At 30.8% G+C, this 230,686-nt stretch carries 226 protein-coding genes, 1 other RNA gene, 1 pseudogene and 3 riboswitches (2 of these 231 only partly in view); of the genes and pseudogenes, 33 read left to right on the top strand and 195 right to left on the bottom strand.

The features are described from left to right. Positions 1-221 carry the final stretch of a spore germination protein gene (locus CA_RS07970; RefSeq protein WP_010964835.1) on the top strand. Its footprint begins 877 nt before the window's first position, so the window shows 221 of its 1,098 coding nt (coding positions 878-1,098); its start codon lies off the left edge, out of view; it ends in the stop codon at positions 219-221. A 167-nt stretch (positions 222-388) separates the two neighbouring features. Here the strand turns inward: CA_RS07970 and CA_RS07965 are convergent, their stop codons facing one another. From CA_RS07965 to CA_RS07950, 4 genes are all read right to left on the bottom strand, one after another. Then, positions 389-985: a CHAP domain-containing protein gene (locus CA_RS07965; RefSeq protein WP_010964834.1), complete on the bottom strand. Its 597-nt coding sequence runs from the start codon at positions 983-985 to the stop codon at positions 389-391. A 343-nt stretch (positions 986-1,328) separates the two neighbouring features. Next, complete coding sequence (locus CA_RS07960; RefSeq protein WP_010964833.1) at positions 1,329-1,742, bottom strand: VOC family protein; 414 nt, start codon at positions 1,740-1,742, stop codon at positions 1,329-1,331. An 80-nt stretch (positions 1,743-1,822) separates the two neighbouring features. Beyond that, the gene (locus CA_RS20335; protein WP_010964832.1) at positions 1,823-2,674 is read right to left on the bottom strand and encodes a methyl-accepting chemotaxis protein; all 852 of its coding nucleotides are present in this window, start codon (positions 2,672-2,674) and stop codon (positions 1,823-1,825) included. Between the two features lie 169 nt (positions 2,675-2,843). Beyond that, entirely contained in the window at positions 2,844-3,710 is an 867-nt protein-coding gene (locus tag CA_RS07950; protein ID WP_010964831.1) for an ROK family protein, read from the bottom strand. 213 nt (positions 3,711-3,923) lie between these two features. Between CA_RS07950 and CA_RS07945 the strand changes: the two genes are divergently transcribed. The 3 genes from CA_RS07945 (at position 3,924) to CA_RS07935 (ending at position 5,349) form a co-directional block, all read left to right on the top strand. After that, a complete protein-coding gene (locus CA_RS07945) occupies positions 3,924-4,124 on the top strand; it encodes an alpha/beta-type small acid-soluble spore protein (protein WP_010964830.1) in 201 nt (66 codons plus the stop codon). A 118-nt stretch (positions 4,125-4,242) separates the two neighbouring features. Beyond that, on the top strand, positions 4,243-4,971 hold the full coding sequence (locus tag CA_RS07940) for a YetF domain-containing protein (protein ID WP_010964829.1): 729 nt from the start codon (positions 4,243-4,245) through the stop codon (positions 4,969-4,971). A 12-nt stretch (positions 4,972-4,983) separates the two neighbouring features. Next, positions 4,984-5,349 carry a DUF4363 family protein gene (locus CA_RS07935; protein WP_010964828.1) on the top strand — a complete coding sequence of 122 codons (366 nt, stop codon included), beginning with the start codon at positions 4,984-4,986 and terminating at the stop codon, positions 5,347-5,349. Positions 5,350-5,417: 68 nt separating this feature from the next. Here CA_RS07935 and CA_RS07930 read toward each other — a convergent pair whose 3' ends face one another. The 11 genes from CA_RS07930 to CA_RS07880 form a co-directional block, all read right to left on the bottom strand. Next, on the bottom strand, positions 5,418-7,376 hold the full coding sequence (locus CA_RS07930) for an ABC transporter permease (protein ID WP_010964827.1): 1,959 nt from the start codon (positions 7,374-7,376) through the stop codon (positions 5,418-5,420). Continuing rightward, positions 7,363-8,130: an ABC transporter ATP-binding protein gene (locus CA_RS07925; RefSeq protein WP_010964826.1), complete on the bottom strand. Its 768-nt coding sequence runs from the start codon at positions 8,128-8,130 to the stop codon at positions 7,363-7,365. Before CA_RS07925 ends, CA_RS07930 begins: the two co-directional genes overlap by 14 nt. A 112-nt stretch (positions 8,131-8,242) precedes the next feature. Then, positions 8,243-9,292: a sensor histidine kinase gene (locus CA_RS07920; protein ID WP_010964825.1), complete on the bottom strand. Its 1,050-nt coding sequence runs from the start codon at positions 9,290-9,292 to the stop codon at positions 8,243-8,245. 13 nt (positions 9,293-9,305) lie between these two features. After that, positions 9,306-9,995: a response regulator transcription factor gene (locus CA_RS07915; protein WP_010964824.1), complete on the bottom strand. Its 690-nt coding sequence runs from the start codon at positions 9,993-9,995 to the stop codon at positions 9,306-9,308. Positions 9,996-10,079: 84 nt separating this feature from the next. Next, on the bottom strand, positions 10,080-11,042 hold the full coding sequence (asrC, locus tag CA_RS07910; RefSeq protein ID WP_010964823.1) for a sulfite reductase subunit C: 963 nt from the start codon (positions 11,040-11,042) through the stop codon (positions 10,080-10,082). Between the two features lie 11 nt (positions 11,043-11,053). Further along, entirely contained in the window at positions 11,054-11,848 is a 795-nt protein-coding gene (gene asrB / locus CA_RS07905) for an anaerobic sulfite reductase subunit AsrB (RefSeq protein ID WP_010964822.1), read from the bottom strand. Continuing rightward, the gene (gene asrA, locus CA_RS07900; RefSeq protein WP_010964821.1) at positions 11,841-12,857 is read right to left on the bottom strand and encodes an anaerobic sulfite reductase subunit AsrA; all 1,017 of its coding nucleotides are present in this window, start codon (positions 12,855-12,857) and stop codon (positions 11,841-11,843) included. The genes asrB and asrA overlap by 8 nt, the downstream gene beginning before the upstream one ends. 2 nt (positions 12,858-12,859) lie before the next feature. Next, positions 12,860-13,630 carry a formate/nitrite transporter family protein gene (locus CA_RS07895; protein ID WP_010964820.1) on the bottom strand — a complete coding sequence of 257 codons (771 nt, stop codon included), beginning with the start codon at positions 13,628-13,630 and terminating at the stop codon, positions 12,860-12,862. Positions 13,631-13,700: 70 nt separating this feature from the next. Continuing rightward, positions 13,701-14,387, bottom strand: a complete 687-nt coding sequence (locus CA_RS07890; RefSeq protein WP_010964819.1) for a Crp/Fnr family transcriptional regulator — start codon at positions 14,385-14,387, stop codon at positions 13,701-13,703. A 110-nt stretch (positions 14,388-14,497) separates the two neighbouring features. Continuing rightward, on the bottom strand, positions 14,498-15,448 hold the full coding sequence (locus tag CA_RS07885) for a hypothetical protein (protein ID WP_010964818.1): 951 nt from the start codon (positions 15,446-15,448) through the stop codon (positions 14,498-14,500). Then, the gene (locus CA_RS07880) at positions 15,441-15,995 is read right to left on the bottom strand and encodes an ECF subfamily RNA polymerase sigma factor, BldN family (protein ID WP_010964817.1); all 555 of its coding nucleotides are present in this window, start codon (positions 15,993-15,995) and stop codon (positions 15,441-15,443) included. Before CA_RS07880 ends, CA_RS07885 begins: the two co-directional genes overlap by 8 nt. Before the next feature lie 157 nt (positions 15,996-16,152). Here CA_RS07880 and CA_RS07875 point away from each other — a divergent pair, with 157 nt between their 5' ends. Then, positions 16,153-16,644: a hypothetical protein gene (locus CA_RS07875; protein ID WP_010964816.1), complete on the top strand. Its 492-nt coding sequence runs from the start codon at positions 16,153-16,155 to the stop codon at positions 16,642-16,644. Positions 16,645-16,699: 55 nt separating this feature from the next. Here CA_RS07875 and CA_RS07870 read toward each other — a convergent pair whose 3' ends face one another. From CA_RS07870 to CA_RS07795, 16 genes and pseudogenes are all read right to left on the bottom strand, one after another. Beyond that, positions 16,700-18,121, bottom strand: a complete 1,422-nt coding sequence (locus tag CA_RS07870; RefSeq protein WP_010964815.1) for a HAMP domain-containing sensor histidine kinase — start codon at positions 18,119-18,121, stop codon at positions 16,700-16,702. Beyond that, the gene (locus CA_RS07865) at positions 18,122-18,775 is read right to left on the bottom strand and encodes a response regulator transcription factor (protein WP_010964814.1); all 654 of its coding nucleotides are present in this window, start codon (positions 18,773-18,775) and stop codon (positions 18,122-18,124) included. It lies immediately after the preceding gene. A 147-nt stretch (positions 18,776-18,922) separates the two neighbouring features. After that, the gene (locus CA_RS07860) at positions 18,923-19,657 is read right to left on the bottom strand and encodes a hypothetical protein (RefSeq protein ID WP_010964813.1); all 735 of its coding nucleotides are present in this window, start codon (positions 19,655-19,657) and stop codon (positions 18,923-18,925) included. Positions 19,658-19,771: 114 nt separating this feature from the next. Continuing rightward, positions 19,772-20,962, bottom strand: a complete 1,191-nt coding sequence (locus CA_RS07855; protein ID WP_010964812.1) for an MFS transporter — start codon at positions 20,960-20,962, stop codon at positions 19,772-19,774. 348 nt (positions 20,963-21,310) lie between these two features. Continuing rightward, positions 21,311-21,829 (bottom strand): hypothetical protein, encoded by a 519-nt coding sequence (locus tag CA_RS20405; protein ID WP_341271488.1) that lies wholly within the window; start codon positions 21,827-21,829, stop codon positions 21,311-21,313. A gap of 83 nt (positions 21,830-21,912) precedes the next feature. Then, positions 21,913-22,626 (bottom strand): hypothetical protein, encoded by a 714-nt coding sequence (locus CA_RS20185; RefSeq protein ID WP_010964811.1) that lies wholly within the window; start codon positions 22,624-22,626, stop codon positions 21,913-21,915. 184 nt (positions 22,627-22,810) lie between these two features. Further along, on the bottom strand, positions 22,811-24,058 hold the full coding sequence (gene dcm, locus CA_RS07845) for a DNA (cytosine-5-)-methyltransferase (protein WP_010964810.1): 1,248 nt from the start codon (positions 24,056-24,058) through the stop codon (positions 22,811-22,813). A 582-nt stretch (positions 24,059-24,640) separates the two neighbouring features. Further along, complete coding sequence (locus CA_RS07835) at positions 24,641-25,288, bottom strand: A/G-specific adenine glycosylase (protein WP_010964808.1); 648 nt, start codon at positions 25,286-25,288, stop codon at positions 24,641-24,643. A 478-nt stretch (positions 25,289-25,766) separates the two neighbouring features. Beyond that, positions 25,767-26,063: pseudogene (locus tag CA_RS07830) on the bottom strand (flavoprotein); the annotation flags it as partial. Positions 26,064-26,204: 141 nt separating this feature from the next. Continuing rightward, on the bottom strand, positions 26,205-26,984 hold the full coding sequence (locus tag CA_RS07825; protein ID WP_010964806.1) for a nucleotidyltransferase domain-containing protein: 780 nt from the start codon (positions 26,982-26,984) through the stop codon (positions 26,205-26,207). Beyond that, complete coding sequence (locus tag CA_RS07820; RefSeq protein WP_010964805.1) at positions 26,974-27,993, bottom strand: nucleotidyltransferase domain-containing protein; 1,020 nt, start codon at positions 27,991-27,993, stop codon at positions 26,974-26,976. Before CA_RS07820 ends, CA_RS07825 begins: the two co-directional genes overlap by 11 nt. Positions 27,994-28,227: 234 nt before the next feature. Next, the gene (locus CA_RS07815; protein WP_010964804.1) at positions 28,228-28,758 is read right to left on the bottom strand and encodes a dihydrofolate reductase family protein; all 531 of its coding nucleotides are present in this window, start codon (positions 28,756-28,758) and stop codon (positions 28,228-28,230) included. An 87-nt stretch (positions 28,759-28,845) separates the two neighbouring features. Next, a protein-coding gene (locus tag CA_RS07810; RefSeq protein WP_076611753.1) for an IS1595-like element ISCac2 family transposase occupies positions 28,846-29,870 on the bottom strand; the annotation gives its coding sequence in 2 pieces (ribosomal slippage) (positions 28,846-29,444 and positions 29,444-29,870; 1,026 coding nt in all). A gap of 124 nt (positions 29,871-29,994) precedes the next feature. Beyond that, on the bottom strand, positions 29,995-31,008 hold the full coding sequence (locus CA_RS07805) for a pirin family protein (RefSeq protein ID WP_010964801.1): 1,014 nt from the start codon (positions 31,006-31,008) through the stop codon (positions 29,995-29,997). Between the two features lie 106 nt (positions 31,009-31,114). Continuing rightward, positions 31,115-31,678, bottom strand: a complete 564-nt coding sequence (locus CA_RS07800; protein WP_010964800.1) for an ATPase — start codon at positions 31,676-31,678, stop codon at positions 31,115-31,117. Then, a complete protein-coding gene (locus tag CA_RS07795) occupies positions 31,678-31,851 on the bottom strand; it encodes a hypothetical protein (protein WP_010964799.1) in 174 nt (57 codons plus the stop codon). Before CA_RS07795 ends, CA_RS07800 begins: the two co-directional genes overlap by 1 nt. A 276-nt stretch (positions 31,852-32,127) precedes the next feature. On the opposite strand from CA_RS07795, the gene CA_RS07790 reads away from it, so the two are divergent. Both CA_RS07790 and CA_RS07785 read left to right on the top strand, forming a co-directional pair. After that, positions 32,128-32,787 (top strand): phosphatase PAP2 family protein, encoded by a 660-nt coding sequence (locus tag CA_RS07790; RefSeq protein WP_010964798.1) that lies wholly within the window; start codon positions 32,128-32,130, stop codon positions 32,785-32,787. Continuing rightward, positions 32,788-33,804, top strand: coding sequence for a glycosyltransferase family 2 protein (locus CA_RS07785; protein ID WP_010964797.1), 1,017 nt, complete (start codon positions 32,788-32,790; stop codon positions 33,802-33,804). 46 nt (positions 33,805-33,850) lie between these two features. Here the strand turns inward: CA_RS07785 and tlp are convergent, their stop codons facing one another. The 4 genes from tlp to CA_RS07765 form a co-directional block, all read right to left on the bottom strand. After that, positions 33,851-34,078 (bottom strand): small acid-soluble spore protein Tlp, encoded by a 228-nt coding sequence (tlp, locus tag CA_RS07780; RefSeq protein ID WP_010964796.1) that lies wholly within the window; start codon positions 34,076-34,078, stop codon positions 33,851-33,853. A gap of 191 nt (positions 34,079-34,269) precedes the next feature. Continuing rightward, positions 34,270-34,530, bottom strand: coding sequence for a YkuS family protein (locus CA_RS07775; RefSeq protein WP_010964795.1), 261 nt, complete (start codon positions 34,528-34,530; stop codon positions 34,270-34,272). Positions 34,531-34,641: 111 nt separating this feature from the next. Continuing rightward, positions 34,642-36,948, bottom strand: a complete 2,307-nt coding sequence (locus CA_RS07770; RefSeq protein WP_010964794.1) for a glycosyltransferase family 2 protein — start codon at positions 36,946-36,948, stop codon at positions 34,642-34,644. Between the two features lie 310 nt (positions 36,949-37,258). Next, positions 37,259-37,777, bottom strand: a complete 519-nt coding sequence (locus tag CA_RS07765) for a nitroreductase family protein (RefSeq protein ID WP_010964793.1) — start codon at positions 37,775-37,777, stop codon at positions 37,259-37,261. A 148-nt stretch (positions 37,778-37,925) separates the two neighbouring features. On the opposite strand from CA_RS07765, the gene CA_RS07760 reads away from it, so the two are divergent. Beyond that, the gene (locus tag CA_RS07760; protein ID WP_010964792.1) at positions 37,926-38,252 is read left to right on the top strand and encodes a winged helix-turn-helix transcriptional regulator; all 327 of its coding nucleotides are present in this window, start codon (positions 37,926-37,928) and stop codon (positions 38,250-38,252) included. Positions 38,253-38,280: 28 nt separating this feature from the next. Here the strand turns inward: CA_RS07760 and CA_RS07755 are convergent, their stop codons facing one another. Then, positions 38,281-39,009: a DUF554 domain-containing protein gene (locus tag CA_RS07755; protein ID WP_010964791.1), complete on the bottom strand. Its 729-nt coding sequence runs from the start codon at positions 39,007-39,009 to the stop codon at positions 38,281-38,283. 241 nt (positions 39,010-39,250) lie between these two features. Here CA_RS07755 and CA_RS07750 point away from each other — a divergent pair, with 241 nt between their 5' ends. Beyond that, positions 39,251-40,129, top strand: coding sequence for a LysR family transcriptional regulator (locus tag CA_RS07750; protein WP_010964790.1), 879 nt, complete (start codon positions 39,251-39,253; stop codon positions 40,127-40,129). Positions 40,130-40,183: 54 nt separating this feature from the next. On the opposite strand, the gene CA_RS07745 is transcribed toward CA_RS07750, so the two are convergent. After that, positions 40,184-41,146, bottom strand: a complete 963-nt coding sequence (locus CA_RS07745; RefSeq protein ID WP_010964789.1) for a Gfo/Idh/MocA family protein — start codon at positions 41,144-41,146, stop codon at positions 40,184-40,186. A gap of 355 nt (positions 41,147-41,501) precedes the next feature. Between CA_RS07745 and CA_RS07740 the strand changes: the two genes are divergently transcribed. Then, positions 41,502-42,527, top strand: coding sequence for a branched-chain amino acid aminotransferase (locus tag CA_RS07740; RefSeq protein WP_010964788.1), 1,026 nt, complete (start codon positions 41,502-41,504; stop codon positions 42,525-42,527). A 118-nt stretch (positions 42,528-42,645) separates the two neighbouring features. On the opposite strand, the gene rpsD is transcribed toward CA_RS07740, so the two are convergent. The 5 genes from rpsD to CA_RS07715 form a co-directional block, all read right to left on the bottom strand. After that, on the bottom strand, positions 42,646-43,224 hold the full coding sequence (gene rpsD, locus CA_RS07735; RefSeq protein ID WP_010964787.1) for a 30S ribosomal protein S4: 579 nt from the start codon (positions 43,222-43,224) through the stop codon (positions 42,646-42,648). 290 nt (positions 43,225-43,514) lie between these two features. Next, positions 43,515-44,123, bottom strand: a complete 609-nt coding sequence (locus CA_RS07730) for an ABC transporter permease (RefSeq protein WP_010964785.1) — start codon at positions 44,121-44,123, stop codon at positions 43,515-43,517. Beyond that, the gene (locus tag CA_RS07725; RefSeq protein WP_010964784.1) at positions 44,120-44,884 is read right to left on the bottom strand and encodes an ABC transporter ATP-binding protein; all 765 of its coding nucleotides are present in this window, start codon (positions 44,882-44,884) and stop codon (positions 44,120-44,122) included. The genes CA_RS07730 and CA_RS07725 overlap by 4 nt, the downstream gene beginning before the upstream one ends. 25 nt (positions 44,885-44,909) lie before the next feature. Next, entirely contained in the window at positions 44,910-45,821 is a 912-nt protein-coding gene (locus CA_RS07720) for a glycine betaine ABC transporter substrate-binding protein (RefSeq protein WP_010964783.1), read from the bottom strand. A 10-nt stretch (positions 45,822-45,831) separates the two neighbouring features. Next, complete coding sequence (locus tag CA_RS07715) at positions 45,832-46,488, bottom strand: ABC transporter permease (RefSeq protein WP_010964782.1); 657 nt, start codon at positions 46,486-46,488, stop codon at positions 45,832-45,834. Between the two features lie 486 nt (positions 46,489-46,974). Continuing rightward, a riboswitch (glycine riboswitch) is annotated at positions 46,975-47,064 on the top strand. A 138-nt stretch (positions 47,065-47,202) separates the two neighbouring features. On the opposite strand from CA_RS07715, the gene CA_RS07710 reads away from it, so the two are divergent. Beyond that, positions 47,203-48,570 (top strand): amino acid permease, encoded by a 1,368-nt coding sequence (locus CA_RS07710; RefSeq protein ID WP_010964781.1) that lies wholly within the window; start codon positions 47,203-47,205, stop codon positions 48,568-48,570. Positions 48,571-48,607: 37 nt separating this feature from the next. Here CA_RS07710 and CA_RS07705 read toward each other — a convergent pair whose 3' ends face one another. From CA_RS07705 to CA_RS07685, 5 genes are all read right to left on the bottom strand, one after another. Then, the gene (locus CA_RS07705; protein ID WP_010964780.1) at positions 48,608-49,567 is read right to left on the bottom strand and encodes a ketopantoate reductase family protein; all 960 of its coding nucleotides are present in this window, start codon (positions 49,565-49,567) and stop codon (positions 48,608-48,610) included. Positions 49,568-49,628: 61 nt separating this feature from the next. After that, on the bottom strand, positions 49,629-50,396 hold the full coding sequence (locus CA_RS07700; RefSeq protein WP_010964779.1) for a 2-hydroxy-6-oxo-6-phenylhexa-2,4-dienoate hydrolase: 768 nt from the start codon (positions 50,394-50,396) through the stop codon (positions 49,629-49,631). 292 nt (positions 50,397-50,688) lie between these two features. Beyond that, a complete protein-coding gene (locus tag CA_RS07695) occupies positions 50,689-51,057 on the bottom strand; it encodes a metal-dependent transcriptional regulator (RefSeq protein ID WP_010964778.1) in 369 nt (122 codons plus the stop codon). Between the two features lie 46 nt (positions 51,058-51,103). Beyond that, complete coding sequence (locus tag CA_RS07690) at positions 51,104-51,532, bottom strand: N-acetyltransferase (protein WP_010964777.1); 429 nt, start codon at positions 51,530-51,532, stop codon at positions 51,104-51,106. A gap of 3 nt (positions 51,533-51,535) precedes the next feature. After that, a complete protein-coding gene (locus CA_RS07685) occupies positions 51,536-51,985 on the bottom strand; it encodes an Lrp/AsnC family transcriptional regulator (RefSeq protein WP_010964776.1) in 450 nt (149 codons plus the stop codon). 138 nt (positions 51,986-52,123) lie between these two features. Between CA_RS07685 and CA_RS07680 the strand changes: the two genes are divergently transcribed. Continuing rightward, positions 52,124-52,543, top strand: coding sequence for a carboxymuconolactone decarboxylase family protein (locus CA_RS07680; RefSeq protein WP_010964775.1), 420 nt, complete (start codon positions 52,124-52,126; stop codon positions 52,541-52,543). 63 nt (positions 52,544-52,606) lie between these two features. On the opposite strand, the gene CA_RS07675 is transcribed toward CA_RS07680, so the two are convergent. The 14 genes from CA_RS07675 to CA_RS07610 all read right to left on the bottom strand — a co-directional run bounded on the left by CA_RS07675 (position 52,607) and on the right by CA_RS07610 (position 68,765). Continuing rightward, a complete protein-coding gene (locus CA_RS07675; protein ID WP_010964774.1) occupies positions 52,607-53,026 on the bottom strand; it encodes a MarR family winged helix-turn-helix transcriptional regulator in 420 nt (139 codons plus the stop codon). Positions 53,027-53,039: 13 nt separating this feature from the next. Next, positions 53,040-55,307, bottom strand: a complete 2,268-nt coding sequence (locus CA_RS07670; protein ID WP_010964773.1) for an ATP-binding cassette domain-containing protein — start codon at positions 55,305-55,307, stop codon at positions 53,040-53,042. Positions 55,308-55,572: 265 nt separating this feature from the next. Further along, positions 55,573-55,761, bottom strand: coding sequence for a helix-turn-helix transcriptional regulator (locus CA_RS07665; RefSeq protein ID WP_014518921.1), 189 nt, complete (start codon positions 55,759-55,761; stop codon positions 55,573-55,575). A gap of 185 nt (positions 55,762-55,946) precedes the next feature. Next, entirely contained in the window at positions 55,947-59,375 is a 3,429-nt protein-coding gene (locus CA_RS07660; RefSeq protein WP_010964771.1) for a GH32 C-terminal domain-containing protein, read from the bottom strand. A gap of 284 nt (positions 59,376-59,659) precedes the next feature. Next, on the bottom strand, positions 59,660-59,941 hold the full coding sequence (locus CA_RS07655; protein ID WP_010964770.1) for a hypothetical protein: 282 nt from the start codon (positions 59,939-59,941) through the stop codon (positions 59,660-59,662). 18 nt (positions 59,942-59,959) lie between these two features. Then, positions 59,960-60,793 carry a PTS system mannose/fructose/sorbose family transporter subunit IID gene (locus CA_RS07650; protein WP_010964769.1) on the bottom strand — a complete coding sequence of 278 codons (834 nt, stop codon included), beginning with the start codon at positions 60,791-60,793 and terminating at the stop codon, positions 59,960-59,962. A gap of 1 nt (position 60,794) precedes the next feature. Beyond that, entirely contained in the window at positions 60,795-61,640 is an 846-nt protein-coding gene (locus CA_RS07645; protein ID WP_010964768.1) for a PTS mannose/fructose/sorbose/N-acetylgalactosamine transporter subunit IIC, read from the bottom strand. A 32-nt stretch (positions 61,641-61,672) separates the two neighbouring features. Beyond that, entirely contained in the window at positions 61,673-62,167 is a 495-nt protein-coding gene (locus tag CA_RS07640) for a PTS sugar transporter subunit IIB (RefSeq protein ID WP_010964767.1), read from the bottom strand. Positions 62,168-62,178: 11 nt separating this feature from the next. Continuing rightward, entirely contained in the window at positions 62,179-62,607 is a 429-nt protein-coding gene (locus CA_RS07635; RefSeq protein ID WP_010964766.1) for a PTS sugar transporter subunit IIA, read from the bottom strand. A gap of 299 nt (positions 62,608-62,906) precedes the next feature. Continuing rightward, positions 62,907-64,226 (bottom strand): ABC transporter substrate-binding protein, encoded by a 1,320-nt coding sequence (locus CA_RS07630; protein WP_010964765.1) that lies wholly within the window; start codon positions 64,224-64,226, stop codon positions 62,907-62,909. Continuing rightward, positions 64,223-64,900 (bottom strand): response regulator transcription factor, encoded by a 678-nt coding sequence (locus CA_RS07625; protein WP_010964764.1) that lies wholly within the window; start codon positions 64,898-64,900, stop codon positions 64,223-64,225. Before CA_RS07625 ends, CA_RS07630 begins: the two co-directional genes overlap by 4 nt. After that, positions 64,897-66,222 carry a sensor histidine kinase gene (locus CA_RS07620; RefSeq protein WP_010964763.1) on the bottom strand — a complete coding sequence of 442 codons (1,326 nt, stop codon included), beginning with the start codon at positions 66,220-66,222 and terminating at the stop codon, positions 64,897-64,899. Before CA_RS07620 ends, CA_RS07625 begins: the two co-directional genes overlap by 4 nt. A 10-nt stretch (positions 66,223-66,232) precedes the next feature. Further along, positions 66,233-67,210, bottom strand: coding sequence for a sugar ABC transporter substrate-binding protein (locus CA_RS07615; RefSeq protein ID WP_010964762.1), 978 nt, complete (start codon positions 67,208-67,210; stop codon positions 66,233-66,235). 118 nt (positions 67,211-67,328) lie between these two features. Continuing rightward, a complete protein-coding gene (locus CA_RS07610; RefSeq protein WP_010964761.1) occupies positions 67,329-68,765 on the bottom strand; it encodes an MFS transporter in 1,437 nt (478 codons plus the stop codon). Positions 68,766-68,906: 141 nt separating this feature from the next. On the opposite strand from CA_RS07610, the gene CA_RS07605 reads away from it, so the two are divergent. Then, positions 68,907-69,794: an AraC family transcriptional regulator gene (locus CA_RS07605; RefSeq protein ID WP_010964760.1), complete on the top strand. Its 888-nt coding sequence runs from the start codon at positions 68,907-68,909 to the stop codon at positions 69,792-69,794. A 68-nt stretch (positions 69,795-69,862) separates the two neighbouring features. Here the strand turns inward: CA_RS07605 and CA_RS07600 are convergent, their stop codons facing one another. The 14 genes from CA_RS07600 to rlmD form a co-directional block, all read right to left on the bottom strand. Continuing rightward, a complete protein-coding gene (locus tag CA_RS07600) occupies positions 69,863-70,597 on the bottom strand; it encodes an alpha/beta fold hydrolase (protein ID WP_010964759.1) in 735 nt (244 codons plus the stop codon). Between the two features lie 780 nt (positions 70,598-71,377). After that, entirely contained in the window at positions 71,378-73,336 is a 1,959-nt protein-coding gene (gene tet / locus CA_RS07595) for a tetracycline resistance ribosomal protection protein (RefSeq protein WP_010964757.1), read from the bottom strand. Then, positions 73,320-74,585, bottom strand: a complete 1,266-nt coding sequence (tetA(P), locus tag CA_RS07590; RefSeq protein ID WP_010964756.1) for a tetracycline efflux MFS transporter TetA(P) — start codon at positions 74,583-74,585, stop codon at positions 73,320-73,322. Before tetA(P) ends, tet begins: the two co-directional genes overlap by 17 nt. A 774-nt stretch (positions 74,586-75,359) precedes the next feature. Continuing rightward, on the bottom strand, positions 75,360-75,545 hold the full coding sequence (locus CA_RS07585) for a hypothetical protein (RefSeq protein WP_010964754.1): 186 nt from the start codon (positions 75,543-75,545) through the stop codon (positions 75,360-75,362). 250 nt (positions 75,546-75,795) lie between these two features. After that, on the bottom strand, positions 75,796-76,776 hold the full coding sequence (locus CA_RS07580) for a VanZ family protein (RefSeq protein WP_010964753.1): 981 nt from the start codon (positions 76,774-76,776) through the stop codon (positions 75,796-75,798). A gap of 253 nt (positions 76,777-77,029) precedes the next feature. Further along, on the bottom strand, positions 77,030-77,311 hold the full coding sequence (locus CA_RS07575) for a contact-dependent growth inhibition system immunity protein (RefSeq protein WP_158306571.1): 282 nt from the start codon (positions 77,309-77,311) through the stop codon (positions 77,030-77,032). A gap of 136 nt (positions 77,312-77,447) precedes the next feature. Next, positions 77,448-77,738 carry a polymorphic toxin type 28 domain-containing protein gene (locus tag CA_RS07570; RefSeq protein ID WP_014518918.1) on the bottom strand — a complete coding sequence of 97 codons (291 nt, stop codon included), beginning with the start codon at positions 77,736-77,738 and terminating at the stop codon, positions 77,448-77,450. 55 nt (positions 77,739-77,793) lie between these two features. Then, a complete protein-coding gene (locus tag CA_RS07565) occupies positions 77,794-78,291 on the bottom strand; it encodes a hypothetical protein (protein ID WP_010964750.1) in 498 nt (165 codons plus the stop codon). After that, entirely contained in the window at positions 78,292-78,570 is a 279-nt protein-coding gene (locus CA_RS07560) for a hypothetical protein (RefSeq protein WP_010964749.1), read from the bottom strand. It lies immediately after the preceding gene. A gap of 19 nt (positions 78,571-78,589) precedes the next feature. Further along, positions 78,590-78,904 carry a YdcP family protein gene (locus CA_RS07555; RefSeq protein ID WP_010964748.1) on the bottom strand — a complete coding sequence of 105 codons (315 nt, stop codon included), beginning with the start codon at positions 78,902-78,904 and terminating at the stop codon, positions 78,590-78,592. Further along, positions 78,840-78,995, bottom strand: a complete 156-nt coding sequence (locus CA_RS07550) for a hypothetical protein (protein ID WP_010964747.1) — start codon at positions 78,993-78,995, stop codon at positions 78,840-78,842. Before CA_RS07550 ends, CA_RS07555 begins: the two co-directional genes overlap by 65 nt. A gap of 167 nt (positions 78,996-79,162) precedes the next feature. After that, a complete protein-coding gene (locus CA_RS07545; RefSeq protein WP_010964746.1) occupies positions 79,163-80,401 on the bottom strand; it encodes an ATPase AAA in 1,239 nt (412 codons plus the stop codon). A 167-nt stretch (positions 80,402-80,568) separates the two neighbouring features. Next, positions 80,569-86,844 carry a hypothetical protein gene (locus CA_RS07540; protein ID WP_010964745.1) on the bottom strand — a complete coding sequence of 2,092 codons (6,276 nt, stop codon included), beginning with the start codon at positions 86,842-86,844 and terminating at the stop codon, positions 80,569-80,571. A 489-nt stretch (positions 86,845-87,333) separates the two neighbouring features. After that, positions 87,334-88,704, bottom strand: coding sequence for a 23S rRNA (uracil(1939)-C(5))-methyltransferase RlmD (gene rlmD, locus CA_RS07535; RefSeq protein WP_010964744.1), 1,371 nt, complete (start codon positions 88,702-88,704; stop codon positions 87,334-87,336). A gap of 181 nt (positions 88,705-88,885) precedes the next feature. Between rlmD and CA_RS07530 the strand changes: the two genes are divergently transcribed. Then, positions 88,886-90,763 carry an LTA synthase family protein gene (locus tag CA_RS07530; RefSeq protein WP_010964743.1) on the top strand — a complete coding sequence of 626 codons (1,878 nt, stop codon included), beginning with the start codon at positions 88,886-88,888 and terminating at the stop codon, positions 90,761-90,763. A gap of 88 nt (positions 90,764-90,851) precedes the next feature. Here CA_RS07530 and CA_RS07525 read toward each other — a convergent pair whose 3' ends face one another. The 4 genes from CA_RS07525 to CA_RS07510 form a co-directional block, all read right to left on the bottom strand. After that, on the bottom strand, positions 90,852-91,592 hold the full coding sequence (locus tag CA_RS07525) for an HAD hydrolase family protein (RefSeq protein ID WP_010964742.1): 741 nt from the start codon (positions 91,590-91,592) through the stop codon (positions 90,852-90,854). A gap of 255 nt (positions 91,593-91,847) precedes the next feature. After that, complete coding sequence (locus tag CA_RS07520; RefSeq protein ID WP_010964741.1) at positions 91,848-92,489, bottom strand: undecaprenyl diphosphate synthase family protein; 642 nt, start codon at positions 92,487-92,489, stop codon at positions 91,848-91,850. Positions 92,490-92,551: 62 nt separating this feature from the next. Continuing rightward, on the bottom strand, positions 92,552-93,235 hold the full coding sequence (gene rpiA / locus CA_RS07515) for a ribose 5-phosphate isomerase A (RefSeq protein WP_010964740.1): 684 nt from the start codon (positions 93,233-93,235) through the stop codon (positions 92,552-92,554). A 27-nt stretch (positions 93,236-93,262) separates the two neighbouring features. Next, entirely contained in the window at positions 93,263-94,003 is a 741-nt protein-coding gene (locus CA_RS07510; protein WP_010964739.1) for a DeoR/GlpR family DNA-binding transcription regulator, read from the bottom strand. 197 nt (positions 94,004-94,200) lie between these two features. Here CA_RS07510 and galE point away from each other — a divergent pair, with 197 nt between their 5' ends. Beyond that, entirely contained in the window at positions 94,201-95,184 is a 984-nt protein-coding gene (galE, locus tag CA_RS07505; protein ID WP_010964738.1) for a UDP-glucose 4-epimerase GalE, read from the top strand. Positions 95,185-95,246: 62 nt separating this feature from the next. Here galE and CA_RS07500 read toward each other — a convergent pair whose 3' ends face one another. The 25 genes from CA_RS07500 to CA_RS07375 all read right to left on the bottom strand — a co-directional run bounded on the left by CA_RS07500 (position 95,247) and on the right by CA_RS07375 (position 122,243). Next, positions 95,247-95,513 (bottom strand): hypothetical protein, encoded by a 267-nt coding sequence (locus CA_RS07500; protein WP_010964737.1) that lies wholly within the window; start codon positions 95,511-95,513, stop codon positions 95,247-95,249. A gap of 384 nt (positions 95,514-95,897) precedes the next feature. After that, positions 95,898-97,235, bottom strand: a complete 1,338-nt coding sequence (gene gabT / locus CA_RS07495) for a 4-aminobutyrate--2-oxoglutarate transaminase (RefSeq protein ID WP_010964736.1) — start codon at positions 97,233-97,235, stop codon at positions 95,898-95,900. Positions 97,236-97,428: 193 nt separating this feature from the next. Next, complete coding sequence (locus CA_RS07490; RefSeq protein ID WP_010964735.1) at positions 97,429-98,622, bottom strand: PucR family transcriptional regulator; 1,194 nt, start codon at positions 98,620-98,622, stop codon at positions 97,429-97,431. Between the two features lie 208 nt (positions 98,623-98,830). Further along, positions 98,831-99,268, bottom strand: a complete 438-nt coding sequence (gene dut, locus CA_RS07485) for a dUTP diphosphatase (RefSeq protein ID WP_010964734.1) — start codon at positions 99,266-99,268, stop codon at positions 98,831-98,833. Next, positions 99,249-99,998: an MBL fold metallo-hydrolase gene (locus CA_RS07480; RefSeq protein ID WP_010964733.1), complete on the bottom strand. Its 750-nt coding sequence runs from the start codon at positions 99,996-99,998 to the stop codon at positions 99,249-99,251. Before CA_RS07480 ends, dut begins: the two co-directional genes overlap by 20 nt. 90 nt (positions 99,999-100,088) lie before the next feature. Continuing rightward, a complete protein-coding gene (locus tag CA_RS07475) occupies positions 100,089-100,988 on the bottom strand; it encodes an SDR family oxidoreductase (protein ID WP_010964732.1) in 900 nt (299 codons plus the stop codon). Between the two features lie 77 nt (positions 100,989-101,065). After that, complete coding sequence (locus CA_RS07470; protein ID WP_010964731.1) at positions 101,066-102,352, bottom strand: hemolysin family protein; 1,287 nt, start codon at positions 102,350-102,352, stop codon at positions 101,066-101,068. A gap of 33 nt (positions 102,353-102,385) precedes the next feature. After that, positions 102,386-103,240 carry an AmmeMemoRadiSam system radical SAM enzyme gene (gene amrS, locus CA_RS07465; RefSeq protein ID WP_010964730.1) on the bottom strand — a complete coding sequence of 285 codons (855 nt, stop codon included), beginning with the start codon at positions 103,238-103,240 and terminating at the stop codon, positions 102,386-102,388. Between the two features lie 2 nt (positions 103,241-103,242). Then, positions 103,243-104,649 (bottom strand): AmmeMemoRadiSam system protein A, encoded by a 1,407-nt coding sequence (amrA, locus tag CA_RS07460; RefSeq protein ID WP_010964729.1) that lies wholly within the window; start codon positions 104,647-104,649, stop codon positions 103,243-103,245. Positions 104,650-104,758: 109 nt separating this feature from the next. Continuing rightward, positions 104,759-105,625 (bottom strand): S66 family peptidase, encoded by an 867-nt coding sequence (locus CA_RS07455; RefSeq protein ID WP_010964728.1) that lies wholly within the window; start codon positions 105,623-105,625, stop codon positions 104,759-104,761. A gap of 4 nt (positions 105,626-105,629) precedes the next feature. Then, positions 105,630-106,169, bottom strand: a complete 540-nt coding sequence (locus tag CA_RS07450; protein WP_010964727.1) for a nitroreductase family protein — start codon at positions 106,167-106,169, stop codon at positions 105,630-105,632. 19 nt (positions 106,170-106,188) lie between these two features. Continuing rightward, positions 106,189-106,755, bottom strand: coding sequence for a hypothetical protein (locus CA_RS07445; RefSeq protein WP_010964726.1), 567 nt, complete (start codon positions 106,753-106,755; stop codon positions 106,189-106,191). A gap of 29 nt (positions 106,756-106,784) precedes the next feature. Beyond that, positions 106,785-107,300, bottom strand: a complete 516-nt coding sequence (locus CA_RS07440) for a GNAT family N-acetyltransferase (RefSeq protein WP_010964725.1) — start codon at positions 107,298-107,300, stop codon at positions 106,785-106,787. Positions 107,301-107,485: 185 nt separating this feature from the next. Then, positions 107,486-108,226, bottom strand: coding sequence for a TerC family protein (locus CA_RS07435; protein ID WP_010964724.1), 741 nt, complete (start codon positions 108,224-108,226; stop codon positions 107,486-107,488). Between the two features lie 114 nt (positions 108,227-108,340). Continuing rightward, positions 108,341-108,946, bottom strand: coding sequence for a TerD family protein (locus tag CA_RS07430; RefSeq protein ID WP_010964723.1), 606 nt, complete (start codon positions 108,944-108,946; stop codon positions 108,341-108,343). 24 nt (positions 108,947-108,970) lie between these two features. Further along, on the bottom strand, positions 108,971-109,609 hold the full coding sequence (locus CA_RS07425) for a TerD family protein (RefSeq protein WP_010964722.1): 639 nt from the start codon (positions 109,607-109,609) through the stop codon (positions 108,971-108,973). A 70-nt stretch (positions 109,610-109,679) separates the two neighbouring features. Beyond that, positions 109,680-110,255: a TerD family protein gene (locus tag CA_RS07420; protein WP_010964721.1), complete on the bottom strand. Its 576-nt coding sequence runs from the start codon at positions 110,253-110,255 to the stop codon at positions 109,680-109,682. Between the two features lie 93 nt (positions 110,256-110,348). Continuing rightward, positions 110,349-111,464 carry a toxic anion resistance protein gene (locus CA_RS07415; RefSeq protein ID WP_010964720.1) on the bottom strand — a complete coding sequence of 372 codons (1,116 nt, stop codon included), beginning with the start codon at positions 111,462-111,464 and terminating at the stop codon, positions 110,349-110,351. Between the two features lie 16 nt (positions 111,465-111,480). Then, positions 111,481-113,961 carry a YceG family protein gene (locus CA_RS07410; RefSeq protein WP_010964719.1) on the bottom strand — a complete coding sequence of 827 codons (2,481 nt, stop codon included), beginning with the start codon at positions 113,959-113,961 and terminating at the stop codon, positions 111,481-111,483. A 295-nt stretch (positions 113,962-114,256) separates the two neighbouring features. Next, positions 114,257-115,690, bottom strand: coding sequence for a 6-phospho-beta-glucosidase (locus tag CA_RS07400; protein WP_010964717.1), 1,434 nt, complete (start codon positions 115,688-115,690; stop codon positions 114,257-114,259). Positions 115,691-115,752: 62 nt separating this feature from the next. Beyond that, entirely contained in the window at positions 115,753-117,639 is a 1,887-nt protein-coding gene (locus CA_RS07395) for a beta-glucoside-specific PTS transporter subunit IIABC (RefSeq protein ID WP_010964716.1), read from the bottom strand. A gap of 163 nt (positions 117,640-117,802) precedes the next feature. Next, positions 117,803-118,636 (bottom strand): BglG family transcription antiterminator LicT, encoded by an 834-nt coding sequence (licT, locus tag CA_RS07390; RefSeq protein WP_010964715.1) that lies wholly within the window; start codon positions 118,634-118,636, stop codon positions 117,803-117,805. A gap of 311 nt (positions 118,637-118,947) precedes the next feature. Continuing rightward, positions 118,948-120,369, bottom strand: coding sequence for a glycoside hydrolase family 1 protein (locus CA_RS07385; protein ID WP_010964714.1), 1,422 nt, complete (start codon positions 120,367-120,369; stop codon positions 118,948-118,950). Between the two features lie 144 nt (positions 120,370-120,513). After that, positions 120,514-121,245, bottom strand: a complete 732-nt coding sequence (locus tag CA_RS07380) for a DeoR/GlpR family DNA-binding transcription regulator (RefSeq protein ID WP_241393159.1) — start codon at positions 121,243-121,245, stop codon at positions 120,514-120,516. A gap of 101 nt (positions 121,246-121,346) precedes the next feature. Beyond that, on the bottom strand, positions 121,347-122,243 hold the full coding sequence (locus CA_RS07375; RefSeq protein ID WP_010964712.1) for an MBL fold metallo-hydrolase: 897 nt from the start codon (positions 122,241-122,243) through the stop codon (positions 121,347-121,349). Between the two features lie 132 nt (positions 122,244-122,375). On the opposite strand from CA_RS07375, the gene CA_RS07370 reads away from it, so the two are divergent. Then, positions 122,376-123,446, top strand: coding sequence for an acyltransferase family protein (locus tag CA_RS07370; RefSeq protein ID WP_010964711.1), 1,071 nt, complete (start codon positions 122,376-122,378; stop codon positions 123,444-123,446). Positions 123,447-123,511: 65 nt separating this feature from the next. Here CA_RS07370 and CA_RS07365 read toward each other — a convergent pair whose 3' ends face one another. The 14 genes from CA_RS07365 to CA_RS07300 all read right to left on the bottom strand — a co-directional run bounded on the left by CA_RS07365 (position 123,512) and on the right by CA_RS07300 (position 138,015). Next, on the bottom strand, positions 123,512-124,270 hold the full coding sequence (locus CA_RS07365; protein WP_010964710.1) for an ABC transporter ATP-binding protein: 759 nt from the start codon (positions 124,268-124,270) through the stop codon (positions 123,512-123,514). Next, positions 124,230-125,231: an ABC transporter substrate-binding protein gene (locus CA_RS07360; RefSeq protein WP_010964709.1), complete on the bottom strand. Its 1,002-nt coding sequence runs from the start codon at positions 125,229-125,231 to the stop codon at positions 124,230-124,232. Before CA_RS07360 ends, CA_RS07365 begins: the two co-directional genes overlap by 41 nt. A gap of 12 nt (positions 125,232-125,243) precedes the next feature. After that, on the bottom strand, positions 125,244-125,996 hold the full coding sequence (locus CA_RS07355; RefSeq protein ID WP_010964708.1) for an ABC transporter permease: 753 nt from the start codon (positions 125,994-125,996) through the stop codon (positions 125,244-125,246). Further along, complete coding sequence (locus CA_RS07350) at positions 125,968-126,261, bottom strand: thiamine-binding protein (protein ID WP_010964707.1); 294 nt, start codon at positions 126,259-126,261, stop codon at positions 125,968-125,970. Before CA_RS07350 ends, CA_RS07355 begins: the two co-directional genes overlap by 29 nt. Then, positions 126,258-127,016 (bottom strand): TatD family hydrolase, encoded by a 759-nt coding sequence (locus CA_RS07345; protein ID WP_010964706.1) that lies wholly within the window; start codon positions 127,014-127,016, stop codon positions 126,258-126,260. The genes CA_RS07350 and CA_RS07345 overlap by 4 nt, the downstream gene beginning before the upstream one ends. Before the next feature lie 54 nt (positions 127,017-127,070). Next, a riboswitch (TPP riboswitch) is annotated at positions 127,071-127,173 on the bottom strand. Between the two features lie 87 nt (positions 127,174-127,260). After that, a complete protein-coding gene (purD, locus tag CA_RS07340) occupies positions 127,261-128,511 on the bottom strand; it encodes a phosphoribosylamine--glycine ligase (protein WP_010964705.1) in 1,251 nt (416 codons plus the stop codon). Positions 128,512-128,750: 239 nt separating this feature from the next. After that, positions 128,751-130,250, bottom strand: coding sequence for a bifunctional phosphoribosylaminoimidazolecarboxamide formyltransferase/IMP cyclohydrolase (gene purH, locus CA_RS07335; RefSeq protein ID WP_010964704.1), 1,500 nt, complete (start codon positions 130,248-130,250; stop codon positions 128,751-128,753). Between the two features lie 52 nt (positions 130,251-130,302). Continuing rightward, positions 130,303-130,917: a phosphoribosylglycinamide formyltransferase gene (purN, locus tag CA_RS07330; protein WP_010964703.1), complete on the bottom strand. Its 615-nt coding sequence runs from the start codon at positions 130,915-130,917 to the stop codon at positions 130,303-130,305. Further along, positions 130,905-131,903: a phosphoribosylformylglycinamidine cyclo-ligase gene (gene purM / locus CA_RS07325; protein ID WP_010964702.1), complete on the bottom strand. Its 999-nt coding sequence runs from the start codon at positions 131,901-131,903 to the stop codon at positions 130,905-130,907. Before purM ends, purN begins: the two co-directional genes overlap by 13 nt. Before the next feature lie 23 nt (positions 131,904-131,926). Continuing rightward, positions 131,927-133,354: an amidophosphoribosyltransferase gene (gene purF, locus CA_RS07320; RefSeq protein ID WP_010964701.1), complete on the bottom strand. Its 1,428-nt coding sequence runs from the start codon at positions 133,352-133,354 to the stop codon at positions 131,927-131,929. Between the two features lie 104 nt (positions 133,355-133,458). Continuing rightward, on the bottom strand, positions 133,459-134,166 hold the full coding sequence (gene purC, locus CA_RS07315) for a phosphoribosylaminoimidazolesuccinocarboxamide synthase (RefSeq protein WP_010964700.1): 708 nt from the start codon (positions 134,164-134,166) through the stop codon (positions 133,459-133,461). 1 nt (position 134,167) lies between these two features. After that, on the bottom strand, positions 134,168-134,647 hold the full coding sequence (purE, locus tag CA_RS07310) for a 5-(carboxyamino)imidazole ribonucleotide mutase (protein ID WP_010964699.1): 480 nt from the start codon (positions 134,645-134,647) through the stop codon (positions 134,168-134,170). A gap of 287 nt (positions 134,648-134,934) precedes the next feature. Next, positions 134,935-137,256, bottom strand: coding sequence for an Ig-like domain-containing protein (locus tag CA_RS07305; RefSeq protein WP_010964698.1), 2,322 nt, complete (start codon positions 137,254-137,256; stop codon positions 134,935-134,937). Between the two features lie 294 nt (positions 137,257-137,550). After that, positions 137,551-138,015, bottom strand: coding sequence for a cupin domain-containing protein (locus CA_RS07300; RefSeq protein ID WP_010964697.1), 465 nt, complete (start codon positions 138,013-138,015; stop codon positions 137,551-137,553). Positions 138,016-138,159: 144 nt separating this feature from the next. On the opposite strand from CA_RS07300, the gene CA_RS20180 reads away from it, so the two are divergent. Continuing rightward, positions 138,160-138,339: a small, acid-soluble spore protein, alpha/beta type gene (locus tag CA_RS20180; RefSeq protein WP_241393161.1), complete on the top strand. Its 180-nt coding sequence runs from the start codon at positions 138,160-138,162 to the stop codon at positions 138,337-138,339. 52 nt (positions 138,340-138,391) lie between these two features. Here the strand turns inward: CA_RS20180 and CA_RS07290 are convergent, their stop codons facing one another. From CA_RS07290 to CA_RS07140, 31 genes are all read right to left on the bottom strand, one after another. After that, positions 138,392-140,107 (bottom strand): methyl-accepting chemotaxis protein, encoded by a 1,716-nt coding sequence (locus tag CA_RS07290; RefSeq protein ID WP_010964696.1) that lies wholly within the window; start codon positions 140,105-140,107, stop codon positions 138,392-138,394. Positions 140,108-140,520: 413 nt separating this feature from the next. Continuing rightward, a complete protein-coding gene (locus tag CA_RS07285; RefSeq protein ID WP_010964695.1) occupies positions 140,521-141,252 on the bottom strand; it encodes an MBL fold metallo-hydrolase in 732 nt (243 codons plus the stop codon). Positions 141,253-141,281: 29 nt separating this feature from the next. Further along, positions 141,282-141,857, bottom strand: coding sequence for an alpha-ribazole phosphatase (gene cobC / locus CA_RS07280; RefSeq protein ID WP_010964694.1), 576 nt, complete (start codon positions 141,855-141,857; stop codon positions 141,282-141,284). Between the two features lie 4 nt (positions 141,858-141,861). Beyond that, a complete protein-coding gene (cobS, locus tag CA_RS07275) occupies positions 141,862-142,620 on the bottom strand; it encodes an adenosylcobinamide-GDP ribazoletransferase (RefSeq protein WP_010964693.1) in 759 nt (252 codons plus the stop codon). A gap of 16 nt (positions 142,621-142,636) precedes the next feature. Next, positions 142,637-143,194 carry a bifunctional adenosylcobinamide kinase/adenosylcobinamide-phosphate guanylyltransferase gene (gene cobU, locus CA_RS07270; RefSeq protein ID WP_010964692.1) on the bottom strand — a complete coding sequence of 186 codons (558 nt, stop codon included), beginning with the start codon at positions 143,192-143,194 and terminating at the stop codon, positions 142,637-142,639. A 17-nt stretch (positions 143,195-143,211) separates the two neighbouring features. Next, the gene (cobJ, locus tag CA_RS07265) at positions 143,212-143,928 is read right to left on the bottom strand and encodes a precorrin-3B C(17)-methyltransferase (RefSeq protein ID WP_010964691.1); all 717 of its coding nucleotides are present in this window, start codon (positions 143,926-143,928) and stop codon (positions 143,212-143,214) included. Positions 143,929-143,940: 12 nt separating this feature from the next. After that, complete coding sequence (locus tag CA_RS07260; RefSeq protein ID WP_010964690.1) at positions 143,941-144,729, bottom strand: cobalt-precorrin-6A reductase; 789 nt, start codon at positions 144,727-144,729, stop codon at positions 143,941-143,943. Beyond that, positions 144,726-145,481 (bottom strand): precorrin-4 C(11)-methyltransferase, encoded by a 756-nt coding sequence (gene cobM, locus CA_RS07255; RefSeq protein ID WP_010964689.1) that lies wholly within the window; start codon positions 145,479-145,481, stop codon positions 144,726-144,728. Before cobM ends, CA_RS07260 begins: the two co-directional genes overlap by 4 nt. Positions 145,482-145,492: 11 nt before the next feature. Continuing rightward, positions 145,493-146,158 carry a cobalt-factor II C(20)-methyltransferase gene (locus tag CA_RS07250; RefSeq protein ID WP_010964688.1) on the bottom strand — a complete coding sequence of 222 codons (666 nt, stop codon included), beginning with the start codon at positions 146,156-146,158 and terminating at the stop codon, positions 145,493-145,495. 2 nt (positions 146,159-146,160) lie between these two features. After that, on the bottom strand, positions 146,161-146,724 hold the full coding sequence (gene cbiT / locus CA_RS07245) for a precorrin-6Y C5,15-methyltransferase (decarboxylating) subunit CbiT (RefSeq protein ID WP_010964687.1): 564 nt from the start codon (positions 146,722-146,724) through the stop codon (positions 146,161-146,163). A gap of 1 nt (position 146,725) precedes the next feature. Then, complete coding sequence (gene cbiD, locus CA_RS07240; RefSeq protein WP_010964686.1) at positions 146,726-147,811, bottom strand: cobalt-precorrin-5B (C(1))-methyltransferase CbiD; 1,086 nt, start codon at positions 147,809-147,811, stop codon at positions 146,726-146,728. A gap of 14 nt (positions 147,812-147,825) precedes the next feature. Then, the gene (locus tag CA_RS07235; protein ID WP_010964685.1) at positions 147,826-148,443 is read right to left on the bottom strand and encodes a precorrin-8X methylmutase; all 618 of its coding nucleotides are present in this window, start codon (positions 148,441-148,443) and stop codon (positions 147,826-147,828) included. 10 nt (positions 148,444-148,453) lie between these two features. Continuing rightward, positions 148,454-149,767 carry a cobyrinate a,c-diamide synthase gene (locus tag CA_RS07230; RefSeq protein WP_010964684.1) on the bottom strand — a complete coding sequence of 438 codons (1,314 nt, stop codon included), beginning with the start codon at positions 149,765-149,767 and terminating at the stop codon, positions 148,454-148,456. Then, a complete protein-coding gene (locus CA_RS07225) occupies positions 149,764-151,239 on the bottom strand; it encodes a cobyric acid synthase (protein WP_010964683.1) in 1,476 nt (491 codons plus the stop codon). The genes CA_RS07230 and CA_RS07225 overlap by 4 nt, the downstream gene beginning before the upstream one ends. After that, positions 151,224-152,060: a sirohydrochlorin cobaltochelatase gene (locus tag CA_RS07220; protein ID WP_010964682.1), complete on the bottom strand. Its 837-nt coding sequence runs from the start codon at positions 152,058-152,060 to the stop codon at positions 151,224-151,226. The genes CA_RS07225 and CA_RS07220 overlap by 16 nt, the downstream gene beginning before the upstream one ends. 16 nt (positions 152,061-152,076) lie before the next feature. Further along, the gene (gene cobT, locus CA_RS07215) at positions 152,077-153,135 is read right to left on the bottom strand and encodes a nicotinate-nucleotide--dimethylbenzimidazole phosphoribosyltransferase (protein ID WP_010964681.1); all 1,059 of its coding nucleotides are present in this window, start codon (positions 153,133-153,135) and stop codon (positions 152,077-152,079) included. After that, on the bottom strand, positions 153,132-153,986 hold the full coding sequence (locus CA_RS07210) for a kinase (RefSeq protein WP_010964680.1): 855 nt from the start codon (positions 153,984-153,986) through the stop codon (positions 153,132-153,134). The genes cobT and CA_RS07210 overlap by 4 nt, the downstream gene beginning before the upstream one ends. Beyond that, on the bottom strand, positions 153,983-154,963 hold the full coding sequence (gene cbiG, locus CA_RS07205; RefSeq protein ID WP_010964679.1) for a cobalt-precorrin 5A hydrolase: 981 nt from the start codon (positions 154,961-154,963) through the stop codon (positions 153,983-153,985). The genes CA_RS07210 and cbiG overlap by 4 nt, the downstream gene beginning before the upstream one ends. Then, positions 154,960-156,015, bottom strand: a complete 1,056-nt coding sequence (locus tag CA_RS07200) for a pyridoxal phosphate-dependent aminotransferase (protein WP_014518915.1) — start codon at positions 156,013-156,015, stop codon at positions 154,960-154,962. Before CA_RS07200 ends, cbiG begins: the two co-directional genes overlap by 4 nt. Next, complete coding sequence (locus CA_RS07195; protein ID WP_010964677.1) at positions 156,015-156,854, bottom strand: energy-coupling factor ABC transporter ATP-binding protein; 840 nt, start codon at positions 156,852-156,854, stop codon at positions 156,015-156,017. The genes CA_RS07200 and CA_RS07195 overlap by 1 nt, the downstream gene beginning before the upstream one ends. A 57-nt stretch (positions 156,855-156,911) precedes the next feature. After that, the gene (gene cbiQ, locus CA_RS07190; RefSeq protein WP_010964676.1) at positions 156,912-157,688 is read right to left on the bottom strand and encodes a cobalt ECF transporter T component CbiQ; all 777 of its coding nucleotides are present in this window, start codon (positions 157,686-157,688) and stop codon (positions 156,912-156,914) included. A 12-nt stretch (positions 157,689-157,700) separates the two neighbouring features. Then, positions 157,701-158,009 (bottom strand): hypothetical protein, encoded by a 309-nt coding sequence (locus tag CA_RS07185; RefSeq protein ID WP_010964675.1) that lies wholly within the window; start codon positions 158,007-158,009, stop codon positions 157,701-157,703. 2 nt (positions 158,010-158,011) lie between these two features. Continuing rightward, a complete protein-coding gene (locus tag CA_RS07180; RefSeq protein WP_010964674.1) occupies positions 158,012-158,683 on the bottom strand; it encodes an energy-coupling factor ABC transporter permease in 672 nt (223 codons plus the stop codon). A 127-nt stretch (positions 158,684-158,810) separates the two neighbouring features. Next, positions 158,811-159,000, bottom strand: a riboswitch (cobalamin riboswitch). 181 nt (positions 159,001-159,181) lie between these two features. Further along, positions 159,182-159,763: a phospholipase D family protein gene (locus CA_RS07175; RefSeq protein WP_010964673.1), complete on the bottom strand. Its 582-nt coding sequence runs from the start codon at positions 159,761-159,763 to the stop codon at positions 159,182-159,184. Positions 159,764-159,855: 92 nt separating this feature from the next. Continuing rightward, positions 159,856-160,404: a superoxide dismutase family protein gene (locus CA_RS07170; protein ID WP_010964672.1), complete on the bottom strand. Its 549-nt coding sequence runs from the start codon at positions 160,402-160,404 to the stop codon at positions 159,856-159,858. Between the two features lie 135 nt (positions 160,405-160,539). Next, positions 160,540-161,883: an adenosylmethionine--8-amino-7-oxononanoate transaminase gene (bioA, locus tag CA_RS07165; RefSeq protein ID WP_010964671.1), complete on the bottom strand. Its 1,344-nt coding sequence runs from the start codon at positions 161,881-161,883 to the stop codon at positions 160,540-160,542. Positions 161,884-161,905: 22 nt separating this feature from the next. Further along, complete coding sequence (gene bioD / locus CA_RS07160) at positions 161,906-162,628, bottom strand: dethiobiotin synthase (RefSeq protein ID WP_010964670.1); 723 nt, start codon at positions 162,626-162,628, stop codon at positions 161,906-161,908. After that, entirely contained in the window at positions 162,628-163,182 is a 555-nt protein-coding gene (locus CA_RS07155) for a biotin transporter BioY (RefSeq protein ID WP_014518914.1), read from the bottom strand. The genes bioD and CA_RS07155 overlap by 1 nt, the downstream gene beginning before the upstream one ends. 170 nt (positions 163,183-163,352) lie before the next feature. Then, the gene (locus CA_RS07150) at positions 163,353-164,186 is read right to left on the bottom strand and encodes a polysaccharide deacetylase family protein (protein ID WP_010964668.1); all 834 of its coding nucleotides are present in this window, start codon (positions 164,184-164,186) and stop codon (positions 163,353-163,355) included. Positions 164,187-164,383: 197 nt separating this feature from the next. Further along, complete coding sequence (locus CA_RS07145; RefSeq protein WP_010964667.1) at positions 164,384-164,758, bottom strand: hypothetical protein; 375 nt, start codon at positions 164,756-164,758, stop codon at positions 164,384-164,386. 317 nt (positions 164,759-165,075) lie between these two features. Next, positions 165,076-165,438, bottom strand: a complete 363-nt coding sequence (locus CA_RS07140) for a zinc-ribbon domain-containing protein (RefSeq protein WP_010964666.1) — start codon at positions 165,436-165,438, stop codon at positions 165,076-165,078. A gap of 833 nt (positions 165,439-166,271) precedes the next feature. Here CA_RS07140 and hydG point away from each other — a divergent pair. Both hydG and glcT read left to right on the top strand, forming a co-directional pair. After that, positions 166,272-167,690 (top strand): [FeFe] hydrogenase H-cluster radical SAM maturase HydG, encoded by a 1,419-nt coding sequence (hydG, locus tag CA_RS07135; protein WP_010964665.1) that lies wholly within the window; start codon positions 166,272-166,274, stop codon positions 167,688-167,690. Positions 167,691-167,875: 185 nt separating this feature from the next. Continuing rightward, positions 167,876-168,739, top strand: coding sequence for a glucose PTS transporter transcription antiterminator GlcT (glcT, locus tag CA_RS07130; RefSeq protein ID WP_010964664.1), 864 nt, complete (start codon positions 167,876-167,878; stop codon positions 168,737-168,739). Positions 168,740-168,771: 32 nt separating this feature from the next. Here glcT and CA_RS07125 read toward each other — a convergent pair whose 3' ends face one another. Beyond that, a complete protein-coding gene (locus tag CA_RS07125; protein WP_010964663.1) occupies positions 168,772-169,251 on the bottom strand; it encodes a PTS sugar transporter subunit IIA in 480 nt (159 codons plus the stop codon). 416 nt (positions 169,252-169,667) lie between these two features. Between CA_RS07125 and nagE the strand changes: the two genes are divergently transcribed. The 3 genes from nagE (at position 169,668) to CA_RS07110 (ending at position 174,021) form a co-directional block, all read left to right on the top strand. Then, the gene (gene nagE / locus CA_RS07120) at positions 169,668-171,134 is read left to right on the top strand and encodes an N-acetylglucosamine-specific PTS transporter subunit IIBC (RefSeq protein ID WP_010964662.1); all 1,467 of its coding nucleotides are present in this window, start codon (positions 169,668-169,670) and stop codon (positions 171,132-171,134) included. Between the two features lie 209 nt (positions 171,135-171,343). Further along, on the top strand, positions 171,344-173,050 hold the full coding sequence (locus CA_RS07115) for a methyl-accepting chemotaxis protein (RefSeq protein WP_010964661.1): 1,707 nt from the start codon (positions 171,344-171,346) through the stop codon (positions 173,048-173,050). An 11-nt stretch (positions 173,051-173,061) separates the two neighbouring features. Then, a complete protein-coding gene (locus CA_RS07110) occupies positions 173,062-174,021 on the top strand; it encodes a sugar ABC transporter substrate-binding protein (RefSeq protein ID WP_010964660.1) in 960 nt (319 codons plus the stop codon). Positions 174,022-175,023: 1,002 nt separating this feature from the next. Here the strand turns inward: CA_RS07110 and CA_RS07100 are convergent. The 9 genes from CA_RS07100 to araD all read right to left on the bottom strand — a co-directional run bounded on the left by CA_RS07100 (position 175,024) and on the right by araD (position 188,613). After that, positions 175,024-176,061: an aldose epimerase family protein gene (locus CA_RS07100; protein ID WP_010964658.1), complete on the bottom strand. Its 1,038-nt coding sequence runs from the start codon at positions 176,059-176,061 to the stop codon at positions 175,024-175,026. A 15-nt stretch (positions 176,062-176,076) separates the two neighbouring features. Further along, positions 176,077-178,068, bottom strand: coding sequence for a transketolase (gene tkt / locus CA_RS07095; RefSeq protein WP_010964657.1), 1,992 nt, complete (start codon positions 178,066-178,068; stop codon positions 176,077-176,079). 17 nt (positions 178,069-178,085) lie between these two features. Continuing rightward, positions 178,086-178,733 carry a fructose-6-phosphate aldolase gene (gene fsa / locus CA_RS07090; protein ID WP_010964656.1) on the bottom strand — a complete coding sequence of 216 codons (648 nt, stop codon included), beginning with the start codon at positions 178,731-178,733 and terminating at the stop codon, positions 178,086-178,088. Between the two features lie 172 nt (positions 178,734-178,905). Then, positions 178,906-180,372, bottom strand: coding sequence for an L-arabinose isomerase (araA, locus tag CA_RS07085; protein ID WP_010964655.1), 1,467 nt, complete (start codon positions 180,370-180,372; stop codon positions 178,906-178,908). A gap of 51 nt (positions 180,373-180,423) precedes the next feature. Beyond that, on the bottom strand, positions 180,424-181,791 hold the full coding sequence (locus CA_RS07080) for a sugar porter family MFS transporter (protein ID WP_010964654.1): 1,368 nt from the start codon (positions 181,789-181,791) through the stop codon (positions 180,424-180,426). Between the two features lie 204 nt (positions 181,792-181,995). After that, positions 181,996-183,600 carry a xylulokinase gene (locus CA_RS07075; protein ID WP_010964653.1) on the bottom strand — a complete coding sequence of 535 codons (1,605 nt, stop codon included), beginning with the start codon at positions 183,598-183,600 and terminating at the stop codon, positions 181,996-181,998. A 173-nt stretch (positions 183,601-183,773) separates the two neighbouring features. Continuing rightward, positions 183,774-186,164 (bottom strand): phosphoketolase family protein, encoded by a 2,391-nt coding sequence (locus CA_RS07070; protein ID WP_010964652.1) that lies wholly within the window; start codon positions 186,162-186,164, stop codon positions 183,774-183,776. Positions 186,165-186,427: 263 nt separating this feature from the next. Then, positions 186,428-187,894, bottom strand: a complete 1,467-nt coding sequence (araA, locus tag CA_RS07065; RefSeq protein WP_010964651.1) for an L-arabinose isomerase — start codon at positions 187,892-187,894, stop codon at positions 186,428-186,430. 17 nt (positions 187,895-187,911) lie between these two features. Then, the gene (araD, locus tag CA_RS07060; RefSeq protein ID WP_010964650.1) at positions 187,912-188,613 is read right to left on the bottom strand and encodes an L-ribulose-5-phosphate 4-epimerase; all 702 of its coding nucleotides are present in this window, start codon (positions 188,611-188,613) and stop codon (positions 187,912-187,914) included. A 498-nt stretch (positions 188,614-189,111) separates the two neighbouring features. On the opposite strand from araD, the gene CA_RS07055 reads away from it, so the two are divergent. Then, complete coding sequence (locus tag CA_RS07055; RefSeq protein ID WP_010964649.1) at positions 189,112-190,200, top strand: GntR family transcriptional regulator; 1,089 nt, start codon at positions 189,112-189,114, stop codon at positions 190,198-190,200. A 269-nt stretch (positions 190,201-190,469) separates the two neighbouring features. Beyond that, positions 190,470-191,879, top strand: coding sequence for a sugar porter family MFS transporter (locus CA_RS07050; protein WP_010964648.1), 1,410 nt, complete (start codon positions 190,470-190,472; stop codon positions 191,877-191,879). 63 nt (positions 191,880-191,942) lie between these two features. Here CA_RS07050 and CA_RS07045 read toward each other — a convergent pair whose 3' ends face one another. From CA_RS07045 to CA_RS07035, 3 genes are read right to left on the bottom strand one after another with little or no spacing between them, the layout of a single operon-like run. Next, entirely contained in the window at positions 191,943-192,545 is a 603-nt protein-coding gene (locus CA_RS07045) for a manganese catalase family protein (RefSeq protein ID WP_010964647.1), read from the bottom strand. 24 nt (positions 192,546-192,569) lie between these two features. Continuing rightward, entirely contained in the window at positions 192,570-192,854 is a 285-nt protein-coding gene (locus tag CA_RS07040; protein ID WP_010964646.1) for a spore coat protein CotJB, read from the bottom strand. Between the two features lie 16 nt (positions 192,855-192,870). After that, positions 192,871-193,107: a spore coat associated protein CotJA gene (locus CA_RS07035; RefSeq protein ID WP_010964645.1), complete on the bottom strand. Its 237-nt coding sequence runs from the start codon at positions 193,105-193,107 to the stop codon at positions 192,871-192,873. A 236-nt stretch (positions 193,108-193,343) separates the two neighbouring features. Here CA_RS07035 and CA_RS07030 point away from each other — a divergent pair, with 236 nt between their 5' ends. Next, positions 193,344-193,913: a spore coat protein gene (locus tag CA_RS07030; RefSeq protein WP_010964644.1), complete on the top strand. Its 570-nt coding sequence runs from the start codon at positions 193,344-193,346 to the stop codon at positions 193,911-193,913. Positions 193,914-194,046: 133 nt separating this feature from the next. Here CA_RS07030 and CA_RS07025 read toward each other — a convergent pair whose 3' ends face one another. Beyond that, positions 194,047-195,138 (bottom strand): radical SAM protein, encoded by a 1,092-nt coding sequence (locus CA_RS07025; RefSeq protein WP_010964643.1) that lies wholly within the window; start codon positions 195,136-195,138, stop codon positions 194,047-194,049. 202 nt (positions 195,139-195,340) lie between these two features. Beyond that, complete coding sequence (locus CA_RS07020; RefSeq protein ID WP_010964642.1) at positions 195,341-196,201, bottom strand: helix-turn-helix domain-containing protein; 861 nt, start codon at positions 196,199-196,201, stop codon at positions 195,341-195,343. Between the two features lie 154 nt (positions 196,202-196,355). Between CA_RS07020 and uxuA the strand changes: the two genes are divergently transcribed. Together uxuA and CA_RS07010 are read left to right on the top strand one after the other, a co-directional pair. Then, the gene (uxuA, locus tag CA_RS07015) at positions 196,356-197,411 is read left to right on the top strand and encodes a mannonate dehydratase (RefSeq protein ID WP_010964641.1); all 1,056 of its coding nucleotides are present in this window, start codon (positions 196,356-196,358) and stop codon (positions 197,409-197,411) included. A 1-nt stretch (position 197,412) separates the two neighbouring features. Further along, a complete protein-coding gene (locus CA_RS07010; protein ID WP_010964640.1) occupies positions 197,413-198,270 on the top strand; it encodes an SDR family oxidoreductase in 858 nt (285 codons plus the stop codon). Positions 198,271-198,315: 45 nt separating this feature from the next. Here the strand turns inward: CA_RS07010 and CA_RS07005 are convergent, their stop codons facing one another. The 4 genes from CA_RS07005 to CA_RS06990 form a co-directional block, all read right to left on the bottom strand. Then, positions 198,316-199,122, bottom strand: a complete 807-nt coding sequence (locus tag CA_RS07005) for an MBL fold metallo-hydrolase (protein WP_010964639.1) — start codon at positions 199,120-199,122, stop codon at positions 198,316-198,318. A 190-nt stretch (positions 199,123-199,312) separates the two neighbouring features. Beyond that, entirely contained in the window at positions 199,313-199,918 is a 606-nt protein-coding gene (locus CA_RS07000) for a 4'-phosphopantetheinyl transferase family protein (RefSeq protein WP_010964638.1), read from the bottom strand. A gap of 162 nt (positions 199,919-200,080) precedes the next feature. Further along, positions 200,081-200,251 carry a thioesterase gene (locus CA_RS06995; protein ID WP_013913548.1) on the bottom strand — a complete coding sequence of 57 codons (171 nt, stop codon included), beginning with the start codon at positions 200,249-200,251 and terminating at the stop codon, positions 200,081-200,083. Between the two features lie 313 nt (positions 200,252-200,564). After that, a complete protein-coding gene (locus tag CA_RS06990; protein WP_010964637.1) occupies positions 200,565-200,738 on the bottom strand; it encodes an aspartyl-phosphate phosphatase Spo0E family protein in 174 nt (57 codons plus the stop codon). A 352-nt stretch (positions 200,739-201,090) separates the two neighbouring features. Here CA_RS06990 and CA_RS06985 point away from each other — a divergent pair, with 352 nt between their 5' ends. After that, positions 201,091-201,336, top strand: a complete 246-nt coding sequence (locus CA_RS06985; protein WP_010964636.1) for a hypothetical protein — start codon at positions 201,091-201,093, stop codon at positions 201,334-201,336. A gap of 173 nt (positions 201,337-201,509) precedes the next feature. Here the strand turns inward: CA_RS06985 and CA_RS06980 are convergent, their stop codons facing one another. From CA_RS06980 to CA_RS06945, 8 genes are all read right to left on the bottom strand, one after another. Next, positions 201,510-202,367, bottom strand: a complete 858-nt coding sequence (locus CA_RS06980) for a YitT family protein (protein WP_010964635.1) — start codon at positions 202,365-202,367, stop codon at positions 201,510-201,512. A 375-nt stretch (positions 202,368-202,742) separates the two neighbouring features. Further along, a complete protein-coding gene (locus CA_RS06975) occupies positions 202,743-203,096 on the bottom strand; it encodes a DUF1667 domain-containing protein (RefSeq protein ID WP_010964634.1) in 354 nt (117 codons plus the stop codon). Position 203,097: 1 nt separating this feature from the next. Beyond that, a complete protein-coding gene (locus CA_RS06970; RefSeq protein WP_010964633.1) occupies positions 203,098-204,351 on the bottom strand; it encodes an NAD(P)/FAD-dependent oxidoreductase in 1,254 nt (417 codons plus the stop codon). Between the two features lie 16 nt (positions 204,352-204,367). After that, a complete protein-coding gene (locus CA_RS06965; RefSeq protein ID WP_010964632.1) occupies positions 204,368-205,795 on the bottom strand; it encodes an NAD(P)/FAD-dependent oxidoreductase in 1,428 nt (475 codons plus the stop codon). 231 nt (positions 205,796-206,026) lie between these two features. Then, positions 206,027-207,523, bottom strand: a complete 1,497-nt coding sequence (glpK, locus tag CA_RS06960; RefSeq protein ID WP_010964631.1) for a glycerol kinase GlpK — start codon at positions 207,521-207,523, stop codon at positions 206,027-206,029. A 30-nt stretch (positions 207,524-207,553) separates the two neighbouring features. Next, positions 207,554-208,111, bottom strand: coding sequence for a glycerol-3-phosphate responsive antiterminator (locus CA_RS06955; RefSeq protein WP_010964630.1), 558 nt, complete (start codon positions 208,109-208,111; stop codon positions 207,554-207,556). Between the two features lie 76 nt (positions 208,112-208,187). Continuing rightward, entirely contained in the window at positions 208,188-208,889 is a 702-nt protein-coding gene (locus CA_RS06950; protein WP_010964629.1) for an MIP/aquaporin family protein, read from the bottom strand. Positions 208,890-209,278: 389 nt separating this feature from the next. Beyond that, positions 209,279-209,791, bottom strand: a complete 513-nt coding sequence (locus CA_RS06945; protein ID WP_010964628.1) for a hypothetical protein — start codon at positions 209,789-209,791, stop codon at positions 209,279-209,281. A gap of 437 nt (positions 209,792-210,228) precedes the next feature. Between CA_RS06945 and CA_RS06940 the strand changes: the two genes are divergently transcribed. Next, positions 210,229-210,999 carry a potassium channel family protein gene (locus CA_RS06940; RefSeq protein ID WP_010964627.1) on the top strand — a complete coding sequence of 257 codons (771 nt, stop codon included), beginning with the start codon at positions 210,229-210,231 and terminating at the stop codon, positions 210,997-210,999. 173 nt (positions 211,000-211,172) lie between these two features. Here CA_RS06940 and CA_RS06935 read toward each other — a convergent pair whose 3' ends face one another. Then, complete coding sequence (locus CA_RS06935) at positions 211,173-211,526, bottom strand: hypothetical protein (RefSeq protein WP_010964626.1); 354 nt, start codon at positions 211,524-211,526, stop codon at positions 211,173-211,175. Between the two features lie 406 nt (positions 211,527-211,932). On the opposite strand from CA_RS06935, the gene CA_RS06930 reads away from it, so the two are divergent. Together CA_RS06930 and CA_RS06925 are read left to right on the top strand one after the other, a co-directional pair. Then, positions 211,933-212,379, top strand: coding sequence for a peptidoglycan-binding domain-containing protein (locus CA_RS06930; RefSeq protein WP_010964625.1), 447 nt, complete (start codon positions 211,933-211,935; stop codon positions 212,377-212,379). A 13-nt stretch (positions 212,380-212,392) separates the two neighbouring features. Further along, positions 212,393-212,866 carry a hypothetical protein gene (locus tag CA_RS06925; protein WP_010964624.1) on the top strand — a complete coding sequence of 158 codons (474 nt, stop codon included), beginning with the start codon at positions 212,393-212,395 and terminating at the stop codon, positions 212,864-212,866. A 105-nt stretch (positions 212,867-212,971) separates the two neighbouring features. Here CA_RS06925 and CA_RS06920 read toward each other — a convergent pair whose 3' ends face one another. From CA_RS06920 to CA_RS06910, 3 genes are all read right to left on the bottom strand, one after another. Continuing rightward, the gene (locus tag CA_RS06920; RefSeq protein WP_010964623.1) at positions 212,972-213,592 is read right to left on the bottom strand and encodes a hypothetical protein; all 621 of its coding nucleotides are present in this window, start codon (positions 213,590-213,592) and stop codon (positions 212,972-212,974) included. A gap of 17 nt (positions 213,593-213,609) precedes the next feature. Further along, complete coding sequence (locus CA_RS06915; RefSeq protein ID WP_010964622.1) at positions 213,610-213,870, bottom strand: DUF3467 domain-containing protein; 261 nt, start codon at positions 213,868-213,870, stop codon at positions 213,610-213,612. A gap of 255 nt (positions 213,871-214,125) precedes the next feature. After that, complete coding sequence (locus CA_RS06910) at positions 214,126-214,455, bottom strand: hypothetical protein (RefSeq protein WP_013913547.1); 330 nt, start codon at positions 214,453-214,455, stop codon at positions 214,126-214,128. A gap of 717 nt (positions 214,456-215,172) precedes the next feature. Between CA_RS06910 and CA_RS06905 the strand changes: the two genes are divergently transcribed. Further along, positions 215,173-215,667, top strand: a complete 495-nt coding sequence (locus CA_RS06905; RefSeq protein WP_010964621.1) for a tyrosine-type recombinase/integrase — start codon at positions 215,173-215,175, stop codon at positions 215,665-215,667. Positions 215,668-215,995: 328 nt separating this feature from the next. Here CA_RS06905 and CA_RS06900 read toward each other — a convergent pair whose 3' ends face one another. The 12 genes from CA_RS06900 to dnaG all read right to left on the bottom strand — a co-directional run bounded on the left by CA_RS06900 (position 215,996) and on the right by dnaG (position 227,145). Next, positions 215,996-216,256, bottom strand: a complete 261-nt coding sequence (locus tag CA_RS06900) for a hypothetical protein (protein ID WP_013913546.1) — start codon at positions 216,254-216,256, stop codon at positions 215,996-215,998. 329 nt (positions 216,257-216,585) lie between these two features. Continuing rightward, positions 216,586-217,179, bottom strand: a complete 594-nt coding sequence (locus CA_RS06895; RefSeq protein ID WP_010964620.1) for a pentapeptide repeat-containing protein — start codon at positions 217,177-217,179, stop codon at positions 216,586-216,588. Positions 217,180-217,637: 458 nt separating this feature from the next. Next, positions 217,638-217,787 (bottom strand): hypothetical protein, encoded by a 150-nt coding sequence (locus CA_RS06890; protein ID WP_010964619.1) that lies wholly within the window; start codon positions 217,785-217,787, stop codon positions 217,638-217,640. 117 nt (positions 217,788-217,904) lie between these two features. After that, positions 217,905-218,387: a hypothetical protein gene (locus CA_RS06885; RefSeq protein WP_241426480.1), complete on the bottom strand. Its 483-nt coding sequence runs from the start codon at positions 218,385-218,387 to the stop codon at positions 217,905-217,907. A 21-nt stretch (positions 218,388-218,408) separates the two neighbouring features. Then, a complete protein-coding gene (locus CA_RS06880) occupies positions 218,409-219,905 on the bottom strand; it encodes a hypothetical protein (protein ID WP_010964617.1) in 1,497 nt (498 codons plus the stop codon). Positions 219,906-220,317: 412 nt separating this feature from the next. Then, an RNA gene (gene rnpB, locus CA_RS06870) (RNase P RNA component class A) lies at positions 220,318-220,659 on the bottom strand. 57 nt (positions 220,660-220,716) lie between these two features. Continuing rightward, positions 220,717-221,475, bottom strand: coding sequence for a zinc ribbon domain-containing protein (locus tag CA_RS06865; protein ID WP_010964616.1), 759 nt, complete (start codon positions 221,473-221,475; stop codon positions 220,717-220,719). 197 nt (positions 221,476-221,672) lie between these two features. Continuing rightward, positions 221,673-222,479, bottom strand: a complete 807-nt coding sequence (locus CA_RS06860) for a Nif3-like dinuclear metal center hexameric protein (protein WP_010964615.1) — start codon at positions 222,477-222,479, stop codon at positions 221,673-221,675. Then, on the bottom strand, positions 222,470-223,159 hold the full coding sequence (locus CA_RS06855) for a tRNA (adenine(22)-N(1))-methyltransferase (protein WP_010964614.1): 690 nt from the start codon (positions 223,157-223,159) through the stop codon (positions 222,470-222,472). Before CA_RS06855 ends, CA_RS06860 begins: the two co-directional genes overlap by 10 nt. Before the next feature lie 21 nt (positions 223,160-223,180). After that, positions 223,181-224,071 carry a PH domain-containing protein gene (locus tag CA_RS06850; protein WP_010964613.1) on the bottom strand — a complete coding sequence of 297 codons (891 nt, stop codon included), beginning with the start codon at positions 224,069-224,071 and terminating at the stop codon, positions 223,181-223,183. 122 nt (positions 224,072-224,193) lie between these two features. Next, positions 224,194-225,330, bottom strand: coding sequence for an RNA polymerase sigma factor RpoD (gene rpoD / locus CA_RS06845; RefSeq protein ID WP_010964612.1), 1,137 nt, complete (start codon positions 225,328-225,330; stop codon positions 224,194-224,196). A gap of 24 nt (positions 225,331-225,354) precedes the next feature. After that, positions 225,355-227,145 carry a DNA primase gene (gene dnaG / locus CA_RS06840; RefSeq protein ID WP_010964611.1) on the bottom strand — a complete coding sequence of 597 codons (1,791 nt, stop codon included), beginning with the start codon at positions 227,143-227,145 and terminating at the stop codon, positions 225,355-225,357. A gap of 285 nt (positions 227,146-227,430) precedes the next feature. Here dnaG and CA_RS06835 point away from each other — a divergent pair, with 285 nt between their 5' ends. Beyond that, positions 227,431-228,498, top strand: a complete 1,068-nt coding sequence (locus tag CA_RS06835) for a CotS family spore coat protein (protein WP_010964610.1) — start codon at positions 227,431-227,433, stop codon at positions 228,496-228,498. Positions 228,499-228,610: 112 nt separating this feature from the next. Here CA_RS06835 and CA_RS06830 read toward each other — a convergent pair whose 3' ends face one another. The 3 genes from CA_RS06830 to era all read right to left on the bottom strand — a co-directional run. Next, positions 228,611-229,204: a DUF4342 domain-containing protein gene (locus CA_RS06830; RefSeq protein WP_010964609.1), complete on the bottom strand. Its 594-nt coding sequence runs from the start codon at positions 229,202-229,204 to the stop codon at positions 228,611-228,613. Between the two features lie 5 nt (positions 229,205-229,209). After that, the gene (gene recO / locus CA_RS06825) at positions 229,210-229,953 is read right to left on the bottom strand and encodes a DNA repair protein RecO (RefSeq protein ID WP_014518908.1); all 744 of its coding nucleotides are present in this window, start codon (positions 229,951-229,953) and stop codon (positions 229,210-229,212) included. Between the two features lie 79 nt (positions 229,954-230,032). After that, positions 230,033-230,686 carry the 3' portion of a GTPase Era gene (gene era / locus CA_RS06820; RefSeq protein ID WP_010964607.1) on the bottom strand. 237 nt of this gene lie beyond the right edge of the window, so the window shows 654 of its 891 coding nt (coding positions 238-891); the start codon falls outside the window, past its right edge — the gene reads right to left on this strand; the stop codon is at positions 230,033-230,035.

The following is a 230,686-nucleotide window of genomic DNA, read 5'->3' as shown; positions in this document are numbered from 1 at the left end:
CAGTATTTAAAATAAACCATTTCAAATTAACATTGATGCTCTGCGGGGTATTTATGCTATTTTTCTCTATATATTTTGAACCAAACTATGCTTATCACCAGTGGCTATTTCCATTTGACGCAAGATATTTTTGTTTGTTCTTTTGCACTTTTTACCCTACAATGCTTTTGGTTATTTACATTATAAAACTAAAACGTTCAAAACTTAACCCTACAAGATAGTATGACTAATTTTAATTAACTAAGTTGATTTTTATATTGACTACCACAACTTAAAGAAAATGACCTCCCTTCAATATAGAAATCATCTTCCCAACCTTTCCTAGACCTTTTTTAAACTGTACTTTACCAATAATACGTTTTATTGTATTTAAGTTACCGGTTTTTCATCAACCTTTTCTAAGCCATCCTTTCGGTTTTCTTTTCCCACAAACAAAATACTTTCCATTCTCATATTCCAATTTAAACTGATCTCTAGTTTTGTTACCCATATTCTGCTGAATAACCTCAACTGTATCATCTGTAACTTTTGTAACTATTACAACATGTCCATATTTTGTGTCCGTAAACACCAAAATATCATCTGCCTTTGGCTTTTCATTTTCTCCATTTTTATATTGAAATAAACCTCTATCCTTATTTAATTTTCCCTGCCCTACCTTTGGGTCAAAGAAATCTTTAGCATTGCCAAATCCGTTTGGCATACTGTGTCCTTTTGCTTCATAATAAAATCTTTTTATGTACTCAACGCATTGCCACTTATATCCATAGTAATATCCATCCTTACTATAGTTTTTGCCATGGCTTTCAGCATATTTTTTCCCGTTATAATATACCTTTACTCCTTTGTAGCTATCCATAACTTTACCAATATGATTTATTTTATCCACATGATTTTGGTACAACTTTCGAGAAGTAAAAATTCCTAATGCTATAATAATTACAACAGCTACAAATCCTGCTAATATCTTTAATGTCTTTTTCATTTGTTACTCCTTTAAACTGACAATGTCATATTTTGTTATTAACTGTAATTTATTATAGCATATTTTTAAATTTCGTACAAAATTTATTTGTATTCAACAAAACCGCCTGTTTTTATAAAGCAAAAAGAACATTTATAAATTTACCTGAGTAAAATCATAAATGTTCCTCTCATATATTCGAGCTTTACATAAATATAAAAATTTATTATTAAATAACCCATTAAAGTGTAATAATTTTAAAATATTCTTTGATGAGTTTATGTAGCTGTCCAATTTTTAACCTTCTTTATTTTTTAGGTGCAGTTCTGCATTTGCACTTAATATAAATATTTTTATTTTTTCACTACTCTTCACAATTAAAATGCCACTCTATCCCAAATTTATCCGTTAAAGAACCATAACATCTGCTCCAATATGTTTTTTGAAGTTCCATATTAACATTTCCATCTTCTTTTAGTTTATTAAATAGCACTTCCAATTCGTTAGACTTATTACTAACAATTGTTAAACTTACATTATTTCCTCTTGTTAGCGGCATACCTGGAAAAACGTCTACCATATTAAGATAATTACCTTTCAAGATGATACTAGAATAAGCAATTAATTCTTCAACATCTTTTTCAATGGCAACTTTAGGATGAGAAGGCAATTCTTTATAGGTTACTGTTTTATTTATTTTCGCTTCAAATACCCTACTGTAAAATTCCAATGCTTTACGGCAGTTTCCGTTGAAACTTATATACACTTGTAAGTTCATTCATTACAGCTCCTCAATTTTATTCCACATCATCTTCTATAAATTTATTAGTTGAAAGAACATCTCCACATTTGTATATATTATTGAAACCTATCAATAAATTCATTTAGCTTGCTAATTTTTTCATTTATATTTTCAATGTTAGAATCAAGTTTCTGCATTGATCCAGCTTGTTCTTCACTAAATTCAGCAGTATTATTTACCACACTAGAAATACTCTCAACTGACGAATTCATATTATCTATAATTTTTTTAATATTAGCTGCTGACTCTTTACTTTGATTAGCAAGTTTCCTAACCTCAGAAGCTACAACTGAAAATCCTTTTCCATGCTCTCCCGCTCTTGAAGATTCTATTGCTGCATTAAGTCCCAATAAGTTTGTTTGATCTGCTATATTCTTTATAAGCTCTAATATTTCAGAGGTCTGTTTTACTGTATTTAAGGTTGCATTTACTATTTCAATAGCATCCTTTCCTGCCTGAGCGTTTTTCATTGATAATTGTGCCATATTAGATATGCTTTCTTTTACTTCTGACGTAGAATCAAGTATATCTCTTACATTATTTGTTAGAGTTTTAGTGGCATCAATATCTATGCCATCACCTATTGTTCCTATAATTTTTCCCTTTGAATTCTTTATCGGAGCTACCAATACCTTGATTTCTTTCCCTAAAACGTCAGCTGGAATTGATGATCTTACTGTCTTACCTGTTTTGATTGCTTCCTTTGCAGGTCCTACTGCTGGTGAACCTACTCTTAAATTCAAATCAAATCCCTTTGCAGGTCCGTATGCAAGATACTTCTCCTCATCAGTAAGTCCAAAGGCCATATCATCTCTAACGATTTTATTTAGGTAAGGAATTACTATTGCAAATGCCCTTAGTATTTCCTCATCACTTATATTCTCCATTAAAAATTCATTATTGTTCACAGCACATTTCCTCCTCATATACGCAATATATTTCTACATTATATTATCTTTTTCGACAACCAATGTTCATTACTTTACACAAATAATTAAATACACGCAGAACAAAAGGATTTTATTCTAGAATAGAATAAAATCCTTTTATAATATTATGATGTTATAGCCGCTTAAATTATACTAACTTTTTACTATCCATGGCCAATAATAAACATCCTGTAATTCCAGCATTATCCTTAAGAGCTGGTGGTACTATATATTCCTCTAAATTTGGCATAGCAACATAGTTTGCCATAAGTTTTTCTAGATGCTTTCTTATAAGAGGGAATAATTGAAGTTGTTTCATTACTCCTCCACCAAGCACAATACGTTCTGGGCTTAATGTCAAGGTATATGTCATAAGTCCCTGCGCAATGTAGTAAGCTTCCATTTCCCAAACCTCATTTTTATCTGTTAAATCATATGCTTTCTTACCCCATCTAGCTTCTATAGCTGGACCTGCTGCCATACCTTCCAAACAATCCTTATGAAATGGGCATTTTCCTTCATAGGTATCCTTTTCATGTCTTCTAACTAAAATATGACCCATTTCTGGATGTCCATATCCTTCAAGAAGCTTTCCCTTAACTACTGCTCCTCCTCCAATACCTGTTCCGACAGTTAAGTAAACACAACTTTCTAAATTAACTGCTGCACCTTTTTTTAGCTCTCCAAGTGCTGCGGCATTTACATCTGTAGTCCAACCAATTGGAATATTGTATCTATTTTTTACAGCTCCAACAAAATCATAATTAGCCCATCCCTGTTTAGGAGTATTAGTTATATATCCATATGTTTTTGATTTCTTATTTACATCAATTGGTCCAAAAGATCCTATACCAATAGCTTCTAATTTAAACTTATCAAAAAACTTAAATACCAAAGTCATGGTTTCTTCTGGAATCGTTGTCTTTATGCTTTCTCTTTCTATGATATTTAAATTTTCATCACTTACTGCACAGACAAATTTTGTTCCACCAGCCTCAATTGCTCCATACATCATTATATCAATTCCTTCTTTCATAAATTGTTACTTTTTTCACATCTTAAATTATCATGTAATTCTTTCTGTGTCAATATACAAGAATACTATAAAACTTACATTATATACACCAAAACAAACGACTTGAGGATCTTCTAAATAAATTTACATGCATATCTTTATATAAAAATACAAAACTAATAAAGAACTCTATTATACTAGGAGGTGTAATCTATGAGTAGACGTCCATTAGTGCCAGAAGCAAAAGAAGGCTTAAAAAAATTAAGAGAAGAGTATGCTGAAGAAATAGGTGCTGGCTTTGAAAAAAAGAATGCTGGTCCTGAAAAGTTAAGCGGATTTATTGGAGGCCCTGTTGGTGGTCTAATGACAAAAAAAATGATTGAATCTGTTGAAAAAAAGATGTCTGATAAATAATTTGTGTTATAAATCTATTATTTTTAGTCAAATGATATCCTAGTGAAATAACAAAATATCATTTGACTAACAAATAAACTGTAAAATTCATTTATACAAGTATTAAGGAGGAAACAACTTGAATGAAGGTTTAGTAGTAATTGTTCGTTCTATAATAGGGTTCTTTACTATGCTTATTTTCGCTAAAATATTAGGTAAACAGCAAATAAGTCAGCTTACGTTCTTTGACTACATACTGGGTATAACCATAGGTTCAATAGCTGCAACTCTAACTACAGATTTATCCAGCAGAGCATGGCCTCATTGGGTAGGTCTATTAACATGGGCTCTTCTTGGGTACCTTATGGAGTATATTAGTACAAAATGGAGGTATGCAGGAAAATATCTAGAAGGTGAGCCTACAATTGTAATTATGAAAGGTAAAATAATGGAAGATGCTATGAAAAAAATGAACTTTAGAGCAACAGACATTATGGAATTATTAAGAGATAAAGATGTATTTGATTTAAACGAAGTTGATTTTGCAATAATTGAACCTAACGGAAAGCTCTCTGTACTAAAAAAACCAGAACTTCAGCCAGTGACCTGTAATGATATGAACATTACGAAAAACGAAATGGGAATAAGCACAGAACTTATTTATGATGGAATTCTTATTGAAGAAAACTTAAGACAACTTAATAAAACTAAGGATTGGCTTTTTAAAGTACTTGAAAGCCGAGGAATAAAAAACGTTTCCGAAGTATTCCTTGCAACCTTAAACCCTGGAGGCAGTTTATATATAGATTTATATAAAGATCATATAAAAAAGGTGCTTGATATCGGTGACTATAAAGGCCCTTACTAAGGAGGATTTTTTATGAGAAGATTTTTTGTATACTTTATTCCCACAGCCTTATTATTTTTGTTTATATTTATTATGCTTAGTGGAAATTTACTTAAGAATCCAATTGGCAAAGAAACCAGCATTCCAAAATCTATTGGAATCATTGTAAGCGATATAAACTCCAATAAATGGGTAAAAGCTTACAATGAAACTGAAAAGTTATCAAATACATGGCAAAAGATAGTAGCTAGAGTTCAATTTAGTTCTGAGAGAGATGAAATAAATGCCTTTAGCGTAAATTTATCTCGCCTGCGTGGAGCTATATTATCTAAAGACAAATCAGCTTCTTTCATGGAATTAAATGAAGCCTATGAACACTGGGACGAACTAGGCAAGTAATCCTAGAGAGACTAATATAGGCAGGACTATCATAAAAACGATTTTCCTGCCTATTTTAAAATATATATTTATGTCCAACTGTTTATTTGGCGAGTATACATATACCTTGCAAAGTTAAAATATATTATTTGAAGAAGTAAATAAATCCCTACTATAAGCATTAAGTAATTGTTAAGGCTTGTTCCTAAAATATTACTTAATGCCTTTATTGCAAAGAATGTATGCAAGAATGCTATTATAAAAGGCAAAAAGAACATTATAAAGCATTGTCTACTAAGAATTTTTCCTACCTCTTCTATTGACACTCCCATCTTTTTAAGAGCTATAAATTCTCCTCTATCCTTCTGAATTTCGCTAAACATTTTAAAATAAAGTATACTTCCTGTTGCTATAAAAAACAATACTGAAATAAACGTTCCTATAAAAAAGAAAATAGCCATGCTTTTCATACTTGTAGAGAAATTTGTTATCCTTTCTGTGAACCTTTCTCTCATTTCTTTAGGAACTTGTGCCTTCAAACTTTTAATAACTTTTTCAGATTTTCTCCAATCCTTTATGTTGTAACCGTAATATACACAGAGTTTATCATTATTTAATTTATCCTTAAGTGCTCTAAAGTCCCCATCATTTATTATAATCGTATTGGTACTTAATAAATCCTCATTTATTATTCCTCCCCCTATCTCCTTTTTAAGTTTATATTTTATATTTTTGCCGTAAATCTTTAAACTTAAGAAGCTGTTATCTTCAAAGGTTTTTTCATTTTCTTTTCCATCAAAGTTATACGAACGAACCACTGCTTCATTAGTTTTAACATCAATAAGATCTTTATTTTCCTCGCCTGCTAGCTTATTGTAGTCACTGTTTTTCATAATGTAAAAATCTTTTTTATTTTTATTTCCGTAGCGTGAAACCTCAGTTTTAAACACATCATCACTATTTGCCTTTATAAGAATAATTTTATTTTTGTTTTCAACCTTGTTACCACTATTTTTTAACTGCTTTTCAACCTTGGCAGGTGATATTATTTCATGAGAAGACAGACCATTTTCAATAAAGCCTATGTCCTGTGGATAATTTAAAAGCATTTCCTTTTCAATGGTTTTCTGAAAAGAGTAGACACTTGCTGATGCCGTAAGTGTTACAGCTGAAAGTATTGAAACCGTAAAAAGTATTTTTGCATTATCTCTTAATTTATATATTATTTGAGCTAAGGTTATCATATTTGTTCCTCTATAAAAAACCCTTTTATTATTTTGAAGTTTATTTGTAAGGTACACGCTAAATTGAGAATAAAGAAGATAAGTTCCTGCTATTGTAACTCCTAAAATAATAAACATAGTAACTATTATCATTTGATATGACACTAATGCCATAACATACCCCGATAAAATAAGAATTATGGCCAATATTGCTTTCTTTTTTGAGAACTTAGGTACAGGTTTAGCTTTTCTTTCTCCCTTTAAAAGCTCTATAATATTGTTACTCTTGATTTTATAGCTTACAAAAAATTCAGTTCCCTGAAACAATATCAAAAAACATAAAATAGTAATTCCTACTGCCTTAAAGGATAATACTATTGGAAGCTCTGAATTTAAAAGTAAAATTACTGAAACTGCCATAAAAAATAATTTTGAGAACAACATTCCAAGTAAAACTCCCGTTAGTATTGAAAGCATAGCTACAATAAGATTTTCAGCCATAACATATCTTCTTATTTCACTTTTTGTCAAACCAAACATAGATAAAAGTCCAAACTCTTTTTCTCTTGATTTCAAAAAACTCGAAGTAGAGTAATTTGTAAAAACTAAAGTAAAAATAAGTATTACAATTTCACAGCCATACATTATCTCTGTAGTAACAGCTCCCATTTGTCCCATAGTTTTTATACTCTTTACATTAGGATTAAGAATAAAATTTGCAAATATGAAAAACACCATAACTACAAAGGCATTACTTAAATAGTACATTATAAACTTATTTAAATTTCCCTTTATATTTTTTAAAACAAGGCTATATAAGGTCATTTTGTCTTCCCCCTATTACAGTAAGTGCATCCATAATTTCTTTAAAGAAAACTCCCCTATTGCTGCCTTTTACAATCTCCAAAAAATGTTTTCCATCTTTAATCATTACAATTCTTTTACAAAAGCTTGCTGCAAAAGGATCATGAGTAACCATCATAATTGTGGTCTTCTTTTCGTTATTCAAATTTTCTAAAGCTTCCATCACATCTTGAGATGCCTTTGAGTCAAGATTTCCTGTAGGCTCATCTGCCAATATTAGGGTAGGATTGTGAATTAAAGCCCTTGCACAAGCCGCCCTTTGCTGCTGTCCTCCTGAGGTTTCATATGGCCTTTTTTCTAATATTCCTTTAATATTTAATATTTCTGAAATGCTGTTAAGTCTTTCTTCTATTTCCTTAACCCTAGTTCTTTCTAACACTAATGGAAGTATTATATTTTCCTTTATTGATAAAGAATCTAAGAGATTAAAATCCTGAAATATAAATCCAAGCTCCTTTCTTCTAAACAAAGCCGCTTTCTTTTCATCAAGTTCTGCTAAATTAACTCCATTTATAAAAAGTTCTCCTGAAGAGGGCGTATCTATTGTGGCTAAAATATTTAAGAGAGTACTCTTTCCACTACCCGACGGTCCCATCACTCCTACAAACTCACCTTTTTCAACCTTTATACTAAACTTATCCAGTGCCCTTACCTTAAGTCCTCCTCTCTTATCTCCATAAACCTTAGTTATATTTTCAGCCTTTAATACAGACATGTTATCCTTCCTTTCTAAGTACAAACTTTACATATACATTATAAAAAAAATAGAGAAATCAATGTATCGATTTCCCTTTCAAATATAAATTTAAACTTACAATATTGAAAGCTTACAACTTAAATATATTTTTACCCTTATAAAACACAATAGAAAATGAAGCTCCCTTTATTTCATTTGTTTCGGCAAAAATCTGGTGTCCGAGAGCATCACATATTTTCTTTGAAAGATACATTCCCATACCTGTAGATTCATCCGTCTTCCTTCCGTTCTTTCCAGTAAAAAAGGCATTAAAAACCCTTGTTAAATCCTCTTTAGGTATTCCTATACCTTCGTCTGCTATTTTCAATGTACTTCTTGAAGCCTCTTCTTTTATCTCAAAGGTTATATGCTTATCTCCTTTTTCTTCTTTTGAATATTTTATAGCATTTATAACTATTTGATTTATAACAAACTTAATCCATTTTCTATCTGTTTCAACTACAACATTTTCTTTTTCAATTATCCTAGGAAATATATGATGTCTTATAAGCGATTTTTTGTTGTTATTAATAACCTGCCTTAAGACTGAAGCTATACTAAGTTCTTCCACACTAAAATCAAAATTAAATTCATTTAACCTAGCATTGTAAAGCATCATATCTATTCCATGCTGAAGCTTCTCATTTTCTTCGGATATGCTTTCAAACACAGCCCTATTATCCTCATTAATTTCATCTTGAAGTGTAAGATTAATAACTGACACAGGAGTTTTCATCTGGTGTACCCATTGATTCACAAAATATATGTATTCTTTATGCCGTTTTTCATACTTTACTGTCTTGTTTTCAGAAAGCCTATACAACTTAAGCAAAATTTTCCTAAACATTTCTTGTTCTAATGTACTGCCTCTTTCTATATTTAACATATAATCTAAATCTTCCTCTGATTTTAATATTAAATCTAACTGATTGTAAAATTTCTTATTCTTGTAGTAATCATACATTAAAAACACTATGAGAAAAATCGCAGAAATAAGAAAAGCATAAAGTATATTAATACCTGAAATGTAAACTCTATTTATTATGGAAGTTAAATTCATTATTAGAATAGCTAGAACAGTACTTAAACCATAGACTACTATATACGCCATCCTATCCTTAACAAAGGCTCTAAAATTCATTTTTTCACCTCTTTTACCAATTTACATTTATTTTATATCCTTGCCCTCTTTTAGTCTCAATGGCATTGTAAATTCCTATGCTTTCTAATCTTTTTCTAACTCTAGTCATGTTAACCGACAAGGTATTATCATCAACAAAATCCACATCATTCCATAAAATATCAAGCAAAGTTTCCCTCGAAACAATCTTATCTGCGTTTTTTATAAGAGAATACAAAAGTTGAAACTCTTTTTTGCTGAGCTCTATCTTTTTGTCCTCATACTCAATCATACTTTGATTTATATATAAGAATAGTCCTTTTGCCTCAAAAACCTCATTATTCACATTGTTTGAATAGCTCCCATAAACTCTTCTTAAAACTCCTTTTATTTTTGCCATAAGCACATCGTAAGAGAAAGGCTTGGTTATATAATCATCCGCACCATTTTCTATAGCCATAACTTGATCCATATCAGAATCTCTAGCAGATATGAATATTATTGGAACCTTTGAGATTGTTCTTATATCCCTGCACCAATAAAAACCATCATACACTGGTAAATTTACATCCATCAAAATAAGCTCAGGCTTCTCTAATACAAACTCGCTTCTTACATTAGAAAAATCTTTTATAGAAAATGTCCTATATCCATATCTTTCAAGATGATTTTTTATAAGTTCATTTAGCTTTTTATCATCTTCAATTATCATTATACTGTACATTTTACACACCTCTAATCATAATTGTATCATAAATAAATAAAAGAACATAAAAGCCTTTTCTAACTCTTATGTTCTTATATATAATTAGTACTTTATACCGTTCCAATAAATTGGTGTATAAACCTCTGCTATGCTAGGCAGCTTAACATCCTTAAGTGCCCACTTTTTAAATTCCTCAAAACCAGTACGATCTACTATATAGCCTATGTGCTCTTTTCCTCCTGGAGCGTTAGGATCAATGTACTTAGTTACATAATCATAGGTATTTAGAATAATTTTTATAATGCTGTCTTCGTCTACCCACTTTATAAAATCTTCTCCTAAACGAGGATTTTTCTTTCCTGTTCTTCCAAGAAGAGTTAACCTATAATATGTCTTTTCACTTCTAGTCCATGCTCCTGTAGGGCATTTTAAAACGCATTCTCCACACCCAATACATTTTTCACCTCTTCTAACTACTTTATAGTTAACCGCACTTAACGCTCCTACAGATTTCTTTTTACATACCTTAACACAAGCTCCACAGCTAACACATGTATCACTTTCATAGTGTGGTTCAGTCATACCCATAATGCCAAAATCATGCATTCTAACCTTTGCGCAGTCATTAGGACATCCCGTTAATGCAATTTTGAAATGTAAATCATGGGGAAATACAGCTTTCTCTATCCTTTGTGCAAAAGAAGTGGTATCATAACATCCATATGGGCATACACGATTTCCCACACAGGCTGTAATGTTTCTTGTTCCTGAAGCACTATAACCTTGAAGTGCAGTTTCTTGATTGATATTTAGTCCCTCTATAATTGGCTGCAAAAGTTCATTTACCTTAGGCATGTCTTCAAACTTAATTCCCGGAATTTCAAAGCCTTGACGGCTAGTTATATGAACAGAACCGTCTCCATAATTCTCTGCTATATTTTGAATCATAGAAAGAAATTTAGCTTCTAAATGTCCTCCTGGCACACGTATTCTAGAAGCTGTAATACCTCTTCTTTTGGTAACACGGAAGGCATTCTTCTTTAAATTCTTTGTGTTAATATCCATTGCTCTTCCTCCTAATCAATTAAATTTTTGCCCTTTGTGAAATTAAACACAGGCCCATCTAAACAAACATATACATCATCAATCTTACAATGACCACATTTTCCTATTCCACAGCACATCTTTCTTTCCTGTGAAATCCACATATTTTCTTCTTTGAAGCCTACATCTAAAAGACCTTGAGTACTAAATCTCATCATTGCTGGAGGTCCAACAACTATAGCAGATGCTTCCTTTACATTCTGTAATTTTAACTCTGGAATATATTTAGTAACTAATCCTTCTTTAAAATTAGAATCGCCTTCAGCTGAATCAACAGTTAAAATAATGTTGATATTATTCTTCCATTCTTTAAAATCCTCTGAAAATAGGATATCCTTTGGAGTTTTAAAGCCTGCTATAAGAGTTACACTCTTGGCTTCTTTACTATTTTTAGCGAAATACTCCACGACACCTCTTACTGGAGAAACACCAGTACCTCCTGCCACTATCACTATTTCTTTGTCTTTATAATTTTCTACATCAAACCCATTCCCGTAAGGTCCTCTTAAAAACAGTTTGTCTCCAACGTAACGTTCAAAAACCTCATTTGTAACCTTACCAACACGTCTTATAGTAAGATCCACTGTATTTTCTCCAACCCCGCTTACTGAAATAGGAGCTTCACCATATTTAGGTATAGAAACTTCAAAAAACTGTCCTGGCTTAACAACCCCATCATAGCTCATGCGAAAAGTATATTCTATATTGGTATGCTTTATTACTTCCTTAATTTCTGAAAGAAAAGGTACATATTCATTTTTACTCATTGTCCTCTACCTCCTTAATAGCACCTTTTAACTTGTTGATGCAATTAGAAAATGAAATATATTCAGGACAAATATCATCACATCTTCCACAGCCTACACACATATGGTATCCATTTCTCTTCTTATAGTCATAAACCTTATGCATTACTTTAAATCTCATTCTTTGTCCATTTTTGCTTCGATAGCTTCCTCCACCTGCAACATTTGTAAAGCCATCTACCATGCAAGATGCCCAAACTCTTCTTCTCTCTCCAGCCTTTCCATTATCAGTATAAAAAATATCCTGCATTGAAAAGCATGTACAAGTTGGACAGACAAAATTACAGCGTCCACAGTTAATACATCGGCTGTCATATTCATCCCACATCTTGGATTTAAATATTTTAGTAGTAATTCCCTCTGGTACTTTTACCTTTGTTTTATTTTCCATTACAAAGGACGGTTTAACTTCAAGCTCCTCTAAACTTACTTCTTTTAAAAACTCTTTCCATTTTTCTTCCTTATTATCTATATAAAAATGTTCTTCCCTTAGTTCCACACTCGCATCATACATATCAGCTTGATTAGTCCCCATAGAAACACAAAAACAGTTTTCAAAAGATGTTTTACATGGCATTAAAACAAACTTTACCTTTTCACGTATGCGCTTATAGTAATGATCTTCAAAGCCATTTTTTAAATATATCTGATCTAAGCGCTTTACTGCATTAATATCGCAACTTCTTAAAAAGATAATTGCTCCCTTCTTAGGTCCTTCTGCTTCTTTTACACTATCCTCAGTAAAGAAAAATAAAGTTTCCGAAATAGGTAATAATATTTCTTTGAATGAAAAATCAGACTTTACATCAAACTCTATTTCCTCTACATTATTTATTTTGTCATATCTAACCCTATCTGTATCAGAAAAGGCACCTTTACCTATTAAACGTTTGGGTGCATATATAAGATAATCTTCCTTTAACTTATGGAACAAAGTATTTAAATTTTCTCTCGTCAAACGATAACCCATAATTATACTCCTTTCTTCTGCCTTGAAATAATAAAATACGGAAGTGCTACAAATAAAATACCTCCAACCATATTTCCTAGACTAACAATACTTATATTATAAAAGTATCCTCCCAAGCTAACAGCTGCTTTGTGAGGAGCTAGTAGTCCCAATGTTAGCAGCGTCATATTTGCTACACTATGTTCAAATCCACAGGTAATAAATGCAAATAGACACCAAAAAATCATTATGAGTTTGCCACTTTCAGATTTACACTTAAAGCCACACCATACTGCCAAACAAACTAAAATATTACATAGTATTCCTCTAAAAAATAAAGGAAGTATAGCAGTATTCATTTTAGATGCCGCAGCCGCTGCGATAAATTTACTTGTGGATCCATTTAACAATCCTGAGGCATAAAACATCACAGCTAATAAAATAGCCCCTATCCAATTTCCAATAAAACAAACAATCCATAATTTTATTGCTTTAGAAAGCTTAATAGTTTTTGATAACATTCCTGCTGTCATAACCATATTATTTCCTGTAAAAAGTTCTGAACCTGCTAGTATAACTAAGCTCAATGCAATTCCAAATGAAGCACCCATGACAATCTTACTAAAAGCCATTCCTTTAAGCATACCGCCAATTGTAAAAATTAATAAAACTCCAAAGCCTACATACATTCCTGCCAGCATAGATGCTAAAAAATATCCAATAAAATTTTTCTGCAAAAAACTAGTTTTAGCTTTTGCAGCCTTAGATACTGTTTGAAAATCATCTTCGAACACTTTAAAACCCCCTTTTTTCATTTCTTGTTAAAAATATAACAAAAAATAAAAAAAGTTACCGTGATTTTTATCACGGCGCTTTAAAATAATTCTTGATTTTTTCACGATTTGGTATGATAAATTCATTTTTCTTTAGAATAACCAAATTTTTTTCTGTTAAAAGCTTCAGCTGTCTAGATACAGTTTCTCTTTTAGATCCTAACATATCTGCTAAGTATGTAATGCTAAGTTCCATATTAATTTTAGTTCCTTCTTTTACTTTAATACCATAATCTCCTGATAGCTTCCATAGTTTAGCTGCAATTTTTTTATCTCCTCTTATTGAATTGGTGGTATTTTTAAGCTGACGATACAACCTTCTAATTTTAATCGCCATAGAATTCATAACCGCTTTTGTTAACTCAAAATCTTTCTCCATAACCTTTATAAGTTTATTCTTTGAAAAGCATAATATCAAAGCATCCTCAAGTACTTCACAATTCACAGAGGCAAACATCTCTTGAAATATAACTTCATTGAGCATTTTTCCTTTACCAAATACGAATATAACCTTTTTTTCTCCTACGCTATTAATTTTATATAATGCAGCCAATCCCTCAATTACAATGTATATAACTGATACCTGATCCTTATCTCTAAAAATATGCTCCCCTTTTTTTATCCTCTTAAGGCTTCCGTAATTCTCCAAAAGCTTTAATGTATCTAAACTTACATTTTGAAGAACCTCAACTTCTTTAAATGCCTCTTTTAACTCCATACTAGACTCCTTTTGTTTCTATTAAAATATTAACTTATTACAATTTAACATTATAATAAAAAAATTTAAAGCCCATATTCAATAGAATATAGGCTTTTATATTAAAATATTTACTTAATAGATTCTGCTATTTTTTCAAGCTCATTTACGGATATCCCCTTTAATATCAAGCTATAAAGAGATTTATTATACTCCCAATCAATAGATTCATTACCAGAAAGCACCGCATCAACATTATTTATTTTTATTTTTTTAATATCGTCCTCACCTCCCATTGTATATTTGGTTTCTTCACAAGACAAACGTTCTTGAAGAAACATTACATTTGGATTTTTAGGATTTTTAAAATACATTGTAATGTACTTATTGTTATTAAAGTTTCCATTTTTGTCTTTATATAGTTTTGCATAATCAAATTTATAGCCCGAAGGTAAATATGACGGAAGTATAACCTTAAAACAAGTGTATTTATTTACATCATTTACATTAGTAATTGTATACGTTTGTGCCTCTCTCTCCTTAACTGTTACTATTTTTCCATTAGTAAAATCAGAAATTTTTTCTCCATTCTTTGTATAGAGGTCTTTGCAATTTTCTTTTGTAATTTTAGTTACAACCTTACCATTTTTATCGAAAATTTTCCCTTTTAAATTCTCTGGCACTTCTTTACTTTTATTACCTTTTCCAACTTGAACCTTAACTGCGTTTATTCTGCCAATTGATATTTGTTTTAATATTTTATCTGATAAATCCTTTGCAAAAGAGGTTTGCATAAAAGCTGCTCCAGCTACCACAAAAGCTACAGATGCAGCTGCTACCTTCATTAATATATCTGATTTTTTCATATTATTTTCTCCTTTTTTCTTATTGATATTTTTCAAACACTTTTCATATATATAATCTTTATTTATCTTCTTACTGAAATCTTTATTAGCTAAAATTTTACCAAACTTAAAAAGTTCATCGTACTCTTCATCTTTATAATTATCAATTTTCTCTAAGCCATCAATATAGTCCTCAATATCTGATGAAAACTTATTTTCTATATCTTTTTTATTCATCTATATATCCCTCTCTTTCCATTTGGCTTTTTAATTTCTTTATTGTTCGAAACAAAATTATCCCAACATTGTTGCTCTTAATGCCTAGTAGCTCCGATATTTCTTTGTTTTTTAAGTTTGCACCAAATTTAAGGGCTATAATATGTCTTTCTTTTTTACTTAAAATCTTTAGTGCTTTTAAAAGCTTGTAATTAGCCTCTTCTTTTAAAATGGCCTCTTCCGGATTAGGCTCATTGGATAGCAATTCTTTAAAAACGTCAAGTGAAAATAAAGTATGTCTTTTTAGCCCTCTAAAATAATCATTTAACACATTTCTAGCAATGGTAAAAAGCCATACCTCAAAGGAAGACTTTTTCTCGGAATAAGAATCAATTTTTAACATAACTTTTTCAAAAATCTTACTCATTAAGTCCTCTGCAGTATACTGACAATTAACCCTGTAGTATATATAGTTATAGACTCTCTTAGAGTAAGTTTCAAAAATATAAGAAAACGCTCTTTCTCTATCCTCCATTTTATCTAAATTACTTAATATAGACTGTTCCATATTTTTATAAGCCTTCCTTCTTTTTACTTAGCTAAGTATTTTCACATGTTAATACGCTTAACTTTATATTTCATTACATGAATTTGAAATTTTATATTATCTTAACTGATAAATGCATAAAATACATAATAGAAATTTATATAGGAAGTAATAATAAATGAAAAATTTCAACTCCTTCCATGGTATGGTTACAAACATTAGCGACTTTCACTCAGCCACTAATAATGAAGATACAGGCTGTTACAAACTTATGTCCGTAACAAACAGCTTTGGAAGTTTAGTTAATTTTGTGGCAGCACCAGACACTTACTTTATAGACCATGTAACAATACATCCCTACGATATGATAACAGGCTTTTATGATGCCAATGCACCCACTATCTTAATATTTCCTCCTCAATACAAAGCCCTTGTTGTTTCAATGGATGCGCCCGGCGAAAATGTAAAGGTAGACTATTTTAACAGTGAACTTATAAGCAGCGATAATACTTTAAAACTTAACCTTTCTTTGAGCACAGAAATAATTTTAGAAAATGATCAATTATTTACAGGAAATCTTAGAAACCGCTATTTAATTGTGATTTATGGTCCCTCTACTAAAAGCATACCAGCTCAAACTATTCCTTATAAAATTATTGTTATGTGTTAACTCCTATGAAAGAAGTAAAGCCGCAGCTATTTTGCCACGGCTTTTAGTTAGTTTTTTAAATTATCACTCTAACATTTGTACCTCTTTTAGGCTCACTATCTATATACAGCTTTCCCTTATGAAGCACAGCAATCTCATTACACAGTGCAAGTCCAATTCCTGCCCCGTTATTTGCTCTTTCTCTAGATTTGTCAACCATATAAAATGGTTCAATCACTTTTTGTACATCCTCCTTTGGTATACCAAAACCTGTATCTCTGACCTCAAGTATCAAATTTGAAGCACTACTTTTATAAGCATTGAAACATATTTCATCTCCACTTTTGGATGCCTTAATAGCATTATCAATTAAATTAGTAACAAGAATTGTAATAAGCTCTATATCCATTAAATGTGTAAATTTATCTGCTGAAATTTTAAGCTTAATATTTTTATCTTTAAGCTTATGAAGCATGGCCCTCTTAACCCTAAACACAAGAGTTTCTATACTTTCCTCTCGCATTTCAAATTTTTCTTTTCTTAAAATAGTTAACTGCATAAGCTTTGATGATAATTTTTGAAGCCTTTTTCCTTCATCATAAATGTAGTTTAATGAACTAAAAAGCGTTTTTTCATCATACTTTGCAGTTCTCAAAAAATCAGCATAACCTATTATAGAGGTTAAGGGTGTTCTTATTTCATGGGTTAAGTCATCTATAAATCTCTGCTTATCCTCTGAAGAAGTTTTAAGCTCCTTTATTTTATCTTCAATAACATCCGCCATATAATTAAAATTCTTGGACAATTGTCCTATTTCATCATTTCTAACTCCACTAACTCTTTCATTAAAATTTCCTTCTGCTATTTTTTGAGTTGATTTTATCATTACATTTATTGGTTTTACTATAAATTTACTTAATATTAACATTACTATAATCAAAATTATTATTATGAATATATTTAATTTTAAAAGAACATTCAATAGGTATTTTCTATTGTCATAAATCTTTGATACATCTTTAATATAACTAAATTTATAGTAACTATTGTCTAGTTTAAGTTTTGATACTATAAATAAGTATGTTTTTCCGTTTATATCACGCAATATGTACTTTAATTGATTCTTGTTTAAATCAAGCTCAGGTCTTTTTTTAGGTAATTTGTTAGACAAGTCATTAAAAACACTGTTTCCCTTTTCATCAATAACATCTATATAAACCTTTTGATCCTTAAAATCGCTCAAGTATGTATTTATAAACACATCCAATTCTTCTTTAGTTAAATTGTAACTAACATCGTACTTTCCCCTTTTAATCTTAAAAAAGGTGAGATTAGCTTGTATAAGAGAGGAAAATCTCTTCTCTTCGCTTATTCCTGAACTTATTTCATCCTGAAGATTTGATTTAAAACTACTATTTATTAAATATATGGAGGAAGGAACAAAAAACGCCTCAAACACAACAAGTGTACATATAAAAATTTTCTCCCAAAGCTTCATTTATTCCTCCAATCTATATCCCATTTTAAATATAGTTTTGACCTTGTCCTTCCAGTCTAATTTCTTTCTTATCTTTTGTATATAATTATCAATTGTTCTACAATCACCGAGGTAATCGTATCCCCAAAGCTCCTCAGCTATCCTTTCTCTAGTTAAAACTATATTTTTGTTTTTTATTAAATAGGCAGCTAGTTCAAATTCCTTAACGGTAAGATCAATAATTTGTCCATTTTTTTTAAGCCTCATTTCTTCTAATTGCACTTCTATATCTTCAAACTTTAGTGATTTTTCATTTTTATCGTAGTGTCTAAGTACATTATCAATTCTTGCCAAAAGCTCCATACCATCAAATGGCTTTGTAATATAATCATCAGCACCCATTCTAAGTCCACTAACCTTATCTGTGACAGAAGTCTTAGCTGTTAAAAAAATTACTGGTATACCTTTATACTTGATTTTTTGAAATAGACTAAAACCATCTATTTTAGGCAGCATTATGTCTAAAAGTATTAAATCAAAATTTCTACCTTCAATTAAGTCCAGTGCAGCTTCACCATTATACACAGCTTCACTTATATATCCCGCCATATTTAAATTTAACTTTATCAAATTTGAAATGGCTGCATCATCTTCGATAATTAGAATATTTATCAAAATGTTTTTTGCCTCCTTAATCACATAAAATACACTTACTTACAATTATAGGTTAAGTATTAACTATTTCAAACAATTAATTAGTATAAAAAGCTTAAACTTATGCATAAACCAAACTACAGTACCTGCATAAGTTGTTAAGCTAATTTATTTATTATACGAATTTGAATAATCTTGATAATGTATAATATTATAATTTTTCAAGCTCGCCTCTAATACTATTACATCTCTTTTGCTGTTACCTGTTTTATTTTTAATGTTGAATGTTACAGTTGTAAGTGGCCCATTCCCATTGTCAATTGAAATGGAGTTAAGATCCACACAAGAATCCTTACCTATTTTCTTAAGATAGCTTAAAGCCGCACTTTTGACCTTACCATCATCCACCTTATAGGTACCAGAAGTGTCTTCTCTGCTTATAAGTGTCACATTTACTACCTCTCCTGTATTCTCATCAATTGCAACAAAATATGTGCCATCATTAGACATAAAGTTCACATATATATAATAATCCGAATGTTTTACCCATTCTAATTGTTTTTTAGCATACTCAACCTTTTTTTCATAGCTTGGATATTTCTTAATGGTATCCTCAGCAGCATCCTCTATTTGCTTGTATTCGTTAGCCTCAGTTCTATGAATTTCGGTTCCAGAAAAACGACTTGCAGCATCTACTCCCATATAGTCCTTCATTGCCTTAATTGCCATCTGAACCGCTTTCTCATCACTTATAGTATTATTTTTATTAATATTATTACTTTGCGCTGTAACAACCACATTTTTAGTTCCTGCACCACTATTTTTGTTTTCATATATTGACAATGATGCTGACCCTACTACCACAGCCGCAAGTAAAAACATGCTTATTCTTTTTATACTCATTTTCTCTCCTCCAATTTTAAGCTTATTGGTTTAGTGCACAAAACCTTTTTACAATCTCATTATACAATCGAGGTTTCTAAAACTTATGCTGTACTTGTCATAAAGTTGTAAAATTTATTGAAAGAGACTCTTTTGTTTTACTATAAAATATATACCTGTTGAAAGCTCTATTGCAGCCCCTATAGTAAATACCCATTTTACCTCTATAAAGCTTGAAGCAACTCCTCCAATTAAAAGCGACAAGACACTTACAGGTTGAACTACAGAGTTCACAAAACCAGATACACGTCCAAGCAAGTCTTTTGGCGTTTTTTCTTGAAGAACTGTTCTAAGTATACCTCCATTAAAGGTATCTAATATTCCTAGTATTGAAAATAAAACAAGACTAAATGGAAAGTATCTATTAATTGCAAAAACTGTCACTACAACACTATCAATTACAAGACATATAGCTAAAAGCATTAATTTGTTTCTGCTTTGAAACCTTCCAAGTATTGCTCCTCCAAATATTGTCCCAATTCCTGCAAAGGCAAATAATAATCCTACTCTTTTAGGCATAAGAACACTGCCTCCTAAATATTTCTCTACAAAAATATATGTAAGAGGGGTTTGCATTGATATAATTAACGTTATAATTACATCTATTAAAAACATCCATTTTATATTTTCATTATTTTTAATAAACTTCCACCCCTGAATAATATCTTGTCTTAAGTCTGCTTCTTTCTCTTCTTTTTTATTTAGCTTCTCACTCACCTTAAGCAAAATAGCCATTATACCTACAATCATAAAAGATACGCCATCAATTATAAATGCCAAATCATTGCCAACAAAGCTTATTAAGACACCTGCAAAAGCATATCCAATAACTATTATGATGCCGTTAATAGACATTATAATTCCATTGGCTTTAGCTAGATGTTTCTTATTAACTAAAAGTGTAATGAGTGTAGTTTCCACTGGTATATAAAAAGCCTGCATAATACCAGTTATAAATACCAACAGAAAAACAATAGGTCTGTTATTTGTTAATGCAAAGGCAAATGAAGTAAAAGAAAGCATTATATTTAGCATTATGAATACTATCTTTTTGTTTTTCTTATCAACTAGGTTGCCTGCAAACATTCCTAGTACTAAAATTGGTATACTTTGAAGAATATAAACTAAGTTAACATTAAAATCTCCTCCGCTAAAGCCTATTACTTTATTAGCTAATGCTATAGTTGTAAGCTTCGTACCGATTCCCGATATAAATATGCCAATTAAATAAATAATAAAATTTGAGTTTCTATATATGTTTTTCATTAAATTTCCTCCATTTTAAGCCTGTCATGAAGGTTAACTTTTTTATGCAAAAAATAGTAAAAGCCTTGACTTCTGCCTAGGCTTTTAGTTTATCCTTTATTTTAAAAGTTTCTGACAGGTTATCATACAAGTTTACATAATATTTATTTTAAATAAAGCTGTAGTGTAAACTTGTTCTTTGCTCATATCGATAACCATTATCATTCACCCCTTAATAAATTTTAGTATTCCATCCTTTGCTTTATATGTCTAATGCTTTTTCTCAATTAGTCTCCTCAACCACTATATTATTTAAGCCTATTCTAATAATTTTCTATTTTAGCAATATGGATATATTAAATTACAAAGTCAGTCTAAATTACGTTCCTCAAATTCTTGTACAAGTTCTGGTCTAAAATATGGCCTCTGTATTCCTTTAAGTCCAGCCCTGATAATATTTTCTCTATTATCTAATTTAAATTTCTCATATGCTCCAGTTTCAGCAACTGTTATTTTGAAATGTTTGTTATCTATTTTAATTATCTTTAAACTATCAATACCCAAATTGTCCAATAGTTCCCAGGTAACAATCTTTCTGCCTTTAAGTCCTAATATATCTTTAAGTATCCATTCCCCAAGTGCTCCTTGTGGATTTGTTTGCAAACTTTTGCCACCTTCTTGTTTTATCCTTCCTCGTAATACTCTTCCATCTGGTAAAATCAAGTCAAAATCATTTAACTTTTCATTTTTAATTTGATTTTTATCAAATGCATTTATACCAAAGAATTTTGGAAAAATATGATGTATCCATGTACTAATTCTAATTTCAATTTCATACTCTGGACGCGGAATATTACTCCCCTTAGACTTTGATTTAGAGTGCCTGATATTTACACCAGAACGATTTGATACAATCCTTCCCTCCTTTTTATCCTGATATAACGGAAGATAAATTTCTTGATAAACAGTCTCTAAAGTTGTTCCGGAATCTTAATCATTCTAATAAGTTCGAAAGGATCATCAAATTGTTGTATTGGAATCTTTGTTATTATTTCTCCCTGTGAAGCATCAAATTCTTCAAGTAATACACTCTTACTCTTATAGAATTTATATTTATGTAACTTATCTTTAAAACTATAAGTTTTACCATCACTTTTTATAAGTTCAATACTTTTAATATCTATAAGATCATAGGAAGTTTCTATGATATTCATGACATCATCATCACGAGTTATAAAATGATATACATCCATATCGGTCCTATATAAACGTTTATCAAGCATTATACGCTCATTTCTAAGCTCTGAAATTTTATAGATAACTTCCTCTGGTGTACCATTTTTTATAAGTGGTTCTATAACTTCTGGAGCTAACTTATTAAATTCAGCCACCTTTTGATATGTACAATCTTTAGTATGTATCCATGTCTTAAGACCAATTCCAATTCTTTCACCTTTCCAAGGTGCAAGTGCATCAAAAGCACTATCTTTTCTAGTTAAGTCTTCCACATTAAAAACTCTAGAAAAAAGCTGTTCATGATTCCTATAATATAAATATGGTTTACGTGAATTTGCACCTTCTTTATTATCTTTAAATAGACCGCTTAATGATCCAAATATTTTTAAGAATTCTATATACTCATTCTTTTCATCTTCGGAAAACTTGTCCCAAATAATATTTGCCATAGTAACCACCTCTAAACACTTATTAAATATATTTTATCACAAACATAAAATAATATCTTAATATGCTGACTAAGTATTTTGGATAATTACCAAAAGACAAGAAAACATTCCATACTCTCTTGCCTTTAAAATTATATTATTCAATCTATTCTTCACAAAAAAATCTGTATTATCACTAATGTAACTATTCTTCTAATACCCTCAAAATCTGTTCTGCTATTAATCTTATAATTGGTACTGATACTGCATTTCCTGCCTGTTTATACAATCTACTTTCAGGATAAGGTCTATTAATATATTTAGTTGGAAGTTCATACCCATTACCAACAGGAAAGCCTTGAAGTTTAAAAGTTTCTTTAGGCGTAAGTTTTCTAATTCCATCCTTTACTTTAATTAATGGTACATTGTGTCCACCAGTTCCCATGTTAGCCGTTAACGTTGGACATACATTACTCATATTTTTTCTAACATACATTCCTCTTCTAAGTTGATAAAATTGATATTCTTCTGTTATTGATTCATCCAAATTTATTCTTACATCTTTTCTATAACTTTCTGGAATTTTATCATACTCTTCTTCTGTAATAAAATATTTAGGATATTTTTCTTTTGTATAATAATACTTATCTCCAGTATTTTTAGTTAACGTATAATCGATAACTTTCTTAATATCTCTCACTCTTTCATCAACTGTTTTATTGATATAAAACTCCCCTATATTATCAAACATAGTGAACTTTTCAGCATCTTTTTTATTTAAAAATCCAACTATATATATTCTCTCTCTATTCTGGGGTAAATGAGAAAAATCCATTGTATTTAATACCTTTTCTTTTATTATATATCCTTCTTTTTCAAGTTTTGATTTTATAACTTTATATGTTCTTCCACCATCATGTGACATCAAATTTTTAACATTTTCTAAAAATAATACTCTTGGTTTTCCATGAACCGAATCAAGTAATCTAATTAATTTTATAATGCTTATAAACAAGTTTCCTCTATGGTCATCAAATCCCTTTTGCTCTCCTGCTATACTAAACGCCTGGCACGGAAATCCACCATTTAATACATCTATTTTCGAACTTAAAATTTGTTTTTGCTTTTCTCTGTATATTTGCTTCTCTTCCTCACATTTTTCTATCAGAACCTTATACTTTATCCTTTCTTCATCAGTAGCAACTTCATTCATGATATTTATATATCTATTTTGCTCACTTTGAATTATATTCAAGTCTACTATCTTTTCAATATCACCAGCTATTAAATTATGGTCAAAATTATGCCTATATGTTTCTCCTGCATATTCATCTATTTCATTTGCCCATATAAGATTATATCCCAGTCCTCTATACTCTGCTGTTTTGAATCCCAAACAGATTCCTCCAACCCCTGCAAACAGACTTCCTACAGTAAATTTATGAGTGTGCATTTGAAACTTCTCTCCTTTTAGTAATATATTCTCCTAAATTATACAAAAAAAATTGCAGCTTGGTATACACTACAATCTTTTTTATTATATCATTAATATTCAATGAAATCACTTTAAATAAAATATAATCTTAAAATGTACTATTTGTCAAGTTCATCAAAAACTATACTATAACTTTGAGATTTTTATTCGAAGCAAAACTTATGTTTTAACTAATAAAAAACAACTATGTACCATTTTTTCTTTTACTGTATTTATTCTATTATCTAAATTTCTTATTTTCAACTAACCTCTCTTTTACTTTACTTTTTATTATAATGGTATCTTTTTTAACTCCAAACTATAAACTTTTAAGTGTGATTCTAATTATATCAAGTATTTTTATTCCACCTACGAGATTTATTTCTTTTACCAAATCTTTCTTAAGCTCTCCATTAAAAATTTCTATTCCCAAATTATCTATAATTTCATCAGATCCTCCTCCATTTAAAGGAAAATTATATCACATGTTTTCATACTCATCTAAAGTATCACTTTTAGCAGTTCATTTTTTAACATTTACTGCTGCATATCCCAAGCAAGTCAAATATTTTCACAATTAAATCTAAAAATGCATTGACTACATTTTGGGTTATACATTGTACAGATACATGCTCCAAAGTCTAGAATAGCATAATTGTAGTCCACATACCTATCTTCGGGTATAAGTAATTGTGCAAATTCAAATAATTTAATATCATCTCTAGGTCTTTTCTTTTCAGATTTAATATCAAATATTCTTTCAAATATTCTTATTACATTAGTATCTAAAACAGCATACGGTTTATTAAAACCGAAACACAATAAGGCACTGCATATATAGTATCCTATACCCTTTATCTTTATCAATTCATCCCATTTATCAGGAATCACTTTTTTATTATAATTAACTATATTACCTGCTATGTTTTTTAATCTGTCAGCTCTATAAAATAAACCTATGCCTTTAAATACATTCTTTAAAAAAACATCTTCGCTTTCTGCAAGTTCATGTATATTTTTATATTTATTAATTATTCTAAAATAAGGCTCAACAACCTTATCAACGTTTGTTTGTTGCAATAATATCTCGGAAACTAAAACCTTATATGGGTCAAATGTATATCTCCATGGAAAATTTCTTTTATTTTTATCATACCAATCAAGTAAAAAACATTGAAACATATATATTTCTTCATCTGATATATACATAATAAAATCCTCTTTATATAATAGATTCCTAGGCATTCATGATATATAATTATCAATATAATCCTATCATTTTTTCATTTGCCTATTTATACTTATTATCTTATCATTTAATTATCCATTTGTTAATTGCAAAACTCTCAATATAATTTTTAGTAAAATTCTATAATTAAAATATATCCTACAAAATCTAATTCTAATTTAATCTTTGCATTTTCAAACAATTGTTATACTTCAACTTAATTTTATTATTTCACATGACAATTTATAGAAAATATCCAACATAAGTATATAAATTACTAGTTGAAATTTGCAACTACCTTTCTGTATCCTTAACACTCGGATTTTCCACACAGCATCTTTCTAATTTATATTTACTTTTACATCTTCAATACCTTTCATTATTTTCAACAGCATCTATCACTCAAACAACATTCTATGTCTTTGCAGAATATTTTTAACAAAATCCAGCAGAATAATTCTAATAAAAAGCCGTAGATTTTACTCCACGTCTTCTATCCACAGAAATATTCAAGTTTACTAGATTTAAACATTTTTTTATTTTCACTATTAATTTAAATCTCCCTTTTTTATCAGGCTTCCGCAGTTCTCTTATTTCGTCATCTATTATTTCAAAGCATGCTTTCTTTAGCCACTCTGTAATTATTTTAACTGATTCACCGCCCCATCCATACCTTCCAAATGCAGCTGCCTTTTTATCTTTAAATTCAAGCCCTCTTATCATTTCCAGTATAGCTGCTGTAGAAAAAAGAATGCCGCTATGATCAATCTCTGAGTGATTTGCTACAATAATAATCAATTTTATCTAAATCTATTTGTAACTGTATTATTAATCTTAAACGCAAATTAAAAGGACCATGATTTATATCATAATCCTTTTATTCCTTCTATTAAAAATTTACAATATATTCTTCATAAAGACCTCATTAAGCTCGTCCCACTCTGCTTTTCTATCGTCTTCTCTCCTTACAATTTCATCTTTATAATAAGTAAGCTCATTTTCAATATACTCATTTAACTTATCAACGCGCTTTCCCTTATCGGATTCCTTCATAGTTTTCTTCATCTCAAGAAGTTCATTCACTAGTAGCCTCATCTCTCCATTAAGCATACTCTCCATTAAAGTGCTAAATAACACTGGCGGTGGACATGACTTTTCCTCAATCCATTTTAAAGCAAGAAGTGGTCTTATTACATAGAAATACTTTTTGTATTTTACATAGTCATCTTCTAAAAACTTATGAAAGTTGCTTTTTGCAGTTCCATAATAGTGATACATAGAAGCTTTCATAGAAAAATACTTTTCAGCTTCAGAGTAAATTTCCTTCCACTTAGGTGTTGTTCTATAAACCACTGGTGAATTGGCCCATTCAAATAAAGTAGAGTTTGACTTATGAAATAAACGAAGTGCTTTATTCAAATCCCACCCATTTATATCAAGCGTCTCATTAAGCTCCCAATCAATTATATCCTTTGTATCCTCAAGCCTAAGATAGTATTCTCTAGGACGAACATATATAAATCTAACATCATAATCGCTATCTGGTGAGGCAAAGCCCCATGCCCTACTTCCAGACTCCACTGCATGAAGTATCTTAACATTTTCCTTTTTTTCTATTTCGTCCAGCTTCATATTAACTAACTCTTCTATAGTACCTTCAAAATCATTATATTTCATCTTTAACCACCCTTTCGTTGACACTCATTACAAATTCCTCTACTTTAGTCATGTTAGGTTCCTCGGGAAGGCTTGTGTTATTTGCTGCATAAGTAAGTCTATTTTCATACTCCTTAAGCAAGCTGTAAAAATCATCGCTAAAATTGCCATCTTCCTTTTGAAATTTGCCATTTCGTATATTTAAAAGCAATTCTTTTTCATGTACTCTATATGTATTAATTTCCCCTTTTTCCAAAATATCAATAGCCATCATAAACAGTCTTATTAAATGCATAGCATGTTTATTGAGATGATTATCATCCTTCTTTTTATTGCGTTTTCCAATTTTATCATAATCCTTAACTATATTACTCATCTCTGCCCATATGTTTTTGTAATCTCTTAAGGGATAGTGCTTTAAATTTGCATCCAAGTATATTTCTAAATCAAATCCCGGCTGATTTGACTTATCAAGGTAAATTTTAAGAGAACCCTCATCAAAACTACTATATCTCTTTGAGAAATCATGTACTGCATTTTTCACTGAATTGAATATGTGCTTCTCTTTCTCTTCCTTTGGATAAGAATCTCTTGCTAGTGCGTTTTGAAGTCTTCTTAATTGTGCTGTTGCATATCCACCAAATGAGTGAATAGCCCTCTTTGATAAAAATATTTTCTTATTATTTAACAATTCCTGCCCAATTTCATTTAAGTATAAGTAGTGTTCTTTATTTAATCCGAGTAATTCAATTGTATTTGGATTGCAGTTTAACAAAAGATTTATTATTTTATTAAACGCATATATGCAGGTATCTGTATTATCATCAACATACTGCTCAAAGGATGTCATTCCTATTAAATCTGACTTTCTATTTAATGCTACTCCTCTTACATCTATATCACTATTTTCATTATTAGTTCCATAAGAGTAACTTCCAGACAAGCCTAAAAGTATAATATTTTTTCCTAGGTGCTTATTAGTTTTAATAAAATCATATTCTTTATTCTTTAGTATATCTTTAGAAATCATATCTTAAGACGCTCCTTTCAATGTCATAAAACTATCTTATTATCCAATTATAGTTATTCTACACAATCACTTCAAGCACTAAATTAAATTGCACCTTAATCTTATATAACGGTTTATTTAAAATAAAAGCTATGTTTTAATATAGTATTGAAATATAGCCTAAAAAAATTATAGGTAGGATTGTCCACCTATAATACTCACTATAAGAAATTTATGAACTAAATATCAATTGTTTTATTTCACCTCGTAATGGAGTTCAACAAATTGATTAAATCTCCTTATCCCCTTTAACTTTAGTTCTAACTCAAAATCATTTTTTTTAAATAAAGGTATTCCATGACCTATTAGTGTAGGTGATATAGTAATAATAAATTCGTCAACTAACCTTTCTTTAATAAAAGAATTTAGAAGAACACCACCGCCAACAAGCCATATGTTTCCTCCATCCAGTCTTTTGATTTTATTTGTAAATTCCACTACATCTTGATTAATAAATTCTACATTTTCATTTTTACCTTTTTCTGATTTAGAAAATACATAACACTTTTTATTCTTATAAGGAAATTTACCTTTTTCTTTTTCAATAATCCAATCATAAGTTCTTCTACCAATTAGAATAGTATCAACTGTATTGTAGAATTCAAAATATCCATTATCTCCTTCGCCTTCAGTTTTAAACAACCATTCCAAGGAATCATCTTCTGTCGCTATGTAACCATCTAAACTTGTTGCAATATATAGAACTAATTTTCTATTGTTGTACATCTATAAACCTCCATATTTATAAAATTCAATCTAATTATAGTTGTTAATAGCACTTATTATTGCATCATTTACAAAATATTACATATGTTATACACATATTGGCTCTCTATATTTTAAGTCTTTTACTTTGATATATGCATGTGCTACATTGCTTTGAACTATAAAGTTTTTAGCCTTTATTATTTCTTTATGTGTATCAAATATTTGAAGCCATTTGAACCACTTAATATAGTTACTAATATATTTTGTTGCAGCACCATTAAACCTATTCATCCATTTCCTTAAATTACTGTGTAGAACATTAATATGTTGAATATGATATAGTCCTTCCTTATGTTTACCTCTTTTTATACGTTTGTGTTCTAATGATAAATCATTTGCAAATTGTATATAACTTTTACGACTATCAGTACAAAGTATAGATTCATTGCTTATATGTCCATCATATAATTTTTCTAATTCCTTAGAGGTAATTCTACCTTTACATGCTAATTCCATAATTAAATTACCTTGTCTATCAATAGCAGTAGTAATACAGACTTGTTCCTTTGATATACCACTTTTCTTAACTTGTTTGCCGATTTTACGAGAGCGTCTTGGCATATTAGAAGGTTTTGTACCTTTAAAACTTTCAGTAAAGAATACTTCATCTGCTTCAATAACACCATCAACATACCCCTTGCCTAAAATGTGCTTACACAATCAAGAATTTTATGTCTCCAAAAGAAACTTGTTGCTATATTAATTTCTACAACTTTAGCACTCTTCCTGATAGAATATCCATTAACCATGCACTTAGCATATTTAAGCCACTTATCTAATGTTTTCTTACTTTTATAGGTTGCAGAATTAGTGAAGTCAGTAAAGGACTTTTTACAAGACTTGCAGATATATCCTTGTTTACCATTATACTTGCTATTTCTTGATATAGTTTCAGAACCACAAATTGGGCATACTTTCCCCTTGGAAAATCTAAATTCTTTAACTTCTTGTTCTACTTGGCTTACTTGTGAACCTAGGACAAGAATTTCTTCTAAAGTTGATAGTATTTGTTCTTTCTGCTGTAATGGTAACTTTTCAATATGATTTAATATAGACTTCACATTTGGCATAATTCTACCTCCTAAACACTATTCTATCTAATATTATAACCTATTTTTCTAATATATATCTATTTTCAACACTGATTTAAAACATAGCCAAAATAAAAAAGAGCAAACTTGCCCTTTCCTATTCTTATCTATATTCAACTGTACCGTCAGGATACTCAGCAAATCTGCCTTTATTTCTTTGATGAACTACATCATCTCTTTGCCACTGCCATCCTCCAAAACCAGTTTCCCTGTAATCAGAAAAAGCTTCTTCAATTTCTTCTTCTGTATTCATAACAAATGGCCCATAACTTTTAACAGGCTCTCCTATTGGTTCTCCTTCTAAAAGCAGCAGCTTACTTTCTTTTAATCCATTTTCTATTTTTATGACTTCGTCTCCCTTAAGTCTTACACCGCTTAAAACGTCAATACTAGTTTCACTGATATTTATACCATTACCAGAATAATAATAAAGCGTTCTGTTTAATGTAGAAGATATTCTAGGAAGTTCAAGTAAAGCACCAGCTTCCATACTGATAACAAATATATTTACATTATTATTTTCATCCTTTGCCCAGGAGTTTGGCGACGGCTGCAAACTTTTAATATTATTATATGAACCTGAAATAATTCGCATAGTACTTATTTTTTTATTAGTATCCTTCAACTCTATAACTGGAATTTCCTCAGCCCAAAGCATCTTATAGTGAGGCTCTACAAACTTATCTTTACTTGGGAGGTTTAGCCATATTTGAAATAATTCTAAAGGATTATCTTCTTCTGTGTTTAAAAGTGGAAACATCTCAGAGTGGTTACATCCTCTACCTGATGTGAGCCACTGTACGTCACCAGCTCCATAACGACCTAAAGCACCACTTGAATCTGCATGATCAACATATCCTTTAAGCACAATTGTCACAGTTTCAAAACCTCTATGAGGATGCTTCGGAAAACCTGGAACAGAAGCACCATGGTACATACTAAAACCGTCTTTATAACTAAAATCATCGCCAAGATCTCTTCCACTTAAAGAAACCCTTGGTCCCATCTCATCATTGCCTTCTGGATATGCATCCTTATGGTGCATACAGTATAAAAATGGATCATGTCCTTTCCACTGAAACCCTAACTTATCTATTTGAATTATGTTATTTTTCAATTTTTACTCCTCCCTTATAATATAGTCTCTAGCAATTATATTTTGTGTATTAATATTTATTGATATACAACAAAAGCCAGCCTAATAAACTAATATCAAGCCAGCTTTATTTTAAAATATCTCTACTCCACTCTGGAATGAAACTTCTTTTCCATATAATTACACCATCGCATACATACGCTATATGTTTAAATTTATCTGTATTATCATATATGTTTATTTCATTACATAAATGGAACACTTTCTTTAAATTTTCTAGTGATTTATAATATCGTCTTTCTATGGTATCTTCCTCTATTCCATGTCCACCTTTTAAAACTCTAAGCTTAACTCTCTCTTTTGCAATCTGTACATTATCTACACAAATAAAATTCATAATTATATAAAATCCTCTTTGTTTAGCCTTTTTTATGTGTTTTACAATACTTTTACCAGAAAGCGTTGTTTCTTGATTAAAGGACACATCATTCCTTATATAGCAATTTATACGCCTTACTGCTTGTCTTGCACATTTAATTTGGAGGGCATTATCATGCCACGAGCCTATTTTCGCTACCATTTCATCTGTGTTTATTCTTTTCTCATTCTTATTTTCTCTATAATAAATGGACTCATATATTGAGGTCTTACCTACACCATTAACCCCTGCAAATATAGTATATGTAGCCATTACTGCTTTCCTATAACCTTCTCCTGCTCTTTTTGCAATACCATATCGGAGAGCATCATGTAAAAATCCTGTTCTTCTTTTGTTTTTGCTTTTTTAAATAACTCTTTTAATTCCCAGTAGGAATATCTTAAAAATTGCTCATACAAATTATTTTTACCTTTTATATTTTCCATAGCTTCCTCCAATAAAATAATACTCTTATTATATTATAGACTAATCCACCATAATTATAAACATTTAATAAATTCCATATGAATATTACGGAAACAAATACAAATTATTGTCTTTTTAGTGATAAAATTAAGTTAATATTTATTATAGCATCTTGACTAAACATAACATAAGACATTATACTTAAAGTTATTTAGTAATATATATTATAGTGAATATTTTTAAATGTAAACTAAGCAATTATACAAATATATTTATAATTTTAAGAGGAGTCTATTATGAGGTTGATGAAAAGAATATATAACTACATACCAGAATATGCTATTAAACCTTTAATTTTATGCGTAATTTTTAATTTTTCAGTGTATTCAGGTGCACGTCTATTTTACAAGGATGCTGTTTTTCACAATTTAACATCTTATTTGGATAATAAAATTCCAGTTGTACCTATTTTTACTGTTATTTATTTGGGAAGTTATATATTTTGGATTATTAATTACATATTGATTAGCAAAGTAAATAAGAATGTTTGTTACCGCCTTATAATGGCTGACTTACTCGGTAAACTAATATGTGGTATTATATATATAGTATATCCCACAACTAATATAAGACCGCATATTGTTTCCTCTGGTATTTTTGTGGACATGCTTAAGTTTTTGTATAGTGTAGATGCAGCAAATAATCTCTTTCCATCTATCCACTGCTTGGTTAGTTGGTATTGTTTTGCTGGAATTAGAAATTGTAAAACTATTCCTGTCTGGTATCGCTACTTGTCATTATTTATAGCAATTATGATATGTGTTTCAACTTTAACAACAAAGCAGCATGTTATAATAGACGTTTTCGGAGGCGTAATATTGGCAGAATTAACATGGCAATTATCTTATTATTTACAGCTTTATAAAGCATTTAAATTTATCAATCAGGAGGTATAAATGAAAGTTCTTACTGTAGTAATCCCTTGTTACAATTCAGCCGAATATATGGACAGAGCCATAGAATCCCTGCTAATTGGAGACGAGGAATTAGAAATTTTAATTGTAAACGACGGTTCTATGGACAATACTTCAATTATTGCTGACGAATACGAAAAAAAATATCCTAATACAATACGCGTTATACATAAAGAAAATGGCGGTCACGGCGACGCAATAAACACTGGTCTTAAACATTCAAAGGGAGTATACTTTAAAGTTTTAGACAGTGATGATTGGTTTGATAAAGCTAGTTTAAAAAAGGTACTTGAAGTATTGAAGAACATGATAAAAGACTCTAAATCACTGGATATGCTTATTTCAAATTATGTGTATGAAAACTTCAGTATTAACAAATCTAGAAGTATTAATTATAAAGGTGCAATGCCAAAAGAAAAAATATTCACCTGGGACAGCTTAGGACATCTTAAAAGTAGCCAAAATATATTAATGCACTCAGTTATTTATCGTACAGAGCTTCTTCGTGAGTGCAACTTAGATCTTCCTAAACATACATTTTATGTGGATAATATTTTTGTATACAAGCCACTTCCATATGTAAAAACAATGTACTATTTAGATGTAGATTTATACAGATACTTCATTGGAAGAGAAGATCAATCCGTTAATGAAAAAGTAATGATTAAACGTATAGATCAGCAGATCAAAGTAACAAAAATACTTATTGACTGCTATAATCCTATGCTCTTAAACTGCAAAAAACTCCGCAAATACATGGTTAAATACTTAGTAATGATGATGACTGTTAGTACTGTTCTCTTAATAAAGGACAATACAGAACAGAGTCTTAACAAAAAACGAGAACTTTGGTCTTATTTACATTCCAAAAACAGAAAATTATACTTCGAAGTAAATAAATCATTTTTAGGACTACTAATTCAAATTAAAGGTTTTGTTGGAAGAAAAATTATACTATTAGGTTATTCATTATCAAGAAAAGTATTTGGATTTAATTAACAAATAAAGGGTGGTTATATAAATCACCCTTCTTAAAATAAAATGTTTATTTGTATCCTTTTTCTTTAGCCCTAGCTTCATCCTTAATTTCTGATTTAAACTCATCTAGTGCTGCTTCTCTTCTACAATTTTTAGCCTTTAAATCGTCTTTATTTTTTTCTCTATTAGTATTTTCAATCATTTCATTTGTCTCATGAATGTTCTCAATTGTATTGTCTATGCTTTGTTGAATTCTATCAACATTATCTCTTCTATCATCTGGTTTACTCTTCATAAATAAGCATCTCCTTTTTTTATATTCTTCTTAATAAAATCACAACTTCAGATCCATTTTTTATTTTTCCCACTCATAACATCTATATGTATATATATTTTTAGAATAATTTCAAGAATAATATAAATAAACCTCCTAAGCTATCTTTCAATAAAATCTTATTGAAGTTTAGCAAAGGAGGCTTTTAACTATTATCTACTTGTTTTTTGTTCAATCATATTTTTTACTTCTTCTCTTGTCAAACCGCTGGCATTAACAATAGGAGTTTTTGTTGATGTATTGCAAAATCCCATCATGTTGGTATTATAATCTGCTGTAACAACTGCATCAAAGCTATCGCATTTTGCAGCATTATTCTCAAGATTTCCACCTAAAAGTTCTACTGAATATCCTTCATTCTTTAGATAATCTGCTATTGCAGATAATCCACTTTCTACTCCAATCTTTTTCATATGCTATCACCTCAACTTTATTTTCCCCAGTGAACCTGGTGATATGCATGTTTATTTTTTGCAAAAATTAAAGTATTTCTATATTGTGCTTTTAAAATTTTTAACCATTTATTACTTCACAGCAGCTACTTTCTCATGTATATTCAATTCTTCGTTATATACAGGAACAGCTTTTAATAACTCTAGCAAATCATGATCCTTAAATTCATCGTAATTTGTCACCTTGTATATCGATACCTTTTTTCTATTTCTCTCAGAAAGTGTTTTATCGTAGGTGCAATTAAGATTAATATTAAATTTCTCTGATAATGGAAGAATAAAACTATCGTATTCCTGCACACATTTAACTGCAATATACATGTAATTAAAATCCACCACATGTATTCCTTCTTCATTTTTTGAAACTAATATTTTTACTTTTTTGTCAATTTTGACTCTTGGAAGTTTTCTATTTAACGGTACAATCCTTTTTTTCCTATTTATTATATTTCTTAATACATTAACAGTCATATAGTCTCTTTTTTGCTTTTCAGGAGACGGAGGTACTCTATCATATAGTATTAGTATTAACTCTGAAAAGTTTTTCTCATCAATTTCAGTAATGTTAAACGCGTATTTATGACCATCTTTAAAATTATCAACTCTAACTATTTTTCCTGAAAATTCAGCTGAATTTCTAGCTGTCTTTACTCCTATACTGTAATTTTCATTTGGATCTATACAAATAGGTTTTTCTAATTTTATAGATATACCTGTTTCAGATATATCTATGGTTTTTCCATAAAGTTTCTGCTCATTATTAACCACATAGGCTTCTTCTGAAACAAACATTCTTTCATTATTTCTAAATTTAGGTCTTTCAGAGGCAAAGAAAATCGCCATAACTAGCAAGTAAAAATTATAAGTAAGCCAAAATAAATTGATTATATATTGTGCTTCAAAATTGTTAGTAACATATAAGTATATTATCCTTACAATCCCAGCAAACGAAAGAACAGCTAGAACAATTTGAACTCTAACAAGCTCAAATCTATTTGTAAAATTGTCCCTTCTTACATTTTCCTTTGGAGTCACCTTGAATTTGGACATTTTAAATCCAAATGTTTCTTTTAAAATTCCCACTGTTATCTGTGGAAATAATATTGTGTCATATATGTGAGTCCATGAAACGCTTCTTACCTTTTTAGAAAAATGATAAAAAGTTAAATTAGTAAAGATAAACATAGGAAGCCATACTTCTAACATTTGAATTGCCGAGGTTGATAATACAACAACACCAAAAACAGAAAATACTATCGGTGCCATAAAAAATATTAATCTCCATAATCCAAAATACCAATACGAAAAGGCACTAAAGTACATTAATTTTTGATAAATATTAAGTCCCCTCATAAATAAAGGATTAAACGCTTTAAAAGTTTGTATTACGCCTCTTCCCCAGCGTATCCTCTGGCTATATAAATCTTCAAGGCTTTCAGGTGAAAGTCCAGATGCATGTGTTTCATTAAGGTATATACATTTATATCCTTTACTTTGAATCTTCATACCTGTGGCAAAGTCCTCTGTAATAGTTCCAACAACTAGTCCATTTATTTCATTTAAGGCCTCTCTTGACAATACAGTATTAGAACCAGAATAAATTATTGCATTAAATCTATTTTTTCCTGCTTGTATTAACCTAGAAAATAGGTTTTGTTCATTAGGAACCCTACTCTCGTTAAACAAATTATACTGAAATGGGTCTGCATTATAAAAATTTTGAGGAACCTGTACAAATCCAATTTTATCTTCAACCATAAAAAATGGAATTGTTTTAAGCAAAAAATCATGCATTGGAATCATATCTGCATCAAAAGTAACTACATAAGGTGATGAAGTTTGTTTTAATGCATTATTAAGGTTTCCCGCCTTCGCATGAGTATTATCTTCTCTCGTTATATATCCTACCTTTAAACTCTCACATAATTCTTTTATGTCTTTACGGTTACCATCATCACATATATAAATATGGACCTTGCTTTTATCAGGATAGTCCATATTTTTGCAGCCTATTAAAGTCTTATATAATAAATTCCTAGGTTCATTATAGCTTGCAATAAAGATATCAACGTGAGGAAACTCTTTATCCTGCACTTCTGGCGTTGATGGCGTATTTGTATCCCAAAGCGTCAAATAAAACATTGAAGATTCTAAAAAACCGATTGTCTCAGCGATAAATAAAACATATCCTGCAATTAAAGCTATATCTCCATAACCTCTTGGTATTGTGTATGCAAATCTCCAATACAAGTAGATACCATAGCTTATATAAAACACCATAAGTATTATCACTTTATAAAATAGATGCGCTTTGCCTTCATTTACAATCTTTCCAGCTTCATCTTCCTTATTTCGTTCCTTTCTCAATCCTCTTTTCATTAGTACACCTACTTTGATAAAATTTGATATTTTAAAAAAACTGTATATAATACGCCAGTTTGTATATATTTTATTCAACTTTATTAGACATTTAATGTCTTTTTTATCTTATTTTACACAGTTGTCTACATAAAATATCATTAATACTAGTATCGATATTTTAATTAAATATTTAATATGACTATAATCACAAAATTCAAGCTGATTATATCAATAATACCTTTCCTAATAATTCACAATGCATAACAAGTTTTTAAAACAAAAAGCCGCAGACTTTACTCTACGACTTTTGTTGAAATACCGTATTTTATTATAAACTTTCAAATTTAACCGTTTCTGAAATTGCCTTTCTAGTTTTATTGTGCCTATCTGGAGACAAACTATCACCACTACTATAACCAACAGCTAAAATATTGACTGGTTCTAAATTATCAGGTATATTAAATTCAGTCCTTAGCACCTCAGGTTTAAAATAACATATCCAAACTGTTCCCAGTCCAAGCTCCGTTGCTTGAAGCATCATATGGTCTGTAACAATTGCTGCATCAATGTCTGTAAGCTTCTTTCCGTCAAACGGACGCGTCCAAGTTTCATTTACATCGCTGCAAACAATTATTGCACACTGTGCACCATAAATATTAGCGGCTTTTCCGATCTTATTAAGCCCCTCTTCTTCTTGTACAACAATCAATCTCTGTGGCTGTTTATTCCCTCCTGTAGGTGCAATATGTCCAGCTTCTAATATTAAATCCAGCTTTTCTTTTTCAACTTTTTGTTTTGTATAATTTCTAACTGAATATCTTTTTTTTGCTATATCTAAAAAATTCATTCTTATTACCTCTCTCTTTTATTTGATTTTTTATAGATTAATCTTGCTCACCAAATTAATCCATGATATCATTTTAACAGTAATTTTTATTTAATCAAGAATGTACTTTTTTGTAACATACTACCCAAAAAGAAAGTGAGTGTACATAATGAAAGATATTAAAACATTTAGTTGTCCAGTAGACGCTACTATAAGCCTAATTGGTGGAAAATATAAAGCAGTTATTTTGTTTCACTTAATAGGCAAAACTCTCCGTTTCAATGAATTACACAAACTTATTCCTAAAGCAACACCAAAAATGCTTACACAACAATTGCGTGAACTTGAAAGTGATGGACTAATCATCAGAACTGTTTATGCTGTAGTTCCTCCTAAAACAGAGTATTCCCTCTCTAATTTTGGAGAAAGCATAATTCCTGTAATAAATTCAATGTGTGATTGGGGTGCTAAGTATTTAGAAACTTATAATAATTAGTATTTTGAAAGATTTATACCTTACTGCTTTATAACATTGGTAAAATCCAGTTTACCCACAGCCAACTAAATGGCATCACTAGGACCATTGCTGGTATCATATCTGCAATGGGAAATTCTTTTAGTTTAACCATTCTAAAGCCTGTTGCAAGCATAAGGAAACCTCCGCAGGCTTTAAAATCAAAAACCATACTTTGTGTTGTAAGTGGAAAAATAACTTTTGCTCCTAAAAACAACAATAAGAAAATAAAAAACTGTGGAATTGCAACAACAGAAACCACTAAACCAAGATTACATGCAAAAATAGCAGCTGTAAAAAAGTCTAATATAGATTTTGAAATCAATACTGTATTATCCCCAGTCATCCCTGCTGTCAATGAACCATAAATACCAGTTCCACTTGCACAAAATAGCACAATAATTGTTACTAGTGTTGATATAAACTCCTCATTAGATAAATTAGAGTTCTGATTTCCAAATAATTTCACAATAGGTTTTTGCATCTCTTCTGCTGCTTTATTAATCCATTTTCCAAGATTTAATATAATTCCAACTACTGTTCCTAAAACCACTGCAAAAACAACAGCTGGCATATTTTTCATAAGTCCAATGGAACTGATGCCCATTCCCATTGAACAAACTCCTAAAACAAGTGTTAAGTTTGCTTTAAACTCCTTTGATAATTTTTTACCTGCAAGTGTTCCTGTAATACCTCCAAAAACTACAGATAGCACATTAATAATTACTCCAGCTAGCATAATTCTTCTCTCCTATTTTCTCTTTAGAATAATTTTCAAAACATTCTTTCTAATCAATAAAACAGTCAATATCTTAATTTACTATAGATATGTGTAAACACTCCTAAAAGGCACTAAAGATAGTAGAATAGCTTGTCCTTTATTTACCTAAATTTATTCTATAGCAAAGAAAATATAAAATCAATTCAGCTTTTATGCTATACTATTCCATATTAGAATAGTTAAAAATAATGGAGGCATAATGAATATCGAACGTTTTAGATACTTTATAGATTTGACCAAAACTTTAAATTTTACTGAAACAGCAGAAATAAACTTTACAACTCAAAGCAATGTTTCAAAGCAAATTATGGCTTTGGAAAAAGAATTAGATACAATTTTATTTATACGTGAGCATAAAAAAATAACATTAACAGAGGCTGGAAAAACCTTACTTCCTTATGCTGAAAAAATCCTAATAGACTATTGTGAACTTCATAGAGCAATTCTTCCATTTCAAAGCTCTAAATTCTCCACTCTAAAAATATGCGCTATTCCAGTCATGGCAAATTATAATGTACCAGGAATAATTGCAAAGTTTCACAATAGATATCCTGACATTCTTCTTGATTTAAAAGAGGTTGAAAGTATAAATATACTAAAAGAATTAGATGCTGGTTCTTGTGATGTTGCATACACTCGTATTTTTAATGCAACTTTAGATAAATATGAAAAAGTCGTTGTTGAGTCAGATAAGTTTGCAGTAGTTCTTCCTAAAAATCACTATCTTGCAAAAAAAGAAATTATTTCGATTTTCGAACTAAAAAATGAGCTTTTCTTTCAACTTGATAAAAGTACACAGCTTTTCAGTTTGTTTTATTCTACATGTCAAAAAGCTGGTTTTGAGCCTAAAATAAGCTATACGGGAACTCGTATTGATAATATTTTAGACTTTATCTCTAACGGTATGGGAGTCTCACTTATGATGCAGAACTCCATTAAACTTCTTAACTATTCAAAAATTACAGTGATTCCTATAGATGTTACAATTAAAAGCGAATTGGCTTTTGTAAGATCAAAACTTAAAAAACATTCATCTGCTTCAAATAGCTTTTGGAATTTTCTACATAAAAGTTTATAACATACACCCTTAACTCTTTATAGCTATGAGTGTATGTTATAAAACTTATAAGTATTAGAAGTTCTTTTTAACATCATCAATAATTTTCATTATTTCAATTGAGTCTTTCCAACTCATAATTTCGCTTTGAAGCTTTCCCTCCAAAATGCATTTATTTACCTCTTTAACCTGATATTCAAATCCATTTATATCAAATGGCATCTCTATTTTTTCTTCTTTCCCATCAACCAAAATATAAGCTCTATTAGCATTTGAAAACTTAGGTACACAAATTCTTCCTTTAGTTCCGATAATGTTAGCAGTTCTTGTGGTATCAAGATTTATGGCCGCATAAAGCTGAGACTGCTTTCCACTTTCATATACTAAATTTATTGAAACGCATTCATCTATTCCTGTTTTTCCTATATAAAAATTACTTTTGATACTCCTAGGATGATTTCCAAAAACAAACGAGCTATAAGATATGGTATAAATCCCAACATCTAGCAGGGCACCTCCACCTAATTCCTTATTAAACAACCTTCCATCAGGATTGAATTCTGCTTTAAACCCAAAATCAGCTTGCAATAAACGAACTTCTCCTATTCTTCCTTCACTAATTAAGCTTTTAATTTTCTGATTAATTGGTAGAAATCGAGTTTTCATTGCTTCCATGAAAAACAACCTGTTTTCTTTTGCAATTCTTATTACTTCTTCAATTTCATTTTCATTCATAGTGACAGGTTTTTCGCATAGTACAGCTTTCCCATTCTTTAGGCATAGTATTGAGAGTTCTTTGTGAAACACATGTGGCACTGAAATGTATACAACATCTATGCTTTCATCCTCAACAAGCTGTTCATAGCTTCCATAACATTTCTTAGAAGGAACCTCATACTCTTTTCCAAAGGCTTCAGCTTTCTTTTTATTTCTTGAGGCAACAGCATAAAGCTCCACTGAATCCATAGATTTTATGGTTTGAGCAAACTTATTTGCAATATTTCCAAGTCCTAATATTCCCCATCTTATTTTTTTCAATATGTCATCCCCCATTAATTAAATTTATAATTTTTTAGTAATAAACTTTATTTTATTATAACATTCTGCATATTTTATACAAATTACCGTTGATTATTTTCATTTTTAATATAAAATTAAATTAAGGGGGCGATTAATACAATTAGTAATTTTAGGGGCAAGCAACTTTCATAAAACACAATAGAAATAGTAATGAATTTCTTTTTTTATATTCCAGCTTGCAAAGTAAAAGATGATGTATACAGCGTTAATCTACTCATCATGAGGTTGACCTTCAGCTTCAGTACATATTGTTATTGATAAGGTTAATGGAGTATAAATCAGCAATTATTATACATGAAAGGGTGTAAAATTAATGGAAAAGAAAAATATAGATTGGGCTAATCTAGGCTTTGGATACGTTAAAACAGATAAAAGATTCGTATCTAACTATAAAGATGGAAAATGGGATGATGGTGCATTAGTTTCAGATGCTACCATTGCTATTAGTGAATGTGCAGGTGTACTTCAATACTCTCAAGCATGCTTTGAAGGTATGAAAGCTTACACAACTGAGGATGGACATATTGTTACCTTCCGTCCTGACTTAAATGCACAGCGTATGGAAGATTCATGTAAAAGATTAGAAATGCCTGCATTTCCAAAGGAAAGCTTTGTAGATGCTGTTGTAAAAACTATAGAGGCAAATTCTGAATGGGTACCTCCATATGGAAGTGGTGCTACACTTTATATTCGTCCATTTATGTTTGCTTCTGGACCAGTTATTGGAGTTAAACCAGCAGATGAATATCAATTCAGAGTATTTGCTACACCAGTTGGTCCATACTTTAAAGGAGGAGTTAAGCCTTTAACTTTACGTGTTAGTGATTTTGATCGTGCTGCTCCAAATGGTACTGGACACATCAAAGCTGGGCTTAATTATGCTATGAGTCTTCATGCAATTGTTACTGCACATGAAGAAGGCTTTGATGAAAATATGTATTTAGACGCAGCTACTAGAACAAAGGTTGAAGAAACTGGTGGAGCTAACTTCCTATTTGTAACTAAAGATAATAAGGTTGTTACACCGAAATCAAATACTATTCTTCCTTCAATCACACGTCGTTCTTTAATGACAGTTGCAAAAGATTACCTTGGACTAGAAATTGAGGAGAGAACTGTTTACCTTGATGAAGTAAAAGATTTTGCAGAATGCGGTCTTTGTGGAACAGCTGCTGTTATCTCACCAGTAGGAAAGATAGTAGATCATGGCAAAGAAATTTGTTTTCCAAGCGGAATGTCAGATATGGGACCTATCACTAAAAAATTACGTGATACATTGACAGGTATTCAAATGGGTCATATTGAAGCACCTAAGGGATGGCTTAAAATAATCAAATAAATAATATTTTAAAGGAATGGGCTGTTGCAAAACTAAAAAAAAGTTTTGTAACAGCTTTTTTCGTATATAAAAGAGGACAGATCACAATTTTTAGTAAGAATTGTGACCTGTCCCCACTTTAATTTTTAGAATAGAACTCCAAAACCTTGGAGTATTTCACCATAACAGGTACTTCCACAGACTTTGGAAGCCTAATTAATCTACCTGAAAAACTTTCAGTATCTTTTTCAATATAAGTTACAGCTGGAATTATTGTAGTAAAATTAGATGCATAAGTTTGAATCTTTCTGGACTTACTTCTTAGTGATACTTCATCCCCTATATTTACCTTGTAGGATGGTATGTCTACCTTTTGTCCGTTTACAAGAATATGTCCATGACTCACCATTTGTCTTGCCTCTCTCAAAGTTGAACCAAATCCCAATCTATAAACTAGATTGTCCAACCTTCTTTCAAGACTCTGCACCAAAATATCTTCAGACTTTTCTTTTGATTTTAATGCATTAAATACAATTTTTTTAAATTGCTTTTCTAAAACCCCGTAGTAAGCCCTCAGCTTTTGCTTTTCCAACAGCTGTTCACCATACTCCGAAAGTTTGTGTTGTTTTACACCTCTGTTTAATGCCTTAGGGTGTCCAAAAACATTAACCCCCAAATGTCTTGCTAATTTAAATCTAGGTCCCATAAACCTTGCCATATTATTCCTCCTACTTTTTTATAGTATATGCGGTAATAATTTGGCGCCAGTAGCCGTGAGAAAATAATAACACAATAATGCAAAATTGTAAATGAGAATATTTTTCATTTGCGAATATAAAATGTGATTACACTCACTTAAGCTCGCTAAAACAAAATATAGTACTATAACATATGATAATAATTATCAATTAAATAGAGGAAGTGATATTATGCTACCCAATGTTGTTTTAATTACAAATGAGAGCAGCCCAAGCTGCCCTCAAAGTGTAGACAAAGTAACACTATTCTCTATATTATTTTTTCCATCTTGCTAAGAATTGCATTTACACCTATCGCTAAGCTTGCTGCTAATATGCTTCCCCAAACAATCTCGTATACGTTCATTGTACGAAGTCCATCTGATAGTACACTGCCAATACCACCTGCATTAATAAACGCAGCTATAGTTGCAATTCCTATAGTTGAAACTACTGACAAACGAACACCCGTAAAAAGTGCCTTTTTAGATAATGGTAACCTTATTTTAAATAGTATTTGCATGTTAGTCATTCCCATACCAGTTGCTGCTTCAATAATAGAAGGTTCCACTTCATTTAAACCTGCGATAAAGTTTCGAAGCAACAAATATTGATTATAGGCTATCAGAACTATTATAGCTGTACCCTTTCCAAGTCCACTCACAGGAATTAACATAGCAAAAAGCGCTAAGCTTGGTATGGAATAAACAACTGAAAATACGTGTATTAATATTTCCGATAATATTCTCGAATATATAGCAATTATGGTCAATATTGATGCTATAAAAATTGAAATCAAAAGCGTAATAATCACTATCTCTAAGTGTTCAATAAGGGCCCAACCTAACTTATCCCAATAATCCACTACATATTCTATCACCCTAATTCCTCCCAAAGGCGTTCTTGATTTCGTGATGATGAGATTAATGATGATACAAATTCATCTGCTGGATTTTTAACAATATTTCTTGGTGTATCAAACTGGCATATTCTCCCCTTATCCATAATAATTACTCTACTGCCAAGTTTAAAAGCCTCGTTAATATCGTGGGTAACAAATATAAATGTCTTTTTTAATCCACCATGAATATGCAAAAGTTCATCTTGAAGTTTCATTCTATTTATTGCATCAATAGCTCCAAAGGGCTCATCTAAGAGCATTATCTTTGGATCAACTGCTAAGGCCCTAGCAAGACCAATCCTTTGCTGCTGACCGCCTGATAGCTGTGACGGATACCTTTTCTTAAATTCATTAGGTTCTAATCCAACAAGGTGCAATAATTCATCTATTCTTTTTTCAATTTCTCTTTTATCCCATTTTAGCAATTTAGGTACCGTTGCAATATTATTCGCTATTGTCATATGCGGAAATAACCCTACCTGCTGAATTACATATCCTATACTTCTTCTAAGCTTAACTACATCAATCTTCTTAATATCCTCATTGAAGAGAACAATACTTCCTTTATCCGGTTCATATAGTCGATTAATCATTTTTAGTAACGTAGTTTTTCCACTACCTGAAGAGCCTAGTATGGTAATAAACTCTCCCTCCTCTATAGTCAAATCAACATTGTCTACCGCCTTGTATTTTGCATTGCTAAATTTTTTACTTACATTAATGAACTCTATAGCCTTCAAGACATGTTATCCTCCTCTAATTAAACTACTTAATTGAGTTATAAAACTCTCTAGCTACCTTTGCATAGTCTTCTTTATTAACATCAACCCTCGAATTTAATTTAGTAACTGTCTTAGTATCTAGCTTAGAACTTATCTTATTTAAAATGTTTGCAATATCAGGATGTGCCTTTAAAACATTATCACGAACAACAGGAGCTATATTATAAGGTGGCCATACTTGCTTATCGTCTTTTAGTAATGTAAATTCCTTTGTATTCACTAGCTGCCCTTCTGTAGTGTAAGCTGGCGCAACATCTGCTTCATTATTTTTTAGCACCTGATATTTTAATGCATTATCATATATTTTTGACGACTTCCATTTAAATTCACCATATACCTTAGTCAAAGCTGGAATTCCATCTTCTCTCTGGTCAAACTCACCTTGAGATGCAAACCTAAGCTCACTTGCATGCTTCTGCAAATCCGATATTGTTGTAATTCCAAGCTTTTTTGCTATATCAGTTCTAATAACAAGCCCCTGACCATCATTAGCTTTCGAATAATTTAGCCACGTAATTTTAAATTGTTTTTTATAGTCATTTTTTACTGTATTATAAACTTTTTCTGGATCTGTCAACGGTTTTTTCTTAAGTACAGACAATAGACCTGTACCTGTATACTCTGGATATAAATCAATTTGATTATTTACAATGGAGGTATGAATTACTGATCCAGCTATATTTGATACCCTTTCAACCCTATAGCCAGCATTTTTTAATGCTAAAGTATACACCTCTCCAATAATTAAATTTTCGGTAAAGTCTTTTGATCCAACGCGAATCGTTCCACTTTTATCTTCACCACTTTTAGTTGTTTTACCTGCACAAGCTGTTAAAGATACTGCAAACACTATAGCCAAAGCTGTTACCATTATTCGCTTAATGCTTTTTTTCATTTCTACATTCCTACTTTCTTATATATTTGTATTTGAGCAAAGCTCTATCAATGAAATTAAGCAGTACTCCTGCTATAATAGATAACGCCGCAACAGAAATACCACCAATTAAAATTAAATCTGTTCTATTAAGGGCTAACCCTGTAAAAATAATGTCTCCAAGTCCTCCTGCACCTATTTTAGAGGATAAAGTAGCACTTGCAACAATTTCAATCATAGCTGTTTTAATTCCCGTTAAAATCATAGGCATAGCTAAAGGAAATTTAACCTTTAGTAATACCTGCTTTTCAGTCATACCCATTCCATAAGCTGTCTCAAGCATAAAGGCAGGCGTTTCTTCGAGACCAGATGCTGTATTCATTAAAATAGGTGGAATAGACAATAACACTAATGCTGTCATTGCAGGCCTAAGACCTATCCCCATTATAGGAATTAAAAGTATTAAGATTGCCAAACTTGGAACTATCCTAAGTGATTGAAAAATTATTAAGATAGCATTCTCATATCTTCTGTATTTTACACAAGCGTATCCCAAAGGTACTCCAATGACAATGGATACCATAAGTGCCAATAAACTAATTTTTATATGGCCTCTAACTGATGCAAGATACGTACCCATATTCTTATTGAAATAATCTATAATCTGCAATTTAATATCACTATTCAAAACAATCTCCTCTTCATTTCTTCTCCTACAATATATTGTGTACTTAATATGAATTTATATTACAAAGGACCTCTAAATAAAACTATTTCTTAAAAAGTTTTAACTTTAAACTTTTCTTCTCTTATTGTTCTAAAAAAGTATATATAAAAAATGCAGTACTAATAATTTAAAAATTTACTAGTACAGCATTTTTTTATTAATAGTTTAAAAATACGCAACCTGGTAATTATTATAATAGGATTGATTTTGCCTATAGCCATATATAACAACTTTATATGAACAGAATTTCAATAATGACACAAAACTCATTTTTATACTTTTTTCTTAACAAACTGAAAAAATTGTTGCTTTTTCTTTAAATATATATTAATATATAACAGTAAAATTTAATTGTTCAGATGAAGTTAGCGGGAGAGCTTTGGCTTTTGCCATACACCGAAGAAGTAAATCTTTCAGGTATCTATTTAATTAGAGATGACCGCTATTGGATGAACCCTTGGAGAGACTCTTAAAGAGCACCGAAGGAGAAAGCATAAAAAAAGCGAAACTCTCAGGTAAAAGGACAGGGGACAGATAAAATATCTTACACAAGTAATATGATAAATTACTTCAATTCATATCTTATCTATTCCCATTTGTGTCTCCAATCATAAAATATTTATAGCGAAGAAGGCATTTTTGATACATGCCTCTCGACTAAGATGGAGGGATAAAATGGATCAAACAAAATCAAAAAATCAAAATTTATCAAGAGGTCTAAAAAATCGTCATGTTCAGCTGCTTGCTATAGGAGGTGCAATTGGAACTGGATTATTTCTCGGTTCTGGCAGGTCTATTCACTTAGCTGGTCCATCTATTTTATTTGCTTACATGATAACAGGAGCAATTTGTTTTTTAGTTATGCGTGCTCTTGGGGAATTATTAGTTTCTAATTTAAACTATCACTCATTTGTAGACTTTGTACAAGATTATTTAGGAAACGGAGCAGCCTTCATTACTGGTTGGACATACTGGTTCTGCTGGATTTCACTTGCTATGGCTGATGTAACTGCCACCGGGCTTTATGTACAATACTGGATTCCAAGTCTGCCTAGATGGGTTCCAAGCCTTGTAATACTGTTAATTTTATTAATTATGAACCTTACCGCAGTAAGATTATTTGGTGAAATGGAATTTTGGTTTGCTTTAATTAAAGTTGTTGCAATTTTAGCACTAATTATAGTTGGTATTTTTATGATCATTAAAGGTTTTTCCACAAGTGCTGGCGCTGCTAGCTTTACAAATCTTTGGAAGCATGGCGGCTGGTTTCCAAATGGATCAAATGGTTTTATTCTTTCTTTCCAAATGGTGGTATTTGCCTTTACCGGAATAGAATTAGTTGGCTTAACTGCTGGTGAAACTGAAGATCCAGAACATGTTATTCCAAAAGCTATTAATAATATTCCAGTTAGAATCATTATTTTCTATATAGGAGCACTTGCTGTTATAATGAGCATTTATCCATGGAATTCAATTAATCCAGATAAAAGTCCATTTGTTCAAGTATTTGCTGCAGTTGGAGTAGCAGCAGCGGCAACTATTGTAAATTTTGTTGTACTAACCTCAGCTGCATCTGCTTGTAATAGTGGTATATTCAGCACAAGCCGTATGGTTTTCTCTCTTGCTAATGAAAATAATGCACCTGAATCAATGAAGAAATTAACTTCTCACAAAATACCTTCTAATGCTACAATATTTTCTGCAGCCGTAATCCTTATTGCAGTTATTCTTAACTATATTATGCCAGAAGGTGTATTTGTACTAATTACTAGCATATCAACGTTCTGCTTTATCTTCATTTGGGCAATAATAGTTATATGCCATATTAAATATCGCAAGGCTAATCCAGAGCTTGCTTCTAAAAATAATTTTAAAATGCCACTTTATCCAATAGCTAACTACATAATTTTAGCATTTTTCGCTTTTGTTATAGTTACTTTAGCTCTCAATAGCGAAACCCGAGTAGCTTTATTTGTAACACCTGTATGGTTTATAGTTCTTGGAATTATCTACTTTATATCTAAATCTAAAAAGAAAAATTAGTATAAATAAAAGCAGAGGTTCTTAATCCCTCTGTTTTTTATATAACTTTCTTATGTACGTACTTAATTAAGTGTTCTCTAAGCTTATTTATATTCGGTGTTTCTAAATTTGATTTTTTAGCCCATTCCAATAGTCTCTTGTCCAAGTATTCCATTTCCCTCCAACCTGATTTACAATGATCACTTATTCCTAATTTACCAAGAGGTGTCATTGCACATACCTTTAACCCCAAATAAGCTACTTTTCTATGATTTCTTAATAACCTTTCACTACTCTCAGGATCAACCTTGTGTCCCAATTTAATTAATACCTCATGCCCCTCAATCATAGCATCGATAACTGCATTTAGTGCTTTCCTATTCCAAGCTATTTTTCTCAAATCACAATTTGACATATAAGCTAAATATGCAAGCGGCATAATAACTACAATATGAGTCTTAAAAAAATCATCCATATTTACATGATAATGCAATTTAAAGCTTGTTTCCTTAAATATTTTTTCTATAATAATTTTATAATCATCCCTCCCCTCTAAATCTCCAATATCAAAATCAGGATGCTTAGTATGTACACTAATTACCTTGCCACCTTCTCTCCTTCCACCAATACTAAAAAATCCAAAAAGCACTCTTGGATTGCTTTTAGATGTACTTTTAATTTTCTCACTTATATCTTTTGCTTTATCTTGATTACCAACAAACACAAATAAAGGACACTTAACATTTGCCGTAATAACTGGTAATATAGCATTAGTTTGTGAGCTCTGCATAACTATAAAAACAGCATCATAATATTCCTCTGGCAGTAACTCTTTCACTACATTTATTTTATTTTTTGTTGTTTTTCTTTGAAACCAATGTCTAATTACTAATCCTTTTTCTTTTAATTCTTCATATCTACTTGATCTAGCTAAAATAGTAACCTCATGACCTACTCTTTTTAACTCATAAGCAGCATAAGAACCTAAAACCCCTGCTCCGTATATTAATATTTTCATAGTACTTCCTCCTTAGCAAATATTTTTTAAGATTGAACTCTAAATATTACACAGCTCTTATTTATAATACACAATCCTTGACAACCTCAGCCCATTCCTTTGGTGTGCATAGGAGAAGTTCTTCATGTAATAAATCATGCTCTACAATATGTGGCGTCATAAAATGCTTTTTATATCTGCTTTTATATTCTTCTCCCATCCTTGAAGCATAAAAGCAATGAATTGTTGTTTCTGGTGATTGAATATTATTTTCTAATCTTGTCACCAGATCAGTATAAAACTGATTTCTTATACTTCTTTTACTAACAAAGGACATACTAACGCCATTTATCCCCATCATATAAAGTGCATTCTTAGTATATTTTTCTCCACCTTTCTTTAACATCTGTTTTGCAATAAATTTGGGGACCTTACCTTTATGTAACATGCTATATAAAATGGGAACCATAACTTTCGTTTGTAATAAAGCCATTGGTTTTGTAGCCTGATCTAAATCTGAGCTTCCCAAAATTCCATGTTTCATGTAAATTTTCTTTCTCTGTACCATTAGTCCTACAAAAGATCCACCCAAAGAACAACCATACACTGCATGTATCTTCCCTTGAAATCTCTCATTAATATAATTTTCAATTTTTCTTACCTCAGTGACCATGTCCTGAAATTCTGATTTTTCTGTTTCATCAAAGCCATCATATGATACACAAACAACAAAAAAATCTTCAATTAATAAATCTATTACATTAGAAAAATTATTTTTCCAATGACAGCAAGTTCCGGGCAATAGCATAATAGCTGGATTTTCTTTTTTTCCAAATTCATATACTTTCATAAATATCACCTTCCCTTCACAATTGTCCATATAAAAAATTTGTCCACCTACTATGGTTTTTAAAGTAAAAGCAGTATATTATTCTTATATTTAAGTTAGCCTACGCTAACTATTATACATCAAATATATTAAATGTTCTATAGTACCACAGAAATAACTTCCAATATTTTTACTTGGCTAATAAAAAATAGCTTCAAAACAGAATCTATTAAACAAGTAATTCTGTTTTGAAGCTATGTTCTTAGCAATATCACTATATATTATCAATAATTTTTTATTTGTACTAAAAATACTATTTAGAAACATCTTTTAAAAATTCTTTAATTCCTTGAAAAGTTTCATCACTTATGATATGTTCTATTCTACATGCATCTTCTTCTGCTATAGCTTTTTCAACCTTTGCAGTTTCAACAAAAAATTTAGTTAAAAGCCTGTGTCTTTCATATATGCTTTTAGCTTTCTCCTCTCCCTTACTTGTTAACTTAATATATCCTTTTTCGTCTATATCAATATATTTATCATTCTTCAGTATAGCCACTGCACGGCTCACACTTGGCTTACTAAAATCAAGCTTTTTTGCTATGTCAATAGATCTCACACTTCCATTTTCACTTTGCAATATCAAAATTGTTTCCAAATAATTTTCTCTTGATTCATACATCTTTATCCTCCATGTTTTTGAAGCATTATTTCTCCTAATAATTATCCTATTTTGTCCATTTCATTCTGCACTCAACAAAACCAGAATCATCATTTATTTGCTTTCCTAATACTCTAAAACCACAGTGCTCATAAAAATTTACTGCAGCTATGTTTTCTACATAGGCACATAATTCTAAACTTGAATATAAACTTTTACAATAATCTATTAGTTTTTTCCCTATTCCTTGCCTTTGATACTCTTCTGAAACAAATAACGCTCCTATAAATGAATTATCAATAACGCTTATAAACCCTTTTATTTGTTCATCCTCTTCACAAATGAAAGTTTGAGAAATAGGTATATATTGATTTTTTACTACATCATAATTCTTAACCCAATAATCTTTATCTATAAAGCTGTGAGCAGTAATATTAGTCTCTAACCAAATATCCATAATTCTTTTTATTTGAGAATCTTTTAATTCCTTAATCATATCTTACTCCTTTAAAAACTTATTAATATCATTATTTATTGCTACTTCCGAAAGCGCTATAATAGTTTCTGTTACTGCATAAGAAGATACATCATTTATAAATTCTTCTATTTCATTTAGTGATTGTACTAATAGTTTAACTAAAAAACATCCATCTCCTGCAATTCTATAACACCATTCACTTCTTTTATATTCTTTGATAAATATCTTAAATTTTTCATACTGCCCATTCTTCATAGTTACCTTGACTATACAATCAATGGGTAATCCAAGTTTTTTCTTATTTATTTTTATTGTGTATCCTTCAATAATTTCATTATCTTCAAGCCTTCTCACTCTTTCAGTAACAGCTGGTGGTGAAAGATTTACATGTTTAGATAATTCTCTTATAGATAACCTACTATCATTTTGTAGTTCCCTTAAAATTAATATATCTATTTCGTCTAATTTCATTTGTCAATACCTTTCTTGAATTATTGTTTCAATTGCTATATTTACTATTATATTATATTTCACGTGAAATACAATATTCAAAATATAATTTGTATAATATTAGTCGTAAGTAAAATATATTTATAGAGGAGAGATAACATGGCAAAAATAACTTTTTCAAATGAAGGAAACACACCATTTCAACAATTATTAGGTCACAATAAAGACATAATGGAAAAATGGACTTCTTTAGAGGAATGTTTTTTTTATAGCAGTACATTTACTTCTGAATTAAAGGAAGAGGTGAGACGTACCCTTGCTTTTAATAACGGATGTCAATATTGTATGGCTAAAGGTAAGCCTTCTAAAGACCTAACTGATTCAAAAATTTTAATTGCCACTGAAATAGCTGATATTATTTCAAAAAATCAACTTGTTAATGATGAATATTTTAATAAACTAAGAAATGAATTTAGCGATAGTGAAATCTCTGAACTTTTAGCTCTGATATGCTTTATAACAGCCTCTCAAAAATTTGGAGCATTAACTGATTTGCAAATGACCTGCTCAATAATTTAATATTTTAATGGATTTATGTCTATATCAGACATAAATCCACACCATTGTTTAAACCATGTTGATTTATTTTTCCTCATAGGAATCAGTAATCTTTTTGCATAATTTGAGAAAACAATCCAATTCTCTTTCTGTAAGAGTATTTTCAATTAAGTTCATTATTTTATTTCTAAACTTTTCTGATCTAATTAAAAAATCCTTACCACTTTCAGTAATTATAATGTCATAGTTTCTTCGATCAGTTTTTCTACGCTCTTGAGTAACATACCCTTTTTCTAGTAACCTTTTTGTTAACTTAGATATTCCTGCTTGAGAAATACCTCGAATTTCTGCTAGCTCTTTTGTAGTCTTAGACCCCTGCTTATCTAAAATATCCAATGTATTATATTGTGCTGTTGTTACTCCATCAATATTAAAGCTATTAATATTACTTATAATCATACATTGAAAAGGAACATAATATTCTTCTAGCTCTTTTTTAGGCATAAGCATTTTCTCCTTACTGTATATATTTACTTAAATATTTTCCTGTTATAGACCTTTTACTATTTATTAAATCTGAAGGGATTCCCTCAAACATAATTTCACCACCATTTTGGCCAGCAAAAGGTCCTAAATCAATAATCCAATCTGCTTGACTTATAACATCTAGATTGTGCTCTATCACAATTACAGTACTGCCATTATCAATAATTCGATTGATAACCTTTATAAGCTGCGATATATCCGACATATGAAGTCCTGTTGTAGGTTCATCCAAAACATATATATTTCCATGGCTTTCAAGTTCTGATGCAAGCTTTACCCTTTGGAGCTCACCACCAGATAGAGTGTTCAAAGATTGCCCAAGCTTAATATATGTAATTCCAACATCTACTAACCTTTTTAGTATATCACATATTTCTTTTTCATTAAAAAAATCTAAAGCTTCCTCAACAGTCATATTCAAAACTTCACTTATATTTTTGCCACCAAATTTGTATGTTAGAATTTCATCTGTAAAACGGCGTCCCTGACACACTTCACATGTAGTAATCACAGTATCCATAAAAGCTAAATCTGTATAAGTTACTCCCAATCCCTTACAATTCGGGCAAGCTCCTTCTGAATTAAAACTGAATAAAGAAGTTTTAACATGGTTAGCTTTAGAAAACAATTCTCTTATTCCATTAAATATTCCTGTAAAAGTAGCAATATTAGATCGTTTTGAGGCTTGTATTGGTTTCTGACTTATAAAAATCGTATTTGGATAAAACTTTGGAAGTACCTGACTAATTAATGTACTTTTTCCTGAACCCGCGACTCCAGTCACAACCGTCATAACACCTATGGGGATATTAACACTAATATTTTTAAGATTATGTAAGTTTGCATCTTTTAAAGATAACCATCCTTTAGGTTCTCTAACCTTTCCTTTAACTTGTGACCCTTTATGTAAGTACTTTCCTGTAAGAGTATTAGACTGCAATAAACCATCTAATGTCCCCTCATACATTATTTTTCCTCCATTTACACCTGCTTTTGGTCCCATATCAACAACATGGTCAGCAATTTTTATGATGTCAGGATCATGCTCGACAATTAATACTGTATTACCTTTATCCCGTAAAAGTTTTAAAAGTATATTTATTTTATCTATATCATGAGGATGTAAGCCAACACTCGGTTCATCAAAAATATAAGTAAGATCTGTTAAGCTGCTGGATAATTGGCGAACCATTTTTATTCTTTGCGATTCTCCTCCAGAAAGCGTTGAGGTTTCTCTGCTTAAACTTAAATAACCTAAACCAATAGAAACTAACTGCTCTAAACGATTAACAATTTCATTAACTATAGTTATCCCTTTAGGATCATAGACACCTCGAATGAAATTCAATAAATCTATAGTTTGCATTTCAGAACAATCCCATATATTTTTGTTATTTATTTTACACTTAAGAACATCATTATTTAATCGTGCTCCCTTACAAATAGGACATGTTTCTCTACTGACAATTTTAGATATTTGCTTTTTATATTTAATTGCTTCCCCTTCCTCCTTTTTCAAAAAACTTCTTTCTATTCTAGGAATAAGACCTTCATAAAGTGAAGTCTTAGGCCAATTAGGATCAGAGGTAGTAACTTTAATATCTGACTTATATAAAAGGAGCTCCATTTCTTCTTCTGTAAAATCTTTTATCTTTTTATCATTGTCAAAAAAGCCTGAATAAATATATCTTTTTAATCTCCATCCTCCTGGTTCAAAAGTAGGAAATAGTATTGCTCCTTCATTAAGGGATTTATTTTTATCCAATAATTTATCAATACTTATCATATCAACTTTTCCAAGTCCCTCACACTTAGTACACATCCCTTTAATATTGTTAAATGAAAAAACATCAGAATAACCAACAAAAGGGTTTCCTATACGAGAAAATAGAAGTCTTAACAGTGAATATATATCTGTAATAGTTCCAACTGTTGACCTTGAATTTCCTCCAATTCTCTTTTGGTCAATAATAATGGCTACAGATAAATTTTCTATAGCATCTACCTTGGGCTCTCCATAATGAGGCAATCGATGTCTTATAAAGCTGGAGTAAGTTTCATTTAATTGTCTTTGAGACTCTGCCGCTATAGTATCAAATACCAAGGACGATTTTCCTGAACCCGAAACTCCAGTGAAAATAGTTATCTTTCTTTTAGGAATTTTTACGTTCACATTTTTTAAATTTCTTTCTCTAGCTCCAATTACATTTATATATTCTTCAGTACTTTTCTTATACATAAAATCACCCCTCAATAATATTTTAATTAACCTGGTTAATGTATAACCCAGTTAACTATATTTTAATACTTTAGTTCTTACATTACAATACTTAGAAAGGGTCATATTTTATTATTGAAATAATTTTATTAAGCATAAAGCCATAAATACTCCTTTTCTCTAAATACAGACCAAACTAAAAGAAGCTCATTTAAAACGAGCTTCTTTTTAACTACTAGATTTTTTCCTAAGTTTAATTTCAGAAATCATCTGTTTAAATGCTTTACTAAATTTCATTATCATCCACAAATTGAAATACTTCTTCCACTGATTTTCCAAATACTTTCGCAATATCCATGGCTAACTTTAATGATGGGTTGTATTTTTCATTTTCTAAATGCTCTATAGTCTCTCTTCTTACCCCTACTAATTTTGCTAATTGTTCTTGCTTCATAATCATATGCAAAGGCTGCATTTAATGAAAAAATGCTTTAAAATAATTAGGCATAGTTTTAGAGTGTTTAGGAACCTTTTCTAATAAATGAACTTTCTTTTTTTGTTTGTTCAGACCATCATAATTGATTATCCTCATTTGTAGCAGTTATACCTAAATTGATGGTCTACTTTACAGATAAATAAGTTCCTAAATTAATCTTTACTCTAATTTTGGAAAGATACATCTTGAAAATCTGCTGATCCATCTAATACGTCAAGTCCTACATTTCTACCAGCATAAGAAGTTATATTTACATCAAATATTTTTGTACCATCTAAATAAGCTTTAACGTTTGTTCCACTTATTAATACTTTTAGTTGGTATGATTTATCGCTACTTAATGTTTCCTTAACCTCAGGTGCCAAATCTTTGCCATTCTTTTTATTAAATAAACGAGCCACTCCTTTACTTGTATCAATATTAAACTCATAAGCATTTGCTAAATTTTTACTAGCTCCAAATACTAATCCTGCTTCCCCCGATTTAGTTTTACTAAGAGAGGTTACATTACTTACCTTAGCTTCATAGCTTAAGTTTCTAGCATTTTGGGAAGCCATGTATATTCCATTAGAAACAGCAGAGGTACTTGAGCCTTTCATACCATATGGTCCAATTTCTCCCCAAGTTCCTGTAGTTCTATATTTTTTAATATTGCAATTAAAATGAGGTACATTTATATCATCAAGATTTATATGACCCCAACCACTTTGACTTTCATCTGCAATTTCTAAATATACAACTTTTCCTACATATTTTGAAGCGTCCCAAGTCACTGATCTTAATGTCTCACTATCTGCACCTGTTGCTGAAAATAATTTATTACCATTAACACCGTCTACTAGAGCCAAATATTCTGATGTAGGATGATTTCCTCCACCAATTAAGAAGCTAATTTTTCCATCTCCACTAAGTTTAAAGTAATTAGACTTCAATATGCCTGAAGCCGTATCACCATTTTCCCCAAAAGTAGTAAGGAAACTTTTACCGTCTTGATTGTACGTTCCACCCCACCAACTAGTAGAATTTGATACAGTAAATGTTGTATCATAACCTTCGGCTTGTTTCCAAAAGCCTGGAACAACCCCTGACTCAAAATCACTTGTAGGAAGAGTTTTTTGGACACTTTTAGGGTTATATGGCAAAGTATTATTTATATAAGGAGTAAATACTGCTGATTTTAAAGGAGTTATTGCTAGAGAATTTACTTTAGTACTTCCACCAACGCTATATAGTTTTATTCCATTGTTTAAATTATCTGAAAAAATTTGATCCGTAATTGTAACTGAAGCATTATCATCATTGCTTCCGAAAACTTCTACAGAGTCTTTATCCACCAAAATTTGAAGCTTAATATTACCTTTTGCATCCGGTTTTAGTGGTGCTTCCTGTTTATTTGGCATATAATCCAGAAAATTTAAACTACTAGAGTTATGGCGGTTTAAAAATAATATTGACGTTGCTTTATCATAGCCAATAGTTGTATACTGATTTCCTCCTACTTTTACATTTATCCCGAATTCACTGGAGGTAGTTGAATTAATATTAAATTTTGATGTAATTTCATATATGCCTTCTGACCCTAAAGACATGGTATTTCCTTTAGTTATCGTTGTATTTGTTAAAGTTTTTGTTGGCTTTTTTCGAATACTTGAAAGCTCTTTTATAGGTTGCTGAGTAATTTTATATCCATCATTTGTGGCTACTAATTTTTCTTCTCTTGGAATAGAATCAGCACTTCTCCAAGTAGTTGTAGGAGTTCTATCTGCATATGCCCAGTTACTCATCCAACCTAACAGAATACGCCTTCCATCTGGAACATATTTCCCATATTCTGAAGTTGTTGCATTAGTTTGTTGTGTAGTATCATTCCAGGTAACTCCCGCATAAAAATCTGGTCCATAATCAATCCAATTTACTGGATATGAAGGCAATTGATTTACAGGTGGTTTATATGGAACTGTATTATATACATGAAAATCATCTACATCAATATGACCAAAAGCACCAGTAGCATTATCTACTACCTTTATTCTAAGCTTTTTACCAAGGTATGCTGATGCATCCCAATTTACCCTTCTAACGGTAGCTGTGCTTAAACCTGATGCATTAAATTGAGTTAATTCCTTACGGGTAGTAGCATCTTCCAACGTAACATACGCGGATTTTGGAAGATCTCCACCTGCAACTAAGAAATTGATACTTCCATTTCCACCTAAAGTAAATACAGTAGACTCCAATGTACCTGTTCCAGGATCTCCAGCACCTCCAGTTGCAGGGTCCCTGTAACCAGAACAGTGATACTTACCAGATCCTCCTCCCCATGTTTTATTATCTACTACATTCTTATTTGACCATTCATTTCCTGTTGCTGTCCATCCTGTTAAATCACCTGTTTCAAAGTCAGGATTGATAATATCCTGACCTGAAGGTGCTACAGCACTTGTTCCAGTACTTGTTGAAGCAACTTCAGAAGAATAATCAATCTCTTGTCTATTTTTTTCTATTTTATTTCTTACTATTGCCACCCATACCTTTCCACTACCATTCCCTAAATCTTTAGTCAAATTTACAGTAGCCGTAGATTGATTATCCTCTACTGTAGCAGATCCTAACAAGTTTCCACCCTCCTTGGCATCATAAACATTAATAGTATCTCCAGGAAGTAGATAGTACCCTTTAACAATATCACTAGCTCCAATATTATTTGATACTGTAAATTTAGGATCCGCAATAAATTTACTTCCATCAAAATCTCCAACAACATACATCATTCCTGATCCTCCAGCTGGCGGTGAATCAGGGCTTACAGATGAACCCAAATTTATTGACAGCACCCACTTCTTTATATTTTGCCCACTAACAGTCATTTGATATAAGTCTGGGCATTCCCAAACACCAGCATGAGATGCTTGACCTTCTGCTCCAAACTCCCCTGTTTTTGTCCAATTTTTTAAATCGTTAGAAGAATAAAATTGTGTTTGATTACCTGCTGCAAGAACCATAACCCATTTGTTATGTTCATTATCCCAGGATACCTTTGGGTCCCTAAAATCAGGCGTATTTTCTGGCTGAGCTATTATTGGCTTACCGCCATTATATTTTGTCCAGGTACTTCCATCATCTGTACTATACGCCATACTCTGATATTGTTGACTAGCTACTGCTGAATTAGTTGTATAAAATGCAACCAAACCAGTATGATCTGATACTTTGTTGAACAGTCCACTGCTATTATTCCAGTCTACCACTACACTACCTGAAAAAATATCTCCATTTGTATCCGGTGCAAGAGCAATCGATTTCTGTTTCCAATTTATCATGTCCTTGCTTTCAGCATGTCCCCAATGCATAGGTCCCCAAACTGTATCATATGGATTATATTGATAGAATAAATGGTATACTCCATGATAATAAACCATTCCATTTGGATCATTCATCCAGCCAATATCTGGTGTAAAATGATATTGTGGACGATATGCCTCACGTCTATATGCTGAAGTACTTGATATTGATGTGTTTGCTTTTACCCAATTATTACCTGTAACAATAACAATACTGCTAAGCAATAACACAGCTATCTGTTTTAATCTCATATTTATCCCCCTTACACTTTAAATTACTTCATTTTATAAAAACGTTTTCAAATGATACATTCTACTAACACTGATTTTATTTTTACAACTCTACATTGTCTTCTTAATTAATAACCTCATACTGACAAACTAAAACTTGAAATTCATATATACCAAAATTTTGTTTCATGAACATTGTGGTGCATATGAATTTCAATAGTTAAACTCGCTTATCTACTGTCTTTTTTGAATAAAAGTATTTCCTTACTTTTTACCATTAGTTTGAAATAACACCTATAGCTCTCTTACTTACTGTTAATCATCTCTAAAATATGATTAACATTTCTTCTCCCGTTCCTTATTGCTAAATTAATTAGAAAGCATGCTGAAGCACAAATTACAGTAAATAAAATACCAAAAACTCCAAAAGCAAATTTTATTCCAGAGTGTGACAAACCATAGTAAGCTATTACAACACCTATACTAGATAATCCCATAACATTTCTAGACCATTTAGATAAATTTTTTAAGAGCCTACTTTGCTGCTTTGCCTCATAAAACATTTGCTTTTTTTCTTCATCTTCCATACTGATTCCTCATACAAATTAATAAGATAGTCCTGGATTAAAGAATCCTAAGAGCACACCTACAAAAGCTACTATCAAAAAGATTAACATTACTATTGTAGGGGATATTTTCTTCTTTGACATAAGCCACCATGCAAAAATTACAGCTGCCGCTGAAAGGATTTTAGGAAAAATGCCATCTAAAGTTTTTTGCAAATTTATAATTACTCCACCATGTGAATTGTACATTTTCAAAGATGTATTAATATTTACCCAAGTAGCAGCAACTGCACCAATCACTATAGTTCCAACCATAATTACAGATTCACGGACAGCATTAGCTTTATCTCCAACAATCATCTGAACAGCTTTACCACCTAACGCATATCCTTTATAATAGGCCCATCTCATTCCAAAAATCATTAAAGCATTCCACACTACAATATAAAATATTGCTCCTAGAGGAGAACCCCCTGTTGAAAGTCCTAACCCTATACCTAAAAGTATTGGTATTAAAGTACCTACTATTAATGAATCTCCAATGCCTGCTAAAGGCCCCATAAGTCCAGCACGAATACCATTTATCATTTCACCATCAATATTTTCATGATTAGCTCTTGCCTCTTCAAGACCGGCTGTCATACCAACAACTAATGTTCCAATCTGAGGTTCTGTATTAAAAAATGCTTTATAAGTTTCCATAGCTTCCTTTTGTTCTTCTTTTGTTTCATATAAATCTTTAATTATTGGAAGCATTGCACAAAGATAACCAAAAGTTTGCATGTGCTCTTGAGAAAAACAAGTTAAATTTCCATAAAACCAATTTTTAAAAGATTTACTTAAAGCTTTTTTAGATATTTTTTTCTTTTCCATATTATATATCCTCCTCATCATCATCGTTACCCGTCGCTTTAGCTGCAGATGGCTTTTCTAGTTGAAGCATTCTAATTCTATAATTAATTATTGCAAAGAAAATACCTATTATTGCTGCTCCAATCAAGTTAACTTTCATAACTGCTGCCAAAGTAAAACCTAAAAAGAAGGTTATAAAATCACTTGGTTTTAATACAACCTGTTTTAATAATATTGCAATTCCTACTGCTGGAAGCAAACTTCCTACTGTAAATAAAGTTTTCATTGGTATACCATTCATTGGCAATGCTACCTTCATAATTTTAACCATGCTAGAACCCATTCTTGTAATAATAAATGCTGGAATAAAACTACAAATAATGTGAGAAACCCATGGCAATCCCATATTAACTAAATAAAGCTTTTTAAAATCACCTTTTTCTATTGATTTCCAGCCTATATGCTGCCATATCAAGTTTATAGTTGCTGTTCCATAAAATAAAACAGTCCCCAAGGTTCCAACTGCTGCCCCTAATGCAGTTGCCATTTGAGTTGCCTGTGCAGAACTTGGATTTAAACCCATTCCCTTAATTGCTACTACAGCTAGAGGAATACCAATATAACTAACTGCACGTACATCAGCAGATACAGTGCCACCTGGAGTAACCAGTGCAATATAAACAACTTGAATTGCTGCCCCAACTATAATACCAGTTTGTACGTCTCCTAAAACAATTCCAACTAGCAAACCTGCTACTAAAGGTCTTCCTAAGGTATAGTTACCAAAGGTAGTTCCTCCCATACCGGGCATACTTGATAGGCATGCAAATAATCCAAATATAGCTGCCTGAATCAAACTTATCCCCATAGTTATTTTCCCCCCTAATATATTATTAAAAACTATTTAAATCCAAATTGCCCTCTAAACTTTTTCCAATTGCCTATTGCTTCTTCTTTAAGAAGAGCAAATTCCACATTATAGCCGGCTTGCATAATACGTTCAAAAGCTTCTGCTTCCTTTTGATTTATAGATTGATTATTTCCCAATTTTACTGTTCCCGGCCTATCATTGCATGGTCCTACAATAACCTCTTTAATACCAGGATTAAATTTATCATCCACCAAAATCTTAGACATAATAATAGGTTCTTTTGTAATTACAAAATATCTAGTACTACTTTTCAAAACTGTATCGCATTTTAATTTCCAATGTTCATATGTCCATACAAATGTTTTTTTGCCACTAGCACTTTTGTAAGCTGCTTTTAATACAGGATTATTAGCTGCCGCATCATTAACAGCTATTATACCATCACATGGATACTCTAAAGCCCACCTTGTACATGTTTGTCCGTGTATCATTCTGTCATCTATTCTTAAAAATGAAACTGACATTTTTATCCCTCCTAAATATCATCTTCCTTATCTGTATCTACAACTTTAAATTCTTTTATTGACTCCTCTGCTGTTTCAAATAACATTTTCTTTAGCTCTTCTATCCCCATAGAATCCTTCATCAAAATTGCTGTTAATACAACGGGTAAATTCATTCCTCCAAGGACAAAAGCTTTCGATAACATTTCTTTACTAGCTAATATATTTACTGCTGTAGTCAAAGGAGATCCACCAATAATATCTCCGAAAAGAATAATCTCGTCTTTACTTGTAACGTTTTCAATAGCTGTATTAAATTCTTCTCCAAATTTATCAGTACTCATTCCGTCCTCTAATCCTTGAAATATTACATCATTTCTGTCTTTACCTGCAAGCATTGACAATGCATTATAAAGTCCTGATGCAAATTGTCCATGACTTACTAATATTACATATCTCATCTTTCCCCTCCTAGCCTAAATATAGTTAAGCAACAACTTATATGCGTAATTTTTAAATTCAACTAACCTCATCAGCGCTAACGAACGTTTACATCTTTAATTTTAATAATATTTTAATTTATAGGCACCTATAATTTGTCATTAATACCTCATTACAAATGTAATTTCCTATATGACATTTGTAATTTTCTTATATTTTTAACAAAAAAAGAATTGCCGTACTATTATTTCATGCGTAATTTTTTAAAATTACACTTGAATACTTTTTAGTACGACAACACTTAAATTTGAGTGCTTATTCAATTTGTCAGCATATTATTTATCTCTCTTTGCAAGATCAAAAGAGCTGTATCTAAATTTTCTTTTCCATTTATTACGTTGTTAATATCATTATCTGCTTTAAGCATAACAGAGTTATATTTTTTAAATTTAGGAGTAACTACTGAACTGTCCATAATATTATCAAGAATTTTCATATTTAAAGAACTTCCTGAAGGCATACTTTTATTTATTTCTTCAATATTTTTGGGAGACTCTATTACACTTTTTATTGGTGAAATTCCCTCTGAATATTTAAAAACATTTTTCTGCGTTTCTTCATTATAGGTTAATGACTTTAAAAATTCCCAAGAAAGCTTTTCATGCTTTGTACGACTACTTATCCCCATAAGCAAAGTACTTAATTGTGAAACACTTTTTCCATTTGGACCGGATGGCAATTTAATGCAATCCCATTCAAAATTCGAATATTTCTTTATGCTCCAAGGATATGGTTTATATGTTCTATACTCTGAAAATGATAGTGGACGAAATGCTACTTTTCCCATATCAAATATTTGTGAAGTCACCTGATAACCATTATTCAAAGAATTTAACTTTTCAACAAAATTTACAGCTTGCTCCACCCTTGCATCTCCAAAATATGATTCCGTTCCAGATCCATTAAATAACTTTATTCCATTAGAGTATACCGCATCTTTCCAAGTATAATCATAACATCCAAACTGATCAATAACTCCATCCTTATCTGTATCCTTCGTGACTTTTTCACAAATTTTATAAAAATCATCCCATGTCCAATTATTATTAGGAACAGGAATGCCCTCTTTATATAAAAGTGTCTTATTTACAAACATTAATGTTGGCACGCTTTCATAAGGAAGTGCAAACTGACTTTTATCATACTTTCCAGATTCGTAAGCTGCTTTATAATATTTGCTACTATTAAAATCTTTATCGTTCTTAATTAGTTTATCTAAATTTTTTAATGCCCTGGTTGAAGAAAATACATTAAAATCATCAGGCAATATCATAAATACATCAGGTTCTTTGCCTAAAAGAATTTTTTGTGAAATCCACTCTGAAAAATCCTCTTTTAATATTCCACTTGTATATTTTATTTTTACACCTGGATGACTTTTTTCAAACTTTAGTATATCATCATTTAAAATTTTATAAGTATTTTCACTAGGAGTATTCCAACTTCCAGAGACTATTCCAACAGTCAATACTGCATCTTTTCTTTCCATAAAAAACTTTATACACAAAAAAGAACCTCCTGCTATAATTACAATTAAAATAGCTGCTATTATAAATTTATTATGCTTTTTAAAATTCATTTTTGCGTCACCATTTTTCTTATAACCCCAGTCTGAACTGCCCAAATAGCCAATTGTGTTCTATCTCTAAAATTAAGTTTATTTAATATATTACTTAAATAATTCCTAACAGTTCCTTCTGATAATCTGAGTTTTTTTGCAATCTCTTTATTTGATAAACCAAAACCTACGCACTTTATTATATTCCATTCTGCATCACATATATCATCTGTATTCTTTTTAGTACCAGCCTGAATAGAAATATCCCCCTGAGCCATTTGAGAAAATAGCTTAAACACTTTAGCCGTTATATCTGGATTTATCATTGCTCCTCCATTTACAACAGTGTGAATTGCCCTTACAAGTTCATCCATAGAAACACCCTTAAGTAAATATCCGCTAGCTCCATATTTTAAAGCATTAAATATATATTCATCATCATCAAAAGTAGTAAGCACTATAATTTTAATGTTTGGATAGGATTCTTTTATAACTTTTGTACACTGAACCCCATCCATTTCTGGCATACGAACATCCATTAATATTACATCAGGTTTATACTTACGTACTGATTCAACTACTTCGTTTCCATTACATGCAGTTCCAACGATTTCAATATCCTTATTCGCACTTAAAACAATTTTTAAGCTTTGCCTAATTAGCTCTTGATCATCAGCAATTAATACTTTAATCAACTTCCATCTCCCCATCTAATTGGAATATTTACAGTTATTAAAAAACTATCGCTGCCATCATATTCTACAGTTCCATTTAATAACTTAACTCTTTCCTCTATATGTCTTAATCCAAAGCCCTCTTCTACATTAGCACATCCCTTGCCATTATCTCTTATTGTTATATTTAATTGTTTATCCCTCCTTATCATATCTATATAAATTTCTTCAGCTTGTCCGTGACGAATTGAATTTGTTATTCCCTCTTGTATAATTCTATAAATAGTGTCCTCTTCATCATGACCAAATTTCAATAATTTTATATTGGCATTTAAAAAAACTTTTGTTTTTGTAGCCTTACTTATGCGTGAAATCATATTATTTAATGCATCTTGCAAACTAGAATTTTCCAGTGCATCTGGTCGAAGTTTTTTTACGGAACGCCTTACATCTTTAATAGCTTCTCTTGCTACATCTGCAATTATATTCAACTGCTTTTTAGTTAACTCTTTAGAAACGTCTATTGTTGTTAAGCAAGCATCAATCCCCACCGATATTCCTGTAAGTGCATGACCCAAGGTATCATGAATTTCTCTAGCCATACGATTACGTTCTCTAGTCTCAGCCATTGATCCTATCTTTACAGCATACTCTTTTAATTGTACATTCATAACCTCTAATTTTTCATTAGCTAAATTTAGTTTTTTGTTTAATGAAGTAATCTTTTCATTTTCTCTCATTTGAACTTGAATAAACACAATCATATACAATATAAATACTATAATATTTATAGAATTCAATATACTCTTTAACTCCATTAAATAGCTTCGTCTGTTAGCAGTATAGTAGTAAAGAAAATTTTCAAAAGAAACCATCTTTATTTTAAGTGATATGAAATCATAAACACTAAATATATATATAATTATCATAAGAATCAAAAATATAATTTTGTTACTTTTATCTTTGGTGTTTGTTACTAAATCAGCAATAATAAACAGTATGATTCCATTATAACTCATATTCAATGCCGTCATTATTGCAACACTAAAAAAAATCTCACATAATAATAAAGCAGCTATTTCCCACTTGTTTAGGAATTTTGCATATTTCTTTTTTACCGTAATTAGTATGATTAATATTATATAAGCGCCTATAGACACTATAGTTATATTTTGTGGTTTCCAAGGTATAACTGTAATTTGGTCTAAAAAATCTCTTGCCATAAATTCAGAACTAATTTTATATAAAGTTATAGTCATAATTTCTGAAGTAAAAACTATAATGATAAGGTTTACAAAAATCATAAACAAGTTAATATAATTTAGATTCCTATCTGATTCCATCTTCCATCCCTTACTTCCATCCACTTATTTCATACTTAAGAAGATTTTCTTTTGATATTAAACTTATAGGAACAATTACATCTCTTTTTAGCCTTTTTCCCTTTAAAATATCATAAGCTTTCTCAGCCGCTATATGTCCAATTTTATTAGGGAACTGAGCAGAAGTAGCAGTCATAAATCCATCATGAATCATTGTCTTAGCTTCAGGCGAACCATCAACTCCAAATACCATAACTTTGCCTAATAGTCCATTTTCTTTAAGCGCCGCTAACGCACCAAGAGCACTTGGATCATTTAATGCCATAATTGCATCTACATTAGTATGCTTTTTAATCAAATCATCCACTAAAGACATAGTTTTATCTAGTTGTCCTTCACTATCTCCAGCAGCAACTATTTTATATTGTTTACTAGCCCCAATAGTATCCACAAATCCTTTAATTCTATCAATACCAGATTTCGCTTTAGAGTGTTCAATTAACATAATATTAGCTTTCGATTTTGATTTCATAAGATATTTTGCACATTGAACTCCAGCATCATAATTATCAGATATTACTGTACATGCAACTAGCTTATCATCATAAACAGGTGTATCAACGACAATAACAGGTATCCCTGCATTTTTAGCTGCTATTAATGCTGGCTTTATTTGTTTCCAATCTACAGGATTTATAAAAATAGCTTTAACCTTTAATTTAATAAACTCATAAATCTGCTGCATCTGCTTGTTCTTATCTAAAGCTGCATCCCTTGTTACTAATATATCTCCATTGCTCTCTACAACCGAACGTATTTCATCGTTAATTATTTCGTAGAACCTATTATTAGTTGTCATATAGGTAGCTCCAAATTTTTTTCTGCTTCCTATTTGTCTTGCAGAATTCTCTCCACCATTTCCTTCAAGTACTTTTAGGTTAATTAAAATAAAAACAACAGTAAAAATTAACAATATGAATATTACTATTTTTTTATAGTTCTTATTCATTATTACATCCCGCTCTTTTCCTATCATGGCCCAATAATTTAAATATTGATTATTTATCACAAATCTTGTATTTAATTATATCAAATCATTACAAATTTTACCACATGTAAAACTAATTTTAATTTTTAATATTTCTACTTTTAGCTGTTTTGAAAATTCTTAAGGCTGTTAGTAACGCACCAAGTAAACAAAGAACTACAAGTATAAGATAAACGTTTCTCATTCCATACACAAATACAAAATCTTTACCTTTAATGTAATCATAAACTCGGTACCCTATTTTATAGCTCATAAAACTATAAAGCAAAGTTGTAGAAAGAGTGATTCCTACTATCTGTCCTAAATTTCGTACAAGCGAATTTACGCTTCCTACTATTCCAAGCTTATTTTTAGAACAAGTGGACATAATTAAGGCATTATTAGCTGGTTGGAACAGCGCCTGTCCAACTGCCATTGTAGAAATAAAAATAGCACAAAAAACAATAAGAGAATGTTCCGAAAGTCTTGACATTAAGAAAAAGCCTACACTCATTACAAATAAACCAATTAAAATAATTTTTTCAGATTCAACCTTGTCAGAAATACTCCCAAAAATCGGAGAAAAAACCGCTAGTATAAACGGAGATAACATCATAAAAATTCCTGCTTGAATTGGTGAAAGTTTTAATGTATTTTGCAAATAAAAAGGAATCAAAATGCTTGAAGCTGCAATACAAACAAATGATGTAAGTGCACAAAGTAGATTCAATGAGAATTGCATATTCTTAAAAATTGTAAGGTCAAGCAGTGGCTGTTTCTGTTTCCTCTCTAACATTAAAAACCATATAATAAAAATAAAAGCAAACAAAATTCCTACCATCATATAAGGATTAAAAAATCCTATTTGTTGTGAAGCAATTAATGAACCAAATAATAATGTGGTTCCTAAAAATTGAAGTAACGCACCTTTTTTATCCATTCTTTCAGGATTTCTTTTACTTACTGGAAGAAATTTAATTCCTAAAATAAAAACAATAATACCAATTGGAACATTAATGAAGAAAATAGCATTCCAATTTAATAAAGATAAAATTACTCCTCCGACTGATGGACCAAGCATATTTCCGATAGCAACAGCAGTAACTAATATACCTAATGCCTTACCTCTCTTTTCTTTTTCAAATAATTCAGTTATAATACCATGATTATTTGCCATATAGGCAGAAGCACCTATTCCTTGAATAAATCGGCATACAATAAGTAAGATAAAAGAACTGCTAAATCCACATAGCATAGACGCAATAGTAAATACTATGGTACCGACTTGAAATACCTTTGTTTTTCCAATAATATCGCCAAGTCTTCCGAAAAATAGTAATGTTGAACATATAACAATTGAATAACTTGTGACTATCCATTCAATAGACGCTAGTGGCACATTCAGTTTACTAGACAACACTGGCAGTGCCACATTTACTATGCTGGAATCTAAGGTAGCCATAAATGTCATAGCAATAACAACAAGTAAAACAATATTTCTTTGTTTATTGTCATTTCTTAAATAATCTTTTTTCATTTTTACCCTCCATCTTAAAAATACTTAGCACTATTTCGCTATTTACAATGCTTATTACATTCCATATAATATTCTTATATACCAGTATTTAAAAGAACTGTGTTGCTTATTATTAGCACAATATTGATTTGAGGTAAATTTATGAATGATAAAAGTACTTATTTTGATAGAAAAAGTAAAAAAGAAGATTGTTTTGTAGATATATTTTTTAAAGACGACATATTAAATGGTGAAAATTTCAAAAGGCATTGGCATGAACATTTACAGATTTATTATTTTACTGCTGGCACAGCCTACCTTGAATGCGCACAAAATAAGTTTGATGTAACAACCGGGAGTATTGCTATTATAAATAGTAATGAACTACACTATTTAGAAAGCCATTCAAACAATTTAAAATTTTATACAATTCGTATTGAACCTACTTTCCTTTTTAGTAATAAAGAAGATTTACTGCAAACCAAATATCTTGCTCCTTTAGCATTAAATCGTATTACCTTTAAAAATCTAATTGAAAATGATTTGCAGATTCTAGAATGTATTAAAACCATATTAAAAGAATATTCCAGCAAAAATATTGGATATGAGCTTGCTGTAAAAGCCAATATTTATCAACTAATTGTCTATTTATTGAGAGGATACGTAGATAAGATACTAAATGAAAATGAATTTGAGGAAAGAAAACGTATTTTAAATAAATTTCAGTGTGTATTTCGTTTAATTGAAGAAAAATATACTGAAAAGCTTACTCTAAATGAACTTGCAGATTGCGTCAATTTCTCTACACATCATTTTTGCAGAACCTTTAAGCAAATGACTGGTAAAACTACTACGGATTACATAAATGGAATTAGATTATATAAATCAACTAATTACCTAAAGCAAACGGATTTAAACATTACAGAAATTGCAATAAAATGCGGATTTGACAATAATAATTATTTCAGCCGTCTATTTAAAAAACATTATGATATGACACCTACAAAATACAGAAAATTGTATGCCGGACATTTTTCGAAGATTATTTAAGGAGCGTGGCATGTAGAACTCAAATTGGAATACATGCTACGTTTTTTGCTTTTTTCAAATCCGCATTTTTATTGAGTATTCTCCTTAAGCATTTCTGCATACTCTTTGGGATAAGATAATAGATAACCACAATGACTAAAACCATTTTTTTTAATAATACGACTATATTTATATTTTCTCAATCTAAAAATACAAAAACGTGCTGGTTCTTTAGTCCCATATAGGAAAACAACAGATTTCTGTTCTACTGGCTTTAAATTAGGTAATGTAAAACTATAGCAAGCATGTGCCAAATTTTTAATGCTTTCTTCTGTTATATGGCAAGCTACCTCACACATTTCATTGCCTAGTCCTTTAAATAACCTTTCTATTTTGTTAATAGCCTTTTGAGGGTTTTGTCGTACCTCACTACAAATATTACAAAATTTTTTTGCTGCAACTTTCTGTAATAATGCTCCAAATTTAAAGAATGGTCCTCCGTCCAAATATACCTTATTTATACGAATTTCATTTCTTTTATATATTTCAAATGCAATGATAGCACCTAAGGATGTCCCCAACATAAAATCTAATTCTTTAATACTATTATCCTTCAAATAAGCAAGCACTTTATTCCCTTCGTCTTCAACTGATAAAAATATAGAATTTTCATTTATGTCATGTCCATCTAAAGTTGGGGTAATTACAAAATAGTCTTCTTTTAAATACTCTACTAAATTAACAAAACATTCTGAAGTTGCAAACATAGGATGTATAAGTAATATCTTAGGTCCATTAGGATTGCCAACAGTTTTAAATTTCATATGATATCACCCTTTCATTTCAAAAATATAGTAAGACCAGTTCAACTTAAAAACTTATGCGTTTCATATATGTTTTTAGATTTTTGTCACTTTATTTGTTAATCTAATTATAATTACTAGGATATAGCACCTACATATATTTGCAAGTAAAGCTGAAAATAATAGTACAAAAGTACATCTTAACATATTTGAATAATTCAAAAAATTTTGCAGCAAACGTAATTAATTTGATAACAGTAATATTCACACCAATTAATGGTAATCACAATATGTTTTACATATTATTAGGAGGAATTGACAATTATTTAGAAGAGTTAAGAAAATCGGTTATTTCATTGCAAATGTTATCGAATGTCTTTACAAATTCTTCAATTGGCATTGATTTAATATCATAATGATGTTCCATATACAGCATTGCCAACCTGTCGATACGTTCTTGGAAATAAGTATGATTATGCATATTGATTCCTCCTTTTAACAAAATACTACCATATGTAAAATTTATTCACAAGTGTTTCGAGTCTTAGAAATAACGCTTTCAGACTGTAGACAAATGGTATATTTGAGCGGGTGATACGGACATAAAGTCAATATACCCGTTCGATTGTATGTTAAGTTGAGTAAGAAAAGTCAGGTGCCGGTAAATCCTTTATTTGTGGACATTTTTAAACTTTCCTTTTCTCTCCATTCTTGTTATAAAACCTAAACATGCTTTTTAATAAACGAAATTCCCTCAAACCATTAGTTTGAGGGAACATATAAAATATAATTATTTAAAATTTAGTCTCTAATTGCGTTTAATTTATAAAGCAAATACTCTTTTTTATTTAATGGATCATACGTTGTCTTTGGACGTGCTTTTGCAAATTTAGCTGAGACTTCCTTATAGCCATAAAATTTTGTTGTAAACATTCCTTTACCTTTTGTGTATGAAGCTATTTTCATTTTATATTCTTTAGAATTCTCTACTGGAATTAGTCCCCTTATTGAAAATTCATCCCCTATAACAATAGGACTATCAAAGATCGCCCTCATTGTTTCTAAATCCCAAATTGCTTTACTTAAAACATCTTGAGGAATTCTTAACTCAAACTCATATAATGGCTCTAATAAAACAGTTTGCGCTCTATATAATGCTTCCATGAATACCATGGGTGTCACATTTCTAAAATCTGACGGAGTGCTAGCTGGACTAAAAAATTCACCGCAGGTAAGTGTAACTTTTGCATCCGTAACCTCCCATCCAAATAATCCTTGTTTACTTGTCTTAACAACTGCTTCTTCAATTGCATTTTGAAAAGATTTTGGTAATGATCCTACCGAAACATTAGAAATATACCTAAGCCCTTCACCTCTCCCTTTTGGTTCTATTTTCAATGCTACTGTTGCCCAGAAAGGATTTAAATCTTCCTGCATACGCATTATTGACATCCCAACACCTTTAGGTTTTTCCTTATAGATAGTCTGAATATTAGAAAATTCTACTTTTATTCCATATAAACCATCTAATATAGAACTTAATATTTCCATCTGAACTTCGCCGAATAAGTTAACATAAATCTCCTCATCAATATCATTCATCTCTAATTCTAATAATGGATCTTCCTCTGCAAGTAATGTTAATGCTTTAAATAGCTCTTGATTTTCTTCTTTATCAATTGCAGAAATCGTTGTTTTTAACGTTGGTTTAGCTATAGATATATTTTTAATTTTATTATTTGAAACCCCAATAACATCTCCAACTTGGAAATCTGTAAGTCCATATAAAATTCCTATATCCCCTGCTTCTATACTTTGTGTCTCAATAATTCTACCATTTTCTAAACTATTAATTTTCTTTACTTTTTCTACTATCTCCTTACTAGGTACTTGAATTCTATCTCTTACAGATACTCTTCCTCCAAATAACCTTACATAAACCTTTTTTTCATTAGTGCTTGTTCTTTCAATTTTAAACACTACTCCTGATAAATTCCCTTCACACTCATCCCCTGCAAATGGGAGATAACTACAAATTCCATCTAATAAATCTCCAATGCCAAGTCCAATTGCTGCGGCACCACAAAATACTGGATATAAGCTTCCTTCTCTTGCGTATAAGGAAAGTTTTTCTTGTACTTCTTCTTTATTAGGTTCTACTCCACTTATATATCTTTCTAAAAAAACTTCATCTAAATCTGATATAACATCAACTGCATCATTATTTATCGGACATATATCGGATAAATTTCTTATATAAACATCTTTACTTCCCATATCATATGCTTCTTGTAGTCTAACTACTCTATTTGATATATTCTTTTTTATCTCTTCAAATACTTTATTGAAATCTGCTCCAATTCTATCCAACTTATTCACAAAAATTATTGTTGGAATGTTTAACTCCTTTAATGTGTTAAATAATATTCTTGTTTGCGATTGAATTCCCTCTACTCCAGATATAACTATTATCGCTCCATCTAAAACACTTAGTGAACGTTCAACTTCTGAAATAAAATCTACATGCCCTGGAGTATCAATAATATTTATTTTAACATCATTCCAATTGAAGGATATGGTTGATGATTTAATAGTAATTCCTCTCTTACGTTCAAGCTCCATGGAATCTGTTTGTGTGTTACCTGAATCGACACTTCCAACTGATTTTATAGCGCCACTGTAATATAATAAGTTTTCTGTTATAGTAGTTTTTCCTGCATCTACGTGGGCAACAATACCTATATTAATTATTTTCTTCATAGTTCCCACCACCTCCAACTTTATTAGCGATTTTTTTATCCATTATCATTGAAATAACATATAGCACTAATACTGGTGTTAATAATAATGAAGTACACGCTATACCGATACTTATTGATATATTTGTAGCTATTATTCCTATAATTGGTCCGCCTAAAATTTGACCTAAGGCATTTATTTGTCCATTTATAGAAAGTATAGTAGCTCTAGCCTTATCATCTATATGACCATTTAACCATGCACTGAATATAGGCTCATTTATAGTTCTAAGTGTATTTGTTGCTAAATAAGCTATTAACATTAAACCAAAGTTCCTTGTAATAGCAAATACCAACATAAATAATATATAAAATACATTTATATACAACAGCAGCTTTCCATTCTTATTTTTATAATCATTCCTAAGCTTATTTTCCATAAGGCGCATTGCTATAACACTCAATATCATTCCTAATACTCCAAAAATTCCAAACCAAGTTACTGGTTTAAGGTTCCAAAGCCTAGGAAGTATAGTGTCTTGTAAAAAGTGTGCATTAGAAAGTCTATCATAACCTTCACTAGACAATCCATAAAATAAAGTTACAGAAAGCAAAATCATAACCATAGCTTTACGTTTTATAATATCAAGACCAGATTTAAAGGTATATCCCATCTTTTTAAAAGTATTTAAACCTTCCGGAGCAGATGGTTTAAAATTATTTTCTGTCATATATATCGCTAAAAATATTGAAAAAATCACAAATAAGACCCCACCAACTATCATAGGTAGTCTTACTGAAAAATTAGCTATTATAGTACTTAGTACTATTCCGATGACTGACCCTATCTGTCCTACTTGTGCTCCCTTTATATAAATTTGATTCAACTCTTTAGTATTCTCTTCTTCGGCTATCCATGCTTCAACAGATCCACTTATAAAAGTAGAACCTAATCCCCATACAATTTGTGCTGCAAGTACGAAAATAAAACTAGAAATAGAACCTTCTAAAATAAATCCTAATCCCGTTAAAACTGTACCAATAACAATAGATAATTTACGACTATAAACGTCTGCAACTATACCTGTAGGAATTTCAAATAAAAAACATGCTGCTTCTAAAGTGGTCCCAACAAGTATAAGCTGAAGTGGATTTAAATGAACATTTTCAATATGGTACACTATCATAACTGTGGATACCAATGAAAAACCCATTGCTGTAATAGCTGAAAATAATAAATAAATTTTATATGCTGAAGGTTTATTAACCATTAGTCATCACCATCCTAATATTTCTTAAAAAATTTGTTTTTTCTTCATAAGGTTTATATTTAAATATACAAATTATCATAATAATCTCCTTAAATAAAAAAGGCCGTAAATGAACGAATTCACTTACAACCTCATAATCATATAACCTAAATATAAACATGAAATATAGAACTTTAATTTATATAACTTATGACTAAATTATGCAAATTAAAGCATTATATCATATCTATAAATGTAGCAAAAATAGACCCAAAAAAACCGTGTCTAGAACACGGTTTTGCTATTTTGCAAATAAAGATGTAACATGCTCATTATAATATTGATTATTTTTGAGTACACAAATAAACCTTGAGCTATTCAAGATTTTTTTCACATACTTTTTAAAATAATCCTTATTCAGTTAGTTTAATTAAAAACTACCTCTTTGCGCATATTTACAACACCTTTACATTTATATTTTTCATATTTATATTTTAGTATATTTACATTATACATGAATTTTAAATTTTTTCAACACTGAAGAACTTTGCGAAAAAACAAAATTATATTCAACTTCCAAAGCAATCTTTTGATTTCTGTGATGAATCAAATCAAAATTTTATAATTAACGGTCTTAATTGAATTTTTTATTCAGTGAATCTTCTTTCATAAGTAATAGCTAACTCAGCGTACGACTTACCAAAATTTCTTTCTCAGTAACTTCTTTTAATTGATTAAATATAATTAGAAGAAGTTACATTGTAATATTTAATATACTTATTTATATCTTCTTTATTAGTTATTATCATCATTTACCTCCATACAATTTAGTGTGGAAAAAAAGTTTGTAATCTCCCCTGTTTCGCCATCAATATATCCTTTGAATTTTAATCGATTTTTTGCATATTCATCAACAGTTGGATTCTTTTTAATACTTATAATGAACTTATCAATATTCCATCCATTCAACACTCTTTCCATCAAATACTATCTTAGATAAATCATCTAATTTTTGTTTTGAAGCTTCTATAACTCGCAAAAAGAGTAAGGTTTATCTAAATCCTTACTCTTTTAAAAGTTTTATAAATGATATTATAGTAAATTCTTTGGATTTTTATAACACCAATTTTCACCGAATGGTAACTTAATTAATCTTTCTATATCCTGAAAACTAAATGCAAAATCATTATCTAAAGAAAATATTTCGAATATGAATTGATCTTTTTCGTAATCACTCCCACCAATGCTTTATTTCTCCGATACTAACATCCCATACTTTAGCGTTTCCAGTAATTATAATTTTAACATCTTCTGCTTCCCCTTCAAAAAACGTCTTTACTTTGCATATATGTTTATCTTCGTCTTTATCATTAAATTGAAACCACTCTTGACCATTGATCACAATCTTAACCGAACCTTTATATTCTTCATTGTCTGGAATACCACACTTGGCATAGAACCATAGATTTTTCTTACCTAAATTAAATAAATACTCCTTACCAATTCCATCCTTGCTGCTAAACAAATTAAATTTGGGCTGTACTTTTTCACCTTGCACGGTAAAAGCTCTAAAATTCTTAGTTATTGGTGTTTTTGTATTTATTTCATTTAATGCTTGAATAGGTGCTATTCTTTTATTAACATTTACACCATAATCAATTGTTTCAGAAACAACCATAACTCCAACGATTATAATAAGCATAGATGCTACTGATACAACAAGTTTTTTAAATTTAAGCTTAGAAGAAAATCCTACTCTATATCCCACAAATCCTATCATTGCGCCTAATGTATTAGATATTACGTCCATAATATCAAACGTACCCATGAAAGTTAAAGATTGCAACACTTCTAAAAATAAAATCACTGATATAAATAATGCTATAAACTTTCTAAAACGTACACGATACAACAATGGAATCACTATTCCAAAAGGAATAAAAGCAGCGATGTTCCCAAAATCGTATAACCATGACATGGTGAGTTTTGGAAATCTTAAGGGGATTCCTTCTGGGACAAGAATAAACGTATAATGATTATATGCACTTCTACCTTCTATTCTATTAAACCCAAAGAACATGAAATACAATATTAAAATTGTATATACAATGGTTCCTATAAAAATATATGTACGTAATTTATCCTTCATACCCTCGGAACTATCTGTTAGACCTTCATTAACCTTTAGAATTTTTTCTTGTCCGTTTCTCATACTTTAAATCTCCTTTAAAAGAATGTCACAGATTTTATATCTGCTATTATTAAATACTTTAAGGAACCTTTGTATCAAATTATTTTACAAGATTACAAGCGATTAAGCAAGGTATTTTTTATCCTTATTTTGAAACTAAAAAATAAAACAAAATATATTAAATTTTAATTAGAGGCATAAACAGATAGCAAAATGGTGGCAAATTTATTTATGCCACCATTTTATTTTTTTAGACTCGTTGTAGTAAAATACATTAATCTTTATTTTTAAATATTAAATCTAGTTTATCTAGTAACACTTTATAAGCCTTTATATCATCTTGAGTTTCCCAATCATATTTATCGATTTTATAATATACTGTATCTTTAAAATTAATATAATCAATCTCATCTTTTTTTTCTTGGCTATTCATTAAGTGTCTCACAAGTAATTCCAATAATTGTCCATCATACATTTCTCCTTCGAATGGATTCTCCTTTAAAATTTTCCAAGCCATTGGTACTGCAATATCTGGATAAATTTCCTGACGGAGCATTCTTGAAATATCTAAAAGATTCAATTCACTAACTTTTTTTGTAATATATCACTAAACCACTTATCTAACGAACACTCTTGCTTTATATCTTTAATTTTAATATTAATATTTTTTAATTTAAATATTGGTTCATTCATTAATTAATACCTCCATATGCTTTAAATAGTTCTTCTATTCTCTGTAAATATTTTGTTGTAGTTTCATACTTACTTTGAATAAACTCTTTAGTATGTGATGGTAAATTTGGATTTTTTAAAGAACCTTCTAAAGTACTTTGTGCTCTTTTTAGTCCAACATATGAATTTTTCATTTCCTGAAGATGATTCCAATATCCTCCGGATTGTTTCGGAGCTAGATTCCCTTGCAAATCTCTCAATGTTCCAGAAAAATCATCTAATTTTTGTTTTGCAATTTCTACAACTCGCAAAAAAGAGTAAGATTTATATAACTCCTTACTCTTTTAAAAAATTTTATAACTGATATTATAGTAAATTCTTCGGATTTTTATAGCACCAATTTTCATCGAATGGTAACTTACTTAATCTTTCCATATCCTGAAAATCAAATGCAAAATCATCCTCAAACCAAATATAATCTTTGGGATTTAATTTAAGATATTCATAGGCAAATTTAAATATTGAATTTTCGTTTTGTGAAACCTTTTCTATAACTGCCACATTATAAAGTTTTTGAGTTGAATCTATATCTTCAAACGTTGTATCTCTATCATCATTTACAAAATCATTATCTAAAGGAAATATTTCAAATATAAATTGATCTTTTTCGTAATCACTATCAAAATTTCCAACCGATATGTTAAATTGTGCGTATTTAAAATCCCCCGTAGTTTTATCATACCTATCACATTCCGAAAGCATTAAATTAAGGTCAGCCCTAAATGCAGATGTCACTGCATCTCTTAAAAGTTCTTCCGGTGAATAATTCCTTCTATCTTTTAGTATTACTCCTGATAATCCCATTTATTTTAATTTCCCCTTTAATTCATCTAATGAATTTACAACTGTTATTCCTTTATTCTTAATCTTTTCTATCAATTTTACAGTATTATTATTACTTATATCCATAGGTTTGTCTATATATATTATTACTTTTTTGCTACTGTAATTAAAAAAATTCTTATTTGTTTTATTTGCATATTTGTCTAACTGTTCAAGATGGATAGATGTAGTAGAATTTTTAACTTCTATTAATTCATCATTTGTAGCCACATCAATAACAATTCCATTTGCTAATCTCATATAAACTTACCTTCCTTTCTTATGCTTCTACCATGTCATCTGCATGAAGAATATAATTTGTAAATCCACGAGTTCCAATTTTATAACCTTCTGCGGTAATTCGTGGATTAATTAGCTTTACTCTTTTTTCAACTTCAAAATGCTTTTCACCTGCTTCTGCTGGAAGAATAACAACAATATCATCTGCCCTTTGGATGTCTGAATATAAATTGTAGCTACGTGATAAAATTGTATTATGCCCATTTACCCTTCTCTGTTCAATATTACCTTCACCAGCATACTCTAAGTTTCCAAATGTCTTTTCCATGTTTGGGATTACATATTTTAATTCCATATTCTTTTACCTCTCTTCTTTTAATTTTGCTTTGATTGATAAATAACTCTATTGCTTTATCAGTAGGTGAACGAACATAATATCTTTTCATATAAAATCCTCCTTCCATTTTTGATAGATATAAAAAACGTCACAGTGAAAACCGTGACGTAAAAAAATAATATTAAAGAGATATTATACTAAAAACAATATCTCTTAATTTCTAGTACATATTTAATTATCAAAGCCTCTGCTTCTAAAATAGCCCACTAACAAAACCTAATAACACACTATATTTTCACCAGTCACTAACCATTCTGGAATTTCGATTTTATTAGCTTTTGGGTGATTTGAAAATAAAAGTCTTATTCCTCTAATTGCTCTATATGTTTCTATAACCAAATCATTCTGCTTTTTATATACATCAATATCATACTTATTACTTGTAAGCTCATGTGCGGGAACTTGTCTTATCTTTCTAATACTTTTTAATGGATTAATGATAATCTCATCAATATTAATACTAGTTTTGATATTTCTATTAAGCCACTCACTAAGCATAACTAAGCTGCCTTTATCATATCCTTTACTATCTTTTCTTTCAATACCTTTAATTAAAAATCCATCTTTTTGAAATGTTTTAACAGATATATTATGAACAAACATTTTTTCTAACACTAATACAAAATCATAATAATTTTTCATTGTTGGTAAAAATATATTTCTATATCCCTCTGGCATTTCGAAAAAATGAGTACCATAAGTATGTGAGAATAATGGAGGAATTTCCATAGACTCACATTGCTTATTAATAATAATCATTTCATCTATAATTGCATGAAATATCCAATAATCTATCACCCATTCTCCATATATCAAATTTTTTATAAATCCAGAATTTACTTTACACCTATTCTGATTCTTTAATTCAAATGCTTTCCACAACATTTGTATTTTGGGAGATAATTTAGCCAAATCTATTAAAAATATTGCTACTGCTCTTGTTAGTTTTTCACCTTCAATATATGCCATACCATAATCTTTTATATACTCGCTATCATCTTCATCATCATAATACTCATCACGAATACATATTGAACCTCTATATCCATTATCCATTATCAAAAATTTAGGATTATTTATATACCTTTCCAAAATTTCTATATCAAAAAATATAATGTCAAACTGTTCTCTCCCTTTTTGCATTAATATGGTATAAGGACTTTTATAATCAATTTTTACTCCTTCCAATGCTTTTTCAGTTGGATAAAAGCAAGTATGACTTTCTAGATCTGAAGCATTATTTTTCTGTATATCTTTAGGAATATCTAGATTAAATCCTCGAATGTGTGGATTTAATACCTCTTTTTCCGATATAGCCTCTATCAAATCATTATCAATGAGATTAAGCAGTTCTTCTTTATCATAGTTATTCATTTGATAAATTGGTAATCCGTTAAAATCTTTTGATTGTAAATAAAAATCAATTATTTCCTGTAAAACAACATTTTTTTTCATGAAATCAATCTTCTTCCTGAATTATTTTTTATAATGCATTTTATAGTTCTCAAATTTCTTATCAAGAGATACTCTATAGCTCATATGGTGAAACTTAAAACTTCGGTTAATTTTCTAAAATATAAAAGTTATTTTTACTAAGCTATAGATCAAACATTTATATATAATCAGTATCTATTGTTAATCTTAACTTCTATCTCTTCAAGTACATTATCTAAGCAGCTATCCAATATAAAAATCTTACGTCTCTCCGTTTCCTCTGCCTTTTCACCATATTCTTTATAACCATCCGAATATCTTACATCAATTTGCGCAACTACAACTTTACTTGATTTTGAACTCAAATATTCAATAAATGCTTCCTTTTGAATAAATAGCATTTCACCCTCTGAAAGTCTGTTATATACTCTCTCGCTATTTGAATATGACCAATACTGAGCTTTAATTGGATAACTTTCATCTTTTGTAATGCTGTAATCTACCGATAATACATCAACCAAATTAAAAAAGTGCTCTATATCTTCATTTGGTTTTAAAAAGTTATATTTCATTTTATTAGTATATGGATCAAACGTTTCAAATTCACTTTCTTTTTCATAACTTTCACCTGTTACATCCTCAATAAATTCATAGTTATCATCGTCATGAGATATAAAATTTTCCTCAATCCAATAATTATCCCTTTCAGCTTGTTTTAAAAGCCTATTTATATACTTTTTATCCATTATTCCAACAGATATACTATAATGCTTCCCACTATGTTCATATTCTATGGAAGTATTACTATAAAGAATAAGGTATTTTTTATTTTGATAAATATACCAAAATGCATCATTAAAAACATTATCATCTATTATATATTTTCCATCTTTAACATATTGTTTGGTATCTAAAAATATTTTTTTATTGGGAGGTAATGTTTTTATATCTGAAGTCCACCTTCCAGGTATCTTAGTTAACCAGCTTTTCACCCAAGTCTCAAACGTATATATTGGATATTCATCATCTGTAACAGATAAAGTTTTTCTATACTCATCTGCTACATAATACATTGCATTGTATTGTACATATTTTGACAAATCTTCAACTTCTGTATTTAATCCATATGATTTTCTTTGGTATTCATATGTTTTATATTTTTTATTCCATTCTTGTATCATCTCATTAGTAATACCCCAAGAAGAAATTAACTTATCGCAATCCTCCATAATCTCTCCTTCAGCTTTTTGAAAAATTTGCCCGAGAAAATAATATACTTTAGGTACAATATCCATAGTATCAAATCTAAAATTAGTTCCTTTATTTTCTTTATCATGAAGATATCTTCTTTTAACTTGTACTTTTTCTTTGCTAACTACATCACATGCTGTTTGTATTTCTTTTGATAGAGGCTTTATAATAGCTAAAATCTCTCTAGCCAACTCTCTTTGTAAAACATTAATTGTTCTGCTAGTTAAAGCTATCTCCTTTAGAACAGGAGAATATTTCTCTAAAAATAAAGTATCTTCCTCTACAATTCTTCTTAGAGCTACCAACAAATATACAATTGCACTGTCTTTGAAATAAAAATATTGTTCATCACTATATAATTTAGGCATATCTCCAAAAATATATTTTACAATAAGATTGATAATTTGTCCCTGATCTAATTTATATAAGTTATATATAGCATGTACCGCATACCAACGTTTTTCTTTTTCCATATGTCCTAACATTTTAATCAAATAAAAAGCTATACTTTCTTCTGTGGAAAACATATTCTTTTTATCTTCTTTATATTTTCTATCACTGGAGTTTACGTGTACATTTTTAATTTCTTCTCTACAACACCACTCTAACAATCTACTACAATTTTCACCATTATCAATTGATATCATGCTTTCCATATACGAAAAGATTTCCCAAGGTTCACAAGACAAATAACTAGTTGCTCTCTTAATTACCTTTGATAAAACAATATCTTTATCAATTAGAAATATTCTAGATATTTGAACTAAACCCTTTTCCTTAAGATACTCAGTTTTTTTAGCATATAAGTCTAATACATCGTCTAAATTTTCTTCATCTTTACGCCATTCTAGAATGCTGGGATTGTATTCACTCCACTTATTTAAATAATCTATAAAAATTTCAAAACACTCATCATAGTTCCAATTAGTTGATGATGTGTACATAATATCAATCAATAATTTTACAGTGCTTAATTGACTTTCAAATGTTGCTTTCTCCAATACATACTTCGCAAGCTTTACACTTTCCTTATAATAAATTGATTCCATTGTAACTATTAGTGATTTTTTATTATATTCAATTTTACTTTTATCTATTTCATCCCATGAAAGTTTATTATTATCATATTCACCAGAATCTATATTTCTAATGGTACTTGCCACAAGACAATATGATTCATTTAACTTTTTTATAAATTCAATCGAATCGCTATAATTATTTCTACACCATAAAGAAATTTTTTCTATGATATTTCTGTTTTCAAAGCCACCTGATATTTTTTCTATATCATATGCAATAACTTGCATAATTTTTTCTGTTCTTTTGTTTTTTTCTCTCCTAATCTTTTCTATTACCATATCCACAATATCATCATATGTAGTTCCATAATTAACATCTATATTAGAAAGTGCTATGGCAATTTCTTTCGAAATTTCATCCTTATATAACGATTCTTCAATAATATATGGTATTGAAATTTCAAAGCCTAATGTAGCATAACCTTCATCTCTATCTTCCAATCTACAAGCTGCTGCTATTGCAGAAGACGGGTGAATGTTGGTTAATAGTTTGAAAATATTATCTGTAGGAAGATGTTTTCTATCCTCTAGCCTTCTATAACTATCTTCTATAATACGTGTAAAATTATATACAAGTTCAGATGCATTTTCGTCTTTTATATAATTTTCTGAAAGTTGTCTAAACAAGTTTATCCTTCTATAAGCTTCATCATCTACACCTATAATAGCTTTAATTGCTTTAAGGAAATACTGATACGATAATTTATTATCAAATATTACAGCTTTCTTTGAACACTCTAAATAAAATTCCTTTAATTCATATGCAGACTGTGGATATCTATTCATTTTTTTATCAAGCTCGTTTAAATACCATGCTGCAACATCTATATACTTTTTATTTTTTATAATTTCGTGTATTATTTTAAAGTGAAATTTATTATCTAAATATTTATTTTCTAAATTTCTTTTACAATATTCTTTTATTAAACTTTTTTCTTGACTAAACAATATGTCAAATATATTTTTTATGATTATTCTATAATAATCATAAGAATTATGATCATTATAAAATTGATAAAATCCATGTTCACAATTTGAAATTTTTTCAAGAAATTGATCCATGTTAGCTGGTTTATCTATACTTGAACCAGCTAACATTCTAACTCTAATAAAAAAGGAATCAATAATAAAATCTATGATTTTTTTCAATTCTTCTCGCTTTTCTTTTATCTCGTGACTACCATTTTTCTCATATTTTCTAACGCTAGGTATCCAAAAATCATCAAAACAATATTTTTCACCTTTTAAGTACTTCTTTAATGCATACAATCTAAATGTATATTCTTTTGGCAATTCACCATTCATTTCATAAAATGATATATATGAAAAATCCATTCTTATATCGGTATTATAAGCTATATTTTCTGCTTCTTGAATTTTTCCTCTTTTTAATAACAACTCTGCTAGACTAATCCTATATTTCAAGTCTGTTACATGTATTTTTTTCTTTTTTTCCATATAATTAGTAAGATTTTCACCTAAAATCCAAATTTCATCGTTTATAGAATGATTTAATTCTTCAAATGCAATTGCACATGCTGCAAACATATCTATATCATCAGATAGGCTAATTATTGATTTAGCTTTCTCTATATTCCCTTGCAAAAGTAAACTATAAGTAATATCAAAGTATTCTTGAGTAGGATATGGACTCCAACCATGCATCCAATTGACTAATCTTTCCGAATCATATCTCATTGCCATGTATATACCTAATCGTGATACATCTAGTCTCTCAATTGTATGTTGAAAATTTTTATTATTCTTTTCCTCTTTCGAATACTGTTTTATTATTGCAGAAGATGTAGCAAAAAATTGATCTGCTAACTCAGTATGTTTAAGTAATGAATTTGCATATGTTTGTAATGTCAATTCACTTAATGAATTAAAATCTGATTTTCCCGAAATATATCTGGAAATAGTACTTTCAAATCCTAATTTCTTAGCTAGTCTAATATTCTCTAATATAATTTCCTTTACTCCAGCATCAGTAGCTCTACATTTAGTTAAAAAATATAAAAGTTTATATGCATCCAATCTATAATTATTATTATAGATATCATCGATTGAGAAAGCACTTTTAATTCGTTTTGATATAATTTCGTTTTTTTCATCTTCAATTAATGAGATATTAATATTATTTATAGTATAGATTGAATCCAAAATTTCATTTAGTTTTCGAGCTTTTCCCAAAAATATATGCAAATATTTAACAGAATAATAGTCATCAAATCGCTTATTATAAAGCGTTTCAGCAATTTTTATTATTGCCGATTCACCATTTTTAATTGTTGTTCTTAAATAATCTTCAAAATCTTCATCTCTAAAAGTTATAATTCCATTTCCAAAATAAACTCCAATCAAATATTCAGAACATGCACTTTCCAATTTTTCAATATCATAATCAGTAGAACTTGTAATAATATCAATTGGAATTGGTCTTGGTAATTCAACTAATGCTCTACACAGCTCTTCAAAAGATATTATCTCTGAAGTTATTCTAGTATCTATCTTTTTTATAGCTTCTTCGAATATTCCATGCAAGTTTTTCCCATTTGGGTTAAGATATTGCAATGCTTCTTCAATAGTACCAGATATCTTCGAAAAAACATAGTATTGAACCCTCGGGTTACCGTTAGTAAGTTTTCTTACTTCTTCACATTGATAATCTGATACATTTTCATAAAACAGATCAATGTAATTACGTTGTTCTTCCTTATTAAATCCTTCTAATTTAATCATAGTTGTTCCGTAAGGTAATTCAAATTTTTCTAATCGTTCTGTTCTTGATGTAACTAAAATTGAAACATTTTGCGGCAAAGTAATTTTCAAAAGTTTGTCTGCAAAACATGTATCTCCTAATACTTCTGATGCTAAATAACTATTGTCAACTGCATCTAATACTAATAATATAACAGCTTCTTTATTAATTGCTTTTATATAGTTAGATGCTTGTTTAAGTCTAATGGAAAAATTTCTTAAATACTCACTTTCATCTAAATTAGTTTTAACAAGAAATGGGGTGTAACATTTTAATGCTAATTCATTGCTTAACTGTACTATAGCATTTTTGTATGTATGTAATGGTGTAGATGGATCTAAATATGATCCACCACCAAAACAGTCATATAATAATACTATTGAACCAATTGGCAATCCACTTTCCAAATCAGACACTACTGTAGTCTTACCTATTCCACCAGTCGCATGTAAACAAATATGTTGCTTTCTATTAATAATTATTTCTCTGACAATATCATCACTAATATTTCTCTTAATATATTTTTGTGGTTTTATTACTTGTGAATTAGCAGGAAACAAACCATCCGGAATTGTATTAAAGAAATTTGCCATAATATTTTTGTCAATCGGCACTGACTCATTTTCCTCCGGAGACATTTGTTTTCTTATAAATTGAATTAGCTTATCATAATTGGTTTTCAAATCTAACATTCCAAGTCTAGCCAAAGAACTAATTACCTCTGATTCATGTATATCTCTTATGTCACTTCCACATTCACTCAAATCAATACATTTTAAAAAGCCTACAAATTCTGTGGTACTCAACTTTGTTTCTTGGTAAAACGACTTTAAATAATCATGATTTTCTTTAGGTAATACATTCTTTAAATCGAGATACTTTTTACAATCATTCTTTTCAATTTCTTCATTACAATTATCTATAAGCTTTTTAAATTTCTCTTCTATAGTCCTATTGGTTACTAATTTTAATCTTAATTTCTCTATGTCTTTAGGATGTTTTTTTTTAAACCCTTTATATGTTTGTGCTAATCGTTGAATAATTGAATTATCTTTCCCAGAATTTGTAGATACTGATAAAGACGAAAGTGTCCAGGGCAAGTCCCCATGGCGAGTACTATATTTTAATTGAGAAAAAATCACTCTGCTTGCATCTTCATATTTTTTTCCTCCAAAATACTCAGCGACATCTATTGATAATAATGCCTTTTCATCATCTTCAAAAATTATGCTATCTTCAATACTTGGTCCTTCTACACATATTGCTTCAAGTTCCGTATCAGGTTCTAACAATTGAAGTGATTTTTTAGCAGACCAAATAAAATGAAAATCATCTCCTGCGTTTGATTCCCTTGCTCCTGTTGCTTCCTTCACAGTAAATTCACCTCTATAATCTCACAATGTTTTAATAAATTACTATACTCTTAAAAACTCACTTTTTATATGTCTATAATGAATTTTATTTTTAATATTCTACAAAATTCTAAATATCCCTCTTCATTTTCCACAAATATGCCAAAATATATTTGTGTTTCTTTATATTAGGTAAATATCAATTAAACAGAATGATTTTATTTCTTTTATAAATAAAGATAAAAATCCCTCATTTTTTCATTGTATGCTAATCACTTTTTCCCTAATTTTTACACAAAAATAGGCAGTCATTTCTGAATATCCAATCATAAAAAAGAGATACCATTTTCACAGTATCCCATAACTTTTAATTTTATTCTATTGTGTTCCCACATTCCAGATCAATAACCACATAAACGTTAATATATTTTTTTAACTGTTTATTGCGGATTTTATCCCCCTCATTTGTAAAAACAAAATGGTTGAAGAAGTGCCTAAAATTAAGGATTTCTATATAATTTTTCTTTGTAGCAACACAACCGTCTCCACATGCCCCGTCCCAGGGAACATATCAACAATTTTAACCTTCTCAACTTCATATCCGTACGCCCTTAAAACTCCAAGATCATTTACAAGTGTCTTTGGATTGCAGGAAACATACACTATTTCAGGCGCATTAAACTTAATAACATACTTCATTGCGTTTGGACTAACTCCTGGTCTTGGTGGATCCAGAATTATTGTGTCAGGCTTTTCTTTTATCTCCGTTATTACCTTTGCAACATCTCCCGCTATAAAGCTGCAATTTGAAATATTATTAAGCTTTGTATTTTCCTTTGCTGCCTCAACCGCCTCTTCAATAAGCTCAATGCCTATTACCTTTTCTGCTTTTTTTGAAGCAAGCTGTCCTATAGTTCCAGTACCACAGTATAAATCAAAAACAGTTTTATTTGAAACATCGCCTAGAAACTCTAGTACTTCACTGTATAGTTTTTCTGCTCCCTTAGAATTTGTTTGAAAAAAGGAGAATAGAGATATCTTAAACTTTAAGTCCAGAATTCTTTCCGTTATGTAATCTTGACCAAATAAAGTTACGATTTTGTCTCCACGAACCATGTCAGCTAAACCATCATTTATAACATGAAGTATTCCCTTTAGCTCTCCAAGATAATTTATACTTTTAAGAATTTCAGTAAGCTCAGTTAAATCAAAATCGACCTGAGAAGTAGTTACAAGGGCTATTAAGATTTCTCCTGTATTTTTAGCCTTTCTTACTACCAAATTTCTTAGATAACCTACATGCTGCATAACCTTATATATAGGAAGGTCTTTTTTTCTGAAATACTCTACTACAGTTTTTAGTATTATTCTGAAATCTTCATCAACTATATTACACTTATCAGTATTCACTATAGAAAAGCCGCTGTTTTTAGCATGCATTCCTAAGGTAAGCTCTCCTCCTTTTACAAAATCTCCAAAGGTGTACTCCATTTTATTTCTGTACTCTTCCTTTTCAGGACTGCCTAGTATTCCTAAATATTCAAAGCCCTCTATTTTTGCATCTTTAAAAAGCTTAAGTACTTCTCTTTCCTTAAACTCAAGCTGTTTTTCATAGGGTAAAAACTGATGAACGCAGCCTCCACACACTCCGAAATCAGGACATTTTGGCTGAGCTGCACCTGGAATATTTGTAACTATCTCCTTAAGCTTTGCTTCTATTTTTTCACGCCTTACCTTGCTAACTCGAGCTAAAACCTTTTGTCCTGGCACTGCCCCTTTTATGTAAACCTTTTTATCGTTATAAAATGCAACTCCCACCGCAGGAAATTCTATATCTTCAATCAAAAATTCTCTAGTTTCATTTTTTCTCATTAATTTCATTTCTCCTCATGTACTTTCATTTTACTACTTTAAAGCTTTCTCATAATATTATGCACTAATATTAAAACTATGTAAACATTACTTTTTATAAATTTTTAGTTTATATATCTAAAATACTTTACAATGATTTTTTATTGGAATATTATAAAATCAGTAAATTTTTTAAAAAAGCGGAGGATTTATGAGAAACTTAATAAAGAAACTAAAAAATTTCCTGCTTGATAATTTAGATATAGTGCTTTTTGTAATAATCATTCCTATGAAATTGATTAAATTTGACAGATTGATTTATCCTGAATACACACATTATAAATTAATTATTAAGCCAATACTATCTTCTACCATATGCGCTTTAAGCATAGCTGTAATTTTCAAAAACAAGATTAGAACAAGAATCTTGTACATTTTAGATATTGTAATAAGTATCTTGGTAATAGTTGATACTGTTTACTTTAGGTATTTTAAAGACATAATATCTATAGGCGTTATAAAAAATGGAGTTATGCTTGGAGGAGTAAAGTCAAGTGTAACAAGTTTAATAAGCCCTTATGACTTTTTATATTTAATTGATGTAGTTTTATTAATACCTTTCTTATTTTTTTATAGAAGACATAAAAGATATGAATTAAAACTGATCTTTAGATTTGCTCTATTTTTTATTTTAGTTATACCTGCTGGATATGTTAATGGAAAAACTATATACAAGATGTCCGTGTCCCAACCAAATTTACTAAAAACTATGTACAATAAGGTCTACATAAATAAGTTTTTAGGAACCTTAGATTTTCATGTTCTTGACTTGTATAATGTAACAGAAAATAAAATTTCTAACAGCAAGAGGCTTTCAAAGGACACAGAAAATACCATAAAAAATGCCCTTAATAAAAATGAAGCCAATGCTCCATCTTCTATGACGGGACTTTACAAGGGTAAAAATCTTATAATGATTCAAGTTGAAGCACTTCAGCAGTTTGTAATAAATTCAAAGGTTGAAAATCAGGAGATCACTCCAAATTTAAATAGGTGGATTAATAAATCCTTATATTTTAATAACTTTTTCTATCAAGTATCCTCTGGGAATACCTCTGATGCAGAATTTTTGGCTAATAATTCATTTTATCCAGCTGCTTCTGGTGCTGCGTATTATTTATATGCTGGAAATACTTACAGCTCCCTTGCTAAAGAAATGAATGACAATAATTATTATACTGCTGTGCTTCATGGCTACAAGGAGGGTTTCTGGAATAGAAATGTTATGTATAAGGCTGAAAAATTCAAGGATTTCTTTGGAGAAAAGAGCTTTAATATAAATGAAAATGTTGGTCTAGGTTTGAGTGATAAATCATTCTTGAACCAAAGCTTTAATAAATTAAAAAGTTTTTCTTCGCCTTATTACTCTTTTATAATAACCTTAAGCAGTCATTATCCTTATGATGATACTAAGGGCTATGGCGATTTCAACGTTGGTGATTATGAGGGAACTTTGCTTGGAAATTATCTTAAAGGAATACACTATACGGACGCTCAACTTGGAACGTTTCTTGATAAGCTTGAGAAGAGCGGAATTATGGATAATTCAGTTGTGATTTTATATGGAGATCATTATGCTATACCAAAGGACAAAATAAATGATCTTTATGACTTTGAGAACATTAAGAATCCAACTGATTTAGACTGGTATGAGCTTCAAAAAGTACCTATGTTAATCCATTTTCCAAAAGATCAATATAAGGGAATAAACAGCGAGTATTCAGGGCAAATCGATTTATATCCTACTATAGCTAATATGTTTAATTTACCACAAAATTATATGCTTGGTACAGATTTATTTGCTTCAAAAAATAGAAATGTAATCTTTCGAAATGGCTCTTTTACTGATGGAAATGTATTTTATGTATCCTGGACTAACACCTACTATGATATAAAAACAGGAAGTGTTATTCCCGAATCCACTAAATTAAAGCAAGAAAAGGATAATGCCCTTACACAGCTTGAGTATTCGGATAATACTTTAAACCACAATTTAATAAAGAAGTTTACAGTTAAACAAAAGAAATAATAAAAAGGCAGGAATTAAGGATTGAGCTTAATTTCTGCCTATAATTTACTCACATTAAATTTTATTATATAATTGTTTTAAACTCTAATTACACTATACTCATCATATCACTTTTAAGTGTTTTGTCGAAATTTTTTTCAAAATCCTTAGTAAAATCTGAAATTGACATTAAAAATCCAACTTCATCAAAAATAGATGTGTCTTTAGAATAATCCCCTATCATAGCAAATTTCTTGATATCCCATTTTTTCTTATTTGCAAGATACTTTAGTGTATTTCCCTTATCTACTATTGAATTTATACAAGCCACATGATTTAAATACATATGAGCATAACATTCTAAATTATTCTTCCCTATGAAGTTCAAAAGCTCAATCCTCTTATCGTCATTTTTCATGCATATGTCAACCTTTACAGCACTTGGCAACTTATCGCCTGCATTTTTATAATTTACTTGTCTTAATTCCTTAAGCCACTCTGAATAATCAATAACCTTTTTATCTGTACTTATACTCATGTCCATTTTTCTATCCATAGCCCAATTTCCAAGTTTGCAAACAGTGTTAATTGATAAAGGAAAAACGGCTTCATAGCTTAAATCAAAAGGAGAATATATTTGTGCCCCTTCAACAATTATAGCTGGCTCCTTTATTTTCAAATATTTCATAATAGTATCTACATATTCTTTGTTGTTTTCTGTGTACAAAACTATAGGTATATTTCTTTCTATTAGTAAGTTAAGTGTTTTTATCTTTTTATCAAAGTTTATTTTTAGTTCCTTTACTACATTCAATAAATAGTCAATATCTATAAGTAATCCTTCATACATAATCCTATTCCCCCACGCCTGTTTAATAAAAATAACATATTAGTAAATTTTTTTATAAAATATGAAATATCTTCATTACAACTAATAATACTATTTTTTTTGTCAAATGTAAACAATAAATTTTACAATCTTATAAGATTATTGTTAAATAAACTCGAATTTTTTATTATTATCAATAATTAAAGCTTTATTTGCCCCAAAAAAATAAAAATCATTCTCTTTTAGAATGATTTTTACGAAAAATTCTATATTTTATTAACCACCTAAGGTAATATCCTGTTTACTATACCAATCTAATGCATCAAAAAAATGCTCTGGTTTAAAATCTGGCCAATAATCATCTACAACATAGAAATCAGAATATATAGACTGAACAGGAAGAAATCCACTGAGCCTTCTTCTTCCTCCCCATCTGATTATTAAGTCAACCCTAGATATATATGAAGAATTAATATAACTTACCACTTTCTTGCTGCTTTTTTCCCCTTCTTTTATTTTATTTAAATCCCATTCCCATCCGTAGTTTACTAAAAAATTAACTTTAATTCCTCCATCTCCAAAGGACTTTCTTTTAGTATATGGAAGTAGTTCTTTGGGAAACATATCGGATTCAGTATTTCCAACTACTAAAAGCGATGCATTTTCTTTTGAAATAACATCAACTGCTTTTATACAAGCGTCTGTAAATGCTAATCTCTGATTTTTAGGTCTTTTAGTATTGTCAACTGTAAAACCATAGTATGTAACTTCTTTTATTCCAACTTGTTTGCAAAGTCTTAGAAGTTGAAGCCCAGGCGAAATACCAGGATTATATCCCTCTTCTTTTGACATACCCTTCGACACTGCCCATCTTCTATTTCCATCTGGAATTATACCTATATGATTTGGTAAACGCATAAATAATCCCTCCAATACCTAATATATTGTTAGTATTCGTAAATTTGGAATTATATATTCATTTATTTAGAAATAATCTTTATATCATCTTCATAAGCTATTATCGCCTGACTTACTAAATCCACAAATAAAGAAGTTTCAACAACTCCTGTTATACCCTTAAGCCCCTTTTGAAGTTCCTTAGCATCTCCTAATTCATCAAAGAATACATCTAACAATAGATTTCCACTATCCGTTATAGTGAATCCATCCTTTGCAGCACTTGATCTAAAGGTTGCTTTTCCACCAATTTCACTTATTCTTCTTTTAACATAACCTGCTGACTCCTCCAATATTTCTAAAACTATAGGGTATGTAGAATCTAATTTCTTTACGAATTTACTTTCATTAGTAAGTAAAATATATTTATCAGCCATAGAAGCAATAATCTTCTCCTTTGAATGTATTCCTCCACAGCTTTTAAGGGCGTTTAATTTTTCATCAAGCTGATCACATCCATCAAAAGCCACATCCAAATGTTCAACACTTGATGTATATAAAACCTCAATACCATTTTCAATACAGGTGTTTCTAGTTTTTATAGATGGTGTTACCACTTTAATATTGAAACCACTTTTAATTTTTTCCTTTAAATAATCACATAAATATCCTATTGTCTCTCCTCCGCCGAGCCCTATTACCGTGTTATCCTTTATATATTCTAAAGCCTTCTTAGCAGATATTTTTTTTAGATTATCCTTTGCCATTTTGTATTCCTCCAATTAATATTTACTTTAAACTACTAAAGTTCTAACTTTATTTTCCTTCAGTATATTCATATTTTCCTTCGATATCTTTGTATCAGTTATAACCGTATAAACCTCATTAAACTTAGCTGTAAGTGTAACTCCAACATTTTCAAATTTAGAGGCTTCCCCCAGAACTATAACTTTATTTGCCTTACTGCACATTTCTTTTGCAATTTCAGCTCTAAAAAAATCACTACAGCAAAAGCCCAGTTCCTTTGAAAAGCCATCCATTCCAATAAACGCCTTATCCACAATTACCTCATTTAAACAAGCCTTTGCAACGGGACCAACAAGCGCATCCCCTTCCTTTTGTAGTTCTCCTCCTATAAGCGTTATTTTAACGTTTTCCTTGAGTTTCAAATTTTCAGCTATGTAAAGAGAATTTGTAATTATATGAACATTTCTAGCCTCTGAAATTTGTTTTGCTAAAAGAGCATTAGTTGACCCTGCTTCAATCAAAATAGTGTCGCCATTGTCTACAAATTTTATTCCTTCTTTTGCTATCCTAAGCTTTTCTTCATATTTGGATAATATTTTACTTTCAATAGAATCTGAAGAAATTTCAGCTGCACCATGTATTCTTTTAATTAATCTTTCTTCCTCAAGTGAAGACAAATCTTTTCTTATTGTAACCTCTGACACAGAAAGCAATTTACTTAGCTCTTTGACTGTAATCTTGGGACTCTTTACTATTATATTAAAAATTTTATTTTGTCTTAAATTCAAACTTACTCACCCTTCTTGAAAAAGCTATAATACGCTTTCCTCCATTTATTATAGTTACCATTTCGAATGAAATCAATATAGTTTCATTTGAAATACAAATCTTAACAATGTATTCACTAAAAATATTTTTTTAAATAGTAAATATATGCTAAAATAAATACGTAATATATTTAGGTTATAAGGGAGGTATATAATTTATGAACGTATTAGTTTGCGGAGGAGCAGGTTATATAGGAAGCCATATGGCAGCTTATCTTCTTGAAAATGGTCATAATGTAGTTATTGTAGATAATCTTACCACTGGTCATAAGGAATCTATATTAAACAATAAGCTTTATGTAGGAGACTTAAGAGATGAGGATTTTTTAAACAAGGTCTTTGATGAAAATAAAATAGATGCTGTTATAGATTTTGCTGCTAACTCTCTAGTTGGGGAAAGTGTAGCAAATCCATTAAAGTATTTTGATAACAATATTCAATCAGTTGTTAAACTTTTAGAAGCTATGAAAAATCATGATGTAAAGTACATAGTATTTTCATCTACTGCTGCAACCTATGGAGAACCTGATAATATCCCTATATTAGAAGGCGATAAAACTTTTCCAACAAATCCTTATGGAGAATCAAAGCTTGCAGTAGAAAAAATATTAAAATGGTGTGACAATGCATATGGAATAAAGTATACTGCATTAAGATATTTTAACGCCTGTGGTGCTCATATAAGCGGAAATATAGGTGAAGATCACAATCCTGAAACTCATTTAATACCATTAATTCTTCAAGTGGCTTTGGGAAAAAGGGATAAAATAATGATATACGGTGATGACTACGATACTGAAGATGGAACTTGCGTAAGAGATTATGTTCATGTTTCAGATTTAGCTTCTGCACACCTTTTAGCACTTGAAAGATTAAAAAACGGCGGCAAAAGTGCAATATATAATTTAGGAAATGGAAAAGGCTTTTCAGTAAAACAAGTAGTTGAAGCAACTAGAAAGGTAACCGGAATAAATATAAAAGCAGAGATAGGTGAAAGACGTGCAGGTGATCCTGGAACTTTAATAGCATCTTCAGATAGGGCTATCTTAGAACTTGGTTGGAAGCCAAAATTTAATTCTCTTGAAACTATAATAGAAACAGCTTGGAAATGGCACAAAAATCATCCAAATGGCTATAAATAAAAAAATTGCGGGGTTTCTAATTTAAATATTTACTTTAGAAACCCTCTTATCTTAAAATACTCCTAGTGACAGCTGTTATAATATTTTGCTGCACTTATTAGAATACCTTCAAAGTCAACTTCTTTATACTGAGGCAAACTGTACAATTTGACCTCATCCTCTCCGCCTTTAACTTCAACTGCACTTATTAGCTTTCCATTAGTCTCTACTCCAAGTTTAAAACACAATTTAAACTTAAAGTCTTCAACAAAGGTAGATTTCAAAACACTTTCATTAATAAAATCTCCCCAACTTTTAATGTCACCATCATTTAATTCTCTTACTACCATAAAATACTCTCCTCCCATAACTTGAAGTATAGCCAACCTCTAAACCCATAACCATAACTTATAAATTTAAAGTATTATAATCCAACCTTTCAAGTAAGTCCATTATAACTTTTTCATAACTTATAAAAAATTGGATTCTTTTGCACCTATATATATTATCGTAATTAATTTTTTTATAGTTGAGTCCAATATTTGAATATATAACTTAATTTCTCATTTTTACTTTTAGGTTCAGAAATACAAAAATATTGGTAATACAATTTACGGGGTTTTGTACACCTTTGTTAATACATTTATCTACAAATATAAAACAAAAAATTAAGGATGACTTCTTTGAAACATTCACAAAAAAGCCATCCCAATATATATTTAATTATTATCTTTTTAAATCGCTATTCTTATAGCTTCTTCTAAAGTATCTAATCCATACTTTAGCTGCTCATCGGTCATTACAACTGGAGGCAAGAAACGAAGGACATTCCCTAGAAGTCCAGCATTTAGAAAAATAACTCCATGCTTAAAGCAGTAATCTAATATACTTGAAACTATCTCTTTATTTGGTTCTTTGGTATCCTTATCCTTTACAAATTCAACTCCAATCATTGCTCCAAGCCCTCGTACATCTCCAATAACATTATACTTTTCTTTCATTTCATTAAGTCTATTCATTATTGATTTTCCAAGTTCTATTGATTTTTCATTTAAGTTTGCTTCCTTAATTTTATCTATAACTTTAATTGCCGCTACACAAGAAAGTGGGTTTCCTCCATAGGTACCACCAATTCCTCCAACACAAGCAGCATCCATTATTTCTGCCTTTCCTACCACAGCAGATATAGGAAGTCCATTAGCTATGGATTTAGACATAGTTATAATATCAGCATCAACATCAAAATACTCGTGGGCAAAAAACTTACCTGTTCTAGCAAAACCAGCTTGTACTTCATCAACAATAAATACTATGTTATTTTCATTGCATATTTGCTGAAGAGCTTTAAAGTAATCTTTAGGTGGAACTACAAAACCACCTTCTCCTTGAACAGGTTCTACTATGAGACAAGCAATCATATCTGGAGAAACAACTGTCTTAAGCATAGTTTTTAACTTTTCAGCACAAGCTATGCCGCAGTCTTTAAATTTACAACCTAATGGACATCTATAGCAGTATGCATAGTCCGCTTTATAGGTTTCACATACAAAAGGTCCAAATCCGTTCTTATACGGTTTATATTTGCTTGTTATTGACATAGTCATATTTGTTCTCCCATGAAAAGAACCATTCATAGAAATTATACCTGACTTTTTTGTATACGCTCTTGCTATCTTTATAGCATTTTCAACAGCTTCAGCTCCACTATTAGCAAACATGGCCTTCTTAGCAAAATTACCCGGCGTTATTTCCGTAAGCTTTTCTGCCAGGTCAACATATGGTTCATACATATTAACATGAAAACATGCATGAATATATTTATCAAGCTGCTCTTTAACTGCTTCTACAACTCCATCGTCCCTGTGTCCAATATTTTGAACTCCAATCCCACCTGCAAAATCAACAAATACATTGCCGTCAATATCCTTTACTAAAGCGCCTTTTGCTTCCTCTACAAATACTGGATATGAACAACTTACTCCCTTTGCTACATACTTTTCTCTCTTTTTAAGAAGCTCTCTTGATTTAGGTCCTGGTACTTTAGTTACAACTTTAGCATTTATTTCTTCCATATTTAACTCCTCCAAATCGCATATTAAATTAATAGATATATTCAGTCTTTATTAATACTTTATTATTTTTTAGTTATATAATTATTAATTTATCAATTTCACTGTATATAATTTATCATATTTCAAATAACTTTCATATATCCAAAATAGACAAATTCGGAGGATTTTTTTTGTTTACATTTATCATATACGGCTATACTGCATTTTCCATTGTAAGAAACTTCTTTATCTTAAGCGCAGTGTCAAAATTGAATAGTACATTTACATCCTTAAGACTGCATTTCGTAATCTCCTCTATCCTTCTTATTCTATACTTTAAGGTATTTCTATGAATAAACAGTTTTTCTGCTGTTCTATTTATATTAGTACTTTCTTTTATATACATCTCAAGAGTATTCATAAGCTCAGTGGTGTTTTTAGAATCATAATCAATCAATTTTTTTAGCACATCCAAATAAAATTTTTTCATTTCCTCTAAATTATCCATCTGAAAAAATAATTTATAAATACCGAGCTCATCATAACTTATAACAGTATTATTGTCATTATTAAGCTTTAGAACCTTAAGACATCTATGTGCCTCACTAACACTTATTTTAAAATCCCTAAGCTCGCTAAACTCTCCCCCTACTCCAATATTTACACTTGTATTTTTAGCTTTTGAAATGATTTCCTCGATAATGTTCATAGCTATATTTTTTATAGTCCTCTTTTCATTTTTAGGCAGCATAAGAATAATTGAATTATATTGCATTATGTGTATGCTTCTCTTGTTCCACTCTCCCAGAACCTCTATAACAATTTGTTCTATATATTGCTTGGTCTTCAAATCACACTCCAGCATATCTTTTTCATTATGAAGCTCCACTACAAAAGAAATATATTTTGTTTTAGGATTATATCCATAGGCCACAGCTCTACTAAGTATGTCCTCTGAAAATGTAAAATCTCTAAAAATTATATCCTTCATAAAATTTTCCATAGATTCTTGGTTAACCTTGTTTGCAAAAATAGCCTTACATATGCTTTGGCTTACATCAATGAACTTCACCTCAAAAGGAATTTCAAATATAGGAAAATCAAGCTGATTCCCAATTTCTATTACTTCCTTTGGAATTTCTTTTATATATGGTCCTATACTAATAACAATTCCTGAAAGACTTCTAGAATTTATATCTCTAATAAAATTCACAAGAGAATTTATATTATTTTTTATAGCAATGCCACTTATAAGTATAAGCTCCCCACCCTTAAGCCACTTTGAATATTCGGGATATTCAACAACTTGAACCCAAGTTATAATTCTATTTAAGCCTTTTTCTCCTGCAACAACTTTTATTTTCTCAAGGTAAGGCAATTTTAAAACACTTTTGCAAGTAGTAAGCATATCTTTACCCCCTTTAACATGTTATATATTATGTAGGTTTTACTTGATATTATTTTATCATAAAAAAATAATATTTTTTTAATATTTTATTATCAAATAGATGTTTTTATTAACGATTTTTATGCAATATTTATATTTATAATTAAATTGTGAAATAAAAAAATCTAACATAAGTTTAAATACTTATGTTAGATTTATATAATACCTACTATTTTTTTAGTCCAGTGGAACCAAAACCTCCAGTGCCTCTATCACTTGATGACAGTTCTTTTACCTCTTCAACCTTAACTTTTAAAACAGGTTTAATAACCATCTGTGCTATTTTCATAGATTTTTCAACCTTAAAGTCTTCTTTTCCATGATTTATAAGTATTATCTTTACTTCTCCCCTATACCCCTCATCAATAGTACCTGGGGAATTTAAAACTGTTATTGAGTGTTTCAATGCTAGTCCACTTCTAGGCCTTACTTGCGCTTCAGTTTCAGGTGGAAGTTCCATTTGAATACCTGTACCTATTAAAGCACTTTCTCCTGCCTTAATCACTTTTTCCTCAACTGAGAATAAATCCAATCCTGCATCACCTTCGTGTGCGCATTCTGGTAATATTGCTGCATCATCTATCTTTTTAATCTTTAAGTTTACCATTAGTAATTTCTCCTTTCGTAAACACCATATTTACATTATCACTGTGTACTTTTCTTTCATGCTCAGTATCAAACTCTAATTTATCTCCTCTTTTTAAGGCTTCTAGATAATTAATTGTATCCAAAATATCCTCTGTAGTCAAATTTAAAGTGTGTCCAGCAAAAATTTTATCAGCATCATATTCGATATATTTTTTAAGTGTACTCATATACGCATCAATATCACTATTTTCAACATATACTATAGGCTTTTCAAGGTTGTCACCAACATATAATATTCTGCTTTCATGATCAAAGATAGAAATACTGTCCTCGGTGTGCCCTGGGCTATAGAATATTTCAATTCCATCCTCCTCAAACATAATCTCACTTTTAAATGTCAAATTGGGAATGCATTTTTCTGCGCTTCCTAGAACATATCTTTCGTTCTCCTTTAGCTGACTGTCCCAAGACTCTTCTAGTATTTTTCTGCATTTCTTATGACTGATTATTATGGCATCCTTGAAAGCAGAGTTTCCAAAAATATGATCCCAATGAAAATGTGTATTTATAACACAGATCTCCTTGTCTCCAATTTCATTCGTAATAGGCTCCATGCTTTTAGTTCCACAAAAGGTATCTATAACATATACTCTATTTTTCTTCTTAATCAAAAATACATTTGTAGAGTATTCTTTAATATTATCATAAGTAAAAATATATGTACTTTTATTTAGTTTTTTTAGCTTCATACTTAACACTCCACTTCTTTTCTTTAACCTACTTTAATTATATCACTAATAAAATTTAAAAAGGATGCTGCTTAATACAGCACCCAAGCATTAAGTGGTTACCATTCTTCCACCATTTATGTGAATTACCTCACCAGTAACATAGCTGGAATCATCAGATGCCAAATACACATATGCAGGAGCAAGTTCATACGGTTGACCAGCTCTCTTCATAGGAGTATCTTTTCCAAAGGTTGCAACTCTTGCAGCTGAAAAACTAGCTGGTATAAGTGGTGTCCAGATAGGTCCTGGTGCTACGGCATTTACTCTAATTCCCTTATCTACTAAAGATTTTGAAAGCGACCTAGTAAAGGATACTATTGCACCTTTTGTAGATGAATAGTCTATTAATGTTTTTTCACCTTCATATGCTGTAATTGATGCAGTATTAATAATTGAGCTGCCATATTTAAGATAAGGAAGAGCTGCCTTAGTTATATAAAACATAGAAAATATATTAGTTCTAAAAGTGTTCTCTAGCTGTTCATTTGTTATATTTAATATACTATCTTGAGGAAACTGAACTGCTGCATTGTTAACTAAAATATTAAGATTTCCAAAGGTTCTTATAGTCCTCTCAACAGCTTCCCTGCAAAATCCATCTCTTCTCACATCTCCTTCAATGGTAAGACATCTCTGCCCTAAGGATTCTATAACCCTTTTTGTTTCCATGGCATCATTACGCTCATACAAATATACTATAGCTACATCTGCTTTTTCTTTAGCAAAGGCAACCGCTGCTGCTCTTCCTATACCACTATCTCCTCCAGTGATTAATGCAACCTTGTTTCTCAGTTTTCCTGAGGCATAATAGCATGGATTATTATATATAGGTCTAGGACGCATTACGCTCTCTATTCCCGGCTGACGATTTTGATGCTGAGGCGGAAAATTTGTAGGTGGCACAGGACAGTTGTTTGTTTCTCTAAAATATGGACATTCTGAATACATAATATATGTTCTCCTTAAAATAATTCAATTACATTATATTCTTGTACTCTTAAGAATGTTAAACAAACAAGTCTATTTCATAAATTTTTAATAAGAATTTTTTCTATTCTTCTTCTATCACATTTTAATATTATAAATTGATAATTCCCATAATTTATTTTTTCATTGGTTTTAGGATACTTCTTCAACTTAGAATAAATCCATCCTCCTATAGTATCAATATTTTCCTCATATATCTCTATATCTAAAAGCTCGTTGATATCTTCTATTAAAACCTTGCCATCTACTACATAGCTTCCATTTTCTGTTTTTATAATTTCTTCCATTTCCTCATCAAATTCATCTTGGATTTCTCCAACTATTTCTTCTAAAATATCCTCAATTGTAACAAGCCCAAAGGTTCCACCATATTCATCAATAACTATTGCCATCTGCATTCTTTCTTTTTGAAACATTCTAAATAGTTCACTAATGGACATTGATTCCGGAACAAATTTGATTTCCCTTATAATACTTTCTATCTTTTCATCTTCTTTATTAATTTTTAGCTTATATAAATCCTTTATATGTATGAGTCCAATGATATTATCCTTGCTTTCTTCACATACAGGATACCTTGTGAAATGTTCATCTATAGTTACTCCTACTATATCATCAAAGGAATCCTCTACAAAAATGCATTTCATATCTGTTCTTGGAACCATAATTTCCTTTACAGTTTTTTCAGAAAAGTCAAATACATTATCCACAAAGGTTAACTCTGTTTTATCAATTAAACCATGCTTATAGCTCTCCTCAACCAGCATTCTTATCTCTTCATCCGTATGAGCCTCTTCATGCTCATCTACCTGCTTTATGCCAAATAGCTTTAAAACAAGATCCGTACTTTTATTAAAGGCTACTATTATTGGATAAGTAAATTTATAAAATAGTGTTAATGGAATAGCTGTAGCTTTTGCTATACTTTCTGTATTTAAAATAGCTACAGATTTAGGGGCTAACTCTCCAAGGACAATATGAAATCCAGTTATTATTATAAAACCCACCACAACCGAAATAGAACCAATAATTTGTTTAGGTATTTTAAGGAGATTGAATAATGGGGATAACATCTTTGACACTGCTGGCTCTCCAACCCAACCTAAGCCTAAAGATGCCAAAGTTATTCCTAATTGACATGCAGACAAATAAGAATTTAGATTATTAATTACTCCTAGGGCGTATTTAGCATTTTTATCTCCGTCAAGTACCAGCGTTTCTATTCTAGATTTTCTTATCTTAACCATTGAAAATTCTGCTGCAACAAAAAATGCATTCATAAATACAAGTAAGAGTATAATAACGATGTTTAACAAATTGTCCATGCATAACCCCTCCTAAAGTTACTCTCTTACCATCTATACATTCCCAAGCATTACCCTTTTAAGATACTTTTCAGCTGTTTTCTTAGCCTCCTGCATAAACTCTACATCTGTTGGTGGATTTTCAAGCTTATACCTTGGGAAATATCTAGAAAGATGCAGAGGTATTTCACTGTTTACAGAAGCTAAAAACTTAGCTATTTCCTCTATTTCATCTAAATTATCGTTTTCCCCACTCACTAATAGTGTTGTAACCTCTACATGACAAACCTTTGCAGCCATTTTTATGGTTTCTAACACAGGATTTAACCTTCCTCCACAAAGACTCTTATAGTAAGACTCCTTAAAGCTCTTCAAATCTATATTCATAGCATCTACATATGGAAGAAGTTTTTTCAAAGGTTCTTCGCTTAAAAAACCATTAGTTACAAATACAACGGATCTTTTTTCGTCTGTTTCCTTTAAGAGCTTTGCGCAATCATACATATATTCATACCATATGCTAGGCTCATTATAGGTAAATGCAAGACCTATGTTATCTTCTGTAGTCATTGCTATTCTAATAAGTTCTTCCTTTGGAGCAAATGTGCTTCTGGCCTTCCTTTGAGATATATCATAATTTTGACAAAAATCGCAAACAAAATTGCACCCAAAACTTCCTACCGAAAGAATCTTACTACCAGGTTTAAAATAATAAAGAGGTTTTTTTTCTATTGGATCCAGTGATATTGAGGTTATTTCTCCATAGTTTATTGTAAAAAGCTTTCCATCTTCGTGAGTTCTTACATTGCATTTTCCAAAATGACCATTTTCTATAACACAATTATGAGGACATAAAAAGCAGTGAACTTTATCTTTAATTTTTTCATAAAACATGGCTTCCACTTTCATCTTTAACTTTCCTTATGCCTTGTTACCATGAATTTTTCTATTGTATAGTCCTCATGAGAATCTATATCCGCTTTTTCAAGTGCAATTTCAAGCTGCTCCTCAACTGTATTAACTCCCTCTAGGTTAGGAAGTAAAAGTCCTTTTTTTCGTCCATGTGTTACAATTACTCCATATTTTTTAGGATCAAGCTCTTCTCTTGTCGCACTCTCTGGCTCATCTAAAACATCCACTGAAAAGTCTATGTCCACAAGCTCATCTTTTCCTACCTCATAAAATCTAGGATCATTTAACCCCGCCTCAATAGCATTTCTTATAATTTCCTCTGCAATATTATCAGTCACTGGGAATATAGTTCCAATACATCCCCTTAAGTCTCCAAATTTTTTTAAGGACACAAATACCCCTCTTTTTAGATCTCGCATTTCTTCCGTTACATAGTCTGGAATTTCTTCAATGGCCTCCCCAGTAGTTAAGTATTGAGTAAGACTTTCTCTTGCAAGTTTTACGTATGGATCTTTTTCTTGTTTTTTACTTTCATATTCATCTTTTCTTATTCTCTCTAATTCCTTTAATTTTGAAGTATCATTAGAAAAAGCTTCAAGCTTCATAACTCCGTATCCAACTCCAAAGGTACCCTCATAACTTAAAATTTCTCCTTTAAACTTCTTTCCCTCAAGTGTTCCAAGAAGAACCGCTACAGAACGTCTTCCACACTCTCCTGCATTATAAACTGTATCCTTATCTATACTAAAAACTCCCTCTACATTTCCATCCTTCAGATTATTTAAAAGCTCCTTATCAAATTTTTCTCCAGCTGGATTATACCCATAGGGACCATCCTCTCTTAATCTGTGAGATAAATCACCACTTGCTATAAAAACAGCATTTTCATTTAATTCTTCTACTGCTTTTGTAACGTTCATTCCAAATCTATATAACTCAATATCACTTAGAGCTGCATAAGTAATATGTACTATTTTATATTCCTTATAATATTTATTTATAAAGTACAAAGGAACCATACAACCATGATCTAAGAAAACAGACGTATTGTATTTTTTCAAAATATCATTTGTAGCCATTACTGAAGGTATTCTTTCTCCGTATGCGAGTTCATATATTTTGCTTGTAAGCTCTTTGTTTATTTTAAGCTCCATTGACACATTAGGAGCACGAAAATCCTTAAAGCTTCCCGATATTTCATCTTCATAGGCTAGTGCAATATAGTCTTGAAACATAGTACCGTGAGGTGTAACTATTATAATAGTATTAGGAGCTTTACCTGCTATATCTTTTGCAATAGCTTCAAAGCTTTTAGTTGTATTCTCTATTTTTTTCTCTTCCCCTCTTCCAACCTCTGGAACAACTATTGGAGGGTGAGGAAGCAAATAAAATCCATTAAGACTCAAAAAAATCACCTCTAAAAATTATTTAACTTTAATTATGTAATAGTTTTACCAAAATAAAAAAGTACTATACTAAAATGAATTTTATATTTTAGTATAGTACTCTACAATTTTATATAATTTTAATTTTCTCTCCTATAACAATACACTTACTGTCACTTCCATGACCTATTTCTTCTGTCTTTATTACTGGAATATTAAATACTTTTGTTTTTTCGAGTATTATTTCTTCTAGGATATTAATATTGCCTTCCTCCTGAATTTGAGTAAATGTACCTAAAATTATTCCAGAAAGCTTATTAAAATCATTAAGCATAGAAAGTTGTTCAACTAAAGAGGATATATTACTTACATTTCCGCTTAAGGCTTCAAGAAGAAGAACTTTACCCTCAAGGTTTGGAAAATATTCTGTTCCTGCGAGCTTTAAAAAGCACCTTATATTTCCACCTACTACCTCTCCTTCAATTACATCTTTTCTAAGCCACTTGTAAGTAAAATCAAAGATATCTTCTTTTCCTTGAATGAAAGATTTTTTAAACCTGTCTATTTGGAGTCTTGAGTTTTCTCTACCAAAATTGTATATAGCATAATGATAGCTTTTAAGTCCTGTTTTTTTATATATACTATTTAAAATAACTGTCAAATCACTCATTCCGAAATATGGCTTGTAATTGTTTTTTATGATATTAAAATCTAAATCACTTAATACTTGATTTGCTGAATTACCTCCTGAAATATCAAAAATAGCCTTTATATCCTTGTCAAGGAAAAGTCTCATAAGCTCCTTTGCCCTTTGACTACCGCTTCCTGAAAATTCAGCCTTCTCTCTAAATATGCATTTTGAAAGCTCAGCTTCAATTTCCATTGATTTTAATATATCAACTACACTTTCCACTCTCTTTTTATTTTCTTTTTTTATTCCATCAGAACAGCTTATTATGCCAACTTTATCTCCTTTTTTCAGCTTAAATTCTCTCACCTTATCACCATTTTTCCATATGAATTATATCCTTCAAGCTTTTTCTAGGACGCATATTAGGTTTTTCATCAGAATATCCTAAGGTTAATACGGATAACACATATTTATCCTCAGGTATATTGAGTACAGGCCTTATTTCTTCTTGTGTAAACCAAGCAACATAACAGGTATCAAGTCCAAGGTTTTTAGCTTGAAGCACCATATTTTCAGTCGCCATTGCTGTATCTCTTATGATTTGCTTTAGTTCAATTTCTGGACTATCTTCATTTAAGGATATCTCTAAATTTTCATCAAGTCTTGAGCGAATATCAGAAACGCATACTATAATAACTGGTGCTGTAAGCATCCACTTTTGTTTATGTGATGCTTCTATAATTTTTTTTCTGTTTTCCTCTTCTCTAACTATTATAAAATGCCAAGGTTGAGTGTTGCTTCCAGAAGGAGCTAATCTTCCACTTTCAATAATCTCCATTATCTTTTCTTCTTCTACTGGCTTATCTATGTATTTTCTTATACTTCTTCTTTCTTCTATCTCTTTAAGCATTACAAAATCTCCTCACAAATTAATTTTTTCTAATAAAGGTGCTCTTATCTTTTGCCTCAAATGCTTCCATTACTTTAAGGGGATTATCCTTTTCATAGCCTTCAAGTTTTGTAGTAGGCAAATCATTGGACTTAATCCAAAGCTTATCTAATTTTTCCTTAGGAAGATAATAGTGTCTTCCTTTTGAATCCATTACTCCAAAGGAATTTATATTCTCATAATCAATCCATTCCTTTTGTATATTAGTTTCAATCATTTCTCCTTCAGTTAACATCTTAGGAAGATCATCTGGCATAATTCTAATTTCATAAAGAACACCATTTTCAAATTCTATTTCCATAAAAGCACTTACTATTTCAAAGTTATTGTCTCCACTATTTTTAACCTTTATGTTTATTAATATTTCATACCTTCTGCCGTAATCATCAACAACTCTTGTTCCCTTTGTCTCTGCTTCTGAAAAAACTTCTTTATAAGAAATATCTGCAGAAACCGTTAACGCTACTTTATCCTTTCGCCTCACTATAAGTTTAACTCCCAATAAAACAATTAGAGCTGCACCTAAAATAATTAAAATATATAACATAATAAACCCCTTACCCTTTAATTTATTGTTTAGTCAATGCAAAGCCCCATGGAAAATGAATCGTAAAACTCACCATCAATTAAAAAGTCTCTTTTTATTGTTCCTTCATTAACAAAACCTAAGCTTTCATATAGTTTTATTGCCCTATAATTGTCAGTTCTAACTCTTAAATTTATTTTTCGAACTATATGATTTTTTTTACTCCAAGCTATTAGATTCATTATCAATTTTCTTCCAACTCCAAGTCCCCAATATTCCTTTAGCACGCTTACTCCAAACTCACCTGTATGTCTAACTCTAGAATTCTCACCTGTAGAAAAATTGAGATTACCAATTATTTTTCCTTCACTTTCAGCTACTATAAAAAGGGAAGTTTTATTCTTTATAGCATTTTCTATGAATTCCCTCTCCTCTAAAACACTTTTCTTTACTTCTCCCTTGCCAAAAGTCAAAAAATTCGATTCTTCAGCAATTTTTTTGAGATACTCTATCATACCTAAGTCATCTTCTTTTAATACTTCACGTACTATTATCTCTTTGTCCATATTATCCCCCCTTCCTCATATCCATAAATTACATATATATCTATATTAGATTATTTCCGAGACCGCGTCAATTATATTGTCTACATCATTTTGAAAAAGCAAAAAAACAGATTTTCTTTATTCTATAAAAAAACAGTTCAAAACCAATTTTAAATTAGCTTCAAACTGCGGAAAGTTCTCTTACTTTAATTCTGTTTTTGAGATTTAACACCTGCTTGTCGTATATAGTGAAATGCTATAGTTCCACCAAAAACAACAACTATTACTCCAAAGAAAATAGTATTAGGTATTTCAATATTTATTAAATTCAATAACATTTTTATACCTATAATTCCAATTAACACATATGCTGAACTTTCCATTTCAGGCACCTTTTCTATAAGAGCCACAAATATTTGTGCTACACCTCTCATTGCCAATATTCCAAAAACCGCTCCTAAGAACAAAACCCAAACCTTACTTGATACTCCAAAAGCTGCAGACACACTATCTATACTAAAGGCTATATCCATTAATTCTACTGTTGCTACAGTAGCCCAGAATCCTTTTTTTGAAACCTTCGATTCATCTACATCATCATCTTCTGCTTTTCCTGCAAAATGGCTATAAGTCATCTTTAATAGGTATAGAGCCGCAATTAACTTTACCCACCATATTTTTATTAAATATGTACCTACTCCAATAGCAATAAACCTAAATATATAAGCTCCCCATATTCCATAAAAGAGTGCTCTCTTCTGCTGTTTTTTTGGTAAATGCTTAACCATTATTGCTAATACCACCGCATTATCTGAGGATAATAAGCCCTCTAGTATAATCAAGCTAAATATCATCATCAAATTTGATGGGTCTGATAAAGTAGCAATTAGTACTTTAAGTGAAAAAAACTGAGCATAGTTATTTACCAGTCCATGTAAAAAATTCATAATAATCTTCTCCTTATGCGTGAGAATCTTTTTAACCTTTTCTAAAAGCTAATTTTAAGATACTCTCACTACAGTTAATTTACTATTAAAAATTATTTCCAACTTCAATAAAATTTATCTATATCTTCTAGAAATAAGATTCAAATTAGTATCATTTGTTCCTTCTCCTATGGCTGCGAACTTCCACTCACTTCCATTTCTGTATATTTCGCCTACAATTACTGTTGTCTTACCTGAATAGTCATCAGTTAAGTTATATCTTACGAGCTCTTCATTATTTGAGCTATTCACAACACGAATATACGCATTTTTAATCATTCCAAAATCTTGTCTTCTATTTATACAGTCATATATGTTAACAGCAAAAACTAATTTATGTATGTTACTAGGTACTTTATCTAAAGTTACATATATTACCTCATCATCACCATTGCCTTCACCTGTAAGGTTATCTCCTGTATGAATAACGCTTTCACATCTACTTCTTAGGTTTCCAAAGTATACCACATTGTTATTTTCTAATTTATAATCTTCATTTAGCATTAGTACAGATGCATCACAGTCTATTTCACTCTGTTTAACTCCAAAAATACTAGAGAGAAAACCTGATTTTCTAGATTTTGATATGGGATCCCACCCTAAACCTACAGTAAGTTTTGATAATGTTTGTCCACCTTTAGTCAAATTTATTCTTTGACCCTTTTGTAAATTAATAGCCATATTATCATCTTCCTTATCTCAATTTTACTTCTTTGCACTTTTCCATTTCAAGCCCCAATGATATTTTCTATCCATTGCCTCATGTCCTGGAAAATACTTAACAAGCTTTTCTACAGAAAAATTTTGATCATTCACATTTTGAATCATGGCTAAAGCACACATTCTCATGCCACTTTTATATTCATCCATATTTATAACAATATGCTCTTCATTTGGTCTTTTAATGGTAACTACACCATCAACTTCACTCCATTTTACTGCTCCTTCGTATATAAATGTATATACGAGTATTCTTTTTATATCTTTTAGATGACTTCCATTAATAACTAAATTTTCTCCATCTAGTGAATTACCATCTCTGTCATCGCCATCTAAAAATATATATGGATTTTCGTTGTAGCTTCCAAACTTATTTCCAAGTGCTTGTACTATTCCTTTTTTTCCATCCTTTAATTCATACAAACATCCTAAATCCAAGTCTATTACTTTTTCATCTACAACCTGTTCTTTATCTTTACCAAAAATTTTGGCGAAAAATCCTTTATTTTTATCCTTATCACTTTCTTTATTGCCTTGATTCCAGTTTAAATTTACATTGATTTTCCCTATAGATTCTTTTTTAGCTAAATTAACTTTTATGCCTTTTTCTAATATTATTGCCACAAGCTGCACCTACCTATATTTGTGTTATAGGAAAACAAAACAAATTTGTTTTCCTATAACAATAAAATTCCTAAGCATTAAGTCCATAATTTTTACATAAAGCTGCTAGTCCACCTTGGAAACCGCTTCCTATAGCATTAAACTTCCAGTCTCCATTATTTCTATATAATTCTGCTACTACAACTGCAGTTTCTATTGAAAAATCTTCTCCTAAATCATATCTTACTAATTCTTCATTATTATCTGAGTTAACTATTCTTACAAAAGCATTGGAAACTTGTCCAAAGTTTTGTTTTCTTACTTCCGGATCATAAATAGTTACTGAGAAAGCTATTTTCTGTATTTCTTCAGGCACTTTTTCAAGATCTATTACTACCTGCTCGTCATCTCCTTCTCCTCCACCAGTTAAATTATCTCCTAAATGCTCTATTGCACCTGAAGGATGTTTTAAGTTATTGTAGAATACAAAGTCTGTATCTTTATGTGCTTTTCCGTCTTCTCCACAACAAAATACTGAGGCATCTAAATCAAAATCATATCCACCATCATATTTATTTGTATCCCAGCCTAAACCTACTAATATCTTTTTTAAAATTCCTTCTTTTGATAAATTTATTTTTTGACCTTTTGTTAATATTATAGCCATAATTTTCCCTCCTAAAATAACGTTTATTATATATGATTAAACCGCCTTAAACACTAAACTACCACAATAGATATGCTTAGAATTTTAAGCGTTTTACTCCCTATTATCTGCAAAAATATTTCTTTTCTTGTAATCTTCCTTTAATGCCTCTAATCTTCTATTAGTATCAATTCTTTTCTGCTTAGCATCCTCTTGTATCCTCTTTGTTTCTTCTATTCCATTTACAATAGTTTGCCAAGTTTTTTCTAACGTCTCAATCTCAATAGAACTTCCAGAAGTGAGCTTTGCAATTTGTTTATTTTGCTCAGCTGTTGCATTTGCATTCCTAAGTAAAAGCTCATTTGTAGTTTCATCTAACGCTGAAAGTCCCTTCGCTTGTACTTTTTGCCTTTTAAGCATTATTGCCTTTACAAGACACTGCTTGAATATTGGAAGCGTTATTATAAACGCAGAATTTATCTTTCTTATAAGTCCAAAATTACTATACTGCATTGTTTTTATATCCGGCATTCCTTGAAGTGCAACATGCTCTGCTAGTTTTAGATCCTGTACCCTCTGCTCAAGCATTTCCACAACCTTATTCATATTTTCTAAATTCATCTTATCCATTTCATTGCCACTAGACGCTTTACTCTCTAAATCAGCAATTATATTTTGTTTTATATACTCTATAGCCAAAGTACCGGCGTATATATGCTTTTCTAATTGTTCATAGGCCTCAACATTTCCTACAAACATATCATCCAAATTTTTATTTACCTTCTCTATTTCTGCTTCATATTGTTTTATTGTTATAAAAATTTTATCTACTTCATCACCCATAGTATGGTACTTTCTAAATAAAGCCTCTAAGGAGTTTTTTGTTGATTTAAATAACTTGCTAAGGAAACCTTGTTTTTCATCTGCTTCAAGCTCCTTTATATCAAACTTATCCATTATTTTTTTCAACTGTTCAAGCATTTTTCCAGAGTCTTCTACTTTATTTATTTCCATTTGATGCAGCAGATTATCAGCAGTACTTGCCATTTGCTCAGTAGCTTCTTTTCCAAAGGTTAGTATTGAGCTTGGATTTGATATATCAATTCTCCTTACAATATTCTCTACTTCAGGTGAATTTTTTATTTTAGCTTGTATTTCCTTCTTTTTTGCATCTAAATCAAATTCAGTTTCAGCTTCTTTATTAAAATTAATTGTATTTCCAATATCCATATTTTTAATATCCTCCTTAGTTGTGCTTAAATATTTTGGAGAAAAGAAATTTAAGTTCTTTTTTCTCCTCTATTTCATTTATGTTCAAATCAAATTTGTAGCTTGGAAGCTCATGCTTGTCAAAAATACTATTTTCAACATGATTTTCAATATTGCTGTAGCCTGTAGGAGCTAATATAAGGATATCTAATCCAATTAAGTTTAAAAACAAAATAGTAATTATATCCTCTTCACTAAAATCATTTTTGTCATTTGTGTATATAATAACTTTAGGGATAGCATGTGGAAAATCAAATTTTTGTATTAAATCTAATATTTCTTCATTAAGATTTAAAAGTACAGCCACAATTCTCACAATAAATTTATTATCAATACTATTTAGTATGTAGCCACACTTTATTACTTCATTTATTTTCTTAATTATTAAGTTTTGAGTACTCTCCTTAAGATACGAGTATCTATAAAGCTTACTTTTAATTAAATCTTCTTTGCAAATAGCACCATCTTTATTAATAAGATACGCAAAAGAAAAAATTTGCTCTCGCGTAAAACTAATATTTAAAAAATTAGGTTTATCAATGAAGTAAGTATTTTTTGCTGATCTTAATTTACTAATATAGTTTCTGTATTCACATACATCCTCATGGGTACCATCTATTTTGGCAAAAATGTTTGGAATGTACACTGTATTATTAGATATTTTAAAACCAGTTCTTATCATAGCTTCTTCTTTCCAAAGAATCGCTATTTCTTCAAAGGTTGTCTTAAGAGTAACCGGGAGCGTATTGAAGTTTTCAAACTGCCAAGACTTATATATTCCTGAATCTGGAGTAAACAACAGCTTTTCCACTTCATTTGATGCATTATAAGCTACAGTAGCTTTTCTAACCAATTTCTCTTCTGTAGGAAAACTTTCACACTCAAAACTATAAGGATTTTTTTGAAGCTTCGTATATTTTTCTTCTTTATCTATACGTATAAACTCATCATCTTTGTCATAGTCGCTATTTATATAAATCACATCACACCCTATCATGGAAAAAAATATTAAAAGGTACACTTCTGTATATTTTATTTCTCCATAGTATAAAATTTTAGGGTTGTAATTAAAAAAGCCTTTTATAGGAGCGTTTTTGAATAATTCCTTTGAATATCTGTTTATCCAAACAATAAGTTTTACAATAAAATTTTTAACCTTTGTTGTGTTAGTATTTTCATTCTTTAAATACATACCCATAACTTTTTCAAATGCGTATTCTATTGAATTCGAAATACTTTTATTTAAAAGCTTTGGAAATAGCTTATTGTTTTTTATTTCTGTAAAAATTAACTTCTTATCCAAGGTAATTACATTATTAAATATATTACCAACCAAATTTACAAACTTGTTAACCTCATCACTTTTAGGAGGATCAATTTGACTAATAAATTTCACATAATTACATTTTCCAGCTTGAAGCTCTTTATCTAACAGATACAAACTGTTATTGTATTCTTCTTTATTTATTTCGCTCTTATTAGCACCTATGTATCTATAAAAAAATACAGGTATTTGGCAGTTATCACTATCTTTATGCCCACCTCTTTTTTCAACATTCAATTTAATATCTTCAAAAATATTCTCCGTTTTTCTTAGGCTGGTATATACTGCACATCCTGCATTTGATATATTTTCAATTTTAGATGATTTATCATTAAAATATTCTTTATTATTTTTAAAAGGATTCTCACTAATATCTTCTTTAATTTTCCCCTCTAAAATAACAGCATATTCTTTACTTCTATCTACTTTTGTCCACTCAGATTTCCCTGCTGTATCAAGTATTAACAAATCACATCCGAGCATGTTTAACAGTATTAAAAAATAGCTTTCATGTTTTTTTACTGAACCATAGTATATAATCTTAGGGTTAAAATCCTTTATTTCAAGCTTAAATAGCTGACAAATATATTTTTTTGCCCACGAAAGTATTTTTACTGAAAAGTTTTTAAGTTTAGTTATATTAACAGCTGGTTCCTCTTTAATATACTTATCTAAAATAAAATTAAACTTTTCTTTATATTCCTTGTTTATTTCGCTTATTGGAGTAATATTGAAAAACTCCTCTTCAATTATAAATTTTTTCAATTCGTTAGCTTGGTTATTATTTTGTAAACTTGATACTAAATTAGATATCTTCTTAGTAATTTCCTCATCTGCAAGCACCGGTATTGAATTACAATAATAAATATATAAATTATTCAAAACAAGAAGCTTACTATGAAGTTTTTGTATATCCTCTAAATACTTTTTCTTATCATCAAAGCCACTGTAGAAATAGCTTATTGTTTTATTAAAACTACCTGTATTTTGTAGTTTATCTCTTTCACTAATTTTAAGCGTAATATCTTGAAAAATATTTTCACTATTCTTAAAAAGGGTTTCTTTAACCTCTACATTATCTTTATTTATGGTAAAGTCACTTAACGAATATTTACCGCTGTATGAATTATCCATACTAGCTCACCTCCGCCATACATGCACCTATCTCCCTTAAATTCCAATTTACACTTCATAACAAATATGTTTTAACTTCATAAAATGTATATTATTCTATCTTTTTCTGTAAATAATTTTATTATATTAAATATAGCAAAAAACATCAATAGTTTTAAAATAAAAAAGCAGTTTAAGGTCATTTTTTATTTACCTCAAACTGCTTTTATTGTATTTTATGATTGTGTTTTTACAATTTTATCTAATTTTGTATTATTATCTCGAACAAATTTCTTCAACGCTTAATATTTAGACCTTACTCTATATCCATACCATTTGATTCTATTACCTTCTTATACCAATAAAAACTCTTTTTCTTAGAACGCTTTAATGTTCCATTCCCATCATTATCCTTATCAACATATATAAAGCCATATCTCTTTTTCATTTCTCCAGTTGAAGCACTTACTAAATCTATACATCCCCAAGGTGTGTATCCCATAAGTTCTACACCATCAACATTAACTGCATCTCTCATAGCCTTAATGTGCTCTCTTAAATACTCAATTCGATAGTCATCTTCTACATATCCATTTTCATCTGGAGTATCAACGGCTCCCAAACCATTTTCAACTATAAATAATGGTTTTTGATAACGATCGTATAAAGAATTTAATGTAATTCGAAGTCCAAGCGGATCTATTTGCCATCCCCATTCACTGGCTTTTAGATAAGGATTTTTCAAGGTAGCAAAGACATTTCCTTCAGTATTTCCATTTATATTAGGATTGGCACTAGTTAGGCGTGAAGAATAGTAACTAAATGATATAAAATCAACAGTATTATTCTTTAAAATTCCAGCATCTTCATCCTCTACTTGAAGCTCTATACCTTTCCTTTTAAGCATCTTTTTAGCATAGTTTGGATACTCTCCACGAGATTGTACATCAATAAAGAAATAGTTTTCTCTATCCTTTTCTATAGATCTCCACACATCTTCTGGTGCACATGTGTTTGCATAATTATTTCCAGCAGCTAGCATACACCCTATTTTAAAATTTGGATTTATTTCACGAGCTATTTTTGTTGCCTTTGCACTTGCAATAAGCTGATGATGTGCTGCTTGATATTTTATAGCTTCCTCATTTTCACCCTCTTCAAAAACTAAACCTGCACCTATAAAAGGTAAATGCAATAGCATATTTATTTCATTAAAGGTAAGCCAGTACTTAACCTTATTTTTATAACGACTAAATATAACCTTACACAGTTTTTCGTAATACTCTACCATTTTACTGCTTCTCCAGGAACCTACTGTTTTCACTAAATTCACCGGAACATCAAAATGAGTTATAGTAACTAATGGTTCTATTCCGTATTTTAAACATTCATCAAATACCGCATCGTAAAATTTCAATCCCTCCTCATTTGGTATTTCATCGTCCCCATTTGGAAATATTCGTGACCAAGCAAGAGATAATCTAAAACATTTAAAGCCCATTTCATGAAATAGAGCTATATCTTCTTTATATCTGTGATAAAAATCAATAGCCTCATGACTTGGATAATAATGTTCACTGTCACACTCAAGCATTTTCATTTTTCCTAAGCCTACGGGAAAACGGTCCTTTCCCTTTGGAATTACATCAACTGTAGATAACCCTTTATTATCCTCTAAATAAGCACCTTCACACTGATTAGCCGCCGTAGCGCCTCCCCATAAAAATTCTTTACTAAAACCTTTTGACATTAAACATCTCTCCTTATAAAACTTTGAGCACAAGTCAACCTTATGCTCAAAGTAAAAGTTATTTATAACATTACTGTTAATAACTGATCTTTTCTCTCAACCTTAATTTTATCTGTTTCAATAACATCCAGGTAGCTTTCAGAATTAGTTACTACAACTGGTGTAGTCAGAGTATACCCAGCTTTCTTTATTTTAGGTATATCAAATTCTAATATTGTATCACCAGCCTTAACGTGATCTCCTTGTTTTAATATAGTTTTAAAATATTTTCCCTCCAATTGAACTGTATCCATGCCCACATGAATTAATATCTCGGTTCCTTTATCACTTATAATTCCAACTGCATGACCTGTTGGAAATAGTGTTGCTAAAACACCATCTACTGGAGATACAAGCTTTCCTTCTTCTGGTTCAATTGCAATTCCTTTTCCAAGTGAGCCTGTTGAAAAAGCTTCATCTTTTACTTCTGATAATGTTTTAATTTTTCCTTTTAATGGACTTACTAAAGTTTCTTGCTTTACTAATTCATTCTTCTTTTTTGTTGTTTCTTGTTTAACTTCCTCATCCTTAAAGCCAGCAAAGAACATTATTAAGAATCCTACAACAAAACTTATTACAACAGACATAACCGCACCATAAAAACCTCTGTCCATTCCTTTTGCTCCGATATAGCTTGGTATTGCAAATATTCCAAGTCCCCCCATCATCCATAGTTTAGTTCCCATGAAGCCTGTTATACCTCCACCAATAGCTGCTCCTATACAACTTATGATAAATGGTTTTTTACGAGGAAGTGTAACACCATATATAGCTGGCTCTGTAACACCAAATATACCTGAAATAAATGCTGGAAGTGCAATTCCTTTTAATTTAACATTCTTTGTCTTAATTAATATTGCTAAAACTACGCCTGTTTGAGCAAATGAAGCTCCAAGAGTTCCTGCTAGTATTGGATCATAGTGAAGCACTGATAAATTGTTCATTGCTATAGGTACTAAACCCCAGTGAAGCCCAAATATAACGAATACCTGCCAGAAAGCTCCTATAAATAAACCTGCAAGAATTGGGCTTAAGTTATATATAGCTAGTGTTCCTGCTCCTAATAATTTACCTGCCCAAGTAGAGATTGGTCCAATAACTATTAGTGATAAAGGTACCATAACAAGTAAAGTACAGAATGGAACTAAAAAGGTTTTTACTACATCTGGTATTATCTTTGCAAATGCTTTTTCAACCTTAACGCCTACATAAGAAGCTAAAATTATCGGAATAACAGTTGATGAATAGCTCATTAGTATAACTGGAATTCCAAGGAAGGTAACGTAAACTGGTGATGCAAATATGGTTCCTTGAAACAATGTATATAATGGTTTTCCTGTCATCAAAGTAGATAATGTTGGGTAAACAAGTGATGCACCTATTGCCATACCAATAAAGTGATTACCTTTAAACTTCTTAGCTGCTGAATACCCTAAGAAGATAGGGAAGAAGTAGAATAAACAGTCGCCTACTGCATTTAAAATATTGTAGGTTCCGGAGGTTTTAGTTAACCATCCAAAAGCTATAAACATTGCATTAAAGCCTTTTATCATACCTGTTGCAGCAAGTACTCCTAGTGTTGGTGTAAATACACCTGAAATAGTGTCTATAAATGCGTTAAATAAGTTTGTTTTCTCTTTTGTTCCTTCTTCTGATGAAGATGAAAATCCACCAATTGCTACTACATCAGCATAAACGTCTGGAACATGATTACCAATAACTACTTGATATTGTCCTCCACTTTTGATAACGGTTACAACACCATCCATATTTTTAAGCACATCTGTGTTTGCTTTACTTTCGTCTTTTAGTTTAAAACGTAAACGGGTAATACAGTGTGTTAAACTGTTAACGTTTTCTTTTCCTCCGACATTTTCTATTATATCTTTGGCCAACTTTTCATATTTCATGATAATCTCTCCTTTTCTTTTGATTTATAAAATATAAGAATAATGTATAAGTTCATTAGTATAAATAATATAAAAAAAGCGAGACCCCATAGATAGCATAATTTTATTTTATACTGTCTATTTTGGTCTCGCCTGCATTACCAGTAACAATCCAAATTTTTATTTAATTTTTCTTTGAGACCCTTTGAATGTGAACTGTTAAATAAAGCTTTTCTTCATCTGACAATTCTTTTCCAAGATACTTTTGTACCTTAAGCATACATTGGTATGCATCTTTATATTTTTCTCTAACTTGCTTTAATAAAAAATCTTCCTCTGCTGTATCTACTGTTTCTGACTTATCAATTCTATGAAAGAAGAATCTTAAATGTGTGACAAACCTTTCATAACTTATCGACTTTTCGTCAAGTACTATATTATAAGTATACTTAACTATATTTAAAATATCCTGTATCATTTTTGCTTGCTTTGCAGCATCTTCAACATTATTTAAGGAATTGTTAATTTGTGCATTTATCAAATGTAGAGCTATATTAGCTGCCTCATCTTCTGGCAAGTCTTTTCCTAATTCATCCTTTATAAAGTCTATAGCTTTAAGTCCAACTTTAAATTCCTTAGGATAAAACTTTTTGATTTCCCAAATTAATGGATTGTGTATAATAATTCCTGATTCAATCATTTTAAAACAATTGCTAACATGATCAGTTAAAGTAACATATATATGGTCATTTAATTTTGCATCTAAAACATTTTTAGCATATTCAATAATGTCATAACATACCGAAACATACTCTGTGGGAACATCTTCCAGCAGCATTTTAAACTTTTCGGATGCATCCTTTCCTTTAAGAATAAAAGTTTTTTCTATTAGCCTCTCATCTACTTTTTCTCCTATATTTTTCTTAAATGCAATTCCACACCCCATGACAACAAATTCATGTTTATCTGAATTTTCAGCTATTATTGCATTGTTATTAAATATCTTTTTTATCGTCATCAGAATTACCCCATTTACAACATTGATCTAAAAATAAAAACCCCAACTAATGAAAATAATATAAATATTACTTTCAAAAGCTCGGGTCTCGCCTGATCGAATCAGTAACAATCCCAGATATTAATTTGTAATCGTTTAACCATGTCTTAATATTATACCCTTTTATATTAATTGTCAATAACTTTTTTAAAAAATATCGTAATTAGTCGTTTTTTGTTTTATACATACTAACTATTCAATCCAATCTTAATATGAATTAATTTTTTTGAAAAAGTCAGGTTAAAAATGCATCTTTTAACCTGACTGTATTACTACTCCAAATTTTCTCCATTTGAAGCTATCACCTTTTTATACCAATTAAAACTCTTCTTTGGTTTTCTTGCCATGGTTCCATTTCCATCATTATCTTTATCTACATATATAAAACCATACCTCTTTTTCATTTCTCCAGTTGATGCACTAACTAAATCTATACATCCCCACATAGTATATCCCATTAAATCAACACCGTTCTTAACGGCTTCTTCCATCTCAACTATGTGATCTCTTAAATAATCAATCCTGTAATCATCATTTATTGAGCCATCCTCTTCAATTACATCTACAGCTCCAAGTCCATTTTCCACTACCATAACAGGTATTTGATAGCGATCATAAATGTGATTTAGTGTCCATCTTAATCCTTTAGGATCTATTTGCCATCCCCAGTCAGATGATTTTAAGTATGGGTTCTTATATCCTCCAAGAAGATTTCCTGAAACCTCTTTATCATTCTTATCTGTGCTTACCAGATTTGACATATAGTAACTAAAAGAATAAAAGTCCACACAACCTTCTCTTAATATTTTTTCATCATCCTTCTCCATTTTTATTTCAATACCGTTCTCTTTGAAATAATTAAGAGCAAAGCCAGGGTAATATCCCCTTACTTGAACATCAGAGCATAACATATTATGTATCTGATCCTTTCTCTGGGTTTCAAGTACATCATCTGGATTACATGTTTTAGCATAATTACACATATAAGCTATCATACAGCCTATCTTAAAATTAGGATTTATCTCATGACCTAGTTTAACTGCTTTAGCACTTGCAACAAATTGATGATGAAGAGCTTGAAATCTAAGCTGAGCCTCACTATCACCCTCCTTTGGAATTATTCCTCCACCCATATAGGCACCAAACTGTGGAATTGTTAAGCAGTTTATTTCATTAAAAGTAAGCCAATACTTTACCTTATCTTTGTATCTATTAAATATAGTTTCACAATATCTTGTATAAAAATCAATTACTTCTCTACCTACCCATCCATTGTATTTCTCAGTTAAACCAAAAGGTGTTTCATAGTGTGATATAGTTACTAGTGGTTCAATATTATACTTTAAAAGTTCATCGAATACGTTATCATAGAATTGAAGTCCAGCCTCATTAGGTTCCTTATCATCTCCATTTGGAAATATTCTTGACCAAGCAATAGATAATCTAAAAGTTTTGAAACCCATTTCAGCAAATAATTTTATATCTTCTTTGTAATGGTGATAAAAATCAATTGCTTCATGACTTGGATAATAAGTTCCTTCTTCTAAAACAGGTGTAATACGTCTAGGTGTTGTATGTGTTCCTCCAGTCATCATATCTGCAGTACTTGGTCCCTTGCCATCTTCATTCCAGGCACCTTCAAATTGGTTAGCAGCTGTAGCTCCTCCCCACAAAAAGCCATCCTTCATTTTCATTTACAACACTTCCCATCAGTAATTATTTTGTATTCCTTATATGAACATTATAATTCAAAAAGTTCATATAGTCAACATAATAATTCATTTAATGAACTTTTTATTCTAAAAAAAGCCTCCACTACTTGTGGAGATACTCTTTTTTTAAGCAAGTATTACTTTAAGGCTCTCATCATCAAAATCAGTTTTTGAATCAGTTATAACAGGTAAATCTTCAAGCTTTGCATAGGTATAAAATTTCCTCACATTAAATTTTGAAGCATCTGCAAGAACATAACATGACTTTGAAGCTTTTATAACTGCCTTTTTTAATTTAACATCATCCATAAGATTAGTTTTAAAGCCCCCAATAGAATCTACCCCCATTGTTCCCAAAAATGATATATCAAAGTTCATCATACCTATTTTACTTTCCACGTCTTCGCTCATTATAAGGTTTCTTTCCTTTTTCGCATATCCTCCTAATACATAAGTATCTATATCCTTCTCAATTAATTTTTGTATGTGCATTATTCCATTTGTGACCACAGTAACATTTTTTGAAGCTATGTAATCAATTAAATAGTAGCATGTAGAACCAGAATCTATGAATATAAAATCATCATCCTTTATTAAACTAGCCGCTTTTTTTGCTATCTTTATTTTAGCTTCCTTATTTTCTCCAAAAATCTTTTCTATTATTTCCTTGCCTTCACTTCTATATTTAGCTATTTCAACTCCGCCTCTAGTCCTCTTTACAAGAGCTTTCTTTTCCATTTCTATAAGATCACGTCTAACCGTAGACCTAGATATATTAAAGGCATCCATCAATTCTTGAACTTCAGCCTCTTTATTTTCCTCTAAATACTTTAGGATTTTTTCCCATCTTTCAAACATAACCATTTTTATCACCTATTAAGCTAGAATGTTCATTTTGTTCATAATATGAATAAAATATTATCATTCTATTCATTCCTTGTCAATTATAATTGTAAATACTATTGTGGTTTTTTAAAATAATACAGCTTTCCATCCTCTATAGAGTACTGCAGTAAATTTTTATTATACAGCTGGGATACAAATGCAGAGACTGCTGAAAAATTTATATGATATTGATTAAAGTCCATAGACAGTTCATTTAATACAGCTAAATTTTCAAGTATATCCTCTCTAGTTAAAGGTACATCCAAAAGCTCCATTATTTGATTCTTGTAATTTTCTATATTATTTAAATTCTCATCTAAAAGCTTAACAAGCTGCTCTTTATCAATGAATTCATCAGAATGACTCATAACAAAATAATCTGCATCTATTTCTTTAAGTTTTTTTAAAGTTTCTTCTTCCTTGTCTACATCGTACAAATATGGAAGTGAGTATTTTTGAAGGGTTTCCTTAGAAAATACACTATCTCCTAAAAAACATACCTTCTCCCTTGTCACTATTCCTATTAAATCTACTGTATGTCCAGGAAGAGCTATAACTTCAAACTTTTCATCATTTATCTTATTCTCCCCTTCTTTTAAAACGTAATCTACCATTAAAGGTTTATTGCTTTTATGAAGCTCTTTTATTGCACTAGCTCCAAAAAGCCCTGTTGGATAAAGATGAATATTTTCCATACTCACCTTTTCTTTTTCTGAAGTATATATAAGGCAGCCCGGATAATTATTTTGGAAGTACGTATTTCCACCACAGTGATCTAAGTGATGATGAGTATTTACTATATATTTAGGATGTAGCCCGTTTTTTATGAGAACCTCGTCAATTTTTCTAGCATCACTGTTGTTCATTCCTGTATCTACTAAAAGGCAATTTTTATTTTTAAATACATAAACCCCTATATTAGTAGGGGCATTTATATAATAAGTATTTCCCTTTATTTTTTCTAATTCCATGTAATTATGAATTAAGATAGCATTTCAAGAAAAGCCGTCTTAATCCAATCACCTCCTTATGAGTAATAATTTCAAATATATTTCATAATATTTATAATACTTCTGTATATTAAAAGAAAGTACGGTGATATAATGCCAACTTTAACTTTCAAATTGATCTTCTCCTACAGAATTTTTATTTACTTACTAGTATTTGTTTTATTTCCTATACTACTTTTCTATAACTCTTCCTTATTAGGAGTTAAATCCTATAATCATGAGTTTCTATCAAAGAAATCTACAGATTGCATAAAAGGACTTTCCATTCTAGTGATAATTTTACACCATATATCACTTAGAATGCAACCTGTAGGATTTATGGGTATTTATACTTGTCTTGGTCATCTTGCTGTAAGTATGTTTTTATTTTTTTCAGGCTATGGTTTAATGGTTTCAAAGCTAAAAAAGAAAAACTATTTTAAGGGTTTCTTTTCAAAACGCCTAAGCAAAGTTTATTTACCTTTTGTAATAATAAACGCTATTACAATAATATTAACCTCATTAATCTTTGGTACTAAATTTAATCTAAAGGATATAATATTTTATCTTTCTGGATTATCCTTAATAGACTCGACACAATGGTTTGTAATAGCTATTCTAGTTTTTTATTTATGCTTTTATGTATGCTTTAAATTTCTTAGCACTAACCTAGCACAACATATTCTATTATTTCTTACCTTTGTATACTTTTTTGCTATGATATTTATGGGCTTTAGAGAATGGTGGTATAACACAGCTTTTTGCTTCCCACTGGGTGTATATGCTGCAATAAATTATGATGCTCTTACTAAATTCTTAGAAAAACATTATGTAAAAACACTTATTATAGCTTTAATAGCCTTTACGTTTTTCTTTTTCTTAGCACACATGTTACCATCAGCTATAATGCCTTTATACCAAACTATCGCTTCAATAATATTCGTATATTTAGTACTGTTATTTTTATTTAAATTTAGATTGTCTTCTAAACCTTTATTATTTCTTGGAAATATAGCCTACGAAATATACCTTGTTCATATGAAAATATTAGTAGCCTTTTTCAGCTTTATAGGTGCACGGGGAAGTTATATTGTATATCTTTATCTTATACTTGTTATAATAGTAGCCTTTTGCTTTAACAAACTGTTTAATTTAAATAAAAATAAAAAAGTGAAACTGACTTAATTTCTTTTCTACTTAATAATTTTATTTCAAAAAATCAATTTTAGCGGCGTCACCGCCGCTAAAACCTATAATAACCCAATTATTTGACTTTTGTATTCTAGTAATTCTTTTGAAAATCCTCTTTTTATTTTATCATCCATAAAAAATTCTATATTAAATTCCTTTTTAACAACTCCCGGTCTTGAACCTAATACATATATTCTATCAGATAAAAGTATAGCTTCTTCAATATCATGAGTTATAAAAAGTATCGTTCTCTTAAGCACATCCTTCATTTGTAAAATCCATTTCTGCATATTTCCCTTTGTTATGGAATCAAGTGCTCCAAAGGGTTCATCAAGAAGCATTATTTCACTTGAAGAAAGAAAGGTTCTAAGAAAACTTGCTCTTTGTTTCATTCCACCTGAAAGCTCATATGGATATTTATTCTCATATCCTTTAAGACCCATAATTTCAATATATTTTTTAGCTTCACTTCTAGATTCTTTTTTATTTTTACCTTTTAAGTCAAGTGGAAGTACCACATTATCAATAACTGTTTTCCAAGGAAGTAATAAATCCTTTTGCTGCATATAGCCTATATCACCCGAAACCTTAACTTCACCACTATCAGCATCTGTAAGAGCGGTTATTATATTAAATAACGTACTCTTTCCGCAGCCACTAGGTCCTAAAATCGAAACGAACTCTCCTGACTTTACATTAAGAGAAACATCTTTTAGTACAGTTTCTTCATCAAAGCTTTTTGTTACATTTTTAATATCTATAACAAGCTTACCAAAATTATTTTGATAAGAATTCATTTGTGAATGCATCTTTAACATTTAGCTCCTTCTTTATAAGACCCTTACTCTTTAGAAAATCAGCATAGTTCTTCCAAACACTAGATTTCATTTCTCCCCATTTTGACATATCATCTGCATAATGTGTTGCCATATATTTTTGACTCTCTACTGCCAATTTTTCATCTATCTCAGGCGCATATTTTCTTAGTATTTTTGCACTTTCTTCAGGATGCTTAGCAGCATATTGATATCCTTTTTTAGTAGCAAGCATGAATTTTTTAGCCTTAGCTGGATTTTCCTTTAATATTTTATTATTTGTTATTATTACAGGTGTATAGTAATCAAGAGCAGGATCTAAATCTTTAACTGCCACATAATCTAAATCAATACCTTTTAACTTAGCTTCAATTCCTGTCCAACCTTCAAATATCCACGCAAAATCAACATTCTTTTTCGTAGCTGCAAAATAATCATCGTTTCCTATATTAACTATTTTTAGTTTACTAAAATCTGCACCATTTTTCTCCATGATAGCTTTGATTACTGCTTCTTCTGAAGGTGAACCCCATCCTCCATAAACTTTTCCTTCTGCATCTTTAATTGATTTAATATTTTTGCTTTTAGGTGCTGCAAAACCAGAAGTATTATGCTGTAAAACAGCTGCAATGGTCTTAATTGGAAGTGGAGTTTTACCAGTTAACGCATAAGTTACATCCTCCTGATAGCTTACTCCAAAATCCCCCTTATTAGTTGCAATAAGGTCTGTAACACTTCCGCTTGAAGGCTGCTGAATTTTCACATCCAGACCCTCTTCTTTATAGTAGCCTTTATCTAATGCAACATACATTCCCGTATGGTTTGTATTTGGCGTCCAATCTAATATTACAGTTGTCTTATCCAATTTATTACTGCTTGAACTTCCATTAGATGTACATCCCGTTATAATCGCTGATGTCATAATAACCGCTGATATTAATGATAATATTTTTTTCTTTTTCACCTGAATCTCTCCTTATTTCCAATGAATTATTCTTTTTCCAATGAAATCTACAATATATATTAATACTATACTTATAATTACAATAACAACAATTGAGGCAAATACCTTATCAAGTGCATAGGCATTTTTAGCCCTTACCATATAAACGCCTATTCCTCCATCTCCTCCTAACCATTCACCTATTACTGCTGCCATAATCATGTAGGTGCAGGCTATTTTAATCCCAGAAAACAAATTTACCATAGCAGAAGGAAGTTTTAAATGATAAAAAATCTGAATTCTAGATGCCTTCATGCTCCTAAACAAATTTATATAATCCTTGTCAATCTTTTCAAAACCATCTATAAGACTTATTACTATAGGAAAAAAACATGTTATCACAACAACTATTATCTTAGGAAGCGGTCCAAAACCAAACCATATTATAAATAGTGGTGCAATAGCTATAGTTGGTATAGTTTGTGATATAACAATGATTGGATAAAGTGCTTTTCTAACAATCTGAAAACTATCCATTATAATAGCAAGTATAAAAGCGAAAATTATAGCAATAAAAAAACCTACAAGAGATTCATAAATTGTCACCTTTGTATTTTGCATTATAGTACCGAATTCACTAATTAATGTTAAGCATATATCCTTAGGTGATGGGATTACATACTCAGGTATTTTTCTAAAATCCACTATAAGCTGCCATAATATAATTACAGCAATTAGAGCAGCCACAGGATATACTTTATTCTTTATATTTTCCCACTTTTTCATTCATAGTCACGCCTTCAGCTTTATAATCAATCTTTACAACGGATGCAACTCTTTCTGAGCCCTCTTTAACACAAATTTCCTGTGCTTTTTTTACTATTTCAAGAAGTGTATCTAAATCACCCTCCATAGTAGTTTCCATAGGTCCAATTATATATTTTACACCTGAAGCCTTTATGTACTCTATTACCTTGTCAACTACCTCATAAAGTCTTTTTTCCTCAACAACAGGGAGTACCTGCAAACTCACATTAACAACTGGTTTCATAACGTTATTCCCTCTTTCCTTATTAGTGTTTTAAAATTATTTTCTATAACGCCTTTTACTTCCTCCTCCTGAATATTTTTTATTTTAGAGATTTCCTTTACTACATTTTTGATAACGTTTGGGTACCCATAATCTCCATTAACCCATTCAAGTGAGGTTGGACCATCTGTTTCTGTTAAAATTTTATCTATCGGAAGCAGCTGAACAATTTCCTTTGAGAGCTTAGAATATCCAATGTCCACACTTATAGTAAAATAGCAGCCATAGTCTAAAAGCTTTTTTAGAGTGTCCTTATCACCACTATACCAGTGAATTATAGGTGTTTTAAGTTCATACTTCTTTATATAGTTATATATTTCACTTTCTGCACCCTTCGTATGTATATTAGTTATTTTATTGTACTTTTTAGCTTCTTCTAGAAAATAAGTGAACACCCTTTTCATATGAGGATATTTTTCTTTTTCCTTAACCCATACGTAATCAAGGCCTATTTCTCCTATTATTTTGCTCTCTCTTATATACTCATCAAAACATTCAAGATTCTTAAAGTTTTCATGAGCTCTAGAAGGATGAATACCAAAACAAGGAATAATGTTTTTATTTTTCAAAGCTAGACTCTTTGTAAACTTGTAGCTTTTAGTGTCCATAGAACATCCAAGCGTTATTATATTGTCATTTTTTATAATGTCCAAAGCCTTATTTAATTTTTCTTGTTCCTCAAAAAAATCCAAATGGTTATGCGCATCTATAAACATTCCTTCTCCTTAATTTTGAAAAAAATAAAAGCACTACGAATATAGTGCTTTAAGTAATCATTTAAAAAGCTTTCCTTCGTCAGAATTAACCGAATCAGGTTCAAAGGGTTAAAGTTTTTTAACTTCTCTCAGCCAAAAGGCACCCCTAGCACTAAAATACATATGAAATTTTAATAACATATTTATGCTACCACTTATTTTTTCAAATGTAAATAGTTTTTTAATTTTATGTATATTTTCTTCTTTATTTAGATTTACCAATATCTTTTCTATAGTAAATACCGTCGAATTTAATTCTTTCTATATCTGTGTAAGCTTTTTTTATAGCCTCATCTAAAGTAATTCCTCTAGCTGAAGCGCATAGAACTCTTCCACCAGATGTCTTGTAAACTCCATTCTCTAATTTAACACCTGCACAAAATACTTTATCCCCTGCATCATCTATTCCACTTATTTCATAACCAGTACTATAATTTTTAGGATATCCTTTTGAAGCTGCTACAACACAGCATGCATTTCCATCGTACCACTCTATATCAAAATCAGAAAGTTTTTTATCCATTGCTGCATTTATTAAGTCAACAAAGTCGCTTTTCATAAGATATAAAACTACTTGTGTTTCTGGATCTCCAAGTCTTACATTGTACTCAAGAAGATACACACCCTTTTTAGTTATCATAAGCCCAAAAAATATTATTCCAGTAAAGTCCATTCTCTCTTCTTGAATTCCAATTAAAGTAGGCTTTAGAATTTCTTCTTCAAAGCTTTTAAGTACTTCTTCAGTACAATATGGATTTGGAGATATAGCTCCCATACCACCTGTATTTGGCCCTTTGTTACCATCAAAAATCTGTTTGTGATCCTTTGAGGATACAAAAGGAATTATTGCTTTTCCATCTGTAATTGATAAAATTGATGCTTCTACACCTTCTAGATATTCTTCAATTACAACCTTTTTCCCCGATCCTTTAAACACATCTTTAACCATAAAAGCTTTTATAGTCTCTTCCGCTAATTTATAATCCTCACAGATTACAACGCCTTTACCTGCTGCTAATCCATCCGCCTTTATAACTATAGGATAAGTACATTTTTTTAAATATTCTAGAGATTCCTCAGAATTTTCAAAAACCGCATATTCAGCTGTTTTTACATTATATTTTTTCATAAAGTCCTTAGAAAAAGACTTGCTTCCCTCAAGCTGTGCCCCTACCTTGCCAGGCCCAAATATTTTAAGTCCCTTTTCCTTAAACTCATTAACTATTCCATCTACAAGAGGAGCTTCTGGACCTACTACTGTTAAGTCTATATTATTTTTACTAGCAAATTCTATAAGCTCTTCTGTTTTCTCTAAGTTCACATTCTCACATTTATTTTCTTTAGCTGTTCCACCATTTCCAGGTGCACAATATATTCTCTCAACACTTTTATTTTGTGCCATTTTCCATGCCATAGCATGCTCTCTTCCCCCTGAACCTATGAGTAAAATCTTCATAACAAACCTCCAAATAATAAATTTAATGATATGTACACTATTAAAAATGACAAGTTTCAAGTGATAAGCTATAGTGGATTGATTTCTACAGCTCACCCTTTATCACTTGCCACTTTATTATGTTTACTATATGAAAAACAGATGTTAAAACTAACTTAATTAATCTATTTTTCATACTTAGAATTTCCTCTTAAATTGAATTTACAAGCATTTTAAAAGGAAATTCTATAACTTATAGACTAATGTTTAAAATGTCTTATACCTGTCATAACCATTGAAATTCCATATTTATTGCAGCCATCAATGGATTCCTGATCTCTTATAGAACCACCAGGTTGAATTATAGCTTTAATTCCATTTTTATGTGCCTCTTCTACTATATCGCCAAATGGGAAAAATGCGTCTGATGCAAGAACTGCTGCTCCTTTTCCTCTCTCCATAGCATCCTTAGCTGGCCAAATTCTGTTTACTTGACCTCCTCCAATTCCAACTGCTGCTCCATTTTTAACAACAACTATAGCATTGGATTTTACGTATTTTACTACCTTCATTCCAAAAATCATATCTCTCATTTCTTCATCTGTTGGTTTCTTATCTGTAACTACTTCCATTTTTTCAGTAAGTTTGTTATCTGCACTTTGAACAAGCATTGCACCATCTACCTTTGCAAGCTCGAAATTATCTGAAGGTTTTTCATTAGCTTTTATTACTCTAAGGTTTTTCTTAGATTTTAAAACTTCAAGTGCATCCGCTGTAAAGTCAGGTGCTATAACTATTTCAAGGAATATTTTAACCATTTCTTCTGCTGCAGGCTTATCTATAACTTTATTTAAAGCAACTATCCCTCCAAAAATCGAAGTATCATCACACTCAAAAGCTTTTTTATAAGCATCTAAAGGATTTTCTCCAATAGCAACGCCGCATGGACTATTGTGTTTTAAAGCACAGCATACAGTTTCATCGAATTCATTTACAACTTTCCAAGCTATATCCATATCTTTTATGTTATTATAAGAAAGTTCTTTTCCATTAAGTTGTTCAAAACCCTTCATTGCTCCATCTCCAAAAGCTGCCTCATAAAAAGCTGCTGTTTGATGAGGGTTTTCTCCATATCTTAAATCCATTTTCTTTTTGTAAGGTACGGCTAAGTACTCAGGATATTCATCTTCAAGAAGGAATCTACTGATTGCACCATCATAAGCCGACATTAAATTAAATACCTTACCAGCTAATCTTTTCTTTGTATTATAAGCTACTTCCCCGGTTTTTTCAATTTGATCTATTACATCATCATAATCATTTACATCTGTTAATACAACAACATCTTGAAAATTTTTAGCAGCTGCTCTTATCATAGTTGGACCACCGATATCTATAAATTCAACTTTCTCTTCAAAGCTTATGTTCTCTTTAACCTTGTCAAAGAAAGGATACAAATTAACAACTACCATATCAATTGGTGTTATTCCTTTATTCTTTATAGTGTCCATATGTTCTTTATTATCTCTTATTGCTAGAATTCCACCATGTATTTTAGGATGAAGTGTTTTTACTCTTCCATCAAGTATTTCATCAAAACCTGTAACCTCTGAAACCTCTATTACGGGAATACCATTTTCCTTAAGATGCTTATAGGTTCCACCTGTTGAAAGTATTTCTACACCTTTTTCATTTAAAAATTTTGCTAGCTTTAAAATCCCATTTTTATTAAATACGCTTATAAGTGCTCTTTTTATCATAATAAGTATTTTAACTTTTAAGAAAAAGCTAAAATAACTTCACTTCCTTTCCTTATTTAATAACTTTTACATGTCTTCCTTCTATTTGAACTTTTCCTTCTGATAATACCTTTACTGCCTCCGGAAGAAGCTTATGTTCTGCCTCTAAAACTCTTTTTTGAAGTGTATCTGGTGTATCAGTTGCGAGAACCTCTACCGCACTTTGAAGAATTATCGGTCCACTGTCTGTTCCTTCATCTACAAAATGAACAGTACAACCTGAAATTTTAACTCCGTACTCTATAGCTTTTTCATGAACCTTCATGCCATACATTCCATTTCCACAAAACGCTGGTATAAGGGAAGGATGTATATTTATTATCCTATTTTTAAATTTATTTAGCAAATCACCTTTTAGTATTGAAAGAAAACCCGCAAGGACTATTAAATCCACCTTTTTATAAAGCAATTTTAATACCTCATCACATACAGTTCCCTTATATTCTTTTCTATCAAAGGTATAACTTTTTATACCATGTTTCTTTGCTCTTTCTATTGCAAAAGCCCCTTTTTTATCGCTTATGACAGCCTCGATTATACAATTTTTTATATATCCTTCTTCAATGGCATCAATTATAGATTGAAGGTCTGTTCCGCCCCCTGACACGAGAACAGCTATTTTATACATACTCCACTACCTCCAGCTTTTACGTATCCAATTTCATATGCCTTTTCTCCAGATTCTTTAAGTGATGCTATTATTCCATCTTTATCTTCCTTTGCAGCACAAATGACAAAACCAATACCCATGTTAAACGTATTAAACGCGTGATTTTCATCTACCCCAAGTGACATTATATGCTTAAATATTTCTGGAATCTCAAGACTTTCCTTATTTATAACTGCTGTGAAGTCTCCTTTGAACATTCTTGGTATATTCTCATAAAAACCGCCCCCAGTTATATGAGCCATACCCTTTACATCAAAGCTTTCTAATACCTTCAATACAGGTTTTACATATATTTTTGTAGGAGTTAGTAAAACTTCTCCTATCTTCTTTCCATTAAATTCTTCATTAAAATCAGTTATTAGCTTCCTTACAAGTGAATATCCATTGCTGTGTATTCCAGAAGATGCTATACCAATAAGTACATTTCCATCTTCTATTTTACTTCCATCAATTATTTTATCCTTATCTACAAGTCCAACTGCAAAACCAGCTAAATCATATTCTCCTTCTTTATAGAAGCCTGGCATTTCTGCTGTTTCTCCACCAATAAGAGCACAACCTGCCTGGCTACAGCCTTCAGAAACTCCCTTAACTAAATCCGATGCAACTTCTGCTTCAAGCTTACCACAGGCTATATAATCTAAGAAAAACACTGGCTTTGCACCATGGCATAAAATATCATTAACACACATAGCTGTACAGTCTATTCCAACAGTATCATATTTTTTAGTAGCAAATGCAACTGCAAGCTTTGTACCAACACCATCTGTTCCAGATACTAAAACTGGATTCTTATATCCGCTTCCTATTTCAAACATTCCAGCAAAGCTTCCAAGATTATTTATAACTCCTGGAATAAAGGTTTTAGACGCATAATCTTTCATAAGCTTTACAGATTTGTATCCTTCTTCAATATTTACTCCACTATCCTTATATGTTACCATTTGTACACAACCTTTCAAAAATTTTAAGTTTCAAGTCTATCCTTATCAGCCTCAACTGGTGCTGACACTGGATATACACCATTAAAGCATCCAAGACAAAATTTTTTATCTTTTCCAAGGGTTTTTAAAAGAGCGTCTATACTTAAATATCCCAAACTATCTGCTCCTATAAAATCTCTTATTTCTTCAACTGTTTTATGTGCACCAATGAGGTCTTTTCTATAAGGAGTATCTATTCCAAAGTAGCATGGAAATTTTACTATAGGTGAAGACACCCTAAAATGTACTTCTTTTGCTCCAGCTTTACGTATAATATCCACAAGTCTCTTGCTTGTAGTTCCTCTAACTATGGAGTCATCTATTAAAACAACTCTTTTTCCCTCTATTATTGACTTCACAGGATTCAGCTTAACAGATACAGCTTTTTCCCTAAGTTCCTGTGTTGGAGCTATAAAGGTTCTACCTATGTATTTATTTTTTATCAGCCCCAAAGTATACGGTATCCCAGAAGCTCTAGCGTAACCAATTGCCGCTGGTATTCCTGAATCAGGTACTCCAATTACTATGTCTGCCTCTACAGGAGAATCCTTAAATAATTGTTCTCCAGCAAGTTCTCTTGATTTATTTACATCTATTCCATCTATTACACTGTCAGGTCTAGCAAAATAAATATATTCAAAAGCACAGGTTTCGCACTTTGTTTTTTCTGCAAAATTTATACTTCTAAGTCCGTCCTTATCAACTATTACTATTTCTCCAGGATTTACATCTCTAACAAACTCAGCACCTACAGTATCCAGTGCACAACTTTCAGAACAAATTATATAGCTATCATCAATTTTCCCAATACAAAGTGGTCTTATACCATTTGGATCTCTAACTCCTATTAATTTATCCTTTGTGAGAATTACAATAGCGTATGAACCTTTGATTGCTTGAATTGCATCCACAACTGCTTTCTCTATTCCCTTTTTAGCAGCTCTAGCTATAAGATTCAAGATAACTTCAGTATCAATGGAAGTTTGGAACATAGTGCCGCCATCCTGTAGAAGTTCTCTTATAACATCAGCATTAACTAGGTTACCATTATGAGCAATAGCAATAGACCCTAATTTAAAATTACTCATTATAGGCTGAGCATTGTTTGCATTACTTCCACCTGTTGTCGAGTATCTAACATGACCTATGGCAGAGCTTCCAACCAATGAATCTATAATTTCAGGATTGAACACATCTGCTACAAGCCCCATATTTTTATAAACACAAAGTTCTTTTCCATTGGATACAGCAATGCCTGCACTCTCCTGTCCCCTGTGTTGAAGAGCATATAAACCGTAGTAAGTTAGTCTAGAAGCATCTATATCTTTATTTGAAAAAATTCCAAATACACCGCATTCTTCTTTGAACTTATCCATATCTTCATTTTCAGCTGCGCACTGTTCTTTTATCATACCTATCTCCTTCTCTTTACTTTTTTAAAGATAAATAATTTAAATTGCAGTAGGTTAAATATAGGCTATAGTACTCTACTTAGCACAATAGCCTGATAAAATAGTTATTTTCCTGTTATTCTATTAAGTATTTCAACATAGGCTTCTTTTACATTACCCATATCTCTTCTAAATCTATCTTTATCTAATTTTTCATTTGTTTTTTCATCCCATAATCTGCAAGTGTCCGGTGATATTTCATCAGCAAGTAAAACTTCACCATTATATCTTCCAAATTCAATTTTAAAATCTATTAACTTTATTCCTTGCTTATGGAAGAACTCTTTAAGTACATCATTTACTGTCTTAGTTGCAGCATAGATTTTATCTAATTCTTCAAAAGTAGTTGCTCCTATAGCAACAGCGTGAGTATCATTTATAAGAGGATCTCCCAAAGCATCATCTTTATAAGATAATTCAAAAACTGTTGTCTTAAGCTCATAGCCTTCTTCAAGTCCAAGTCTTTTTGCCATACTTCCTGCTGCCACATTTCTAACTATTACTTCAAGAGGTACTATCTCAACCTTCTTACAAAGCTGTTCTCTATCGCTTAATTTCTTTTCAAAATGAGTTTTAACACCGTGTTTTTCTAACAATTCAAAAAGCATTGAAGTTATGTTATTATTAAGAACTCCCTTATCCTCTATTTGTCCTTTTTTTTCTCCATTAAATGCTGTAGCATCATCTTTATAATATATAACAACCTTTTCTGGGTCCTCTGTAGAATATACCTTCTTAGCTTTTCCTTCATACATCATTTCTTTTTTTTCCATTTTATAATTGCACTCCTTCTTCATTATCCTTTATAAAATTCTCTTTCATTTCTTGTCTGAATTTAACAAGCTTTTCTTTAATTTCAGGATATTTAATCGAAAGTATTTGGGCTGCAAGCATTCCTGCATTATAACTATTGTTGATACCTACGGTTGCAACCGGTATGTTTTTGGGCATTTGAACTATTGAAAACAAAGAATCAAGTCCGTCAATTGCCGCATTTATAGGAACTCCTATAACTGGAAGTGTAGTTTGAGAAGCTATAACTCCTGGAAGGTGAGCTGCTAGACCAGCACCTGCAATTATGCATTCAAATCCATCATTTTCAAGGCTCTTAATAACTTCACTTAATTTTTCTGGTACTCTGTGAGCCGATAATACATAAGCTTTGTATTCAACTCCAAATTCTTTAAGCGCAGTAGCTGCACCCTTCATTTTTTCAGTGTCTGATTTGCTTCCAAATATAATAGCAACTTTCATTGAACTGCCTCCTACTTAGAATTTGATTTATGAATTTTCTTCGTCAATGTAACTTTATGTTAGCATAATATTTTTCACAAGTCAATAACATTATACCATTTTATTTTTATAATGTTCGTATTGTCACTGTAAAATAAAGCTTTTATTTAATTAATGTTCGTGTTATTATGTTTATATTTGGATAACCTTTAATTTGATGTTAAACCTAATTTCTTATATAAAAAAGAGACATACTATAAAGACTTTTGTAATCTTTATGCATATCTCTTTTATTTATTCTCTAAAAGCTACTCGTGCATAAAATAAGCAAAAGGATCAAACTGTTGTGTAGCTACTAAACTTCTTATATGAACACTTCCGCTTTGATTATCAGCAACATAAGCTAAGGTATGATCGTCAGGATTTACCCAATCTAAAAACACATAAGTATGTGTAGGGCATGTATAGTCATCATCAACAGTAAAACATATACTTCCTGGCGTCAGCAAATCATAATCAATTTGTCTTGACCATCCAAGAGAAGCTAAAAAGTTCGTATAAACTCCTGTATTACACATGTCTGTAGGAACATTTATTCCTACCATTCTTAAGGCAGTGCTTGAAAAGTACACACAGTTATTACTTGTAATCCCCCCATGCAGCTGTATTGCCTTTTCATTTGTGCTCTGTATATTACAAGAAGGTCGCAGATATTCAGATAATTTATAATTTGTGGAGTTAAAAATTGAAGCTGTCACATTAGGTGATGAATTTATTGCATTACTCCCATCAGTTCCATTATCAAAATATACTTTTATTCTTATTCCTTGTATTCTAAGTCCTAGACCTGTTGAACCTGCTATTTCTCCATTACTAGCCCAATTAGTCCAACCTATACCTTGCACATCTACTTGATATTTTATACTAAAATTAGGGGCATTTATAAGCCTCATTTTTAAAGCTTCTATTCTAAGATTCTGTCCATCAGCTCCTGCCACAGCACCATCATAAACGCTGCTCATCCAGCCTATATTTTCAACATGAACCTCATATTCAACCTTTGCACCTTCAGGGGCATTTTCTAAATTCACTTGTATTCCTTCCATTTTAGCTGCTTGTCCACTTGTATCTATTATTGCCCCATCACTTACAGGATTTTCTGTTAAGGCGTTATCTTCAAATTTAGCCTTATACTGTACACTAAAATCCTTCACTATCCTGATTCTTAAAGCCTCAAGTCTTAAACCTTTATAAGGTGTGCCAGCAATTGCTCCATCACTTACCCAATCCTGCCATCCTATATTTTGAATTTGAGCTTGATACTGAACGTGATACCCCGGCATATTTAAAAGAGAAACCGTTATCGCCTCAATGTCCGCATTTGGTTCATCTGCATTGGATTCAGCCCCATCTCTAACAAGATAAGTCCACCCTCCATTTATAACCTTAGTACTATAGGTAATACCTGCTCCTTGTGGTGCATTTAAAAGTTCAATTTTAAATCCATGTGAGGATATTCCTTGTCCTACAGTACCTGAAACTTCTCCGTCACTAACTTTGTTTTGCCACCCACTACCATTTATATTTGCACTATATGACACAGATATTCCATCATTCTTAGGATTTAGAACTGTAACTGAGCAGGCAGCTGTTTTTCCACCATCTACTGTAGTTGCCGTTATTACAGCATTTCCAGCACTTACAGCCTTAATCTTTCCCGTAATATTATCAACCGATACAATTGAAGAATTTGATGATGTCCATCTTACAGCCTTTTCAGTGGCATTATCAGGTAGTATATTTGCACTTAATGTATCAAAGTCTCCTACCTTAAGATTATCAGTACTTTTATTTATGTTTACACTTGAAACATTATTGATGCTGCTAACTGTATAATTACAAGAAGCTATCTTATTACCGTCCACTGTAGTTGCTGTTATCGTAACTTCTCCAGCACTTACCCCTGTTACCTGTCCATTATCATCAACAGATGCAACTTCTGGATTAGATGATGTCCATTTTATAGTTTTAACTGCCGCATTTTCAGGAGTTATCATAGCTTTTAAGTTTTTATCAGTATTTCCAACAAACAAGGTATCCAATGTCTTGTTTAGAGATATAGACTCAACCCTAGCTGCCTTTACTATCCTTACCTGAAATGCTTCAAGCCTTAAGCTACTGCCAATAGTTCCTGCTATTTGACCGTCACTTACCCAAGGTTGCCATCCTAAATTTTCAACCTGTGCTCTGTACTCAACTGAATATCCAGGCATATTTACAAGAGACACCTTCATTGCCTCCACCCTTAAAGCCTGTCCAACAGTTCCTGCTATATTTCCTCCAGTCACTTCATTCTGCCACCCTAGATTTTCAACATGAGCTTGATACTTAATTTGAGCTCCATCTGGTGCATCTACAAGATTTATTTTAAAAGCCTCATCTCTTAAACCTTGTCCCACGGTACCAGATATCTGCTCTTGTGCTGCAGTGCTCTGCCATCCGATATTCTCTACTTGTGATTGATATGTAACTGTAGGCATTGCTATTTTGTCCGCCAATACTATTTTATTAGCACACAATAATAGAAAAAATACACCTATAGTAAAAGTGAATTTTAAAGCTTTTCTCATCTTACATCCCCCTTTTGTAAATCAATTTTCACTTATTGCTTTTCATTTACATAAGACGCTTTATGGATATTAAAGTATTTTTATACATTTATTACCTTTTTATCATAATATATATCTATTTTACTTATTAGTCAATAGGCTTTTTATCAATTCATCATCTTTATGTTCTTTTTAAGCTAAGGAATGTATTTCCACACTATATTATTTCTTAAAATTAAAGATACACGAAACTTCTCATTGTCTTTTAATAAGTATGCTTATCAAAACATACATTTATCTTCATGCTTATAAATATTAAGTATTGGGGTCCGATTTCCAACCTTTAATACTATCATCAATATTAAAAACTAAATTCTTATCTTTTATATAAACTACATTTTCATCAGGATATGTAATAACATCATCTTCTTCACGAGTACCTACATCAAGTATCTTGAGTATCACTTCTCCACTATTAATAAATTGATGTGCTGTACTCTTTCCTGCTGGAAAAGATATTACATCTCCTTCTCTCACTTTTACTTCTCTTCCATTTACTCTAAGTATCCCTTCTCCATCTATTATCATGAAAAATTCTTCCTTACTTGAATGACAATGATATTTTACGCTTTCTCCTCCCGGCTTTACATAATCTATATTTATATAAAATTTCTCTGTTCCAACAGCATCTCCTATTAATTCTGTTTTCAAATTAGATTTAAACTCAGGATCATATATATATTTCATATCAATATTATGAATATTTATTCTCTTATTCATACAACAATTTACTCCTTTATATTATGTGTTACACTTATGGTAATTATATTACTTGATATAATCTACTGCAATATTACTATTGTAATTTATTCTTTGAATATATTTATTATAAAAGTGAAATCTATAAAAAAGGAGATGATTAATATGTCTAGAAACCACCGAGTGCTAGTACCTGGAGCTAGAGGTGGGCTTCAAAAATTGAAAACAGAAGCCTCAAAAGAACTTGCTGAAAATAACATAACCAACCCAAATGATAAGCAGTATAATGTTGGTGGTCAAATGGTTAAAGATATGATAAAAAAAGTTGAAAAGAATATGAAATAATTCAAAAAAAATGTTCGCAACTTTAAACCTCTGCGAACATTTTTTATTATTATTAAGCTATCTTAAATTTGAGTACAACTTCATTAAGTTTTTGTGCAAGCTCTGCTTGATTCTGCGCCGTTAAAGCTACTTGTTCTGTTGCTTTTGTCACTTCATCAACGCTAAATTTTATTTCTTCTGCACGATTAGAAGATTTCTGTTGTGTCTCAGCCATACTCTCTGACGCATCGCTTACTTGTCCTATTGTTGCCGAAAGCTCTTCTGTCATTGCGGCTATTTCTTCTGATACATTATTTATAAAGTCAGAATCATTATAGTAACTCTTACCCATATTGCCAAAAAATTCAAACTGTTTACTTATATCTTCTCTCATGAATTTTAATATATCATTACTATTTGATGAAAGATTATCAAAAGCATCTTGAACCTTAACAATAGTATCATTAATTCCTGTTACTGATTCTGCTGACTGCTCTGCAAGTCGTCTAACCTCTTCCGCTACTACTGCAAATCCTTTTCCAACTTCGCCAGCTCTAGCAGCCTCTATTGCAGCGTTAAGTGCTAACAAATTTGTTTGTTCTGCAATGCTTGCAATAGTATCTGCCATCATTCTTATATTTCCTACTACTTTCCCATTTTCAATAGCCTCTAGTATCCTTTTCTCTTTTTGGGTATACAACGTTTTGCTCTCAGCTCTGACCTTATCTAGATGTTCAGTAACCTTATTTGCTTTTTCCTTTGAAGCACTAGAATTATTACTTCCATCCATAGCTTTTGAAGCTAATTCATTTATATTTGAATTAATTTCTTCAATAGAAGCGCTTATTTCTTCTGATGAAGCACTAGTATCCTGTATTCCTAATACTATAGTATTTATAGATTCATCTATAGCATTTGACTTTGAAGATAGTTCTTCTGATGTAGCTGAAAGTTCTTCGCTAGCCGCACTCATATCTTCAGAATTACTCATAATAATTTTAATTAAATCACTAACATTTTTCTGCGCATCATTAAGGGATTTTCCCACTTTTCCAAATTCATCACCACGAGTTACGACAATAGGTGTTGAAAAGTCAAACTCAGATAATCTTTCCGCTAAGCCCTTTATTTTTTTCAAAGGATCATTTATGTGTTTCGCCATAACTAATCCTAACAAAACAGAACCGATTACACTTATAATGACTACAATAATTGAAATTAAAAAAGCATTTTGATACACAACTTTACTGTTATCATAATCACTTTTTGCAAGTTTGGTATTAAGAGCAATCTCTTTATCCAAATATCCAAACATAGTATTTCTATAGCTTGAGGCTTTTGTAAAATATTCATTAGCCTTATCATAATCGCCTTTGTTTACAGCATCAACAAATTCACTTCTTGCAATTCCCCACTTTTTTAATTCTATATTCACTTGATTGAATAGTTTCCTGTCTTCTGCTATTACAATTGTGTTCTTATACTCATTAATAATTTTATTATCCTTATTTTCTAAATCAGAAATTTCTTTAATTAAATCATCTACTTTATCCTTGTTATTCTTATCTTTTAGCTTAAGCATATCAGCTCTTGTTTCCATAAAGTCTGCTTTTAACTGAATGAGGTCATTGGTTCCCTTAAGATCTACCTTGTATATATTTTGCAGATTACTAAACACAGTTTTAAGACTAGTTAATCCAACTATACCTACTATAATTGTAAATATAGAAATCACTCCAAATACTAAAATTAATTTTTTAAAAATTCTCATGTCATTAAAAATTCTCATCTTCCTTCTCTCCACCCTTATCTTTTATTTTATACATATTTTAGGATATTTAATTATTGAATTTTTCAAATAAATCATAAAATATATATCTCATTTCTATTACGATATTATCTCATATTTTTCGACATTTTTCAACATGTGGCTAAATTAGCTTATTATTATAATTAAGATAACTTTTATTATTAATACCATTCATTTTTAAGCTTTTTGTAAGCTTTACTTCTATAACTTCCTTGTCACATCTCAAAGCCTATTCTTCAACATATTTGTATCAATCTTAAAGCCTATACAAAGCAAATAAAATTAAAGCTTAGTTATAGAGCAAACTACACTTTAAGCTCTTATAACTAAGCTTTAATTAAAATCATAAAATAAATTTTACCAATGCCTGTCCATCTGAAAGTTACATTCTGTTACTTTATTAATTCTTTAATTCTCTCATTTACATTTCCTTTTACTAAACCACCATGATAGCAGATAACTGTTTCAATATCATATTTTGTGAGCTTTTCTAAGGATTTTTTACTTAAATTAGAATCGAAATCAAAAAGTGGGTCTGCTAACATAAGTACTCCATCTTGAGCTCCTAAGGCATCTCCTGCTATAAGTAGCTTACTTTTTTCAATATACAAACATATATGTCCAAATGTATGTCCTGGGGTCTGAATTACTTCAATTCCACCACAAAAAGGAAGTTTTTCGCCATCCTTCAAAGTTGTATTTACAGGTGACTTTGCCATTTCAAATCCAATTTTTAGCTTTTCACAGATTGCTCTAATCTGATCTGATGTATTCGCCTTATCCTGAAATTTTACTAATTTAAGAGGTGTTTTAGTTCCTTCTATATATGGTTTTTCCTCTTCATGTGAAAACACCTCTATTTTTTTGTTTGATTCCTTAATAATACTTGCTAGACTTCCAATATGATCAATGTCTTGATGAGTTAAAATAATTTTATTTACTTTGTCAAGGGCTACTCCTGCTTTTTCTACTGCCTCACGTATATAAGCTGACATCCCAGGAAATCCAGTATCAACTAAAACTACATTTTCTTCATCATAAAGAAGTGTTACGTTAATAACAGATTTTTTACCCATAACATTACTTTCTAATTCAAGCATTTCTACACCATCAACAATTTTCATTTATAAGTCCCCCCCAAAATATGTTTTTCTTAATCATTTAGGGATTTTAAAACAGCATAGCTATCTCTTACTTCTATTACCGTTATTCCGCAATTATTTGTAGCAAAATGCCAAGCTCCTTCAATTCCCATTTCAAGTAAATATGCTATAGTACTTCTTATTATACCACCATGAGTAACAATTAAAATAGAGCCTTCCATACCTTTTAACTTATTCATAAAATTTGAAACTCTTGTGTACATTTCCTTCGGCCCTTCACCTTGAGGAAAAACAAAGCTTTTCCAGTCACTAGACCATTTTTCACATTCATCTGGATATTTATCCTTTATCTCTTTATAAGAAAGATTATCCCACAGTCCAAAATTTATTTCCTTTAGTGCATCTTCATAAATTATATTGGTATCCCTTATTATTTTAGCAGTTGCTTTGGCTCTTTTAAGAGGACTGGATATTACAAAATCAAACTTTGTATCCCTTAATTTATCTCTCACCATTTCTGCTTCAGCTATACCTTTTTCATTCAATTCCACATCTGTCCATCCAAGATATTTTTTATTTCTGTTGCTGTCTGTTTCACCGTGTCTAACCAATGTTATTCTTAGCATTAAATCACCCTCTAAAATACAAAACTGCATATACTGTCATTAAATAAAATGTCTGGTTTAGCTCACATACTGCACCAAGGATATCTCCTGTAGCACCACCTATTTTTCTTGTGAAATATTTTATAAGTATTACAGCAGTTAATATAGGAAAAATCATTATTATGTATCCTCGGCTCAATCCAACTGATAAAAATATTACAGCATATAATATTATTCCAATTGCGAGCTCTTTAAGAGTGCAATAGTCTATAAATGACTTACCCATTCCCTCACCACGTCTTGCATAAGTGGATAAACTTGCACTAACTATAGAACCAAGCCTTCCTGCTACTGGAAAAAGAATAATAACTTTTACCATATATGCAGGATCAATTTCTGTTAATATAACATAGTTTAAAATAATAACAGAAATAACTGCAAGTACTGCATTTGTTCCCACTCTGCTATCACGCATTATTTCAAGAATTCTTTCTTTGGGTCTGTTTGAAAACACTCCATCAAAAGTATCCCCAAGACCGTCTAAATGAATTCCTCCTGTTAAAAAGATATATTCTATTAAGACTAATACTGCAGAGATTTTATAGAAAAATACTTTTACCAATAGCATATAGGTTACTCCCATTATTCCACCTATTATAAGTCCAACTATGGGAACTAGCGCTAAAGCCTTTCCAAAATCCTCTGTTGTAATATCACTCTCATATTTAATTGGTATTCTGGTCAAGAATTGAATCATCAAAATGAGCCTTCTGAAAAATGCCATTTCATCATCTCCAATATTATTTAATTTTCATAGGTATTCCTGAAATGCAAAGGTAAACTTCATCAGCCTTCTTTGCTAGCATCTGATTTACAAAACCAGCTATGTCCCTAAATAATCTACCTAATGGATATTCCGGAACTAAAGACATTCCAACCTCATTGGTAACTATAATAAATGGCATGTCTATGTTTTCTATCACTCTTATTAGCTTTTCTATTTCGTCTTCAACATATTTTTGTACCTTTTCTGCATCCCTTGTAGTTATGTTTTCTTCGCTAGGGAGTTTTTCAAAAATCAAATTTGTAACCATATTCGTTATACAATCGAGAAGTACTCCGCTTTTTCCCTTAGTTTCAATTAAAAGTTTTGAATCAAAATCTTTATATGCTTCCAAGGTACCCCAGTTTTTAGGTCTTCTCTCTCTGTGTTTTTTTACTCTCTCTTTCATTTCTTCATCAAAAGGCTTCGAGGTTGCTATATATAAAATATCTCCTCCTAAACTAATGGCAAGCTTTTCAGCATAAGAGCTTTTTCCGCTTCTAGCTCCTCCTGTTATAAAAATCAGTTTTCCCATTTAACTTCCTCCTAAAACTAAAGTTTATACCCTCTTGGCGTTATCATTATATTATCTTTCATAAAGGTATTACTATTTCCTATTATAACCATAGACATCATATCAACTTTTGTTTCATCAAAATCTTTAAGGGTGGATATAATAATCTCTTCTCCTTCTCTCATAGCATTCTTAACTATACCAACAGGAGTATTGTTCTTTCTGTATTTTCTTATGATATTAATACATTCTCTTAAGTAATACGGTCTTCCTTTGCTTCTTGGATTATAAAAAGAAATTACGAAATCACCTTCTGCTGCAAGTAAGACCCTCTTTTTTATTAAATCATAAGGTGTCATTAAATCACTTAAACTTATAGAACAGTTATCATGCATCAAAGGTGAACCTAATAGAGCAGCAGCTGCTATTGAGGATGTAACTCCTGGAATTATTTCAACTATCTCTTCCTTTTTCATTTCTAGAATAAGACCTGCCATACCGTATATACCAGAATCACCTGTACTTATTATAGAAACCACTTTATCTTTAGATAGTTCAAGAGCCCTTTTGCATCTATCAACTTCCTTCTTCATTCCGGTTTCAAATACTTCTTTTCCCTTAAGTAGTTCCTCAACCATCTTTATGTATTTTGTATATCCAACTATAACTTCACTTTCTTCTAACGCCCTTCTTGCCTTTAAAGTCATGTCCTGAAGACCACCAGGTCCAATTCCAACTACATATAATTTTCCCAAACTTATCCTCCTCTAATACACTTTATTGATTTTTATATAATTAACTAACTCATGTACTGTATAAAATACCTGCTTATAATTTTTCTTTTCTCTCTCAATTGCAAAAACATATATATCTTCTTCTAACGCAGCTTCTATCTTTTCTTCAGTTCCACCAGCTTTACCACTGTCTTTTAATATAATTGCTTTAGCATCATATTGATGTATAAAGCCTTTATTTAATTCAAGCCCAATGGGTCCTTTAATTGCAACTATATCCTCAACCTTAACTCCAAGCTTAAACAAGTTTTCTAAAACCTTAAGAGAAGGCAAAATTCTATGAACTACTCTAGAATTTATATCTGCTTTTACAAACTTTTCTACATTATTACCTCCTGTGGTATTTAAGATTACTGTTTCTTTTTTATTTAAACTCTTTGTACTCTTTATTCTTTCAATTATTTCCTCATAATCTTTAACAAAAATGACTTTTTCATTATTTTTATACTTCTCGGCAACTGATGGTCTTTCGTATCTCAAGTAACTTATATGAGTATCTTTACATATCTTAATGCAATTGTCAGATATCCTTGAAGCGTAAGGGTGAGAGGCATCTACTAAAAGTTTTACATTGTTTTCTAAGAGTAACTTTTTTAATTCTTCTTCCTCTAAAGGCTGTGTATTTAACTTTTTATATTTGTATTCCTTTAAAAGTTCACCACCATAACTAGTTGTTGTCGAAACCAATATATCAGAAGTGAAAACATTAAGCTCTTTTAGTATGACTTTTCCTTCAGAGGTACCTAATATTAAGGCTATCATTTCTTCTTACCTTCCCTATACATGTGAGTAAAATTTTTGTCATAAAGAAGGCTTTTAGAATAGTTAGAATCTATAAAATCTCCAACAAGTATTTGAGCACACTTTGTTATTCCCGCTTTTTTAACTTTATCTGTTATATCCTCTAGTGTTCCTATTATACTTCTTTCATCCTCCCAAGAAGCTCTTTCAATTATTGCAATTGGAACGTTTCTTTTGTAACCCTTTTTTAACTTTTCTACTACCTTTTCTATCATTCCCACGGATAAAAATATTGCCATTGATGCTCCAATAGACGCTAATTTTTCTATATCTTCGTTCTCTGGTACTGGGGTTCTTCCTTCAATTCTAGTTAAAATAACTGTTTGACTAACTCCCGGAAGGGTAAACTCTCTTTTTATGGCTGAAGCTGCTGCTGTAAAGGAACTAACTCCTGGTACAACCTCATAAGCTATGTTTCTTTTACCTAGTTCATCCATCTGTTCTTTTATAGCTCCGTATATAGAAGGATCTCCTGTATGAAGTCTAACTGTTATTTTATTTTCCACTTCTGCTTTTACAATAACTGAAATAACTTCCTCTAGTGTCATGTGAGCTGAATTATAAATCTTAACCTCTTTTTTGCAAAAATCCATGTGCTCCTTACTTACAAGAGAGCCTGCGTATATAACAATATCTGCTTTTTCTACTATTTTTCTTCCCTTTACTGTGATTAAATCCACATCGCCTGGTCCTGCTCCAATAAAATAAACCATAAAGTTCCTCCTTACTTCCTATGTGCTATTATTAGTGACATATATTCTTTTTCATTTATTATTTCTTCTCTACTTCTAGTAATTTTTTGTCCTTCTCGCCCTGCTTTTTTAACACAAACATAATTAAATCCTTTTTCTTCAAGTGTGTTTAATATTTCCTCTTCTCTTTTATAAACCTTCATTATAACAACATTTTTTTCATCCTTTATTGCCTCAAGTCTATTTCCTGGTATTATTAAGAGAGGTTCATCTCCTATAACCAAAGGTTCATTTGCTAAACTGGCACAGGCTGAAAATGAAGTTATTCCAGGAATCGTTTCAGTTTGATAGCCTTTGTCCTCAATATGCTTAAGTAAATATATATAAGTACTATATACAAATGGATCTCCAATAGTTAAAAATCCAACATTTTTACCCTCTAACAGCTTCTCTTCAACTGCTTTAAAGGCATCATATATTTTTTCTTCCTGCTCTTCTCCCCCCATTGGAAAATGAAGTACCATTATTTCCGCATCCTTATTTATATACTCTTTTGCAATATTAAGAGCTATACTTCTCTTTCCTTTCATAGCACTTGGAGCAACTATAACCTCACACTTTTTAATTGCCTTAACCGCCTTTATTGTTAAAAGCTCACTATCTCCTGGTCCGACCCCTATTCCATAAATCTTAGCCATATTTATCCCTCCATTACTTTTCCCGTTACTATAAAAATGGGATTATTTGAAAGCATCATATAACTTTTAGCTCTCATTTTACTAACTGCTATTTGAGAACATTCCACCTCAAAATTTAATTCCTTTAAGGTTTCAATAGCCCTATAAAGATTGTCTAAAGTTATAAAGTTCATCACCATTTTTCCACCTTTTTTTAATTTTAAGGCATAACTTTTAATTATTTTATCAATATTTCCACTGCTTCCTCCAATGAAAACACCATCAAAGCTTTCATCTAAATTAAGCTGTGATGCATCACCTTTAATTATATAAAGATTATGTGCTTTAAATTTTTCTTTATTCTTTTCAAGTACCTTTAGCGCCTTCTCTTCTCTTTCAATTGCTATAACTTTTCCCTTTGGGGTACATTTGCTCATCTGTATACTAATAGAGCCTGTACCTGCTCCTATGTCTAAAAGCGTGTCATCCTCTTCTATTTCAAGCTTTGCTATACTAAGGATTCTAACCTCTTCCTTAGTCATCGGGCAATCTCCCCTTATGAATTCCTCATCCTTTATATAAATCATTTTAAATCACCTCTCTTGAATCCCAAAGTATTCCTTTTTCCATAGAATATAAAACAATATCAGCATTAACCTCTCCGTAGGTAAAATCTTTTATTTTTTTCATGATTTTTACGCCAATTCTCCTATAAATGTCTTTATATTCTTTTCCTATTATTTTAACTGCGCCCTCTGTGGTCTTCTCTCTATATATTTTTTCTATAAAGTTTGTGTCAGCCCCCATTAAAGCAAGTTCTAGTGCTAAAATTTCAAGACGCACTCCACAAACTCTACTGTGAGTATTAAAGCATCCTGCTGCTATCTTACACATTTTTCCTATATGACCTACCATCAAAATTTTTTTAATGTTATTTTCTCTACAACAGTTTAAAGCAAATCCAACATAATTAGACATTATCACAAAACCCTTGGGGTCAATCCCCATCTCCTTAGCCTTGTCTTCACCCATATTACCAAACAAAAATGTAAAATTCTTAATCCCGCTTTTTATCTTTTGATTCATTTCAAGCTTTATGGATTGCTGAAGTGCTTCTTCAGACATTGGAACCACAATACCCGTTGTTCCTAGAATTGATATTCCTCCTACTATATTAAGTCTGGGATTAAATGTTTTTTTTGCTATTTCTTCACCTTTTGGTACAAATACAGTTATTAAAACTCCATTATCCTTGGGAAGAACCTTTTTTACTTCCTTTTCAATCATAAGTCTAGGAACAGGATTTATTGCATAATCACCTTTTTCAACATAAAGTCCTTCACTTTTTACTATTCCAACTCCAATTCCACCTTTTAGGGTGTAGCCTTCTTTTTTCACCTCAGCTCTTGCCCATATTTCAATTCCATTTGTTATATCCGGGTCATCTCCACCATCTTTTATAATAGAGCATTCCACAAATCCATCACCTTTTTTTATATTTTCAATGGGAAGCATAAGCTCTATTCCCTTTGGTGTGTCTATTTTTATTAGATCTAATATTTCTTCATTATAGAGCATATAAGTTGCCGCTTTTGCAGCTCCTGCCGCGCAAGAACCAGTAGTGTATCCGCATCTTAGTTTTTTACCATCACAATTCACATACATTTCAAGCATATTTAATTTCCCCTTTATAACATATATAAAAGTGCATTTACAATAGCCGTTGTAACAGTACTTCCACCCTTTCTTCCTCTTACAGTAATCATTGGCACTGGAAGTTTTTCAAAGTCCTCCTTAGATTGTGCTGCACCAACAAAACCTACTGGTGCGGCTACAACAAACTTTGGAGCTGCTTTTTTCTCCTCTATAAGTTCTTTAAGTTTATAAAGAGCTGTTGGTGCATTTCCAAATAAGAAAAATTCTATTCCCTCACTTACAGCCTTCTCGATTCCTGCCATAGATCTAGTTATTCCCTTTTCTTTTGCAATAGCTGCTATTTCTTCATCTCTAACATAAGAAATAACCTTGCAATTTAGGGCATTAAGCATTTTTTTACTTATTCCTGCTGTAATCATATTGGTATCTGCATAAATTGTTATTCCACCCTTTTTTAATAAGGTAATAGCTGCATCAATAGCACCTTCTCTTATATAAAGTAAATCCTTATATTCAAAATCGGCCGTGGTATGTATTACTCTTTTTACTATTTTAAGCTCTCTTTCCCCAAAATTGTGCTCCCCCATTTCACTTTCTATTATTCTAAAGCTTTCTTCTTCAATCTTTCCAGGGTTTTTTATATAATTCATACGCTTCACCTTACCTTACTAAATGTTTTAAAAAATCTAGATTTCCAAAAAAATGTACATGTGCATAAGCTGCAAGTACATTTTTCTTTGTATAACCACATCTCCAGCTCTTATTTTCTCCTAAATAAGTATACTTTGTAACTGAATATATGGTTTCTTCTTCTGTATTTACATAGGATTTATGAAATTCATGACAATTTATTTTTATATTCAAAGGAAGCAGTCTATTTTCTTTACTTACTGTAACTTCAGCATACCCAAAGTTTTGAAGCCTTTTTCCCATGTAGGAACTTCCTTTAAAAAATCCAACCATAGAACTTCCCTCTATAGCTTCCATAAGATACATTAAGCCGCCACATTCAGCATAACACCTAGTTCCATCCTCAAGCTTATTCTTTATCTCTAAAAGCATGTCCTTGTTTTCGCTTAAAGCATCTTTAAAAATTTCAGGATATCCTCCTCCTATATAAAGAAAATCTATATTTTCTGGAAGCTTTTTATCCTTTAGAGGGCTAAAATAAGTTACTTCTCCTAGTTCATGCAGCAATTCTAAATTTTCTTTATAATAAAAATTAAATGCCTCATCTTTTGCAACAGCTATCTTTAAGTTTTTATTTTTTAAATGGTAGTCGTCCTTAAAATCAGAAGTTTTAGAGAAATACTTTAAAAGTTCATCAACCTTAACATGATTTTCTAGAAGCTCACTGCATTTTTCAAGCTTTTCATTAAGTGTGTTTATCTCAACACTTTGAACTAATCCCAAATGTCTACTTTTAAGCGAAAGCGCTTCATTCTTTGGAAGGTAGCCAAACACTTTAATTTTCCCTTTAAAATGTTCTTCAATAGCAATCCTTAACAGGTTATAATAACCTTCAGATATATTATTTAAAATAACTCCAACTATATTTATATCGGAATCAAAATTTACTATTCCTTCTATTTCTGCACACAGCGTTAAACTTTGTGCCTTAGGAGTTAAAACTAAAACTATTGGAAGTTTTAAAATTTTGCTTAGATGTGCTGTGGAGTATTCTGAGGTTACTCCTCTTCCATCGTAAAGTCCCATTACTCCCTCTATTATTCCGTAGTCTCCATTTCCCCTTGCAAAAGAGGCCTTAACTCCATCTTCGCCCATTAAAAACAAATCCAAATTTCTTGATAGTTTTCCTGTGACACTTTCATGAAAAGCTGTATCTATATAGTCCGGTCCAACCTTAAAGCCTTGAACCTCAAGTCCTCTACTTACAAGCGCCTTCATAAGTCCAAGAGTAACTGTGGTCTTACCTCCTCCACTACTATTTGATGCAATAATTATGCTCCTCATTTTTTCCCCTCAATTCCCATAACACTGTATATACTGTTCATATCGAGGCTATTTCTTACAATATCCGCAAGCCTATCTATTTCGCCATTTCTAACATCTTCATATACAACTGACTTTTTTCTTTCAATTCCCTTCTTATCTCTAAGAAAATTGATGATGTATTCTCTAAAGTTAGCTCCATCAAATATTCCATGGATATAAGTTCCCATAATATTTCCACCTTCGTTTACTGCGCCATCATCTATCCCAACCTTATTTTCTATTTTAATGAAGGGTTTTGCCTTTTCTCCATAACTAGAAATCCCCATGTGAATCTCATAGCCATACACAGGTATTTGTTTATCAATGACGCTACCTTGAACTCTTGTAGTAACCTTCTTTTCTGCAAAAACAGTTCTTATATCTAAAAGACCCATTCCATTTATTTCTCCAAGTTCTGTTTCTACTTTAAATGGATCCTCTATAAGCCTTCCAAGCATTTGATATCCTCCACATATACCAAAGATAAGTCCATTTTTTTCGGCATACTGTTTTATTTTATTTTCTATACCATTTTTTCTTATATAGAGTAAATCTCCTATAGTATTTTTACTTCCAGGAATAATTAGTAAATCAGGTGTTCCAAAATTTTCACTAGAGGTTATATACCTTAAAGAGACATCTTCCTCTATCTTAAGAGCATCAATGTCTGTAAAATTTGATATATGAGGAAGTTTAATTACAGCCACATCTATTTTTGAATTGACTTTTGTATTAAAATAAACTGCACCGTCCTCATCTTCCAAAGATAAATTAAAATAAGGAACAACACCAAAACATGGTATATTTATTCTTTCTTCCAGCATCGAAAGACCCGGTTTTAATATTTCTACATCTCCCCTAAATTTATTTATTATTGTACCTTTTATTCTCTTTCTTTCATTTTCTTCTAAAAGCATTACAGTTCCAAAAAGAGAAGCAAAAACTCCTCCTTTATCTATATCTCCAACTAATACCACCGGTGCATCTACAAGTTCTGCTAATCCCATATTTACAATATCATTTTCTCTCAAGTTTATTTCAGCTGGACTTCCTGCTCCTTCAATTACAACTATATCAAATTTATCTTCTAACTCTTCAAAATCTTCTTTTAGCATTGGTGCAAATTCTTTCTTCATATTATAATAGTTTTTTGCACTTGAAACTCCATACACTTCACCCTTTACAATAACCTGACAACTTTTATCTGTGGTAGGCTTTAAAAGTATTGGATTCATATAAACCTCAGGCTCAAGTCCTGCTGCATATGCCTGTAATACTTGAGCTCTTCCCATCTCCTTGCCATCAAGTGTTATGTATGAATTTAAAGACATATTTTGAGATTTATATGGACAAACGGAAAAACCATCCTGCTTAAAAATTCTGCAAAGTGCTGCAACCAGTATACTTTTTCCTACAGAGGATGCAGTCCCTTGAATCATAATTCTGGACATTTGATTTCCTCCTTCACTTCTTTTTCATATCTTCCTTCCATAACATCCTTTATATGCTCTATGTATATATCCTGAAATTCCTTAACCTCTCCAAGTCCATGAACATAGGCTGTTACTTCAAAACCATTACTTGTAAGTATGTTTTTCCATGAGTCTTCTGAGTTACCTGCCATATCTATAACAGCATGATTTCCTGCCACAAGCATAAGAGGAATCAAGGTAACCTTTCTTGTTTCATGATTTTCTATATACCTAAGTACATTATTAAGGTCCGGATAGCCTTCAACATTTGCAACAAAAACATTTCCAAAATCATTGTCCCTTAATACAAGCTGAAGGCAAGAATAACAAGCATTTGAACTATGTGTACTTCCATGCCCCATAAGTATTACAATTTCATCTCTAGGTATTATACTTTTTATAGAATTCACCATTATTTCATAATCATCCGGAAACTCTCCTGTTATTCCTTTGTAGTACAAAACTGGTCTTCCAAGTTTTATTTCTTTAAAATCGTAAGAATACTCATTAACTACTCTTTTAACAAAGTCATACTCTTCTCCTGGTATTATATGAAGTGGCTGAACAATTACTTTTTCAAAACCCTCTCTCTTTAATCTACTAAGTGCCATACCTGGAGTATCTACAATTATTTTATCCCTTTCCTTTAAAACTTTTATTATTTTATAGGAGGTAAATGCTCTTCTAATTTCATAATCCTTAAATTCATCTTTTACCTTTTCTTCTATTGCATCTATAGTTAATTTTCTTGTATTTTCATAGGTTGTACCAAAACTTATTATTAATATTGCCTTTTTCATAAAATCACTCCAAGTATTATTTTAGTGGTTTATAGGGTTCTATCTCAGCATTTTCAAAGGTTCCCATTTCAAGATAGGAAAATACAGCCATATCTACTATTTGAAAAGCAAGCGCTGCACCAGTTCCCTCACCTAGTCGCATCTTTAAATTCAACATTGGTTCTAAATCAAGCTCTTTCATAATCCACTTGCTTCCAGGTTCTGCTGAACCATGAGACGGAATTATAAAGTTTTTAACTAATGGATTTATTTTAACTGCTAAAAGTGCAGCAGATGCTGATATAAAACCATCGATAACTATTGGTATTCTATAAATTGCAGCTCCTAAAAAACATCCTGCAAGCCCAGCTATATCAAAACCACCCACCTTACTTAAAACATCAATTGGATCTTCTTTATTAGGTTTGTTAAGTGCTATTGCTTCCTTCACAATTTGAATTTTATTTCTAAAGGCTTCCTTTGTAAGTCCTGAACCTATTCCAACCATTTCGTCTACCGGGCAACCTGTCAAAACTGAAGCCACTGCACTGCTGGTTGTAGTATTACCTACTCCCATTTCTCCCGTTCCAATTAGGTTTACACCCTTATCCTTAAGCTCTTTTACTGCTTCAATACCTACTTCTAGCCCTTTTAAAGCCTCATCTCTAGTCATTGCAGCACCTTTAATCATGTTGCTGGTTCCTCGTCTTATCTTTTTATTTATTATTCCTTCTTCATTTATGTCTGCATCTACACCTATATCTATAACCTCTATGTCTGCTCCTGCATGTCTTGTAAAAACATTTATTCCTGTGAAGCCTTTCATAAAATTCCTAGTAACCGACGCTGTAACACTTTTGGGACATGAACTAACATTTTCCTCAACAATTCCATTATCTGCACACATTATAATAACCGTTTTATTTTTAACTGAAGGGTACACCTCTCCTGTTATTCCTCCAAGCTGCTTTACTATATCCTCCAAGGTTCCAAGACTTCCTAAAGGCTTTGTTAAGTTGTCCAATCTTTTTTGAATCTTACTCATGACCTTATTGTCTAATCCATTAATACCCTTTATCAAATTTTCTATATTCATTTATATATTCCCCTCCTCATCTCAGCTCTTAATAAAGTTTCGAGCTCATATATTTTATAATTTTTTATATTTTCCACTCTTTCTTTTGCACTATCTAAAGCATACTTATCATCATAAATTATTCCAAGCATATCTCCACTGTGAGCTCCAATAATTCCAATCCCACAGGTTTCATCCTTAAGCCTAAGTACTTTCCCTAAAATATCATAGCTAAGTCTATCACAATTTTTCACTATACTTAATGTTGCAGCTTCTCCAATATCTTTTACGCTTCCAACCTTAAGTGCTTTCTCTACTTTTTTAATTAAATTTCCTACATCCTTAAGCGGCTTTAGTTCTTTCTTATTAAAACTTACAGTATCTATAATTCTTTTTCCTTCGAATACTAAAATATGAAGCTTAGGATATTCTCCAAGTGTTTTTTTATAACTTCCTTCTTTATAATCAAACACAGTAGCTTTATCGAATATTATGCTATCTGTTGGTTCTATATTAATACATTCCTCAATTAATTCTCTTTCATTAAACTCTCTACCAAAAAAGCGTAAAAGAGCATAATATAATGCACATAAATCAGCCGTACTGCTGGCAAAACCTTTTCCCCTTGGAATATTTGAGCTTATAATTATATCTATATTATTTATGTATTTTTCAAAGCCCCATCTATTTAAAATATTTTCTAGAAACATCATGGTTTTAAGATTATTATACTTATCCTTAGATGCCTTACGTTCAAACAGTGTCACCTCTGTAAATAAGCTAACAGGAAATGACATTAGTACATCCTTTCCATTAAAGCTTCCTTGAACTACTTCACCAACACTAGCAGGATACTTTGCTGAAATTTTCATGACTTTACCTTTTCATATCCAATACATAAAGTCATACCGTTAATCTTCATTTTAGAGAAGACTATTTGACCATTAGAAAGTTTTACGCAGGGTTCACACACCGACCTTACCCCAACATTTTTTTCTACAAAGTCACTTCCCTCGTATATCTCCTGTACAGTTTTTATTTCTTCCTTAGTAAATGTTTTGAAATCAGCCTTTAAAACTTCACTTAAATGAATAATAGCCTTTTCATTAGCTTTAATATCTATTGAACTTATAGTTTTAACTGCTCTTTTATCAATACCAAGCTCCCTAAGCTTTTTCATAACTATATTCTCCATAGCCTCTACAGAATAATTTTTTCTACATCCAATTCCCAAGATAACATTTTTTCTTATAAGCCTTAATTCCTTCTCTTTTAATTCCATTAATTTATTTGTTACATAAACCTTCCCCTCGGAATCAAAACTATCTGTATATCCTTTAGGGCATTTAATTAAATTTTCTTCATCAATAAATGAGACCTTACTGCCCTTAATTAAAAGGGAGGATATTTCCTTTGCTTTTTTTAAATCATCTATTATAAGTCCATTTTTAACTGCAATAGCATCTGGGGCTTCTACATTTAAATTATCTGTTGCTGTTGTTATTATTGGAATAGAACCTAATATTTTAGAAATCTTTAAAGTCATTTCATTAGCCCTTCCTATATGTCCACTTAAAAGACTTATGGTGTATTTTGAAAGTACGTCCACAACAATTATCGCAGGGTCTTCCGTCTTACTTTTTATAAATGGGGCAATGGCTCTAACTGCTATTCCCGTAGACGCTACAAAAATCAGAGCTTCATATCTATTAATAAGCATTTCTGTTAAAGTACTTAATTTAAAATTTTCAATTTCTCTTTTTGAATATATGTCTAAATCCATAGCTTGCCTTAACTTTTTTCCTATTTTATCTCCGTAACTATTTAAACTTATAAGCGCTGTATTCATAAATTATTTTCCACACCCTTAAGAGCCCTCAAAAATTTTGTATTTTTCTTTTCGTCCTTTATAGCAAACCTAACAAAGCTATCATCAAGCCCTATAAAATTGCAGCATCTTCTTATCACAATGTCTTCTTTAAGTAAAGAATCATAAAGTTTTTCTCCACTTATATTTTCAAGCCTGCAAAGCACAAAATTTGCATGAGGAGAAAATACTCTTTTTATAAAACCTATTTTATTAAGCTCCTCAATAAATCTTTTTCTCTCCTTCTTAATCCATAAAAGAGATTCCTCAATGTAATTAGTATCTTTTAAACAATTTATAGCTGCCATTTCGGCAAAACAATTTATATTCCAAGGATTTTGTTTTGCTTTTATTTTAGCTGCTATTTCTTTGTTATTTGTTATTCCATATCCAAATCTTATTCCTGGCATGGCAAAAAACTTTGTCATTGCTCTTATTATAAAAAGACAGCTATAATTTTTTATCTCCCCTACAAAGCTCGAAGAAGGATCCCCTGTGAATTCAATAAAAGCTTCATCTATGATAATTGTTTTTTTCTTTTCTTCTGCAAGTTTTAATACATGAATAAACTTTTCTTTATTTATTAACCCTCCATTGGGATTATTGGGATTACCTATTATAACTGAATCTACATCATCTATCTTTGAAATTATATCCTCATAATCAATACACATATTCTCATCTAAATATGAAAATACAACACTTACTCCGTGTTTTTTAGCATTTATCTCATACTCTGCATAAGAGGGAACTATAATTAAGATTTTTTCAAAAAGACTTATTGAAAGTTCAATTATTTCCGAAGCTCCATTCCCAAGTACTATACCTATATCTTTTAATTTCAAATAATTCTCTATACTTTTATTTAAACGCCTATAATTAACGTCAGGATACACCCCTAGATTTTTTATTCCTTCATCTATGTTATTTAAAAAACTTTTAGGTATACCTAGAGGGTTTATGTTTGAACTATAATCTAAAAGCTCTCTCCCTTTAAAAACACCTTCTGTATAAATATCTCCACCGTGAATCATTAAATCCCCCCCTTTAAATTTTTGATACATTTTCTTATCTCACCAATTGTAAGCGGTAGCTCATCAAATTCAATACATCCATCACTTTTCAATATCTCAGCTAAATGAGCCACTCTTGGAAGCCTTAAATTTATATTTCTAAGAACTTTTTTATTGTTGAATACTTCCTTTACTCCTCCTTGTAAAATAAGTTTACCTTCATTTAATACGTATACCTTATCTGCAAAAAGTGGGACTATATCCATATCATGAGTTGAAAATACTATTGTAATTTTCATCTCTTCATTTATTTTTTTTAGAAGTTTTACAAGCTTTATAGTGCCCCTTGGATCTAAAGATACTGTTGGTTCGTCTAATACTAAGACTTCGGGCTTCATAGCCAAAACACTGGCAAGAGCTATTCTTTTTTTCTGACCACCACTTAAGTTATGTGGACTCTTTTTTTCAAATCCATCCATATTTACAACATTAAGCGCCCACTTAACTCTACTTTGAAGTTCTTCCTCTGATACTTTCATATTCACTAAACCATAAGCTATTTCCTGCATTACACTTGAGTTAAAAAGCTGATCATCTGAATCTTGAAATACCATTCCAACATCTCTTCTTATTACATTTAGATTCTTCTTAACTTTAGTATCTAGTCCATTTATTTTAACCTCTCCAGACGTTGGAGAAATGATTCCATTAAGCATATTGAACAAAGTTGATTTACCTGCTCCATTTGGGCCAAGTATAGCTACTCTTTCTCCTTTTTTGATACTCATATTAATATCATGTAGAGCTTCAAAGCCATCGCTATAAATATAATCTACATTATTAATGCTTATTTGATTCATTATTTAACCACCTTAAAATTTATTGCATAGATAATTTTTATCGTGAAAATGCAAGTTTCACATTTGGTTTCCTATAACGCAGAGCACAATAAAGATAAGGGATAATATTATGAAGATTAGATCTCTTTTATGTATACCTTCATTGAAAAAAGCAAAACGTTTGGTTTCTGAGCTGTATCCTCTTGAAAGCATTGCCTTGTATATATTTACGCTTTTATCAAGAGCTTTCATTAATACATAGGCTGCTGTTTTTCCAGAGTCTATTAATCTCCTATAGATGGATGTATTTTGTCCCATTCTGCTTATTTGCGCTCTATGCATACTATTTTTAACTTCCTCAATTATGAAAACATATCTATACATCATATTTGCTATGTCTATAATAGTATTAGGTATTTTAAGCATTCTTAAGGTTTCAAGAATTTCTGTCATTGGGGTGGTAAAGACAAGAAGATATCCAATTGTAGCTGCAGTAATTACTCTAAGAGCAATTATAATCCCCAAGCTTATACCCTCTGAATAAATATCCAATTTAAACCCTGCAATATTTATACTGTAAAAAATATGATTTCCATTTGTAAAAATCACATTTACAAAAACAATTAATGCCATTACCATTGGTATAGAAAGCCTTTTTATAAGTTTATTTATTCTTATCCCTGCACTAAAAAACAATAGCAAATAGAAAAGCCACATAGTTGCAATAACATACCATCTTGAAAGCAATGCAGATGTAATCATACTAATTAAGAAAACAACAGTTTTTGCCCTCCCATCGAATCTATGAAGAAAACTTTCAAGCTCTACGGTATTTTTAAATTCTAAAAGGCTCATAAAAATACTCCTTTAATTATCTTCTTTTGGCTTTCCAAATAGTTTTTCCCAGTGATGTCCTAAAATAAGTCCTGCAAAAAAATTTGCCACTGAAAAAGCTCCAACCTCTGCGTCTCCTGGAAGTTCTATAAATGGACGATGTTTCGTTGATGCCATAGAATTCACCTTATCGTCTGTACCCGATGCCTTCATTTTATGCTCTTCCATGTACTTACCTGACACAAAAATAAATATAAGTATCACAAACATTACTGCTAGTAGGGTTTTTGTAAAGCTGTCCATCCACTTAATCTGATTTTTGGAATTAGAACCACTCTTCATATTTAACCCTCCTTATTACTCTTTAAGTTATCTATTTTTAAAAGATCTGGTCTTCTCTTAAGCATCACTTTAATAATTACTGCTGTAAATATACCCTCCGCGATCGCTAATGGAACTTGTGTTGGTCCATATCCCATAAAAAATATTAACCATTGTTTCAATATTGACGTATGTCCATGTAAGCTTACAGCCAATTCTAAGGCACTTACCATATAGGTAACCATATCACCTACAAAACCTGCTACCCCAGCTGCTAACCATACTGAGCTGCCAAATTTTCTAAAAAGCTTAAAAAAGGCGTATCCTGATATTGCTCCAGCTATACCCATTGAAATATTATTTGCCCCTATAGTTGTAATACCACCATGTCCTAAAAACAGCGCTTGAAAAAACAAAGCTATTGCCGTTATAACTGAAGTTGCTAGTGGACCTATGAGTATCGCTGCAAGAGGTGTTCCACATGGATGCGAACATGAACCAGTTACAGGAACAGGTATGTGCATGCAGGATATTACAAAAACCCCTACTCCTACCATTGATAAAAAAGGCTTATAATATAAGTTTTCTTTAGATCTATTCTTTATTTCTCTAACACCTGGAACTACAAATAAAGCAGATGCAGCATATAACGTCCCCCATGCCGTTGGTGATAATATTCCATCTTCTATATGCATATAAACACTCCCTTTTGAAAATTATTCTGATAAAATAAAAAGCCCCTTAACAATACGTTAAAAGGCCAAATGCATATAGTACACCTATGGTTATACTTCATGATTATTCCTCCTATCGCTCGTAGAAAAAACATACTAGAATATGGCAAGTATCCTGGCTCAAAAATCATTGCTTAAGTACGCCTTCCCAGTTTCCCAGTGACATATTGTACTTAAACTCCTTTATTACAGTGGCGGGACCGCTCAGGCTTTTCACCTGATTCCTTTTTAATCAACTAAGACTCCTCAGTTGAACCTACAAATTTTAGTAGCAATCTATTATTGATACTAAAACTCTATATTCTTATATATTAAATTTTATTTATATGGACTTAAAGGTATTCATTAAATACCTAAACTATTTCTCATAATTTATATGGTATCATATAAGTTATGGAAACACAATTGTGCTTTGACAACAAATACAGTTTATGCATAAGTTAGTTTTCACTTCCTTAACTATAAACTTGTAAACCTTGAAGTATCTTCCCACATTGTGCTAAATTCTTTTTCCCAATCCTTCGCAATTGAAGCGTTTTTTATTATGATTAATACCTCATCATTTTTATATGTTGCATCGTCTGTGTAATTATAACTTCCTGTAGTAACTGTATTATTATCTACAACAGTAATCTTCATGTGCATAATACCAGCATGAGTATTTATTTTTATAGGTATATCAAATGCTTTAAGTAATCTTAATTCTTCATCCTCTTCTCCTAATTTTGCCTGTTTGCTATCTGTAATAATTCTTATAGCAACTCCCCTTTTTTTTGCATTTATTACTGCTGCAACAATATTATTTTTTCTTAAATCGTATATAGCTATATCTAGCTTAATATCTGCTGAATTAATAACTTTAATCAACCTATTATCTAGAGACTGATTCTCCATAGAAAAGTGGTATTCCAAACCACTTTTCATATTGCTATTTGATATTGCATTTGCTTTTGCCGTACTTTTTATTAATTCAAATATACCTATTCCTAAAAAGAAGACTGTAATTCCCATAAATATGCATGTTAACTTTTTTCTATTCATGTAACCCTCTCCATACATACCTTAATTTTATGTACTATTTAATCCTCCATTACATAAAAATAAAGGGACTTATATGCCCCTTTAAAAAGCTATTATCTAACAGCTCTAATAACACCACACGCTACTTTTCTCCCAGATGCTCCTGCTGGTTGTGTCCTATAATCGTCTGGACTTTCATGCAATACTACAGATTTTCCTATGACTTGTGGGACCCTAAATTTATTCGTAAAGAATGTCATTCTAGCATATCCATTATTAGAAAAAACTACAGGAAAATCTCCTGCATGGTTTCCATGTGGTTGATTAGTTGGGTTCCAATGTTCCCCAGTGCCTGGAAAAGGCTGTGCTGCAGTTCCTGGAGTACAATTACCATTTTGATGTATGTGAAATCCATGAGGTCCAACCTGAGGTCTTCCACCCATTGCTGGTCTATACGGTGGCAGTCCATTAAGCACAACAGAGACCTCTGTTCCGTTAGGTACACTTGTAAATGTTACAGTTCCTCTAATATTAGGAGCTAATGGTCCTCCTACTATAGTTGCTACAGCTCTTCTTGGTGCTTGCCTGTACAAATCCTCGTTCTCTCTGTGTTCATAATCATAATTGTCTAAAAAAGGACATTGGTATTCATCAAAATACATCGCTGCCTCCAAATTAAATATTACACTTTATTCTATGTATTAATTCTTTAAGTGTTACAATATTTAATTACTTACTTTTAAGACATGGTTTGTATTGCCAAAAGGGCTATTGACTTTTATTCAATAGCCCTTATTTTATTCAAGATACTGCTCTATACTTTCAAAACATTTCTCCACCATGAATTCTATATCTTTTTCTCCAATACTATAAGGAGGCATAAAATAAAGCACATCACCTATAGGTCTTAAAAGAAGGCCTTTTTTTAATGCTATTTTATATATTTCATATCCTACTCTACTTTTCCAGTCAAAGCTCTCCTTTGTATCTTTATCTTTAACCAGTTCTATTGCTGTCACCATACCGAGACTGCGAATATCACCAATAAACTTATTATTCCTTGCTCTATTTTTTGTAAGCTTCTCAATAAGCTTGGATTTCCCTATATTCTTTTCTATTATACTCTCTTCTTTAAATATTTTAAGACTTTCAATTGCTGCCGCACAAGCTAAAGCATTTCCAGCATACGTATGGCTGTGTATGAAAGCCTTTAAATTTACATAATCATCATAAAATGCGTTGTATATTTTACTAGTAGTTAAAACAACTGACATAGGCATATAGCCTGCACTAATTCCCTTTGAGAGGCACATTATATCAGGGCTTATGTCAGCATTTTCGCAGGCAAACATTTTTCCTGTTCTTCCAAACCCCACAGCTATTTCATCAAATATAACGCTTATATCATAATAATCACATGCATATCTAAGCTTCTTTAAGTACTTAGGAGAATACATTTTCATTCCTGCCGCCCCTTGAATCATAGGCTCAATAATAATAGCACATAATTCACTATTATGTTTCTTAAGACTTTTCTCCATTTCCTCAAAACATTCAGCTTCACAGCTATGTCTTTCCTTATTGTATTTACATCTATAGCAATCTGGCCCTTGGATTCTTAAGGTATCTATAAGAAGTGGTTTATAAATTTTGCTATATAAGTCTAAATCCCCAACGGATAAGGCCCCTATAGTTTCTCCATGATAAGCATTAGTTAAAGCTGCAAATTTAGTCTTTTTAACTTTTCCTGTTTGCTGATAATATTGAAAACTCATTTTTAGAGCTATCTCTACAGCTGAAGATCCATTATCCGAAAAAAATATCTTGTCTAATCCCTCTGGGGCAATCTGAATAAGACTTTTAGAAAATTCTACAGCAGGCTTATTTGAAAAATGTGCAAAAATAACATGTTCAATTTCATTTAACTGCTTTTCAATTGCCTTATTAATTCTCTTATTACTATGCCCGAAAATATTTGTCCACCAAGAACTTATGCAATCTAAATATGAATTTCCATTAACATCATATAGATAACAGCCTTCACCTTTATCGATTACTATTGGTGGCATCTTCTCATAATCCTTCATTTGTGTACAAGGATGCCATATATATTTCAAATCATCTCTTTCAATATCTTTCATAATCTTCCACCACCAAACAAGTTCATACTTCTTTCATTAAGCCTGCAATTTCATCTGCTTTGAATATATTACAAGCATTATATTTTAATTCTTCTATAAAGTTTTTTTTATTTTCATTAATATAAGGCATTACCCCTAATATGGGGATCCCTGTCATCTTTTTAATCATATTTATATTATCTTTGCAAAGCCTATTTTCCTCATATTGATTTACTATAATCCCTTTAACCTCAATTCCATTATTTTTTAAGTAACTAACAGTTAAAACAGTATGATTTATAGTTCCAAGACCTGCTCTACAAACTAAGATAACATCCATTTTCATATCTTTTATCAAATTACCCAAGGTGTATATCTTATTATCCACATCAGTAATTGGACAAATTACTCCTCCACTCCCCTCACAAAGTACATAGCCATACTCATTTTCTAATTTAGTAAGCTTGTCCTTAATCACTTGTATATCAATCGGCTTATTTTCTATTTTTGATGCTAAGTATGGAGATACTGCCGTTTTATATATGTACGGAGTTAGTTTTTCATAATCTTCCTGTATTCCTGAAAGAGAGCACACAAATTCGGTATCTCCAGGAATCAACTTTCCGTTAAGTTCTTCAGCATCACTTAAAGCTGCTTTAAAATAAGCTGTTTTGTAGCCTGCTTTACATAAAATATAAACAAGTGCCGCCGATATTACTGTCTTACCAATTTCCGTATCGGTTCCAACTAAATATATACCTCTCATTATAATCCTCCAAATTCACTAACATTTTTTATACTTCTAAGCTTCATAGATAGTATTGCAGCAATTATACTTATCAAAATATCGCCCCCTATACAAATAATACATCCATAAAATATTGCCCATGAAAAAGTTTTTTTATCACCCATGTATAGGTTATAAATTACATACAAATAAACTACCCCAAATAAATACACAAAAGTTAAACCACTTAAAACACACATTAAGGATTTTATAAAATTTGTTTTCTTTATTTTTGATGACAATTTTCCTATCACAAAGGATGCAACTATAAATCCCATAAGATATCCAAATGTAGGTTTGAATATGTAATATATCCCACCACCTTCCGTAAAAATTGGAGCTCCCATAAGCCCCATTCCAACATAAATTATTTGAGATAATGCTCCTAACTTAGCTCCAAGAATAATGCCACTTAATGCACAAAATAGCCATTGAAGTGTAAATGGAACAAATGGTATTGGTATTTTTATAAATGCCCCCACTGCAGTTAATGCTGCAAAAATAGAAACCATAATCATATCTTTAGGCTTCACTTTTATCATCCCCCACTATAATTGTTAACCTTTAATTTTTATTAGGTTAACAATTAAATTTTAAATCATTTACCTATTATTTGTCAACCCCTCCTTTGCATGCCAAATGTAAATAACCCTTAAACTAAAGTAATATATTAAGACAGCCTTAATAAGCTGGCTGCCTTAAATTATAATGTAGAGAAAGTGTACCCTCTGTCTTTTAAATATTGAATTATTTGAGGAAGTGCCTCTACTGTACTTGTCTTAGGTGCAGCATCATGCATTAAGAGCACAATAGTATCAGGATAAGTATATTTTCTTAGATTTTGTAATAAAATGGATACCGGCAAATTTCTTCCTCTTGCATCTCCAATTTCATCATTCCAATCCACAAATCTATATCCTGCTTTACCAACAGCTTCTCTAGTATCTCTTAACCTATCTCCAAAAGATCCTCCTGGAAACCTAGCAAGCCTTGAGTTATAATTTTTCCCCAATATAGCTCTTAGTACCCCATCACATTTGTTAAAATCCTCTATGAGTTTTTCCGGATTTGATTTATTGCTTAATATATGACTGTAGGTATGATTACCTATAACCTCTCCGTTTTGAAATTCCTGCCTTACCATATCAGGAAATTCCTCTGCACTTTTACCTATTAAAAAAAATGTTGCCTTTATGTTATTTCTGTTTAGTATTTCTATTATCTTTGATGTATTAACAGATGGTCCATCATCAAAAGTTAAATATGCAACCTTTTTACCATCCTCTCTTTTAACTGTCCAAGGAGTATATTGTCCACCAGGTTGATTTTTAATATTATCTTTAGGAACATCTTTTTTTATAGAATTTTCTTTTTTCTTGTTATGATGAATTTTATTTTGTTTTGGCACCTCTTTTTTTACAACATTTTTTTTATATATACCTTCTCTAACTATAATATAAAAACCACATAAAAGAATTAATGTTAAAACTACTAAAACTATGTTTTTTACTTTAAATCTACTGTCCTTGATCTTCATGTCATATCCCCCAATAATTAACTGAATTGCCTGTACAGTAACTGCATAGAAATAATAAGCTATATTAAACTTCTAACCTTAGTTATTCCTTTTCCAAGTTATATTTATGTATTTTGAAATCTTACAAATTATGGCTTTAAATTCACTTATAGAAAAAAACAAGCGGCCGGATTATTAATCTAGCTGCTTGTCTTCACTTAATTCAAATAATAATTGTGCTCATTATTTTTTCCTATAATAATTACTTTTTCTCCTTTATATGCCTTTATATTCGTTTTATTTAGGCTTGTAATAACATTTGTAACTATTGTGGAATCAGAATAAACTTCTATTACATAGGATATGTTTCTCTTAAAATCCCTCACAACAGCCTTCTCATTGTTCTTTAAATACAAAATTTCACTATTCCCTCCTTCTGAAAGAGAATCCAATATTTTTTGCTTATGTACTCCTCTTTGCCTACCTCTTTTATGTTGATGCTGTGTAAAATTCACAGTTACATCAATTTCTTCTCCTTCATCCTCTATAGAAATGTGATAATCCTTATAATCAAATAAAAACTTAATCTTCATTTTCCATTCCCCTTTAATTTATATTATTCTTTTCTCCATAATGTGACCTGTTATCTTTACATTTCTCCTTTCTACACAAAATAAAAAACTCCATACAAGCAGTAATGCCCACATGAAGTTTGTTAGTATTGTCATACCTAAAAATAAATTAGTCGCTAATACAATAAAATTGTTTTAGCAAAAACAAATTGTTTATACTATTGTTATATGATAATTTTAAAATTTTCCTTTATTTATACATAAAAAAAGCACAGAATAACGTTAATTGTTATTCTGTGCTTTCTATATAATGGAACATATTTATTCTATGTATACATCTATTCTGCTTTACTATTCCTATACTCTTCCATTTGCTTTAAATAATTCTTTTGTGTTTCTGTCTTTCCTGCATATTTATCAACTTCTGGTACGGCTTCATTAATGGCATTACTAGAAGATGAATTTATAGCTTGCTTTAACTCTTCAAACTGTGCTTCTGTTAATTCTATGTAACTTCCACAGCTTGGGCAAACAACACAATATCTTTTTCGATATGGTATTACGGGGATAAAGAACAAAGTAAACCAAGTTCTAACAATACATAAGTTCCATATTGCTGTTGTATTACAATAACTACATGTACGTTGGAATACTTGACCTATCTTTCTTTTAGTTACTCTACCCCAACCCCAAATTATCATTTGATCACTCCTCAAAATAATTGTTAATTAAAATTATATCATTTTACAATATTTTTTACAATATTTTTCTGTTACTATGTTTATATCCAAAATTTTATCATATTATATCCTTATATGTAATATTATTTACAAAGGATATTTAATTTACACAATGTACAATTATTATATAACTTTATAAAAAATTAAAACTCATCAAATCTAAACAACTACAAAGCTTCTGTAATAAATAACTTAGTTTTATAATAAGCATATAACAACTTAGGTAGTTCATTTTCTTAAGCATTGTGATATAATAAATAACATTGGTACAGTATGGGATTTTATGAAAGCCCCTGAGTTTTATAGTTTGCTTTCCCCATCTGTAGTTTCTAGCTAAACATTTTAGTACATACTAAAGTTTAACTAAAGGAACCTATATCTGAGATTTAACTCTTATTGTTTTTTCTTAGATCTGCCACGCTTATAAAAAATATCGTACTGAATGAATGAGGGTTAGTCCTAAATTAGAAGGCGAGAGAATAGTTCTTATATAGTTGATTTAGTTACTCTATTTCATCTATGTATTCACAAAGTCAATTTTTATATAATTATTTGTGATTTATTATGGAAACTTTATTGCTTAATGTGTGCCAAAGCTTTAAAGCTCTGGCACATATATAGATTAACATTTCCATATCTGCTATCCTTGTTCCTTTGGGCACAAGGATTTTATTATTATAAGTTATTTTCAAATCATATATAGTTAATAATTTAAAGTTCTCTACCCACGTTCTAATGATAGAATCCCTTTGTGGACTATCAAAGAATAACAAAACAAAATTGGAGGGTTTTTAATGTATAATGTTAAATCTAAAGTTGCAACTGAATTTATCAGTGATGAGGAAATTATTGATTCCCTTGAATACGCAAAACAAAATAAAAGTAACCGCGAACTTATAGACAGCATAATTGAAAAAGCAAAAGAATGTAAGGGGTTAACACACAGAGACGCAGCTGTATTACTAGAGTGTGACTTAGAAGATGAAAATGAAAAAATGTTCAAGCTTGCAAGAGAAATCAAACAAAAATTTTACGGTAATCGTATAGTAATGTTTGCTCCTCTTTATCTTTCAAACTACTGTGTAAACGGATGTGTATATTGTCCATACCATCATAAAAACAAACATATAGCAAGAAAAAAGCTGTCACAGGAAGATGTTAAAAGAGAAACAATAGCTCTTCAAGATATGGGACATAAACGTTTGGCTTTAGAGGCTGGAGAAGACCCTGTAAACAATCCTATTGAATATATTCTTGACTGTATCAAAACCATATACAGCATAAAACATAAAAATGGAGCAATTAGACGTGTAAATGTAAATATTGCAGCTACTACTGTAGAAAACTACAAGAAATTAAAGGATGCTGGTATTGGAACATATATACTTTTCCAAGAAACCTATAACAAAAAAAGTTACGAGGAACTTCATCCTACAGGTCCAAAACATGATTATGCCTATCATACAGAAGCAATGGATCGTGCTATGGAAGGTGGTATTGATGATGTAGGTATTGGGGTTTTGTTTGGACTAAATATGTACAAATATGACTTTGTTGGACTTCTAATGCATGCTGAACACTTGGAAGCTGCTATGGGTGTAGGCCCTCATACTATAAGCGTTCCTCGTATACGTCCTGCAGATGACATTGATCCTGAAAACTTCTCAAATGCAATATCGGACGAGATTTTTGAAAAAATTGTAGCCATTATTCGTATTGCAGTTCCATACACAGGCATGATCGTCTCTACTCGTGAGTCTAAAAAAACTCGTGAGCGCGTACTTGAACTCGGTATATCTCAAATAAGTGGTGGTTCTAGCACAAGTGTTGGTGGTTACGTTGAATCTGAACCTGAAGAAGATAACTCTTCACAATTCGAAGTCAATGATAACCGTACTCTTGATGAGATAGTTAATTGGCTTTTAGAAATGAATTATATTCCAAGCTTTTGTACCGCTTGTTATCGTGAAGGAAGAACTGGCGACCGTTTCATGAGCCTTGTTAAATCAGGACAAATAGCAAATTGTTGCCAGCCAAACGCCTTAATGACTCTTAAAGAGTACTTGGAGGATTATGCTTCTTCTAATACTCAAAAGAATGGTGAAGCACTTATAGCTTCTGAAGTTGAAAAAATACCTAACGAAAAGGTTAAATCAATAGTAAAAAAACACCTTACCGAATTAAAAGAGGGACAAAGAGATTTTAGATTCTAAGCAAAGTTTCCAACCATGGATTATAAGTCTATGGTTGGAATTTTTATTTATATGTACTTATTTCTTGCTTATTTAACATATAGAAGTTGTAATTAAACCTTCTATATGTTAATATCTTTCATATTGCTATATTTTTTAATCACATACATTTTGATTTTAAACTAATAATTATGAGGTGATAACTAATGAAAAATTCAACAGGAGATTTTAAAATAATAAAAGTACTAAATAATAACGTTCTCTTCGTTCTTCAAAACAATAAAGAAAAGATATTGTTTGAACGTGGAATAGGCTTTGGCAAAAAAATAGATGATTTAATTTCCGCAGACACTCATGTTGAAAAAGTATTTTCTATAGAAAATGAAAATAACTCAAACACTTTTAAACAGCTTGTTTCTACAGTAAATACCAATATTATAGGTATTTGTGAAGAAATCATTTCTATGATATCAAAGGAATTAAATGAAAACTTAAACGAAAAAATACACATATCCTTAACTGATCATATTTCTTTTACACTGAAAAGACTTCTCTCAAATGATACCATACAAAATCCATTTTTAATTGAAACAGCAACTCTCTACAAAACTGAATTTGAATTAGCAAAAAAAGCTGTAAAAATGCTTGAAGAAAAAACAAATATTGAAATACCAGAAGATGAGGTAGGCTTTATAGCTCTTCACATACATTCAGCAAGAAAAAAAGGTGAATTATCCAATACGATAAAGTATGCTTTTCTATCAAATACCATAATAGAATTTATAGAAGATGAGCTCGATATTACTATAGACAAACATTCAATAGATTATGCTAGATTTATTACTCACTTACGTTTTACAATAGAAAGAATCATAAATTCCTCTCCTATAAAAAACGAACTACTTAACGCTATAAAACATGCATATCCTGAATCATACAAATTATCCTCTAAAATTTGCAAATTACTGGAGGACGAACTGCATAAAAAAGTTGTAGAAGATGAAACTGCATACTTGGTTATGCACATAGAACGTATAAAAAACAACACTAAAGGCAGTATTTTAAAATAAAAACTGCCTTTAATTAGGCAGTTTTTATTTTATTACTTTAATTTATACGTAAACAATTTGTGGTTTCCAGCGTCAACATCAATTCCTGAAATATATTCTATATCTGTGACTAACTCCGGGTTAGTTATTAAAACCGGTGTAATGAGAGAAAACCCTTGTTCTTTTATAAATTCTCTATCAACTTTTATAATCGGCTGCCCTACTTTTACAGTTTCCCCTTGTTCAACCAAAGGTTCAAATCCTTTTCCTTCAAGTTTAACTGTATCAATTCCTATATGAACTAAAATTTCCACACCACTTTCAAGAGTTATACCAAAAGCATGGAAAGTCTTAAATAATAAAGATAGTTCTCCATTAGCTGGTGCCACTATTGTATCTGAAGACAATTCTATTGCTACACCGTCACCTACCAACTTTTCTGAAAACACCTTATCTGGAACCTCTGATAAATCTAAAACCTTTCCAGATGCAGGAGCTATTAACTCACAATTTTTTTTAAAAAATCCTAACATTTGTATTCCTCCCATATAACGTATACCCTTTTGCAAAAAATAATAAGGCACAAGTTAAAACTCATGCCTTATTCGAAAGTTACACGTTTTATTTTTTACCTCACTAGTATAATATTCCTTTTACCCATTTGTCAATACAAGTAAGACAATTTTATTTTACTTTAAGATATTGACTCGAAATTTAAAATTTTTTTCATTTGTAAACGATGTAAAAAATACACTTTATTACAGATACCGTTTACATTTCACCATTATATTGACATATTGCTGATAAATGTTATATAATACAATTTATCAGCGTGTTACCAACACGGGCAAAAGCTGAAAAAGGAAGTACTCTTTTTTTGGCTTTTTTTGTTGTCTAAAAATAAACTTATTAACAATTTACTTTTATTTAATTTAAGGAGGGCTTTATTTTGGGTGTAACAAATAAGCTATTAGCAGCATGTCAAAAATTAGGAAAGTCATTAATGACTCCTATCGCCGTTTTACCTGCTGCAGGATTACTTTTAAGATTAGGGCAGCCTGATCTTCTTAACATTTCATGGATGATGGCTGCTGGAAACGGAATTTTCAACAACTTAGCAATGATATTTGCAATTGGAATTGCAGTGGGTTTTGCTGAAGAAAATAATGGTGTTGCAGGACTATCTGCAGCAGTTGGATATTTCGTTTTAACAAATGTCGCTACATCATTTAACAAGCACATTGATATGGGAGTACTTGGCGGTATAATAGTAGGTATTTTAGCTGGTAATCTTTACAATAAATACAAGAGTACTAGACTTCCAGATTTCTTGGGCTTCTTCGGTGGAAGACGTCTTGTTCCAATACTAACATCACTATGTTCTCTAGTATTAGGACTAATTTCCGGATTAGTTTGGCCTGCTATTCAAAATGTTATAAACGCTTTTGGAAACAGCGTATCACATGCAGGCGTTGTTGGTTCTTTTATTTATGGACTTTTAAACAGATTACTTATACCAATTGGACTTCACCATGTTTTGAATACATTATTCTGGTTTCAATTTGGAACCTTCAAATCAGCTTCAGGAAAAATAGTAACTGGAGATTTACATAGATTCTTTGCATTAGATAAAACTGCTGGAACATACATGACTGGATTCTTTCCTATTATGATGTTTGCACTTCCAGCTGCATGTTTAGCAATGATTTCAGCTGCTAAAAAAGAAAATAGAAAAAAGGTTTCTGGTATGCTTCTTGGAATAGCTTTTACTGCTTTTCTTACAGGTGTAACTGAACCAATTGAGTTTCTATTTATGTTCTTAGCACCAGTTCTATATGTTGTACATGCTGTTCTTACAGGACTTTCTATGGCAATAACCTCAGCACTTGGAATAAAATCAGGATTTACCTTCTCCGCTGGATTTGTAGATTATATAATGAATTTTAATATATCCACAAAACCAATATTACTTATAGTGATTGGTATATTATACGCAATAATCTATTACTTCTTATTCTTATTTACAATAAAAAAATTCAATCTACCAACTCCTGGTAGAATGGATGACTTAGATGACTTAGATGATTTAGATGATTTAGATGATTTAGATGATTTAGATGAAGAACCTGAAAACACTCCAAAAATTAAGTCTTCACCTTCAAAGAATTCAACTCTTGAAGAAAAGGCCGTTGGAATATTAGAAGCTATAGGTAATAAAAATAACATTCAATCATTAGATGCATGCGTTACTAGAATAAGACTTACGGTAAAAGACGGAAGCAAGGTTGATGAACCTAAATTGAAAAAATTAGGAGCTACAGGAATTATGAAGCTAGATGACAAGAACTTTCAAATAGTTGTTGGAACTACAGCTGATATAATTGCAACTCACATTAAGGAAATTATTAAAAAATAATATTAAATTTTATACATAAGCGCTCTTAGAGATAGACAATAATCTAAGGGCGCTTTATTGTTAATGCATTTCTTATCCTCATGATACTATTTTCCCCTTACACACCATATTTTATAGCATTAAGACATTTAATTATCTATCGATAAAATCCATAACTATAAATCTATAATTAACTAATCTATTTATTTTTATATTAGGAGGATTTTATTATGAATAGAGCCAATACTGACAGTAATAAAGCTAGACGCAGCTTAAGAGTAAAACTTATAACTATTCTTGTAGGCATTATTATTCCTATGACTTTTCTTAGCATAGGTACTTTTGCAATCATGAAGAGTTTAATGAACAGATTAGATACCATGATTGAGGTAACTGTTAAATCCAATGAAATTTTCGCCTTAGCTGATAATTCTATCTCTGAAGTCAACAAGGTTGTACTAAATAAAGACGAAAAGTCCAAAAAAGCTGCTTACAGTAATTTAGATAAGATAAAAAGCAATATTAAATTTATTAAGGACAATACTACAAGCTTAAATAGTATGAAATCTGTAGATGTTATGGAAAGAATAATGTCCACTTATGAAGAAAATCTTAATAATTTAATTAACTCTAATAAATCTGGAGATACAGAGCAGGCTATGAAAAACTTTAAAATAATCACTCAAACCTTAAGTTCCTCAAATGACAGTATACAGAATTTAGTTACAAACCAACTTACTGATCAAAAAACCGAAAAAATAGCCCTACTTAAGACCGCAAGCTTTATGGGTATATTAATTATAATACTCATAATATCAATTAGCATTTTAAGCTTTGCTGTCGCTACTATCTTAATAAATAACATAGTAAACATTATAAAGAAATTGGTAACTTATGCAACCTCCATAGCTGAAAATAATCTAGCATTAGCTGATATACATATAAACTCTTCTGATGAACTAGGTGTACTTGCCGAATCTTTTAACAAAATGAGCAGAAATCTTAGATCCTTGATAAATAAAATCAACACTGAAAGCAGCAATGTTACAGATGCTGCGTATAATCTTCAGACAAATACAGAGCAAAGCTCAAAAGCACTTGAGCAAATTGCAGTATCAGTTCAAGGTGTATCTGAAGGAGCCTTAACTCAAGCAGATCAAGCTGAAAAAACTGTTTCTGTGATAACTGATTTATTCGAAGCAAATAAGAGAATCAGTGATAATGCTCATAAGGTTTTAAATACATCTGATGCTGCAACAAACGCAGCTGTTTTAGGAAATGAAAAATTGAAAAAAGTAATAGAGCAAATAAAAGTAATAGAAAATAAGGTGATTCCTGTGCAAAACACTGCAGAACTTTTAAACAAAAGGTCTAACGAAATAAAAAAAGTCGTAGATGCTATTACAGAAATAGCATCGCAAACTAATCTATTAGCTTTAAATTCAGCTATTGAAGCAGCAAGAGCTGGAGAAAACGGTAAAGGCTTTGCAGTTGTAGCTGAGGAAGTAAAAAAGCTAGCTGAAGATTCACAAAATGCTACAGTCGAAATAACAAGCATGCTACAAGATATACAGCAAAAATCAAATGAATTATACGAGAGTATGTCAACTAGTGTACAAGAAATTAAGGAAAGCACAACAGTAGCAGAAGCAGCAAGAGAAGCTTTTAGTGAAATACTAAATACCAGCAGTAACGTTGATAAACAAATGCAAGAAATAACTTTAGAAATAGAAGGTATTGTAAAAGAAATCTCTACTGTAGAAAAAATGAGTATTGATATAGAAAGAATTGCTAAAAGCTCTTCCGAATCAAGCCACGATGTTGCTGCTGCAGTTGAAGAACAAACCGCTAGTGTTGAAGAAATATTCTCCACCACCACTGTTTTATCTCAAATGTCTAACGAGCTAAAAAATTTGATAAACAAGTTTAAAATTTAGGGGGAACTTCCATGAAAAAGACTAGCCGTATTTTAATTATATTTGCAGCTACCTGCTTTTTACTTACAGCATGTGCTCAAAAAAAATCAATAGTTTATAAGAGTAAAAAATACAGGATTGGATTATCTATTCCAGCTTCAGATGATGTTTTTAGAAACAAAATAATAAATGCCATGGAAAACGAGGCTAAAAATTTACCTGACACCGATTTAGTTGTTGTAAATGCTAAAGGTGATCCTGCAAGACAAAAATCTCAAATTTCAAACTTAGTAGCTCAAAAATGCAATGCAATACTAGTTTTGCCTGTTGATACTCTTCTGTCTAGCGATTATACACAAATAGCAAATGATTCAGGTATTCCAATAATAAGTGTTAATAATTTTTTAAAAAACCAGGATGATGCTGCAGCATATGTAGGTTCTGATTCCATAACTTCTGGTATTATGGAAGCTGAATATGCTGTAAAGCAGCTTAACGGAAAAGGTAATGTTGTTATTCTAAAAGGTGAGCCAAATCATGAAACTGCCATTAAAAGAACGGAGGGTTTTAAACAGGTTCTTCAAAATTATCCCGAAATAAAAATAATAGACGAGCAATATGGTGATTGGAAAAGGACCCTCGGAATGCAAATAACAGAAAACTGGATTAAAAATGGCACTAAATTTGATGCTATTCTAGCCAATAATGACGAAATGGCAATTGGTGCAATCATGGCACTAAAAGAAAATAACTTAATAAATAATGTTTTCGTTGGAGGTATAGATGCTACCCCTGATGCCTTAAAGCTTTTAAAAGAAGGTAGCCTTAAGGTCACGGTATTCCAAAATGCAGCTGGCCAAGGTTCAGAAGCTATAAAGGCAGCCTATAAACTAGTTAAAGGAGAGAAAATAAATAAAAAGATTTTTGTGCCTTATGAATTAGTTGTCCCTAATGACGCGGATAAGTATTTAGGAAAACAAAGTGCAAAATAAAAATTAATCTATATAAAAATAGTTTTTTAATATACATTAAAATATAACCTTTGTCACAGACAATTAAAAAAGGTCTAGACAGTGTTATGAAGATGGCTTCTGCCTAAAACAGGAGTCATCTTTTTTAAGTTTCATTGAAACCTATAACTATTATGATAAATGATATAATCATCAATTTATTTAACTAATTCTTCGAAAGTTTCATCATTTATAGTTTTCATACATGATAATATTTTTATTTATCCTTAAATTTTTTTCATATACTTCTTTTATCATACTAGGAAAATAATGTCCACATCGTGCTAATTCTCTCATTACTCGGTTTATACCATACTCGAATGTAAACCAATTATCTTTGGTTATTCCTCGAGTGTCAACAGAACAAATATAAAATTGAGTATTAGAATAAACCCACCTATATGTCATTAGCACACGACGTGCATGATATGACTGACAACATACGATAGCCTTTCTTAAATTTATATTTGAGCTCTCAACTAATTCTTTGATTTATACGCATTTTCATAGGTATTTTGAGAAGATTTTTCTTTAATAACAATTTCTTTTCTTACATTTGTCTAAAACTAAATTCTAATAATATAAAAGTCTTGATATTCCTACATTTAAAGCTAAACATTTTCTTACAGGTATTATAATTCAAATTGTCAATACCTTTCATAGTTTCAATCTTATACATACTATTAGGTGCGTAACCTAATGCTCCCTCAAGTTTATCTTACATTAAAATAATATCATCTTTGCTTTCAGCATAAGATAATGCAGTAATATCAAGTTTAACCTCACGTATAATATTTAGAAATTTTTATTATTACTTTTCTTAATTAATACCTTTTCGGTTGCCATCCTTTATCCTGCTTTACTATCCCACTAATGATAAACATTCCTCTACATTATAATAAAAATACCCTATGAGATAAGCTTTTATTAAATCACTTATCTTATAGGGTATTTTTTACGAAAAGCTATTTTTATATGGATAATTTATTCTTTGGATATTAATCCAAAATGATATTTTATATTATAACTTTTTTCTTCTCCCTTTGGTAATACTATATTTCCAAAATTCTTATGATGAATTGCATCTGGAAGAGTTTGAGGTTCTAATGCAACTGCACCATACTGAGGAATTTTCTTCCCATTAACTTCAAAATCCTCACATGGAAAATTTAAAGTATAGACAATTAGTGCATTACGTTCCGATTCTATACAAAGCTTTATGCCCGTATCATTGCTAATTAATGTTGCTGCGTTTTTTGATTTTAGCTTAAATGGGTGATCAATTCCTTCTAAATTACATTTTTTCTTTACATCCTCTATTGCAGTCATTAAATCTCTATGTTCTAGGAAGTCAAAAGGAGTTTCCTTAACTTTTTTAAGCTCCCCGGTAGGCACATTATCACTTCTAGTTTCTGCAACATAATCTGCATTGATTTTAAGTGTATGGTTTTTAAGCAAATTATCTATGTTTCCACTTAAGTTAAAATAGGAGTGAACAGTTGGATTAAATAGAGTATCTTCATCTGATAACCCGCTAAAATGGATATTTAAATCATTATTATCATTTAAAGAATAGGTTATTTTAGCCTTAAGTTCTCCTAAAAATCCACCCTTTCCTTCCTTAATCATTCTGTAAAAAGTTACACTATTGTCTTTTTCAGAGCTTTCACTTTCCCATATATATGAATTGAAACCATATTTACCCCCATGAAGAACATTTTCTCCTTCATTAGGTTCAATCTTATACTTTCTTCCCTTTATTTCAAACTCACCTTTATCAATACGTCCTGCTACTCGTCCAATTGCAGCACCTGCAAACATTTTTGTATCTTTAACATAGTAATCCGATTTATCAAACTCAAGCAATACATTTACTGGTTTTTTATTTTTATCTAGAGCATATATTTCTGTCAAAGTAGCTCCATGCGAAATGCAGGAGAACTTCATTCCATTTTTATTGCTTATTGTATATTTATAAATTTGTCTTCCATCAAGGTGTCCATAAATACTCTTTTCAATCACATTTACCCCACCCTTTTATTTTAAATTTTTCAAAACATTTTTTACTTTTTCAACTACATTCTCCACAGTAAAACCAAACTCTTTAAATAATATATCTGATTTACCTGATGCACCAAAACTCTCCATAGCAATCACTTCGCCATCAAGTCCAACATATTTATGCCACCCAAAAGGTGATGCAGCTTCAACTGCAACTCTGGCTCTTATATTTCTAGGTAATATAGAATTTTTATAGTCTTCACTTTGCTCTTCAAATACTTCAAAGGAAGGCATACTTACAACTCTTGCATCTATATTTTCATTTTGAAGCTCTTTTGCTGCATTTAATATAAGCTCAACTTCAGAACCTGAAGCCATAAGTATTACATCTGGATTTTCTTTATTTTTAGAATCCTTTAGAATGTATCCTCCCTTTAAAGCATTTTTTCCTGAAGAATCATATAAAGGAAGTGCTTGTCTTGTTAAAACTAAGGCTGTTGGTCCATTTTTAGTATTTAATGCACTATACCAGGCTGCTGCAGTTTCATTAGAATCCGCTGGCCTAAACACAGTCATATTAGGCATAGACCTTAAGGCTGCCAATTGCTCAATAGGTTCATGAGTTGGCCCATCTTCACCTACACCAATACTGTCATGCGTTAAAACATAAACTATTGGAAGCTTCATTATAGAAGAAAGTCTCATAGCTCCTTTCATGTAATCACTAAATACAAAGAAGGTTGCTACAAATACCTTAAGTCCACCATGCAAGTACATTCCATTTGCAATAGCTGCCATAGCATGTTCTCTAACTCCAAAATGCATATTAGAGCCACTTCTGTTTTCAGCTGAAAAATCTCCTCTGTCATCCATATGTGTCTTGTTTGATGGTGCTAAATCAGCAGAGCCTCCTATTAAGTTAGGAATAAGTTTTGCAAGTCTATTAATAAGAACCCCTGAGGACTGTCTTGTAGCCATGTTTTTATCAAACTTCCAAAATTCTCCATTATCTAATAGCTTCATTGGAGTTTTTTCACTAAACCAAACTTCCCACTCTTTATAAAGCTTTGGATATTCCTTTTTATATTCTTCAAACATACTGTTCCACTTATCCTCTTGTCTTTGAGCCCTTACTTTAAACTCTTTAGTGTATGCTCTTACTTCTTCCGGAACAGTAAAAGGTTCATAATTCCAATTTAAATTTTCCTTTGTGAGCTTTAAATTTTCTTCTCCCAAAGGCTCTCCATGAGCAGCTGCTTTACCCTGTTTTGATGGACAGCCATATCCTATAACATTTTTTACTATTATTATGGTAGGTTTATTTTTTTCTACCTTAGCTTCCTTTATGGCTAAATCTATTTTTTCTAAATTAGTACCATCATCCACTTTGATAACCTGCCATCCGTATGCTTCGTATCTTAAAGCTACGTTTTCTCTAAAGGCAATGTCTGTACTTCCTTCTATTGATATGTTATTTGAATCATATAAAACTATTAATTTTCCAAGACCTAATGTACCTGCAAGAGAACTTGCCTCTCCTGATATTCCTTCCATAAGACAGCCGTCACCTACAAGCGCATAGGTATAATGGTCTACAATATTGTAACTTTCCTTATTAAATTTATTTGCTAGATAAGTTTCCGCTATTGCCATTCCCACAGCATTGCATATTCCTTGTCCTAAAGGTCCTGTTGTTGTTTCTACTCCATCTGTCCATCTATACTCAGGATGTCCTGGAGTCTTACTTTTGAATTGTCTAAAGTTTTTTATTTCCTCAACACTTACATCATAACCAAATATATTAAGTAACGAATATAAGAGCATAGAACCATGTCCTGCTGAAAGCACGAATCTATCTCTATCTTTCCATTTGGAATTATTAGGATTATGTTTTAAATGTCTGCTCCAAAGTGTATATGCCATTGGTGCACACCCCATAGGCAATCCAGGATGACCAGACTTTGCCTTTTGTATAGCTTCTGCAGAAAGAATTCTTATAGTATTTATAGCTAAATTATCTATATTCATCTAAGTATTCTCCTTTATTATTTATTAAAAGCCTCTTTCCAATCCTTCATAAATCTTTCTATTCCGATATCTGTTAAAGGATGTTTTATTAATTGTTTCAAAACCTTGTATGGAACTGTTCCTATATGCGCTCCTGCCTCTGCTGAATCAATAACATGTTTTGGACTTCTTATACTAGCTGCTATTATTTCTGTTCTTATATCATGTATATCAAATATATTTACAATTGATTCTATTAATCCTATAGAATCGGCACCTATATCATCAAGCCTTCCTAAGAAAGGACTAACAAAGGTAGCTCCTGCTCTAGCTGCTAAAAGAGCTTGACCTGCTGAAAAAATAAGAGTTACATTTGTCTTTATCCCCTCACTTGATAATACCTTTACAGCTTTTAAACCTTCCTCCGTCATTGGTATCTTTACTACCATGTTTTTATGAATTTTGGCTATTTCTCTTCCTTCTTTTATCATTCCTTCAGCGTCTAATGCTATTACTTCTCCACTTATAGGTCCATCTACTATTGATGTTATTTCACGTATTACTTCATTAAAATCTCTTCCTTCTTTTGCTACAAGGGAAGGATTAGTTGTTACTCCACATATAACCCCCATATCGTTTACTTCTTTTATCTCCTCTACATTAGCTGTATCTATAAAAAGTTTCATTGCTTATGCCTCCTATATTTTTTTTAGCTTTGTTTTAAATAAGTGTTCTTTATATACTTATTCAAAACAAAGCTTCTTTAATTACTCTAAGTTACATTTAAAAACAGTTATATATGCTCTAAAATCCTAATTATGTGTTGAATTTTATTGATATTCTTTTAAAATATAATTTTTATTTTGTTGTCTTTTCTATTATATCTCTTAATTTAGTATCCTTATCTATTATTACAGCTTCCAAGCCTACCATACGACTCCAATCATAAACCTGTTCTACTGTTAATTCTAGTGAAACCACTGTATGATGTCCGCCACCTGCATAAATCCAAGATTTAACTCCTTCAATGAAGTTTGGTTCTGGTTTCCATACCATTTTAGCAACTGGTAGGTTTGGCATGTCTTCATCTGGTTTCACTGCTGTAAGTCCGTTTATTATTAAACGATAATGTGTTCCTAAATCAAGCATTGAAACTGCTACACCTTTTCCTGTTGAACCATTAAAGATTAAACGTGCTGGATCTTCTTTATCTCCAATTCCTAGTGGTTTAACAATAACCTTTGGTTTATCTGAAGCAAAAGTTGGGTCAACTTCAAGCATATGAGCTCCTAATGCCTTCTCATTTCCACGACTAAGTTCATATGTGTAATCTTCCATAAAACCTGTAGCAGTATTATTAGTCATAACCTTTAATAATCTATCTAAAGCTGCAGTTTTCCAGTCTCCTTCGCCTGCAAAGCCATAGCCTTCAGCATTTAAACGTTGTACTGCAAGTCCAGGTAACTGTTTCATTCCATAAAGATCTTCAAAGTTTGTTGTAAATGCATTATAATTTCCTTTTTCTAAGAACCTTCTTAATCCTATTTCAATTTTGATTTGTTCTTTAACTTGTTTCTCATAGAAAGCAGGATCATTTTCACCTGGATCTAAAATATATAAATCTTTAAATTCTTCATAAGTTTTATTTATTTCATCTTGGCTTACCTTGTCCATTTCAGCAACTAAATCACCTATACCAAAGTAATCTACTGTCCATCCGAATTGTATTTGAGCTTCTACTTTATCTCCCTCTGTAACTGCAACATTACGCATGTTATCACCAAAACGTGCAACTTTTATGCTTTCACTTGCAATATATCCTGCAGCAACCTTCATCCAATCTGAAACTTGTTTTTGAACTTCTTTATCCTTCCAATATCCTACAACAACTTTATTATGCTTTTTAAGTCTTGCATTAATAAATCCATACTCTCTATCTCCATGAGCACTTTGATGTAAGTTCATATAATCCATATCTATTGTTTTCCATGGAATATTTTCATTATATTGAGTTGCAAAATGAAGTAAAGGTTTTTGTAATATCTTTGTACCTGCTATCCACATTTTAGCTGGAGAAAACGTATGCATCCAAGTTATAACTCCTGCTACTTCATCTCTATAGTTAACTTCCTTCATTATTTCCTTTATTTTATCAGCAGAAGTTGCTAAATCTTTAAATATTATTTTATATGGAAGATTAGCACTTTTATTTAATTCATCTACAATTGTCTCAGAATTTTTTCTTACTTCTTTTAAAGCCTCTTCACCATATAAATGTTGACTTCCTACTACAAACCAAAATTCCATCTTTTTATTTTCTAACATGATAAATCTCCCCTTATCTATTTTTTATTTATTCTAAAAAACATTTATAAACTACTCATTTAATCCTCTAACTTTTCCAATAGAACGATTGTACAAATATGTCTCAATTTCTTCTAAAGATTTTCCTTTTGTTTCATAAAGAACATATTTTGCAAATAAAAATCCTATGATACAAATTGCAGCAAAACCGAAGAAGATTACAGATAAACCTACAGTTTCAAGTAATACTGGGAAGAATAAAGCAACTAAAATGTTACCAAACCAGTTTACTGCTGATGCAATACCTGTTGCAAGTCCTCTAACATTACTTGGGAATAATTCTCCAACAACAATCCATGTAGTAGCTGCCCAAGAGTATGCATAGAAAACAACGTATAAACATATGAAGAAGAATACTAACCAAGTTGCCCACGCATGTTTAGCTTCAGAGTATGGATAAATTAATCCAACTAATAATAGAGATGCGCCCATTCCAATAGAACCAGTCATAAATAATGTACGACGTTTGAATTTGTCTACAACCAATAAAGTTACAATAGTTGCTAATACTAGAACCACACCAATTCCAACAGTACTAATAGTTCCACCATTTGCTGATCCAAAAACATTGGATAAAATTTGTGATGAATAGTAGAAAATAGTGTTTGCACCTTGAATTTGTTGAAGAAGTGTTAACCCACAGCCTGCAATTACAGCTGGCAAAGCCTGTTTTGCAAATAAATCTCCAAAAGAACCTGTTTCAGTATGTTTTGAATTAATAATCTCTTGATATTCAGTTTCTGCCTCTTCCTTTGAACGTAAAGTCTGAAGTACTTGTTTTGCTAATTCTGTCTTTCCTATTCTAGCTAAAAATCTTGGTGACTCTGGAAGTATAAATGTTCCAATTAATAGTACCATTGCAGGTACCATAGCTCCTCCAAGCATCCAACGCCATCCTTCAAATGCACCAGCAAACGCAAAATTTACACCATATGAGAAAAGCATTCCAACAGTTATCATTAATTGATTTAAACCAGATAGTTTTCCACGTGTTTCAGCAGGGCTAATTTCTCCCATATACATTGGAACTAAAGCAGAAGCTCCACCTACAGCTACTCCTAAAATAACACGAGCACCGATTAAAAGATTAGTACTAGTAGAAACGGCAGAACCTAATGCACCAAGTGCAAACACAATTGCACTCCACATAATCATTCTACGACGACCAAACCTATCTGCTAGTGAAGCCATTAATGAGGCTCCTATCATAGCTCCAACAAACAATCCAGAAGTGATAAATCCTTCTAACCAAGAACTTACGTGCCAAGTTGCATTAATTCCAGGTAAAGCACCATTAATTATTCCAATATCATATCCAAACATAAATCCACCGAAGGCTCCAAAGAAATAAATTAGTGCTGGAGATATTTTTTTATTCATTTTATATTCCTCCTCAATCTGTTAATTAAATACTATCACAATTGTTTTTAAACGATTTCATTAATGATAAATTTTTATACTACTTTCTAATAACATCAATCCTTTCGGCAATTACTTAGTATATATTTTTAACAATCAGATTAAATCTCTATTAATTTTAAAAAGTAATGAAGATTTAATCTGATAATCTTCTAAATTTTACTTTTAGATTAAATGCTCTACAGCTGCTTGTTCTATAGCAATTCCCTTTTTATATCTTTCAATAAACTCCTCAAAACCTTTAACGTCTTTTGGATCAGGTTGTACTTCTTCTGCTACATAACCTGCAAAAACATTTTTTGATAAGAATTCTGGTAATGTAGAATCATTTTCCTTACTTCTTAAATAGCTAGCTAATAAAGCGATTCCCCATGCTCCACCTTCTCCTGCTGTTTCCATAACTGACACAGGAGCATTTACTGCACCAGCCACAGCTGCTTGGCCGACAATAGGTGTCTTAAACAGTCCACCATGACCAAGTAATTTATCAAGTTTAACAGCTTCATCCTTTAATAATATATCCATACCAATTTTTAATGCACCTAAAGAAGTAAATAAATGTGCTCTCATAAAGTTTGGCAAATTAAAATTACTTTTTGCCTTCCTTACAACCATAGGTCTACCTTCTGAAACACCTGTGATGTTTTCACCTGCAAAATAATTGTAAGCAAGAACTCCACCACAATCAGGATCTCCTTGAAAAGCTTGAGTATATAGTGCCATATAAAGAAGATCTTTTCTCATATCTACATTTATAGCCTCAGTAAATTGCTGAAAAATATTAACCCAAGCCTCTAAATCTGAGCAACCATTATTTGCATGAACCATTGCAACTAAATCGCCTGAAGGTGTTGTTACTATATCTATTTCAGGATGAACCCTATTAAGAGGTTTTTCAAGAACAACCATAGCAAAAATTGATGTGCCTGCTGAAACATTTCCTGTGCGCGGTGCCACTGAATTTGTAGCAACCATACCGGTACCAGCATCTCCCTCTGGTGGACACAATGGAATACCCGGCTGAAGATTTCCACTTACATCAAGTTTTTTTGCTCCCTCTAAGGTTAATACTCCAGCATTCTCTCCTGCTAGTAACACCTTTGGTAGAAGTTTTTCTAAATCTAACGAATGTTTTTTAACCTCTGGTAAATTCTTAAAGGTTTCTAACATGTTTTTATCATAGTTATGTGTTTGTGTATCAATTGGGAACATTCCTGAAGCATCACCAATACCTAAAACCTTTTCACCTGTTAGCTGCCAATGAATGTAGCCTGCTAAAGTAGTTAAAAAATCAATTTTCTCAACATGGGGTTCATTACGAAGAATAGCTTGATATAAATGAGCTATACTCCATCTTTCAGGAATATTAAACTTAAATAAATCTGTTAACTTTTTAGCAGCTTCTTCTGTCATTGTATTACGCCAAGTTCTGAATGGAACTAGAAGCTCTCCCTTATTATCAAAAGCCATATATCCGTGCATCATTGCTGAAAATCCAATTGAACCAATCTTAGAAAGCACTACTCCATATTTTTCCTTTACCTCTGCGAAAAGCTTTTGGTAACTGTATTGTAACCCTTTCCAAATTTCATCTATTGAATATGTCCAAACCCCATTTTCTAAACTTGTCTCCCATTCAAAGCTTCCGCTAGCTAATATGGAGAAATCGTTTGCAATAAGGACAGCTTTAATTCGAGTAGAACCAAATTCTATTCCAAGTGATGTTTCACCGTTTTTGATTTCTTGTACTCTTTTTTCATCTATAATCAATTTTAAAACCCCTTCCCGAAATATTTAAGTAACTCTTTATATTAAATATACTACTTTTGTACGTACATGTCAACTATTTTTTAAAAATGGTACGTACCTATTTTATTTTTTTAGTATTTTTTATAGTTAACTGTTATACTAATTTCTTAGTATAACAGTTAATTTATTAATGTTTATACATGCCACTGCCAATTAGTTATTTCTGGCAAATCTTCTCCAACCTCACGAATGTATTGGTTATGTTCTACTAATTTATCATTCATTAACTGAACAAGATGTGCTCCACGATTTCCAAGCTGAGGTAAATTCTCTACTACATCTTTTACAAGATTAAAACGATCTAATTTATTTTGAACACGCATATCAAATGGTGTTGTAATAGTTCCCTCTTCCATATAACCATGTACATGTAAATTTCTATTTTCACGATGATATGTTAATTGATTTATTAAATGTGCAAATCCATGGAATGCAAATATTACAGGCTTATCTGTTGTAAATAAGGCATTATAATCCTTATCGCTTAAGCCATGAGGATGCTCATTTTCAGGTAATAATTTCATCATATCCACTACATTTACAAAACGAACTTTTAATTCTGGTAAATGTTCATGAAGGATTGTAACAGCTGCCAAAGCCTCTAATGTTGGAGTATCTCCACAGGAAGCTATAACTACATCAGGTTCTTGTCCTTTGTCATTACTTGCCCAATCCCAAATGCTTATTCCTTGCTCTACATGCTTAACTGCTTGATCCATTGTTAACCACTGTTGTCTTGGATGTTTTGATGTTACTAATAAATTAATCTTGTGTTTAGTATGAAGGCATTTATCAAATACGGCTAATAAGGTATTGGCATCTGCTGGTAAATATGCTCTAACTATTTCAGGTTTTTTATCCACAATATGTCCTAATAAACCTGGATCTTGATGAGTATATCCATTATGATCCTGCTGCCATACATTAGATGTTGCTATTAAATTTAAAGAAGCAATATCTTTTCTCCATGGTAGCTGTGATGTTACCTTTAACCACTTACCATGCTGAGTAATCATAGAATCAACAATACGAAGGAAGGCTTCATAACTTGCAAAGAAACCATGACGTCCTGTTAAAAGATAACCCTCTAACCAACCTTCACATAAATGTTCGCTTAGCATTGAATCAACAATACGTCCATCATTCGATAAGAATTCATCATTTGGCTCTTTAATTTCTGATAACCATTGACGTTTCGTACCTTCAAAAACTGCCCATAATCTATTAGACATAGTTTCATCCGGTCCAAAAATACGGAAATTACGAGTATCTTCGTTTAATTTAACAACATCACGCACATATTTTCCAAGTTCAATCATATCCTGCTTAACTGTGCTCCCTGGAGTAGGAACATCTACAGCATAATCACGAAAATCAGGTGTACGTAGTTCACGTAATAATAAACCACCATTAGCATGCAAATTAGCCGCCATTCTCTTATTTCCCTTTGGAGTTAATTCTTCAAGTTCCGGTATTAGTCTATAGTTTTCGTCAAATAATTCTTCTGGTTTATAACTCTTAAGCCACTCTTCTAATTGATCTAAGTTTTCTGTATGATATCTATCTACTGCAAGCGGTACTTGGTGTGCACGGAAAGATCCTTCATTTGGAACACCATCTACAAATTTTGGACCTGTCCATCCCTTTGGTGTACGCAATACAATCATTGGCCACTTTGGTCGTGAACAATCGTTATTTTCACGAGCATTTTTCTGAATATTAAGAATTTCTTCTGTTACTATATCTAATGTTTCTGCCATTAATTTATGCATTGTTTCAGGATCTTCACCTTCTACAAAATAAGGCTTCCATCCGTTTCCTTCAAAGAATTTCTCAAGTTCATCCTTAGGAATACGAGACAACACAGTAGGGTTACTAATTTTGTATCCATTTAAATGTAAAATAGGAAGCACTGCTCCATCAGTAACTGGATTTAAAAATTTATTTGCTTGCCAAGATGTTGCAAGAGGTCCTGTTTCTGCCTCTCCGTCTCCAACAACACAAGCAGTAATCAAATCAGGGTTATCAAAAACAGCACCAAAAGAATGTGCTAAAGAATAGCCTAGTTCTCCCCCTTCATTTATTGAACCCGGTGTTTCAGGAGCCATATGGCTAGAAATTCCACCTGGAAAAGAGAATTGTTTACATAGCTTTTTTAAGCCATTCAAATCACGACTAACATTTGGATAAACTTCACTATAGGTTCCATCTAGATAAGAATTGGACACCATTACTTGTCCACCATGACCTGGACCAGAAACATAAATCATATCTAAATCATATTTTTTAATAACACGGTTAAGATGAGCATAAATAAAGTTTTGACCAGGAATAGTACCCCAGTGACCAACAACTTTTCTTTTTAGATGTTCTGGTTTTAAAGGTTCTCTAAGCAATGGATTGTCTAGCAAATACAATTGACCTACAGATATAAAATTAGCTGCACGCCAATATGCATCAATTTTCTTTAGATACTCCGGTGTGATTTTTCCTTCATCCTTATGTTTTCCTATTATACTTTGCATAATATTCCTCCTAAATTTATAATCATTAATTATGAATTCATCTAGTGTGATTCTATGGTATATTTCTAGATTTTCTACTAATTTTTAATTAAATGTCTTAAAACAAATATTATATGTACTATACGTATAGTAAAATATTTGTACGCATATGTCAATGACTTTTTAGTAATTTGTACGTATAAATTTAATTATATTTTGACAACTATGAAGTTAATTAGTCCTTTAACTTCATAGTTGTTACTTTTATTCTCTAAAAATACAATTTATCTTGAAGTCTCTTTTATAATATCTCTTAAATTGGTATTATGATCAATAACTATTGTTTCTAAACCAACCATACGACTCCAGTCATAAACTTGCTCAACTGTTAATTCTAAGGTTGCAACAGTATGATGTCCACCTCCAGCATAAATCCATGCTTTAACTGCATCTTTAAAGTTTGGTTGTGGCTGCCATACTAGCTTTGCTACAGGTAAATTAGGAGCATCCTCAGTAGGTTTAACTGCCTTTACTTCGTTAATAAGTAAACGATAGTGTGTCCCTAAATCAAGCATAGATACAACTACTCCATCACCTACAACTCCATCAAATATTAAACGTGCTGGTGCTTCCTTATCTCCAATTCCAAGTGGTTTAACTACAACTCTTGGTTTACTAGCTGCAAGTGTTGGATCAACTTCTAGCATATGTGCTCCCAAAATTCTTTCATTTCCAGCACTTAGCTCATAAGTATAGTCTTCCATAAATCCAGTTTTCTTGTTGTCAGTCATAATTTTAAATAAACGATTAAGTGCTGCTGTTTTCCAATCGCCTTCACCTGCAAAACCATAACCTTCAGCATTTAAACGTTGAACTGCAAGTCCAGGTAATTGCTTCATTCCATAAAGATCCTCAAAGTTTGTTGTAAATGCTGTATAATTACCTGCCTCTAGAAAATTACGTAAACCTATCTCTATCTTAATTTGTTCTTTTACATGATTCTCATAAAATTCAGGGTCATTATCTCCAATATCTAATATATAAATATCCTTAAACTCTTCATAAGTAGCATCTATATCTTTTTGTGAAACTTTGTTCATTTCAGCCACTAAATCACCAATAGCAAAATAATCAACTGTCCATCCAAATTGAATTTGGGCTTCTACTTTATCTCCTTCTGTTACGGCAACATTACGCATGTTATCCCCAAATCTTGCAACCTTTATATTTTCACTTGCAACGTACCCATAAGCAACCTGCATCCACTCTGCAATTTCCTTTTGAACTTGATTATCCTTCCAATATCCTACAACAACTTTGTTATTTTTGTTTAATCTAGCATTAATAAATCCATATTCCCTATCACCATGTGCACTTTGATGTAAATTCATATAATCCATATCAATAGTTTTCCAAGGAATATTTTCGTTAAATTGTGTTGCTAGATGCAATAGTGGTTTTTGTAAAAGCTTTGTTCCTGCTATCCACATTTTAGCAGGAGAAAATGTATGCATCCAAGTAATAACACCTGCTACTTCATCTCTATAATTTATTTCTTTAACTATATTCTTAATTTCATCTGCTGATGTAGCTAGAGTTTTAAATACAATAGGATATGGTAATTTTCCACTTTCATTTAAAGAATCCACAATTTCTTTAGAATCTTTTTTTACTGCATTTAATGCTTCTTCACCGTATAAATTCTGACTACCTACTACAAACCAAAATTCTAATTTTTTATTCTTTAGCATTTTTATATCCTCTTTTCTTACTTTGTTTTTTGACCATAATATGCATTTGCACCATGTTTTCTTTTAAAATGCTTATCTAACAAATCCTGACTCATTTCAATGTTATGTGGATTAAGCTGTAAAGAATGATATGTCATTTTAGCAACCTCTTCTAATACAACAGAATTATGCACTGCATTCTTAGGGTCAGTTCCCCAGGTAAAAGGAGCATGATCATTCACAAGAACAGCTGGAACATCATTTGGGTTAATATTCTCTTTTCTAAAGGTTCTTACTATAACATCTCCTGTTTGTTTTTCATAATCTGTAGCTATTTCCTCTTTGGTCATTCTTGAAGTTACAGGAATATTACCATAAAAATAATCTCCATGGGTTGTACCTGCAGCTGGAATAGAAACTCCTGCTTGTGCAAAAGATGTAGCCCAAGGTGAATGTGTATGAACAATTCCCTTAATATCTGAAAACTCTTTATATAGCACTATATGAGTTGGAGTATCACTAGAAGGATTTAAGTCACCTTCTACAACCTTCCCATTTAGATCCACAACTACCATATCACTAGCTTTCATTTGATCATACTCAACTCCACTTGGTTTTATGACTATAAGACCTTTTTCTCTATCAATACCGCTAACATTCCCCCAGGTGAATACAACTAACCCATACTTAGGCAACATAAGATTTGCTTCTAATACTTCTTGTTTTAAAGCTTCTAGCATAAAATACTCCTCCCTAACTTTTATTTTTTAATTACTCATTACATACGTTATTTTTCAGTAATCTCGAATTGCTTTTATACTAATTTGCAAGTAAAACGTTTACCAAAAACATAATATAAAATTGATAAAAATAAAACCTAGAAGTTTTCTTTTTCTAACAATTTAAATCAGTAACAACTACAAAATATGATCTTCCATAACTTAACTTACTATTATGCATTATTTTTAGAAAACGATTATGCTTATATAATATAATTTGTACTTATAAATGTCAACACATTTTATTTTCATACGTATAAATTCTTAAAAGTATAACTTCTTTTAAAAGTAATTGTCTTTATAATGCTACCTACAATTCTAACTTTATAAATTAATATACTCTAATTTATAAATTAATATTACAGTTATTAAAATTTATACGTATCAATATTGTTGTGAAATAAACATATTTTTGATATAATATTCCTATAAAAAACAATTATTTTATAGGAGAAAAAAATGAAGCACAAATATGAAGAAGTAGAAGAAAAAATTATAGATTGGGCTGTTAAAGGAAAATATAAACCCCATGAAAAAATCCCCACTGAATCTGAGCTTATGGAAATGTTTAGTGTGAGCAGACATACCATAAGAAAAGCTATAGGTGATCTTGTAGCCATGCAATATGTATATAGAATTCAAGGTAGTGGAATATATATCTCTGATTGGACAGAAAATAGAGAATATCTAAAGAATACTAAAAATGTAGCTGTACTAACAACCCATATATCTAATTATATTTTCCCTGACATAATTAAGGGCATGGAGGACACGCTTTATTCTGAATCCTACTCACTTTTACTATCTTCAACTAATAACAACGTTATGTTTGAAAATAGTAATTTAAAAAACTTATTAGCCCACAAAATAGATGGTCTCATTTTAGAACCCACTAAAAGTGCGTACCAAAGCCCAAATATTGGATATTTAAACAATATAATATCCAAAAATATTCCTGTTGTAACCCTAAATGCCTCATATCCGGAGATCAACACTCCTAGCTTAAAAGTAGATGATTTTAAAGGCGGAAAACTGGCAACAAACCATCTTATATCTTTAGGTCACAGAAAACTGATGGGTATATTTAAGGTCGATGATTCACAAGGCATAAACAGAATGAATGGATTTATTTCAGAATGTCAGGAAAATAATATTCCACCATCACCTGGACAAATTTTAACTTATCTCTCAGAAGAAATATCTTCATCCCTTCCTGAGAAAATAGAGTATGCACTAAAATCAGAAAAAAAGCCTAGTGGAGTTTTTTGCTACAATGATGAAATAGCCTATATAGTTCTAACAATTGCTAATAAATTAAATATTAAAGTTCCTGAAGAACTATCTATAGTTGGCTTTGACGATTCCAATCTTGCAGTAATTATGCAGCCTAAATTAACCACCATAACTCATCCTAAAGAACAAATGGGTAAAGATGCTGCCAAATTAATTATAAATTTAATAAATAACAGTAATCATTTTGAAACTAGTGATTCCATTGTTTATGAACCTAAACTAATTATTAGAGATTCAACCTTAAAATTGAAATAATTTATATTTAGTCCCTTGCCTTGCCTACAAGGGATTTCCTATTCCTTTCATTTACAATTCATACGTATAAAATCCAAATTTTTCTTGACATTTATACACATAAATATTATGATTTATATAGGTAATCGCTTTCATAAAATATATTACCCTTAGGAAATCAAATGATTATAAGTCATATATGAAAACGTTATATATAATTGATATGTTTACATTTGTAACTTAGATTTCTCTTTGATTTCCACATATATAAATCTTAAGGAGGAGTTTTCATGGGGGAAAACAATTCACATAAGCATTCTTTATTATTCATAGTTCTAATTTCTTGTGCTGCTGGACTTGGTGGCTTATTATATGGATACGACACTGCAGTAATCTCTGGTGCTATAGGCTTTTTAAAGAAGCTTTATAATCTTTCACCTGCTATGCAGGGCTTTGTTATTTCAAGTATCATGGTCGGTGGTGTACTAGGCGTTGGTTTTTCTGGTTTCTTGGGCGATGCTATTGGTAGGAGAAAAGTTTTAATGCTTGCTGCTGCACTATTTGCTATTTCCGCTGTAATATCTTCTATATCCACTTCTGCATTTATGCTCATTTTTGCTCGTATAGTAGGAGGTCTTGGTATAGGAATGGCTTCTGCCCTATCTGTAACATATATAACTGAATGTGCGCCGCCATCTATTCGCGGTAGGCTGTCCTCACTTTACCAACTATTTACCATACTTGGTATTTCAATTACCTTCTTTGTAAACTTGGGAATTGTAAATATGGGCAGCGAAACCTGGAGAGTTTCAACAGGTTGGAGATATATGTTAGCTTGTGGAACTGTTCCAGCCATAGTATTCTTAATTACATTATTCTTTGTTCCAGAAAGTCCTCGTTTTCTTGTTAAATCAGGAAATATAAAAAAGGCTGCTGCTGTTTTAACCAAAATCAACGGTGCTGAAATTGCAAAGCAGGAACTAGATTCCATTTCTAAGTCTCTTGCTACCGAAAACGATTCTTCATTAGGTCAACTTCTTCAACCTGGTCTTAGAAGAGCTTTATTAATTGGTATTTTCTTAGCTATATTTAATCAAGCTATTGGAATGAATTCAATTACTTATTATGGTCCTGAAATATTTCAAATGATAGGTTTCAAAAATAATTCTAGCTTTCTTGCAACCAGTGTTATTGGTGTTGTTGAAGTTTTCTCAACAATTTTAGCAATGTTTTTAATAGATAAACTTGGACGTAAAAAATTAATGGAAATAGGATCTGCTGCTATGGCAGTATTCATGCTATTAATCGGAACTTCTTTCTATATAAAATTATCAAATGGTTTTGTAATATTAATCTTCATAATATGTTTTGTTGTTTCCTTCTGTATTTCAATGGGACCTATACCTTGGATTATGATTCCTGAAATATTCCCTAACCATTTGAGAGCTCGTGCAACAGGCATAGCAACTATCTTCCTTTGGGGTGCTAACTGGGCAATTGGACAATTTACTCCAATGCTTTTAAACGGCATTGGTGGAGCATATACTTTTTGGATATTCTGTGGAATTAACGTAATATGCTTCTTAGTAGTTACAACTAAGGTTCCTGAGACAAAAAACAAAAGTCTGGAAGAAATAGAAAAGTTTTGGATTCCAAAATCAAAACAAAATGCCAAAGGAAGTTCAGTAGGAGCAAAATAAATTTAAACTGTATAAATAAGGCCTTTTATGTTTAATCACATAAAAGGCCTTTAAATATAAGATTTATTTTTTCATACAATCCGTTTTTGGAATTACAGCAAGCTTTGGTTCATTAAGATAATCTTGAACTATTCTTAAGGCTTCTCCAAATCTTTGAAAGTGAACAACTTCTCTTTCCCTTAAGAATTTGAGTGGTTCAATTACATCTGGATCATCACAAAGCGTAATCAAATATTCATAGGTGGATCTTGCCTTTTGCTCTGCTGCTAAATCTTCATAAAGATCTGTTATAGGATCGCCTTTAGATTGTATATATGCAGCAGTAAATGGATTTCCTGCAGCACTTGCTGGATATATAGCAGAATCGTGATCTGCAAAGTAAGCATCTAATCCACTTTTTTTCAGTTCCTCAACACTAAGTCCTCTAGATAATTGACGAACTATTGATCCTACAATTTCAAGATGAGCTAATTCCTCAGTACCAATGTCATTTAAAGTTGCAATTGCTTGTGGTGTAACCATAGAAAATCTCTGGCTTAAGTATCTAATAGATGCAGCCAATTCCCCATCAGGACCACCGTATTGGGTTATGATTACTTTTGCTAATTGTGCATTAGGATTTTTGATTTTTACTGGATGCTCTAGTTTTTTTTCATAAATCCACATTTACTATCTCTCCTCTTTCTAATTCTAAAGCCTAAAATTCGCATCATATTCCCAAGGCCATGGTTCTTTTATCCACTGCCAAGGATAAGGACTGCAGCTGTTAGTAGCTGTTAACATACCATAATATTTTTGATATTGACCCTTAAGCATATGAGACTGAGCTACAAAAGCATTGTGCTTAGCAATAGCTTCTTTATCCATTGGATGAGTGTTAAGGTATAAACTTAAATCTATTATAGTAAAATCTACTGCCATAATTTGCTTTAGAAGTTCCATCTTATCCATCTTTTTCATTTTCTTCATTTCCATAAGAGTATCTCCTTTATTAATCTATATAATTTTCGTCCCTTTTTTTGCGCCCATATGGACTATAAAGTTCTATAAAAATAGTGCCTCTTTTAAGACCCTCTATTGGCGGAAGAATATTACACATCTTTTGGAAAGGAACATATGCTGCTGCTAATCTTACATTTCTTATTACAGTTTCCTGAGGAATACAATTTTGCCCTCTTGAATAGTCCACGTTGGGATCATTATCGTACATATCATTATCTTCGTACATCGTATATCTTTTCCCTCCTGAATTTTAACTTACAGTTATATCATATTCACTTTTCTAAAGTTTGTTACTTTTTAAAAATTAAATATCATATATTCAACAATTACAAAAATATTCAGGATTTACAAAAATACTGTTTTTTTATTGAGTTACCTTAACTCACTTGAATAAAATGTATCTTTTAGAGGAAAAGTATCTATTGGATAAATACTAAATTATATAATTAGGGAGGAATTTAAATGCAATTAGCTTCACATGAATTACACGATTTACACGAATTAATAGTCAGTTGTGTAAACTCAATAACTAATATGGCTATGTTTAGAAACATGGTTCAAGATCAAGATTTAAAAAATATTTTAAACAGTCATTTTCCAGCTCATATACAGGACTATAATATGAAGGTTGAATTTGTGAAAAAGGCTCAAGGTTCAAATCAAAAATTAAATGTCCCTAATCTAAATGTAATGCTTCAAAATTTCACATCATCACCAGCTAACTCTTTTCCTCCAATTGCTCCTAGAACTGATGTTCAAAAAATGAATGACAGAGAAATAGCAACAGCATATCTTCTAACTTTAAAAAGAGCTGGCAGAGAATACGCTTGGAGTGCTATGGAAATGAGCAATCCAGAAATAAGACAATTTTTGAAGGATGCATTTACAATGAGTTGTAATCATGCATATGATGTATGGCAGTGGATGGTTCAAAAGGGCTTCTATCCTTTATCTCCAGCTGATCAAAATGAACAAAATACGATATCATCTATGTACAACGAGGTTAACCAACCTGTTCCTACATATCTTTAGTAGTGTCTTATTCAAAGTTAAAAGACCAGATATTTTACACTCTGGTCTTTTATAAATACCTTTTATAGATTTTCACTTTAATTTATTTAGTGTTTCATCATCCACCGCTACTTGTATTGCAAAACTAAACCCTTTACTTTTGTAAAAGTGATTGTACTATATCTTCCTTTTCAAATAATACACAACCACCTGAATGCTCCTCCATAAGTACATTATCCTTTCTTAATTTCCTAAACAAAGGTGAATTCATGGCCTCCTTTAAGGATAAGTCTTTTAAATTAGTGTCAGAATATGGTGAAAACGGGCATGGTTCCACCCCTCCATTGAAGTTTATGTGAAAAAAACCTCTCCCTGCAGCCAGACATCCACCTGAACTCTTCTCATCTCCAGGAAAAGATATAAAAAGGATATCCTCATACTTATATCTAAGTTCTACTAATTTGTCTTTTAAAAATTCCCTTTCTTTACCCTCCAAAGCTATCTTCTTTTCCTTTTCACTTACAGGAACATACTCAACATAAATTACAGACTTACAGCCTCTACTATAAAGCTTATCCAAAAACTTTTCAGATGTTACCTCTTCAATATTCTCTTTAGTAACTGTAATGGATGCTCCATATATAATCTTATTTTCATAAGCTTCATTCATTTTTTTAATTATTTCGCTATAAATACCTGTACCACGTCTTTTATCAGTATTACTCTCATTGCCTTCTATACTAAAAATAGGAATCAAATTTCGATACTTCTGAAACAATTTAATGTATTTTTCATCTATCATAGTTCCATTTGTAAATATAGGAAATAGTATATCCTCAATTTCACCTGCTATTTTAATAACATTAGGACGCATAAGTGGTTCTCCACCTAGTAACAATATAAATCCCACTCCTATATCCTTTGCCTCGTAAAATACTCTTCTCCAATCCTCATCCGTAAGCTGATTCACTGTTTTTTCATCTGTACATGAATTAACGTGTCTAGCATAGCACCCCTTACAGTGAAGATTACATTTACTTGTAATACTAGCAATTAAAAACGGTGGTACATGCTCTCCTATTTTATCCGCTTCAGCACGCAATTTTATAGCATTTTTACTTGCTATAGAGTATTTAGCCATAAATAAACTTTCCTTTGGATTGGACAAAGTTGACTTTATTATACCTTTAACAATATTTTGTACACCATAACTTAAATAATTTTCTAAATTAAATTTTTTTTCCATATAAAACACTCCTTAATTTAAAAAGCTCCTAGAAAAATCGACTGCCTTTTTTGTATTTCCTGATTGAGTATAATACCTTACTTATATATTTATGTTACTAAAATATCTTACTTGTATACAATGTATATAAAACAAAGATGTGACCTAAATATGCTCAAGACAATTTCAATAAATTATATCATGTCCAACATTATAAAACTGTTTACTTTTTCATAGCCTCATAAAATTGCTTTGGGGTAATTTTATATTCATTCTTAAAAGCTCTAAAGAAATTAGAATAATCTCCAAATCCACATTTCTTATAAACATCTGTGATTGATATGTCTTTTAGTATTAATTCCTTCGCTTGTATTAGCTTTTTTTGAATTATATACCTATGAATTGTAGTACCTGTATACTTTTTAAATTCTCTTGAAAGATGAAATTTGCTAAGATAAAATTGTTCAGCTATTTTATCAATAGTAATATCCTCTTCTATATTAAAAGTAATGTATTCAATGATTTCATCAATAAGGTTACTTTTTTTAGTGTCCACACTCAATTGAGTATCTCCACTAAATTCCAAATTATATATATTCACCATTAGCTCTGTAATATATGCCTTATAAAGTAGTTCGTACCCCATTGCTTTATAATTTTCTAAACTAATTATTTTATTAAGAATAGCTCTTATATTCTTTTCCTGTTCGAAATCCGCAATTAGCACATTCTTCTTTTTATTGCTTTCAAAACAAAGCGAAAGATCAATTTCATTACTTGAAAGCTTCTGTAAAAAAACTCTACTTATCCAAAGCACAATTCTTTCATAATTCTCCCTCTGTGAATTTATAATAGCTTGATGAAGCTCCCTTGAATTTATTAAAATTATATTTCCAGAGTTTAAACAGTAGGATTTTCCCTCTATTAAATATGTTACATCTCCAGAAATAAAAAAATAGAATTCATAAAAGTCGTGATGATGAATACTTACACTTCTAATATCATTATTTGAATAATGGTATATTTCATAATCTGCTGATAACATGTATTGTCTTTCCATATATTTATGTATTTTTCTTCTCATCAGATAACAACCTCTTAACTCAATTTTAACAAACTTTATTCATATATTATTTTATATAAGCAATTTTTGCAAGTTATATAGCAATAATAACATATTTTTTCCGCACAATTGAATTTATAATTGAATTAACTTTTATAAATGGAGGCTTTATAATATGAATTTATCATTTAGATGGTATGGCGCTGACGACGCTGTTAAACTTCAATACATTAGACAAATTCCAAGTATAAAAAGCATAGTAACTGCAATTTATGATGTCCCTGTAGGAGAAAAATGGAGTATAGAAGCCATACTTAAATTAAAAAATGAAGTAGAAAGTTATGGCTTGAATTTTGATGTCATCGAAAGTGTTCCTGTACATGAAGATATAAAACTCGGACTTAAAACAAGAGATAAATACATAGAAAACTACAAAGAAAATATACGAAACCTTTCAAAGGCTGGAGTTAAAGTAATTTGCTATAATTTTATGCCAATATTTGATTGGACAAGAACTCAGGTTGACAAGGTTTTAGATGATGGTTCTACTACTCTTGTTTATTACAAGAATCAACTTAAGAAAATGGACCCTCTTACTGGAGAACTCTCTCTTCCCGGATGGGATTCCAGCTATACAAAAGATCAGCTTTCTTCCCTATTTGAAAAATACCAAAATGTAGACCAAGAAGTTCTATGGAGCAACTTAGAATATTTCCTTAAACAAATCATTCCAGTTGCTGAAGAATGTGATGTAAAAATGGCAATCCATCCAGATGATCCTCCCTACAACATCTTTGGACTTCCACGAATAATTACAAATGAACAAAACTTAGACAGATTCTTAAAGATAGTAGACAGCAAATATAACGGCCTTACCTTTTGCACAGGCTCTCTTGGTTGTGCAAGCTTTAATGATGTTGTAAAAATGGTAGATAAGTATTCTAGCCAAGGTCGTATACATTTTATGCATGTTAGAAATGTAAAGCTTCTCTTTGATGGAAGCTTTGAGGAAAGTGCCCACTACTCACCTTGTGGCTCTTTAGATATTGTTGAAATTATGAAAGTACTTCACAAAAATAAATTTGATGGATATATTCGTCCTGATCACGGAAGAATGATTTGGGGTGAAACAGGAAGACCTGGCTACGGTTTATATGATCGTGCATTAGGAGCTATGTACATTACTGGAATATGGGAAACCCTTGAAAAAATCAGTAAGGAGGATAAATAAAATGAAACTGCCTTTTAATGTGAATTTAAAAAATAAAGTAGCAGTAGTAACTGGTGGTACTGGAGTACTTGGAAGCTCATGGGTTAATGCCTTAGCTGAGTGTGATGCTAAAGTAGCCATAATTAGTAGAAAGTTAGAAAGTGCTGAAAAAAAGGCTGCTGAAATCGTAAGTAACGGTAAAATTGCTATCGGTATTGAGGCTGATGTTCTTGACAAGGCTGCTCTTAAAAAAGCTCATGAAATTATATTGGAGAAATTAGGTCCCTGTGACATACTTATAAATGGAGCTGGTGGAAACAATCCTACAGGAACCACCACCAAAGAATATTTATATGCTGAAGATTTAAAGGAAGATAATGAAGATCTTATAACCTTTTTTGATCTTGAAGAAAACGGAATAAAATCTGTATTTGACTTGAATTTTCTTGGAACACTACTTCCAAGTCAAGAATTCTCAAAGGATATGATAGAAAAAAGAGGCTGCACTATTATAAATATTTCATCAATGAATGCATTTACTCCACTTACAAAAATACCTGCATACTCAGGTGCTAAAGCAGCAGTATCAAACTTTACTAAGTGGCTGGCTGTTCATTTATCAAAGGTTCAAATAAGAGTAAATGCCATAGCACCAGGTTTCTTTTTGACAAAACAAAATGAAGCCTTACTAAAAAATCCTGATGGAAGCTTCACTGGACGTTCTCATAAAATATTAAATGCTACCCCGATGGGTAGATTTGGAGAAGCTGACGAACTTATTGGTGCACTTCTCTTCTTAGTAAACGAAGAGGCTTCTAGCTTTGTAAATGGTGTAGTCATTCCTGTAGATGGCGGTTTCTCCTCTTATTCAGGAGTGTAAAATAACAAGTCACTTCGACTTGTTATTTTAATTTATCACTATATGCTACTTTAATTCAATGGTTTCTAAATCATCTGGGACAATGATATTTCCTTTAAAAAACTTACTTCCCTCACCTATATATAGTTCTTTCCTTTTTTCTATATTTTTATCTTCTGTGTGGTAAAGAATTATATTTTTTACGCTTAGCTTATCTGCATTTTCACAAGCATCCTTAACCGTAGCATGATGCTTTTCATAAGGCTTAAATATGTCCTTTTCTGAATATAAGCAAAATGCCTCATGGAAAATATAATCTGAATTATTAGCATACTCGTATAAATTCTCTCTATACGGTTCATCACCCAAAAATGTCAACTTCTTTCCACTTTTAAGTACTGTTGTAAATCCAAATTGAAGTTGTTTTGTGCTTTTTATATCGAAGAACTCAATATCCCAATCTAGTACTTTTAGCCTGCATCCATCATAAATTTCAGAAAATACTATTCTATTTCCCATGTATTTAGTGAATTTCTTTTCTAAAAGTAATTTACATATGGTGTTTATCACTTCAATATTTTCCTTGCAGCAATAAATCTTTAAATCCCCATCATATTTCCCATTAATTATTCTTTGAGCTACAGCTCTTATAATCCATATAATTCCGGTTATATGATCATTGTGTCTATGTGATATAAATACATTATGAATTTTATCGATACCTATATGTAATTTTTCAAGGTTTGTAAGTATAGTATTTCCTCCCCCTGTATCTACTAAAAAATGTTCGTCACCATTCGATAGTGTAAAGCATGTATTATAACATTTTGTAACCATGGCACTTCCAGTACCTAAAATATTGACTGTTTCCACTTTGCTTCCTCCTAAATTAAAAGTTTATCCTATGTTATGAAAGTATTTAGAAAACTAATACAGAAGCTTTCTTAACTTTATTCGTTATAAAATTTTTTATTACTTTAAAAATTCACTCTAAATATACAACCTTTTTTCACCTTTTGCAATATGACTACTTTACTCAAACAAAAATAAATATTACAATATCTTATTTGTCTAATATACATACAGCCATAAAATAATCCTTCTCTACTCTTTCAACTGATAATTCACATCTTTCGTTATTGCAGCTATATAATATTGGTTTAACACTTGAAATATCTATGGTAAATGAGTTTAATGGTATATATAATCCCTTCCCCTTTGCTTTTATAAATGCCTCCTTAAGTGTCCACAACATAAAAAATGCATCTACTCTATCATCTTTTGATAACGATGCTATGTACTTATTTTCTCTTTTAGAAAAAGAGCTTTCTGCTATTGTTAAATCAATTTTATATATTTGCTGTATATCAATACCTATTGGTTTTTCATCCACTGCAACAACTACCCATTCCCCTGAATGTGAAATATTAAAATGCACCTTACTATTATTTAAAAGCCTGGGTTGTCCCCACTCATTGTATTCTAATTGTATTTTGTCCAAACTCAACATATTCTTAAGTATCAATTTTCCATACAATGATCTTAAAGAATCCTCATATCTTATATATCTTACTATTTTATTCTTTTCTTCTTCATTCACAAACTTTAGGAAATACTCAAATTTTTCACTACTTAAGTTAAAATCAACTTTTTGTTTTACTATATTCATTTATGCAATCCGTAGTTAACTATTATTGTATACTACTTATCCTCCTATCTCTAATAAATTTTATTTCTCATACAAACTATAATAAAGTATCTTTAATTAGATCTATAGTCCTAGTTCTATTATAATCATCATTAATAAAAAAATGATTTCCCTCAAATGTGATTAATCTTGTATTTTTGCAGAATGTCTTTCCCATTCATGTAAATCCCAATGAATTATTGAATCTTTACTTCCATTTAAAATAGTTATATTGCATCCTATAGGCTTACTTTTCTTTTTGTATTTATACAGCTCTAATATCCTAAAATCATTTTTTAATATTGGGGTTACCAATTTATTAACTGCTTCATCAAACTCCGAGTAAAAATCTTCTCCGTATCTTAACTCCTCTCCTTCAATTACTAAGATTGAAACAGCTAATCCACTATATTTACAATATACATCAAATTATTGTAATAAATATTACCATTAAACCCACTTTTAAATACATATTACATCTATTGCTAAAAAACGTCAAAGTACAAGGATAATAAATAACTAGCTGACTGTATTCATAATAATATTAGATTATCTTTTCTTTAATTAACTTCTAGATAAACATATTTTAAGTTATTAGAAAGAGAGGCATCAAGCCTCCCTACTTTTACTATCTTTTAGTACTGCTATCAATTATTTCGCTGTATTTATTCAAAATAGAATCTAGCATCTTACTCGCAGCAACAACTTGTGGATCAAGTAAATTTTCTTTTTCCATTATTAATTCTGTAAGTTTTTCTCTAAGATCTTGTATCTCTTTTTCTAAATCATCAATTTTCAACATTTTAAACCCTCCTTCCTAAAAATATTTTAAGAAAAGAGGTAATTATAGTACAATTTTACTTATTAAATATTATATTGTAAATTAACATTATCTTTGCTTTTACTGTTTAAATTAACATTTTTCATGCCACTCTTAAAATTGTCCATAAAAACTAGCAGAACTAGTTGCACAAATTCAGAGTCTTTTAGTAAAACTATGGTTTTAGGTCAAATTTTTTATGTAGTACAGATGGTATATTCGATCCAAATACTAAAAATATCGTAGAAAACTTCCAAATTAATTTAATGATAATAAATCATTTAAAGAATATTTTTTCATTAGGTGTAAAAAATATTAAAAGGAGGTGTTTGTTTTGGACAAATTAAGTATAGTAGGTATTTTAGTAGACGAGAGAACAAAATCCGCATCAAAAGTTCAAGAAGTTTTAACTAAATATGGAGATAGTATTATTTCTAGATTTGGGACCCATGATCCAGGCGAAAAGGAACATGGACTTATAACTTTGAATTTTAGAGGTGAAAATGAACGATTGACTTCACTAATGCATGATCTAGAGAAGTTGGACGTAGTTAAGGTGAAATCTATTAATATGAAGTAAATTTGTATTTCTAGAGAGGATATTATCTTATACAAAAAATTTAAATGGGGCTATTATTAGCATATTTCTTACACTACTTCTATAGCCCCACCAATAATCAAATATTTAATTTATTATTATGCTCTAAGGAATAATAAAATTGTATCTATTCTTTTAATATTAATACATAATTATTAATGAATTGCCTTCTTGCCATACATTTTTCCTGTAACATCAACACTTGCAATAGAAATTAATGCATTTTCATCAAAGTCATGTACAATACTTCTTAATTTAGCAATTTCTAGTCTTGATACAACCACATATATAACATTTGTTGTATCACCTTTATAAGCACCTTCCCCATGTAGTAATGTAACTCCTCTTCCAAGCCTACTAGTTAATGCACTAGAAATTTCTTTATGTTTATCAGATACAACAATTACTGATTTTGATTCATTCAATCCTTCAACCGTAATATCTATAGTTTTAAAAGCAATAAAGTAAGCAATTAGAGAATACATTGCTCTATCCCATCCAAATACTATACCTGAAGCTCCTAATATAAATAAGTTAAAAAACATTACGATTTCCCCAATAGAGAACCCGATTCTTTTATCTAATATAATAGCAACAATTTCAGTTCCATCTAATGAACCACCATTTCTTATAATTAATCCTACACCAGCACCGAGTATAATGCCTCCAAATATAGTTGCTAACAGTATATCGTGTGTTATCCCAGGAATTGGGTGTAAAACTGATACACCAATTGACAGACATATAACTGAAAATAATGTTGAAAAAGCAAAAGTTTTTCCAATTTGCTTGTAACCAACGATTAGAAAGGGTAGATTTAGTAGAAATATAAATATTCCTAGTGGAAGATTTATAAAATGATTTGCAATTATTGATATACCCGTTATTCCACCATCTATTATATTATTAGGTATTAAAAATATTTCTAACCCTACTGATGCAATAACAGAACCCAATACCATTAATAAAATTTTATTAATAAAAGTAAAAACATGACTATATTTCCTTTTCATTTAACATCTCCTCTTTATTTTATTCAATCATACTATATAAGCATTATTAAATTACAAATACAGCAAACTTATTTCGCAGAATTTTCTAAATATTTCAGTAAATATTATACTCTTGAAATTGCTTCAACATTAATTGCTATAAATTTAGAATTCTTAATTTTAAGCTATAAAGGTAATTTAATTATAACATATATAAAAAAGCATATCAAATTTCAACATTTGTTTAAAACACGGTTTACTTTATAATCCAACACTTAATTACACATAATTTATATTGTCCATTTTACTCGTATATAAATTAATACTAGGCATTAAAAAAGAGGTTAGAATTTTTTTCTGACCTCTCTTCAATATATACGCTTCTTTTAACTATTTTTATATACCTGATACATTCTTAGTTGCAACAACATCTATACCTGTTCCAAGTACATTTTTAATTACCACATCTCCTATTTTTACAGGGGCATTTATCACAGCTTTATTAATCTCTTCCATACATCCCATAGTAAGTTTTTTAGGTATTGGTTCTTTAGTTTTTACAGGAACTATTACTGCCTCTCCTTTTTCTACTTTAACTGTTGAAGTTATGGTTCTAACTGGATTTGTAATTTCGTTAACTCCATATTCAGCACCTCTAGGACAATTATTTCCTTCTACCCTTAAGCTTTTATCATCAACCTTTAAATGGCAGCCCTTAGGACAACAAATACATATTAATTCTATTTCCATTTTATTCACCATCCTCCAATGATATTGTTATATCACTCTTAATTTTATCTAAAAAAGCCTTGCCTAAAACCACTTTTTCCATTTCAGATGGTGCTAAATGAGCCCTCTTAAACTTAGCTATAACTTCTTCTTTGCTTCTAACTACTAACACCTTATTGTGATATATATTATTTACTCTCATAAATATAGTTAACCTATCCTCGACATCATCTACATTAAGCTTTTGAGGAACTGTATAATTAACATTTGTTCCATTCACTATATTTACATACTTGTCTTTTTTTAGTTCACCTTTAATATACTTTGCAGCTGAAGCTCCTGTACGTTTTGATTCTTCTGTTACAAAATCAACTAAATCATGAACATGTACTACATTACCACAGGCAAATATTCCATCTATAGACGTTTCCATACTTTCAGTTACCCTTAGACCATTTGTTCTTCTATCTAACTCTATTCCAGCATTAGATGATAACTCATTTTCTGGAATTAGACCAACTGATAATAACAGTGTATCCGCATCAAATTCAATTTCTGTGCCCTTAATTGGTCTTCTGTTTTCATCAACTTTAGCTATTATTACTTTTTCAAGTCTTTCTTTTCCAATGATATCCGTAACCGTGTGTGACAAATATAGTGGTATATTGTAATCGTTTAAGCATTGCACTATATTTCTGTTCAAGCCATTTGAATATGGACATAACTCAACAACAGCTTTAACTTTTGCTCCTTCAAGAGTCATTCTTCTCGCCATTATAAGACCTATATCTCCTGATCCTAAAATAACAACCTCTTTTCCTGGCATGTATCCTTCTACATTAATATATCTTTGAGCTGCACCTGCTGTAAACACACCTGCTGGTCTATCTCCTGGTATATTAATTGCTCCTCTAGTTCTTTCCCTACACCCCATAGAAAGAATTATTGCTTTAGCCTCAAGTTCCATGTACCCCTCTTTTGAATTTATTGCGTAAACTTTTTTATCCTTTGTTATCTCAAGTACCATAGTATTGAGTTTAACCTCAACATTAGTGTCTTTAACCATTTCAATGAACCTATCTGCGTATTCAGGTCCCGTAAGCTCCTCTTTAAAGGTATGCAGGCCAAAACCATTGTGAATACATTGATTTAATATACCACCCAGTTCCTTGTCTCTTTCTAAAATCAAAATATTTTTTATTCCATTGTTATATGCCTCATATGCTGCTGCAAGACCTGCTGGTCCTCCACCAACAACTATTAATTCATAATTCATAATGTTACCTCACCTTCTATTTAGTTTTTCCTACTAAAATATAAGAATTATCCTTTTCCAAAACAACATTTTCTAGTGGGATATTATATTCCCTTGCAATTATTTCTTGGACTCTTGGTCCACAGAAACCTCCCTGGCACCTTCCCATTCCTGGTCTACATCTTCTCTTAATTCCATCTAAGGAAAGTACTCCAAAACTCCTTTTAATTGCAGCTACAATTTCACCTTCTGTTATACTTTCGCATCTGCATATTATTTTTCCATACATATCATTTTTCTTTATTAATTCTGCTTTTTTTTCAGGCGATAACTCCATAAAATGTATTTGTTCTCTTTCTTTTATAAAATCATCTTTCTTTTTCAAACTACATCCCGCTGAACTCAGTATATTAACCACATCTACGGCAATAGCTGGCGCTGATGATAATCCTGGTGATTTCATCCCTGCAACATCAATAAACCCTTTAACTTCATCGTTTTCTTCAACTATAAAATCTCCTGTATCTGGATTAGCTCTAAGTCCTGCAAAGTTTCTTATAGACTCTCTGAAATTCACTTCTTTTGTAGAACGCATAGAGGCCTCTTTTACATAGTCAAGTCCCTCAAAAACAGTTCCAACGTCTTCTTTATCCTCCACATCCCTAGCATCAGGTCCTACAAGTAAATTACCATGTACTGTTGGTGTTATTAAAACTCCTTTACCCAATTTTGATGGGCATTGAAATATTGTATGTTTTACAACATTTCCTTGGCTTTTATCCATTACAAAATACTCTCCACTTCTTGGAGATATCTTAAAACTCTCTTTGCAAACTAAATTATGAATTTTATCTGCATAAACCCCAGCAGCATTTATTACAAACTTTGCCTCAATTGTTTCCCCATCTTCAGTTCCAATCTTAAACACATCTCTCTTTTTTATTGAAACAACTTCCTTCTTTAGTTTTATTTTTCCACCATTTGTAACTCCATTTTCTGCTAATGCAATTGTATATTCAAACGGACCAACTATACCACCAGTTGGTGCATATAATGCTCCCTCTATTTTGTCATTAAGGTTTGGTTCCATTTTTAATACTTCATCCCTATTTAAAATCTTTAATCCTTTTACACCTAACTTACTTCCATTTTCATAAAGATGTTTTACTTTAAACATATCTTCTTTATCAAAGGCTAATACCAATGATCCATTTCTTTTAAACGGTACACTTAATTCTTTGCATAACTCTTCAAACATCTCATTTCCTTTTACATTATACTTTGCCATTAAAGTACCTTCTTCAGGATCATATCCAGCATGAACTATTGCAGAATTTGCCTTGCTTGTTCCCATAGAAACATCCTTTTCTTTTTCTAAAACAACTACCCTTAGATCATATTTGGTTAACTCTCTAAATATTGAGCATCCAATAACACCTGCTCCAATTATTGCAACATCATACATATTAAATCCTCCCTCCAATTATAAAACCCTTAAAATTTTGATATACAAAAGTTCTGATTTTTAACATAATATCTATGTATACCTAAAACAATTTAAACATAAAAAAGCCAAGCAAAAACAAAGGTGTAATCACCAAAGTTTTATGCTTGACTCTATTTTCTCTAAGCATTTATTTTCAATTTTAAATACATTATATCACAAAAGTGTATTTTTGTCCATTAAATACAAAATTTATTCTTCCCAGCCCTGAACTCTTTCAACTGCTCTCTTCCAACCGTTATATAATCTTATTTTCTCATCCTCATCTAAATTCGGAGTATACACCTCACTCACAGACCACTTCTCGGCAATTTCTTCTTTTGACTTCCAAAAGCCTACAGCAAGTCCGGCTAAATAAGCTGCACCAAGTGCTGTTGTTTCAGTTATTATAGGTCTTACAACTTCTGTTCCTGTAATGTCTGCTTGAAACTGCATTAATAAATTATTTCTACTAGCTCCTCCATCAACTTTAATTCTTGTAATTTCACATCCCGAATCTTCTTTCATTGCATCTATAAGATCTCTTGACTGATATGCAATAGCTTCAAGTGCCGCTCTAATTATATGGTTTTTATTTGCGCCTCTTGTCAGACCAAAAATTGCTCCTCTAGCATACATATCCCAATATGGAGCTCCAAGACCAGTAAATGCTGGTACCACATATACTCCACCATTGTCATTCACTTTTTTAGCAAAATACTCTGTATCCGCAGCATCGCTAACTAACTTAAGTTCATCTCTAATCCACTGAATAACTGCCCCCCCAACAAACACTGAACCTTCTAATGCATATTGAACTTTCCCTTCTAATCCAATTGCAATTGTCGTTACTAGTCCATTTTTACTCTGAATTATATTTTCTCCTGTATTCATAAGTAAAAAGCATCCTGTGCCATAAGTATTTTTAACACTACCTTCTTCAAAACAGGTTTGACCAAATAATGCACATTGTTGATCTCCTGCCATGCCTGCTATTGGTACTCTAATACCACCTTTACCTCCAAGGTTTGTATATCCATAAACTTCGGATGAATTTTTAACTTCTGGTAGCATTGATCTTGGAATATTAAGTTTTCTTAAAATTCTTTCATCCCATTTTAATTCCTTTATATTATAAAGCATAGTTCTAGATGCATTTGTGTAATCGGTTACATGGACTTTGCCATTTGTTAGCTTCCATACAAGCCAAGTATCAACTGTACCAAATAGCAATTCACCTTTTTCAGCTTTTTCTCTTGCACCCTCTACATTATCTAATATCCACTTTATTTTTGTTGCTGAAAAATATGCATCTAATATTAATCCTGTATTTTCTTTTACATAATCTGAAAACTCTTTATCTCTCTTAAGTCCTTCCACTATATCTGCTGTTCTTCTACACTGCCATACAATAGCATTATACACAGGTTCTCCAGTATTTTTGTCCCAAACAATTGTTGTTTCTCTTTGATTAGTAATTCCTATTGCTGCAATATTTTCTTGAGTTATATTAGCTTTTGCCATTACTTCTTGCAAAACTCCATATTGACTTGACCATATCTCTAAAGGATTATGCTCAACCCATCCTTTACTCGGATAGATTTGAGTAAATTCCTTTTGACTAATTTCTAATATATTTTGTTCATGGTCAAATATTATTGCTCTTGAACTTGTAGTTCCTTGATCTAATGCTATTATATATTTCTTCATGATACACCAGCTTTCTAATATTCTAAAAATTTACATCTCCCAAATCTCTTTCCTGGTTGTTGATACACATGTTGCTCCATATTTTAAAGCCTCAATTACTTCTTCTTTTGTTTCAATTAGTCCCCCAGCAACTACTGGTTTGTTAGAATGCTTTGCAATAATTTGAAGCACCTTTGGAATTACTCCCGGCAATACTTCTATTGCATCACACTCAGATATAATATGACTCTTAACATTATTTAATGAAATAGTATCAAAAATAAAAACTCTTTGAACCGCTATTAAATTATGCTTTATAGCATTTTTTACAATTTGGGACTTTGTACTGATTATACCGTCAAATTCAGTCTCTTCTTTAATATATCTTATAACAACCTCTTTATTAGTGAGACCTTCTACCAAATCAATATGAATTATTCCTATTTTGTTTTTGGATTTTATAAGCTTACTTATTTCTTTTATGCTAACTATGTCTCCAAATAAAACAAATACAATTTGTATTTCAGAGTTCACTGCTAATTGTAGTTGTTCCTGATTTTTAACTGCTGCTATTACAGGGTTTTCTTCTAATAATTCTCTTATATTCATGAATTCCTCCAAGTAAACATTATCCTTTATATTTAATACACCTTGTATACTTTTAATTATATATTATATTTATATGCTATAAAAGCAGCATATAGCATACTGCACCGATAATACCACCTACTACTGGTGCAATTATTGGAATCCATGCATAAGACCAATTCGAATCACCTTTGTTCGGTATAGGTAATACTAAATGTGCAATTCTTGGCGCTAAGTCTCGAGCTGGATTAATTGCATATCCTGTTGGACCACCTAAACTCAAACCTATTACCAAAATCAAAAATCCTACAAATACTGCACCCATTCCATTTTTTAGATTTTGTGCTCCCACGCCTAAAATTCCAAATACCAATACAAACGTTCCAATGACTTCACATAAGAAATTAATTAAACTATTTCTTACAGCCGGTACTGTACAAAATACCCCAAGCTTGTCAGTTTTATTTTCGCTGCATTTAAATTGATCATAATAAACAACAAACACTAAAACCGCTCCTAAAAAGGCCCCAATAAATTGACCAGCTAAATAAATCGGTACCTTAGCCCAGGCTACTTTTCCTATCACCGCAAGCGCAATTGTTAATGCAGGATTAAACTGATTACTGTAACTTCCAAAAATCAAAGCCGGAATTGCTACTGCAAATGCCCACCCCATTGTTATTACAATCCACCCTGAAGCGTGGCCCTTTGAGTTTTTAAGAACAACATTAGCAACAACACCATCACCTAAAAGAATGAGTAATAAAGTACCTACTAATTCTGCAAAAAAAATTGTCATAGCATCAACTCCTCTTAAATTGTAAAATCAATTGAGCTTATTATACTTTCTTAAAGCCATCCCTCCAAAACTTATACTATATGAATTTTGACAAAATAATAGCCGCATAAAACTTATCCTACCTTAAAACAATACTTTTCAATATTGCACAAGATAGATTTTCAAATTTACTTAGCTATTACTAAAATAGTACATTCTAATATAAAAAAGTTAATACTATTTACTAAGCAAATTCAGTTTTACACGGCTTATTCTCTAAATTCTCTATAGCCATTTTGAATTTCTTCTAGTCTTAATGTAAATGTTTACTCTATATGATTAGTATTACATATTTATCTTATGGTGTCAACATTAGTTAATAAAATAACACACCATCTTTTATAAATCATCTAATTTTTAAAAATGGAATTAAAAATATTTATATATTCTTTAGATTGTTCAGGTGTTAACACTCCATCTATTCTTAGTAATACATTATCCTTTTGCTCTATGTACTGTGTAAGCATCGGCATAGATTTTATTATTTTTTCTAAATAATCTTTTCTTGCTGTAGCATCATCCTTATTTTTAAACAACTCAATTGAGCAATCTACTTGAGAATCCTTAGATCTATTATCTTTCCATGTTACTTTTTCCGTATATTGGTTAGGTCTGCCTAAAAGCTTGTTTGAATCATTATCAGCCGTAACAACAGTTATATTTGTCATATATGCTGATTCTTTTTTCTTTAATTCATCTAGTACTGATTGTGCTGTTTTAGGCTTAGGCTTGGCTATAGTCTTTGCTGTATTACTATTGGATTTTTTACTTGTAGAACTTTCAGAACATCCAACAAAAGATGTTAAAATTATAATTGCACTTAAAAATAAAGCCAATCTGTTTTTATACACTTTCTTTTTCATTTTACCATTACCCTTCTATATATATTTATTTTACGTTCAGACCTCTGCTCATATTTATATAGTAGAATTAAAACTCCAATTGTAATTAATGATACTAGAACAATTCCCACTTCCACTATAACTTTTATGAAACTAATAATCAAACGTAATATAAGTAAGACAACTCCATTGAAGCAATCATTTATAAAGATTGTATCTTAATACCTTTTGTACTAATAATACTCACTTAATTGTAACAATTTATTAACATTTGTCAATAGTTACATCTTATACCCTCTTAAACTTGAGCTATAAAACACTTTTAAAATATACTAAACCTTGGTATTTGATTAAACTATAGCTATATATCTCAATCTATACGTCAAATATGGAAATTGCATCAACTTGAAATTATACCTGTTTTATAAAATAATATAATTATATAAGGGGGATTTACATTGAATATTACAACGCATAATAAAATACTATACGAATTAACTTCATCTCTATTAGCTTTAATTGCATCTATTATGTTAATCATAGAATTATCAGTTAAACTATCCAACGAAACTCTATACATATTTGATACAATCGATAATATTATCTTAATTATTTTTACGATAGACTATTTCTTAAGGCTTTATATATCAAAAGATAAAAAAAAATTCTTCAAAGAAAACATAATAGACTTACTTTCAATCATTCCATTTAATTCAATTTTTCAAGGCTTTAGATTGTTAAAAATATCGAAATTATTAAAATTTACAAAACTAATTAAATTTCTAAAATTATTTATGGCATTTTCTCTGCTACTAAGATTTAAAAGCCATTTTACAAAATTTGTAAAAACCAATAATTTTCACTATGTTATTTATACTACAATATTTGTGCTGATTACTGGAACTATAGGAATGCATTTAACGGAGGGACTTTCTTTAGGAAATGCTCTTTGGTGGAGCTTTGTTACTATAACTACTGTGGGCTATGGAGATATATCTCCTTCCACTCCATTTGGAAGAGTAATAGCGAGTATACTTATGCTTATAGGCATAGGTTTTTTAAGTATGCTTACAGGAACTATCTCAACCTTCTTTATTAGTAAAAAGAATGGTATAAGCTACAGAAACGAAATAATTGAAAATATAAAATCTAAATTAGATAACTTTGATGAGCTAAGTACTGAAGATATAAATGATATTTGCAGCATATTAAAAACTCTTAAAAATTAAGAAGTAAATTTTTAATATCAAATTTATTTAAGTTATCTTCCTTTTTCCTCTTAGTAATGTATTCTTCTAAGTTAAGTATAGATATTTTAAAAAGCATCTCATATAATTCCATTTTCTATTGTTATTTTGCTTTTAAGTAAATTATAAAAGGAGCAATAACATGCTCCCTTTTTTTATTTTGTACCAGTATACAATTCTTTATTTTTAACAATATGAAATATAATTAATGCTGCAAATATAAAGCTTAATATAGACCATATTTGTAAATCTTTATATGTTCCCACATTTGCGATACCTATAATGCCACCAATAGCATAAAAAACTATAGATGTAATAGTCATACCTTTACTATATTTTGATACTATTGCAATTATACCTGCAATTAACATGCATACTGCGAGAATAAATCCTGCTGATCCACTTGATGATTTTGACTTTTCAAGAGCATTGCTTACTCCTGCCGCACAACTCTGAAATGAAATTAACACAAATAAAACAATACTAATTATACCTATTACTTTTTTCAATAAAAACATCTCCTTTAGTTTGTCCAACATTTATTTTAACAAAATATTCATAATTATTCAAGAATATTGTAAATAATTGTATAATAGTATACCTACTTAGTATACATTATGGTATAAAAATAACCTATATTGGCATATAGTTTACTAAAAAAGATATTTAACACTTAGTTATTATTAAAGTAAATGTTACCATACATGCTACATTGCAACATTAAAATTACAGAATATTTAAAATTGGTGGAATATTTAATTAAAGTAACAATTTTACACCTAATCGTCGTAGATTGTCTCATTTAGATAATTACAATGAGAACTAGTTAAATACAACATTTTACATTTATTCCGATAAGTTGTACGCTTTATTTGTATTAAAAATACATTTAATGAAATTTAAGGGGGATTCAAAATGAAAAACTTAAAATTAAAAGCTTTATCTTTAGGAATTGTTTCTACTGTATTAATTTCTTCTAGTGCTTTTGCTGCTATACCCACAGTTATACAAAATCATCCTATTCCAAAAGTATCCGCACCAGTTGCTACTAACTTAAATGCTACTAAATCTAAAATGTTTGCTTCTACTAGAACATATGGTACTAGCTTTGGTCGTTATATGACAGCTCAGCAAGTTATTGACAACGGCGGTATTATACAAGAAGGTGATACAGGAGAACCTGTTGCAGATATACAACGTAGATTAGGTATTTACGATGATGGAATTTTTGGTAGTGCTACTTATTCTGCTGTAGTAGACTTTCAGAGACGCATTGATCGTGAGTTTCATAGAAATGGCTATTCAGATCCACTTGCTTTAGATGGTATTGTAGGCGCTCAAACTTGGTATTACTTAAAATAAAGGAGTATTAATTATGAAATTTAACAAAATCACATCGCTATTAATAGCTTTTTCTATTATTGGTACAAGTACTTTATCCGTTTCAGCAACTACTATGGCTAAAACCAATAAATCAAATACAAATATACAAAGTAAATTATATGATTCGGAGACTAACTTATTAAATCCTACAATCGATTTAAATGGAACTATTAGTTGGAATCCCGTAGTAAATGTAGCTTATTATACATTTACTATATCAAAAGAAAAAACATTTAATAACGGAACATTTGCTACTCCAGTATTTAACGGGATTCATGATGCACCAACTACTAGTATATCATTTGGTGCAGATATATATAGTAATTATGGATTTGGAACTTATTTCGCTGAAGTTAACGCTTTTGATAAAAATGGTAGCCTTCTACAAAGAGATATATCCGTTTATTATTATGATAATAGTGATTATTATGGCCCTAAGCTTACAAAGATATTTCCTAATTCATAAACGCCGTTACAAATAATCTAAAATAAAAGTCCCCAGAATAGTTTTTATGCTACTCTAGGGATTTCTTATATTAGTTATTTCGCAGTTGTTTTCATAGATTATATTTTATTTGATGCTTTTTATACAAAGCATGATAATTGCAACTAAAACTCCTGATAATGTTGCTGATATTATTGGGGCTAGTAAAAATTGCTTCCACCATTTACTTTTTTCATCCATGTTACCTATATTATTTCTAATTATAGATAAGTCTTTAGTGTCTTCTTTTATATCTTTTATACTGCTTTTTATATTATCGCATATATCCTCTTTTATATAATCTAAACTTTTTTTCAAAACTATCGTTCTCTTATCTATTCCTTCTACTCTATGCGATAAATCATCTATTTTGTTCATTAATGTTTTTGATGAATCGTTCACTCTACTTGATAGGTTATTTAAGTTATCATTGGTAAGTTTATTTTGGTTGATTATAATGTCGTTTAAATTTTTTAACTTATTAGCGATTCCTTCAATCTCCACCGACAACTTCTCCACCTCCATATTTAAATCTACTGTAGATTTGGATTTAAAAATTTTATTTGCATATGTAGTCCCTTGTAAAAAACCTAATTTATACCCTTCATGGAACAATTCCTCAACAAACTCCTGTGTATATAATATATTACTATGTGTAGAATCTTCTATGTATATACTATTATTAATTTCTTTCTGCTTTTTATTCATATTTACTGATTACCCAATTATAATTCATTTGGTAATTTTATTTCACCAAATTTTTTTTCGTACTCAAATATATTGCGATTTAACATATTTGCAAGAGGACTCATAATTACTCTTGCCAATTGTTTAATTGTTGGTTTACCATTTTTAGAATATTGAGATTCAAAAATAAATTGTAAATCATATATACTCGTCTCCATCCTTACAGAATTACTATATAAAGATACCATGCTACTATCATCATATTCAATATCTTCTGGGCTAATACTAATTTCTGCCATTTTTATCTTTCTACTCTATAATTTGCATTTAATTATATAATAGCATAATTTACCTCAATATTACATACATGGATTAAATAATTATAATTTTGGTATAAAGCAGAACTATGAATAATGATAAAAGGCTTATTACTTATTTTATAAAACATCTTGGCAATTAGGCCCAGATTCTTGTTTGTTTTCAATTAATGAAAAGCAAAATAAGCACCTGAAATGTTTTTTTGCATTACACCAGATACTCATCTGATATATTAGTTATTTTACGGCACTCTGAATTGAAGTAAGTTTATTAGTAAGCTCTGTATTTTTATTTACTAACTCTGTATTGCTAGCCTGTAATTTTGCTTTTTCTGTAGTTAATTGGCTTATCTGTAATTGTAAAGTGTTTTGCTCCTGACTCTTCTTTTCTGTATCTATCTTGGAATCATATATAATCTGCTCTAGTACTGCATCTATAAATATATCTGAAGATAGAGTCTCGCTTATGTTAGCTACTTTTAGTCCTGCTGATATAAGTTTTTTTGCATTATCTTTTCTTTGATCTGCAGGTAACTGTGATGATATATATAATTGTTTTGTTCCCATGACAGATTTATATACTATTTTGTCAATTATATCTAATAAATTTAGAGTTTTATTATTAGGTACTAAAGAGTCAGCTGCCCTTATTGCAGTTCCAACATCTCCGACTACTGTTTGTGCTCCGTCTAAAACGGTGCCTGTGTTTTAAATCCCTTCTTTTTTAAATGTGCAAATCCGTATCCTACAACTCCGCACACTCCTAAAATTATTAATAATGCAATTATAAAATTATATTTTTCCATTTATATTTACCCCCAAAATTTTATTTTTTTATATTAAAAAGAACTATATTTCTATAGTCCTAATAATGCTCTTCATGTATTTTTACTAACAATTCCATCCGAATATAATCCATGTTACCTTTTAAAATTCTTAATAGCTGTTTGAGTTTGGTATCCGTTTATACCGTCTGCGTTAACTCCAAGTCTTTCTTAAATCCACTTAGTTTATATTTCCTCTTGAATATTTATGGACTGTTGGACATGCTGATAAAGTTCTTTTTCTTGCAATATTGTCTATCTTTAAATTGCCAAAGCCTTGCCTATTTAATTCCCTTTGTATGCTCGATATAGATGATGTATCTATATTCGTCTGTGTAGTTACATTATTTGCTTGCTGTGGTGCTCCTGTGAAAGTTTAACATAGCGTTAAAACTAGTTCTAGAAGTAGGATTAAGACGTGGAGAACTTGGAGGATTAGAGTGGTCAAATATAAACTATAGTGATAAACACTTTAACCATAAAAAACAATTTAATTTATACAAATGGATATGTAAAAATGTCTTCTCCTAAAACTATAGAAAGTCAAAGGTCTGTTTATATTTCCAATTTTATATTAAGTTTATTGAAAACTCTACATCATAAACAATTAGAAAACAAATCGAATGCTAAAGAATTTTACAAAGATAACATGTTTGATGGTAAAAGGTATGACTTGATTATGACATGGTGTTCAGGTAAATATATTCATCCCATGTTATATACAAATAAAATTAAAAAAGTTTTAAAAGCTGCAAAAATAAATAAAAATGTTAGATTTCATGATTTAAGGCATACAAATGCAACTCTTTTACTACAACAAGGCACTGACTTAAAAGTTATACAGGAACGTTTAGGCCATAAAGATATCGCTACAACTGCTAATATTTATTCTCATGTTAATAAAAGCATGCAAAAAGCTGCCACTGAAAAACTACTAAACATATTAAAAGATTAGTATGGCAATAGTATGGCAAAATAAAAAACACTAAGCACGAAACCTAGTGTTTTCAATGGACGACTAAACCTGTAAGCCGAGTTCTGTATTTGCGAACAGCGGTATTTTTATGTATCCTCATTTATCTTAATATATCTTTAAAGCCTTACAAATTCTAACTTTATAAGCACTCTTATATTTTACTTTATTCTAATTTATCTTAGTTTATTTTGTGGAATGTCGGAAGAATATCGGAAGTTTTTCATTTCTGTCAACCATTATATTCATGTTATTATTTCCTCTCTACCTATACATTTTTATTACACATTTTATGTTAAAATCACTAATTTTAACGCTCCTTTTGCTGCACCATAAAATCCAAAGTCTCCAAAGCTTCCTCAGCAGCATCAACAATATTTTGATTATCTGATGATAGATAGTTACTTATTATGTTTCTATACTGTATCCTACAACTTGCTCCCATTATTGTTATGATGTTTTCTACAATTTGGTTGGTTTCAATATTTAAATATTCTTTTAAGAACGATATATCAAAATCATCTAAATGTGAAATATGAAGAAATGCTGCACAAATAACATCAATACACACTTCTATGATTTCATTGTCCGTAGATTTAACAACTCCATTTTTATTTTATCTAAATAGTTTAATGCATCATTTACTGAAATATCCTTATCGTATTCAAAAATATCTCCTATATGATAAATTGAATTTATTAGATTTTTTATTACTACTCATGTTAATCTCTTCTTCCTGCAAACACTAATGCTACTTGAGATGAATTTATTCACAAAAAATAATAAACCAACCTACTTAATTTTCAAATGATTCATTATATTTCACTTCGGTATGATAATTACAAATAAGGATTATTTTATTTATAGATTATCTTAAAACAAATTTGTTTTTTATCATTACTACAAGCAGTTTTCTAACACCCATTTCTTTGCTTCTTGTGATTTCAGCAATATCGGTTTCTCAAATGTACCAATATTAATACTTTCAAAATGAGCTTCTTCTATACCTTTAATATTTCTTAATTTTACTCCATTTAGTAATGTCTCCTCAAATGTGGATAGACTTATATCTACATTATCCAATGTTGCATTGCTAAAATCAGTTAAGTAAAAGTAATCATTTATCAGATTACAATTTATTAAATTAACATTTCTAAATATTGATTCCCAACAATCACTTTTGCTAAACCTAACATTTTTTATAACAGCATCAGAAAAATCTGTATAACTTAAATCTGTTTTGTAAAAATCACATCCTCTTAAGTTAGTATTTTTATAAGTTGATGAACATAGAAGTGATGTATGAAAATCTATATTTTCAAGGTTAAGATTGTCAAATACACACTCTGCTAGATTTGCTTGTTCAAACAGTTTATCAGATAAATCAAATTTTCTAAAATCTACTTCCTCTAAACATAACTTTTCACCCTCATGACCACTTGTCTCAACCCATCTTTTGTGCAATTCAAACTTATTATCAATATTATACGACATATATTCCTCACTATCTAAGTATGTTTTCTCTGTTTTGAATAATTTATCTTTTAACACTACTATGTAGAAATATATATTTTATTAGTACGGTAACAAATTTATTTATGCTACCATTCTATTTTGCGTTAGCCCTATATCCTAATATTCCTGCAACAAAAATAGCATACATGCTATAAAACAAAATATGAAAGATATGATATTACTTATTAAGATAGCAAAAATTGATGCTATTAAATCTGAAATACTAGCTAATATCATTCCATTAGCACTCATTTCCGTTCGCTTCTATACAAAAATGCAAATACTAATCTTATTACCTAAAATATCAGGCATATAAGTGCTACCCTTGTTGTTGCTTCTGCATTTTTATGATTCATTGTCGCATTACCAGAAATAAAAAATAAGATTCTGCAACTTAAAATGAAAAATTTTATCTTTATAGTTATGTTTAGCATATCCTATATGTTCGTCCAGTTCTCCTTTGAACATCTGCTGAAACAAATTTTTAAACAACTCTTCAATATATTTTGAACATCCTCGACTGTTTTTACATTTGGATCTTTAGCAAGTATTTTTATTAGTTCATCTTCAGAGAAAACATAGTCCATGCTCCCTTCATTCTGATAATTTATTATATCATCTTCTGAAGTTTACACAGACTATTTTACACTCTCAATATGTACCTTCTTTTTTAGTTTATATTTGTTACTCCTTCTTAACAACAACTATATTCCATCTATATTAATAGGTTCTTTTTCAACAAATCTTTCATACCATCTATCTAATGGAAAATGTGCAACCTTTACTATATCTAATGCGTTTATCTTAAGAACAAACATACCTCCTCTTTCAAATATTCTAATTGCTGGTTCATATACACTTAGATATTTAATAGCATCTATATTTTTATCGGCATATCTAGCTAATTGTATATAATATTGCACCACATTTCTCATATATATGTTTTCTCCAAAAAACCCCACAACTTCCGAAGTACAATAATTAGAAATATCTATTTCTTCTTCTGTATCACCAAGCAGTTTAGCTATATTTGCAACTAGTGGCTTTACTGGTTTTATTGATTCGTCCTTAAAGAATTTAGCTAACCTTCTTAAGAACTCATAACCTAAATTACTTTCTTCTTCTGACTCACTTGTGCCAACTACATTCCATTTTATGTTATTAATCCTTGTAATTGCTTCTTTCATATACATTTTATCACCTCAAAATTAGTAATTAATATCTTTATCAATATTTTTAATAAAATCTGATGCTGCATCATATCCAGGAAATGGATCTGTTGGATTTGGAGAAGTCAAATTTGCTTTGTCATGTGCATTCTTTAAAGGATTAGAAGTGAATTGCTCTGTTTCCGCATTCCAAGTAGATGGATGCCTTAAAAGCATTCCATTATCCATAGATTTTTTTTCTGTTATCTCATGATTTCTAAGTGTTTTAAACCATTTTTTTTGCAACTCTGTAAGTTCTCCGCTTTGTGCTTTTTGCCAAGCATATGCAATATCCGGATCTGCCTGAAAATATAATTTTTTAGGAGCGCTTCCTCCTATAGATAAGTCATGAGTATTTAAAAATAAATGTTTCTTCATATCTACAATATCTTGTTCTGATAATCCTGTATTTTTTGAAACTGTTTTAACATCACTTAAACCTGATTTTCTAATTTCAATATATTTCCTCTCAAGTAACGCTTGAAAACCATCCTCCGGAACTATAATATACTTTTTCATGGCATCAGTATATGTTTCAGTTTTACTTACTTCCTTAACAAGATTTTCTCCGTGTAAGCTTTTATTTTTTTCAACACTATTCATATCAGTCACTATCTTAGATAAATTATCTAATTTTTGTTTTGCTGCCTCTAATGCTGCCTTTATTATTCCTTCCTCTTTATCTAAATTTTTAACAGTTTCTTCTATTCTTATTAATCCTTTTGCTCCTGCAAATGCTAAGGCTACGTCCTCCACTGTTAGTTTTGATAAAGCTTTTTTCGCTCCTTCTATGCCTATTTTAAGTAGTTTCAATCCTTTTGAGGCTCCATTAACTAATGATTCAAAGCCTTCAATTGCTGCTCCTGCTTCTCCTAATGTTATCGCATTTAGAGTATTTTCCAAATCCATACCATCAAAATCTCTACATATGCTATCGAAATCTCCTACTTCTAGTTCTTTTTTTAGCTTGTCTGATTCGAGCTTCTCCTTAATCAGATAACATATTATATATTTTCCAAGTTCAATTTCGAGCTTATTATTAGGTATTATATGTGCTTTATCTGCTGCCTCTTTTGAAGGCTTTTCTCCTCTATAAATCCTTTTAGGCTGAAAACTTTTTGTCTTAAAACTATTTTGATCTGCTTTTATAAATTCTGTTTTTGCAGTATTTAATTTTACTGACATTCTTCCCATTGTATCTAAAATATTTCTTGAGACTTTTAAAAGATTACCTACATTCTCTTGAACTTCTTTACCTGCATCAGAACAAAATCCATTAATTAATATTCGCCTCTGTTCTTGTATATCCTTTTTAACAGCTTCTGTTTTATCTATTCCTTTTCTTAATTCTCCTATAAATGAATCCATTTTAGAGATTACTACTAATATTTTATCTGCTATTTGTATCACCACTTTTATGTCATAAATTTTCTCTTTATTAAAGTTTATGTAATATAATAAAGTACCATCCTTGGACTTTATAAAACATTTATACATATCCTACTCATCTTCTTATTTTATGGGTTTTCCTACGGTATGTCAATAATAGCCTTTTTTATTGATATAAATTTTAATTCTCATCAATAAAATATCAAATCAAAATAACCATATAGTTTATTTGGTACCGCTGATTACTGCTGATTACTGCAACTATAGGAATGCATTTAGCTAATTGGCTTTCTTTAGGAAACGCTCTTTGGTGCAGCCTTGTTACTATAACTACTGCTAAATATGTAGATAATTCACCTTCCACTCCATTTGAAGGAATATTAAAACTCTTATATTATTAATTCATAAAATATCGGTATACATTTCTTTATCCTTAACACATATCTTTGCTTTTAAACGAATAGTATGGCAAATCGGTGGCAAAATAAAAAACACTAAGCACGAAACCTAGTGTTTTCAATGGACGACTAAACCTGTAAGCCGAGTTCTGTATTCGACAATCATCTATCTAGACCTTATGTTACCATAAGATTCAAGCGATGCTACCCGGAAGCAGAGCGGGCCACTCCAAAACGCTTCCCTATTTGATCTTGCTCCAGATGGGGTTTACATAGCCGCAAAGTCGCCAATGCGCTGGTGAGCTCTTACCTCGCCTTTCCACCCTTACCATTATAAAATGGCGGTATATCTCTGTTGCACTTTCCTTCAAGTCGCCTTGACCGGGAGTTACCCGGCACCCTGCCCTATGGAGCTCGGACTTTCCTCTCCTGCAAATTGCAGCAGCGATTGTCTGGCTTACTCGCATAGAATATCATAACATAAATATTATATTATATCAATAGTAAAATTTATTATATAATTACGCTCTTATTTTTCTTTTATATTTTCTTTTAATTTTTCCTTCACTTTCATCGTAATATAAAATCCTGCCGCAGTTATCACAATGAACTATACTGTTGTTATTTATAAGGTCATCTATTGTCATTGATGAAACCTTCATCCTGCAGCCCCCACATATCTCTCCATTTAATTTTGCAACTGCACAGCTGCTTTTTGACATCAAATGTGATATCTCTTCAAATAACTCCTTAGGTATTTTACTTTTGATCTCTTCTATTTTTGTTTTAGCCGCAATCATTTCCTGTCTTGCTTTTTCAACCTTTTCGCTACTTTTTTCCTTATAGTCATAAAAATTATCCTTTATATTTACAAGCTTAAGTCTTAAATCTTCTATTTCCTTTTTCAACTTTTCTTCTTCATCTAATAAATCCACTGCCTCATCTTCTAGATTCTTTAAGTTTTGCTTTTCAATTTCAATTGCTCCTTCTAACTTTTCTATCATGTTTAAATTAGAACCAGCTTTGTTATACAACTTATATTCATTAGTCTCCATCTTTTCTCTTTCTTTTCTAAGTTCAATACTTATAGCTGAGTAGCTTTGTTTTATTTTAGCTAATTCTGTTTTTCTGTTTACATAATTTTTCTTGGCAGTTTCAAATTCGCTTTTTAATTTTTTTAGCAGATAGATATATGACCCATCCCTAAGTATTTTTTTGCTTTCTTTTATGAGATCATAATTTTCTTGAATTAAATATGCTAATTCTACATTATTATTCATATCTCTTCCTCCCAATAATAGGTTTTATACTATAAAACTTAACTTACATATGTACTAAAATGTGACTTTAAACACATTTTAATATATTTATAAGCTATTTGTTTTACAAAAACCTACCTAATATTAATAAAACAGCATTTATAAATAGATTGTCTATTTTATGTAAAAATAAAAGTAGACATAGAAAACCTCTATATCTACTTAAATTTATATGGATCAATATTATTCTGTGAAACTAAAATTGGTGTATTTATGCCCATCTTATGCAAAGCACCTTCAAGCTTTTTTGACATAACTACTACAGATGGCCATTCTGTTCCAAAATGACCAGCATCGATAACAGCTATATTCATCTCATTGTAATCACTAACATAGTGGTAAGAAGTATCTCCTGTAATTATACAGTCAACTCCTCTCTTTCTAGCCTCTTCAAAAAAGTCTTGCCCACTCCCATTTATAACTGCAAAACTGTGTATTTTTTTATCTTCATCTCCACAGTATCTTAAGCTTTGTATTTTAAAGCTTTCTTTAACTCTATCGCACAATTCTTTAAGTGTCATATTTTGCTCTAATTCTACAACTCTACCAATTCCAGCTTCCTTTACTGCTTTGTTATTCTTAGCTAAAATACTTGATTTATCAAATCCTAATATGTTAACTACAGCATCATTAATCCCATCTTTAACACTATCAAGATTGGTATGTGCCGAATACACATTTATGTTATTACTTATTATCTTAATTATCTTTTTACCTAAAAGAGTATCCATTGTTATTTTTGAAGGCTTTTTAAAGAGTATTGGATGATGTGTTATTATCATATTACAATTCTTTTCTATTGCCTCATCTATAACATCCATAGTACAGTCAAGAGCTGTCATTATGGCATCCACAGAAGCTTCTCTATCTCCAACCATAAGTCCAACATTGTCAAAATCTTCTTTAAGTGATATTGGCGCAAAATCTTCTATTATATTACATAAATCTTTTACCTTTAAAGACATGACAACAACTCCTTTAATTTCCGAATTTTTATGGACAACTCATTTTTTCTACTTAAGGCATTTAAGCTTTCTTCACTTATGTTCTTGTATATTTTATCATACTTTCTTATTTTGTAATTAATATATTCCTTTAAAAGAGGATGTTTCATATCTATTAGCTTATCACCAATTTCATAGTACACATCATCTTTATCTTCTATTTTGGAATCATAGCATACTTTTATTATCTCATAATATTTACTTTCGTCAATACATAATTGTTCTTCAATTATATTAAAGCCTCTTTTAATAAGATATTCTCTAAGTATTTCTGGATTTTGTACTGGTTGAAGCACTGCATATTTTAATTTCTTAAATATATCAAGTCTCTCCTCTATTATATCTCTTATTAGATTTCCTCCCATTCCAGCTATAACTACAACATCAACCTCTTCCAGTTTTAAGACATTAAGCCCTGAACCTAAACGACACTCTATTTTATCTTCAAGTTTATACTTATTTATATTGTTTATTGCCTTTTTCAACGGACCAGCATTTACATCTGAAGCAATAAATCTTTTGCATAAGTTATTTTTTATAAGGTATATTGGTAAATATGCATGATCTGTTCCTATATCTGCTGCAATTTCACACCTGTCCATAACCTCGCTAATTGATTTAAGTCTATTTGATATTTCCATTTATATTGCTGCACCAACTTTCTAATGTATATATGTAACATAAATTTTAAATTGAAATATTAGAAATATAAAAGCTACTAAAAATGAAATATACATGAGCCTATAGGCTAATTTTTTACTATACCTTGCATAAAAATACGCTGAATAATATATGCAAAAGAATATAATCATATTATACGCTCCGTACATCATATGCTTAAAAGCAAATTCTCTGGACGTTCCATATATCATAGGTTTAAAGTTAGAATCAAAGCTTAAAGGCATCTTATGCGGCATTACTCCCCTTAAATATAGAATAAAAGGAATTATTGTAACCATTAAAATCACTATGGAAATTAAAAAAATTAGTATGTCAAAATGCCTATCCTTACTCAAAGACACTTTATTTCGTTTTTCGTATGTCCAATTTTTCAAAACTAATTTACGTTTTTCTAGAAAGTTTTTAACCTCATCACATTTTTCTGGAGAAATGCCATATATGGAAGAATTGCATTTTATATAGATTACATTTTTAGTAGCAGTAACAAACATATTAACTATACCAATATCGTTTACAGAAAATGTTCCTAATGCAAAGAAGTTCCTACCATACCCCCACAACTTTACTCCCTTTATTTCTCCATGAGAGACATTGTATGCTTCAATTTCTTTGAATGGTATAGTTACCCTTCTAATTCCAAAACACCATAAAACATAAAAATTTTCATTATCATAGCAATACTTAAGAGTTAAACTTTTAAGTATATAATATAATTGATATATATTAAAAAACACAATAAAAATTTCTAAAATTCGCAAAACTATGTATGTATTAATAAAAGTACTTAAAAGTGAAAATATTAAATCAATCCCTAGTGTTATTCCTAAAATAATTAAAGTTGAAAATCCTTTATGCGGCTTTATATACTCCAATTTCTCACCTTCTTTTATACATAATTATATCATAAATAAAAATCAGTTGAAAGAGAGGTACTCTTCCAATATATTTAGCTAAAAATAAAAAGGCCACCCATTAAGGATAACCTTAGTATTTATTAATCAAGATAATCTTTTAATTTTTTGCTTCTACTTGGATGTCTTAGTTTTCTAAGAGCTTTTGCTTCTATCTGCCTTATTCTCTCTCTTGTAACATTAAACTCTTTTCCAACCTCTTCAAGTGTTCTAGCTCTTCCATCATCGAGACCAAATCTAAGTCTTAAAACTTTCTCTTCCCTAGGAGTTAATGTATTTAGAATTTTTAGGAGTTGCTCTTTAAGCATTCTAAACGCAGCAGCATCTGCTGGAGCAGGAGCTTCATCATCTGGAATAAAATCACCAAGATGACTATCTTCTTCTTCTCCTATAGGTGTTTCAAGTGATACTGGCTCTTGTGCTATCTTCATTATCTCTCTTACCTTATCAACCGGCATATCCATTATTTTAGCGATTTCTTCTGGCTGAGGTTCTCTACCTAATTCCTGAAGCAACTGTCTTGAGACTCTTATAAGTTTATTTATGGTTTCAACCATATGAACCGGAATTCTTATAGTTCTTGCTTGATCCGCTATAGCTCTAGTTATTGCCTGCCTTATCCACCAAGTAGCGTAAGTACTAAATTTAAATCCTTTTTTGAAATCGAACTTTTCTACTGCCTTAATGAGTCCTAAATTTCCTTCCTGGATTAAATCAAGGAAAAGCATCCCTCTTCCAACATATCTTTTTGCAATACTTACAACAAGTCTTAAGTTAGCTTCTGCAAGCTTCTTCCTTGCTGATCTATCACCGTTTTTAATTCTTTGCGCTAAATCAATTTCTTCCTCTGGTGATAACAACGGAACTTTACCAATTTCTTTAAGGTACATTCTTACAGGGTCATCTATAGCTATTCCCTCGGGTATTGTCAAATCTAAATCTTCTTCTTCAACCTCTATTTCATGCATGTCACCTACTACATCAACGCCAACAGATTCAAGAACCTCATATATCTTTTCTATCTGCTCTGGTCCTAGGTCAACTTCCTGAAGTTCATCCATTATTTCTTTATACGTTAAACTTCCACTCTTTTTCCCTTTATCTATTAAGTTTTTGACAATTTTCATTTTTTCATTTTTTTCTTTTGCGCTTTCTTCTTTTGACACTTTTTTTGAGTTTTTCTTTTCTCCCCCGTTTTTAACTTCAGTCTTATTTTTCATTAATGAAAACCTCCTTCCGTTATTCTATAGATTGTCTAACTGATTTTGTATTTCTTCCATTCTTTTGATAAGTTCAATGGTCTCATCAAACAATCCCTTTTCTTCAAGGCCTTTAATTTCACTCATAATCTTCTTTTTTGACTCCTCTAATCTAAATTTTTTAATGTTTGTAATAAAATCATCTACAAGATCTTTAACATTGTTTTCTGAAAGCATTATATTCTGTTCTTCTATCTTTACAATTTCAGAGGAACTTTCCCCATCATCACATCTTGATTCAATAAAACCAAATTTAGATTTTAGATCACTACTTAAATTATCTTCAAAATTCAATATAATGTTATATATTTTTTTATGGCTTTCCATTATTAAATCGTCCGCACTAATTTTGGACTCTATATAACTGCGTATATCTTTATGTTCAATCATTAATCTAAGTAAATATCTTTCGGATTTAACGTGTGCGGATTCCACATATAAATTTTGTCCATAATTGCTATTTTTATTCATTTTTTCAATGTTATTGCCACTTTTCTGAATATCAGTACTAATCAAATCATAAATTGCTTGTTCTCTTATTCCCGTTTTATCTGAAATTTTCTTGATATAGACATCTTTCTCTACTGGATCTAACTCTTCGATTATTTCCGAAATATCCTTAACATATTTTATAACACTTTCGCTATCCTTCAAATTGACGTTTTCAAAGGCCCTATTTATCCTGTAGTCTATAATTGAAACAGCATTCTCTACAAGCCTCATAAAAGCCTCTTTACCATTTTTTCTCACAAATTCATCTGGATCTTTACCATCTGGGATTTTTATTATTTTTATATCAAATCCTGCTTCTCTTAATATATCAAACCCTCTAAGTGTAGCAGCCTGACCAGCCGTATCAGCGTCATATGATATTACCACTTTACTAGCATATCTCTTTAACAACTTTGCCTGATCTTTCGTAAGTGCTGTTCCAAGCGAAGCCACAACGTTATTTATACCATATTGATGAAGAGATATACAATCCATGTATCCCTCTACAATTATAATTGTATCCCCTATATTATTTTTCACTGCAAAATTTAGTCCATAAAGGTTAGTTCCTTTTTTAAATATCTTGGTTTCTGGAGAGTTTAAATATTTTGGTTTAGAATCATCTAAAACTCTACCTCCAAACCCTATAACCTTGCCTTTATAGTCAAATACAGGAAATATAACCCTATTTCGAAACCTATCATAGACAGCTTTATTTTTCTGTACTATAAGTCCTGCTTCAATAAGTTCTAATTCTGTATACCCCTTAGATTTCATAAAACTTAGAAGCTGTCTCCAGTCATCCTTAGCATATCCAAGTCCAAACCTTCTCATGGTTTTTTGATTAATTCCTCTATCCAAAAAATATTTTTTTGCTTTTGAATTAGAATCTAAATTTCTAAAAAAATACCTGGCTGCTTCAACATTCATACTATACAATTTGTCATATTTCTCTTTATTTTTTGCATAGTACTTATCTTTATTATCGTCTATAGTAATGTTAACTTTGTCCGCAAGGTATTTTACCGCCTCTACAAAAGAAAAGTTTTTAGTCTTCATTACAAAAGTTATAACATTTCCTGCTTCTCCACATCCAAAGCATTTATATATTTGTTTATCCTGAGATACACTAAATGACGGTGTTTTTTCATGATGAAATGGGCAAAGCCCCGAATAATTACGTCCTGTACGTTTAAGCTTTACCTTTTCAGATACAATATCCACTATATCATTTAAATCTTTTACTTTTTGAATTATATCTTCAGCTATAATAAGACATTCCACCCTAACAACTAAATTCCCATGAGCATAATTAATTTCGACAAAAAAAGTTTAAATCCTTCTTTTGAGAAATTTTATTTTAAAAAATAATAAAATTATTCTATTCATACTCTTAGTTTACCCATTCAATGGTGTTTTTTATTCTAAAATTGAAAAAATATAGAAGTAATTTTATTTTTCCTATAACATTTAATTCTTGATAAATGTTTAAAATCCTTTTATTTAATGTATATTATAAAAAATTTCTTAATATCATTATATATAAGATAATTTTTAGGAAGTGATTCAGTGATTGAAAAAACTAATCCCTCACATATTCTTCTTCCGGAGGATTCAATAAAAAAATATATATTACCAAAATATAATCTTCAAGATGCGGAAATATTACAAATTAAATTTAAAGATACTGAAAAACAAAGGGCTGTGTATAAACTAACTTTAGGTTCTAAAAAATACTGCTTGAAAAAAGTATACTATGATAAAGGAGAGCTTCTATTTGTATATTCAACTACTGAATGGTTTTTTAGGCACGGCATTAATGTAACAAGAATTCTACCTACACTTGATAACTCACGTTTTGTAATATATTCAGGAATGATTTTTATACTTATGCCCTGGATTGATGGACTAAAGTGCAACTACGATAAAAAAGAAGATCTATTTAAAGCTTCTAAGAATTTAGCTCACATGCATAAGTGTTCTCAAAAGTTTTTCTCCATACAAGGTAGCTCCATAAGATACGGTTTTGAACATATATATTTATCAAACAAAAAACATTTTGAACAGATACTATCCTTTTTTAATAAAGCTTATGAAATAAACGACTCTTTTTCTAAAATTGCACTTAATAATTGCGACCTATGTATAAAGCTTTCTAAAATAGCTTTAAATGCTTCTTCTAGAATAGAAAGCAGAAACTTCAAAAAAAGTTTATGTCATTTAGATTATGTTAACAAAAATATAATCTTTGACAAAAACAATGATATTTGGGTAATAGACTTCGATAAGTGTAAATTTGATTATTCTGTTCATGATATATCATACTTTATGAGAAGAATAATGAAGAGAGATAATACTAGATGGAATAGTGAGCTATTAATAAATATGCTAAATGTTTACGAACAAATAAACCCATTGAACCTTGACGAATACCTGTATATATTATCCTATTTGGTTTTCCCACAAAAATTTTGGAAAATATGCAAAGATTATTATAACAATTTAAGCCGATGCAATAAAGCAGCCTTCATAAATCTTATAAAAAGCACTACAAAATACAGTGAGCTTCATCTAAAATTTGCTTATAATTTTTCCAATTATATAGAGGGAAAATTTAACGTAAGCCTAAACTTGTGACTAATTTATATGTAAATTAATTTATACGTGCCAAAATATTGAATTTCCAAACAATTTATTGACACGTATAAATTAGTAATCAAACTGTGTTCTATTACTAATGTGCTAACATTTATTGTTGACCTTGATTATTATTGTTATTATTGTTACTGTTGTCGTTATTACCATCTACCTCATCAAATTTAACTGTATACTGGTAAGCGTTATCTGTGTTAGTTTTGTCATCAGACTTCTTATTCATTACCTTGTCTTTTACTTCGTTTATTTTATCTTTTACATCTGAAACAGTGTTTTTCACAACTTTATTTACAACTTCTACTGAACCATCTTGTTTTGTTATTTCTACTGTTACCTTTGCAAATACAGCTGTAAGAAACATTATTGCAAGTGATGGGGCCCATACAGCTCCAGCTATAACACCACCAGCAACTCCAGCTGCCACCGGTATATCTAATATAACTCTATCATCTTTTTTTACTCTTATTCTTGAAACATTGCCTTTGTTCATAGTATCTTTAATCCACTGAACAAATTCATCCTTTGTTTCATAAAGATTATCTTTGCGAGATTTAGTATTGTTCTCAATATATATTAGAGCATCAATTACATTACCTTCTGAAGCCTCAAGTGCTTCCTTAGCTTCAGTATATGTAACTCCAGTTCTCTCTTTTATAATATCAACCTTTTCTAAAGTTATTTCCTCCATTTTCTTCACTCCTCTTTTATTATATTCAATAAATCTAGACTTTTAGGTATCTTAGCATAGTTTTGACTTATAAATCCCCTTAATATTTCAAACATCTCATTCTTTATGTTGTCGTTTAAATTAACCCTATATACTTTTTCTATAGGTAATTTGCTTAAGTAGTTTAAGCTGCTATATGCCGCAGGGGTAACTGACATTCCTCCTTCCTTAGAACAATCGCCGCATATCCCACCATAATACTTGTAACTTATATAAGAAGCTGAATTGATTCTTTTTTTACACTTTGAACAATAGTCTAAATTCAAATTATATCCTGTATACCTTAGAAGTTTTAGTTCAAACGCTCGAGATAAAGTTTCTATATCTCCAACCTTGTTTTTTATTAGGTAAAAGGTACTTACAAATTCTTTGAATAGATCTCTATTGCTTTCTCCCTCTGCCATAGAAATATCTATAAGTTCGCATAGATATGAGCAGTAAGTTAAAGTATCAAAATCACTCAAAAATTCTTGAAAGGAGTCAATTATTTCTCCTTCATTTAAAGAAAACATACTCTTTCCCTTAAAAAACACAAAGTTTCCAAAACAAAAGTTTATTGTAATAGGGAGATATTTGCTTCTGTTTTTCTTTGCTCCTCGAGCTATTACAGATATTTTACCCATCTTCTCTGTAAAAATCCATATAATTTTGTCATTTTCATTTATATCCTGACTTTTTAGAACTACTCCTCTACTTTTAAATAAAGCCAGATTATCATCCCCTCTATTATTTTATCCTATTTTACTTTAATTATAGGTTAACCAGCTTAAATATGTATATACTTAAGAGTTATTTTTTAGGCGCTTTATATCCAAGCTCACCTAGTACAAAAGGACTATCTCTCCAATCCTTTTTAACCTTAACCCATATTTTCATGTTAACCCTTTTATCTAGAAACTTCTCCGCGCTCTTTCTTGCAGATTGAGATATTTTCTTAAGCATTTCTCCGCCTTTTCCAATAATAATTCCTTTATGAGAATCTTTTTCGCACATTATAGTTGCTTCGATTTTATATTTTTCATTTTCTTCCTTCATTTGAAGAATCTCGACAGCTATTCCATGTGGTACTTCCTGAGATAAAAACCTAAGTGCTTTTTCCCTTATTATCTCTGCTATTATAAACCTCTCCTGCTTATCTATTATCATATCATCAGGATAATATTTAGGACCTTCATTCAAGTGTTTTACCATAAGTTCTATTAATTTATCTACATTTTTTCCTTTTTGTGCTGATATTGGTATTATCTCTTGAAACTCAAAAGCCTCGGAATAATTTTTTAAAGTTGCTGCAAGTCTTTCTTCCGTTGTCTCGTCAATTTTATTCACAACAAGAAAAACTGGAACCTTTGCTGACTTCAGCTGCTCTAGTATATGTAAATCTCCTCTTTTAACTTCCACATCAGGTGTAGTAACGAATAAAGCTACATCAACCTCGTTCATAGA

Origin of the sequence: Clostridium acetobutylicum ATCC 824, assembly GCF_000008765.1 — a bacterium.
Classification (GTDB): Bacteria; Bacillota; Clostridia; order Clostridiales; family Clostridiaceae; genus Clostridium_S; species Clostridium_S acetobutylicum.
This window is presented reverse-complemented; position numbering and strand designations above follow the sequence as displayed.

Coding starts and splice junctions, on each gene's coding strand:
- dut (WP_010964734.1), bottom strand. CDS start 99,268: ATGGTAAACTTAAAGATTAAAAAGATAGATGATGCAGCAATATTACCA.
- CA_RS07500 (WP_010964737.1), bottom strand. CDS start 95,513: ATGGTAGTAAGAGAATTAAATGATGGTGACATTAAAAGTTGGGGAGAT.
- CA_RS07740 (WP_010964788.1), top strand. CDS start 41,502: ATGGAAAAGAAAAATATAGATTGGGCTAATCTAGGCTTTGGATACGTT.
- cbiT (WP_010964687.1), bottom strand. CDS start 146,724: ATGATTTATATAAAGGATGAGGAATTCATAAGGGGAGATTGCCCGATG.
- CA_RS07760 (WP_010964792.1), top strand. CDS start 37,926: ATGAAAGATATTAAAACATTTAGTTGTCCAGTAGACGCTACTATAAGC.
- bioA (WP_010964671.1), bottom strand. CDS start 161,883: ATGAAAGATATTGAAAGAGATGATTTGAAATATATATGGCATCCTTGT.
- purF (WP_010964701.1), bottom strand. CDS start 133,354: ATGATAAAAGAACAGTGCGCAGCTGAAAATGAAGATATGGATAAGTTC.
- CA_RS07945 (WP_010964830.1), top strand. CDS start 3,924: ATGAGTAGACGTCCATTAGTGCCAGAAGCAAAAGAAGGCTTAAAAAAA.
- CA_RS06885 (WP_241426480.1), bottom strand. CDS start 218,387: ATGAAAGAAGCAATTACAAGGATTAATAACATAAAATGGAATGTAGTT.
- CA_RS07580 (WP_010964753.1), bottom strand. CDS start 76,776: ATGAGAAACGGACAAGAAAAAATTCTAAAGGTTAATGAAGGTCTAACA.
- CA_RS07555 (WP_010964748.1), bottom strand. CDS start 78,904: ATGGAATTAAAATATGTAATCCCAAACATGGAAAAGACATTTGGAAAC.
- CA_RS07035 (WP_010964645.1), bottom strand. CDS start 193,107: ATGTACGAAGATAATGATATGTACGATAATGATCCCAACGTGGACTAT.
- CA_RS07395 (WP_010964716.1), bottom strand. CDS start 117,639: ATGAAATATGAAAAGTTGGCCAAAGATATAATAGAAAATGTCGGAGGA.
- CA_RS07040 (WP_010964646.1), bottom strand. CDS start 192,854: ATGGAAATGAAGAAAATGAAAAAGATGGATAAGATGGAACTTCTAAAG.
- CA_RS07650 (WP_010964769.1), bottom strand. CDS start 60,793: ATGGAAAAGAAAAAAATATCTAAAAAAGCTTTAAGTAAATCTTTTAAA.
- CA_RS07150 (WP_010964668.1), bottom strand. CDS start 164,186: ATGAAGATCAAGGACAGTAGATTTAAAGTAAAAAACATAGTTTTAGTA.
- CA_RS06975 (WP_010964634.1), bottom strand. CDS start 203,096: ATGGAAATAGAATTAATATGTATTTGTTGTCCTAAGGGCTGCCATTTA.
- CA_RS07550 (WP_010964747.1), bottom strand. CDS start 78,995: ATGAAAAGATATTATGTTCGTTCACCTACTGATAAAGCAATAGAGTTA.
- purC (WP_010964700.1), bottom strand. CDS start 134,166: ATGGAAAAAAAAGAAATGATGTATGAAGGAAAAGCTAAGAAGGTATAT.
- rlmD (WP_010964744.1), bottom strand. CDS start 88,704: ATGAAATTAATGAGAAAAAATGAAACTAGAGAATTTTTGATTGAAGAT.
- CA_RS06915 (WP_010964622.1), bottom strand. CDS start 213,870: ATGGCAGAAATTAGTATTAGCCCAGAAGATATTGAATATGATGATAGT.
- CA_RS07355 (WP_010964708.1), bottom strand. CDS start 125,996: ATGAAAAAGTGGGAAAATATAAAGAATAAAGTATATCCTGTGGCTGCT.
- araA (WP_010964655.1), bottom strand. CDS start 180,372: ATGTTAGAAAATAAAAAGATGGAATTTTGGTTTGTAGTAGGAAGTCAA.
- CA_RS07670 (WP_010964773.1), bottom strand. CDS start 55,307: ATGTATAAGAAAAGTACTGAAGAATATATAAATGTAATTGGAGCTAGA.
- CA_RS07115 (WP_010964661.1), top strand. CDS start 171,344: ATGAATAGAGCCAATACTGACAGTAATAAAGCTAGACGCAGCTTAAGA.
- CA_RS07480 (WP_010964733.1), bottom strand. CDS start 99,998: ATGAAGCTAAAAAAACTAAATAAAAGTACATATATTTTTACTTATGAT.
- uxuA (WP_010964641.1), top strand. CDS start 196,356: ATGAATTTATCATTTAGATGGTATGGCGCTGACGACGCTGTTAAACTT.
- CA_RS07045 (WP_010964647.1), bottom strand. CDS start 192,545: ATGTGGATTTATGAAAAAAAACTAGAGCATCCAGTAAAAATCAAAAAT.
- CA_RS07400 (WP_010964717.1), bottom strand. CDS start 115,690: ATGTCAAAAGGTTTTAGTAAAGAATTTTTATGGGGAGGCGCTACGGCG.
- CA_RS07920 (WP_010964825.1), bottom strand. CDS start 9,292: ATGAATTTTAGAGCCTTTGTTAAGGATAGGATGGCGTATATAGTAGTC.
- CA_RS07640 (WP_010964767.1), bottom strand. CDS start 62,167: ATGTCAGTTTCATTTTTAAGAATAGATGACAGAATGATACACGGACAA.
- CA_RS06950 (WP_010964629.1), bottom strand. CDS start 208,889: ATGACAATTTTTTTTGCAGAATTAGTAGGTACTTTATTACTCATTCTT.
- cbiQ (WP_010964676.1), bottom strand. CDS start 157,688: ATGAGCCTTTTAGAATTTAAAAATACCGTAGAGCTTGAAAGTTTTCTT.
- CA_RS07055 (WP_010964649.1), top strand. CDS start 189,112: ATGAAGCACAAATATGAAGAAGTAGAAGAAAAAATTATAGATTGGGCT.
- CA_RS07685 (WP_010964776.1), bottom strand. CDS start 51,985: ATGAAATTAGACGAAATAGATATATTAATTTTAAGGGAACTACAAAAT.
- CA_RS07775 (WP_010964795.1), bottom strand. CDS start 34,530: ATGAAAAAGATTGGAGTAGAAAGTGGATTATCTGCAATAGCAGATTAT.
- galE (WP_010964738.1), top strand. CDS start 94,201: ATGAACGTATTAGTTTGCGGAGGAGCAGGTTATATAGGAAGCCATATG.
- purM (WP_010964702.1), bottom strand. CDS start 131,903: ATGGTAACATATAAGGATAGTGGAGTAAATATTGAAGAAGGATACAAA.
- CA_RS07660 (WP_010964771.1), bottom strand. CDS start 59,375: ATGAGATTAAAACAGATAGCTGTGTTATTGCTTAGCAGTATTGTTATT.
- CA_RS07145 (WP_010964667.1), bottom strand. CDS start 164,758: ATGAAGATTAAGTTTTTATTTGATTATAAGGATTATCACATTTCTATA.
- purH (WP_010964704.1), bottom strand. CDS start 130,250: ATGATAAAAAGAGCACTTATAAGCGTATTTAATAAAAATGGGATTTTA.
- CA_RS07785 (WP_010964797.1), top strand. CDS start 32,788: ATGAAAGTTCTTACTGTAGTAATCCCTTGTTACAATTCAGCCGAATAT.
- CA_RS07175 (WP_010964673.1), bottom strand. CDS start 159,763: ATGAATAGAAAAAAGTTAACATGCATATTTATGGGAATTACAGTCTTC.
- CA_RS07885 (WP_010964818.1), bottom strand. CDS start 15,448: ATGAATAAAAAAGATATAGAAAATAAGTTTTCATCAGATATTGAGGAC.
- CA_RS07965 (WP_010964834.1), bottom strand. CDS start 985: ATGAAAAAGACATTAAAGATATTAGCAGGATTTGTAGCTGTTGTAATT.
- CA_RS06895 (WP_010964620.1), bottom strand. CDS start 217,179: ATGTCGTATAATATTGATAATAAGTTTGAATTGCACAAAAGATGGGTT.
- purN (WP_010964703.1), bottom strand. CDS start 130,917: ATGTATAAAATAGCTGTTCTCGTGTCAGGGGGCGGAACAGACCTTCAA.
- rpiA (WP_010964740.1), bottom strand. CDS start 93,235: ATGGCAAAGGATAATCTAAAAAAAATATCTGCTAAGAAGGCTTTAGAA.
- CA_RS07010 (WP_010964640.1), top strand. CDS start 197,413: ATGAAACTGCCTTTTAATGTGAATTTAAAAAATAAAGTAGCAGTAGTA.
- CA_RS07790 (WP_010964798.1), top strand. CDS start 32,128: ATGAGGTTGATGAAAAGAATATATAACTACATACCAGAATATGCTATT.
- CA_RS07700 (WP_010964779.1), bottom strand. CDS start 50,396: ATGAAAGTATATGAATTTGGAAAAAAAGAAAATCCAGCTATTATGCTA.
- CA_RS06920 (WP_010964623.1), bottom strand. CDS start 213,592: ATGAATAAAAAGCAGAAAGAAATTAATAATAGTATATACATAGAAGAT.
- CA_RS07470 (WP_010964731.1), bottom strand. CDS start 102,352: ATGGACAATTTGTTAAACATCGTTATTATACTCTTACTTGTATTTATG.
- CA_RS07030 (WP_010964644.1), top strand. CDS start 193,344: ATGCAATTAGCTTCACATGAATTACACGATTTACACGAATTAATAGTC.
- CA_RS07410 (WP_010964719.1), bottom strand. CDS start 113,961: ATGGATAATTCATACAGCGGTAAATATTCGTTAAGTGACTTTACCATA.
- purE (WP_010964699.1), bottom strand. CDS start 134,647: ATGAAAGTTGCTATTATATTTGGAAGCAAATCAGACACTGAAAAAATG.
- asrB (WP_010964822.1), bottom strand. CDS start 11,848: ATGAGTAAAAATGAATATGTACCTTTTCTTTCAGAAATTAAGGAAGTA.
- CA_RS07875 (WP_010964816.1), top strand. CDS start 16,153: ATGAAAAATTTCAACTCCTTCCATGGTATGGTTACAAACATTAGCGAC.
- CA_RS07210 (WP_010964680.1), bottom strand. CDS start 153,986: ATGAAAATTTCAGCAAAGTATCCTGCTAGTGTTGGTGAAGTAGTTCAA.
- gabT (WP_010964736.1), bottom strand. CDS start 97,235: ATGGAAGAAATAAATGCTAAAGTTGTAACTAAAGTACCAGGACCTAAA.
- CA_RS07025 (WP_010964643.1), bottom strand. CDS start 195,138: ATGGAAAAAAAATTTAATTTAGAAAATTATTTAAGTTATGGTGTACAA.
- cobC (WP_010964694.1), bottom strand. CDS start 141,857: ATGCTAAGAATAACATTGGTTAGACACGGTGAAACAGACAGCAACAGA.
- CA_RS07305 (WP_010964698.1), bottom strand. CDS start 137,256: ATGAGAAAAGCTTTAAAATTCACTTTTACTATAGGTGTATTTTTTCTA.
- CA_RS07800 (WP_010964800.1), bottom strand. CDS start 31,678: ATGGCTACATATACTATATTTGCAGGGGTTAATGGTGTAGGTAAGACC.
- cobT (WP_010964681.1), bottom strand. CDS start 153,135: ATGAATATAGAAAATTTGATAAAGGGTATTAATGGATTAGACAATAAG.
- CA_RS06910 (WP_013913547.1), bottom strand. CDS start 214,455: ATGGGAACAAAACAATTATATATATCATCACAGTTACCTGCAGATCAA.
- CA_RS07585 (WP_010964754.1), bottom strand. CDS start 75,545: ATGGAAAGAGTGTTGAATGGATGGAATATTGATAAGTTCATTATAAGT.
- CA_RS07185 (WP_010964675.1), bottom strand. CDS start 158,009: ATGAAGAGTGGTTCTAATTCCAAAAATCAGATTAAGTGGATGGACAGC.
- CA_RS07415 (WP_010964720.1), bottom strand. CDS start 111,464: ATGGATATTGGAAATACAATTAATTTTAATAAAGAAGCTGAAACTGAA.
- CA_RS07930 (WP_010964827.1), bottom strand. CDS start 7,376: ATGACCTTATATAGCCTTGTTTTAAAAAATATAAAGGGAAATTTAAAT.
- CA_RS07050 (WP_010964648.1), top strand. CDS start 190,470: ATGGGGGAAAACAATTCACATAAGCATTCTTTATTATTCATAGTTCTA.
- CA_RS07385 (WP_010964714.1), bottom strand. CDS start 120,369: ATGAAAATGAAGGATGGCTTTTTGTGGGGAGGAGCTACAGCTGCTAAC.
- CA_RS07490 (WP_010964735.1), bottom strand. CDS start 98,622: ATGCTTACTACTTGCAAAAGTGTTTTAAAATTGCCTTACCTTGAGAAA.
- CA_RS07435 (WP_010964724.1), bottom strand. CDS start 108,226: ATGAATTTTTTACATGGACTGGTAAATAACTATGCTCAGTTTTTTTCA.
- CA_RS07110 (WP_010964660.1), top strand. CDS start 173,062: ATGAAAAAGACTAGCCGTATTTTAATTATATTTGCAGCTACCTGCTTT.
- CA_RS07220 (WP_010964682.1), bottom strand. CDS start 152,060: ATGAAAAAGGCAATATTAATAATAAGTTTTGGTACAACCTATGAAAAT.
- CA_RS06955 (WP_010964630.1), bottom strand. CDS start 208,111: ATGAATATAAGAGAATTATTAGAAGAAAACCCTGTAATAGCAGCAGTT.
- CA_RS06980 (WP_010964635.1), bottom strand. CDS start 202,367: ATGAAAAGGAAATATAGTCATGTTTTTACTTTTATTAATAAAATTTTA.
- asrC (WP_010964823.1), bottom strand. CDS start 11,042: ATGGATATTAACACAAAGAATTTAAAGAAGAATGCCTTCCGTGTTACC.
- CA_RS07925 (WP_010964826.1), bottom strand. CDS start 8,130: ATGTCTGTATTAAAGGCTGAAAATATAACTAAGGTTTATGGAGATAAG.
- licT (WP_010964715.1), bottom strand. CDS start 118,636: ATGACGATAAAAAAGATATTTAATAACAATGCAATAATAGCTGAAAAT.
- tet (WP_010964757.1), bottom strand. CDS start 73,336: ATGAAGAAAATAATTAATATAGGTATTGTTGCCCACGTAGATGCAGGA.
- CA_RS07835 (WP_010964808.1), bottom strand. CDS start 25,288: ATGTATATATCAGATGAAGAAATATATATGTTTCAATGTTTTTTACTT.
- CA_RS07450 (WP_010964727.1), bottom strand. CDS start 106,169: ATGCTTAAAGAGATAGAAGAAAGAAGAAGTATAAGAAAATACATAGAT.
- CA_RS07260 (WP_010964690.1), bottom strand. CDS start 144,729: ATGATAGCCTTAATATTAGGTACCTCTGAAGGAAAAGTCATACTAAAA.
- CA_RS07680 (WP_010964775.1), top strand. CDS start 52,124: ATGGCAAAAATAACTTTTTCAAATGAAGGAAACACACCATTTCAACAA.
- CA_RS07605 (WP_010964760.1), top strand. CDS start 68,907: ATGAATGATAAAAGTACTTATTTTGATAGAAAAAGTAAAAAAGAAGAT.
- CA_RS20180 (WP_241393161.1), top strand. CDS start 138,160: ATGTCTAGAAACCACCGAGTGCTAGTACCTGGAGCTAGAGGTGGGCTT.
- dcm (WP_010964810.1), bottom strand. CDS start 24,058: ATGCACACTCATAAATTTACTGTAGGAAGTCTGTTTGCAGGGGTTGGA.
- CA_RS07890 (WP_010964819.1), bottom strand. CDS start 14,387: ATGGAGTTAAAAGAGGCATTTAAAGAAGTTGAGGTTCTTCAAAATGTA.
- cbiD (WP_010964686.1), bottom strand. CDS start 147,811: ATGCTTGAAATGTATGTGAATTGTGATGGTAAAAAACTAAGATGCGGA.
- CA_RS07565 (WP_010964750.1), bottom strand. CDS start 78,291: ATGGGATTATCAGGAGTAATACTAAAAGATAGAAGGAATTATTCACCG.
- CA_RS07935 (WP_010964828.1), top strand. CDS start 4,984: ATGAGAAGATTTTTTGTATACTTTATTCCCACAGCCTTATTATTTTTG.
- CA_RS07770 (WP_010964794.1), bottom strand. CDS start 36,948: ATGAAAAGAGGATTGAGAAAGGAACGAAATAAGGAAGATGAAGCTGGA.
- purD (WP_010964705.1), bottom strand. CDS start 128,511: ATGAAGATTTTACTCATAGGTTCAGGGGGAAGAGAGCATGCTATGGCA.
- CA_RS07180 (WP_010964674.1), bottom strand. CDS start 158,683: ATGCATATAGAAGATGGAATATTATCACCAACGGCATGGGGGACGTTA.
- tkt (WP_010964657.1), bottom strand. CDS start 178,068: ATGAATATAGATAATTTAGCTATAAATACTATAAGAATTCTTTCTGCA.
- CA_RS07285 (WP_010964695.1), bottom strand. CDS start 141,252: ATGAAAATTGTTGATGGTGTAGAAATGCTTGAATTAGAAAGTAATGTT.
- CA_RS06970 (WP_010964633.1), bottom strand. CDS start 204,351: ATGAATTATGAATTAATAGTTGTTGGTGGAGGACCAGCAGGTCTTGCA.
- cbiG (WP_010964679.1), bottom strand. CDS start 154,963: ATGAATACAGCGCTTATAAGTTTAAATAGTTACGGAGATAAAATAGGA.
- CA_RS07290 (WP_010964696.1), bottom strand. CDS start 140,107: ATGAGAATTTTTAATGACATGAGAATTTTTAAAAAATTAATTTTAGTA.
- CA_RS07140 (WP_010964666.1), bottom strand. CDS start 165,438: ATGATAATTTGGGGTTGGGGTAGAGTAACTAAAAGAAAGATAGGTCAA.
- rpoD (WP_010964612.1), bottom strand. CDS start 225,330: ATGAAAAATAAGACTGAAGTTAAAAACGGGGGAGAAAAGAAAAACTCA.
- CA_RS07635 (WP_010964766.1), bottom strand. CDS start 62,607: ATGAGATATGTAATATTAGTAAGTCATGGACAATTTGCATCAGGACTT.
- CA_RS07880 (WP_010964817.1), bottom strand. CDS start 15,995: ATGGAACAGTCTATATTAAGTAATTTAGATAAAATGGAGGATAGAGAA.
- cobS (WP_010964693.1), bottom strand. CDS start 142,620: ATGGCATTTTTCAGAAGGCTCATTTTGATGATTCAATTCTTGACCAGA.
- cobU (WP_010964692.1), bottom strand. CDS start 143,194: ATGGGAAAACTGATTTTTATAACAGGAGGAGCTAGAAGCGGAAAAAGC.
- CA_RS07675 (WP_010964774.1), bottom strand. CDS start 53,026: ATGCCTAAAAAAGAGCTAGAAGAATATTATGTTCCTTTTCAATGTATG.
- CA_RS07440 (WP_010964725.1), bottom strand. CDS start 107,300: ATGGACAAAGAGATAATAGTACGTGAAGTATTAAAAGAAGATGACTTA.
- CA_RS07560 (WP_010964749.1), bottom strand. CDS start 78,570: ATGAGATTAGCAAATGGAATTGTTATTGATGTGGCTACAAATGATGAA.
- CA_RS07375 (WP_010964712.1), bottom strand. CDS start 122,243: ATGGAATTAGAAAAAATAAAGGGAAATACTTATTATATAAATGCCCCT.
- CA_RS07615 (WP_010964762.1), bottom strand. CDS start 67,210: ATGAATAAGAACTATAAAAAAATAGTAATATTCATATTGTTAATTTTT.
- CA_RS06990 (WP_010964637.1), bottom strand. CDS start 200,738: ATGTTGAAAATTGATGATTTAGAAAAAGAGATACAAGATCTTAGAGAA.
- CA_RS07575 (WP_158306571.1), bottom strand. CDS start 77,311: ATGCTCCGTCAGGAAATTTATCCAGATATTGCAGTACCAATGGCTTGG.
- cobM (WP_010964689.1), bottom strand. CDS start 145,481: ATGGTTTATTTTATTGGAGCAGGACCAGGCGATGTGGATTTAATCACA.
- CA_RS07710 (WP_010964781.1), top strand. CDS start 47,203: ATGGATCAAACAAAATCAAAAAATCAAAATTTATCAAGAGGTCTAAAA.
- CA_RS07430 (WP_010964723.1), bottom strand. CDS start 108,946: ATGGCTATTAATTTACAAAAGGGTCAAAGAATAAATTTGACTAAAGGT.
- CA_RS07815 (WP_010964804.1), bottom strand. CDS start 28,758: ATGTACAACAATAGAAAATTAGTTCTATATATTGCAACAAGTTTAGAT.
- CA_RS06925 (WP_010964624.1), top strand. CDS start 212,393: ATGAAATTTAACAAAATCACATCGCTATTAATAGCTTTTTCTATTATT.
- CA_RS07380 (WP_241393159.1), bottom strand. CDS start 121,245: ATGTTTGAAAGATGGGAAAAAATCCTAAAGTATTTAGAGGAAAATAAA.
- tlp (WP_010964796.1), bottom strand. CDS start 34,078: ATGAAGAGTAAACCAGATGATAGAAGAGATAATGTTGATAGAATTCAA.
- CA_RS07630 (WP_010964765.1), bottom strand. CDS start 64,226: ATGAATTTTAAAAAGCATAATAAATTTATAATAGCAGCTATTTTAATT.
- CA_RS07695 (WP_010964778.1), bottom strand. CDS start 51,057: ATGTATGAATCAAGAGAAAATTATTTGGAAACAATTTTGATATTGCAA.
- CA_RS07750 (WP_010964790.1), top strand. CDS start 39,251: ATGAATATCGAACGTTTTAGATACTTTATAGATTTGACCAAAACTTTA.
- CA_RS07445 (WP_010964726.1), bottom strand. CDS start 106,755: ATGTTATATATTTTAATTATTTTAGGTGCAGCTCTAATTGTTTTATTG.
- glcT (WP_010964664.1), top strand. CDS start 167,876: ATGAAAAATTCAACAGGAGATTTTAAAATAATAAAAGTACTAAATAAT.
- glpK (WP_010964631.1), bottom strand. CDS start 207,523: ATGAAGAAATATATAATAGCATTAGATCAAGGAACTACAAGTTCAAGA.
- CA_RS07665 (WP_014518921.1), bottom strand. CDS start 55,761: ATGCAGCCTTTGCATATGATTATGAAGCAAGAACAATTAGCAAAATTA.
- CA_RS07020 (WP_010964642.1), bottom strand. CDS start 196,201: ATGAGAAGAAAAATACATAAATATATGGAAAGACAATACATGTTATCA.
- CA_RS07350 (WP_010964707.1), bottom strand. CDS start 126,261: ATGAAACCAGTTGTTAATGTGAGTTTGCAGGTACTCCCTGTTGTTGAG.
- CA_RS07705 (WP_010964780.1), bottom strand. CDS start 49,567: ATGAAAATATTAATATACGGAGCAGGGGTTTTAGGTTCTTATGCTGCT.
- CA_RS07365 (WP_010964710.1), bottom strand. CDS start 124,270: ATGTTAAAGATGCATTCACAAATGAATTCTTATCAAAATAATTTTGGT.
- CA_RS07300 (WP_010964697.1), bottom strand. CDS start 138,015: ATGAATAAGAGAATAAATATTCATAATATTGATATGAAATATATATAT.
- CA_RS06965 (WP_010964632.1), bottom strand. CDS start 205,795: ATGTATGATGTTGCAATAATTGGAGCAGGTGTTATTGGATGCTCAATA.
- araD (WP_010964650.1), bottom strand. CDS start 188,613: ATGCTAGAAGCTTTAAAACAAGAAGTATTAGAAGCAAATCTTATGTTG.
- CA_RS07345 (WP_010964706.1), bottom strand. CDS start 127,016: ATGTTTATAGATGCGCATAACCATTTGGATTTTTTTGAGGAACAAGAA.
- amrS (WP_010964730.1), bottom strand. CDS start 103,240: ATGAAAGTGGAAGCCATGTTTTATGAAAAAATTAAAGATAAAGTTCAC.
- CA_RS07820 (WP_010964805.1), bottom strand. CDS start 27,993: ATGATTTCTAAAGATATACTAAAGAATAAAGAATATGATTTTATTAAA.
- bioD (WP_010964670.1), bottom strand. CDS start 162,628: ATGAGAGGTATATATTTAGTTGGAACCGATACGGAAATTGGTAAGACA.
- CA_RS07200 (WP_014518915.1), bottom strand. CDS start 156,015: ATGATTCACGGTGGAGATATTTATACAGAAGGTGTTTTTAAAGGGAGA.
- rpsD (WP_010964787.1), bottom strand. CDS start 43,224: ATGGCAAGGTTTATGGGACCTAGATTTAAATTAGCAAGACATTTGGGG.
- CA_RS06890 (WP_010964619.1), bottom strand. CDS start 217,787: ATGGACTATGTTTTCTCTGAAGATGAACTAATAAAAATACTTGCTAAA.
- CA_RS07170 (WP_010964672.1), bottom strand. CDS start 160,404: ATGTATTTTGATGAATACCAATGTCCTTTTTTAGACAATTATGATTAT.
- CA_RS06865 (WP_010964616.1), bottom strand. CDS start 221,475: ATGAATAATAATGTAGAATTAGCATATTTAATTCAAGAAAATTATGAT.
- CA_RS06880 (WP_010964617.1), bottom strand. CDS start 219,905: ATGTATAAATGTTTTATAAAGTCCAAGGATGGTACTTTATTATATTAC.
- CA_RS07610 (WP_010964761.1), bottom strand. CDS start 68,765: ATGAAAAAAGATTATTTAAGAAATGACAATAAACAAAGAAATATTGTT.
- CA_RS07870 (WP_010964815.1), bottom strand. CDS start 18,121: ATGAAGCTTTGGGAGAAAATTTTTATATGTACACTTGTTGTGTTTGAG.
- CA_RS06945 (WP_010964628.1), bottom strand. CDS start 209,791: ATGAAAAAGAAAGTGTATAAAAACAGATTGGCTTTATTTTTAAGTGCA.
- CA_RS07080 (WP_010964654.1), bottom strand. CDS start 181,791: ATGAATAAAAAAATATCTCCAGCACTAATTTATTTCTTTGGAGCCTTC.
- CA_RS07600 (WP_010964759.1), bottom strand. CDS start 70,597: ATGAAATTTAAAACTGTTGGCAATCCTAATGGACCTAAGATATTACTT.
- CA_RS06930 (WP_010964625.1), top strand. CDS start 211,933: ATGAAAAACTTAAAATTAAAAGCTTTATCTTTAGGAATTGTTTCTACT.
- CA_RS07070 (WP_010964652.1), bottom strand. CDS start 186,164: ATGCAAAGTATAATAGGAAAACATAAGGATGAAGGAAAAATCACACCG.
- CA_RS07000 (WP_010964638.1), bottom strand. CDS start 199,918: ATGAATATAGTAAAACAAAAAGTTGATTTTAACTTAAGTAGTGAAAAA.
- CA_RS07250 (WP_010964688.1), bottom strand. CDS start 146,158: ATGGCTAAGATTTATGGAATAGGGGTCGGACCAGGAGATAGTGAGCTT.
- CA_RS06860 (WP_010964615.1), bottom strand. CDS start 222,479: ATGTCTTTAAAGGTAAAAGATTTATGTAATATAATAGAAGATTTTGCG.
- CA_RS07690 (WP_010964777.1), bottom strand. CDS start 51,532: ATGATTAAGGAATTAAAAGATTCTCAAATAAAAAGAATTATGGATATT.
- hydG (WP_010964665.1), top strand. CDS start 166,272: ATGTATAATGTTAAATCTAAAGTTGCAACTGAATTTATCAGTGATGAG.
- araA (WP_010964651.1), bottom strand. CDS start 187,894: ATGCTAAAGAATAAAAAATTAGAATTTTGGTTTGTAGTAGGTAGTCAG.
- CA_RS07370 (WP_010964711.1), top strand. CDS start 122,376: ATGCCAACTTTAACTTTCAAATTGATCTTCTCCTACAGAATTTTTATT.
- CA_RS07960 (WP_010964833.1), bottom strand. CDS start 1,742: ATGAACTTACAAGTGTATATAAGTTTCAACGGAAACTGCCGTAAAGCA.
- CA_RS07765 (WP_010964793.1), bottom strand. CDS start 37,777: ATGAATTTTTTAGATATAGCAAAAAAAAGATATTCAGTTAGAAATTAT.
- CA_RS07520 (WP_010964741.1), bottom strand. CDS start 92,489: ATGCGTTTACCAAATCATATAGGTATAATTCCAGATGGAAATAGAAGA.
- CA_RS07620 (WP_010964763.1), bottom strand. CDS start 66,222: ATGGAATCAGATAGGAATCTAAATTATATTAACTTGTTTATGATTTTT.
- CA_RS07125 (WP_010964663.1), bottom strand. CDS start 169,251: ATGTTAGGATTTTTTAAAAAAAATTGTGAGTTAATAGCTCCTGCATCT.
- CA_RS07230 (WP_010964684.1), bottom strand. CDS start 149,767: ATGAGGAGCATAATTATTGCATCAAATAGTAGTGGAGGAGGTAAGACC.
- CA_RS07950 (WP_010964831.1), bottom strand. CDS start 3,710: ATGATGTATGGAGCAATTGAGGCTGGTGGAACAAAATTTGTCTGTGCA.
- CA_RS07475 (WP_010964732.1), bottom strand. CDS start 100,988: ATGTATTCAGAATGTCCATATTTTAGAGAAACAAACAACTGTCCTGTG.
- CA_RS07545 (WP_010964746.1), bottom strand. CDS start 80,401: ATGAAAAAAAATGTTGTTTTACAGGAAATAATTGATTTTTATTTACAA.
- CA_RS07530 (WP_010964743.1), top strand. CDS start 88,886: ATGAGAAACTTAATAAAGAAACTAAAAAATTTCCTGCTTGATAATTTA.
- fsa (WP_010964656.1), bottom strand. CDS start 178,733: ATGAAACTTTTTATAGATACAGCTAATGTAGAGGAGATAAAAGAAGTA.
- CA_RS07755 (WP_010964791.1), bottom strand. CDS start 39,009: ATGCTAGCTGGAGTAATTATTAATGTGCTATCTGTAGTTTTTGGAGGT.
- CA_RS20185 (WP_010964811.1), bottom strand. CDS start 22,626: ATGGCAAATATTATTTGGGACAAGTTTTCCGAAGATGAAAAGAATGAG.
- CA_RS07795 (WP_010964799.1), bottom strand. CDS start 31,851: ATGGAAAATATAAAAGGTAAAAATAATTTGTATGAGCAATTTTTAAGA.
- asrA (WP_010964821.1), bottom strand. CDS start 12,857: ATGGGTTATCGTTTGACGAGAGAAAATTTAAATACTTTGTTCCATAAG.
- CA_RS07645 (WP_010964768.1), bottom strand. CDS start 61,640: ATGGGGATAAGTTTGATTCAGGCAGCTATATTTGGATTATTTGCATGC.
- CA_RS07420 (WP_010964721.1), bottom strand. CDS start 110,255: ATGGCTATAATATTAACAAAAGGTCAAAAAATAAATTTATCAAAAGAA.
- CA_RS07915 (WP_010964824.1), bottom strand. CDS start 9,995: ATGTACAGTATAATGATAATTGAAGATGATAAAAAGCTAAATGAACTT.
- CA_RS07855 (WP_010964812.1), bottom strand. CDS start 20,962: ATGAAAAACATATATAGAAACTCAAATTTTATTATTTATTTAATTGGC.
- CA_RS06855 (WP_010964614.1), bottom strand. CDS start 223,159: ATGGAAATATCAAATAGACTTAAATCAATTAGCGAGGTTATGGACAGG.
- CA_RS07525 (WP_010964742.1), bottom strand. CDS start 91,592: ATGTATGAAGGATTACTTATAGATATTGACTATTTATTGAATGTAGTA.
- CA_RS07235 (WP_010964685.1), bottom strand. CDS start 148,443: ATGAATTATATAAAAAACCCTGGAAAGATTGAAGAAGAAAGCTTTAGA.
- CA_RS06830 (WP_010964609.1), bottom strand. CDS start 229,204: ATGGAGGAAATAACTTTAGAAAAGGTTGATATTATAAAAGAGAGAACT.
- CA_RS07720 (WP_010964783.1), bottom strand. CDS start 45,821: ATGAAAAAAAGCATTAAGCGAATAATGGTAACAGCTTTGGCTATAGTG.
- CA_RS07195 (WP_010964677.1), bottom strand. CDS start 156,854: ATGAATCAAATAAGCATTAATAATGTAGATTATATTTATAGCGATGGC.
- CA_RS07860 (WP_010964813.1), bottom strand. CDS start 19,657: ATGAGTATAAAAAGAATAAGCATGTTTTTACTTGCGGCTGTGGTAGTA.
- CA_RS07225 (WP_010964683.1), bottom strand. CDS start 151,239: ATGTCCAGAATTATGATTCAAGGGACTGCATCCTCTGTAGGAAAAAGT.
- CA_RS07825 (WP_010964806.1), bottom strand. CDS start 26,984: ATGAAATATAATGATTTTGAAGGTACTATAGAAGAGTTAGTTAATATG.
- CA_RS07655 (WP_010964770.1), bottom strand. CDS start 59,941: ATGGAAGATGAAGAAAAAAAGCAAATGTTTTATGAGGCAAAGCAGCAA.